The following is a 230,686-nucleotide window of genomic DNA, read 5'->3' as shown; positions in this document are numbered from 1 at the left end:
ATTCGTTGAGTACCAATAACGATTTTGAATTCTGGATTTTGGCAGGTACTAATTTTGATCCGTTTAATGGCGTAAAGCCACAAGAGTTCTTTTTTCGAGCTAATACACTTTTTAAAATTAGTGATAAATTTTATGGGCAGATTGCCTTTTACAAAAATCGATATTTCAATGCGGACAGTTTGTCTGACAATCTTCCTTTTACTCAGGTAGTGAAACCAGGATTAGGAGATTCCCTCTATACTATTATAAAGGGAAATTATAATCGATCTGTAAGCCAAACTTTAGATCCTTTATCATTACAATTTGATATAATGAATAAGATAGGAAGCAACAATAACAGTAATTTTTTTGTAACGGGTGGGTTTGATTTTGGATTGGTAAATGTGAAAATTAAAAACTCTTACAAACTTGATACTGTTTCGTATTGGAGAACATCTCAGCCTGATACAATAAAGCAATATAACATGTATGGTTCGACAAGGTTTCCCCCATCGATTGAATATAAAAAGGCAGTTTATAACATCAATTTGGGTTTTATGTGGATTTTAAATGCTAAGGATGTTAATATAAAGGCACATTTGACTACAGGTCTGACGAGCTATTCAAACCTCATTTCAATAAGGCAAAGCCAATCAGGATCGATAAATTATCAATTTAAATCAGAAAAGGATATTTATCTTCAGCTTAGACTTTTTGCTACTTATATGCCTGCAGGTATAAGTTTTGGAATGGAATCATTTAATCGTCCTGGTTCAACTCCGTCTTTTAATTTTACGCTTTCGAAAGCTTTTGATATTAGAGGTTTTACAAAGAATTTTACGCCAGTTTCAGGACTTAGTATGTCACAAAGATAGAACTAGGAAATTTTATATATATAGACGTCAAACTTTAATTCCTTATGCAAGGATTTACACGTTAATAGAGGTCGAATTGAACAACATTTTTAAAGAAATGAACAACTGTTATTCCAACTAATCTTACGACCTTTGATTTAGATCGAAGCCCAAAGCCGGTTAACATTTAGCCAAAGCAGACATCTAGCTAACATTGCCTCCCTTGACGGTTAACAAGGGGGGGGGTTTTTATTATGCTTTCTATTTCAGGAATATATTTTCATTGCCTATTAAATCAGCTAAGGTTTCTCCGAATTAAAAAACGCTTTTTAACCTATCCTACCAATACGTAAAACATAATTCTATGGAACAATATAGCTTAAGTGGATTTATACGTATCTTCGGCTGAATAGGTAAACTACTCTCGAGGAAATTGGTTTCTTAAATTGTATTTTTATATTAGTTGGAGATATTGAAAGATCCAAGAATTCAACTATTAAGACTTATAAAATCATTATTAGCTATATGAATACAGAATTATATAAACTCTTTGAAACTATAAGTCCAGCTGAACTTTCCAAGTTGAGAGAAAAACGACAGGATACTTCGACTAGGGACAAGCAAGCACTGTTAAAAAAGGTTTCAGAGATTGAAGAGATTCTAACAAAATTGAACATGAAAATCTCTTTGGTCAAAGTTGAATGATTAAGTGATTTATTAATGCAGACCATACGCTATTTCTAATATTGGATATACTTGAACAAGCTGACCCCTCAAAATTGAATTAGAATTAGGGATGCGTAGTGCGTTTAAAGCTGTTATTCAACTGCCATACTGGCTGATGTTGACCCCCTAGTTCATTTTTCAGTTCATTGCGCTGGAGTATGCTGACCCCTTAGCAAGTAGTTTTTGTTACTTAGTGATCAAACAATTCGGATCACTGATGGCTGGAAAACCAAAACGAATGAGTCAGATAAAGCAATTAATCAGATTGTACCAGAGCGGTAGCGGAATAAAAACAATCGCCCGCATCCTTGGTATGAGCAAGAATACGGTGAAGTCCTATCTTAAAAAGATGGCCGACGGCGGTTTCAATACGGAAGAACTTCTTAAACAGGAGGATCCCCTGTTGGAAAAGTCGTTCCACGCAGGGAATCCTGCTTACAAGGCAGACAAGTTTGAGTACCTAAAAAGCCGTCTTGACTATTATGAAAAAGAACTTAAACGTACCGGAGTTACCAAACTGCTGCTCTGGCAGGAATATATAGAAAGTGATCCCACGGGTTATAGCTATCCACAGTTCAACTATCATTTAAGGCAACAGCTTATCTCGCGCAAGGGCAGCATGGTGATTGAACATACCGCCGGTGATAAACTATATATTGACTTTTCCGGAAAAAAACTCCATTATATTGACAGGTCCACCGGGGAGCTGGTCGCCTGTGAGGTATTTGTGGCCTGCCTGCCCTTTTCAGACTATGCGTTTGCAATGGCTGTACCATCTCAGCAGACCCCTGACTTTTTTTATGCACTGAGCAGCTGCCTGGAGTCCCTTGGCGGTGTTCCCAAGGCCATTGTCCCCGACAATCTCAAAGCAGCGGTCATCAAGGCCGATAAATATGAGCCGGTCCTGAACCAGTCCATGGAAGACTTTGCCAATCACTACGGCACAGCTGTGGTTCCGGCGCGTGCAGGCCGCCCAAAAGACAAATCATTGGTAGAAAATCAGGTAAAAATGATCTATACCCGTGTTTTTGCACCACTGAGAAACAGGCAGTTCTTTGATATCCATACGCTCAATGAAGCTATAAAGGCCTGTATGTTAAAGCACAACCAGACCCGGATGCAGCAAAAGCCATACTGCCGGGAAGAGCGGTTCTTAAGTTCTGAAAAATCAACATTGGGCGAACTTCCCAAAGAACGCTTCGAGCTGAAGAGCTATGCTGAACTCAAAGTTGGGGATAACGGACATATCTATCTGCAGCGCAATAAACACTATTACAGCGTACCCTTCGCTTATATCGGAACAAAGGTAAAGATCGTTTACACACGCAATATGCTCTCGATCTATTGTCGGGGCAAACAGATTGCCGCGCACATACGCAGTTACAGGGAAAATGCGTACACCACTCTGGCGACACATTTAAAGTCCGAACATCAGGCGTATAAGAACCGCTCGCATGAAACGTACCTGACAAGGGCAAAAGCACACTCTGCGGAGTTCGCCAAACTTCTGGAGATACTCTTTGAGCGGGCGCATTATCCCGAACAGTTATTCCGTACCTGTGACGGGCTGTTCAGGCTAAAACGGGACTTCCCGGCAGAAGAGTTTGACAAAGCATGTAGTTACGTACTAAAAAACAAGCTATATACCTACTACTACTTTAGGAATGTACTTGAAAACGGAACAGCAAACAATCAGGAAGAAACTTCCGTAAAAAGCTCCCTGCCGGAGCATGCCAATATCAGGGGAAGAGCGTATTATGCAGGCAGCCAGCCGACACTGTTTGATCAGCCAAACGATGGCCTGACAATACAATGATCGGCAGGAATGAACAGAATAAAATAAACAATAATAAATAAGATGAATATTGAAACACAGATGAGAGCGTTGCGCTTGCATGGTATGGAGCGTAACTGGAAAGCATTGAATGAAACCCGCCGTAGTACAGAACTTACCCTTTCCGAAGGACTGTCCCTATTGCTGCAGGCAGAATCAGATGAACGGGATGAAAAAAGGTTTGAGCGTCTCAAACAGAATGCCGGGTTCCGCTATCAGGCTTCGATAGAGGAGATAAACATGGTCGCTACCAGAGGTTTGGACAAGGGATTGATCACTACGTTGGCTACTGGCGAGTACATCAAAAAAGGAGATCCGATACTCATCAGCGGTGCTACGGGCTGTGGGAAGAGCTTCCTCTCTTCAGCATTGGGCCATCATGCTTGTGCCCAGGGGTATAAAGTGCTGTACTTTAACCTGCAAAAACTACTTCTAAAGACTAAAATGGCCCGCCTGGAAGGTACACTGCACAAGCTGATGGACAGGATATCAAAAACAGACCTACTTATTGTCGATGACTTCGGCCTGGTAAATCTGGACCAACAGCAAAGGCTGGATCTGATGGAAATAATTGAAGATAGACACGCTAAAGCCTCGACAATAATTGCCAGTCAGCTACCTGTGGCCAGTTGGTATGATGTAATCGGTGAAGATACAATTGCAGACGCAATACTCGACAGACTGATCCATGGATCTTACAGAATCGAACTTAAAGGCGAAAGTCTAAGAAAAAAGAAGTAATATTGTCAGGTCATCAGTTGGACTGAAGAGAGCCTTGATAGAGGGGTCAGTATGTCCAGCGGAGGGGTCAACATCAACATTATATCCATAATATTGACTAATTTCTTTGCAATTTGAAATCAAAGGATATAAAACTATCCTTATCTCTTTTTTCCCATGCTCTTTTGTGGCCTATCTCCCTTTGGGCAGATGCTACCGCCCTTCGGTTGCTGGTTGTTTACCGTTTCATTTTCTAAAGAATTATAGCGCTTCTAATTCTTTAATTTCTGAAAATATTATATAAAAAAATCATAGAATTATTTGGAAATATAGTCGAAAATGACTATATTTAAGTATTGATACGTATTTGAAACAGGTATTAAAGTTAATGCAATTTTGTACGAAAGGGCTTCGTGAGATTATTGAAATTTTATTAACCAATATAAATCTATAAAATTATGAGTTTATCAATTAATTTTTTTGTTAAAGCACTGCAACAATATGAGATTCGAAAGAATATGTCAGTAACTTTAGTTCTCGAATCGGATGGATCTGGAAATCTTTGTGATTATTCTACTGGAGAGTCTTTTTATGAGTTTGATACTCCTGACGAGCTTTTCAGTTTTTTGAAATCTAAAAACTAATAATTTTAAATCCTGCATTCCAGTTCTATCGTGATGTAGCTATCATGGGAAATGAAGAGAAGAGCCATTTTAAGTACAATTTTCTTGATGCTGATGTTTGCTTTAACGACGATAAGTTTATGATAGTATAAGATTCTATCACGTCTGCACTGGTCTTTAAAAGCGTATAGGAAAAATGTATTTAAAGTATGCTTAACTATTTCCAAAGTTTTCTAGTCTCTAAAAATAATTCTATTTGATTTATAACTTTTGGAAGGTTTTTAATAATGTCCTGCGTCCAGAATCTGAATACGACGTAATCCATGTCCCGAAGGGCTTTATTGACGCGGATATCTTTTTGCATATTGTGCTCGATCTTGGGAATCCAGAAAAGGCGGTTGGATTTAATGCGCTCTTTATTGTTTTTCCAGTCGAATCCATGCCAGAATTCACCATCGACAAATATCGCAAGTTTATATTTTTTGATCACAATATCCGGAGTTCCTGGCAGGGACTTATCATGAAGACGGAAACGGATATCTTTTGACCATAAAGCTTTTCTTAGAACGAGCTCGGGTTTGGAGTTACGATTCCTGATTTTTGACATGTTGTAACTTCGCTTCGGCGTGGTATAGAACCCTGCAGCTTCCTCAAAGCGAGGAACATGAATCCTGTCGTTTTCGTCATCGTAATTCGCCATCATTCAAAGTTAGGGATAATGGCTGGTAATTTACAATATTGCTAATCAAGATTATCCTTGTTAATAGCGAAAGTTCTTCTTGTTTTGGTCTCGTCTTGAAGATTCTCTGACAATGAGCTCTGGTTCGATTACTATTTTTTTTGCAGACAATTTTACTTTTGAGTTTAAATGCTCTAATAAAAGTTCTGCAGATTTTTCACCCACAATTTCGGGTTTTTGGTCAAGTGTGGAAAGACTGGGGGACAAGTATTGCCCAAATAACTGATTAGAGAAACCGATTATACCTTTTTGAGGAGGTATAATATTTTGTGACTTTAGCTCTTTTAATACACCCAAAGCTACATAATCATCACCACCGATTATCGCATCGGGCTTTATAGACATTGACAACAATTGCCTTGTTGCGGCTATTCCTCCCTCTGGCGAAAGCTCTCCAAATATTTGATATTCATCCTTAATATTGATTCCCGATTCTTTCATAGCGTCCACATAACCGCGAAATCGTTCGTTAAAGATGTGGACTTTATGATGAGTAGAAATACTTGCAATATTTTTATAACCTTGATCTAGGAGATGTTTGGTGACTATATATCCAGCTTTATAGTCATCAATTGATACAGAGGAACAATCGATGGAAGGTTGAATTCTGTCAAAAAGGATTAGAGGCTTATTTTCTTCGATAAGTTTTTCGAAATGTTCAAAAGAATTCGTTTCCAATGACATCGATATGATGAATCCGTCAACTTGTGCTTCCAACATTGAGGTGATTCCTGTGATTTCAGATTCTAAAGATTCGTTGCTTTGATAAAGTAAAATGCTGTACCCTTTTTGCTTTAGCGTTTGTTCAATACTAGCAATTACCTTTGAGAAGAATTCTATCTTTGCGTCAGGGATAATAACACCTATAATGTTAGTTCGACCATTGGAAAGGGAAGACGCCAACTTATTAGGACGATAGTTCATCTTTTTGGCCGTCTCCAGCACTAATCTCCTGGTCTGATCACTTATCGTAGGTACATTGTTAAGTGCACGTGATACCGTGGATTTGGTTAGGTTCAATGCCTTGGCAATATCGCTTATGTTAGTCCTCTTTTCCAATAGGTTTTATTTTGATTCGTATGGATTTACTTAATAAATCTAATTTGAAGATTTAGTTTAACATACTGCTTATTTTCTTTTAAATAAATTGACCCAAAACCGTGTTTTTTTACATCCGCTGTATCTAATTTTGTGTTATCAAATAAATATTCTTCAAATTTCTTTAAGAAATAAAAGTGATAACATAAAATCTCCCCATCAGTTCTAATTACCAGGTAACCACCACAAGCCTGATAGTCTCGCTTCCAAACTTCATTTGCTCGCATACCTAAAGCATACTCTACGAGAAATTTTTTCATCATCATCTCATAGATTTCAGGGTTTATATGCGTATTATACCCATATTTATTAGTTGCTGTAATACCCTGAATTAGGTTTTTTACAGTTTTGTTTTTTGAGTTCCTATCTCCAAAATAAGCAAGAAGTACATCTCCCAACACTTTTTCAAAATTAAAGTCTATAGTTTGCAGATTGGTTTGGAATACACTACTTTCAGCTTTCTCAAATTCAAGGGATATCCCTCTAATTTTAAGAAATTCAAATTTATCTGCAAAAAGTCTGAAGCCTTCGAAAGCCTTAATGTCCTCATCTGACAAATTACTTGACAGCGAATATGAAAAGTTGGTAGCTCCACTTGCGTTCACTAAAGTGGATGGCGCACCAAATTGTGATTTTATACTGAATCCCAGAGTTGGTGCAAATAAAGTCTTAGGATCGTCAATTTGGACTGTAATATCGTGTTTATTTTTGGATTTGGCTTTTAAACTATGAATTGAAAAGGATTGGAGAAACATTTCAATTTCTGGAATTGAAAAAGCGCCTTTTTCCTTCTTTTTTTCTTGAATCCTCCTTTTGCATAATTCTGCGTAATATTCAAATTCACTGATTGGAATAGAATAGGCGTTGGCTTCATCTTTAATTAATATAATATTTCCATCATAAGAAAAGTTTACATTACGATCTTTTTCGTGCCGAATTATGGCAGAAATAGGATAGAAGAGGTCTTCGATAGCTCTGAAATTTTCATCTCCCAGAGCTAGTTTACGATCACTAAGAAGCTTTAATAGAGCATACGGTTCACTCCATTCCCCTTTATTACCTTTAAGCATATCCTATATGAATTTTAAAGTTTTTAAAAGCTCTCTTGCTGTTGCCTGGATAGCAGGTACAGCAACCGAATTTCCAAATTGTTTATAAGCCGAAGCATCGGCAACAGGAATAAGAAACTCGTCTGGAAAGCCCTGCAGTCTTGCCCATTCTCTCGGAGTCATTTTACGTATGCCCTCCCGGTTGACTTCTCCCTTTATTTTCGTAGTAGGGTTGAAATCCGTAATACGGTCATCAAATACCAAATTACGCTCGCGTCCCATACCACCGCAAACTACTGCATTTGCGATCCCGTCGTCAGCAATTACTTCAAATCCAAATCCATTTCCCTTATTAGCATGCCGGGCCTTATGTTCTTCCAATGTTTTTAAATACTGCGTTGATAGATAGTATTTTGTAGGCACTACGTCTGTCTCTTTCACATCAGCAAAGGATAACGTTTTATTTAATGGTTTAGGATAATTGAATGACTCAATACCTGTACTAGGATGGAATCCTACTATAAATATTCTTTCCCGATTCTGTGGCACCCCGTAGTCCTTTGCATTCAAAATTTGCGGATCGGGAACGTAGTAACCAAGATCGTTACGTAGTACATTTAAGATTGTTTCTAGTGTTCTTCCTTTATCATGACTTCTCAATCCTTTTACATTTTCAAGAAAAAATGCTTTGGGTTGTTTACGTTTTATTATTTCAGCCACGTCAAAAAACAATGTTCCCCGAGTATCATCAAAGCCACCGCGTTTTCCAGCTATTGAAAATGCTTGGCAAGGAAATCCGGCACATAGAACCTCAAATCCATCAGGAATAAAAGATTTGGTTCTCTCTTTGGTGATATCGCCAAAAGGCAGTTCCCCAAAATTCGTCAAATATGTTCTTTTTGCTTCTTTATCCCATTCACTTGTAAAGACACACTTTCCGCCTAAATTCTGAAAGGCTAATCGAAAGCCGCCTATTCCCGCAAAAAGGTCAATAAATTGAAATTTTGGTTTACTTATTGGGACAAATGGTGCATTAATAGGTGTGAAAAGGTCTGTTTGCAAGGCCTTTTGCGCAATTTGATAGGTGATTTCCTCTTTTGGTTTCAACTGTTGAAGAGTCTCTTGGGTAAATGAAATCGCATCATCTTTATAGTAAGAGGATACCCCATTTTTATTATTATGCAAAAAGTGTGTCAAAGCCGATTCCTTATAATCTTCGGGATCATTGGGATTTACTTTGTTACGTCTTTCTGTTAAGTATTCTAAAGATATTTTATCTGTAATTTCCATTTTTTCGCTACTTCCTCTGTCTTCTTTCAGGTCGCTGCAAGATAGCGATTTTTTGGAAGAAGCTAAAGCAAGTCTAGCTCCAGGATTATGAACATTTATAAGATCCATTTGAAAATGATTAACAATTATATGTTTAAGAAATAGGAAGGTATGTTTTTTTAAATAAAATGCTGTAAAATTTTGTCCTCCTTAGCCATCTGAGCAGCAGGTATCCATACTGCTACTAAAAAGGATATTGTTAGAAGCAAGGGGAGAAAAATATTGTCAGTTAAAGTAATGCCAATGAATAGTATGATCGGAGCAATTGGTATTGAAGAAAGGAGAGTACACCCCATTAGATACCAGGTTATTTTCTTTAAAATTCTATGTTTATTCGGTTTACTGTACTTATTGGGTTTGTACTTACGAAATTTAATTACATTACTACAAATAGTGGAAATACCAGCTAGAACTGAAATCAGATCAACTAAAGTTGATTTTAAAATATTCTTTTGCATATTATAGAAGTTTAATGAAATCTTTTGTTTGCTAAATTTAATAGTATTTTATGATAAAAAAAATAGCTTGCAAAATTTTTGTCGAATCTCTCTCTTTATCAATAACGATACACAAATGATTAATTCTAGAACATAGGCTAATGGATCTAGATTATAGGATGTCTGAATAAGTTTTGTTAAAAATGAAGATAAAAAATAATTTTATATATACTTATATTCTAATTGTTTCATTAGTATGTTATTAGGTTTTTTGAAGTGAAAGTTTTATTAACAAGTGATTATAAAGTGTAATATTTTTACGTTTAATTACTTATATTTAATTGTGAAAAGTGCTACTTAGCTTCAAATCGAATACATATCTATTTGTCTTGGTAAGTCTGTCCCTCTCTTTTGGGAATCGTAGCCATTTATTTAAATTTTATGAAAAAAGAATTAGAATTGAGCATTCGAGCAGCATATGCAAATGAATACTGCAGGGACATTATTGAGGATACCGATTTTTACTTTCAAAAAGCGAAAGATGCTCTGGATAGCTTATTGCAGTATGAGTTGACAGAGCAACAAAAACAATTTCTTTTAAACAATAAGGAGGATTATCACTTATTAAAACAGGAGTATGACAACGGCTCCGAACACCATGATTTTCTCAAGTTACTTTTTACCGTTATCAGTTATTGTGACATCAGAGCATATCGTAAGCACGAATTAAATGCTTATGCTGATAAGCGTGTTCTTGCTGCCGCTGCTGTTAGGATGCCTAATTGGGTGAACCAATTACTTTGCTATAAATTTGATCTCCCCATTCCTGAAGGATCCATAAAAAATGCAATAGCCTACCTGGAAGATCCTATTGGGAACTTTACGATGCTCAGTGATTCGCATCGTGAACAGTTGGTGCAAAACTTGTTTGGCAAAGTATATGTGAAGTCAGAAGTAGTAAATGAACTGCTTGAATATTTCCAGAATTTCGGGTTTGAGGTCAACAACCCTAAAAATTACACCCACTTATTGAGTCGCATCTGTTACCTCCTTAAAGATAACTGGACAGAAAGTTTGATAGGTTTGATGGTTGCTGATTCCACAGGTTGGCAAGAGGAAGTAGCAAGACCCCAAACCGATGAACATTATGTTGCTGTCTGGAATCACAAAAAGCCTAGTGGTACAGTTGGTACAATTAAATTGCTTAGAGAATGCCTTGTAGAGAACGGCAGTTTTAAAATATTTTATACAAGTCGCTATAATGTACATTATATAGCGGAAATCATAGATCTTGTTACTGATCAAAAGCAGCTTGATGAAGCGGCATGGAAAGATCAATATGGAGATATTGAGTGGTACAGTGACAAGTTTGAAAATTACTATGATGGCACTGGAAAAAAAGCCAAAATTATCTATCTAGCGCGCAAGCTATATAAGATTGATCCAATAAGTTCAGATAATTTTATTTTCCAGAACGGTTACCAATATCCGAGTGTCGGCAATCAGACCCCCATTGTATCTTTCAGAACGCCAACCGAAATAAAACCCGTAGAAAAAATGGAAAATCAACTTACTGATCCCTTAATAAATCTTCTGAAATACAAAAAGCAAATTATTCTACAAGGCCCCCCGGGAACAGGGAAGACCCTTCTTGCGAAAAATTTAGCGAAAGTATTATTCGAAGCTGACCAAGATACCATTTTTAATAAACCCGATCAGATCAGTGTTGAGACTATAAAGGAAATAGTTAGACAAGGCCAGACTTTCCGTAGCGTATCTGACTACGCTGATTATGAGATTATTAAGGTCAATGAAAATGGCTTTACAGTAAAGACCCACCAGACAGGTAAACAATATCCGGCAAGTTTTGCCAACATTATCAAATATTATGCTGGGCAATTCTGGTCCAAAGTGGGATCCATTAGATATGGCAATGATTCTTACGAAGCAGCTATCGCAAAATACATCTATGAACAGATCGATGCCCTGGAGCAGCGCGAAGATATCAGTAATACGAGCCGTCTCCGTATTATGCAGTTCCATCCAAGTTTTACATACGAAGATTTTGTGCGTGGTATAGAATCTGAAGTTGATGGAGATAAGTTGGGATATAGGGCTAAAAATAAGCAGCTGGTGTTAATGGCTGATGAAGCCACGCTTCATCCAGATCAAAATTATATCTTGATACTGGACGAGATCAACCGCGCCAACTTATCGGCGGTGCTGGGTGAACTTATCTATGCATTGGAGTACCGTGGTGAAGATGTAGAGTCCATGTATCATGTTGACGGGTCAAATAAGATCAGTCTTCCCGACAATCTATATATTATAGGTACCATGAATACGGCCGATCGGAGCGTTGGCCATATCGACTATGCGATCCGTAGAAGATTTGCTTTTGTGGATGTACTGCCCAAAAATCTAGAACTAGACTTGAATGATAAATTCGATTCAGAACTTTTTAACAAAGTGTCCAAGTTGTTTGTAAAGGACTATGATCCGACGATAGATTATACAAAAAATCGAGAACTGCTCAAAAATTCGGTATATCTTTCAGCAGAGTTCCGTCCCGAAGATGTATGGCTCGGTCATTCCTATTTTATTAAAAAGAAAGATGCGACGATGGATATGCGACTGGAATATGAGATCAGACCCATCCTGCTCGAATATATTAAGGACGGTGTGCTTCATGAAGAGGCGCGAGCACATGTATTGGCGCTGCCAAACGAAATTCCGGGTAAATAAATTCTGAGCAGATGAAGATTTCACTGTACGAGCACGTCAGGCATGTTCTGTTTGAGCAGCAATACGATGCGGATGGAAATTCCGTTGGGACGAACGAGTTATCCAGATGGTCTTCCTGCATCCCTCGCGTATATAAAAATAGGCGAGGGCAGGATTATAATTGCTTCCACATTATCAAATCAAAGAATAGAGTTGAGCTAATAGCCGATTACTATGTTGGCGTCGACTGGCTTATTCCTGGTGAAAAATATGTGCATGTGGCTCCCAAGCTCAATAAATATGTGATCGAACGCTTTTCTGATCTGAGCAACAAGGAATCCGATGTTGAGGAGCATAAATATGAGGACTCAGAAGACGCGAGAGAATTAGAAACCGAATCCAATAAAGTACAGGTCAATTACCTGCGGATGCTGTTGGATGCTATGTCAGATCCAATAGTTGCCAGAGAATGTACAGATTTGATAAAGATTGAATGGCATGACCCTATGATCCGTATTGAGCAGGATGATGACAGCCTGACGCCGTTTTTGGTGGTGCAATTTCTGCAACTGCTTAGGCAGATCGTGCGGAAAGGTCTGAAAAAGTCATACTACAAGGTGAGTGAAAACCTCAGTAACCGTGTCAAGGGAAAAATTTTGGTGGGACAGCAGGTCAAACATAATATCCTTAAAAATCGATTGACCAAAACCTATTGTGAGTATCAGGTGTTTGGAGAAGACAATAGTGAAAACCGTTTTCTTAAAAAGGTTTTTCAATTTGCTATCGCTTATATTAGCAATCATAGTAGCCTTTTTCAGGGTAATGAAAAGCTGCTAGAGGGAATCACCAGTTATATCAGGCCTGCATTTGAGCATATAGGAGACTTGGAAGGGGAGAATGTACTACGTCAGTTTAAGTACAATCCATTTTTTAAAGAGTATAAAGATGCCCTTCGGATCGGAGGCTACATACTTAAGCACTTTGCTTACAATATTAGCCAAGCGACAGAAAAGCAGGCAGTAGACACTCCACCGTTTTGGATAGATATGCCAAGGCTATTTGAACTTTATGTTTATCAGAAACTTTTGGAAGCCAATGGTCGTGATACAGATAAGATCAAGTATCAGTATTCCACTTATGGCAATTCGTTGGATATTTTGATCAAAGATGGGGGAAACTCTATAATCATCGATGCGAAGTATAAACTTCAATACAGATCAAATTTAGTGCATCAGGATATCCGGCAGGTAGCTGGATATGCAAGGCTGAATAAAGTTCGTAAAGAATTGGAAATAGACGATGATAGGAATATCGATTGTTTGATTATCTACCCTGATTTTTCGGGTATTTCTTTGAGTAAAGACATCTTTGCAGAGAATAGTTTTCGGTTGGATAATCTTTGTGAATTGCTCAGTAAAACTAACCTTGCAGCCTATTATAAAGTATCTAAGATCGGCGTGAAATTACCTTTTTAATATCTAAACATTTTAATTATGAATGAAAAAATATCTAAAAACTTTATTGTAATCACTAAAAATGCAAATGGTGACATACACAGTCACGGTAGTGCGTTCTTTATTGGTGGCGATGGTTTTTTTGTCACTGCAGCTCACACTTTTAAGAATCCCTTTTTTGAGTATTTCGCTCTTATCAATGAAATAGAATATCAAATAAAAAGGTATTACAGTGAATATCTCGATTTAGATTTTCAAAAGCCTCCAATTTATGAGGATTTATTTATTGGCAAGGTAGAAGGAATAACTGATTGTAATTATTATGAGCTTGATATTCAGGAAAGTGTTATGCAAGAAGGAGACTCTTTACATTTAGCAGGATTTATGAAGAGAAAAAATGGAAAACCTGAAGCGAAAGAAGAAATCGTCCATCAGGATGATCTATTTGTTGACGTTTCTTCCGACGATTATGAAGGAATAAATGAGTCAGTTTCGGAAGACATTATTGAATTCAAAAAATTCGATGCAAAGTTTTTGAATTTAGCATTTAAGCATATAAGCAAATATTCATTGATAGAGGAGGATTTTACAAATGGTATTTCCATTGATCTTTTGGGTAAGGAACCTCACGGGCATAGTGGTGGACCGCTAATCTTTGCAGATAAAGTTGTCGGAATGTTAATAGGCAAAGATGCTGCGATTTCATCTAGCTATATTAGTGAAAAACGAAAAGAGGTCAATATGGATAATTCAAGAAACGTAATGTCTTTAATCGTCCCCGAAAGCTCGGAAAGGAACTGGTTGGCCAATATTATTAACTCAGTGCATGATAAATTGTCAAAATCGAGCTTGGCCTACCAAGATTCATGGAAGTTCTTTTCATATGTTTCTTCTGAAGATGTAAGAAATTTGGATCCTGCCCCCAAACTTATAGACATACATGGGCCTGCATTGTTACAGTTAAATTATTGCAGGGACGGAAAACCAACTCACTTAATTTGTATCAATTATTCTCTTTGTGAAGAGTTAGGTTTTACCATGCCAGAATTGGAGGCAATTGTTATGCACGAAATTGGGCATGTATTAAACATGTATGAAATTCAAGAAATTTCCGAATTTCCCAATAGAGATACAGATTCCACAGCTAATACGGATTCTGTTAGGGAATTTCTAAGACAAAACCAGTCTATTCAACAACAAAATGAGTTAAATAGAGAACTTTATGCAGATGATTTTGTTCGGCAGAACGGCTATATTTTACCTCTCATAGAAACTATGGAAAAGTATCTAGGATCAAACAGGCCGCAGAATGAGAAATTAATGAAAGAAAGAATAGAATATTTTAAACAAATCAGTACTGATGTATTAAAAGGAGGGACCATCTCTTTGGCATCGAATTGCTAATGTTGTTAAAATGTGATTTACCAAAAATATCTACCTTAAGAGCCGTAGATTTTGCCGATGTTGTGTGCGTTACAGTTTTGGATTATAGCTTTTTTGGTAAATATGCAGACATTAGATACTGTAAAATCATTGAATTAGTTAGTATTATTTAAATAAAGGAAATATGTGTGAATTTATAAAAGACCTATTTGTCTCAATTGTTGGAGCGGTTGTTGGCATCGGCGGATCATTCTATATTTTTTACAAAACTATCCAAGACAATAGAAAATCAGATAAGAAAAAAGAAGAGACTCAACTTAAAAATCGAATTCGATTTTTAGCTAATCTAATTACCGAAGTTATTGTGCAGACAGATAAGCAGATATCACTATATGAAGATCAAGGCAAAGCAATTATTGATAATCCGTATAAGTTACATTTTCCTAGTATTTTAGCTAATAATCAAATGGAGAGATTAAAGGATGTTGATAGTCAAGGCATATTTGAAGGTTACTACTTTTTATTCGGTCAAAAGGAGGAAACTCTAAAAGATTACAATCTTTTGCTCAATCAAATAGATTTTCTAGATAAAAGGATGCGTCAACTTCATGAGGCTAATGAAGGTAATATTAAAAATTTAGCTAATGATCTTGAAATTATGAGAATAGCTGTTGATGATCTATATTCCAGATTTCACATTCTTCTGCCTTTGGTAGGTGACGTGAGATACTCACAGCTTATGATAAAGTTCAATGAATATATAGGGACTGGTGAAGTAGATGTCAAGTCTTTACAGAACGACTTCATGGTTCCATTATTTAAGGAAGTAAGGGCATTATCTCCTAGTGAAGGAAATGAAGAGGCTCAAGCACAATTAATAATTTTAATAAGGAATGTAACTTCTAGGATTGAACATATTAAGGTTAACAACGAGAATTATGCTAAAAGTGATCCTTTAATTATTTCAGATCAATTGAAGGAATGCTTAGAAAAATTGAATGAGATATTAGAGAAAATAAATTCCAAATTATAGACTTAATTATTTGATGATTTCACTATCAACCACATACAGATACTTTTGTTTTTCAAAAAATTTGTTTATATTTTAGTGCCAAAATAAAAGCATATTTTGGCTAAAACATTAAATTTTATCGATCTTTTTGCAGGAGCAGGTGGTTTGTCCGAAGGATTTGTCCGGGCGGGGTTTAATCCTATTGCCCACGTTGAGATTGATGAGGCGGCTTGTTATAGTTTGAAAACGCGCGCTGCTTACCATTATTTAAAAGACAAAGGTAAGTTCGACACCTATATAAATTATCTAAAAGGAGAGATAGACCGTAGAAATCTATATTATAAATCCGATATTCCAGAGGAAATTCTAGATAGCGTTATCCATCTAGGGATAGGTGAGGAGAATAATCCTATAATTTTTGATAGAATTGAACGTAACCTTCCACAAGACAAAGAAGTAGATCTTATTATTGGGGGGCCGCCATGCCAGGCCTATTCTTTAGTAGGTCGTGCGCGTTCCGAACATGGAATGCGAAAAGATCCGCGTAATTTTTTGTATGTGCAATATGCAAATTATCTAGAACGGTATAAACCTAAGATGTTCGTTTTTGAAAATGTTTTAGGGTTGAAATCGGCAGGGAAGGGCGCGTATTTGGAAAATATGCAGCGTCTCTTTAGGAAAAAAGGGTATCGTATAGAGATTTTTACGGTTAAAGCAGAAAATTTTGGTGTACTTCAACAACGTCGTCGAGTGATTATCATCGGATGGAGAGAGGATTTTGTTCCTAATTTACCTGATTTGGACAATTATCAGTCCGGTATTCATGGGGTGGTATCAGATATTTTTGCCGATCTTCCTTTCTTAAATGCAGGTGAGGGGATTGATAAGTTCGCTATGTATAATTCCAACGATTATAGATATCTTAAAGATAGCCATATCCGTAATGGAATTGACATTGTGACACAACATATTGCCAGGCCACATAACGAGCAGGATAAGGAAATCTATCGTATTGCGGTGCAAAAATGGCTTAGGGATAGAGAGCGTTTAAATTACAACGATCTAGAGGATCATTTGAAAACGCATAAAAATAGGACTTCTTTTACAGATCGTTTCAAGGTGGTTGCTAATGATCTAAGTGCATCACAGACTATCGTAGCACATATAGCAAAGGATGGACATTATTATATCCATCCTGATATTAATCAAAATCGTTCTATTTCAGTTCGTGAGGCTGCTCGTCTTCAATCTTTTCCTGATGACTTTTATTTCGAAGGTGTAAAGGAGGGGGCTAACCGTACAGCAGCTTTTAAACAAATTGGTAATGCAGTTCCTCCCCTGATGGGCGAATTGATAGCCAAGACACTTTGTGTATTACTGTAACAAATGAGTATATATTTCATTTCTATCGAAATCTGGTGAACCCTGCCTAGAATAATAATAGGAAAATCTAGCAACGATATCTTTTGTGAAATTGCTATTTATCGAAGCAATTCTCTCAAAATCCTTTTCAAAGTCTCTTACTCTACACGTTTTCAATTTTTGGAAATTTATGAGACCTGATTGAATCGAATTATATTTGGGTAAAAAGTGGTATTTATTTGAATAATTATTTCCAATAAGTGATTTTAATTCTTTTTCAACAGATACCAGTACGTCTTTATCAGCTTTATTCTTCTTGATTATTCCAATTTTTTCAGCTAACAAGCCCTCGCTCTCGGATTCAATCTCAGCTAACAGTATATCCTTAGCTTTCGATTGCGCTAAGTCGCAAGAAGGAGTTAAAACTAAGAAACGCTTATTTGTTGAATTTTCTTTGACTAAATCTCCCGTGAAAACTTTATCCTTTACTGGAGGTGTAATATATATCTCGGCCGGATGATAATTTTCAAAATTAGATTCTGTGGTCAAATCCAAATATTCTTGTATATGCAGCAAGATATATCTTTCCAAGGTTTTTTGTTTCTGATCTGATGTCCTTGTTTCATCATTAATCCAGATGTCCATTGCAGTTGACAAATGCTTCCAAAAGATTGAATTTAGGTAATCATCTATTTTTCCTTTTCTACCCAAGATATTTGTGATGCCCGTATTATAAATGCCCATCAATTCACTAAGTACTTTACTAAAATCTCCATCTCGAGCCCGTTTTTTAAATAGAAAGTTTTCATCTCTATCTATTTGACCAATACTACCCGAAACGATATATAGCGGAAATCTTAATTTATCAATTATTTCATCAACTAATTGTATTCCTTCAAGTTCAAGATCCATTGCGTTAGCCGAGAGCTTCAAGTCAATAATAGCTGCATCATAATCGGAATCTGATAGACCATTTTTTCCATCTGCTAAATTGTCAAATATTATAGGAGTAATTTTTTCTGCATTTTTCCTATTAAAAGATTCTATCAAATCCTTATATAGCTGTATTTGAGTAAGGTCGTCTTCTACTATCAATAATCTCATTGTCTATTGTATTTTTATCTCTATTTTAAAAAAGGCACCATCTTGTGAATATATAGCCTTTAACTCACCATCATTTCTTTCGATTGCCTCCCCGGCAATTGCCAATCCTAGTCCCGATCCGCCTACTGTTTTATTGCTAAATTCTGGCTCAAAAATAACCTCATTTTCAATCAAATGCTTTTCTATTCCAGGGCCTGTATCTCTATATTCAATTATGAGTAATTCGTCTTCCTCAAATACTTTGATGTTTATCAGTTTGGGTTTGTCAATGTTCGATTGTAGCCAGTAGATACTGTTGTCAACAAGATTTGTAAGGGCTATATAAAAATCTTCTTTCCAACCGTAAATTGTTTGGTTCTTATCACAGTCTATTTTTGTGTCAATTTTTTGACTTAAAAGTTCTAAACGGAAGACATCAATAACATTCTTAAGAACATCATACAAATTAAAATCTTTTTTCTTTTCGCGCTTTTTTGCGGATAAAGGATCAAGTTTACCGAAAAGTTTTACAAAAATTGCACCTTGTTCCTCTATTACTGAAAGTCTATTTATTATCTTATTCAATAGTTCTTGATCGAAAGTTTCCTCTAATTCCTTTGACCAATCGTAAATAAGAGGGATCTGGTTTTTAAAATATCCTAGTGGTTTTCTTCCTTCGTGAAGAACAACATTTACAATTTTGCCTACAGTAGCTTGTCCTTGATATAAAGCAATTACTTGCTTTAATTCATCTGCAATTTTATTACTCTTCTCTTCTTTTTCAGAAATTAGATTATTAATCTTCTCCCTTTTGCTTTTTTCGATACCTAAATTATCAAGCTCTATATCAATTTTATTTTGAAGATCTTTAAAATTGTAAAGAGCCTTTATCTTTTCATTAATATCCCTATTACTTCTTCCTAACCCAACATTTTGTCTATATGCAAATCTTCTGTTTTCAAGTTCTTTTAATACTTGTTTAGCTATCTCGCGAAGACCGAAGTACTCTGCATTTTCTTTTAATCCATCCCTTGCGGATTTCTCAGCTAATCCAGATTGATCTTCTGATTGAATATGAATAAACCCAATTACTTGATCACATCCCACTCTTAATGAAGGATTCTGAACTCTTTGATTATCTAGATACAACCAATCAAAACCAGCATCCCCCAAAGGTCTAATTCTAAATCCATTACGATATACTCCAACACCATTGAATGTGTCTAAAATAATCCGTGCTTCTCTTCTACCTACATATTGCCCTGTCACTGGATCTTTAAGGCCTCTTTCTATTAATCCGTCGATAGATGCAGGATCTCTGTCAAAAACCCTAAAATCTACTTTCAATTCTCCACAAAATGCTTGTCTTTCCTGATTATTGTCTTGGTTTAATAAAATTTTAAAATCATTTAGCTCCTCTTTCCGACTTTCTTTTACTCTATTGTTTTCAAATTTTAATTTAGCAGTGCCATCTTTTAAGATTTTTCCAGAAATTCTATAATCAAATAATTCAAATAGTGGATAAGGCTCAATTACTTCGCTAACATTAGAATAACCTTCATAAGGGAAGTCTCCCAGATTTAGTGTAATTTTAAATTTATCCCTATCTTGATCTTCTACTTCATTATCTGTGGGCGGAATGAGTTTTTTGAGCTCGGATTTTAAATTTCTTAATTGTTTAGCATCCCATTCTTTAAGATGATTTTCATCTCCAACAATTATAATTTCAGTTCCACTTTCTTCATCTGTTTTGAAGTTCTCAATTAATACATCAACATCGTTTAAATATTTTGCATCTTCAAAATCTTTCCAAATTAAATATAATGTTGTCAGATCTCCATATTTATCAATTGTTTGTAATACCAAATCATCTCCTATCATGGATGCAGAGTATCTACCTATTCCTTTCTTACCTTGCATTACCCTTTTCCCAGGACTTAATTTTCGAGTAAGCTTATCGTCTGTCGATGGCACCATCCATTTGTCAGTCACAGTTTCAAATGACATGCCATGTCCTTTATCTTCAATAATGACTTTAATCCCAGTAAATTTTTTCTCAATTCCTTGCTCAAATTTGTTTTTTTCAAAAGGAATAAGCGAAATAGCACATGTTGGCGAATCTGCATCATAAGCATTTTTTACTAGTTCTACGATAGCAGCGTACTTATCTTTTATCAGATCACGACCAATTGTAATTATATGTCTTCCTGCTGGTCTTATTTTAAATAATCCTTCCTGAAGTTTGGTGTGTTCCATTATTTTCTGTTTTAAAATTCATTAAGTATTTAACTGGTCTATATTGTAATTTATTAAATATATTTTATTCTACTAACACATGATGATCGTTTATGTAATATTATTTTACATTAATACATTAATAACTAAATGGCCAGATATTTAGTTATTAATGAATTGTTTTTTATACTTATATAATATTAAGTCATATTTGTTGACTTAACTATCTTTCCATCGTCAGAAAACTCAAAAATCGATTTCCCTTGCAGGTTTATCTCATCAACTTTTTTCAGACCGTTATGAAAATCTATTGCTGCAATAGCCTTGTAGTTAATTATGATTTCAATAGAACTCTGGATATGATTTATCGCCTCGATGGACCGCTCTCGCTCGCTGAAATAGGAGAGGGCGTCAATGGCTTGATTCTTAAACTCTTCAATATCGCGTAATTCCATCGTTTTCTCGCCGTTCATGACGTTTAAGAAGAGTATGCCATCAGCAAATCTGTTATCATACTTTCCACATTCATCTCGTTGTAGGCCTCCACATACTTGAAAATCTTTTCCGTTCTATTATTTAAGATGGATGGCTCAGTAAGCGCTTTCCCGTTTGCGTCCATAATTTAAGTAAGATTTATTTTTTACGTTTCAGACCTTTTTCTAACGATATTACTTTATAATATTCCTGTTTTCGGCCAACCTCTCCCTTGTCAAGTTTTTCTCCTGTTTTTTCAACGTTTTCGCTAAGTTCATCAGAAAAAAGACCAGTAATGCGTATTGTAGAGCCTAATTTTTCTTTTAATTCTTGAGGTAAACTATCATACACTTCTGAAGGAAGAAATTTCTCCATATCTTTAAAAGCTTCTAGTGCATCAATAACAGCATTATTTAAGTCAAGTTTATTGTATTTTTTAGATTGAGGCGGTCCTACTTCAGCTCTCCACAAGATCTTCTCTTGGGTGAGCGTTGGCAAATTCTCTTTTTCAGGCACCTTGAATTCGGGATTTCCAAACTCGTAATAATTTAAACCAAAAAGTTGAGCTATTTCTCCCAATTTTTTCAGGGTAGGACCATTTTTACCCTTTTTAATATCTTGAACAATATCTGTTGAGGTGTTAAGAAGGTTTTTGATATCTATGTGATAGAGTCCATAGTATTCCAGATAATATTGTAAAATATCTATATACTCATCAACTATATTTTTACTCATAATTTATTGAAAATATTTTTATATTTTATATTTATTACCTATATTTGTTTCAGCAACATATAGCGACAACTAGGGTAGAGGATATCTCTACCTAAACGATGTCACTCATATTAGGAAGCCGCTAAATTTTTCCCTATGAGTCGACCTTGGGTTCGCTTTCTATTGGATTTTTTTATCTTTGTAGATATTAGTCCAATAGGGCGATTCCCTTGTCAGTCTCCGGGGAGCCATGGTTTTGATCATGGGGTACTTAGCGGCACCACTAACGGAGCATTGGGATTCGCCCTATTGGTTTTTAACCAATGCGAGTTTCCTCAAGCTTTCTGAGCACATCGTTTTTTATAACCACAATTAGATTATGATAAAACGAACAGAAAACACCCAATTAAAAACCACAGTTTACCTCCAGGAGCTAAGCCATCGGTTTGCCGACACTATTCCCATAAAGAACGCTATCCGCGCGCCTGAATAGTCTTTAAATTATTAAAAACCGAAATAGGAGAGGGCTGCTATCGCCAATTTGTAATGTGCCGATAGGATACAAATAAGTACTACCTTATTCAAGGTTTTCCGATCTGTCTGTTTTTACAACATTCCCTTTAGATCAGGTTAATAATAGATTTAAATGCTCTATTCAAGCGTCAACAACTTAAAATTAGCATTTAAAATTTATTGTTCCAAACAAAATAAAGGAATTTAAGCATAGATTTCTATTGCTTACAGATCGGTTTTTTATCTTTCCCGACAGGAAGCGCCATAATGTCCCCCTAATCAATGCTTTGTAACCGTCTCGGGGCGCTTTGCGGGATTTTGTTAATTCTTAATTTGTGACACCTGCAGGGACTAAAATTTCTTGCAATGACACCTCTTTGGAACGCAATTTTTTTGCAATGGGGGAAGCTATGCCTAATAAAAAGGAAAGGCCATAGCTCAAGTCATCTTTATGAACCTTTAAAATGAATCAAAAATATTCAAATGTGCTCGCCCTAGAGCTAGCTATATACCAAGCACATGAACCTGCTTATGATCCGATTAAAAAGATCATCGAATTTTGGAATAAGTACGACATCAATACCATTCAAAATACGATCAATATACTATTGAAAAAATCAGCCGAGAGATCTTCTGGCGAGAATGTTCTGGAAATCTGCCACAAGCAGGTATTTGCTGTGGAGGTGATGGCGCTGCTAATTGCCTACTTCCATATACACAAAGACTTTATGGACATTAGTAAAATTGATATTTCAGAAGCTGAAACAACATTATCCAGCTTGGATGAGCTCGAAATAACAAAACGGATCCATGAGTTTTTTGGACGAATTACAGACTAACCTTAACAATAAGCAGATGAAACACAGATCAAATCTGATGACTGCCTTATTGGATAAGGTAGTATATCTGGCATCTACAAAAGATGCCGCAAATTATAATTTAAAAAAAGTACCATTTACGTGGGGTAAAAAGCACCCCTTCGATTGTTTAGTATATAGCTTGAGGCAGATGACGTCGGCATGTACCCCTGTGCCGATGCCAAAGAGTATAAAGGGAATGTTTAGCATAAGGACAATTCTAATCCTGTTCCTTATGATGTTCAGTTTTCATATGTTTAGTTTATCAGCTCAGACGCCCCGCAAGGACAGCGGGGCGGAAGGGTTGTTGTCCATCAGCGGTACCGTCGTGTCTGCAGTAGATGGTAAGCCAATCCAAGGGGTGTCCATTCGAGTAGATGGTGAAAAGGGTAGGGCTTTGTCCAAAAATGATGGTTCCTTTTCTCTCCATACCTCAAATCCGAAAGGCACAATTTCATTCTCCCACATGGGATTCAAGCAATTAGAACTGCCTTATGTTGCTGGGGTATCATTGAATGTAAAATTGATACCGATAGAGAATCAATTGGACGAGGTGGAGGTAGTTTCTACGGGTTACCAAAAGATTCCGAAAGAAAGGGCAACGGGAAGTTTTGAGTTTGTGGACAATAAGCTACTCAATCGCAAAGTGTCAACAGATTTTATAAGCAGGCTGGAGGATGTGGTACCCAGTATTACCTCGGTCAAGACATTTGCAGCCGGACGCGGCAATTATCCAAATATTTACATCCGTGGGAATAGCACAATCGGCCCCAATCGTTGGCCCTTGATCGTACTCGATGGGATGCCTTATCAGGGTGATTTTAATAATATTAACCCCAATGATATCGAGAATATCACCGTGCTCAAAGATGCTGCAGCCGCTTCAATCTGGGGAGCGCAGTCTGGAAATGGCGTTATCGTCATCACCTCCAAGAAAGGTGTGCTCGAACGTCCTTTTGAACTGTCGTTGAATTCGAATCTGACAATAGCTGCCAAACCTGATCTCTACTATCAACCGCAGATGAATTCTTCGGATTTTATTGATGTAGAAAAAACTCTTTTCAATCAGGGGTACTATGACTGGATGTTCAATGATATCTGGAACAACTTTAGCCCTGTGGTACAAATTCTTCGGAAACAGCAGCAAGGAAATCTTACGGAACAGGAAGCTATGGCACAGATCGATCGGTTGCGCAACAGCGATATGCGGAATGATTTTGATAAATACATATATCGAAATGCAATAAAGCAGCAATACAACGTCCAACTCAGTGGGGGAAGTGCTAAAGTAGCCTCATTATTTTCTGTAGGTTTCGACAAAAATAAAGGTGGAGTGGTGACTTACGGCAATGATCGGATTTCGCTCAGGAGCAGTCACCTTTATCGTCCATTCAAAAAGATGGATATGCAAGTGGCAATTCAGTACGTTGAGAATAGAAACAGAAAGAGTGATGCACCATTAGAATATAATAGCATGGGTAATGGCTTCGGCAACTATCCCTACATGCAACTAGCAGATCAGAACGGTAAGCCTCTACAGGTTGAGACCGTAGGCATGAATCCGATGTTCCGGGATACTGTCGCCGGAGGGAGGCTTCTGGACTGGAATTATAGACCGTTAGCTGAATTAAATGAAACGTATAACCGGCGGACGAACAAAGAGGTGTTACTTGACTTTAATCTAAATTATGAGATCATCACTGGATTGCGGGCTTCGCTCTATTACAGCTATCGGAATAATAATGGTCTTGAAGAAACCTACAGAAGTAAAAACAGCATCAGCATGCGCGAGATGATCAATTATTATGCTTCTTGGGATAATGAAAAGGTAAACTTTGCGGTGCCCATAGGTGATTTTTATCAGCCGTTCAACCATCTGGGCCAGGCACATCAGGGTAGGGCGCTGCTTTCATTTGATCGGAGCTTTGCAGATAGGCATCGGCTGAATATGATTGCCGGGGTCGAAATTAGGCAAAATGTTGAGCGTGCTTCATCAAATGCCTATTATGGTTTTAATCCGGAGACTTATGCCTATGTCAACGTGGATTATACACGCAATTATCCTTATCTGAATGGGATGGCAGGGGAGTTGACCATTCCGGACTATAATGTGCTTACTAAATTGACCAATCGGTATCGCTCTTATTATAGCAACCTCGCCTATACGTATTTGGATAAATACGTGCTCTCAGGGAGTTTTAGGAAGGATGGTTCAAACCTCTTTGGGGTGAAATCCAATAGTAAAGGACAGCCTTTTTGGTCTGTTGGCCTAGCATGGGTGATGTCAAAAGAATCATTTATAGGTCTAAAAACAACTGACTACCTCAAACTGCGAGCAACCTATGGGTATAATGGCAATGTGAATAATAATACCTCGGCTTATCCGATAATCAATATTCAGACAACACCGCACTTTATCACTGGGCAACCCTATGCTACCATGCAATCACCGCCTAATCCCAGTCTACGGTGGGAAAGGGTCGGTACATTGAACCTGGGGCTGGACTTTTCTTTTCTCAATAATCGGCTAAGCGGAGCAATGGAATATTATGATAAAAGGCCAAAAGATCTGATCGCCTCTTCCCGCATAGACCCGACATCTGGTTTTAATAGCCTCGTTGTCAATAGTGCCGATCTGCATGGCAGAGGAGTAGATCTATCCATTAATTCGGTCAATATCAAAAAGAACAACTGGCAATGGTCTTCTAATCTTGTATTCGCTTACAACCGGACAAAAGTGGCTAAGTCATATATCGCAAATCCTACTGCCTCCAACTTTATCGGTGGAGCATTTGGCAATTTGATGACGCCAGTCGAAGGGGCTGATCTATATACGGTATATGCCTACAAATGGGTCGGTCTCGATCCCGAAACGGGGGAAGCGAGAGGTTATGTCAATGGGGAGATTTCAAAGGATTATAGCCAAATTTTTAACAATACGACAGTATTTGACCTAGATAATCATGGTACGGCAATGCCTGTTTACTTTGGCTCTTTGCGTAATAATTTGAGCTGGGGTCCGGTGGAATGCTCGTTCAATATTGCTTTTCAGCTCGGGCACGTATTTATGCGAAGTACATTGAATAATACCCGACTGATCTCAGATCGGGTAGGCCATGCAGATTATGCAAAAAGATGGCAGAAACCGGGAGATGAAGCTTTTACTGATGTACCGGTATTCACGTATCCTGCAAATTATTATGCAGATTACTTTTACGAAGCATCTTCGCCACTCGTAGAAAATGCAGGGATCATCAAATTGAGGGATATTCAGCTGACCTATCATTTACCATCGCTGCAGCGGCTTAAATATAAAAGTGCTTCGGTATACGCCTATATGGCAAATATCGCTACGCTATGGCGAGCTAATAAGTTGGGAATAGATCCTGAATTTGGCAGGAGCAGCCCTGACCCCCTGGCTGTTTCACTCGGTGTTAACTTAAAGTTTTAGAAACAAAAAATCGTGTATCGAATATTTTTTTTGTTCATAACATATTGTAAAATATATAATTAAAGGAATATGTTTAAGAGATTATTTAAATGGATGGTTTCCTCATTTTTGCTGCTATCGAGCTGTAACAACTATTTGGATTTAAAGCCCGACGCCAAAATGGTTATCCCCAAGACATTGGAGGACTGTGAGCTACTGCTCAATGATTACAGCACCATGAATACCAAGTATCCCAGTTATGGTGAAGTGGCCGCCGACAACTATTACCTGACTGCATCCTCATGGAAGGCTATTTCTGATATTGACGAACGTAACGTATACATATGGTCGGATGAACCGATTGTGTCGACCAACCAGTGGCAGGGCCCCTATAAAACTATTTACCAAGCGAATCAGGTTTTATCGGTATTGGCAGAAATCACAGATCGTTCAGGTGATCGATGGAAGATATGTAATGCGGGCGCACATTTCTTTCGGGCATTTGCGATGCAGCAGTTGATGCAGGTGTTTACACCGCCTTACAACAAGGACACTGCGCCCGAAGCCCTCGGCTTGCCGATAAAGCTTTCGCCGAACCTGGATGAGCGCTCGGTAAGGGCTTCGCTCTATGAAACCTGCCTGCAGATTATAAAAGATTATACACTCGCAGCACGTGATCTGCCTCTACAGGCAGAAAATAAAGGTTTGCCCGGCAGGGCAGCAGCCTACGCTGGCTTGGCCAGACTTTATTTGGAAATGCAAGATAATGAGCGCGCATTTCAATATGCAGATTCCGCGCTGGCCCTGCAGCCTACACTGCTGGACTATAATAGTCTCAATGCTGCTGCCAGCCTTCCGTTTGCAAGATTCAATGCTGAGGTACTTTTTCCGGCAACGAGTTCTTCCAGCTACGCCTTGGGACAGAGCTATGCCCTTGTGGATACGGCGCTCTTTAGGAGCTATGCGACAAATGATCTGCGACGAGGCCTCTTTTTCAGACAGACGGGCAATGGTATGGTGTTCAAAGGTTCGTACGATAATTCACTATCGGGAATATTTGTGGGCCTCACAACGGCCGAGATGTATTTGACAAGGGCAGAAGCTGCCGCACGCCTCGGCCAGCTTGATCTGGCAACCGAGGACCTAAATACATTCAGATCAGTTCGCTATAAGGCGGGTAGTATAAGCCCTTTCGAAAGTACCAATGCAACCGAGCTGCTAAATGAGGTGCTGCTAGAGCGGCGGAAAGAGTTAATTTTTAGAGGGCTGCGCTGGGCAGATCTAAAAAGGCTCAATCAAGAGGCAAGCACTGTGCAGACACTGACAAGGATGCTAGATGGAAAGTCATATACGCTGAAGCCTGGTAGTAAAAAGTATGCAATATTGATTCCCCAAGTAGCCATCCAAGAGTCGGGTATGACGCAAAATGCCCGTGATTAAACGGGTATTATATAGTTAATGTTGAGTTTCTAAAATAATATAAATCAAGAAGTAATGAAAAGAAATATAATGAAAGTAGTTTTGTTTTCCATAATGGTGTTATTGCATTTAAACAATGCATTTGGGCAGAGTAGAGGCTTAAAGGTAAATGACAAAATGCCAAAGCTAAATAAAGTTGAGTTGGTCGGCAGCACGATGGAGCTGAGTAAAAACCCGTCGGTTGTAATCTATGATTTCTTCGATACCTATTGCGTCAGCTGTATCGAAAGTATGCCCAAGCTCAAAGCCTTACAAAAGAAGCTGGGAGCTGAAGTGCAAATTTATATGGTCACCTGGCAGGATAGGGCAACCATCGAAAAATTTTACCAGAACAACAAGTTTCTGAAAGAAAAGGACGCCATCCTACCGACAATTATAAATGACAAACAGCTCAAAGCGCTATTTCCGCATGCCGGAGTTCCCCATGTGGCCGTCGTAAAGAATGGTATCGTCCGTGCTGTCACCTTTAGTGATTTTATAACGGTAGAAGGAGTAAACGAACTTCTGCGTAAAGATCATATAAAGGCGTCGCTGAAAGATGATTATATGCAGCTCTCTGATGTGAAAAACAATGCCAGCGATGGGATTGCTTCGGTTGTACTCAAGGGCTATTCAGAAGACTGGCCACAATGGGAAGGTATCCAGGAAACGAAGACAAGTGCCGGTACAACAAAAATTACACTTTCCAACAATGGTATCTTACGGACCTATAAGGCCCTGTTGAGCCGTATCAAAAAGCCGACATACCTTTTGGGAAGTAACCGTATCATCTGGGATAACGTAAATAGGGATGTGTTGGATTACCCCGAAAATACAGGCGGGATTCAAAAATGGCTTACGCAATATGGAATTTGCTACGAGCGGAAAAGTTCGATACCGATGGATAGTATCGCCCTAACGCATGCGGTAATCAATGATTTAAATCTTTTCTTGGGTTTGGATGTTCGCTTTGAAAAACGGATAATACCTTGTCTGATTCTTCAAGAGGACAATACAGGCCCTCGTGCTGTTGTTGATCCGAATGATATTCGGCAGGGCATGGAGGGGACTGGCGTATTAGCGTTTTTAGTAGACTATAGTGGCTTATTTCCGCCGGTCTATGATGAAGTGAATAAAAAAGATCGGATTAAGTTAGGCGATTTTACAAACTTGGAAGAACTCAATCAACAGATGCAGGGACAAGGGTTAAAGTTTGTAGAAGGTGAGCGGGAGATGGAAGTGCTGGTAGTCTCAAAGAAATAAATCTATGTATATGTTAAAGCAGAAACGGGGGATTATTTCCCCCGCTTTAATCTATGGTGCATTACATCCTTATGGAGTACTTCTCAATCTGACGTTTGAGGAAGTACTATTATTTTGGAGCGCCACAATCATTTCATTTTTTAGTGAATCTGTAAGGTCTGGCTGTCCACTACCGTTGTCAGTAGCATTTACAGCACAAATCTTAGTTGATCCACTGCAGGAAGGTGTTGCCACACTGCTGTAATGCGACGGATTTGTCGGATTACCCCCTGCATTTAATTGAAACCATGCCATGTTGCAAAAATTTAAATTAGTCAATTCTTGTTTATTAATCAGCTACATCCAAGATGTATCCGGTTTCACAGATTCTGCCGGGCTGACCGAAACGCCTTACTGTGCCAGTCCTTTTCGATTATTGCTATACCATACCGACACACGGGAATAGGGCAAATTTTCTTTTGTGCTGTTTCATAATCTTGTTTTTTATTGGGCTTTTCGGATTAAGCTTCACCTGTACATATTACTTTCTTCGATTAAGCTGAATGGCATTGTTTTGCTGTCTCCGAGCTGCTATTACAAAGTTCAAGCACAGCCCATTATCTATATTGGGATTTTGAAGGCTAAGTTTTGTGTTTACAACGACAAAAGATTTTGACGGGATGCCCAAAAAATTGGGCTATTAGCAATCATGATCCCGCAAAAGGCGGCGGAGCAATTCGCTGCTGATTCCCATAAACCGGGCCAGTTCATGATGCTTCACATAGCTTCTAAGATCGGGGTATTTGTCAAATACAAAATCGTACTTATCCTGATTGTTTAACGATAATAGCTTATGTCGATAATCGAGATAGGTCTGTTGTTTGTCTGTGAGATTGGCATACAGGTGAAAGACTTTCGAGTTGTGCGCATTTATTTCCTCCAGTTGCCGGAGCGAGGTACGGTAGGTACAGCAGTCACTTAGTGCGGTAAACTGATAGCGGTGTTTATGGTTGGGGATCATCAACGATTCGCCAGCTAGGGCATAGCGCACAGGACAGGTCTTCTCATATTTCCCAAAGATGCCGTCAACGATCAGATAAAGCTCGCCCCAGTCGTTGACGAGCCGTTCGCCCTGCATAAAGCGCTCTTCTTCAAATACCGATGACAGCTCGGGGATCTCAGCCTGCCAATTAGGGTTAATATCCCTAAAAAAGGGATCGAGCAGGTATTCTTTATTTTTCTTCATAATTAAGTATTTGGCAGTAATTGTTCGTTTAAAATAGGCCGACAATTTATTAAACTCAGCTGGTGAAGTCAATTTTTGGGAAATAAATGGTTTAACTGGGGATGAACGCTGCAATTACAGGGACAAATTTAGCTTTCAACATTTGATCGCTGTGCAAAATCCCTTTTATCCCAGAGAAAGACTTTATTTCCCATTTATTTTTTGTTTAAAAGGCAATTTTCATCTTTGTCACGCTGGCCAGCAAATGGAATAAGAAATGCTCTTAACGGAGCAACGGGAATGACCTGACCCGGATGGTTACAGGTCGACGACCTAAAGATAAAAATGGAAATAGAAATCGAAGTAGCGGAACCCATCGTCTTTGTCGGAAGCTCCATTATGGAATTCTTCTCCGAAGACCCACCACTGATTGATCTGGGCGATGACAAATGTTGGCCCGAATCATTTTAAGCGGGCGGAACTGCTAATCCTGCAAACAGGAAGGCCGGTAGGCCTTCCTGATCTTAAAGTCGTCTATTTTAACTCCTTTAAATCAATCTTATGGATACCCAACAGACCAAAAACCTGCACCGTCTCATGTGGCTGGCCAATGTACAGCAGTTTTACCCGGATAAAGCATCTGAACAGTTATGGAAAGATTATACAAGCTGGCTTAAAAACAGGAATCAGTTTCAACACCTATATAAACGCTATCCTCTTCATCAATTACCTAATTTCGATCCTTTGCTAATGGACATAAAACCTGCAGGAGGTATACTCATTTCCTTTCATTATGGCCCTTACAGATTACTACCTAAGTTTCTGGTCAAGTGCGGTTATCAGATTACGCTGCTTGCCGCGGCATCTATTCTGGAGCGCGAAGCTGAATACTATGATGCCGAGCTCCGTAATGCGAAGCTGCCTAGCGAAATGCTGCAATGTATTGATGCCAATAACTCCTATTCGCTCAGAAAGATTTTGTCGGCAGTAAAGGAAAAACGGCTTGTACTTGTTTTTATGGATGCCAACGAAGGGCAGCGTGTAGATCACAGCGATAGCAATAAATTGCCCGTCCCTTTTGCTGCGCACTATTTCTGCTGGCGGACCAATATTTTAAAGCTCGCGACAAGATTCCGTATCCCGGTATACTGCACCTATATGGAGCGCTGCGAAGAGGAGATACCCTGGGCTGTCCATCCATTTGTGCCTATTTTGACCGATACGAAACAACCTACTGCAGCGGAAATGATGCATGCTTTTTCAGGGCTTCAGCTCAGCTTTCAGCAGATGATGAACCAGGGGTGGATATATTGGGAGAATTGGGCTTTTATCCATCAGTACAATGGCGATAAAGCGAATACTAGCCGGGGGATAGCAGCGTCGGGAAGCTGGGTCTTACCCCTGGAATATCAACAGCAAAAATATCTGTTCGACATTCGGAATAGACAGTTTTTTCAGATTAAAGCTTGATTTCTTTAAAGTTAATTGTTAATTTAGAGGGAATAAAATGTTAATATATGAAACCTAACCCTACTCTAAATGCGATTCATAATAGTTTATGGATGCGATCGGCTATGGCGGCAGGGCTGATGATAATCGGTCTAACACTGATTAATGCCACAAAAATTCATCGTTTTACACCATTAAGCTATAGTGTGTTCTTATTTCCTTATTTGATTTATTTTTTACTGCTCTATTTGGGATATCGGACTGCCCTAGGGAAGCAGCGCCATCGCTGGCTCGGCTATGGGCTAATAATCTTTGCTGTTCTGACAGTCTATCACGTCGTTAAATTTTACTTTTATGGTCTGGTACCACAATTTATGGATGGTTTTTCGGCGCCATGGTTGCCCGCGCATAAACCGGTGCTGATCAGTAAGATCATTGGTGGTCTGTTGTTTTTTGTCGCAATATACCTGACCGACTACCTCACCTGGGAAAGGTACTACACCGGCCTTAAATTTCGGAAGGCTGAAATGCAGATTAAAAATATATCGAATGTGCAATTGCTGTCAGGCCATTTTTTGGGCAACGTCTATGATCTGTTGCAGCCCAGGAGCAAGCGCATCCGCAGCAGGAGCCTGGTGTTCTTCCAGTACGTCAGCAACAAGATCGCAAACCCAACGGTATTGGTACCTCTTGGGGAGGAATGGGCATACACGAAAATATTGATCTCTTATTCCAGCAACAGAAATTTTAAGATCAAAGGGGAGGAGCTTATGGATAAAAAGCTCTTGAACAGATCTGTCCCCACGCTCACCATCATGACCTGGATCGAGAATGCGGTGAAGTATAGCCCCGATGATCCAGATGAATGGATCGAAGTAAAATGGATTAAGGTATCGGAAGGTATGCAGCTGCAGATCCATAACCGTGTTGCGGCAGCTGATGTGAAAAAAGGAACGGGCAAGGGCCTGGAACTGGTCAACAGATTATTTGAATCGATGGAAAATCAGCTCATTGAGCTCGAGTATATGGTGGCATATCAGGAATATTTTATAGTGAAACTGACTTTCAAAAACCAATAATATGGCAAAATACGATGTGGTCATTATTGACGACAATGCATACGATATCCGTATGGCGGAAAGTGCATTTAGGGAAATCAGCCAGGTGGGAGATATCAGGAGTTTTACCAAGGCGATAGACGGCTTTAATAATATTATTGATAATCCGCCAGATGTGCTGCTATTGGATGTGGAGATGCCGCAGATGTCAGGACTGGATTTGTACCAGACGCTGCCCGGGGAGAAGCGCCCGCCCGTCATTTTGTATACCAAGTCTGCTCAATATGCGTACGAAGGGATCAAGATTGCCGTGGCCGACTACCTGATAAAACCGGTAAGCTTCTCGGATCTTTACCTGGCATTCAAGCGCGCCTTGGACCAGAAAAGTATCCACATTAAGATGGATTTCAATATTGAGCCCAGCGGAAAATGGTTTAGTTTCAAAAATATGGACAGGCTGGTCAAGTTTGGCGATATCGTGGCGGTATCTTCCTGTAAAAACTATGCGGTCTTTCATTTGCGGCAGCCAGCAGAAGATTTCAATTACCGACTGACGATGGATGAGGCGGAGGCCATGCTTCCTCAAAGTACTTTTGTGCGGGTACACCGCGGTTTTATTGTCAATGTCAATTTCGCTACTACCGTTGTCGATCGTAAGATTTCTCTCCCAGACCGTACCGATCTGGAGATCAGTGTAAGTGATATGGGGTTGATACGCTTACGTCAATATTGTTGATTGGCCTATTTTTATGAACTTTTTATAAACCCTAAATAAATATGTATGCGTAAAAATCAGTACCTCAAGGGCTTTTCCATAAGTCCTGGGCATTCCTTTACCCAAAAATTGATCTTGCTGGAACTTCTGGCGCTAAAGCGCCAACTGGCAACTTATCTCGAGCTGCGGGAGCAGCTGGAAGCGGAAAATGTGCTGCTGCGTGATGCCGAATATGTCAAATCGCATGTCGGTATTTCCACCGAGACGCTCTATCGGCTGCAGCGCGATGGCTATATCTGCATAGCCAAGCGCGAGCGCAACAAACGCTTTTACCGTGATGTGGATGTAGAACGCCTGCGCAAGAGCTACCGCGGCCTATAACCTGCCCGGTCAATCGATTTTTACCTGTATACGCATTACTTTCTTCGGGCGTCTCTCTTAATGGGAGGCGTTTTTTTATCTATTTTTTTTGCATCACGTAGTTTGTCAGCTCCACGCCCTTTCGGCTGACTTGCTGCTCTTGGATGACCCGATATCCACGGCGCTCAAAAAAGGGCTTTGCCGTAATCGAAGCATGGGTTGTAAATAAATCGCATACGGCAGCATTTTCCAGTTTATTGCACAGTGCAGTGGCAATACCCTGTCCCTGATAGTCTTTGTGCACGTAAAGGCGGTCGAGGTAGCCAGCTGGAGTGATATCGCCAAATCCTACAAGCTGATTACTCACCACTGCAACGAAGGTATGGTGGGCCAAAAAGGACTCGTTCCAGGCCTTCAGGTCGAGCTGACCCGTCGCCCACACATCCAATTGCTCCTGGCTGTAATCTGCTGCATTGATCGTATGCACCGTATCGTAGAATAACTGACTGATCTGTGCCAGATCGGAGGGCTGATAGTGTCGTATTTCCATTGTTTATTTTTAAGGGTTTCAAATTTAAGATTATTTGCACGATTGCCCAACTTTCTTCTCCCGTGCTCCCAACCAGCTCCTGCCTTTACAGCAATTTTCATCGAATTGGCATTGGGATTTCATCGGGATAATCCGATCAGCACCCGATGAAATCTCGATGAAAATACGATGAGAGCAGGGAGTTAATCGGGGATTAACTCCCCGCCAGTTAAAATATGACCAGGGTTGTCAGGTAACAGCTATTGTGGCTATTTTGTTGATTAACAGTGTTTAGGTGTTCATTTTACACTAAAACGTTTTCGGTAATCACACAACCGATTGCGTTTGGTTCTGATAAGATGAATCTGGTTTTTTAACTGGATATTACATCCGTCATTCATTTGGTCTGTTTTACCTGAGGACGATAAATAACTTAATTTAAAATCTATACATTTTTTTTCAAGATGAAAACCAGCAAACGTATACTTATTTTGATGGCTATTGCATTGTTCCAGCAGGGGCTCGTAAAGGCTCAGTGGACAGGCAAAAGGGAAAAACCTGCTCACCCCATTGAAGTGAAATTTGGCGCCATTACCAAGCCAAACAGGACTGATCCGGCAATGGCCGCATTTCGAAATTATGGGCTAGGCCAATTTATCCACTGGGGTTTATATGCCATTCCGGGCAATGAATGGAATGGTGTAAGCGCCCGGAGCGGTGCACCGGCATCGGAGTGGATTCGAAAATGGGAGGGACCTACCGTACCTGAAAATTGGATAGAAACATACGACAACTTGTACAAACAATTTAATCCAAAAAATTTTGACGCAAAACAATGGGCCAAGCGCGCCAAAGAAATGGGTGCGAAATATGTCATCTTTACAACAAAACACCACGATGGATTTTGCTTATGGCCTTCTAAATATTCGGATTATACCATAGCGAACAGCCCTTATAAAAAAGATATCGTGAAGCAGGTGGTGGATGCATATACGGAGGAAGGGATCGATGTGTTTTTATATTTTTCTGTAGAGGAATGGAACAACAAGGACTATGTCAAAAACATTCCAAAAACGCCTGATGAGATAGCTCGCTTTGATCGCTTTTTGAAATATACCAGAAACCAGCTGCTGGAATTACAGACAAATTACCCCAAAATAAAAGGCTTTTGGTTTGATGGTACCTGGGATCCTTCCTGGATAAATGCTTATGCGTTTACATACAACCTAGAGAAAGAGCTGAGAAATAAAAATCCAAACCTAATCATCGGTTCGCGTTTTCGAAATGATGAATATGAAAGCCGGCATTTTGATTCAAACGGCGTCTTATTGGGCGATTATGAACAGGGCTGGGAGCGGAAGATGCCTGCAGATATGGAGTTGCTTGGCGGAAACGATTGGGACTGTGTGATGACAATACCGCCTAACGGCTGGGGATATATAAAAAATACGGACGGAATGTATTTGAAAACAACAAATGACATCATCGATTTATTGATGAAATCTCGCGCCATGAACGGTAATTTTGTCCTTAATTTCGGTCCGGACCAAGATGGAAATATGAGTAAACATGAGAATGAACTGATTACAGCATTGGGAAAATGGACGAATGCGAATGCTGAAGCCATCTATGAAGTGAAAAACTTTCCCTTAGAAAGTAAATATGGTTACTACACCTTGAGCAAAACTGATCCGACCTCGCTGTTCTTAACGGTAATCAATAGACCTGTAGATGGTATATTAAGACTTGCTTTTCCTAGAAATGCCAAATTGGTTCCCGCATCGGCAGCTTTACTAGATCATCAGCGTGATCTGCTGCTGAAAAAAGCAAATATTGGTTTGGATAGAGATACAAATACGTATTTCGATATCATTGTCCCTGAAAATTTGAAAACGAAAAGAGCTTTTGTAATTAAAATAAAACTAAATGCTCCAACAATTTCAGAAAATAAACTGATGGATGCGAAAATCTAAATAGTAATAATAACTGGTTGTAATAATACAGGCAGGAGTTAATAACGCATTAACTACCTGCCATACCAAATAATGCCATTATCCTAAGATGGTGATTTATCGATACTACTCCCCGTAATCAGTATCATCTGCCTTTTTACTTTTGATTTTTTGCCCATTTTAATCTTTATGTCGGTTCTGAAAAGTATGACGACAGGTCTATGATCGGTCAGTTTTCCGATGCCTGTCGGTCAACGGTCGGTGTAACTTTGTGTGTCTATTTGCTATTGATTTAAAGTGTTTTATGTTTGTTATGTCAATCAAGTGTACCGGTACGAAACAGGATTGATTTTAACACATGGGAACTATTGTAAACGGAGCAAATGGAGGCTTTAAGGGTAAAGCCGGCTCAGTAATCGGAAGTAGTTGGAAGAGCATCAACTACATCAAAGGGCTTTATAAAAAGAGATCTAAGCCCGCCTCAGAGGCACAGCTCATCCAGCAGGAAAAGTTCAGGACGCTGATGCGTTTTCTGCTACCGATCAATGTCTTTCTGAAAATCGGATTCGGCGGTAAAAACACGGAGAAAGTGACCCCGATGAATGCCGCATTTCAATTCAATCAAAAAATGGCGATTACGGGTGTCTATCCGGATTTCGCGCTTGACTATGCCAAGATCAGTATCTCGGATGGCGGCCTGTACGGTGGAGGTTCCGTCTCAGCCTCCTATGACTCGGGTGAACTTATCTTTACCTGGTCGACAGGTGCAAGTGAAACGTTCGAAACCTTTGCGGATGACTTGGTCTACGTGCTGGCTTATCATCCCGAAAAAGATGAGTTTATTTCAACGCCGGCACCGAGTACGCGATCGATGGGTGTGGTGACCTTTCTGGTGCCCGACCATCTGGCTTCCGGTTCAGTGCATACCTGGCTGTTTTTGTCCAATCGGTCCAAAACACGGGTGTCCAAAAGTGTGTATCTGGGCGAGGTACAGCTTATCTAATTAACTGTGGGCTGGGCCGATCGGGCTCAGCTCCTTTTTAACATTTTATTATGGCAAAAAAGACAATCAGCCCCGGGCAGCAGCGGGTGCGTGCGGCCTTTAAAGTGGGGGTGGCTTTTTTGAGGCCCTTAAATGGATTGGTCAAAAAGGGGTATTCCGAGATGGCCAAACGGAAAAATAGCCTCGCAGGGGGATTGGCCCTGGGATATTTACTTAAGATGGCCATCAGGCATGAGGAGGGTGGACCTGTGGTAGATCCTGCATTGGTACGCCTCAGTGAAGGTTCTCTGCCCGGTCTATATGGCATAAGCATAAATCGTTATACCGATTCTATCGAACTGACGCATGAGCTACGGTATTCGAGATTTTTAGATTCGGATGACCGGCTAATACTTTGTGCCTATCAAATGGATAAAGGTTATGCCTACGTCAACGAGCAGATCTGGCAACGCCGGGAAGGACGCGTAATTGTGCCAATTCCCGAAGGATTCCGCGAGGATGGATTCCATCTTTATCTACTGCTGTCAGACCGGAAGGGTACAAAGTATTCACGGTCAAAATATCTGGGTTATTCAACAAAATGAAAACAAAACATATCCTGCTACTCCAACGGAAATATGGGGCACAGGGAACCAATGGAACCATCACCTATAAGGGTGAAGAAATCTGCCATACAATCGAACTGCCCGATCGAAATAATATTCCACGGATAAGCTGTATCCCTATTGGGCAGTATAAACTGGAAAAGCGGCGTTACCCCAAGCATGGCGAGCAGATCGGTATTCCGATGGTGCTCGGCCGTGAAGCAATTCTGATCCATGCGGCCAACAATGCTTTAAAAGAGCTGCAGGGCTGTATTGCCCCGGTAACGGTACTAACGGGTGAAGGGAGAGGAGATTACAGCGGCAAGGCCTTGGCAAAACTTAAGGCACTGGTGTACAGTCTTTGGGATCAGGATGCAGAAGTGTATTTGAATATTCGCTAAATGAAAAAAATCTTAAAGAAAATAGGAAAGGTGCTGCAGGTGGTTCTTGCGGCTCCCGTTAAATGGCCCGGAAAGGCGGGTAACATCTTGAAATATATCGCTGTGGGACTGGGTATATTGGAAACAGTTATGGAAGAGGAAAAGCAGCCAGTTGTAAATAATTCCGACCTACCCATGTTGCCCAAGGAAAGGAGTGATGCTGATGAAAATCAATGATATCCGCATCTCTGCCCTCGGGGGCACGATCTGTTCCATCTGGGCCAGTATCTCCCTGGGCGATTTGCTGCAGACGGTATTAACGGCTGCGCTGGGAACGGTTGTTAGCTTTGCGACGAGCAGGCTCTTAGGGCGTATGAATAAAAAGGCAGGCCATAGGAAACCTTAGCCAGCTTATTGAAGACGTCTCCCTTAACGGTGAGACGTTTTTTACTCAAATCCCGATCTTCTTCGGTCCTTCTCCTGATCAGCTCCTGCGTTTCCAGTAGATCTCATCGGTTTGGCATCGGGATTTCATCGGGATAATCCCATCAGGTCCCGATGAAAATACGATCAAAGGCAGGTATTTGCTCGTAACAAATAGCCAATTGTAGGCGTCGAGTGAATGATTTTATTTGACCGCAGTAACCTCTAGCTCAACCAGAAGTGTTTCGAAAAGGTGTTTTACTTCCATCACAGTGGAGGCTTGCTGAAGCTGGTTCTTTTGAGCCCATGCTTGAAATAGATCAAAATTTTGAAATAATTCAGCAGAAGATGTCGTGTAGATGTTCAAGCGTACGATATGGCGAATTTCATATCCTGCTTCTAAAATGACACGCTCCACATTAGCAATGGCGAGTGATAGCTGCGTACGCATATCAGCATTACTTGAGATGCCGTTTTCGTCAATTGCGGTTTGTCCTGAAACATATAGGGTTCCACTTACATCTTTTACCTCTACCGCTTGTACATAATTCCGTTGCTCTTGCCACTTCCAGGGATTGATTGTTCTCTTTTGCATAGTCACTGTTTTTTAATGCCTACAAAGTTCGAGAGATCCCGAGAAATAAACCTGTGACTGAAATCACTATTTGTAAATTCGGCTGAGCGTTTCTCTTGAAACACCCAAATACTGCGCAAGAACCGTTTTAGAGATGCGCTGTACCAAAGCAGGATAAGAGCTTATAAAAAGTTCATAACGGGATTTTGGGCTGTCTGTCAACAAGGACAGTATTCTATGCTGATTGGCGATATGCCCATTGATTGATTTTTGTAAAAAGTAGTTCGACAGACTATACTGCTGCACAATACGCTGGTAATCCGCATAAGATAATGAATACAGCGCTGTTGGCTCTAAGCATTGTAAATAAAGCTTTGACCGGGTTTGATGATAAAATGCCGAAAAGTCCGTTTCCCACCAATCTTCGAAGGCAAATGATAAGATATGCTCCCTGCAATTTTCATCTTCGTAGGAGAGTTTGACCAATCCGGATTGTATCCAATACAGATCTTTTACCAGATCATTCGGTTTAATAATAAAAGCGGCTTTTTTGTAGGTTTTGTATTTAAAGTATTGTTGAATCGCTACGTGCTGCTCTAGCGGAATATGCTTAAAAATATCGTTTTCAAGGCTGATGTTATGATCCATAATCAATGAGGTTTAACCGGGTGTTTTTATCGATCCAGATAAAGAAATGTTATAAAATTCCCAGTTAATTGCTGCGGTATACTGCTTTTATTTAAGTAATCAAATGTAGCCAATTTTGTGGTCAAAAAAAACTTCAAGTGAAATCAAATCAGGTCTGTAATCGGTCAGTTTTCCGATGCCTTTCGTTCAGCTGTCTTTTTAATGTGATTTATATATTTGTTGTTGATTTAAAGTGTTTTATGTTTGTTATATCAATAAAAAATGCAGGTGTAAAAAAGGGTTGATTTTGGAACAATAGGGACCGAAAGTGATACTTGATGGCATTAACTGAGTAAAGCGCACTCCTGTAGTGCGCTTTTATCATTTGTATGGCTTGGGGATGAAACCAGGATAGTACGATTATCCTTCAGACATGGCTAAAGTGAGACTAGCCGTAAATCCTAGCCCCGTCGTTGTCACGGCCTTTATGGTCACCTTATAGTTGCCAGCTTTCAAACTGTCGCTCTTTTTCACGGAAACGACGCCTGTTTGGGCATTTACACTAAACAGCTTTTCGCTATCTGTAAATGCGAGTCCATCTTTTTGTATTGAAACCAGTTCGAATGCAGATTTATATTTTTCGGGATATAGTGTTGGCGCTGCAGAGACATAACCATTTGAGAGGCCGATATGTATGAGACTAAAGTCTATGGTCAAGTTTAGATCGGGATAATATTGTCCAAACAAAAATTTAATTTGTGGAATCAGAATGACCCTGAAAGTCGTGGCGGCGACAGGAAAACCATCTTTTCTAAGCTCGGGAGTCAATTCGAATGACTTTTCAGCTTTTTTTTCCGGATCTCCCGCATCCTTTGCTAAGTTGATATGCGTACCTGTTATTGAAGCAATGTTTTCTTGTCCATCCTTTTTAACCAAATGAAAGCTAGCACCAGTAATTGGTAGGCCGAGAGGATCTATTTCAAAATCAGTAGATTGGTCGCCATACAGTACATACGAATAAGGTAACTCGTTACCATTTTTTAGGCCTTTGATAGCAATAGATCCAGCCGTTATCTTGATTGAAAAACTTTCTTTTCCTACCACTTTGTCCTGAGATTCTTTGGCTATGACAGTGACTTTATAATCATCGGGAATCCGTGCGCTGCTCGATTGAGCTCCGTTTGGATAGAGTAGGGAACTGTTAATCAGTATGCTTTGTTTTTCGTTATCAAATTTGATGGCCTGGTTCAATTTATCACTGAGTTTAACCCCGTTGCCCAAATTGATGTCTGCAATCTGGGAAAAGTCAAAGCTGAACGAAAGTCCTGCTTTTGCAGATAGGTCTTTCGGCAGCTTAATTTCCTGTGTTTCGCCGTAGCGAAGGCTGACCTGCGATGGTAACGAAAGCGAGATTTCAGTGGGCGTAGGCGCTGTTTCCTTTTTACAGGAGGATGCAGCTCCGAGCATCAGAATCAGTGCCCCCGCAACGGCGATTTTTGTGTTGATGTATTTCATGTGCTGTAAATTTTTGACGAAGGTAGTGATTGTAAATTATTAATGCAACTATATTGCATTTGTGGTTTTCTTTTTTAATTTTGCAGCTCAAACAGGAATAAGCTACACGATGTTACGGTATCAGAAACAAGTTTTTTTAGCATCTCTAATGCTATTATCTATCGCAAAAACTGCACATGCGCAGCGTAAACCAACAGTGGATACATTGCGAAGCTATACGCTTCCGACCGCGGAGACAACTGGCTTTGCACCGGGCCATGGGCAAAAGACGAGGCTGGATCGAAAGCAGCTGGATCGTATACAGGCACAAACGCTTGGTGAAACATTGAGCCATATCGCTGGGATACAAAATGCTTCTTTTGGCCCCAATTCTGGTATGCCCATGATACGGAGTCTAAGTGGTAGCAGGGTAAGTGTGCTGTCCAATGGGCTTTCGATCAATGATTTATCTGGAATCAGCCCAAACCTAAACCCCAATTTCGATATGGACAATCTACGCGAAATAGAATTGTACAAGGGTGCTGCGAGTGTATTATTCGGCGGAAAGGCCATTGGTGGAGCGGTCAATGTTAAAGATAACACCATTCCGATGAATCGTCTGCCCAAGAAGATTTCAGGTCAGGCCAGTGCGGAGTTAGGAACGAATAATGGCAATAGCCAATCGCTGGCTTTCAATGCAAACATTGGAAAGTACTGGGTGGGACATATTGGCGCAATGAGGCTCAGGCACGGAAATCTCAAGATCCCGGGCAATACAAAAGCAGCCATTGCTTATGATCCAAAGATTGATCATTTGACCGCCGCAATGGCACAGGTAAATGTCGATCGTGAGACGATTCGAAATCTGACGCTATATCCCTATTTGAGCCAGTTCGTGATCGAGCATATGGGCGATCCAAAGTGGGGCTTATCGGAAGCCGATCTGTATACCTTTGAAGATTATTCATTTATCAATGGATCAAAGGTCCTAAACCCTCAAAATGACAAATATGTCGCTGGGCAGGATCCCAACACGCCACTTTACACTGAAGTCGTTCATGGGATTACAGATTACGCACCGGTCAAGCGTGGCGTGATGCCCAATAGCCATGCCGAGAGAAATGCTGTCAATGCAGGTGCCAGCTATATCAGAGACAACTTTCGGCTAGGTCTGGGGCTTTACGCGCTTGAAAGCTATTATGGTATTCCCGGTTTTGCGCAGCGCAACAAGCCTGTCCATAGTCACACGACAGTTTGGACCCCGATATATGAACCGATTAACACGCGTACCTATTCATATGCCTGGCAGGTAGAGTCTGCTTTTAAGCCAAAAACAGAGTTGATCTCGGCGGTTAAATTTAATTACCGCGGTGAAGTATCAGACGACCGGGAGCTCCTGGGCAGGTACCGTGTCAATAAGTTCGATAGTGAGCGTCATGCGCTTCGATCGGAGATAACGCAACAGTTTAATCCTTTTTGGTCTGGGACGAGTGGGGTTGATTTTTCAGTTGTGGCCTTAAAGGGCGAGGGGGATCGGCGTTATATCCCCAATAATCTGAGCCGGGAAGGAGGGATCTTTACCTTGCAGACAATAGAACTTAATCCAGTTGCCCTTCATGTAGGTTATCGGCACGACTGGGTTGTGCGGCGTACATTGAGCGATCCCACTTATCAGCGCAGCAGGGGGATGGCCGGAGGTGATCTTTCAGCCCGAGATTTTAACTTAAACCATTTTTCGGGAGATATCAAGTATTCAATTTTTGATATTGCCTATGTACAAGCCACATTTTCACACGCAGAACGCGCACCAGGGGTGAATGAACTTTATGCCGGAAATGATCATTTTGCAATCCTGGTAGAAGAAAATGGAGATGATCGACTGAACAAGGAAAGCTCAAATTCCTATGAGTTATCTGCAGGGGTAAAATATGGAGGATTCAAATGGTCGGCGACGCATTACCGCAGTTTTTTTAAAGATTACCTGTATTTGGCCCATACAGGCATTTCTCGTTCTGGAGGTTTTTTGGTCAAGGAATGGCGTGCTTCAGATACCGAAATTCAGGGCTGGGAGCTAGAAGGAGGCTATACCTATGCATGGGCCAAAGATTGTCATGTAGCGTTAAATGTTTTCGCTGATCTCGTCAAAAATATAAATACTTCGGATGACAACATGCGCAAATGGGCAGAAGGTGACTTTATGCCCAACTTACCAACCAGCAGGTATGGAATGTCGGCTGCACTTCAATATAAAAAGTTTTTTGGGAACGCCAATTTTGATCGGTATCTGAAACAACGCTATTTGGGTAAAAACATCAATATTGAGCCGCCGATGCCAGCTTATTCTTTGTTAACAGGACAATTAGGTTATAAGGTAAATATAAAAAGATATGAGTTTGTCTATTTTATTTCAGGAAATAATCTATTGAATGTAGAAGCACGTCCGCAAAATTCCATACTCAAATATCTTGCCCCCCTTCCGGGACGGAATATTTCCATTGGATTGAAGTTATTGCTCTGAAGAATTTGGTTTAATCGTCAAGCGTATGACATCTCTTCCCTCGGGAGCACGATCTGTTCCATTGGGGCAAGTATCAATCAGTGACTTTTGTAGCTGAATCGCGGTATTGTTTTAAACTCATTCCTTGGTGTCGCTTGAAAAACTTATTGATATGACTTTCGTCTGCAAAACCAAATTCATCCGCTATTTCGTGCACCCTTTTATCGCTAAAACGTAAGCGATGTTCGATAAGCCTGATGCGATACGAGGAGATATAGTGCTGAAGGGATTCATTGCACTGTTTACGAAAATAACTACCCAAATAAGTTGGAGAGAGATCGAATCTTTCCGCTATGACGGCGATTGTCAAACGTGCTGGATAACGAATATGTTCTTGAATATAATCTAATAGCTGCAAGATACGATTGTCTGCATGTGGACTTATATTTTTGGGCTTGATAATGGCTATATTTCGTGCAGCAATGACAATTAAAGCATTGACTAAATGCCGAACTAGATCTTCCGTATAGACAGATTCCTGGATGAGCGTTTGGTGTAAGTGTTGAACCAATGAGCCAACCATTTTCTTATCTTCTTGGTTGATCAACACAGATCCAGATAGATCCGACGCATTGTATAACAGACATTCGATATGATCAATACTTTTCCATTGATATTCGCGCACATAGTATTCTCCGAAACGGATAACCATAAATTCACAAATACTGTCAAGATCAAAAGAATGGTAATCCTTTGGCGTGATCAGAAAAAGATCACCGGGCTCAAAACGAAGTTCATTCCCATTGATGCCATGTACGCCATTCCCAGATAGTACATATACAAATTCAAAAAAATTAAACTGTCGATCCCGAAGTGGACAGCAATTTACTTTTTCATAATATACCTCCAGCGATTTAGAAATATTCTCTCTTGCCATACATGCAAATATACCCAAATGTACTTGATATGTACCTGTTAATCGATGTTATATAGGGTTAATTTTGTGTAATTCAACGTAAGTATAAATGAAAGCGATAGTTTTAAAAGAATTTGGAGATACAGGTAATCTCCTTTATAAAGAGATTGAAAAGCCTTTAATTAGGGCTAATGAGGTTTTGGTTAAAGTAAAAGCCATAAGTATTAATCCAGTAGATTATAAAGTAAGAAATCGACAAGCTCCTTTGGCAGAAGATTTAGCGCATTTTGATCCTTTAATTTTAGGTTGGGATATTTCGGGAGAAGTTGTGGCGGTAGGAACAGCTGTTACCGAATTTATAATAGGGGAAGAAGTATTTGGTATGGTCAATTTTGTGGGTCATGGAAAAGCTTACGCCGAATACGTGGCAGCTCCAGCTGATCATTTAGCGCTGAAACCCAAAAACATCACGCATATTGAAGCAGCGGCTAGTACGATGGCTGCCTTAACGGCATGGCAAGCTTTTGATAGTTATGGAAAACTGAGATCAGCAGATCGCGTATTAATTCACGCCGCTTCAGGTGGCGTTGGTCACTTTGCTGTACAGATTGCCAAATATTTGGGCGCCTATGTGATTGGCACTGCATCTGCTCCAAACAGGGATTTTGTTTTGGGCTTAGGAGCTGATGAATGTTTTGATTACAGAATGACGCCATTTGAAGAAGTATTACACGATCTTGATTTTGTAGTTGAATCGATCGGAGGAGCTAACTTTCAAAAATCCGTACAAGTATTAAAGCCATTCGGAACCATTGTCGCCTTAAATTCAGGATACACAAGCGAGGACGAACAGAAAGCGAAGGAAAAGCAACTTCATGCCTGCTATTTTATGGCGGTTTATTCCAGTAAAAAAGATATGGCTATTATAGCTTCTTTTTTGGAACGAGGTATATTAAAACCACACGTTTCGCATGTTTTCGATTTTGATGAAATGGCGCAGGCACATTTGCAAATAGAAACGGGACGAACTGTTGGGAAAGTGGTTGTCACTTTATAAAAAACATAGATAAGGAGTTCCGACAAGCTATCTTGGATAGTCCGTATAGTGCAATCACTTTTACAAACAAAGCTTCAGCACAGCGCATAATCTCCTGGTGGTGGGTAGATATATCGGCCTCGATTAGCGTACGGTGTGTATGTTTGATGATTTGCAGCGCTATGCTGCTTTCGGGTAGTATTTGGGTTGTGTTCGTATTGTGTTCGGACCACCTTCGGAAATGCACATTAGGGCAGCCAATATTGAATCGTTGCTGACCAGATATTTCCTGTTTGGAGTCTGGTCAACAACTGTACAGCATCTGTTCAATATCTGTTGCTTGTCCGAAGCAGGTACGAACCTGGTCCGAAGCAGAGGTCAACCTAGGTCCTTATCCTCCGGGCAGTAACAGGTATAGCACTTTTGGCCTGGGTATCTTGGAAACGGTATTCTTGGGCAAATTGGAATATAGCAAAACAGAAAAAGTTTATGTCTAAAAACTTTAACAGTGGAAAGAGCGGAAAGATGTTCAGAAGCAGCAGAGGTAATGCCGTGATTTTGTTAATAAGATATAAATAAATAGACAAGTCTGTCTATTTATTTATATCTTTGTTTCATGAAACGAAGAGGGCAGGTCGTTATAGATAAGATTCTGGACACGGCAGAACGGTTATTTTACGCACAGGGCTACAGCAATACAGGGATTAATCAGATCATTGAGGAAGCCGACGTTGCAAAGGGCTCACTTTATAAACATTTTCAGACCAAGACGGATCTGCTGGTAGCGTATATCGAGCGTCTACATCAGCTGTGGTTGCAGCGGTTGGAAGCTGCTGTTGGCGAGGTTAGCGATCCTAAAGGGAAATTGCTTGCTCTTTTTGATCACCATACAAAACGGCAGGCGGACAGGCTATTTGGGGGCTGCCCATTTATCAAAGCCAATGATGAAGCCTATACGGACGATCCGCGCTTCACTTCGGAAATCCAGCGGGTGAAAGAGCGGAGCAAGAGCTTTATCCGGACATTGGTTGAGCAATCGGGCCATCGGCAGTTGCTTTCAGATGATGAACTCGTCGATACCATCTACTATATGCTGGAAGGATCTATTGTTTCGGCGTCGGTTTTTAAGACTTCGGCTGAGATACAGGGGGCAAAACGGATCATAGAAAAACTGATCTAACATGAAGACAATACAAAATAAATGGCTGGAACTGTTGATCGTACTCGCTGCACCGCTACTCTCCGTGATCGATGTCTTTATCATCAATATTGCGATTCCGACCATTAAAAAAGGAACGCATGCTACTGACGGGGAGATGCAGCTGGTTATAGCGGGTTACCTGTTGGGCTATGCAGCCTTCCTCATCACAGGAGGTAGGGCCGGGGATCATTTTGGGAGGAAGAAAGTATTCTTTTGGGGCATGGCGGCATTTACGATAGCTTCCTGCCTCTGTGGAATGTCACAGTCGGCTCTGCAACTGAACCTTACCCGGTTTTTTCAGGGGCTTAGCGCCTCCTTTATGGTGCCCCAGACGATTGCATTTATACAGATCTTATTTACGGATCCCAGGGAGCGTGCCAAGGCATTTGGCCTGTATGGAATAACCCTGGGCACTGCAGCCGTGATCGGGCAGGTGCTTGGTGGATACCTTTCGGATCTGCACGGGATGATCGAAGGCTGGCGGCTGGTGTTTTTTATCAATCTCCCTATAGGAGCTGTCACCTTATGGGCAACACACCGATATGTAACGGAAACGCCAAGACATGAGCATACAAAATTTGACTATACGGGCATCTTAATCCTGACCCTGGCACTGTTTGCGTTGATTTATCCGCTCATCCAGGGGCGCGAATCGGGCTGGCCGCTTTGGAGTTTCGGCCTACTGCTACTTTCAGCAGTTCTGTTCCTGTGGTTTACTTATGACCAGAAGAAAAAGCTGGCAAAGGGTAGGGTTCCGCTAATAGATGTCAGGCTTTTCCAGATAAAAGAGTTTAATATGGGGCTTGCGGCAGTGCTTTTTCACTTTATGCTGCACACGGCTTATTTGCTGCTTAGTGCGGTATATCTACAGAACGGACTCAGTGTTTCTGCGCTTGACGCCGGGCTCTATTTTATCATCCCAGGTATTCTTTTTATTATTTCATCGGTGTTGGCATCGCGTCTCATCATCAGGTATGGAAAAAAGGTGCTGCTTGTGGGGGTTGTGCTGCTGCTGACCGCTTTTTACCTGCAGATGGTATGCTGGAAACCTGGTTCCGATCCGCTGTTGGTGATAGGCCTGATGGCTATCTGGGGCTTCGGAAACGGACTTGTGCTTCCTTCACTGCTGAATATAGCTTTACAGCATGTTCCCGTGGCCTATGCCGGTGCTGCAGCCGGCATCTATTCGACCTTCCAGCAGACCGCTTCGGCACTGGGCGTGAGTATTATTGGTGGCGTATTTTTTTACTACGCAAAAGATGGCTGGCAGCAGGCGTATCATTACGGAACCATAGGGCTACTAATCTGCACCTGTATGGTCGGCCTGATCCTGCTATTGGTATCAGGTAAAAAACCGGTACAGGCATCTGCCAGCTAGGAGGGCTAAACTCCGCTCAAGTGCATAACAGAGCGCGGCGTATAACCAAACTAAAGGCGTACAAATGCTACAAAATGACAGCTCCGTAAATCTGTGCTATTCTTCAGCTCAAATGAGTTAGTCTACCCGCACCAATAGCGGTAATTTTGGATAAACAAAAAGAATAAAGATGAGCAAAATAGTTTTTATAACAGGAGCTTCCAAAGGATTTGGAAAATTATGGGCTGAGGCCTTACTTAAACGCGGTGATAAAGTTGCCGCCTCGGCAAGAAATATTGCTGCATTGGCAGAGCTGAAAGCTGCCTATGGCGATAATCTCTTAGCAGTGGAATTGGACGTTAACAGCCGTGAAAATGTTTTTTCCGCTGTCAACAAGATCAAAGACCATTTTGGCCGTATCGATGTGCTGATCAACAATGCCGGATTTGGCTTATTTGGTACCACCGAAGAAACATCCGAGCAACAGGCCCGTGATCAGATGGAAACGAATTTTTTCGGATCATTGTGGGTGGCCCAGGCCGTATTGCCGATTATGAGGGCGCAAAAGAGCGGCCATATTATTCAGGTTTCCAGCTTTCTTGGCCTGACTACGATTCCTTTACTGGGTTTATATAATGCGTCAAAATTTGCCGTAGAAGGGCTCATCGAAACAATCGGCTCGGAAACGGCGCACCTGGGCATCAAAACGACCTTGATTGAGCCCAACGGTTTTGCAACAGACTGGGCCGGAGCATCTGCGGTTCAGACTTCTTCGGATATTACAGATTACGAGCCCGTGCGTGCAGCCTTTGCGGCGACTGGCGATAACCCCGATACCTGGGGCAAACCCGAAGCTACGGTAGCACCTGTGTTAAACATCATTGATAGTGAAAATCCGCCTAAACGCATTTTGTTCGGTAAAATTGCCTATCAGGTCATTAATGATGTTTATACGAAAAGGCTTGAAGATATCCAAGGCTGGAAAGAGGTCAGCATAGCCGCGCATGGGCATTAAAAAACGCCCAATCCGCTAGAATATTTTTTAACTTTGATAAAATGAAAACCGATGCAACATTATAGAACCCTTACAGAACTACATCTGGGCAATCGTTGGGAAGCGCCACAGCATCCGCTCTTCAGCTTGGTCGGCTGTCTTTCGGACTGTAAACTGGGGGATAGGGAATTTACCAGCGACTGTTATGTGATCGCGTTTAAGAAGATTAAATCCGGCAATTTGATGTGCGGCCGTACGCGCTACGATCACAATAACGGTTGTCTCTTCTTCGCGAAACCCCGACAGATCATCGAGATGAAAAACCTGGAGTTCGAAGAAAAGGGCTATATGTTGATGATCCACGAAGACTACCTGCATGGTCATGAACTGTTCAAGGAAATTGAAAAATACAGTTTTTTCGATTATGAAGTAAACGAGGCGCTGCATCTTTCCCCGAAAGAGGAGCAGCTAATTTTAGAGCTCTACGCAAAAATCCAGGACGAATACGATACTAATCCGGACGAATACAGCCGCGAAATTATGCTGAGCCATGTTTCCTCCATCCTGAAATATGCGCAGCGCTATTACAAAAGACAGTTTATCGATCGGACGCAGGTCATCGGCAAAACAGCATCTAAGTTTAACGATCAGCTTCGGAATTATGTAAATCAGGGCCTGCTGGCAAAAAGCGGCCTACCGAATGTGGCCTTTCTGGCCGATCAGCTCTTTGTGTCGCCACGCTACATCAGTGACCTGCTGAAGCAGGAAACGGGCAAAACAGCCATGGAGCTGATCCATATTTTTATGATCTCAGAAGCCAAGAACTTACTGCGCATAGGGGAGAAAGGTGTTGCTGAAATTGCTTATGAACTTGGTTTTGAAAATCCATCGTATTTTACCCGGCTTTTCAAAAAGCAGACGGGAATGAAACCCCTGGAATTCAGAAAGTCTCAGCTGAACTGAGTGATTCCAATGTTGCAGCTTAAATTCACAGGAAATAGCACTATTTTCCTGTGAATTTTTCTTTATTCCAATCCTACAGGAAGGATCTTCCGCCTACTTTTACGGATAAAATCACTTTTCGGAATGGATATGTTGCTGTAAACAGGCTGCCGTTAGCGAGACAGTATCCTTGAGTAAATCGGCAACGGTACCTGTAAACACCACATTTCCGCCATACTTGCCGGCTCCGGGCCCAATATCGATAATCCAGTCAGCCTGTGCAATGACATCGAGGTTATGCTCGATAACGATCAACGTATTGTGGTTGTCCACCAGGTTATTGATAAAGTTTAATAGCTTTTCGGTATCGTTTGGATGTAAGCCTGTGCTTGGTTCATCGAGGACGATAATCTTGTTGGAGTTCTTCAGTTCTTTGGTTAGTTTCAATCGTTGTCTTTCACCACCCGAAAAACTGTCTGACCGTTGCCCCAAGGTAAGATAGCCCAGGCCAAGTTGGAGTAACATATCAAACGACTGACGGTATAGTTTGTCCGGGAAAAAATCATAGGCTTCTTCGACAGTCATATCCATCACCGCGACAATATTTTTATCATGGTAATGATATTTTAAGACTGCTGGCTTAAAGCCCGAGCCACCGCAGACCTCGCAGGTCTGTTCAATATCATCCATAAAGGCCAGATCAATTTTTTCGATACCGATACCCTTGCAGTTTTCACAGGCGCCGAGGCTATTCCGGCTAAAAAGTTTATCGGATACCTGATTTGCTTTTGAAAACAGGGTACGTATCGCATCTGATAAGCCCAGGTAGGTCAACAGATTGGAGCGTGCACCTGTTGAAAATAACGACTGGTCGATAATGGTGGCTTCGGGATAAAATTTGGGCAGCACTTTGTTGATCAGTGTACTTTTGCCCGAACCCGCCACACCGGTAACCACGGTCATTACCTTTTGGGGAATGCTCACCTGGATGTCTTTCAGATTATGCAGACTGGCATGTCTGATTTCGAGGTATTCGCTTGCTGATCGTGGTTTATTATTAATTCGAGGCCGTTTGGCAAAATACAGACCTGTTTTTCCTGTTGATGTTTTTAGTCCCGTAACCGTGCCGTTATAGACAATATCGCCGCCGTTTTTTCCAGACGCTGGTCCCATATCGATTACGCGGTCGGCGATGCGGATCAAATCGGGGTCGTGCTCAACGAGTAAAACGGTATTGCCTTTATCACGCAGCTGCTTAATAATTGCAGCGATATTTTGTAAATCCATTGGATGAAGTCCGATGCTCGGCTCGTCAAAAATATAGAGTAAATCCGTCAGGCTGCTCCCCAGGTTTCGGACCATTTTGATGCGTTGGCTTTCCCCGCCTGATAGGGTGTCTGTACGTCTATCCAAGGTCAAATACTGTAAGCCGATGTTGACGATATGTTGAAGCTTATGTTTCAGTTCGGTGAGAATGACATCAAAAGTGCTGGAATGTAAAGAAGCAACAAATTCCAGCAGCTCATCGATCGAAAGGGCCGTACAGTTGGCGATATTTTTGCCCGCTATTTTGCAGGATAGAATCGTATCATTCAACCGTTTTCCCTCGCATACAGGACAAGTTTTGGTAATGATAACTGTATTTAAAGCCTCCTTTCGGCTCAAGATTTCCTTCGATTGCTTCTTGAGGAATGCTTTTTCAATGCGGGGGATAATACCCTCATACTGTACCGTTTTGCCCCATTCCGGATCAGGCTGTTTGGGTTTGTGTTCGGCAGCATGCAAAAGGAGCTCCCATTCCCGCGGCGTGTAGTCGTTCAGTTTTTTGTCGTTGTCAAAATAGCCTGATTGGGTGTAGCGTGTCAGGCGCCAGCCACCCGGTTGAAAGGTCGGAAATCGGATAGCCCCTTCGTTCAACGATTTTTGTTTGTCGATAAGGGAACCCACATCAATGGTCTGCACAATGCCCAGCCCTTCACATGCCTTGCACATGCCCGTTGGATTATTGAATGAAAAAGCGCTTGAATAGCCTACAAAGGGTGTCCCCATGCGCGAGAAAAGCAAGCGCAAGGAAGCATAGATATCGGTAGCCGTTCCTACGGTCGAGCGTGCATTGCCGCCCAATCTTTTTTGATTGATAATAATAGGGACATTCAAGTTGTCGATTTTGTCCACATCCGGAACGCCGATGTGCTGCAGCCGGTTTCGGATAAAACTGCCCTGTGTTTCGCTGAACTGCCTTTGGGCTTCAGCACCTATTGTTTCAAAGACCAAAGACGACTTGCCCGACCCGGAGACTCCTGTAAAAACAGTAATCTTTTTCTTGGTGATCTGGAGAGAAATATTCTTGAGATTATTTTGCCGGGCATGTATGATGTGAATATGTTCCATAATCATTAACTTTGGTAATTATTAACTAAGTTAACTATTTTATTGGCGATGAACAAAACTGAACAGAAATTTTATGAAGTGTTTACCGATTTACAATGCTTCATCTTGGCAAATATGAATAGGGGCGACATCAATGGCGTTACGGCTACGCACTATAATATGATCGAATATATTTACCGCCACGATCATTGTATCGTAAAGGAGATTGCGCAGGCGTTTAATGTAAGTCCGCCTGCTGTTTCCAAGCAGCTCAAATTTTTAATAGCAAATGATCTCGTCGAACAGCAACAGTCCGCTGCCGACCGCAGGATTTTCAACTTAAGTGTAACGGAAAAAGGTAGATTCATCATCGATAATTCGGAGAATTTTAGGGAAACAGTGGCCAAAGAAGCTGCTAAAATCTTGAAGGAAGATGACTTAACGAAGCTGACTGAATTGCTCAATAAAGTGTTGATGGCCTGCTCAACCCCGACATGCTGAGAAAATCATGAATCATTAACATCGTCTTTTTAACTTGCGTTTCAATTTTAGTTCCTTTTGAAGCGCTCCGTACGTCACGTATATTTTTATGCTGTTTTAACTATTTTTTTTAACCACATCGACCATATGATCTAAATCAAAGGGTTTTTGAATAAAATCGTCGGCTTTACAGTCCGCAGCAACTTTTGCAATATCGTTGGCTGTCGATGTCAGGACAGATGGAAGTTCTTCGGTATCTGGATCAGCTTTGAGTTCCTTGATCACTTCGGATCCTTTTTTACTTCCTTTAATATGGTCATCCACAATAAGAATGTCGGGATCAATATCTGCAAGCTCTTCTATTGGTTCAGTTGTAAGCGATGGGATCACATCAAAACCCTCATCAACTAAGACCTCATCCATGATATTCAAGATATCTTCATTATCTTGAATAACTATAGCCTTCTTTTTCGTCATTTCTATTGAAATTTATCGCGTAAATATAGGAAAAAAGCGGATACAAAAAACAGGGGAACGCGCAATTTTCAGTTAGGAGAAACAGAACAAAAGTAATGCTATCAGTGAGCTGATAGCAATGTAGGCTAGTAGGGGGCTTAGGCCGTCATTTTTGCCTAATTTTTTAACAAAAAAAAACAGATAACATAAATGTTATCTGCTGAACTTAACTTAAAGAAGTTTTTAAACTTCCTACTTAATTATGCTATTCGCACATTAACTGCGTTAATGCCCTTTTTACCGTTCTCTAGATCGAATGTTACAGTATCGTTTTCACGTACATGATTGATTAAACCTGACGAGTGTACGAAAACATCTTGACCGCCATCTGTTGGTGTAATAAAACCAAAACCTTTGGTGTCATTAAAGAATTTTACTGTTCCTTGTTGCATTGTATATATGTATTAAATTATGTATTTATTAGAACTCTTTTGCTGCATACCTTTCCTTTAACCCTACGCGTTGGTAAAGGATAAATCGATCTGTCAACAAAAAATGAAGTTTGTAATTTTTCGTATTGACACTATCAATCTGAAAAAGGCAATTGACTTCATATGTTGATAACAAAATAGCAGCTGGAAAAACGAAGACTGAGAAGAAAGAGTAAACTCAAAAGTGTCAGAAGAAGTAATGGCAGAAGCCTGATTATTATTCAAATGTAGTTATAAATTATTGAAAAACAAAGTTTTTTATTTTCTTCAACCGAAGACTTCTATTTTCTAACTGATTTAAGATAGGGATTATGGTATTGTTCATAAAAACGTTTCTTGTCATCACGATAGGCGGTCACCGCTCCTAGCATATGCATCAGCTTGATATAATACCATGCAAGATCGACCTGATGAGGTTTAAATCCGCTGCGCGCGCTTTTTGGAAATAAGTGGTGATTATTGTGCCATTCACCCGCGACTATTCCTGGCCAGAGCTGATTGATGGACTTATCGTTAACACTGTAATCGATTCCCTGTCGTTGTTTATCTTTTCCTTTGGCATGCCCTTCATAATTGAATGTACGTACACCGATAGCCCAAAATCCGGCGGCACCAAAAAGACTGCAAGCGAGTGCATGCCCGCCAATAAGGTAGAATAATAAGTACCAAAAAGACCAGTTCAAAACCCATGAGATTACAGCATATAAAGGGTTGACATAGGATCCCCAGACTTTGTACTGCGCATATGAATTGGCGGGCACGCCGGTATGCTGCATGAGTAATTTCACCCGATTATACTCGCTTTCGCTCAAGGTCTTTGATATCGGTTGATGATTGACATCTGCTAGAAAGCAATAAAGAAATCCAGCCTCCGCATTATAAGGGTCGCCCGGTTGATCCGATTTGGCGTGGTGCACATGGTGCGATATGACATAGATCTCTTCAGGAATCACATTAATGGTAAGATTCTGCGTAAGGAAGCGCCAGAGCGGATTTCTGAATTTATAAGCCCGATGTGTACAGTACCGATGGTGCCATATCGTCCCATGGGTACCCATAATAATCATACTATAGATGAAAGTGGCCAGTAAGGTCCACCAGGTAAAGTAGCTTGTGATAAATATGAAAAAGAAGGGAATGAGGCATAGCACTTTTAACCAGCTAAAAAAGGGTAGCCAGTTTTTCCTGTCTCTAAAAACATTTAATCGTTTAAAAAATTCACGTAGTATTTCGCTACGTGTTGGTTTGACAAGTTCTCCATTTGAATCTTTCCACCCATAAGAAGGCGGTTGGAGCACATGATCCAAGAATGACATAATAATCCGTTAAAATTTAGAATTGCATCTTTAAAATGCGTTTGAATACGAATTACAATTATAATAAATCCTTAAAAAGTATAAAAATTTTTTTTAAAACCCCGTATTTTGAACTTCTGGCTCTTGACTAGGTATCAACACGTCAAAAAGTACGGAACTTATTACCCTAATTAATAGTACTCAACCCGATCTCCTAATAATTGACCTACAGATGCCCTGGTTAACAGGTGACGAGGTTGTGCGCGAGCTAAAAACAGCGCAACAACATATACACTTGCCCATTATCATGATGCCAGCAAGTGGTAAAGGGCAAAGAGTTGCCTCCGGATGGGGAGCAGATGCCTTTCTAGCAAAGCCGTTTGACCTTGTTGATTTATATCCGTTAGTAGAGAAAGTCATGTAGCTCGCGCTAGCCTCTATTGATCGTCCGGTTACCAGGTGATTGAATTCGTACTATCTTTAGGTATAGTTTTGAAAATACTGTCAATTATGAAATTCTGTATAGTCTACTGATTATTGTCAAGGGGAATTTTTATCCAAAGTATTTGATTTGGATTAATAGAAATAGTAAGAGGACCAAACTTAACGATAGTTTGGTCCTCTTTGCTATAATTGTGGTTTTAGTAATTCTTACGCATGTTTTTGCAGAAATTCTGCTTTATTGGGCATCCTCGTAATGGGGTAGCGAAACAACACAGTCTTCCGATTGCGTATTGCATGATTGATTGATCAAACGCAATTAATGGCTTAGCTGTAACTTTCCGATGAAAGGGCGATTATCAATCGTCAGTATAGCTTCTTTAATGGAATAGCATAGCTGGTAGCTTTCGCTCAGTGCTTTTTTGCTAGCTTCTATTTTGTCGTTTTCAACCTTATCGACAATCCAGGTTGGGTTTAACGGATCTGAACTAAATTTGGTGATTAATACGGTAAATCCTTCTTTCTGAGCACTGATTAAAGTGTCTTTTGTGATGTCTACTATTTTCATAGTGAGATAATTTACAAAAAAAAATACGAAACAGGGTCTGCTTCGTTCAGCCGATGGCCTTGTCAACATCCTGACAATTGAACGAAAATATACCTTCTTTATGGGATCCGGGCGTAAAATTTGAATGTTCAGCGATCGGTATATCTAGCGTGAAGCAGATCGCAAAATAAATTAAATGTAACAAAAGGCGATCTGTGGTTAACTAACCAACTCTGTTCTTTAGCAAGTTTTGTTCTAATTTCTTCTGCCGATCAAATTAGAACTTTTTCCCGATAGAAGCTGTTTAATAGATAATTTGTCTATTTTCGGGATCACATAATGCACGCCTTCATGAGATACATCGGAATATTAATATGCAGTATTTTACTTTCTTCGACAGCTTGTCAGGCACAGGATCAGGGAGCTTATTGGGTGGCGGTATCCTCCAATAAGATCAACCGCGAGCCGATGCGTGGAATAACGCTGAGCTACATGGAAATGCTGATCAAAGCTTTCCCTTATCTGGCCGTAAAAGGAAATGATATTCTCATCCCTTATCCAGATGAAAAGAGGATACAAAAACAGGAATTCACTTCTTTTACCAATACGCGGATAAAGTTGCTCAACAATAGGCTATTGGACAGTATCTATGGCATAAAAAGCGGCAAAGATACGCTTCGCATCAATTTTTATTATCAGGGAACAGGTGATGAAGATAAAAAATTTGTGCTCAACTATATTCCTATCTCAAAGGCCGCCTATGAAAAGGCGACTGCTGCCCTAAAACAGGAGCGCCGGAAAGTGTTGGAAAGTAGGCTGCCATGGGACGCTACCGGACTCGACTTTAACAAAATGCGGCCGCTTTACCTACAGGATATGGCGACCATGGATTTGATCAATCCCATCCAACTTGCCGACGAGCTGACGCAATCCTCCGATAAAACGGCTGTTGTATATCAGTCTGCTATATTGAGCAGAAATGACTCTTTGCAGCATTTTAAAACTTTTGGCATCGAGAATATGTTGCTGTCGGAAAGTATAGCCGCCAAAATCGGAAATACCACCTTCGATAACCTCGAATTTTATGTAGATTCCAACAATCGTAACCAAGGCATGGGTCTCCGCCAAAAATACATGCCTGTAAATGCCATTACGGAAGTTTTCAATAAAATTTCCAGTCAATTTCCATCGGCCAAACTAAGTTATTTTGGCCTACCAAAAAAGTTTGAAGATGGGGATATCTCCGGTATCCATATCAATATCGCCCTGACTTGGCATACCGAAGGTAAAGTGGTTAAACTGGTGGTCGAAGGCATACCTGACGCCTTATTTGACCGTGAAGTGGATCGGGATATTGCTGTTACGGATGACCAGAATGCAACGGAAATAAAACAGGTATTAGCACATTACCTCACCCTGATTGACCAGGCTAACCTCAGGGTATTTGTCATGTCCAGAGATTTTGATGAATTGCTCAATCGTAAGGAAAATAGAATGGAGACCAGGTTGCCGGGCCAGCTCTGGGAGTACGTGACCTCATGGCGATACCTGTACGATCTGGACAAATAATAATCAATTCCAATGCGTGCAAAGTTAAATTTTAAGAGAGATAGTCTGTTGCATTATTTTACAGGTTTCATTAGAAATCCATCATAAATTGACTTTCCTAAAAATAAAGCCTAATTTTGACTGATCAACAATAACTAAACCAGCAGATGAGTGTTACACATGTCCGACAATTGTTTACCCAACTTTACGAAGAAAATTGGGTGAAGTTGTATGTGCATGTGTTTCGGATGTTAGACGATCGTGACGAAGCCCGTGACATTGTACAGGAAATTTTCGCCAATCTCTGGGACCGCATGGAACGGCTCGAAATTGAACATTCTTATCAGGCGTATCTTTTTCGTTCGGCCCGTAATTTGGTCATCAATCGTATCGCCAGCCAGGATGTGGGCCGGAAATATGAACATTACCTGGAGCATGCCGCATCAACTCCTGAAATTATGCCCGACGAGTTGCTGCGCGAGAAAGAATTGGCCAAGCAGATCGATCAAGCGATTGAAAAGCTGCCCCGCAAAATGGCTTTGATCTTCAAAAAAAGTCGTTTCGAGCAGCGGAGTTATCGGGAGATTGCCGCGGAACTTGAGATCTCCGAACAGACTGTCAAAAAGCAGATTTACAATGCGTTGACGCTTTTGAGAAAAAAAATTCGAACTATTTTCATTTTTTTCTACCACTAAAGGGGTACTATCCTGTCTTCTAAACGGTAAACAGGATAGAACCTATGAAACAACGATTATCGAAACAATTACTGCAGAGGTATCAGCAGGGGATGTGCAGCGCCGAGGAAATTGCACTTGTCGAAAGTTGGTACAATCAGCTCAGTCAGAAAAACAACGACAAGGATATCCCGGAACTTGATCTGGCTGCCGAAGACCGGTATTTCCAACAGCATATTTTTGGACCCGAATTAAGGACTAATCGCCACCGCAGGGCCTATTTGAAGGTGGCTGCCAGTATTGTATTCTTTATGATGGCAGGTGCAGCGCTGTACTTCTTTTCTCAGCACCAACAGTCGCCACAGCCACTGCCTTTTAGTGTCGGTCAATTCCAGGCCGATCTGCTGATTGGCAATGAAGTGGTTAGCCTGGACGAAAAGAAACCGTTTAACCCGGCCTACATGGCGCAGGGGAAGGGGGATAACCTGGCGGTCAAAACCAAAAAGGGGCAAGAATTCAAGATGGAGCTTCCTGATGGGACCACGGTGTGGCTAAATGCAGACAGCAAGCTGGAAATAGGACCGGGATACGACGTCAACGAACGCTCGGTATTCCTGACGGGTGAAGCCTATTTTAAAGTGGCAAAAAATAAAGCCAAACCTTTTATTGTTCATGTCGGCAACACCAGCATTGAAGCCTTGGGAACCGCTTTCAACGTGAAGTTATACGCAAACGATAGCCAGCTCTTAACCACACAGCTCGACGAAGGTAAAATACGGGTCAGCAATGCGGATCTTCAGGAGATTCTGCTACCTGGACAGTCGATCGAACTGAATGTGCTGAACGGTGCCTTCCAGCGAAAGCAGCAAAATACACAACAGGATGCTGCTAATTGGAAAGACGGTTACTTTGAATTTGACCAGACACCGCTTCCCGAGATTTTGGCCGATCTTTCCCGTTGGTACAATTTTACCTATAGCCTGTCGCCCGTCTATAAAAACAAAGTCCTTAGCGGGAAAATCAGCAAAAAAGAGTCCTTTGAAGAAGTACTCAAGATATTACGGTTCGCCGGCATAAACTATACCATCGACAAGGACCGACTCGTCCTTGTTCCCTAACCAAACCCAAACAAACGCATTTTCAATCTAAATACCCTATGAAACAATCCGTAAAAACACTGCTATTGATGCTGATGCATGTCAATGGCTATGCCTTTAGCCAGCAGGCAGACAAGGCATCTGACCATGTTCAATTTAAACAGCTTGTCAAAGCCATTGAGCAGCGCAGCGATTATCGCTTTGTGTATGATCCCCATGAAATTAACCCCGACCTGCCTTTCGATGTCAATTTAAACAATGCCAATATCCCCGAGCTACTTAAACAGGCATTCTCGGCTAAGGGTATCCGCTATCAAATCATCAAAAACACCATCGTGCTCCAGGGGAAGGGGGGAGCAAAGGCGCTGCAGATGACCGTCTCTGGTCGCGTCAGCAATGGGGCCGGTGCAGCGCTTGAAGGGGTCAGTGTTCGGGTTAAAAACAAGATAGCCAGTACGGTCACCGATGCCAGCGGGCGCTTTAGTTTAAACGGACTGCAACAGGATGATATCTTACTTTTGAGTTATGTGGGCTACCGCAGCAAGGAAGTGAAGGTAGCGGACAAGGGCATTATGGAAATAAGCCTTGAGCTAGATCCGGGCAACCTGGATGAAGTGGTGGTTATCGGTTACGGGACATCTTCGATACGCAAAAATACGGGTTCGGTATCCAGCGTCACCAGCAGGGAGATCGAAACACAACCGGTACTAGATCCTCTGGCTGCATTGCAGGGGCGCGTTGCGGGACTCAATATCGCATCCAATTCGGGCTTGCCGGGCAGCTCCTTTCAGGTGCAGCTGCGTGGTGTCAATTCTTTGAGCAATGGCAGCAGCCCGCTGTACATTATCGACGGTATTCCATTTTCGGACGAAAGCATGAATCAGTTTACCGCTGCCAATGGCAACCAAAGCCCGCTCAGCCTGATCAATCCCAAGGATATTGAACGAATCGATGTACTTAAAGATGCGGATGCGACAGCCATCTATGGCTCCCGGGGTGGGAATGGTGTGATCCTGATCACAACGAAAAAAGGAAATAAGGGCGGACTTAAAATAGACTTTAATGCCAATGTGGGCTCTGGCAAGGCCATTCGCAACTTGAAGATGCTCAATACGGAACAATATTTGGACATCCGGAAGGAAGGCTTTAAAAATGATAACTGGACGGCGACAGCAGATAATGCGCCGGATCTGCTCACCTGGGATCAGTCCGCCTACAGCGACTGGCAGAAGGAGTTTTATGGCGCATCGGCCCCTTTCTCGACCTATCAGCTGTCATTTTCCGGAGGAAACGAAAATACCCAATACCTGGCCAGTGCCAATTTCAATCGTCAGGGGGATCCCTTGCCCGGCAATAAGAATTATCAGCGCGGTGGTGCGCTGTTGAACTTGTCTACGCAATCCAAAGATCAGCGATTTAAGCTCAACAGTAGTTTCAACCTCAACCTGGACCGTAACAATACAGTGCCGACAGATATTGCCCAGTTTTATAACCTGGCGCCCAATTATCCTTTATATGATGAAAAGGGAGACTATTATTGGTTCCAACAGAGTTTGCAGAATCCCGCCGCCTATATGGAGCGCTCGAGTGTTTCGAAATCAAAATCCCTGCTGGCCAACTTTTCTGCCGAATATGCGATCTTACCCGAACTGGTCGCAAAAGTCAATGTAGGGTATAACCTCAAAAGCATGGACCAGACGCGCTTGCTGCCCAATGCGGGATTTAATCCATTGACGAGCACGGGTTCCATGGCCTCTTACGGGAATTCGGATTATCAGTCCTATATCATTGAACCGCAATTAAACTACAGCAAAACAATTGGTAAACATGATTTTAAACTGCTTTTGGGTGGTACCTGGCAGCAAAGGGTCAGCGAAGGGAAATACTTCGATGGCAGCAGTTACCCGAGTGATTCGCAGCTAAACAATATCGGTGCTGCAGGTATCCTTGTGAACCGCAACAATCAGTATGCAGATTACCGTTACCAGTCTGCATTTGGTCGTCTAAATTATGCCTATGCCGATAAATATCTGTTGAATTTCAGCTACCGAAGGGATGGCTCTTCCCGCTTTGGGCCCAACAATAAGTACGGTAATTTTGGGTCGATCGGTGCAGCCTGGGTGTTCAGCAGCGAAGAATTTCTCCAGGATCAGTCTATCTTAAGCTTCGGTAAGCTACGTGCCAGCTGGGGGGTGACGGGCAATGACCAGATCGGTGATTACCAGTACCTGGATACCTGGGGCACAGGCTTTGCCTACCAGGGCATCACGGGGCTTTATCCGACACGGGTGTTTAATCCCAATTTTGGATGGGAAGAAATCAAAAAGAAAGAACTGGGGCTCGACCTTGGATTTTTCAGGGATCGTATTTTCCTCACGGCCAATTATTACAACAATAGATCGGATAATCAGTTGATCAATATTGTGCTAGCACCGCAGACGGGCTTCAGTTCGTATTTTGGTAATATGCCGGCCCTGATCGAAAATAAAGGCTTGGAGTTTGAGCTGAGCAGTGTGAATATCCAAAAGGAAAAGTTCAGCTGGAAAACCAATTTCAATATCACTTTCCCGTCCAATACCCTGCTAGAATATCCCGGCCTGGCGAGTAGCAGTGATGTGCGGCGGTACGTCATTGGCGAGTCCACACGTATCGTCCGTGGATTTCAGTTTACGGGAGTGGATCCACAAACCGGGGTCGCCCAATTCCGGGATGTGGATGGCGATGGGAAAATCAGTGATTTCAATGATTATGTAACCTTGGGATCACTGCTGCCCAAGTACTATGGTGGTATCGGCAATAATCTAAGTTATGGTAATGTGAGTCTTGGATTTCTATTTCAGTTTGTCAAACAGGAGGGACCATCCATTGGATATGGTCCACAGGCAACGACCATTGGCGGATTGGGCAACCTGGATGAATATGTGTTAAACCGTTGGCAGCAGCCCGGAGATGTGACCGATGTGCCACGCGCTACGGCTAACAGCGCCAACGAAGCCAACCTGGCTTACCGTAATTATTACCGGTATTCTACGGCCGTATGGGACGATGCTTCTTTTATTCGCTTAAAAAATGTATCGCTCAGTTACGATATCTCCAAATGGGCACAGAAGATCAATATGAGCCGCGCTGTGGTACAGTTCAATGCACAGAACCTCTTTACCTGGACAAGCTTCAGAGGTATGGATCCCGAGATGCCTGGTTTTGACCGTACTTATGTTTCGGATGTCAATCCCTTTGGTTCGGTACGGAACAGTGCCACGCCATCCATGCGCACGTATACATTTGCGGTTCAGCTCACTTTTTAATGATCATAAAACTAAAGACTTATCCCATGAACAAATATATTATCTACAGCCTTTTTGCAACACCACTGCTTAACATCTCCTGCAATAAATTTCTGGCCGTGGACCCACCCAAGACAGAAGTAGCAGCAGAGTCGGCCTTCAGTGACGAAAAGACAGCCACAGCAACCGTGGGCGGACTCTATACCAGTATGAACAATTACAATAACCAGTTTGCCAGTGGACTGATGACCATTGTACTGTCCAGTTTGGCCGACGATTACAACTCAGCCTTTACAAGCTACGATGAGTACAAATACAATAAACTGAGCCCGGCAACCTCTTATCTTGATCGGCTCTGGTCGCAACCCTATAGCTATATCAACCACAGCAATAAGATTATCGAGGGTGTTGAAGCCTCGGCGCTCAGCAGTACGGTAAAGGCACAGCTATCGGCCGAGGCCCGTTTTACGCGGGTATTCAATTACTTTTACCTGAGCAACCTCTTCAATAAAGTGCCCCTCATCACCGATACCAAGGATCTGGAAGCCAACAACCGAAAAGGTCCGGCCTCCAGGGAAGAGCTCTATGCTTTCATGGTGGATGATCTGCAGAAAGCTGCTGTCGATATTGCGGATGACTATCAGGGCAATGAGCGTACCCGCCCCAACAGAAAAGCGGTTGACGCGCTATTGGCCAGGGTCTATCTGTATCATGGCGACTGGGCCAATGCCGAAGCAATGGCCGACAAAGTTATCGCGGATAACCGGTACGAACTGTCGCGCGACCTCAATACCGTTTTTTTGAAAACGAGCAAAGAGGCCATCTGGCAGCTGCAGACCGTTAATCTTTCTACTGCCGGGGTCAACACCTGGGAAGGTTTCAGCATCGTTCCGACAGTAGCTACAGCACGGAGTTATTATCAGGTGTATGATTCCTCGGTAGCAGCCTATGAAGAGAATGACTTACGTAAAGCAATGTGGTTAAAGCCTTATGTGGTAAGTAATAAGACGCTTTATATGCCATATAAATATAAGCTGCGTACGGGCACACCTGTAACCGAATACAATACCGTTCTGCGCCTTGCCGAGCAGTATCTGATCCGTGCCGAAGCGCGGCTCAACCAGAATAAGTTGCAGGCGGCATTACAAGATATCAATCAGATCCGTGAACGTGCAGGCCTCGCTGCGTTGCCACAAACGATGGACAAGGCGGGTATTGCCCTGGCGCTTGAGAAAGAACGCCAGCTGGAGCTGCTCGGTGAATGGGGCCACCGTTGGTTTGACCTGGTGCGCACAAATAGGGCCCTGCCTGTACTTTCAAAAGTCAAAACAGACTTTAGTGAAAGCGATATCAAAATACCGATCGCAAGTGCTATTCTAATCACAAATGCTAATCTCCAACAGAATGATTAAGCTATTCAAATACGCATTGCTGCTGTGCCTGCTACAGGCAAACCTGCTGTTGCGGGCACAAGTGAGCATTTTGCCGCAAAAAGCAGCGGCCGGAGATACCGTGACCATCAGCTTTGACCCAGGTAAATCTGCTGCTACCCATAAGGAAGGGCCATTTTTCGTGGATTTCAACTATTCAAATTTTTACGAGTTCCCGAGCCGCATGGCCATGCAACAAGAGGGTGGAATCTGGCGTGTACGTTTTAAACTGCCCGCCTACGCCAACTTTTCCTGCTTTACGATCGCCGACAAAGACAAGAAATTTGTACAGCAGGCAAGCGATAGCAGTCAGTATGAGATCTACGTCTATAAGCAGGGGAAACTGATCGCTGGCAATTACCTGGGAAAATCATACAGCGTGCCGGTCCAGGATAAAACCTCAGATCATATCCTGGCTACACAGGAATATTACCTCAAAAAAGAGCTGAGCCTATATCCCGATAACTATGAAGCACAGCTCCGGCTGATTGTGCTACAGATGAAAAACGCTGGTCCGGCCCAGCAGGAACGGCTCTTGAAAAAGGGCTTGGCCGTGGTGGAAAAGAAATTCAGGAGCAATCCATTTTTTGAAGGGAACCTCAACAAGGTGACCATGGGTTATCTGATACTCGGGCAGAACCAAAAAGTGGATTCGATCCGCCAGGTGGTGATCAACGAGTTTCCCAACAAGAAGATCGGGATAAGTTATCGGCTCAATAAGTTGTTCCGCGAGCAGGATTCCACCGCCGTGGTCGCCAAGATAGGGCAGCTTCTTTCCCTCAAGACGGCCGATAATGAGGCGGCCTATGGCAGTGCCTATGACTATCTTTTTACCTACTATGTGCGGCATGGTGATAGCGTACAGGCCAAGAAATACCTGCCGCTGATTACCCGTTGGGAGCAGGATCCCTACAAATGGCGCGCATACAATCAGTATGTGCAGCTGCTCTTAGATCATAAGCTGATGCTGCAGGATGCGTCCAAACTCAATTTATATCTACTTGACAGTGTTGCGGTCTATCCCGTGAGTCTAATACGCTATTTCCCCGAAACGGGCTATCTGGTGGCCCATGATCCGGCCAAGGCGGATAAGCTTACTGCCGTAAAAGCAGAAATTATGGCCAATCAGGGATTTATAGCTGCTCAGTTAAACCAGTCCGAAGCGGCCCGAGACTGGTTTGCAAAAAGTATCCCTACACTCAAATCGGCGGCACTGCTCCGGGCAGTGGCCATGCAGTATCAGCAGTGGAATGATCCGAACAGCGCTATACCCGTATTGGAGGCAGCCTATCGGTATGCGCCGTTTGACCCAGCGATCAGGCAGCTTCTCGACAAAGCGATCCTTAAAAACGGAATGGACAATGCTGCCGAACGGCAGGCTTATTTTAGCAAGCTTGACAAGCAATGGAAACAAGGGTATTACCAGGAGTTTCAGAAAATCATCGGCAATACGCCATTTCCAGAAGACATTAGCATTGTTGATATGGACAAAAAACCTTTGCTCAAAGCCGATCTCCAGGACAAGATTGTCATCATTGATTTTTGGGCTACCTGGTGTAAGCCCTGCATCGCTTCATTTCCCTATTTGCATCAGGTGTACAAAAAATATGCGGATGATCCGCAGGTGAAGTTCGTGATACTCAATTCGGGCAGTGGAAACAGCTGGGACGATGCCTACAAATGGGCAAAGGCCAATCCCGCATTTGACTTTCCATTTTATTACAACCACGATAAAAGGCTCAGTAGTAAGCTGGATATCACATCCATTCCGACAACATTGATCCTGGACAAAAAGGGGAACATCCATTTTCGAAAGGTGGGATTTGAAGGTGAAAAGCTTCTGCAGAGCCTCGATGCCATGATCGAATACCTGAAAGAACTGGAGCACTAATAGAAAATGAGGCTGCCAGGTGGAAGTTCCTGTTTACACAGAAATTGTAACCTGAATCTGAAGGCTCCGGCTCAGTACATCAGCTTATTGAGCGATTGATCCATAAAACGTCTTCCTGCTAGGGAGACGTTTTCTATGATCTTTAACTGTGTTTTTATTGTGCGTTCGGCGGACACCGACTTCATTACATGACTAATTCGGTATAACGCACAATCCGCTGAATAATGAATAACTGTTATTCAAGATAATGCCCCTGGCGGATTAGCAGTGCCCTGTATTTATTGAATACGCTAGATTTGGATACAAAGCCCAGATATTTTTGCTCAGATCCAAGCACAGGGAGGATCCAAGTGTCTTCTTTGTTCATTTTTGACATCACAGATTCCATACTTTCATGAATAAGGACGATGTCATTGGGTTTTTGAGCCAATTTTTCAAATGCTGTATCCAACCCATCCAATTCGCCAAGTAGAATCGAGAATAGATATTCGCTGTTGACCAGCCCGATGAATTTGCCATCATGGCTCACAATAGGAAATATATTTCGTTTGCTGTGAATAATATCGTGCTGCCTAGATTTAGGGGTTTCATCCGGACGTAAAATCACAAAGTTGGTTTCCAGAACGTATTTGATGCGCATCATGCTCAATACGGAACGGTCTTTATCTTCATAAGATATAAGGTCTCCCGATTCTGCGAGCACTTTGGTATAGATCGAATGTTTGAGCACTGTTCTATTGATGAGGTAAGATATCGAACAGACAAGCATCAAAGGAACCATCAATGTATAGCCTCCGGTCACCTCTGCAATAAGGAACATACCGGTTAAAGGTGCATGCATGATGCCGCTCAGGGCGCCCGCCATGCCGGCTACCACAAAATTAGGAACGTTCAGCTCTGCAAACCCTGTCAGATTGATTCCATAAGAAAATGCAAAGCCCAATAGTCCACCCATCACCAAGCTTGGGCCGAATACGCCACCATTGCCACCACCATTCAGGGTAAAAAGTGCGGCAAATGATTTTCCGAAGAGCGTCAATAGGGTATAACCGAATACTACGAAACCCATATTGTGGTATTCGGAGAATAAACTATTTTTGACAATTGCGTTGAACTGCCCATTCAAAATTTGTTGTATGGTCAGATAGCCCTCGCCATATAGCGCCGGAAATACCAGGATCATAAGACCCAGCGCAACACCGCTCACCCAAACCTTGTTGTAAGGGTTTTTGATTTTCCGAAACCATTGGTTGACAACGACAGATACGCGCGCAAAATATACGGTGTATAAGCCTATCAGTACTGCCATTAGCAGGTAGAAGAATAAGGCGGATACCTGCCAGTAGGAATTAAAGTTCGTAAATAGGGGTTCACTGTAGAGCAGCCGCGAAACCACCGATGCCATTGCAGAGGAAATCAGCAGTGGAATAAACACAGGAATGGAAAATTCGGGTAGCAGAATTTCAATGGCAAAGATCATTCCTGCCAAAGGACTATTGAATGCGCCAGCAATACCTGCAGCTGCACCGCAGGCCAGTAGCATGGTCACTTCTTTATATTGTAATCCAAAAAAACGTGCAATATTTGAACCAATGGATGATCCGCCTAAGGCTACCGGAGCCTCTAAACCACAAGATCCCCCAAAGCCAACGGTAATGGCTGAAGTCACAACTTGTGAATAGATATTACTGGAGTCAAGCCGGCTTCCTTTTCGGCTGATCGCGTAGATAATGGGTGTTATGCCATGTTCGATCTTTTTACCTTTAATAAATTTTCGGACAAAAAATACACTCAACAGAATCCCGATTAATGGAAAAACGAGGTACAACGAATATTTTACTTTCCAGTCAATATCGTTCTGAATACTGGTCGCAATAAAATGAGTCAGTCTTTTTAAAACGGATGCCATGAGCCCGCCAACAATACCTACCAAAAAGGCCAAGATGATGATAAAGTTCCGATTAGAAACTTTTCTCATACGCCATTGGTTGATATGGTCTATTTTTTTATAGAAGGTCTTTTTAAAATTTGCCATTTTTGAAATATTCAGCACACTAACTTACGGACAGATGAAGTAGCGTGCGCCAATATAGTCATTATTGCAAGCAAATAATTTGTATCGTCTTATAGTAGGTATTAATACTAACGTATTGTTACATAAACAGGCTTATACACGACTTTTTTTGCCGAACACTGACAATACCATATAACCTAAAATTCCCGCCAGCAGGGAGGTAAGCAGAATCGATAACTTCGCTTCATTGATATGCAGCGCGTCGCTGAAGGACAGGATGGAAATAAATATAGACATCGTAAAGCCAATTCCAGCCAATAAGCCTACACCCAGGATATGTTTGAATGAGCTTCCTTCGGGGAGACTACTAATCCCCAGTTTAGAGCAGACAAAAGTCATGATTAAGATACCCAATGGCTTGCCTAGTAGTAAGCCAAGGCTAATACCTAGCCCCATCGGCGCGACCAATCCTGTAAGCATCTCGCTTTCAATGCTGATATTGGTATTGGCAAATGCAAATAAGGGTATAATCAAAAAATTGACAGGCTTGACAAGCGCATGCTCCAGACGTTCTAAGGGCGACTCAAGGTCTGTATCATTGGTCGGGATGGTCATGGCTACCATCACACCAGCGATAGTAGCATGTATACCCGAATGATGAATAAAATACCAGATAAATACACCTGGTATCAGATACAGATAGGGGTTCTGTATATTCATGCGGTTCATGACAAACAGAATAACCATACCGATACCTGCATACAGTAAGTAGGTGGTTTCAATACCTGAAGAATAGAAAAAAGCAATCACCAAAATGGCGATCAGATCGTCCACGATAGCCAAAGCGGCCAAAAATACCTTTAAACTTGCTGGAATGCGATTTCCCAGCATACCGATTACGGCCAATGCAAAGGCGATATCTGTCGCCATGGGTATACCCCAGCCACCTGCTGTGGCCTGCCCTGAATTGAAGCTTAAAAAGATGAGCGCCGGAACAATGGCTCCACCTATAGCGCAGAGGATCGGGAGCGATGCTTGTTTGGGCGAGGAGAGTTCCCCTTCCACGATCTCACGCTTGATCTCCAGTCCCACGAGCAGAAAAAAGATAGCCATTAATCCATCATTGATCCAAAGCAGTGTGCTATATTTTAAATGTACGGTGTCAGAATCGAAACCAACGGGTGTATCCAAAAATGATTGCAGCCCAGGACCAGCTGCGGTATTGGCGACAATGAGGGATAAAATGACGCAGATAAATAATAAAATGCCGCCAGCGTTACTTGATTTGAAAAAATTTTTGAATACGGTAAGATTAATCAATTGGCTCATCGTGTTGCGTGTTCTTTTTGGACCATAGGTCCATGTTCGGAAATTGAAATTTGGAATTGTCGAATACAGGGTCTTTCTTGGACCTCTGCTGCTCGCGATAGTCTGCATAAATGGCGACAACTTTTTTGTGAAGCAGGAGTATTGCAATCAGGTTGAGCCAAGCCATGAGACCAACACCAATGTCGCCCAGGGTCCAGGCAGATTTGGCTGTACTGATACATCCGACATAGGTGGATACTAATATAAGCAGCCGCAGAATCCAGATAAGCACGGTTTTATGTTGTTTTTTTCGGCTAACAAAGCTGATGTTGGTTTCGGCGATATAATAATAAGCCATAATAGTCGTGAAGGCAAAAAAGGCTAGTGCCAACGCGACGAAAGCATTTCCAATGCTGGGGAAATGATGCGAGACTGCCTGTTGGGTAAAGGCGGGCCCCATTTCCGTCGCCGGAAGGTGTTGGACAAGAAATCCTCCGGCTGGATTTTCAACATTATATTGCCCTGTAAAGAGAATCATCAAAGCTGTTGCGGTGCACACAAACATGGTATCGACGTAAACCGAAAATCCTTGGACCAGGCCTTGCTTGATCGGATGGGATACCTCGGCTGCTGCCGCCGCATGTGGTGCTGTGCCCTGTCCGGCCTCGTTGCTATAGATACCCCGTTTAACACCCCACGAAATTGCCATGCCGGCAATTGCGCCAAAAGTAGCTTCCATGTTCAAGGCAGATTTTACTATCAGGGCGATAACGCCAGGGATCTCTGTGAAGTTGAGGGCAATAATAACTAGAGCCATGAGAATATAGGCGCCCGCCATAAACGGTACAACATATTCGGCAACGGTGCTGATCCGCTTTACTCCACCAATAATAATAATAGCCAATAGCCCGGCAATAGCCAATCCGGTGATACTCGGCGACACATGGAAAGCGGACTCGACCGCTGCGCTGATACTGTTGCTCTGCACACCGGGCAATAAAAATCCGGTACTGATGATCGTCACGATCGCAAAGGTCCAGGCAAAAGTCTTGGACCGTAATCCTTTCAGGATATAGAATGCAGGTCCGCCGCGGTATTCGCCATCGTTTACCTCTTTGTACATCTGACCAAGGGTAGCTTCGACAATAGCCGACGCGCTGCCTAAAAACGCAATTACCCACATCCAAAAAATAGCGCCCGGCCCGCCCATGGCGATAGCAGTAGCAACACCGGCAATATTACCGGTACCTACGCGACCTGAAATGGCAAGCGAAAAGGCTTGAAAGGAGGAAATACCTTTGTCCGAACTGCTACCATTAAAAAGCAGACGGATCATTTCCCGTATCTGCATCAGCTGAGGGCAGCGGAAGCGTACGGTGAAGTAAATACCCGTTAGCAGGCAAAGGTACACCAGAGCGTCGCTCCAGATGATATCATAAATTTTATTGATTATTACGTCCATGTTGTATAATTGAATTCATAGGCCGCCTAAAAGTAGGGAAATCCAGGCAGGGCTTGCTGAATTATTGAATAGATTTTGTTTATCTATTTTTAGGAGGCTATAATAACTATCTATAGACGCTCTTTTATAGTCATACAACACGTTTTTTTACTGGAAATCTTTCCGCATCTATCTACGCATAATTTCAATACTGTCTTTTGAAAAGTGGTTTTTTAACCATCGCTGTAAAGGTGCCTATAGCGGGTTTATTTATCACTGGGTGGCCTAACGGCTACAGTTTTCCGTTTATAAAAATTTGGCTTATGAATTTGGATTTTTTTGGAAACAATCGGGCTAGGTTACTTGTTGAAAATATAATTAATAGGGTTGTCATCTGCAATTATATCAATATTTTGCTATATTATGCCTTCTTCCTTACATTTTTAATAAAATAAGAGCACTATGAACAATTTAGAAATGAATGACGTACAGGAGCATTGGAATAATTTTATATCCTCTGCAATCGCCTGGGCGCCACGTATTATTACTGCCGTAATCTCAGCTTTACTGATATATTTAATTGGATCATGGATCATTCGATTGGTCAAGCGAATGATCGACAAGGCATTCGAGCGGCGACAAATGGATATTTCCTTGCAGCGCTTTTTAAGTAACCTAATTAGCTGGATCTTAAATATACTCTTGTTTATTGTTGTCGTGACACAACTCGGTGTGCAGACATCCGCATTTGTCGCTATTATTGGTGCGGCAGGTTTGGCCATAGGCTTGGCCCTGCAGGGATCTTTATCCAATTTTGCCGGTGGAATACTGATCTTGTTATTGAAACCTTTCCGGGTAGGGGATTATATTACGTCCAGTTCAAATGTTTCGGGTACAGTCACCGAAATTGATATTTTCAATACCAAACTAAATACACCACAGAATCAGCAGGTCGTTGTTCCCAATGGTGTCTTGTCGAATAGCAGTATTACCAATTACACCCAGTTGGGGACACGTCGTACTTGGTTTGATATCGGTGTCGCCTATAATGCTGACTTAAAGCAGGCCAAAGAAATTCTTCTGGATGTGGTTCGAAGTAATGAATATGCGTTCAAGGAACCAGCACCGCAGGTGGTTGTTACTGAACTGGGAGATAGTGCGATCAATTTGTCGGTGCGTGCGACGACTTCAAACGAAAACTTCTGGACCATGCAGGAGCAATTGATCATCAACTGTAAAGAGGCTCTGGACCAAGCCGGTATTGAAATTCCATTTCCACAACGCGATATACATATTCGCAGCAATTCATAATATTAAATAAGAACTGGTCTTTAGATGAAGACCGTATTGTAAACAAAAATTAGCAAAGTGATCTTGTCAAAATCGACATTTAATAAAGGAATCGTTATTCCCAGCCTGCTCTTTATCATAGGAGTTTGCCTGCTGTCGGTGTTTTTTCCGACTTTGGCTGTCAGCATTTTAGATGTTGTCAAACAATTTATATTTATCAATCTCAATTGGGTTTACGTCTGGGCTGTTACGCTTTTTGTCATATTCCTCGTTTACCTGATGTTTAGTAAATTTGGTAACATCAAGCTTGGAAGTAACGACAGTAAGCCCGAGTATTCTTTCTTTTCGTGGATCTCTATGTTGTTTGCCGCGGGAATGGGGATCGGTCTGATGTATTTCAGTGTCGCAGAGCCGATGCAGCACTTTTCGACAGAAGCTTTTGCGGGGAATCATTATATCAATCGAGCGAAAAATGCGCAGCTGTATACCTTTTTTCACTGGGGTATCCATGCTTGGGCAATTTATGGTGTTGTGGGACTGGCCCTTTCGTATTTTGCTTACCGTTATCGGCTGCCGCTTTCGCTTAGAAGTTGCTTCTATCCTTTGTTGAAAAATAAGATCAATGGAAAGTGGGGAAATGCAATCGACGTATTTGCGCTTTGTAGTACCTTCTTCGGGATCACCACAACACTGGGTTTTGGTGTGGTGCAGGTAAATGCCGGCTTGCAAACTTTGGGACTGGTGCGGGAGAATAACTTTACCTACCAGATCATTATTGTGGGCGTCTTGACGCTGTTAGCTATCTTATCGGCTACTTCGGGTGTGGATAAAGGGGTCAAGCTCTTAAGTAATATCAACATCATAACGGTAGTGGTCCTTTTGTTGTTTGTTCTTTTTCTGGGGCCTACGGTTTATCTGATAGGAAGTTTTACAGAGGGAATCGGTAATTATGTAAACAATTTCTTTAGCTTGACTTTTGATACGCATGTGTATGACGAAGCTACATTACCCTGGTTTTATAATTGGACGATACTCTACTGGGCCTGGTGGATATCATGGTCACCTTATGTCGGGCTATTTATTGCGAAGATATCCAAGGGGCGGACAATTCGTGAATTTATTGCTGCAGTTCTTATCATTCCAACCTTATTTAATTTTATTTGGATGTCGGTCTTCGGTAATAGTGCCATCTGGTTTGACGTCAATCTTGCCAAAGGTGCATTGAGCGCCCTAGCTGATAATCCTGACGCCTTGATGTTCCGCTTTTTGGAATACCTGCCTTTATCAGAATTGGTCAGCTACCTGGTTATCCTGATTATTATTATCTTTTTTGTGACTTCCGCAGATTCGGGAATATATGTGATGAATAATATTGCAAGCAAAAACGCTGAGAAATCGCCAAAATGGCAAATGATATTCTGGGGTGCTCTGCTGGCCATCTTGGCGCTGATGTTGTTGAATACAGGGGGATTGCAGGCTTTACAAACCATGACGCTCATTACAGCATTGCCCTTTTCAATCATCATGCTACTTTTTTGTGTCAGCCTGGTCAAAGCATTGACCATAGACCGAAGTTATTATGAACGTGATTTTTCAGTGAGTACCGTACCCTGGTCGGGTGAATTTTGGAAAGATCGTCTGCAGCAGATTGTCTCATTCAAAAGCCGCCAGTCTGTTGATGATTTTATGCTGGATACCGTGAAGGTGGCTTTTGAGGAGCTGCAGGCCGAATTTAAGCAAAATGGTATTGAAGCAAAAATTCAGCAGTTGGATACGCCCAGTCGGATACAGATTGAAATCCGCCACGACGTGATTAACAATTTTATATACGGGGTAAAGAACCAGTTTAAAGTTGTATCCGATTATGTAGTCGAAGAAGAGAATCTACCTGACCTGGACGACAAGAAAACCTTTTTTCCAAAATCATACTTTGGCGATGCAAGGGAGGGCTATGATGTCCAGTACTTTACAAAAAATGAATTAATTAGTGATGTATTGAAACATTATGAACGCTTTCTTGAAATTATCTCGGAAGAGAAAAATGAAATGTTTATCAGTAGCAATGCCAACAAGAATTTACGGTGACCGATCACGCAACGTTTAAAAATTTAGTCTAATTCTCTCACATAGCAATAAGGTAGTTGTATGACTACCTTATTGAATAAAAAACAAATCAGCGTTTTTGGGTCATCGTTAATGTGGTCTGCAAACAGTGCATTCGAAAGTTTACTCGTCCCTCAGACTGACAACCGGGTTGATCAGGGCTGCTTTGATCGCGTGATAGCTGATCGTGAGTAACGCTAATGTTAGCGTTCCCGTACCAGCTGCAATGAAGATATCCCAGGTGATTTCAATACGATAAGTATATGCGCTCAGCATGTCATCGGCGATATAATAGGCTATCGGAAATGCGACTAGGCATGATAATAGGACTAACAACACAAAATCTTGAGACAGCATTCTCATGATCTTAAAAGTAGAGGCTCCCAGTACTTTATGGATACCGATTTCCTTAGTCCTGTTCTCGGCCATATAGGCTATCAGGCCAAATAAGCCAAGGCATGAAATTAAAATTGTCAATAGGGCAAAGAGGCTCGAAAGTGTTCCCAATTGTTGAAAATCTTTAAATTTTTCGGCGTACTTGCTGTCTACAAAGGAATATTCAAAAGGATAATCGGGATTATATTCTTTAAAAATCTTCTCCATTGCCGCAAGTGCTTCTGAGGTATTCATATGATCGTTTATGCGTATGTTCGTAACCTGAGTACCAGCATAAGCGCCCTGAATGACCATTGGAGTAATAGGACTGAAAGGCGATTCCTGAATAAAATCCTTCACGACTCCGACGATATGCCAATCCCTGCCATCGACAACTGTTTTACCGATCGGGTCGTCAAAATTAAATACCTTGGCGGCGGATTCATTAATAATCATCGCAGCAGAATCAGTTGGAAATTTAGCCAAATCAAAATCCCGCCCTGCAACTAACTGCAGTTCTGCCGTGTTGACCAAATTTTCATCGGCACCCATTCTGGCGAAGATGGTATTATTATCTTGGGGTTTGCCATCCCAGTCCATGTAGTTGTTGCTCCTGTTTTCCGTAAGTGGGGAAGAAGTCCTTGAAATCTGTGAGGCAATACCGGAGGACAGTAATTTATTCTTGATGAGTAATCTATTTTTGCTGATTTCTCCCTGATCGATAATACCGACCAACCTTTCCTTGTTATAGCCGATTTCTCTATTTTGAGCGTATCTGATTTGTCGATGAATGGATAATGTTTTTATGATCAGGATGATAGCAATACAAAATTGGGAAATGACGAGGACTTTCCGAGGATTAAATTTCTGTTGAACATGCAGATTTTTACCTTTCAGTACTTTCGTCGGTAAGAAGGAAGACAGATAAAACGCTGGATAGCTCCCGGAAAGAATTCCGGCCACTAAAATAAATCCTGCAAACATTGCCCAGAAAAGAAGATCGTTAAATTGAATAGATAGCTTTCTTGACACCAGTTCATTAAAGTAGGGGAGCGCTATCATTGTAATCAACAGAGACAAGAGGCCCGAAATGCATGAAATCACAAAGGATTCAGTCAGGAACTGCCCGACCAATAGCTTTTTATTTGCACCGACGACTTTTCTGACACCTACTTCCTTCGCCCTTTTTTCGCTCTGGGCCGTGCTTAAATTTATGAAATTAATGCAGGCAATAATAAGAATAAAACAGGCAATGGCGATAAATGATCTTACCATGCCAATTCGTTGCGAGCTCGGCTTTCCCTGCTCAGTAAAGTTGCTGTAAAGCCATTTATCGCCGATAGGTTGAATAAAATTGGCAACTTTTGTGTCCGTATGCTTTCGTAAGAAATATTTTATATTAGTCTCAAATTGATCGACATTGACATCTTTATGCAGCTTTATGTAGGTATGAATGGAATTATTTCCCCAATAATCGTCTGAATAGCCTATTTTCTCCATTAATGTCCACGGTACGAGATAAGTGCTTCCTTTCATAAAAGAATTATCTGGTAGGTCCTCAATAATCGCAGAAACTATTGAAATTTGGGAGCTGTCTAATCGGATGGTCTGATTGATGGGGGCGGAATGCCCAAATAATCTTTCAGCCAAAGATTTTGTGAGAACGATTTGGTTGGGATTTTTTAATGCCTCGAGGGGATTGCCTGCTATAACCTTGTAATCAAACACTTTTAAGAATGTGCTATCGACGAAAACACCTTGTTCTTTTGCAAGTTTTGTTTCTTGATGAGTTAATAGAAATCCGGTGCCCTTATCCACTCTTGTGATTGTATGTATTTCAGGAAAGTCAGTTTTTAAAGCCGCAGCCATTGGCTTAGGCGTATAAAAGTGTTCGACGGTTTCGCCTTCCCATACATCTTTCATCCCTACGGCATAGATCTGATCGGTGTCAGCATAAAAACGGTCAAAGCTGAATTCGCTTTTTACCCATAGCATGATCAATATGGCAGCTGTCATTCCAGAAGCTAATCCTACAATGTTGATCGCTGTAAAACCTTTATTCTTTAATAGATGACGAAAGGCTATTTTAAAATAATTCGCAAGCATGGTAAGTCGTTATAGATTAACGTTTACCAATTCATTTGCCAATAAATTAAAGTGCTGAAAATAAGGTGCTAAGGTTTTTTTTAATGAATTGCTTGTTCGAACTCGAACGGTCTTTGTTCAAAAGCGGACAATTTCGGACAAAAATTCCGTAGGATCGGTAACGCTGGTATAGGTGTAAGTTAGACCTTTTGATCCGCTATATATCGTTCGCTAAAGATGAGGCATTTCTGTAATATAAAAAATACGAAAACGTTATAGTTAAATTACGAAAACGTTGTAGTTAAATTTCACCTGCTGATGATTTTTAGGAATGCTCGCCTAATTTCGATCACCTCCCTGTACTCTTGCATCTTTTTTATATCGAAAATCGTGTTATTGAGACAAAATAGTACTTTTTTGATACAATCTAGTTCTGTTTTTCTAATTGCTAATATTCACTTTTACAGTTAAAATTCCTTTATCAAAGGAAGCCAATTATAAAAATACTAAATCACCCATAGTGAACATTTCTTTATGAGAAACAATTGTAATCTAAAACAAAATAGCTTTTACAGCTTTGGAACGGGCAAATGGATACCCTGTTCCTGCCTGCTCTGTCTGGTCGCTCTGGCTAGTCCTGCTGCTGCATTAAAAGCCAATGTACCCCTTGTGTCGACGATAGAGGAGACAGTACAGAACCGCGAAATCACAGGTAAAATATCGGATGGAAATGGGCAGCCTTTGGCCTCCGTGACAGTGAGCGTGTTGGGCAGCAAGGTTAGCACAGCCTCAAAAGCTGATGGTACTTATACCATTTCTGTGCCTCTTGGTGCAAAAAAAATGGTGTTTAAACTTTTGGGCTACAAGAGCCAGGAAGTCGATCTTACACCATCCAAGGTCGTCAATGTGGTCCTCAGTTCGTCGGCCGATGAGCTGGACGAAGTGGTTGTAGTAGGCTATGGTACCATGCGCAAAAAGGATCTGACAGGCTCAGTGATGCAGATCCATCCAGACCGCATAGCCAATGAAAACCCCAAAACCGTACAGGATATCCTCCGCGGATCGGCAGGACTGAATATCGGTTATGATGCCTCAGCAAAAGGGGGCGGCTCCATCGAAGTACGGGGTAAACGCTCGGTCTACGATAGCAACAGCGGGCACAACAACCCCTTGTTGGTGCTCGATGGCATGATTTTTTACGGCGAGCTTTCTGAAATCAATCCGGATGATATCGAGCAGATCGATGTGCTAAAAGATGCTTCGGCTGCCGCTGTTTATGGCTCGAAAGCAGCTAGTGGTGTGATTATCATCAGCACAAAAAAGGGGAAGCAGGGAAAGCCGACGATCAATATGACCATGAACGCCGGCGCAACACAATTGAGCGAATACCGCAAAAGATTCAGCCCCGAAGCTTACCTGCAGCACCGCGAGGACTGGTACACCAAAAATACCTACGGTATCAATCCGACAACGGGTCTATATGAGGCTTACCAAACGCGGGACGATAACGGCAACCTTACTGTGCCTTACGGTTTTTACTTCAATCCAGGGCAGCTGCCTTCGTTATTATCGCTGGATGACTGGCGCGCGCAGTCGACCAACGAGAACGGGGAGTCCGACCGAAGTATCTGGGGCCGCCGCTTGGGTCTACAGGGAAATGCCCTGCAGAACTTTTTGGATGGGAAAACGGTCGACTGGGGCGATCATACCTTCCGAACGGGCTTTAACCAGGATTACAACGCGAGCATCAGCGGTGCGAGCGACCGCGTCAATTACTACCTGTCCATGGGCTACCTGAAAAATGAGGGAACCGTTGTCAGCGATACTTACAAGGCTGTGCGGGCAAATATGAAGATCAATGCGCATGTGACCAACTGGCTGGAATTGGGCGCCAATGTGAATTTTCAGGATCGCTCAGACGGTAATATCGACATCGATATCGACCAGACATTGCGCAATAGCCCTTACGCGGATTATGCCGATGCCAGTGGCAATCCTTTACAATATCCACTCAGTGAGCAGTTCAGTCAGCGGGGTTATAATTATGATTTTCAGAAGAAATACCTGGAGCTTGACAAAGGTTATTCGGTCTTCAATTCTATTTTTAATGCGAAAGTCAAGCTGCCCTTTAACATTACCTATTCCTTTAATGCCTCGCCGCGCCTGCAGTATTTCCACGACCGTTATTTTATGTCGGCCGAGCTGCCGGGTTCTAATCCGGCCGATCGCGGTGCAAACCGCGAGCAGACCAAACGTTTTGACTGGTCGCTCAACAACACCATCAGCTGGGAACAGCGCTTTGCGGATAAGCACCGCCTAATGGTAACATTGGTACAGGAGGCGGAGGAACAGCAGTCCTGGAGGGATCGCATTGAAGCGCGCAATATTTTGCCTTCGGATGCCCTGGGCTTTCATAATACCAAAAATGGATCAAAGGAAAATAGCAGCTTCGACAGCTACGATACGCACCAAACGGCGGATGCCTTGCTGGCCCGTTTATTTTATTCCTACGATGACCGCTATATGCTCACGACCTCGATCCGGCGCGATGGCTATTCGGCTTTCGGTACCTCCAATCCGTACGCGACTTTCCCTTCTGTGGCCCTGGCCTGGAATTTTACCAAAGAGAAATTCTTCAAATGGACCGATGTAATGGATTATGGTAAGCTGCGTGTTTCCTACGGTAAAAATGGGAACCGGCAGCTGGCAGACCCCAATCTAGCGCTCGCCAACCTGTATTCGGGCAGCGGCAAGATGCATGGCTACCTCAACTCGGCAGGTGAACTGGTCCAATACCGCTACCTAATGGTAGACCGCCTGGCCAACCCAAACCTACAATGGGAAAAAACCACGGCTTGGAATTTTGGACTGGACTTTGGATTCCTAAAAAATCGCATTTCGGGTACCCTTGAATACTACCTGATGCAGACCCACGACATGATCATGGAGCAGAAGCTTCCCAATTTTACAGGATTCAGCAGCATCACCACCAACCTGGGGCAAGTGGACAACAAGGGGATTGAATTGACCTTAAATACCATCAACTTGAAAAAGGAAAATCTCCAATGGTCTACTACCTTCAGTTTTTCGTACAATAAGAATCAGATTGTACATCTCTATAAGAACTACCAGGATGTGCTGGATGCCGATGGAAATATGGTCGGCCGCAAAGAAATGGACGAGATCTCGAACGGCTGGTTTATCGGGCAGCCCATCGGCGCAATCTGGAATTACCAGGTTACAGGCATCTGGCAGGCCAATGAAGCTGCCGAAGCCGCTAAATATGGGCAGGCTCCTGGTGACCCGAAAGTGGCCAATGTGTATACGGCAGACGATGCCGTGAATGGGGACAGCAGAAAGCCTGTGTATAATAATAACGATAAGGTCTTTCTGGGGCAGACGGATCCGCGTTTCCGCTGGTCGATGCGCAACGAGTTTACCCTCTGGAAGGACCTCAGCTTTTCATTTAATATTTATTCATACATGGGGCACAAAAGCTTGTCGGGCAACTACCTGAATAACGACGATGATGGCGGGCGCATGGCTTATGGTCTGGCCAATCTACCGGCAAAGGAATACTGGACGCCGGAGAACCCAACGGACCGTTATGGCCGTATCGAGGGCAAGGGACCCATCGGAGCAGAAGGGGCGCAACGGTTGTACGACCGTTCGTTTATCCGGCTTGACAATATCTCTGTGGGCTATACGCTACCAACAGCCTTAACCTCCAAGTATAACCTCAATCGGGTGAAGCTGTATGGTACAGTGCGCAATGTAGCTACCTGGACCAAAGATTGGGAATACGGCGATCCGGAGACGGGGTCCTGGGCTTCACGGGTCTTTACCTTCGGCGTGAATTTATCTTTATAACCTGATTAATTGTAATGTACATGAACAATACGCTAAAAAAAAACAAATCCGCAGGTAGAGGCATCGCCTTTTTGCTTGCCGGTACGCTAGCGATAAGCAGTTGCTCGAAGGAATTTCTGCAGCCCGATCCACTGTCAATCTATATCCCCAACGAAACTTTTAACACCGAATCGGGCCTGCTTTCGGCCATGGCCATCTGCGACCGCCACCTCAAGGGGTATTGGGCTACAGATCATAACGAGATGCTGACGCTAGGCACGGAGTATATCTTTTCCGAACTGATGGTGGCTAGCAATACCGACAAACGCAGCATGATGGCGGATGTGGCCAATATGCTGACCCCGACAAGTGACAACGCTACGCATCAGAACCTCGACCGCTCCAACAGCCTCTGGTATCTGTGGGACGAAACCTACAAGGGGATCAGTTATGCCAATACCATTATCAAATATGTAGACCAGGTACAGACCTTGAGCGAGCAGGATAGGAATGCCTACAAAGGCCGCGCTTATTTCCATCGGGCTTTCCGTTATATGGCTTTGGTCTTTGAATACGGCGACGTGCCTTTGGTAACGACCATCATCGACGTGCCCAAACAAAATTACCGGAGCACCAAGCGTGATGCCATTCTGCAGATGATTACCAAGGATATGGAGTTTGCAGTACAATGGGTGCCTGATCAGAAAAATATGAGCCTGATCGGCCTGATCAATAAAGGTGCCTGCCGCATGCTTTTGGCAAAATGTTACCTGGCCATAGGGGAGTATCAGAAAGCCAAAGAGCAGACGGATATCCTGATTGATCAGTCGGGCTATGCACTGATGACCGAAAGCTTCGGGACCTTTAACGATGGAGGCGAGGCACAGACCTGGCCCATTACACGTAACGTCATCTGGGATATGCACCGCCCCGAAAACAAACTGATTGCCAGCAACCGCGAGGTGATCATGGGGATGCCCAACCGCGGTGCTGATGCAGAGTCTTTTGTAAAAATGCTGACCATGCGGATCTTATATCCTTTTGTCTTTGACAGCCGGATACAGACAACGGATGGTAAACAGGCCTTGTTGAACATCAAGCGGAACAGTGGGGATTACAATGCAAAATATGACTATATGCGTGCCTTTGGCCGCGGGATTGCGACTTTCCGTCCTACATCATTCCAAACGCAGGGCGTATGGTCTGTCAATGGCAAGCTGGATGATGGCGACCTGCGCCACAGTTCAAAGATGGGTAACTGGGTACGGATGGAAGATTACAAAGTAAACAATAAGGCTTCCAAAGATTTTGGAAAACCAGTCACACTGAAAGATCCCGCAACGGGCAAACTCCTTTGCAGCGATACCATTCGCCGCTGGTACGATGTGCCGCATTATAAATTTTTCCTGGATGATCCTGTAAGTGAAACCAATATCAGCGGTTCAGACGGTTCACGGGGTGCTACCAATGGGGGAATCGCCGATTGGTACCTCTATCGCTTGGCGGAGGCTTACCTTTTGCGCGCCGAAGCGAAATATTATATCAATCCGGCCGATGGGACGATAAAAGATGATTTAAATGCTGTCCGCCAGCGTGCAAAATGTACCGAGCTCTACCAGGGCGCGGTCAGTATTGGAGATATTATGAATGAAAGGGCTCGTGAACTTTATTGGGAAGAATGGCGCAATGTGGAATTGAAACGGGTGTCGCTCTGCCTGGCACGTAGTGGTAAACCGGATGAATGGGGAAATGCGTACAATCTGGACAATTTCGATAAACAAAGCGGTACAGATGCGAGTGGCGGAAGTTACTGGTACCAGCGCATCATGCATCATAGCCTCTACAACAAAGGTGTCATTCATGTCAACGCCACCGGGCTAAGCGATATCAAATACACGATGGATAAAAAGAACATGTACTGGCCAATTCCCAATGTTGCGATTACCTCCAATATTAAAGGGCAACTAAAGCAAAATTATGGCTACGACGGTTATAATCCCGCTACTCCCGTCTGGGATAATTGGGAGGATGCCGTAGCAGATGAAGCCAAAGCAGAATAATCAGTTAATAGGTCCCGAACCGATATTTATTAGAGGAGATCGGTTCGGATTTTTTTAAATAACGTATTTTATAGCTACAAAAATAGTTTGTAATTACATAAAACCAGTTCGTATGATCAAGAAAATCTTTTTGTTTTTATTGTTTCTTCCGGTTCAATTTTTAACCGCACAGACAGATCTGGCAAATTTTCCTGTTGGGGCAGACCCTAAGGAGATCGGCCATCGCATTGCACACCGCTTTATCACAGGCAAACATATGCTGCATGCAGGGAAATGGATCAGTTACCCCGAGACGTTCTATTGGACGGGCGCCATTAATTACGCGCATCTAACGGGCGATCAGAAGCTGATGCAGGCCATGAAGGAACGGTTTTCGAAATTAACAACAGGTGAGCCACAGCTGATGCCTATTAAGAACCACGTCGATTTAAATATGTTCGGTAGCCTCCCTTTGCGGCTTTATCAGCTGACCAAAGAGAAAAGCTATCTAGACCTGGGCTTGCCCTATGCTGATACACAATGGGAACTTCCACAAAATGCCAGTCAGGAAGCAAAGGCCTGGGCGCAAAAAAGATACACCTGGCAGACGCGCCTCTGGATCGACGATATGTACATGATCACCATCGTGCAGGCCGCTGCTTTTAAAGCAACGGGCAAAGTCGAATACCTGGACCGTGCAGCCCGGGAAATGGTGCTTTATCTGGATGAACTGCAGCGTCCAAATGGACTGTTCTATCATGCGCCAGATGTCCCATTTTACTGGGGGCGAGGCAATGGCTGGATGGCGGCAGGCATGACCGAATTGCTGCGCATGCTTCCGCAGGATCATGCCGACCGGCCCCGTATATTAAAGGGGTATCTGACAATGATGAAGAGCCTCAAGAGACAGCAACGCAAAAGTGGCATGTGGAATCAGCTAATTGACGAGGCAGACTGCTGGGCAGAAACTTCTGGTTCGGCGATGTTTGCTTATGCGATCATATCGGGGGTGAAACAGGGTTGGCTAGGGGAGAAACAGTACGGTCCTGTGGCCCGTAAAGCCTGGCTGGCACTCGCGAAATATGTGGACGATCAGGGCGCAGTGTCGGAAATCTGCGTGGGCACCAATAAAAAGAATGATAAACAGTATTATTACGACCGTCCCCGCCACACAGGCGATTACCATGGACAGGCTGCCTATATGTGGTGCGTCAATGCATTGCTGGAGGGCAGCGCCGAATAGTTATTGCCCATTGAATATATTAAATCTGTAGAATTTCTAAGTCGTTTTATGTTTATAAGACATATTGAGTATTAGATGCAAGTTTCGATAGGTCAGATTATTTTAGTAAATTAGTAACCATATGATAGCGTTGATGGAGGACAGGACTGTTGATTTTACCATATTTTTATTCAATATATCAGTAGCTTTATGCGTGAAATCAATTGTCATGATGAAAAAATTCACCTGTGTGGAAATATACAGTCTTTTGGGTATTTATTTATCTTTGAAGACGATAAGTGTATCGGGGTAAGCGAAAACTGTGCAGCTATTGCAGGCGAAGAATGCTCCGCAATGCTGGGCATGACTGTAGACGATGTTCTTCATCGGATAGTTCCTTCATTTGAACTTCGCGGAGAGAGCATTGAACAGGCTGTTTCCGACAGCATGTTTGCCAGGTATGCCGATCGTGTGACTATCCATCAAAACGATTATTTTTTAAGTCTCTATAAGTATGATGGCAAAATTTATCTTGAAATAGAGGCCTGCAATCCTCTCGCTGTCAAAACAACCAAATTATATTATTATGCGAAGCATTTAGATAACCGTAGTGGCGGCAACTCTTGTTGGCAGGCATTGACTGAATTGATTAAGGACATTATTCACTATGATCGGGTGATGGTGTATCGCTTTTTGGAAGATAATAGTGGACAAGTTATTGCAGAGAGCAAGACGGCTGAGCTGGAATCGTTGATGAATTATCGTTATCCGGAATTCGATATTCCGGCACAGGCGCGCGAGCTTTACCGTATTTTTCATGCCCGCCATACGGCGGATGTTAGTGCGGAAGCGATTCCGCTGATGGGGCGGAGTGTCGATGATCTCGATCTTACACGCTGCAGCCTTCGGGCACTTTCACCCATGCATTTACAATACCTTAAAAATGCCGGCGTAAAGGCGAGTGCAAGTTTTAGCATTATCGTGGACGATGAGCTTTGGGGGCTTGTAGCCTGTCAGAATCGGGAGCCAATGCATGTAGATCTTTCACAGCGCCATCTATGTACCTTTCTTACACAATACGCTGTAAACAATTATCTGGCAGATTTTCAGAAGAAACAGGTAAAAGTTCAGAAAAATCTATCGCAGCTGAAGCATGATCTAAAAAGTGATTTGCTAGTCAAGCGCGACTTGTATGACGTATTGGAAAAGTATGCCGTGCGTATTATGGAGGTAATGAATGGGCAGGGGCTAATCATTAAACGTGATCGCGCGATCATGATGGTGGGTGAGGTGCCTGATAAAAAAATGCTCCAAGAAATTGATAAAAAAATAGCCACTGCAGAGTTTTTTGCGACAGATAGATTTAAGTGCGATGGTCCTTCCGAAGATGTTGAAATGTATCCCGGTGTACTTCGCATCAGTATTCTGCCCGCAAATAACTGGTACTTATATGTTTTTAGGAAAGAACGCCTGATAGAAGAGACCTGGGCAGGGAAGCCGGAAAAAGTGATGCAGGTTGACGAAGATAGAAAGATTACCTTTCCTTCGCCACGTTCTTCTTTCGAGGCATGGAAAAAAATTACAAAAGGAAAAGCCGAAAAATGGCAATCGTCTGAACTCGCTTTTATTGAAGATATTACACACATTATTCAGCAAGCGGTAGCACAGCGTGGGGGAGAGATTGATGAATTGAACAAGAAACTGGTGCGCTCTAATAATGCGCTTGATACGTTTGGCTACACGCTGACCCATGATCTTAAAAATCCGCTGACGACGATACAACTCACTGCGCAAATGTTGCTCCATAAAAAAGATATCTCTGACGAACTGCTTGCAAAGTCAATGAAAAATATCTTGGAGGGGACGCAGCTGATGCGGGATATGATGGATAAAGTCTACCAAATGTCAAAGGTAAATCATGTAGACTTTGTGTTCGAACCAATTAATCCACAGTCCAAGATTGTCAATATCGTTGAAAATTGCAAACAGCAATACCAGGTCCAGCATTTAGAATTTATAATGGGCGAAACACTACCTGTTTTGGGCGAGAGAACATTGATCTATCAATTATTTCTGAACCTTGTTGGCAATGCCATAAAATACAGCAGCAAGAGGCAAAACCCGAAGGTGTCCGTTGAGAGCATGCGGCAGGGAAATACGGTCCGGTATGATATCAAGGATAATGGAATCGGAATTGATTTGAAGGAGGGCGACAAAATTTTTGAAATCTTTGCCCGAATGGCTAATTCAGAAGGCTTTGAGGGTTCGGGGGTTGGCCTTTCCATTGTTAAACAAATTGCGAATAAGCTCAACGCAGCTATTCACTTGGAAAGCGAATTAGATGTCGGTACTACATTTTCAGTCGTCTTCAAAGATGTACCTGAAGCAGATCGTATGCATTTAGTATCTTAAACAAAGGAGCGTAGACTTTTATACAATAAATTGTCTATCTTGTAAAATCTCAAAGAAAGATTATATAAACGGTTTGGTAACCAACTATCTGCCCAGCTTAGGTCTATATTTTTAATCCCCACATAAGACCATATTTTTCAATCATTGCGGTGTTTTTAAACAATCAAAAAATGAAAAAGAAAATTGTTGTTTGTGATGATGATGCCGCCATCCTTAACGTTTTGGAGCTGGCTCTAAAGAATGAATTTAGTGAAGTTTATTTAGTGTCAAAAAGCAGAGAACTTATCGCATCTGTCGAAGAAATTGACCCTGATATTATACTATTGGATATTGAAATGCCCTGGTTGTCAGGTGGCGATATCCTTCGGGAACTCCGAAGTTCGGAAAAACATCAAAATATTCCGGTGATCATGATGTCTGCGAGTTCGCGTGGGAAGCAGATAGCTTCTGCGTGTGGAGCCGACGCTTTTTTGGCCAAACCATTTGAACTGGACGATCTATTACTTCTCGTGGATAAATTGGGCGAATCGTAAGCGTTCGTCTTAGGATGATCACATCAGCTGCATAAAAGCACTTTTTCTTTAAAAAGTGCTTTTATGTGTGCCTGGTCAGCGTGTACTTGCCGACTAGTTTTTCAGTATGCTATTAATTTTATCTGTGATATCGGTTAAATCAAAGGGTTTGGCGATAAAGCCATTTGCGCCTAAGTTCCCTGCTATTTCAGGTCCATCGACGCTTGCTGATAGCACAATGATAGGAGTTTCTTTAATTTCGGGTGTACTGCGGATAATTTTAATCAGCTGGTCACCAGAAATTATGGGCATCCAGAGGTCTAGCAGCAAGAGGTCTGGCTTATGCGAAATTAATTGCTTTGTCAGGTGTGTGCTATTTATTTCGCATATGACATTATATCCTTCTAGTTCTAAAAAAAGCTCCAGCATCTCGAGTATCCCTCGGTCGTCATCACAGATCATTATCTTTTTAGGCTGCATATTTTTTATTTGTTGATTACAATGGGTAACGTAAAATTAAATGTGGATCCTTCTCCTGGCTCGCTTTCGACCCACAGTGTTCCTTTGTGGTGTAAGATAATCTCATGCGAAACATAGAGCCCAATGCCTAAACCCGGAAACTTTTTCTGTATATGGCTGACGCGAAAAAATCGTTCGAAAATTTTTAGTCTATCCTGATAGTTTATGCCCATACCATAATCACGTACGGAGATTTTAACAAAGTTGGCTACCCTGTGGATACTAACTTCAACTTTTTTCGACTCGGGTGAATATTTAATAGCATTCGATAGCAGATTGTTCAGCACTTGGATAATCTGTAGCTCGTCGCCCGCTACGATACTACCTGTATTTCCTGTAAGGTGGATGTCAGAATCTGGTGCCGCCAATCGCATGCTTTCAACGGCATCTTGGATGGTCTTATCGATCTCAAAAGGGTCCATGTGCAATTCAAGATTGCCAGATTGAATCTTAGACGTATCTAAGAGTTTTGAAATCAACAGATTCAAGCGATCGATATAAGCTGTGATTTTATCTAAAGTTGAGACATACTTCGGATCGGTGTTTTCGGCACTCAATCGCTGCAAGATCTGGAAGAGACCCTTAATTGTTGTGAGCGGTGTCTTAAGTTCGTGGCTCGCAATCGACAGGAAATCATCTTTACGCCGATCCTGCTCCTTCTTTTCTGTAATATCTTCAATGGCGATCAGGATCCGGTCTTTGTACTGGCCCTCGAATTCAATACGATAAGCATTTAGCAGCATGACTTTTCGACCAATATGAGGAAAGATATGATCTACCTCATAATCGATAACCGGGTTATTGGTGGGCAGTATCCGAGTGAGCATCTCTTTTAAAGAAGAAATATCCCACTGCTGATTACCGAGGTCAAATAATAAATTTCCTACCGTTTCTTCTGTGGTGACTTTAAACGAGTTTAAAAAATGTCTATTGGCGCTCAGGACGATGTAATTGGAATCTAGCACCAAGAGACTTTCTCGTACTGTTTCAATTATACTGGACAGAAAGCTTTCTTTATCTTGTAGTTCTTTGGTTCTTTGCTGTATTTTGAGCTCCACATGGGACTTCTCTTCCCGAAGATCATGCTCCGCTTTTTTTCGATCACTGATGTCATTTTGAACACCAATAAAATGAGTTACCTGACCTTCATCATTCTTCACTGGTGAAATAAAAAGTTCGTTCCAAAAAAGCGTTCCATCCTTACGATAATTTCGAATTTCAATCTTACATTCTTCGCCGCGCTCAATAGATTCTTTGATCATACTACGTTCGGCTTGCGAACGGTCCTGAGCCTGTAAAAATCGGCAGTTGTGGCCAATAATTTCATCGTGGGCATATCCACTGATGGTTTCGAAAGCTTTATTGCAATAAATGATGGGATTATCATACTGCAGATTGTCTGTAATTATAACACCCGAATAGGCAGAATTCAATGCTTTTAGATAAAGATCTAAATCATTGTTCTTGTTTTCAATACGTTGCTCTGAATTGTTGATGCCGGAAGCATTTTTTCTCATATATTTTAAACTCCCATATTAATTAAGGTGTCCCCAAAATAATCTATAATTCTCAGATTGAAGCGAATTTTGGAATGTCTAAATTAAAAACCCGTATAAATCCCTGCTGAGGAAATAATCAGTGCAAAAGATAGCAGGGCGCGTATTTTTGATCTGACTGAACCACAGAGAACAGTGCATAGTTTACTATCGCTTTCCAGCGCAGTATGCTATCCTTAGGCACTTTTTCAACTGTAGAGATCGCTAAAACTGCAAATATTTCCGTATCATTACCTTATTGATGTCTATTGCCTTTATGGTAATACGAAATGTGTTTGTTGATTCCTTGCGCCGCATCATTTCTGTCGGGCGATACCATGACGGGGGCATATTGCAATGATACAATATCCATGCTGTCGATTTCGGGCATTTTAACCGGGCGGTACCAAGAAGGTGGGTTCGTTAGATTGCCCGTCTTTTTGCGATCTGTTTTTTCTGTTGATTCCTGTACAGAACGCTGTTTCCAGCGTCTGTATACGAACAGTACCGCTCCGGCAACTGCTGTGATAACGAGTCCGATTTGTGCTTTCATATGTTCTTCTTTAAGAATTGAACCATTTCCTTTTAAATTGAACAATACTCAAATCAAAAAGTTCAATAAAAAAGAGAATCAGCGTCTACAGGTGCCCTCGTAAGAAGTTTGTGTAAAGCATCCGATTGCCGTAAATAAGCTTTGACAGTTTTAAAGATTCAGCTTATTTTTGTGTACAAAACACAGACAGTTAATAAGACATGGAATCACTCTTTCGCGCATGGAAAACGAGCCGGATGGCTTACCTCAAATTCTTTGAAAACTATTCTTTGGAACAGCTCAATCGCATTCCTGATGGCTTCAGTAACAACCTGATCTGGAATATCGGGCACATCATTGCCACACAGCATAAATTAATTTATATCGGATCTGAGGTAGAAGGACATATCCCTGATGAAATCTTCAACAGCTATCAGTCCGGAACAAGGCCTTCAGCAGCTGTATCGCAGCAGGAAGCAGATCTGCTGAAAAGATTGCTCCTCGATCAGATTGAACCGACCATCCGTGATTTTAACAACAAAAAGTTTGTGACCTATCAGGAACGCACAACAGGAACGGGCTTTCATCTCACTTCGATTTACGATGCTTTCGAATGGAATAACTTTCATGAAGGTCTGCATTTGGGTTATATGATGAGCATTAGAAAGTTTATCTCGTTGGATTAATGCTCAACTCTTTTGCCTTTCTATTTTTAAACCCTTACCTTAGCGCATTACTAGACCTTATTTTTGCCCCCATGTTATTGTTCGGATGACAATGATGTAGGGGTTTTATTTTCAATGGTTTGTACATGCAGTACGAAAGATTAAATAAGTGAAAACGAATGATTTTTAAAGCTCTTCGATCGAATATTGACGTTGATGACAGTGTATTTAATGATATATACCCGCCCAAAATAAAAAAATTGGCTGAACGTCACTGGACACCTGTTCATGTCGCAAAAATGGCCGCAGAGTACCTGGTTGAATCTCCGATGGACAAAGTGCTGGATATTGGTGCCGGAGCAGGAAAATTCTGCCTTGTAGGAGCTTCGTGTACCAATGGAATGTTTTATGGTGTGGAACAGCGCGAATCACTGGTGAAGCTTTCCAACGGGTTGGCCGAGAAACATCAGGTGCAGAATGTAGCGTTTATTCATGCCAATATTGACGAGATCTGTTTTTCCGACTATGACGCGTTCTATTTCTATAACTCCTTTTATGAAAATATAGATACATCAAGTCCAATTGATTACTCGGTATTGCCTGATCCAGAACTTTATCATGCGTATACCGAGTGTCTGAGGAATCGGCTTGCGCTATTGCCTATTGGTACCCGTGTGGTTTCCTATTGGAGCGGTTGGGAAGAGATTCCCTGTAATTTTGATCTGGAGTATACGGCATGCGACGGTTTTCTCAATTTTTGGCGGAAATTGGGTTAAGGGAAAGGAAGCAGGACAACCCTGCTTCCTTTTTTTACGACCCTAATCCAAGTAGAAGAAAAGTCTGCTGAATGTTTGATTCGGTACTTTTGGTGCAATAAAATAGGGTTGAACCTTCCCTTTATCGTTCAATTTCGGCAAAAAGAAACCTTCAGCACCCAGTTTACTTTTTGTTTCATCGCCATCAAAAGCCCATTCATTGTCCGTATTGGCCTTGGTAAAATTAACCGTGGCGCTCCGCAGATCGACGCTTTTGTCAAAATCCTTGAGTGGTAGATAGTCGACATACACCCATCTTCCGGGAAGCACATTTTTTGCGATGTACTCCTTACGGACATCACCCGTAGTTGCATTGACCTTCTGCAACGAAATATCAATCGGGAAATCTATACTTTTATCATAAATATAAAAGCCCAGTTTATTGACATTGGGGTCAGCAGCGGGTGGCTTCACTTCCTGCACCTTTCCATCAAAATAAACGTAGTTAAAATTGACTCTGATGGTGTTTTCAGGCAATTCGGCACTGTAAACCACTTTCTTGGTCTCGGTATCGGTCAAAGTAACCAATCTCTTTTTGGGTATTTTGTAGCTAAACGCCGTTGCAAAATGGATATTGCTCTGGGGCTGGATGATAAAAGCACCATTTTTATGATCAAATACGGTGGTATCAATTGCAACCTGCAAAGGATGGTCACCACCATTATAGCCATTGATCAGAATATGCATCGCGCGTTCTACCTCAATATCGTCCTTATTGCAGGCACTGAAAAGGAAGGGAAAGCCGATCAGCAGCAGCGCAGTGGCTAGGGAATATAGCTTCGTTGACAAATTTTTCATAAATTATAATTCTAAAACCTTATTAAACCGCATCATATTATTAATGGGCGCTTCATTGATGATAAACAACTTGGAAATGGCTTTTGTGGGTGAAGGGACAGGAGCACCAGAGGTAAGCTGGCTAAATTCAAAGGAAGATCCTTCGGTATAGGGAATATCGGTCCCAGCTTTATAGATATAGGCCCGAAATAGCACCGAGGTCTTTTCGCCCTTGTAATCCTGGATGCCTAAGGGGAAGGGATCAAATACGATCGGTTGGGAGAAGGTGTTGGGTTTTAGATTTTTGATCCGTATGACCTCTTCAAACACTTTGGGGGTGAAATAGTATTTTCCAAATACAATATCCACAGGTTCCCGGTAATTTAATACATTGGACTGGAGCATATAGATCAACTGTACTTTGCCCTCCACAGGTGCCGGTACTTTCGGGAAATCGGCTACTTTTCCGTCCATGTAAATAACATTGAGATCCGTCACGGCCGCCGTATCGTTGGCTTTGATTTCCCTTTCCAGCAGAATTTTATCGGTCGCTTTGGACTTCATGGTAAATTTTAAACGCTGCTTGGCGGGGTCATTGAAATTATAGTTGGCACCGAACGAGATACGGCTAAAGGCTGGTGTTACCGTAGCGCTAAAGGTATCCAGTTGCAAAATAAGTTCCTCATTGCTGTTATTATAACCACTTAAATTGATCATATGCACATTGGAATGATAGAGCAGTTCGTCGCCACCTTTATCGCACGAAAGGAAGGTGGATAGCAGAAAAAAGGAGATCGCCGTGGCTGTTAAGATTATTTTTGTTTTCATAACGGTTGATTTAAAAGGTATATCCGATGGAAAGGCTAAAGGAACTGCCCACTTTCCGGTTAAAAGTTTCTTTGTCGCCTATGCGCATCTTTTTGGTTCCGTCTTCGGAGGTCTCGTAATAACCTTCCTCATATTTTTGGGAAAAACCAAACTTCCATTCGTAGATCTCGTTCCATTCCTGCGTTGGCCATTCGGAGTTCGACAGGCCTTTCCAGCGATCCTGTACTTTGAACGTTTCGGGTCTGTTCACATAAAAGCGGAACGGACTGTTCAATAGGTTGCTCAGGTTCAGTTTAAGATCCAGGTTTTTGTTTTTCAGTAATTTGTAGCTCAGCTGTGCGTCCAGCTGATTGCGCGGGCGCTCGTATTCGATCAAATCTTCGCTCATGGCTGTCATAAAGGTTTTATAACCCATGTGGTTAAACGCTATGTTGACCCCTAAGCGGTCTCCGGCGTACTGTAAGGCGGCATTATAGACAACGGGTATCTGTCCATAAAGCGGGCGCTTGTTTTTCAGGAATTGTTTTTCACGGTATTCAAAGGTATTTCCATATTTATCGGTACCCATGCCCTTTGCCATGAATTCAGCCGACTGCACTTCGGAGCTTTGAAGTGTCATGTTTCCGCTGAAATTGAAATCCTCCAGCAGGGAACCGGGAGCTATAAAGCCCAGGTTTTTGCGGATATCAAACTCCAGTCCCTTTACTTTGGCCCATTCCGAGTTATTGGTGGTCACGTAGATGCGGTGCGACGAATCCATCATCTGCCGGTACAATTCGATCGGGTTCTGAAAATATTTGTAGAAAAACCCAATTGAAATAACTTCCGCAATGGAAGGGTACCATTCGAAACGCATGTCATAGTGGTCAATTAAGGTCGAGAGCACGCCTTCATTCCGACGGTAAGCACCGCCCAATGCAGGGTCCTGACGCACCATCTTGGAGTTTTCAATCAACGCCGGACGGACTACGGACTGTGAATAGGCCATACGGATATTGAAATCCTGTATGGGGGTCAAAGTCAGACTGGCCGATGGCAGGTAGCGCCAGGTTTTCTCCTCGGTTTCGGGATCTGCCGTCATGCCGACCAGTTTCCCTGTTTTGGGATCGACAAAGCGTTGCTTGCGCATGGCAATGGTTCTGGCGTCCATCTGCAGGTCATTATCGCCATTTTGCAGACTTTTATACTTGAAGTATTCGGCACGTACGCCCCAGACCAGTCGGATCCACGAGTTGAAGCGGTTGTCGAGCATGCCGTAGACCGCCTGATTTATATTTTTCCCTTCATAGGCACTCACGGAGAATGCTGCTGGATAATAAAACATGCCATGTAGGGGATCTGTAAACTCAAGATATTTCGACCAGGTATTCACGGGCGTAAAATTATTGGCACCGACCGAAACAATGGGCAGCGAAACCCATTCGAATAAGCCATGCCGATCCATAAATTGGTATCCCGCCTTCAGGGTCTGCTTTTGACCGAGCCAATTCGTCTGGTAGCTCAATGCACCTTCAGCAATTTTGTTTGTCTCTGTATAATGGTATTCGGAGCGTGTAAATGTTCCGTCACCGGCATTGGCGTAGTGCGAGGGGACCACATTGTAAATGGTATCATTTAGCAGGCCGATAGGAGCGAGCCAGGCTTCGGTTGCATCTTTCTCGCGGTTGTTCAGCTGGTTGCGGGCAATATTCCATTCGAACTTGAACCTGCCGAACCGATGCTCGCCATCCAGCTTATTCTGCAGCATGTCGATAAATTTGGGACGGTCGTACTCCCGGATAGCTGGCTTCGAATCGTGGCCGATATCATTTCCCCAGCCTTCGATCACCGAAAACTGGTTGTTGAACATCCGGGAATAGAAATTCCGCGAGGTTATCTTGTGGTTTTTGCTGTTCCAGCCCAGGTTGATCAAAGCGCCTAAGCTTGAATTAAAGTTATACTGTGTTGAGGTTGTCGGATGGATTTCTTTGCCGGTGCTGATATCGAAAGTTGCCCCGTCTGTTTTTTGCCAGCTGCCGCGTTCAAAATTGGAGATATGGTCAATAGACTGCTCATTGCGGTAACTGAGCGAGCCTACAAATCCAAAAATACCTTTTGTGCTGGTATAACTCCGCCCCAGGCTGAACTGGTAGTTTTGTCCGGGTAGTGCCGTATATTTTCGGGTGCCGAGGCGTTCCAGTCCGCCGATCCGTTTGTTCTGTGCAGCGATCATTTCCGGCGTGAAAGGCGTTACGCCTTCAGGCACGGGTTTATAGGGGTTGGCAGGGTCGTAATTGATTCCGTTGAAAACGGTCAAATCCCGTGGGAAATTGCCCCGCGTGCCATCGTCAAAGGCTAGGTAATCTAAGCCACCGCGGCCATAGCCCAGGAAATCTTTGCCCGTTGAGCCATTGATGTATTTGCTTCCCACCGAAAAGGAGGTGAAGTTTTTCACTGGAATGGCCAGGGTATTGATCTGTACCAGTCCACCGCCAAAACCAAAGCTCAGATCGGGCGACGAGGTTTTGTGGATAATGACATTGTCAATGAGGTTGCTGGGGACAATATCAAATTCGAAGTCCCGCACCTGCACGTCTGTACTGGGAAGGGTGGCGCCATCCATCATGGCCAGGTTGTAACGCTCGGCAATACCGCGGATCACCACCCGCCGGTTGTCGTTGGTACTGACACCGGAGATGCGTTTCAGGGTCTCACCAACGTTTTTATCCGGTAAAACGGATATTTGTTCGCGGCTGATCCCGTTGGAGATGGTGGCTTCATTTTTCTGTTTGGCATATAAGGAAGCTACACTTTCCTGTTTATAGCTTCCAGTCACCACCACCTGCTCCAGGCTTTTAACCACGCTCTTTAAAACGATGTTGAGATTGGTCTGCTTCCCGGACTGCACCACGATGTCGGTGATCCGTTTTGTCTGATGGGAGATGTAACTCACTTCGATAGTATAGGTTCCGGGGGCGAGGTTCAGGCTGTAACTGCCATCGGCTTTACTTTTTAACGATTGGCTGCTTTGGAGCAGCGTAATGCTTGCATCAGCAAGGGCTTCACCATTTTCGTTGATGATTCGGCCGCTGATATTTCCCTGTTGTTGGATGGTGCTGTTGCCCATGCTTCCGGATAGCGGAACCGGGATAGCAGCGATTTTTTTTGCCGAAACAATCACAGACTGGTCCTTCAGTACAAAGCTGAGCGGTTGGTTTTTGAAAATTTCTGCCAGTACAAGCCTGATGTCGGTATTGCTGGTTTCAATGGTAACGGGGCGGGCCATGCGCAGCAGGCTGCCTTCGACCAGAAATCCATAGCCCGTCTGTGTACTTATTTTTTTGAATACTTTGGCCAGGGAGCTGTTCTTCTCGGAGAGACTGATGTTTTGTCCTATTGCTCCGAAGCTGATCTGTAGCATGCCAAAAAGTGTCATGAAGGTGCTTAGCTTCATTTTCAATAGTATTTTTGTATTTTTTTTATACATTTGTTAAGCTGAAATATGTGTTAATTGGATCGAGAAATTCATTTGCCTATTCCGGCTATTGGCCAGTAGTGTTGCGACCACTATTGGCTTTTTTTGGAATTGGGCATGCGGTATAATTTTATAGCAGGTACTGTCCTTGGGCAGCTACCTATGGCAGTTCTAGGTTATTTTGTTTCTACGATAAGCCTCCTTCCTTGCATCTCTACATTGATGCTTTTAAACGTTTTTAATAAATTCAGTACTTTTTCAAAAGACCATGACCGCGGGATTCTTCCTGTAAAGGTTTCGCCTGTTGCGGTACCCTGATAGTGGATGTCCACATTGTACCAGCGGCCCAGTTCGTCCACAACGCTACCGATATCGGCATCTGTAAAGTCAAAGTAGCCCTCTTTCCAGGCGATGACTTCCACGGGGTCCACATTTTTGATAGACATAGACTCTCCAGCCACAATACCCTGTTCACCGGGCTTGAGAATGACGCGCTGATGGGCGTTGGTCAAGGCGATGGAACCGCTCAGGAGCGTTGTTTTGGTCCTCGATTTGGCCTTGTAGGTATTGACGTTAAAATGAGTTCCCAGTACTTCGATCAGTTGATTTTCCGAGCGTACCCGGAAAGGCATGGCCGCATTGTGTGCCACTTCAAAATACACCTCTCCGCTGATGGTCACCTCGCGCGAAGAACCCCGGAAGGCTGAAGGGTAGCTGATCGACGATTGTGCATTGAGCCAGACCTGGGTTCTGTCGGCCAATGTCAATTGGTACCGGCCACCCCGTGGTGTAACAAGTGTATTGATATGGACCTTCTCGACGTTCTTGCCAGCCGTATAAACCAGATTACCGGATTTCAGTTTGTTGATATGAATGTTTCCTTCGGTACTGAGTTCGCCATTTTTGGATTCATCCAACATGATTTTTTCGCCGTTTCCGAGGGTTAAGATGGCTTTATCCGTAGCGGGATGAATGCTGTTGCTTTGCTCTGCGGCAGGGATCAGCAATTGCTCAGACTGCTTTTTGAAGATGTAAAACGAGACGGCACAAAGGAAGACTAGGGATGCCGCTGCTTGCCATAGCCTAGGACCTGGGTAGAAGAAAAATCGCTTCTTTGGTAGGTTGGCCGATGTGGATGTCTCCGCGTCGATCTGATCAAAGATCTTTTCCTGCAGTTGCTTTTTGCGGAATACACGCTCTTTGGCGTTTAAACTGTCGATGAGATCTGGATTGGCTTCAAAGGAAGCGTACCATTCTTCAAGAAGCTGGAGCTCGTCCTCCGTTATTGTTCCGGCTTCGTATTTAGCGAGTATATCAAGTAGCTGTTGATCGTCCATTTCCTGTGCTTTATACTAAGGAGTACCCAAAGTCTGCAAAAGCGGGAATGGAAATGTGAAAAAAAATAATTTTCCCTAATTTTTGTGCGTATACAGCAGCAGTACCAGGTAGAAAATATCCATTTGATGTTCTTTGATTTCCGTGCGCATGATCTTCATGGATTTGGTGATGTGCTTGCGGACCATAGCCACTGAAATGTTGAGCTGGTCGGCGATATCCTGATTGGAACGTTTTTCGAAACGGCTCAATAGAAAAACCTCTTTGCAGGTTGCGGGCATTTTTTCGGTGATCTGGATAATCTCCGCGTGGATTTGCTTGGCTTCAAGTATATTGTCGGGCTGAATCGGAGCGTTATACCCGATATGGGCTGCTGTTTGGATATATTTATCCTGGACTTGCTGCGCCCGATAGGATTTAAAGACCTGAAATTTAATCGCTGTCTTTAAATAGGCCGCAAGGGACTGGCTGAACGTGATCTCCTTGCGCCGCAAATAAAAATCGACAAAAACATCTTGTACGATTTCCTCGGCCATAGCCAGGGAGCCCGTCCTTTTACCGGCATGATTGATTAAAGGTTCCCAATAGCGGTTATAAAGTTCGGAAAATGCTGCTTTATTATCTTGCATTTGGACCAATTCTACCAGTTCCTGATCCGAAAGCGTTTTCAATTCACAATTAGCCATTATAGTTAAGCAAAGACCAAATGTAAATAGGCAATTAAACCTGAGCGTTTTACGAATATTAATAAATTATTAATATTCGTTTGACCTTCAGCAGTGCTGGGGCTGCCGAGCTCCCGCAACGGATGTTACCGGTAGCAAGCGCGATGAGCTCTTCGATCGGAGCTGTTTTTTTTCGATGCTGCCATTCAGCTGGTTCTGATAACTGAAGGGCTAAGATGGACTGTTTTTCAGTAAATTTGTGATACCAGCCGTTCAATAAGTGTCCAGTAAATCAAAAAAGCCGCTTTCCTCAGAAGAAAGTAGCTTTTTTGATGATGGAGGACTTTGGGGCTTGCTAGCCGATGTATTTGGATATATTTGTCCAGGTATTCGGATGTGTTTGTCCAGATATTCGGATGTCTTTGACCGGGTCTTCAAATTTATTTGAAGATCTCGGTAGGAGCAGTTCCCGACCAGGATTTTGGTAGATTCTTTAGTCCAAATAGACGGGCTAAGATCCACGAGGTATTTCTATTGCTATTGAAGAAGGCGTTGGTGCTGCCTAGATTTTTGATTTTTTTGCCCGTAATGCCAAAGGGGATCTGCATTTCGTTCATGCTCGTACCACCGTGACCTTTTTTGATGCCACCATGGTCGGTCAATAGTAGGAAATAGCAGTCCTCATAAAGATTTTGCACTTTCAAAGTCTGTATAAAATTCCCGATGGCGACATCTGCTTCTTCGATGGACGCGATATATTCGGGCGACATCCAGCCGTGGCCATGTCCGGCATGATCGGTATGTACACTGTATAGAAACACCAACATCGGATTGTTTTTATTGTCACCGATAAATTTTAAGGCTTTTGCATAGTTGCTCTCATATTTATCGTCCTGCTCAAAGGAGACTTCATCCAGGTATTTTTTGTTGATGGGATTGATAAGCTCAGCCCAATTATAATAGAAAGCCGTTTTTATATTCGGTTTCTGCTCCTTCAATAGTTTGAATATGGATGGCGAATAACCCTCTTGATCCACTTCCAAAGCTTGCAAGGGATGGTTGCCCAGCGTCCAGTTGTTGGCTGTGATGCCGTGCTCTTCAGGGCCCTGTCCGGTGAGATGGCTCGTCCAGTTGGGAAGCGTGACGGATGGAAGTACGGGTCTGCTGGATAGTGTCAGTAGTCCTTTTTCAAACAACTTATCAATATTTGGATGTTTTGAAGCCCTAAAGCCTTCGGAACTAAAACCGTCCAGCCCGATGATAACAATACGCTGTGCGTTTACAGCGCTGCATACAGCTAGAAATAATAAGATCAATAGGGTTTTCATGCGTATCATCGCATAATGATTGACGCGGTTAAGTGGACTGCTGCCACTAATCAAGTGATAGGTTGCTGACTTTTTCATTGAATATAAATATACGTAAGTTTTGTAATACTAAACAAAGTTTATTTATACTGTATTTTCATGTGATTAAATTTGTGTGAAATCGTCAGATAAAAAATAATCATCGGTATTGACTTTCCTCTTTAATTGTAGTAATACGAATTTTATTGCTTTATTTTCTAAGCTTTCAGGTGGAAATAACACTTTTTAACTTCTGACTATTGTTGTGTAATGGTCAGAAATTTTTATATTTACGACAGTTTAGCGAATATAGGGCCGATGATATGAAAAATCTGGCTTTAATCGGAATGCGCAATTATTAAAAACTTATACGGAATATGAAATATTACTTACTGACCTTTTCTGTTTCGGCTCAGGTGCTTACCAAACGCACTGAACTGATCAATTACCTCGGCCGGCATATTGCTGATCTGAAATACATTTCGGCAGATCTTCAGGATAAATTATGTACCATCACTATTCGCACTTTAAAGCGCGATGAAGGTGTTGTTCTTAATCTCTTGGCCATAAGAGGCTTTAAGGCATCCTTTCTTTCAGCGACAGAAGGTCCTTAACGGTGCTAATTACCGGTTCAAAACGGTGTTCTTCAAGATTTTATGGTTACGTTTTTTTTTTCTACCTGGCGATTTTGTGGTAACGTGATAGATGTAAAGTAAGCGATAGACTAAACGATACAAATGGCGGAAACCATGGGAGGTATTCCGCCATTTTCTAAGGAACTAAAATGTCAATAACCCCAATGTCAAACTGGCTGCATACCGGGATTTTCCGTTGTCACCATATCCACCAGATGTAGACAGCGCTGTTTCCAGGCTGCCCGATCCCTTCAGATAAAGCTGATTGCTTTTCTTTCCGAAGTTGGAAAGCCGGTATTGTATGCTCAGGGCATTGACTACCCGATCGCGTGTTAAATACTGGTATATAGGCAGGGCAATGCTGTTTGCAACAAAATTGCTCGAATAGCTTTTATCTGTGTAGCTCCATTCGTTTTTTACGCCAAAATTGTAGTTGGATGCCACATCAAAGACCCAGCGCGATAGGGCTTTGTTAAAGCGGATGCCAATATCCATGCGGTCGACAATTTCTTTTCCCTGCGGTAGGGCATAGCGGTTGTCCCAGCCGGAATAACTTACGGTGGCCTTGGCAAACCAGTCGGAGCGATAGGCGCTGGTTTCTTTGGCCAATATATACCCCAAAGTAGCCTGGCTGCGTAGTGCCGTATTCAAGCTGCCTTCAAAAATAGTTTCATAACTGCGGTCGTCTGTCCGCTGCAATTGCTGGTATTCGGTATTGGAAATATCACAATACAGCAGGTTTAAATCGAAGTGATGATTGTAATCGCCACGTTTTAGATCAATGGTCGATAACACTGTGTACTGATCGTATTGATGTTTGCCAGCCTTCATTGGATAGGTGCTGCCGTCGGTGACCTTTTCCTCATGACGGAGGTAGCTTCCGGACAGCAACCAGCGGAACTGATCGGCGGTATAACGAAAGCTGAGTTCGCTGCCATACGCATGCGCAAGATAGCTGCGTTCCATATCTGCCGTCATAATGAAAGGTGATGCCCCGAGGTATTCGGCTAAGCCCAGAAGTTTATAGACGTTGTATTGTTGACTTCCGTTGGCACGTACCAGATTCAGATCATTTTTCTGATAATTATAAATGGCTGCAATCCCAAGCTGATGCCGCTTGCTGATTTTGTAGGAAATATTTGGTGCTAGCTGGATTTTATTTTTCGTATCCTGAGAGCGTGGGTCCATTTGTCGCGCGCCCGTAGCGACCTGATAGGAGAGGTCGAGGCCGGCACGCATGCTGCCACCGGCAAAGCTGGGGCTCGCTACTTTGAGGTCCATTGTATAAAACTGCTTATTCCAGTCGCCCTTTAGTGAGTCGACTAGCTGATAGGGATTGTCAGTAAATGGATTCACAAGGGATGCATAGGCCAGCTCCTTCTCTTTCAATGTGGTAAAGTCAAAGCGACCATAGAGCGTCCAGTCGCCTGAGCGCTGAAATTTCTCTGTCGAAAAATTGAGTCCCTGTTTCGATTTGCCTGTAAATGGATGTCTAAAATCTCCGCCTTCATAGAAATAGCCTAAAGTGGTGTTTCCCACAGCCGGTAGGTCAAGCTCCCCCAGTAAAGCGCTGGTTTTGAGTTTTAACAGGCTTTCTTTTTCTTTGGAGTAGCTGATATTCGGATTTTCCTGTGCTTGCAGCTGCATGAAAGAGGCTGTAAATGCCAGGGAAAAAATATATTTTATGTTCATGATGCGCCTGCTTATTTGGAATAACTTTTGGGACTAGGGGTATCGTTTATCGTAAAGTCGCTGGAGGAATTGTTGGTGTCCATCAGTACTTTGATGCCATTGATTTCTTCCCTTACTTTCCGGATAACCGATTTTCCGGTGCCGGCACCGCCGCCAACAAAGGCTACTCCAGCATCAATCGTGAGCGGTAAACGTTTTTTGTCCAGTGTAATGGTGCTGTTAGCAACGCAATCCACGCCGTCGATAACTTTCTCTGCAGCAACTTTCACATAACGTGTTGAAGCAGTTGCTCCGGGTTCGGTGACAGTTTCGTAGCTGGCATAGTCGTCGGGCGAAAGGATAACGAGTCCAGAGCCATTGACACCGGGCAGCCAGTCAAAAACGGTCAACGATGAGCTATAGATCAGTGTTACGTTGGGTACGTCTGGCGAGTCGGTATCGTTGGAATTTCCGGGCGGATTAAAATAGGTCTCAAAATCGGCAATTCCTGCCCCTAAATCTGTGGGTGCATTGGGATTGCCTTTTGGATCTGTCTTATGATTAATTCCGTCGACAGCAATGACAATAGATTTGCCCGGCGCTACAGGGTGATCTACACCTGCGGTACCCGGAATGGTCCATAGGGAGGCAAGGTATACGCTTTGTTGATCTTCGATAAATTTGGTGGCTACAGTTGAACCTGCTTTTGTCGCTCCAAAGGAGATTCCGCCAGCATATAGGGTGTCGGTCGAGTTGTTGTAGATTTCTACAAAACCATCGTATAAATAAGTCGAATTATTTGGGGTGCGGCTACCGGTATAATAGAATTCCTTGATGACAAATCCACCGATGGCACCGCCGCTCAACTGAATGTCGGTCTTTCCGGATTCCTGAATACGTAGGGAAGGGATGGAGGCATTCAAAAATGCTTTGCCCAGGCGTCCGCTGATGCTGAGGCTTTCCTCTTCGGTCACTTCCCGGCTTACCGTTACAGTGTAGATACCAGGTATAATATCCTGCAGATCGACCTCACCCTTTGCATTGGTGGTCAATTGGGACTGTTGACCTGTAAATGTGTTTTTAAGGGTTACCGTAGCATTCGCGGCAAAAGATTCAATATAATTGCTGGGGTAGTGGACAGCCAGGGTATAGGAAAGCGTATTGACCGTCGCAAAATCTTTGCGGCAGCCACTCAATAAACAGAGCAACGCAACCAGGTAGAGATAACAATTGATTTTCTTCATTTTTTTAGAATTTAATAGACAGTTCGGTTCCAAAAAAGATATCAATATTTCGTTTTGTGAACTGTTCAGGATTGCGCGTGCTCCGTACCAACGGTCTGTTGTTGATGAAGTTGTTGGCATAGAACGAGAAGCCCATATTTTTGGCAAATTCCTTGGTCAATTTCATGTTGAACAGCCAAAGTGGTTTCCAGCTTTCGGTCCGGAAGGTTGCATCGCTGAGACTGAGGTAAATATCGCGGTCGGCCGAGGTGATCTGCTGGCGCTCCGCCTCTGAAAAATAGACAATGTCCATGGGTTTGTCAGACCCTACGGGGATATAACCGATCGGTAGGCTGGAGTAGTCGACATAGCGCTCCTTATCGATCCAGATGGTCTGTGCCGTCAGGGTCAGGATAAACCGTAGTTCGGGAATATGGTGTATAGCCCTTAAGGTGGTCATGAGTCGCTCGCTGTCGGTCCCGCGTGGCGCAAATACACCGACGCGTGTCATCGTTTTGTTGGGCACCTCCTGTGCAAGGGTATAAGGTATAGTGGTGGTTGATTTGGTCGACTGATAGGCCCCGGTGAGCTGAAAAGAAGTACGGATGGCATCGAAGCGGCCCATATCAAAATCAAATTCAGCCCCCTTGTTGATGATCTGTCTACCGTTGGTAGGGGTGGCATAGGTAAATACATAAGGCGTATTGGTCACAACATCACTCAAAATCGGTTTCCCGCCCGCTACTTCCTGCTGTACGGTATACGTCGGAATAAGCGCATACTGCAGGCTATTTAAGGTGGTCATATAGTCGTAGGCATTGTCGATTTTATCGTGATAAGCGGTAATGCTCAAACGCTGACCTTTGCCGATTTTCCAGTCGATACCCAATTCTTTTTTATAGGATTTGGCCAGCTTGAGCTGATCGTTGCCTGTTTCATAGACACGTGTGGTCAGGAGCGCTAGCGCTTCGTTGGGATCTTGCTTGTAATAGTTTAAACTGAAAACATCGAAATAGGCATTTTCGGGATACAGCATGTTCAAGGTAGGTGCCTTGGTGGCGATGCCATAGCCTCCGCGTAGGGTAAAAGCATGCAGAAGGTCGTAGCTCACATTGATCCGTGGCGACACAGCGGTTTTGCCGTCGCCACTGAAAGGCTGTAGCTGATCCATCCGCACACCGGCCTGTATAGCCAGTTCGCGCTTTCCAAATCGGGCCGTCATACGGTCCTCGGCATAGGCGCCGAGCTGATTCAGTGCGGGTATATCTTTGTAGGCCCGCGCGCGGTAACCGTTCAGGTTATTGGTACGGTAGGGGAAGTTGGGATCAAAGGTCTTTCCGTTTCCACTGTTGGCATCCAATCTGTAATCAGTACCGACAAGGACGCGGTGTGTAAAAAGGCCTGTTTTGGCATATAACTCATCCGATATCTTGGCAAATAAATTGATCGGTTTTCCCTCTACCCAGGCTTTATTGGTGTAGCTCGCAGGTAGATAGGGGGCCTCAAATGTACCATCGGTATAAGAGCTTCCCACAGCTGAAATACCAGCAGTTCCAGCATTTTCCATGTATGATTTCTGAAGCGAGTAATTCAATGACACGGTATAGTTTAACTGTCTGGCCAGGGCCTTATTGACCTTCCATTTTCCATTGGTCGAAAAGCGGTAACTGTATTCCTGAGACTTGTTGAGCTGCGGAACAGCATTGGCATCGGGATCAATTTTGACATTATCCAGGTTGCTGCCAAAGGAAAAATAGGTAGTGGTATACAATGGCTTTTCCTGGCCAAAGGTTTTGCTGTACTGCGCAGATCCCGTTACACGGTTATAGGCCGCATAGGCCGATGTCTGCTCGTCGTTGGCGTGAGTATAATCCAGGTCAACGAACAAAGTCCCCTTGTTTTTTCCGAGGTCAAAACCCTGGCCTGACCAGAATTGGGTAAGCTTCGGGTTTATCCGTCCTTTGATCTGCAGGTCTTCTTTGCCGGCTTTTGTCTGCACGATAATGGCGCCCGAGGTCATGTCGCCATATTCGACCCCGGCAATGCCGCGGATGACTTCAACGGATTCGACATTATCGGCCGTGTACTGCCGCATATCGGCACCCAAACCCTGGGAAGTGGAAAAACTGCCAGCCGAACCGCTTGATCCAGAAGTACCCGTTAATATCGCCGCAGAACCCATAGACTGCAAATTGGCATTGTTGGACGTTGGCGCCCCGTTAATGATAAGCGAAGTACCCAGGGAGCTCATATAATCCGAAGAACGGTTGGTCTGGTTGCTATTGCCCACATTCCGTATGCCGGTTTTATTGACATTGGTGAAACTCGGATTCGTTGTCATTCCACCGGGTAGCAACTGTAGGACTTCACCCAGGTTGGTCGCCTGCATATGTTCAATGGCCTTACGGTTGATGATGGTCGAGGTGGCACCTTCTTTTCGGTTTTCCTGACCAACGACCACAACGTCTGCCAGGGCAATGGAGTTTTCGGCCAATGCTATTGCAATAGGCTGTTTGCTCGCAGTTACGGTCTGCTCTACGGTCAGCATCCCAAGGTAGCTGACAACAAGAGTGTATTGTCCGCTTGGAGTGCGGTCGAACGTAAAGTGACCGTTTTCATCGGTTTTGGCGTAAAGACCCAGCTCCCTGATTTGTACAGTAGCTCCTTTGAGTGCCTTGCCGGTGCTTTTTTCTGTGATTATGCCACGGATATCGCCGTCCTGAAAAGAGCGTTCAGTAAACGGTTTTGTGTTGGTGGTTGTAGCGGCGAACGTAGTTGCTGATGCTGATAAGGTCAATAGGGCAAAGAATAGGATAGATCTTTGCCTTATCAACGCTGGTTCGTTATTTTCCATGGCTATGTCCCATATTTTCGGGGTTAATCATGATGTGTGCTTTGTAAGACCCCTCGTCCATTAACCAGGGAATTCCAGGTAAACCCGGTTTGCTTGACAAGCCGATATCGGCTGCTTTTGCATAAGGAACATAGATCACATAACGCCGCTGTGCACCTTCGATTTCTCCGGTTGTGTTGTTCAGTTTGGCCAATGGTCCCCAATAGCCGTATAGTATGGTTGGTGTCTGCGGGATGGGTAATTTACCCGCTTTGTGTTCGGCTTCGCGGATTTCATCACGTTGTTTGCGTTTGCCTTCGGCGATCAGTTCGCGGCCGCGGGCCATAAAAGGATCCAAACTTTTTGGATAGGCATAGGCATATAAAACGGAAGATTTGTAGTCTGGCGCAAGACAGATCAGGTTATTGGTAGCGGTGCCTTCCTGTAATGTGACAAACTCGCCTTTTTCGTTATAACCCAATACTTTGGCGCCTTCGCGTTGGTCTGCTGGGGCTGCCTGTAATGCAATTTTTATCTGTAGATCTTTTGCGAGCGGACTGCGTTCTTGTTTTTGTCCAAACACAGCCAGGGTACCCCACGATAGCGCAAGGGCGATGATAAGATGTTTCATAGATATTCGTTTAGCGATTAATGACTAATTGTTTTTGCTTGTTGATACTAGCATGCTGCAAATATATGTATTTAGATTTATTATAAATAAGTGAATTTTAAAATATTATTTCAGTTAAATCCGATTAATGCGCTGTTAAATAAAATATTTCAGTATAAAATATATTATTTTTAATCGTTTTAAATAAAGTTACTGTACATTTGTATGCATCTTTATGCGTATTTTAATACATCTTATATGAAGCATACTACGTTTACCGGTTTATCCCTCGCATTGAGTCTATTGGCTATGAAGCAGCTCCATGCGCAATCCATACAGGAACCTACTGTAAAAAGTCCAACCAGCTTTGCGATCATTGTCGACCAGCATACCTACGATCAGGCAAAGCCTGAGATCGATGCTTATCGTGCCGCAGTGGAAAAAGATGGATTAGGGACTTATATTATTTCGAGTCAATGGGCCAAACCGGACGAAATCCGAACGTTATTGAAGAGCCTGTATGCAAAAAAGCAGCCCCTGGAGGGCACGGTACTAATCGGTGATATTCCAATTCCTATGCTACGGGATGCACAGTTTTTGACTTCGGCCTTTAAGATGTCGCAAAATATCCGCTGGGATAAGTCATCGGTGCCATCCGATCGCTACTACGATGATTTTGACCTGCAATTTGACTTTATCAAACAGGATACGGCCAAGTCGAGGTCCAATTATTTTTACTATAGCCTAAGTGCTGCTTCACCGCAATATATACAGATGGATATCTATTCGGCGCGGATCAAGCCGCCCGTGGAAAATGGCGAAGATCCTATTGCGAAAATCAAGGCATATTTAAAAAAGGTCGTTCAGCAGAAAGCACAGGCAACCCCCTTAAATGATATGATCGCTTCAACCGGTCATGGCTATAATTCCAATTCGGTCAACGCGACAATCGGTGATGCGCTGGCACTCAGATCGCAGATGCCCGCTTTGTTTCTTCCGGGAAACTCAGTCAAGTTTATCAATTTTCGCTCCGACAACTTCATTAAGTTCAATATATTGAATGAACTGAAGCGGGAGGGCTTGGATTTTGCATATATGACCGGACATGGTACAGCCACGTTGCAGCTGTTAAATGGTTATCCATTGGCCTCCAATCCGCAGCCTTCCATGGAGAATGTGGCACGTTACCTCCGCTCTAAGCTACGATCTGCAAAAGAGGATGGCAGGGATGTGGAAGCGGTCAAAAAATCGTTTATGGAATCCCTTGGTGTAAACGAGAAGTGGATGCTCGATGCCTTTGACCCCAAAAGTATAGCGGCAGATTCTCTGTTCAATGACGATATGGATATGCAGATCCACGATATCAAAGACGCCCATATCAAAGCGCCTTTGGTTTACCTCAACTCCTGTCTGACAGGCTCCTTTCATCTGCCCAATTATCTAGCGGGCTATTATCCTTTTTCAGACAATGACAATATTGCGGCGGTGGCCAATTCGGTAGGGGTGCTACAGGATTTGTGGCCGGGCGAACTCATGGGTTTGCTGCAGCATGGTGTTCGTGTAGGAAATTGGATGAAACATATGGCGTATCTGGAAACGCATATTCTGGGTGACCCAACCTTTCATTTTGCAGGTAAGGCTGATCAGCGGCTGAAAATCAATACAGCGATCGGTTCACACGATCGGAATGCAGGCTACTGGCGCACGCTGCTGAAGGAAAATGATGCCGATCTGCAGGCGCTGGCCCTGGTCTATCTTTCGCGTATATTGCCTGAAAAAGAAGTAAGCCCTTTATTGAAAGAGTATTACTTTCAATCGGCATTTGAAACCGTACGTACGCAGGCTTTTATACAATTGCGTCAACTGGAAAATCCGGATTATTTTGAGGTATTGCATGCTGCCAAGTCCGATTCGTATGAGTTTATCCGCCGTTCGGCAGTGTATGATCTGGCGGAATTTGGCGGAAATGATTTTGTCAAAGATATGATCCAGCTGTATCTGAGCGACCCACACTCCGAACGGGTGGGCTACCGTCTGCGTACCTCCCTTAGTTTTATGGAGCCAGCGCTGGTCAAACAGGAAATCGATCGGCAGATTCGACAAAATCCTGGCTTGAGCAATGCGAAGCTTTTGGCGGACAAACTGGACCAGATCGTTCTTTCTGGCGAGAAAACAACCCAAACCTTGACCAAAAAGATCTTGGACAAGGAAGAAAAGGAAAAGGAGCGCCTCAATGATATCCGTACCATGCGTCTGTACCGTTATCACCGCATGGTGCCGGTGCTGATTGAGACCGTTCTGGATAAAAGTAACTCGGCGGATATACGTGTAACAGCGCTGGAAGCGCTGAGCTGGTTCCCACTTTCGTATCAGCGTCGCGCCATATACGATGCCTGTGAACAAATAATAAAATCAGATGCTCCAGAAACGGTAAAATACCAAAGTCTGAAAACAAAGAACATCATGGAAGGTTATTCGAAAAAATAGGGCATAGGCCTATCGTTTACCTATCGGATTATTTGCTGTCATTTTGAATATTGGATTATTTTTCCATAATTCTGTTTCACACCATACAAAGCCGCCTGGGACTACCTAGGCGGTTTTTTTTATAAAAGATTCTTTTACAAGTTATTTTGAGTAGCTATCGCTGCGTACTGCGTCTCTTTTATTCCACGAAAGTGGCGATTTTCATGTTTCTGATCAGGTTGATTCGCATTCCGCTTGATGAGATTTCGGATTCGCGTTTATTGTCCCTATATAGCGCATATTGTACCTTGTTCTCATCGGTAAACTTAACTTGCTCGACAGTTTTGATCAACGCTGGGACATTGGCACCAAACCATTGTTTGTCGGCTTCCGATTGCCAGGTGACGTAATACAGTACCGCTCCGGCAGGGTAGTTGCCGGCTCCCTTTGTATGGGCATGGTCGTACGCGATGGTATTGCCATAGAGCGTGGACAGGGTACCATCTTTGGGTTGAATGCGGCTCGTAATGCCGTGGAGCAATAGCGGATTTTCGGGTAGATCGGCCAGTTCGTGGATGGCGGCGCTCTCATTGAGCCCCAATGCGGTATCCGTGGCCGGGTTCTGTTGCACGCAGCCCACCAGTAATGTCAGTAGCAGGGCTACTACGATATAGCTTGTGTTTTTCATGACTTAGTGATTTCTAACAGTTAATTTTTTTAGATCCAAGGGTCTGGTAAAGACCAGGTCATTTCCTTTGACAGGTTGGTGACAGGCAATACATTCTGCTGTAAATAGGGCTGTACCACCATAAGGCTTCAGATCGTTACCGCGCCAGCGTGCCCAACCCCAGCCGGATGTCGCTGTATACTGCTTTGCATCCTTGATCATAAACTCGACCTGTACAAAATCGCCGGTCGACAGGCTTCCATCTGCATTTGCGATTTGCTTCCAAGCAGCCTTGGCGAGAATGGTGCCATCGGGCCAGGGATTTGTCTGCCGCTCCTGGATAGCCTTGATAGCGATGTCATTGCCGTAGATCATGCGTAGCGTGCCATTGTCGAAACGGTCGGTTATACTAATGATAGTCCAATTGCGGTAGTCGGAAATATAGCGAATGCCATTTGGTGCGGGCAGTATGGTTTGATTGGATTGCTCCATTTTCTGCTGTACGAAATCGGCAAACTGCTGTTTGATTTTGTCCGTTTTGATCGTATCTATCCCAATGGCTGCCTTACGGCTGCGCACAAAATCCTTAAGGGTACGGATCTCTTTTTCGGACAGTGCAGCCTGTGGATGGACCAGTAAATAGGAGGGCAATGGCATCTGGCCCCATAGGATTTTATTGAGTGAATAATAGAGTTTGGTATTTTGTACAGCTGGCGGGAGCTGGCCCCAGTTTGAAAAATCCAGAGCCTTTCGGCCGCGTATGATATGGTCATTGACAAGATAATTGACCGGTGTCAGTTGATCATACCAGCGTAGGTTCGTCTGGCTTGAATGGCAATCGAAGCAGGAGCTCCGGAGGATTGCATTTACTTCCTGCGGAATGCCGGGCAGGTCGCTGCTGGGGGTATTGCTCGGCTGTTTGGGTCTGATGAGTTGCATAAGTGCTATAATGACCGCGATAGACAATAATACGAATCTGATTTTTTTCATTGTTCCATTAAGATTTATCTACACAAACATAGCGTTGGTGAATCGATAAGATGATAGACATGTTGATGAGAGGGGAAAAATAGCCCGTAAAAGGGAATAATCTAGCTTGAATGAATGCCCTAAAAGCACTATTTTAGTCGTATTGATTTTTTAAGCTTTGATTTTTTAAGGTGAATAAAACGAAATTATATATCCTCACTTTTGCGGTGATTGCGCTGCTATGCTCGCTGGCAACCATGGCCACCCTGCATTATTTCTATACGCAGGCTAAAGAAACGCTTAACGAGCAGAAAATTCAGTCGGGACAGCGCGAGATCCGTGAACTGGGTATGCTGTTGGAACAGCAACTTGAGGTCGGTCTGCCGCCGGAGAAAGTGATCGCCAATTTGCAGCAGAGCATATTAAATACCGATGTGCAAAGTGAATTTGTATGCATGTATAACAGGGCGGGAATAGAATTATGTCATCCCGATCCGGCATTTGTCGGTAAGAAAATTGATGCCGGGAATTCTACTTTTTCGAATATTGCACGTGAACAGCGTTTTCAGCAGGTATTGGAATCGGGGCAGCGAAGCTCGGGTATACGTGCATTTCCCGAGAAGATGAACCGTAGTTCCGAAATTGTCAGTGTATATCCGGTCAAAGGAACGGACTGGATGTTGGCTAGCCATACCAATATCGACGTGATGCAAAAACAGCTGCAAAATCTTTACCGCCAGTTTTTGACAGGTGCAATCGTGTTGATCGTGCTCATTACCGCAGGCTGCTACATTTTGATCCGATTGCTTTACCGTAAATATGAGCTTGCCATCGATTTGAAGATAGGAGGACTAAATGCTGAGGTTAACAGCCTTACCATACTGAATAAACAGCTGGAGCTAAGACAAAAGCCTGAAGTACCTATAGTTTCCCTAGAGGAAAAAAACAGAAAACGACTGATAACCTACGTGAAAGACGAGATTATAAGGATTGATACAGCGGACATTGCCTATATTGTTTTGAATGAAAACATTGTTACAGTGCTTACCTTTGAAGGGAAGGAGTATACCGTCAACAGCAGCCTGGACGACTTAATAAAAGAGTTGGACAATCTGATCTTCTATAGGGCCAACAGGCAGTATATTATCAATGTCAATGCTATTGAAAGTATATGGATATACGGTCGCAATCAGCTTCGTATTCAAACAAAACCGCAAAGTACAGCGCCTATCCTGATCAGCAAAAACAAAGTGGCGGAATTTAAGAAATGGCTCGACCGATGAGCTAATCCGGGATTACGTCTTTTTTTCTGCGGTAAACTATGATTAGTTTGGCTATATCCTTATCTTAGGTGTTTGAACACAATAAGCCGACTGATCGCCGATATTGAATATGAAAATTCCAAGTCCCGAAAACATCAAGGAGATATTTGATGCCTATTACCCTGTTGATATTAAATTTTGGGTTGAATTTTCAAAAGTTGTGGAATGCCGTACTTTTACTAAAAATGAAGTTGTTAAAGATTATGACCGGACCGAGCGGTTTATTAATATACTGGTTTCAGGTTCTGTAGGTCATTTTGTACCCTATCAGCATAAAGATATATGTATCAATCTGTATTATGAAAACCAGATTTTCAGCGATTACCTTTCTTTTGTGTCACAGAAACCAACGGTCATCAAAACCGAATGCATAGAATACACTGAACTCTGGTCAGTAAGCTATCAGAATCTTCAGGGACTTTACGGAAAATCGGACCGATCGCTGCTTATTGGCAAAGCGATTTCGGATATCATGTTTACGGCAAAGCAGTCCGAACAAATCAATCTACTGACATTATCACCTACCGAAAGATATCTTAAATTATTAAAAGAGCGGCCGAAGATTTTTCAGCGGACACCTTTGAAAATTATCGCATCTTATTTGGGTATTGCACCTGAGAGCCTCAGCAGAATACGGAAAAAGATTTCTTAACTTTCGTCAAGTATTTTTGGTTTTAATGCAGCTATTTTTGGGCATTGCAAAAAAGCTATATCAACATTATGAAAAGAAAAGTCAATTATTGGGCAGTCGTCATTTATTATATCATCGCGATAGTGTGCCGGTATTTAACCAACAAAACGGAATTACTAAGCACGCTTGAAAACCCCTATTTAAAATCTATTCTTACAGGCGCTGGACCGGCTTTAGGAGCAGTCTTTGTGTTTTTGGTTTTCAAAATAAAACCTGCGCTGTCACTCAGGGGAAACTACAAAAGTATGATTTTGCCAATTATCCTCTATTGGGTATTTCCTGTCGTTCTAATAAATACCGTATCGTATTTGACACAAGGTAAAATTCCCTATTTAGCTGTTTCCTCGGTACTCATCTATGGTCTACTGGAGGAAATCGGCTGGCGTGGCTTTCTCTACCAAGAATTTAAAGCATTGAAGCCACTTTACAGCATACTCTTACTGTCTTTGTTATGGTTTTTATGGCATCTGAATTTTGATTTCACACCTGTACAATTCTTCTTTTTTGGGGTTTTGATATTGGGAAGTTGGGGAATAGGTAAAGTTGCTGATACGACTGGCTCGCTGATTGCAGTTAGTGCATTTCATTCGCTCAACAATTTTTTTCCGGCTATAAATGGGAAAAGTGGTGCTATTTTGGGCCTATTACTCCTCGTTTGGGTTGTTGCTTTGGTCGTTCGAAAGAAGATGAAAGCAGCGGCGCCAGCTTCCTGATTGAGTAAAATGACATCGGATTATTTTCTATCCACAACTGTGTTCAACACAATGCAAAGCCGCCTGGATAGTCCTAGGCGGCTTTGTTCATGAAAAGGGAGGCTTTCCTGTTATTTTGAAATCTTGGTAAATTCGAAGGGAATCTGGAGACTGTCGCCAGCGACATTAGCCTTCAGCTTTTCACCTTCACGCCAGTAGGTGATCTTTTTAGGAAAGGGCAGCGAATCATTATTACACTCGAACAGGCCGTCTTTTAGCATGGTTATCTCAAATGCGATAAAATCTTTCTCCTCGGGAGTTTTAACCAATAAATTCCAGTCGCCGTCGGATTTTAATAATTGCATTTTTTCCTGATGGATGGTATCTAGGTTTTGCAGGGTAAAAGCAAAACCTGCATATTCAGTGTCTTTGATTTTCTGCCAATATTCAAAAGTCCGTTTATCTTTGGCTTCGTTGGTACGTTGCCATTTTCCCAATAACCAGTCGAAGTTTTCGGATGGCTCATTTTGAATTCCTAGGCATTGCACAAAAACGAGCAGAATGAATACTGAAATCCAAACGTAGATTAATTTTGCCATCTTATATTTCGTTTTAAAGGTTTATCAACTGATGATTGTAGCTTGTGAAACAGGTATGCAACGTCAACAAGGGGCTCTGCGTGCCTATATATGATTAAATTTAATGAAAAAAATCGGAGTTTGAAAAGTATCGGGCTGGTAGTCACTTTGTTAATTTAGCTTAATGTTTGTTAAATCGAATCTACCCTAGGCAAACATTTATAAATAATTCGTTATTTAGGTATAAATGGAAACTGATGATGTCCGATTTTAAAAAAAATATGCACCTGGCAAATCGCGCTGGATTTGGGATGAGCCTACAGCAGATTCCGGCTTTTGAACAGCAGTCTACCGCAGTCCTCTGGAAGCAATATGCTCAGCAACATGAATTTCATCCCATCAGTTTCAATACGGAGCAGACCGACATCGACTATACTGCGCTTTCCAAGTTGAATGCCACAGACAAAAAGCAGGTTCAGCAGCTCAACCGAAAGCGTAATATTGAAATCAACCTTAATTTCCTGAATGAAATGGTGCATAGCGAGGATCAGCTCAGGGAGAAGATGGCTTTTTTTTGGCACGGACATTTTGCAAGCCGGGTTATCAATTCCAATTTTAGCGCTCATATCCTCAACGAAATCAGGAAAAATGCGCTTGGAAATTTCCGGGATCTGCTGTTCGCCGTTTCCAAAGCTCCGGCTATGCTCAATTTCCTCAACAACCAGCAGAATAAGAAAGGCCATCCCAATGAAAACTTTGCCCGGGAAGTGATGGAGCTCTTCACGATGGGACGTGGCAACTATACTGAATCGGATGTTAGGGAGGCTGCGCGCGCATTTACGGGTTGGTCGTATGACAAGGATGCCCAGTTCCTGGAACGTAAAAAGTTTCATGACTCCGGCAGCAAAACATTTTTGGGGAGAACCGGAAATTTCGACGGCAATGCTATCCTGGACATTATCCTGGAGCAGCCCGCTACGGCCCGATTTATCACCGATAAACTCTACCGTTTTCTGGTCAACGAACAAGTGGATCAGAAAATCGTCGACACGCTGAGTAAAGATTTCTTCGATTCAGGATATGATGTCAGGCGGTTGCTAGACCGTGTATTTACGGCCGCCTGGTTTTACGACTCCAAAAATGTGGGCAACAAAATAAAGTCACCGGTGGAACTCATGGCCGGTATCATGCGCATGCTGCCCATGGAGATCGCGAATCCCGAAAACCTTATTGTTTATCAAAAGTTGCTGGGGCAGATGCTCTTGTATCCGCCGAATGTGGCGGGATGGCCATCTGGAAAAGCCTGGATCGACAGCTCTACCTTGTTGCTCCGGATGCAGATACCACAGATATGGACCGGCCTGCGGCCGCTGGACCTTGACGCGCAGAATGACGACGACCTCGATATGGGGATGAAGCAGTCGCGGGCCCTGGCTAAGGCCTACAAAAATCCGAAAATATCCATTGACTGGGCTGGGGTTGAGGCTGCATTTGCAGATCGGGATCCCTTTGAGCTCTTGCTGCAGCAGCAACCTTCCTTTGGTAAGACACTGCGCGATAGCTACGCTGGGGGAAGCCGCCGTAGGACTATTATTGAAGTAATGAGTATCCCCGAATATCAACTCTGTTAATCGTAAATAGGAAGCCATGATCATCAAAAGACGCCAATTTCTCAAAGCAGGTTCACTCGCAACAGCATCCCTGCTGCTGCCCAATTTCTTAAAAGCCATGTCCTTGCCCGAAGCGCTGGAAAGGGGACATAAGGTGTTGGTCATCTTGCAGCTTAGTGGTGGCAATGATGGGCTGAATACTATTGTTCCGATGCACAATGATATCTATTTTCGGGAACGGCAGACGATTGCGGTCGATAATGCACTAACCCTCACAGCTGAAGCGGGCATTCATCCGGCCTTACCTTTTTTCAAGACACTTTATGATCGTGGCGAACTGGCTGTACTCAACAACGTCGGTTACCCCGAGCCCAATAAATCGCATTTTCGCAGCATGGATATATGGCATAGTGCGAGCCGAAGCGACGAGTACCTGGAGAGCGGCTGGATAGGCCGCTACCTCGATCAGGCCTGTTACGACTGCGGTCATCCGACGCAGGCTCTCGAAGTGAATGATATGCTGAGCCTTGCTCTCAAGGGAAAACAGAAAAAAGCGTTTGCGTTTAAAGACCCCAAGAAGCTTTATCAGACCAGCCGTGAAGAGTACTTTAATACACTCTATCAGGAACATAAGCATCAGCATGAAGAAGAAACAGTATCCTATCTGTATCAGACCCTGGGTGATACAATCAACAATGCCGACTATATTTTTGAACAGAGTAAAGCTAGGAAGACCGCGGCAGCGTACCCCGATTCGGTGCTTGGAAAGGATCTGAAGACGATATCCTCGTTGATTAAATCAGATATCAATACACAGGTATATTATCTGCAGATTGGTAGTTTTGATACGCATATCAATCAGCAGCAGCGGCAAGAGAGCTTATTCCACACCATCAACGATGCCGTGGAGGCTTTTGTGGACGACATCAAGAAAAATGGGCTTTTTCAGCATGTCATGCTGATGACCTTTTCGGAGTTTGGTCGCAGGGTGGCCCAGAATGCCAGCAATGGCACTGACCATGGTACGGCCAACCAACTTTTCTTTCTATCCGGAGGCTTGAAAAAACAGGGGCTGCTCAATGCTTTGCCTGACCTAACCCAGCTCAATGAAGGGGATCTCCAGTATACGGAAGATTTTCGAAAAGTATACGCAACACTGCTGAAAAACTGGCTTGATGCGGATTCCACCAAAATATTGGGCTGGAAAAATGGGATTTATGATTTTATCTAGCCAACTGCGGCGTCTTTCTTGTTTATTTTTCTTGTCACAGATTCCATATACGGAATGATACAAGACCATATTGTTTGATTTTCCTAAGAACAATTCTACTGTTTAGTTGTTTAAATTAGAGAAAATGTAATTTAATGTGCTTTAAATTAGAATAAAAGCAACATAATACCCTTTTTGTTTCTAAACCTTACATTTTTAATAAAATAAATACTGCTATGAACAATTTAGAATTGAACGATGTCCAGCAACATTGGAATAATTTTATTTCCTCTGCCATCGCCTGGGCGCCCCGTGTTATTACTGCCGTAATTTCTGCTTTACTTATTTATCTGATCGGATCCTGGATTATCCGCTTAATCAAACGGATGATAGACAAGGCATTTGAGCGGCGACAAATGGATGTTTCCCTGCAGCGATTTTTAAGCAATCTCATCAGCTGGATTTTAAATATCTTATTATTTATCGTTGTCGTTACACAATTGGGGGTGCAGACCTCTGCATTTGTGGCCATTATCGGTGCAGCAGGTCTGGCCATAGGTCTGGCCCTGCAGGGATCCTTGTCCAATTTTGCCGGCGGTATACTGATTTTACTCCTCAAGCCTTTCCGCGTGGGCGATTACATAACCTCCACTACAAATATCGCGGGTACGGTGACAGAAATTGATATCTTCAATACCAAGTTAAATACACCGCAAAATCAGCAGGTGGTTGTTCCAAATGGGGTATTGTCAAATAGTAGCATCACCAATTATACAAAACTTGGAACACGCCGCACATGGTTTGACATTGGCGTTGCCTACGATGCTGATCTGAAACAGGCAAAAGAAATACTCCTCAACATCGTTAGAAACAATGAATTTGCCTTTAAAGAGCCTGCGCCACAGGTGGTGGTGACAGAACTTGGCGACAGTGCTATCAATCTTTCTGTGCGCGTCACGACCTCCAATGAAAACTTTTGGACCATGCAGGAACAGCTGATCATTGACTGTAAGGAAGCTTTGGATAAGGCCGGGATTGAAATACCATTTCCGCAGCGCGATGTGCATATCCGGAATAATTCCTAATTGACGAGAAAGGCTATCGACTGGTAGAAGAAACCCGCGCTATGTTGACTTTTTTCTCCATGTTGAATATAAGTGTAGCACAAAGCCGTTTGAGCGAACTCAGACGGCTTTGTTTATTGAAACGTAAATGAATGTTAGCCGGTAGATTTTGGCCGTCTTGTTATATTTATAAGGCATATGGATTGCTATTTAGAATGGCTTATGCAGCTATAAACAGACTTTTTTGAGGAAGTATCGTCGTCTCCTGTTGAATACAACGGGAGACAAAATGGGGACTTGATAACGATTTAAAAGAAGTATTTGGCTTCGGTAAAATAGTGGCAGAACTTTTATATTATTATTTAGAATTGTTATAAATAATAATATATTTGTGCATCATGAAAAACAACCGAAAATCTATTTCATTCGATCTAACCGATAGCAAGAATAGCCTTCCTTCAAATAACAATAAAATAATTTCTTCGCTAGCACTGATCCTATTATCGACAACTACCTTGTATGCACAGGACGGTCATCTGTCGGGAACTGTCCGTACTACGGAGGTAGAAGCAATTTCACATGTAACGGTGAAAATAGATCTTACAAAAAAACTGCAGACCGATTCATTCGGTAAGTTTTCTTCGTCATTATCTGCGGGAACACACCGATTTCAGTTTACTGCAATCGGTTATCAGATGCTCGATACAGTACTCACTATTCAACCTAATGATAGCCTCAATATTGCACCTGTACTTCGGTCGAATAACCGGATCAATGAGGTGATTGTATCTGCTTCCAGGCGTATTGAATCCTTGGATGAGGTACCGTCTTCGGTAACAGTGCTTTCGCAAAAGCAACTGGAATCACAACGCAGTATTAGCAATAATCTAAGTGATATCTTGGCGAATACCGTACCTGGGCTTGGTTTTTCGACTAATCGTACGCAAAATTTGGGACAGACACTTCGGGGTAGACGCGTGCTTATTATGATTGACGGCATTCCCCAATCTACACCGCTGAGAGATGGAGCCCGTGATATCCGTTCGCTGGATCCAAGTGTAATCGAGCGGGTTGAGGTAATCAAAGGCGCAACGGCCATCTACGGTAATGGTGCCGATGGTGGACTCATCAATTATATCACTAAACATGCAAATGTAGACCGAAGGTTTGGTGGGACCACCGAAATAGGTAGTAATTTTTCTTTGGTGAAACCGGGGCAAACGGGAGGATTTAATGTGAGCCAGCTTTTTAACGGAAGTCAGGGGAATTGGGATTATGTCGTAAGCGGAAGGTACGAACAAACGGGTCTTTACAAGGACGCTGACGGTGTGGTATTATCGCCCGAATATGGCATGAATGATCTTAAAAATTGGAATGCTTTTGCCAAGATAGGTTATCGTATCGATGCTAAAAATCGTCTGGAACTGATGTACAACTTCTTTAAAAGCACACAGTATACTGATTACATTGCCAAGGCTGGGAAATATGGCGATTTTAATTCGCCGACAACGGGTATCCTGGGGAAAAGACCGGGAGAGCCCGAAGGTACGCCATATAACCATAATGCCAGTTTAAAATACACGGCACAGGAATTAATTGGGCGAACAGATTTCGATGCGAATATTTATTTTCAGGATTATGAGACCTTGATCAACTATAGCAATTTTTTTGAAGGAGACGGTCAGCCCGGTACTAGGAGTAAAAAGCTAGGTTTACGCCTAAATTTCAATAGCCCTTTTAAGTGGTCTGATGTGGTATCCAGTGAAATTACCTACGGCTTGGATTTATTGTCCGATAAAACCAACACAACGCTTACAGATGGGCGCACGGTTATCCCGAATATGGATATGCGTAATCTAGCCCCTTACTTTCAGTTGAAGACAAACATCGGCAAAGATCTTATCTTGAAAGCCGGTAGCCGATTGGAAAATGTACATATTGAGGTGCCGAACTTTACAACGATAGGAATTTTAAATTCGGTCAATGGAAATTATGTAGGCGGTGGAGTAGCAGTCAATGGTGGGGACCTGAACTTTACGGCATTGATGCTCAATGCAGGACTGCGTTACACCAAAATACAGTTCTTTAAACCATTTGTGAGTTTTTCTCAAAGTTTCAGTGTCGCCGATCTGGGACTTGTATTGCGTGCAGCAAAGGAAAATACAGTCAGTAGTACGTCCATTAAGGCTGTTAAAGCCAATAATTATGAGTTCGGATTTTCAGGTGATATTGGGCGATTCTCCTATGAAGCGGCAACGTACTACAGTACTTCGACATTGGGGCATCTTATGTTTTCGTTGATGGAAATCCGCAGATTGCGCGTTCTCCGGAGAAAATTTACGGTTTTGAGCTGTCTGCAAACTATCGCGTACATCCGATCCTCGATTTTGGTGCGAGCTATTCATATACTGAAGGGAAAAGAGAATTAACGGACGGAAGTCGTGTATATCTTGGTGGGGATCGCATCAATCCGCCTAAGATAACGGGCTCTATTACCGTAAATCCAATGAAACAATGGTCGCTTACAACGCAAATGATCGCTACTTCGGGCCGAAATCGTTTTGAACCTGTTAATGGATTGTACAGCTATGGAACAGGACCTATCCGATCATTCACAACCTTCAATTTCTCCAGTAATTATCAGATCAACACACGATCGCTAATACGCCTGGGAATCGAAAACATATTCAATAAGGATTATTACACGGTGATCTCGCAATGGCAGTCAAATAATATGAATTATGTGAAAGGCAATGGAACTCGTCTCAATTTGAGTCTGTCGCATTCCTTTTAGCCAATTTTTGATGGGTATGCAAAAGTGTGCTTAATACCTCGGGAAATTTCTACATTTTTCTATACGCGAGCGGCGACAATCCGACTGATCGCTTAAAGTATCTGCCGAAAAAAGATTGTGAAGGGAAGTTAAGTTCATTACTGATCTGCTGTATAGTCATATGCGTAGACTTTAACAGCGCTTTAGCTTCCCACACAACATAGTCATCAATCCATTGCTTGGCAGACAGACCATTGTGTCCTTTGATCACCTTGGATAAGTACTTTGGAGTTACACATAGCTTATCTGCGTAGAATTCTATGCCCCGCTCTTGTTTGAAATTGTCCTGTACCTGATTTAAGAAGTTTTCAACCAGTTCTTCCAATCGGGGCTTTTTTTCCTGTTGTGTATGACGTTCGATGTTATGAGCATTGTAACCAAACCCGTAAAAATAGGCTTTTGTTAGGTGTTGAAGAATCTTTGTAGTATAAGGATTATCTGTTTCCAGCACTTTTTGTACTGTTTTAAAATAATCAGCCAAACTCGTTAGTTCTGCATCTTTTAATGCAATAAAAGGTTGATTATGCAAAGAAAGAAAAACGGGTAGATGCTCTTCGATATTAAGACTTGAGGTAAATGTCTTTGACATGACTATAAAAAGTGCAGAAAAATCGGCACTCACATTTTCTATGGTTACAGTATGCCCTGCGAGGAGTACAATAAGAGAGGGGGCACCCGTTTCAAAGTAGCGCATATTTGAATGCCCTTTCAAATGACCTTTAAAGCAAATAATACTTATGGTGACATCCAATTTCACCGGAAAATTAAGTCGTTCAATCGTGGGTGTCTCCAATAAAATGAAATCCTCATGATGGTTATGCTGTTTCAAGTTTTTATTGTGCGTAAATGGCAACGTCATTTCCATAATAGTCAAGTATTGTTATCCAAATGTATTGTTTTATATTGAAAAAACGACTTTTTGGACAATTTCGCCTTCTTATAGAGCTTTCCAGCCTCTTTAAATGTATCTACATTTGTCACATAAATTTTAAATGAGATTATTCGTGATGAAAAAACTATTATTAATTGGATTGGTCTTGGCAATGGCACAGGTATCCTTTGCTCAAGGTTTGGGCGGAATTTTTCAAAGGCTTTCTTTTGGTTTAAAGGCTGGGGGGAACTACAGTAACTTTACAGGTGCGAACTTCGATACTGAAGGACTCGCAGGATTCAACGGGGGGCTTCTTGTCAATTTTAAGCTTACAGACAAGTGGTCTGTTCAAGAGGAATTTTTGTATTCAATGCAGGGTGCAAAAATCACAGACAATGTATTCGGAACGCATAAGGACCTGAAGTTATCCTATATGTCCGTTCCGATCCTCGTAAAATATCGATCGGCTATCGGTCTTTATGCGGAAGTTGGGGCGCAGGCCAATCTATTGATGAAAGACGCGAAAAATACAGGTTTTGTGGATTTTGCAGATAAGATTGATGCGGGTGCTGTCGCTGGTTTGGGTTTTGAATTTACGGAAGGTCCAGCTAAAGGTTTGGGCCTGGGAGCGAGATACTACCAGGGTTTTATGGATGTAGGTAAGTTTAATTCTACGACACTAAAATCTGATTTTAAGAATAGCGTGGCGCAGTTAAGTATCTTTTATATGTTCTGATCGGCTCAATAGGCTGTTTAACTGTTAATTTATAAGTAAAGACTCAATAAATGTACATTAAACTGCATTTATTGAGTCTTTACTTTTTGCACATTCACGTTATATCGAAGCGATGGCCTGATTCCTACACGAACTGTCATTTTTAAACATTATATGTAATATATTCACTTTAAAGAGCTATTTAATAGCTCGATGGAGCTTTCCGAGTCGGGGAGATGCATAAATAACAGGCTTTTGTTGTTAATGTATTCTTTACCTGTCCTTAATATTGTAGTTGTATTAAAGCTTGATCTTTACAGCTGACGAAGAATTATTGATCTAGAGAGTATGCTTGTGAAAACGATAGACGCTATCCTATTAGAACGTCTGGTAAATGCAGATTATAGTGCTTTTGATGAGATTTATGAGCATCATTGGAGCACACTTTTCCGTATTGCAGTTAAGAAGTTAGGTGATGTGGATGTGGCCATGGATCTTGTTCAGGATCTATTTGTAGACCTGTGGCAAAGAAGGGCCATGATCAATATTCATAGCGGATTGCGAGCCTATCTTATTTCGGCCCTATACCATAAGTTATTCCAGTATTTCAGAAAGAAAGGTGTGCATGAAAAACATATTGAACAGTATAGCTTAATGGTACAAGATGGACTGCATGATATTTTTCCTATCGTGGACTATGAAGAGAATTACACAGACGTACTGATTGCGATTGAACAGTCTGTAGTAGAAATGCCCGACCGTATGCGCGTTGTTTTTAATTTGAAATACCAACGCAGTCTCAGTAATCATGAAATTGCGGAACAACTTGGCATATCGCTTCAAACTGTAAAAAACCAATTAAGTAAAGCGTTGAATCTTGTGCGCCAGCACATGCAACGGCAACAGCTGAATCCGACAGTCTTCGTGTCCTTATCTTTTCTACTCTTCTTTTAATCCTTACCCAAGGTGTTCTTGATTAAATTTTTTAAAATAAACTTTACATAAACTTAACGCTTTTACGATGGTACGATCGCCCAATTAGAGCAACTATAGGGTGTATGCAAGACAGAAAAAGGGAATTGGAAGAATTGATCCAAAAGTATTCATCAGGACAGATAAAGGATGGCGAACGGGCACATTTAATGCGTTGGTTGCAGGAACTTGATGTTTTAGAAGGGTACAAAGCTGATATGGAAGGGGTTCAAACGCGGATGAAAGAAAAGATAGACCTCCGTTTGCTAGCCACCGAAACACCTACTAAAATTGCACATCCACCTTGGCTGTTATGGGGTAAGGTTGCCGCAGTTGTTCTTTTTTGTTTTTCATTTGGATGGTATCTACTCGACCGGAATAGTAGCGGGGATGCCAAACACAAGCAGTCCGTTAAGGTCGAAAAAACGGTCGATAAGTACAAAATGATAACCTATGCTGTTGTACAGGATAGCACGATTGTATTGGAAGATGGCAGTAAAGTCCGTCTTTTGGCAAATTCTTCAATCTCCTTGATGCAACCCTTTCCAGAAAAGCAGCGCGCGATTCAATTGCAAGGAAAGGCTTTTTTTGAGGTGTCACACAATAAATCGCGCCCATTTACAGTTCTATCGAGCAATATCCTGACAACGGCTTTAGGAACTTCTTTTTGGGTTGTGCAGGAGGCCAAAAATAGGAAGCCTAGTGTGCGCCTGATCACAGGAAGGGTTTCCATTAAGGAGCGTGGCGAAAATGGGGAAGAAAAGCTCCTTGCCTATTTGACTCCAGGGCAAACTTGGGCGGAAAAAGTTGTACAACCCAAAAAAGAACCTGTTTTGAAACTGGAAAAGCCAGTGGAAGAGATCGTACCAACGACATTGGAATTTCACCACAAGCCTTTGGCGGAAGTGCTTCCTGCCTTGGCGTCTTTCTACCGCACAACGATTCTCTTTTCTCCGGATGATGTGTCAGGACTATCATTCTATGGTACATATACAACAGAAAATGAGGTCGCGCAAATTCTGCAAACGATCTGTATTGCAAATGAGCTCGAACTCAAGTTTAATACCGAAACAAATACCTATACGATCGTAAAAAACAGTCAATAAAAATCCATAAAAAAACACTATTGAGCCTCCCTTTTTAGGGAGGCCTGGGAAAACTATGCTCAATTATTAATGAAAACTATGCAACAATTTTCAACAGGTAAAAGGCCAGCCAAGGGGGCTTTATTACTGCTACTAGCAATTGCTTTTGGCCAAAAGGGTTTTGCCCAACAAAGCGGGGAACTTGTTGTCATCGTGCAGGATGCGAAGTCAAAAGGTTTGGCCAATGCAACGGTGACCATAAAAAACAAGAATGGCAACCTGAAACGATCCGGTCAGGCCGATCAGCAGGGGAAAGCCATGTTCAATAATTTGCCGGTGGATAGCAACTATTGTATTTTGGTGACTTATACAGGACTACTGCCAAAAGAGGAGTGCCAGTATATTGTTACCTCCGGTAAAAGATCGAGCGTGGTCTTTCAACTCACAGACGCAGCTTCAAATCAAATGGACGAGGTGGTCGTTGTGGGGTACGGTACACAGAAAAAGACCAACCTCTCGGGTGCTGTAGATCAGATTAGTGGCGATGTGCTCGAAAGCCGCCCTATTTCCAATGCTGCCCAGGGGCTTCAGGGGATTTCACCCAACTTGAATATACAGTTCAACTCCGGAGCACCAGGGGCGGAACCTAAAATCAATATCCGTGGAATTACATCGATCAATGGCGGCGATCCATTAATTTTGGTAGATAATGTTCCTATTTCGGCAGCCGAATTAATTCGGATTGCGCCGCAGGATATTGAATCATTTACGGTAATCAAAGATGCGTCGGCTGCGGCGATCTACGGTGCCCGTGCCTCCTTTGGGGTTCTGATCATCACGACAAAAACAGGGAAAGGCGATGTGAAAGTTAGCTATTCAAATAACTTTACGTGGAATACCCCGACAGTAATGCCCGATAAAATAACGGATCCTTATGTGTTTTCAAGGCTATTGGAGACGTCAACCGATAATACACCCTGGGATAATGTCAACTATTCGGACCAGTTTTACCAATATGCAAAAGAGCGATCTGACAACCCTTCCATTGCCGGTGTGCGTATCAATCCTTCAGATTCCAAGGTCTGGGAATATATGGGCAACAGGGACTGGACACGTTATTTCTTATCCGACTGGAATGCAACCAATACGCACGACCTGTCAATCTCGGGCTCAAATGAAAAAGTACAATACTATATCAGTGGTAGCTACAACCGACAAAATTCGCCTGTTAAGCTAGCAGAGGATTATTTTGACCGCTATAACCTGCGTTCGAAAGTAAACTATAGGCTTTCTGATTTTATTTCATTTGGTAACAATACAGTGATCGGAAGTACACGTAGGCTTACGCCTTCTCAGATGAGTTTGCCCGATATCTACAATATTTTTCCAACTTCTTTTGATAAGAACCCGGATGGAACATGGGCCAATTCTTCGGCAGGTATCATTGCCGCACAAATGGTTGATGGCGGTAAAAGCGATCGTAAACGTCTGGATGTACAATCTACCTTCAATACTGAGCTCCGCTTTTTTGGTAACAAATTTAAAGTAAATGCAGATTATACTTTCCAACGTAATTCGTTGAACCGCAATTGGTACACCAAGCAATACGAGATCGGATACGGTCCGGAAGATGTCCGTAAAGAGGGGACAACAGGGGCTTATCGTGAAGCGGGTTTTTCCTATTACAACGTTTATAATATTTACGGTACTTATTTGCAATCTTTTAATAAACATCAGGTCAATGCGGTACTGGGTTTTAACCAGGAGGATTATCGGTATGAAGTGATCACTGCAGAACGTGCCGGACTTATTTCAGAATCCTTTCCAACCATTCAGTTTGCAACAGGAACAATGAAAATGGGCGAAGCCATTGATACTTATGCCTTACGTGGTGCATTTTATCGGTTGAACTATACTTATGATGATAAATATATTGTTGAATTCAATGGTCGATATGATGGCTCGTCCCGATTTCCGAAAAGTAAGCGTTTTGGCTTTTTCCCTTCGGGCTCAGCTGCCTGGCGTATAGACCGTGAAAAGTTTATGTCGTCTGTCGCTGGACTGGATTTATTGAAGCTGAGGGTATCTTACGGTCAATTGGGTAATCAGTCTGTGTCGAACTACGGCTATCTTCCTTCGATGGAAAAAAAGGATGCCGATTACTTGTTCGGAAGTGAACGGGGAATCTATATTGGTGTTCCACCTTTGGTTTCTCCCAATTATACCTGGGAGAAGGTCAATACCGTAAATTTTGGTTTGGATGTTGCGGTACTCAAAAATAAACTTTCGGCAAGTTTTGATTATTACTCAAGACGTACCTTGGGGATGTTGACACTGGGCAGAGATCTTCCCAATATTTTGGGCGCGAGTGAGCCACTTGAGAATGCTGCCGATCTAAAGACCAATGGCTGGGAATTGACTGTCAATTTTCAGGATCGTTTCGAGTTGGCTAACGCACCATTACGCTTCAATGCCAAATTATTGCTGTCGGACTCACAGTCCAAAATTACACGTTTTGACAACCCCAATAAAAGCATTCTGCAATATTATGAAGGGATGCAAATGGGAGAGATCTGGGGTTTGCAAAGCAACGGACTTTTCAAAGACGAGGCAGAGATTGCCAAGTTGGACCAGACTTCGATCATTCCTTGGGGCGCCTTGTCGATTGTACCGGGATGGCCTACCTATGTGGATCAGGATGGTAATGGTAAGATTGAAAAAGGATATACACTTGGCGATACCAAAGACCTCAAGATCATTGGTAACTCCACGCCACGTTATCAATTTGGTATAGACCTGTCTGCAGATTGGAAAGGTTTCGATCTTAGGGCATTTTTTCAAGGCATTGGTAAACGCGATTATTATCCGTTGGACTACCTGTATTGGGGGACATACCAACAGCCTTATGGTAACTTTTATGGGCACTTACTTGATTTCTACCGTCCGGGAAGTGATTCGGATATCGACCGTGCGAAACATTCGCAAGCTTATTTGAATTTGGGACTGGCCGATCAAAACCTTAATGCGGCTTATCCGATCTTACAGTCATGGCTTGCCGACCGTAACTTGGGTACCCGGATTGACCAGGCCCAGGGATTGGCCATTCCACAGACCAATTATTTGCTGAATGCGGCCTATCTACGTCTGAAAAACCTAACGATAGGGTATACCTTACCCAAATCTATTATTTCACGCGCCAAGATCAGTAACCTACGTGTTTATCTAAGTGGTGAAAATATCATCGAATGGTCTGCTGTGAAGCGCTATTTTGATCCGGAGACACTGAACGAAAATACGTATACCAATCCAACTGCAGGTTCGGACCGTGTAGGTAATGGGCTTACTTATCCATTTCAAAGAAGTTTTTCTGCAGGTATTCAAGTCACCTTTTAATTGCTTATCATGATAAATAAATATATAAAATTAGCCGTTGTATGTTCAGGTCTTTCTCTGCTTGGAAGCTGTAACGACAACTACTTGGATCGTGTTCCAGAGACTGCGATCAATAACGAAAATTTCTTCAATACAGCGACCGACCTAGAGTTGTATATCAATGGATTGTACAATTTTTCAGGAATAGGGATCTATCAATCGGATGCTACTACAGACAATGCTAGTACAACAGGCAATACGGAGATCAAAACCATTATGGCCGGTAATTCCTCTGCGGCGACGATCTCAGGAGGCTGGAACTGGGATCAGCTCCGCAAAATAAATTTCTTTCTACAGCATATGGGCAAGGCTAAGATCAGTGAGAGTGAAAAGGCACATTATGAGGGGCTAGGCCGTTATTTTCGCGCTCGGTTTTACGTAGAGAAAGTGCAGCGTTTCTCAGATGTGCCCTGGGTGGATAAAGCACTGGAGGTTGGGGATACGGATTATCTTTTTGCCAAGCGCGACCCACGAGCAACGGTGGTGCAGAAAATCATGGAAGATTTTGAGTTTGCCGCACAAAACGTACAGCCCCGAATAAAATTGGGTACTGTCAACAAGTGGGTGGTGCTGCAGGAATATGGCCGCTTTGCGCTGTATGAAGGAACTTACCGGAAATACCACAACGAACTGGAATTGAAAACCACGGCGACTGAATTTTTGAACAAAGCACAAGCGTTGAGTGATCAGCAGATGCGCGAGGGTGGTTTCAGTATATACAATACCGGTAAGCCCAATCAGGACTACGGCACTTTATTTTTTAGTGAAAATCTTGAAAACAACAAAGAGATCGTACTTGGACGCTTTTATGCCAACAATGTACTCAATGCGGATTCATGGCCGGGTATGTTTGGTAATTATGAGTACTATCCTTTGCGTGATCTTGTGCAGGCCTATCTGATGAAAGATGGTTCATTTTATGCGGCCCAGCCAGGTTATGAAAAAAACACCTTCGTCAAAGAGTTCGAAAACCGCGATCCACGTCTGGCACAAACGTATGCTTATCCGGGATGGCAGTTGATTTATTCGCATACCTATGCGCAAGGGGCGGGACTGTATGTGCAGCAATTGGCCAAAAATTTCTCGGGCTACCATCAGATTAAAGGATTTCAGAATACGCTCAGTCTGGAAGCGCGCAATAATCTCGATATTCCTTTATATCGCTATGCGGAGGTTTTATTGAATTTTGCCGAAGCAAAGGCCGAGCTGGGACAGTTGACGCAAGCCGATCTTGATCGTAGTATTAATCTGTTGCGTAGACGTGCGGGTATGCCGGATATGGTTGTAAGCGTAGGTATAGATCCCGTTATGGCCGCGCGTTACTCCAATGTCGAAAGCAATCAGCGTAATCTCGTGCTGGAGATCAGACGCGAGCGTCGCGTTGAGCTGGCTTTTGAGGGATTCCGTTTCACGGATCTGATGCGTTGGAATGTAGGTGAATTGTTGAAGAACAAACGTGAGGGCATTTACTTCTCCGGATTGGGGCAGCATGATATGACCGGCGATGGTATTCCGGATATCGTACTGTTAGCTTCCTCATCGTCCATTCCGGCGGTGAAAGAGAAAAACAGTCTGGGGAGAGAATTGCAGTATTATCGTGTTGGCCGTTTTGGGCAGGATGTAGGCGTATTCCTATCGGAAGGGAATAATGGTACAGTCGAAACGATCGAAAATACAGGAACCTTTGAGGTGCCTAAATTCTACTATCGCCCCATACCGCAAGGGGAAATACTTTTAAATGATAATCTTAAACAAATATTTGGATGGTAATGAAAAATTCAATGACAAGGGCTTTATGTTTTCTGTTGCTCACATTATGTAGCCTTGATACGATCCTTGCACAGGAATTTAAGTTTGCATTTTTAACAGATCTGCATGTGCATAGCGATTCTACGCTGGGGCAAGTGGAGCTACGGTTAAAATCGCTGTCACCTCAGGTGGAACTGCTGCTAAGCGGTGGCGATAATGTGGATATTGACAATTTGAAATCGGCTGATCTATCGGCTGGCGAGCAACGAATCAAGTCGTTGAAGGGACTTTTTGACCGCACTAAAAAGCCTTACCACATGGCTATAGGCAATCACGATCGTTTGCCGCGCGATATACGGGACGGCACTAATGACTTTGCGCTCTTTGAAAAGGCATTTGGTCAGACCTATTACAGTTTTGACCATAAAGGCTGGAGGTTTATCGTGTTGAATAGTGTGGAAACCAAAGATAACCACTATGTTATTGGTGACAAGCAGCTAGCTTGGCTAAAAGATCTTGTCGAAAAAACAGGCAAAGATCAGCCTTTGGTGATTATCTCCCATGTCCCTTTTTTATCGGTTTATTATCCGGTTTTGGAGGGGCGTTATACAGCTGCAGATACTTTTACAAACCAAAAGCAGGTGTTTGATCTTTTTAAAGACCACAGCCTAAAGCTTGTCCTGCAGGGGCATATGCATTTGTATGAAGAGATTAAAGTGAAAGGGGTACAGTTTATTACAGCAGGAGCAGTATCGGGCAATTGGTGGCACGGAGCTTTTGAGGGGACTGCGCCCGGGCATCTCGAAGTGGATGTCCATGGGAAAGATTTCAGCTGGAGTTATGTGAAATAGAGAAACCTGTTTTTAAACTTTTGCTTAGTACAATAGGAAATAACCTCAGAGGTCATACGCTCTGAGGTTATTTTATTTTTACTTTTTTTGTCCTACTTATTTTTTCCAAGATATGCTATGAATTGTTTATTTAATAATTCGCATTCCTGCTGCTGCATAACTTGCCTGTTTCAAGAGAAACCTGAAACAGGCAAGTTAAAATACATTATATTTACCTTATGGAGTTTGTACTTTCAATCGGTATCGCCATTATTTTTATTTTTTTGGCTTTGTTGCATTTTTTCTGGCTGCTCGGTGGACATTGGGGAATGAATGTTGCCGTTCCGACCGATCTGAATGGCAGAAGGATATTTAATCCCACCCGGGTAGGCACTTTGCTGGTTGCTATCGGATTATTGATTTTTGCGTTTGTAAATCTATGTGCCATCGGAGTTTTGGATGTTCCGGTAGACGCAAAGTATATCCGCTATGTAATGTATATGATCAGTGGTATTTTCCTTCTCCGATTTATTGGCGATATGAAGTTTGTCGGCATCTTTAAGAAGTACAGAAAGTCTTCTTTTGCAGTAAGAGATACCTATTTTTATAGCCCATTATGTCTTTTTTTGTCGGTCTCTAATGGCTTTTTGGCGTTTGTATTATGAGAAAAGACAAGTACTTTTCTTAAGGTAGTTGGACGTGCTGTCGTCGGGCAAACATCTGGAGGTTGATCGGTAACATTATTGGAGCAACTACTTTAAGACCATGTGAAAAGGTCTTAAAGTAGCCATTCGGTTTAGCGGAACTAACGATTGTCGGTATGCAACCAGACCACTTTTTGTTGGGACTCATGCTGTTGGCCGATAATGTCACCATAGAGATCTGGCCTTCGAGCATTTATGTAACGATATCCACCGGCTTGAATCAGTTTTTCGGGCGTAATGGTGGCTATTGTAAAACTATCTTCAAATGTACGGCATTCAGTCAGAATATCCCCGAAAGGATCTAGGATCATGGAACATCCATTTTTTAACTGATCGTCATCCATGCCGATGGGGTTTGAAAAAACAACATAGAGCGCATTGTCATAGGCCCGGGCTGGCAGCCATTTCATCAGCCAGCTGCGTCCTTTCATTCCGTCAAATTCTAAGCGCAAGCTGGTTGGATCGTTTTCGCGATTTTGCCAAAGCTGCGGATCTACAAAACCTGCGCCAGGTCGGGAAGAAGGGGTACACATGGTTACATGGGGCATAAAGATGATGTCGGCACCCAATAATTTTGTTGCGCGTACATTTTCGATGACATTATTATCATAACAGATTAAAATGCCACATTTCCAACCGTTAATTTCAAAAATAGTATAGCCTTGCCCTGCTTGCAAATGGGGATTTATAAAGGGGTGAAGCTTGCGATGCTTTGCAATTAGGCCATTTTTGTCTACACAGATATAAGGTTTGTATAGGTTGTCGTCCTCATCCTTTTCAAACAGGCCCGCGAGGATAGTGATGTTGTACTTAGCGGCTATTGAAATCAGCTTTTGTGTACTTTCGCCGTCGGGAACAAGTTCGGCGATCGCAAGCATTTGCTGCTTATCTAAATTTCGGGCAAAGGTATACCCTGTTATGGAGCATTCGTGAAATGCAATTACCTCAGCACCCTGTGCGGCGGCCTCTTGCGCAAGTCGTTCGATAATGGCTAGGTTATAAGCCTTGTTCGCACTTTTGTGCTCAAATTGTGCCGTAGAAATTTTTAAGTTGTCCATATTTCTTTGATTGATCTATAGACAAAGCTACACGCGGGGCCTTAGCTGAAATTGTATAAACCCGACATGCGGTCCGATTTGCTTTTAAATTCCATAAAGTTGATCGCTAGCCGATTTGTATTATTTAAATATTCCGAAGGTGTGATACCGGTATATTTTTTAAATGCCCTGATGAGGTGAGACTGATCAAAATACCCACTTTCGTGGCTGATTGTCGTTAAGTTCGTTTCAGCTGCTTTGTTGCGAAGTAACTTCAAAAAGGAATGGAATTGAACAATATTGCCAAATTTTTTGGGGCTCATTCCAACCTGTTCCGCAAATATTCTTTCCATATGCCGTTCGGTGTAACCGCTGTATTGGACGATTTGTCTTACAGTAACCATTCCCTTTTGCGCTGTGATATGTTGCAGAATTGCAGATAGTGATCCCTGATTTGGAGACTTCTGTCGGACTGCATATGCATAAAAGAAGGCATTTAATGCATGTACTTTTTCAGTTGAGGACTTCGCATGCATCAGGCTGTCATATAGTCTGATAACGGACTGTCCAAATACATCTTGCGTAACAATAATTTGATCTTTTAGTGTATGGGCAGCGATACCGAGTAACTTATAGAGCCCATCGGGTTGGAAGACAATAATAACAAATGAAGTCTGTGTCAGCAGCGCGAGATCCTGGAAATGGCTGATCTGACCATACAAAAATGAAGCGGGAAGCTGCTGACTTTTGTTGATGGACAGGTGGCCTTCATTGAGAAGAAATACCATTCCAGTGTTGCCATCGGAAAATAACCGCAGTTTTTTGTGCTGATCACCGCCACTTTCCAAAAAAAGATAGTGCTTGATGTAGGGCGATAAAATTTCTGGAGGAAATAGCTGCATGATCTAAAGGTAATTGACTGCACTCAAATGTACATATTTCCACCAACTTTTCTGGGCCGATTTACTTGCGATTTTTTTATGGAAGAAAACATAGTTAAAAATAAAGTCTACTAATATTATAGATTTTATTTTATGTTTACTATATTTGTTTCATCAACCTAGGAGACAAGCTTGAATAAGGCAACCTCTTCCATGAGTAATCATCATAATTTTTAACTTAATATGTTATTTATGAACTACAACTTTTATTTTAACCCTTCCCAATCGAGCGCAAATCTGCGCAACTGTAAATCCTTTTGTTCTGATTTCAATAGGCGAATGTGTAGCTAAGTCTAGGGGAAAGTATTTCTTTCCATAAAAGCAGCTTTTCTGACAAGTAATCAATTGGCGTTGGCACTTGTAAATATTCACTGTTAAAATTTTACCTATGAAAAATAGCGTATGGAAGTACGCCGTGACGATTTTTTTGTCACATGGTTTGCTATTGCCTGCATTTTCGCAGCAATCTGAGCCACTTATTAACGCAACCTTAAAAGGTGTTGTATTGGATTCGATTACCAATCGACCTATTGAAGGCGTTACCATAAAGCTCGAAGGTGTTACCCATCAAGTAAAGACCGATGCGTCGGGAAGATTTCAGTTTGTCACGGGGCAACGACTTCCGTTGACATTCTCAACTTCATTTTTGGGATACAAAGGTCGAAAGATAACCGCACGGGAAGCGCAGATTCAGATCTTGCTTCAACCTAGCGTTTCTGATCTCGATGAAGTGGTCGTCGTAGGCTACGGTGTACAAAAGCGAAGAAATCTAACGGGCGCAGTTGCCAAGATCGACGCAGCCGAAGTCAACAAAATTCCGGTAGCAAGTTTTGATGCCCAGTTGCAGGGCAAGCTTTCCGGTGTGCAGGTTTCCACCAATTCAGGAGTTCCCGGAGAAAGCATCTTCCTGCGGGTTCGCGGAACGACATCGATCAACTCCAGTAGCGATCCCTTATATATTATTGATGGCGTATTCTTAAATAATACTTCGCTCCAAAATATCGGGCTTGGTGGACGGACCAGTTCACCGCTCACGGATATCAACCCAGCAGATATCGAGTCTATTGAAGTGCTGAAGGATGCTTCGGCAACCGCAATCTATGGTTCCCGTGGTGCCAATGGTGTCATCATCATTACCACAAAAAAAGGAAGTTATGGTAGCCGTACCAAAATTGACCTCAACCTGCAGGGGGGCTGGGCCGAAGCCAATAAATCCTTGTTGCCAAAATTGGCTACAGGTCCCGAAACGGCAACCCTCGCCAACGAGTGGTGGATAAACTCCGGATTGGACAATCCGGCATTGAAACAGACTTTCGCCAACAGGCCTTATCGTCCAGTTTCGGAAGGTGGGAAAGGAAATCCTGAAGATCAGCCTACCTATGATCGCCTTGGTTTCCTGTTACGCCATGGGAAGCTGCAGGATTATAACATCGGTATCCAGGGGGGCGGTGACAAATCGAGGTTCTATATCGGCGCAGGCTACACAGGACAGGAAGCTTTTATAAAGGTCATTGATTTCTCCCGTACCAATCTCAAATTTAATTTCGACCATCAGATCAGTAATCGTGTCAAGATTGGCCTGACAAATAATTTTTCCAGAACCTACCGCAATCAGGCGCGTACAGGTGATGGCCCTCAGGTAAGTCTTTTCAATTCCGCCGTTTCTTCGGCAACGAATGTCCCTATATTCAATACCGATGGATCGCTCAATGGTACCGATAATACCTATACACTGGTGGACAACTACGATGTCAATACTACAAGTCTGCGTTATGTTGGAAGTGCCTTTGCGGAAATCGATCTAGTGAAAGGACTGAAATTCAAATCCAGTTTTAGTGCCGACTATAACCTATACGATGAATCACAGTACTGGAACAGTAAAACCAGTATCGGCATTGCGAATAACAATCAGGCGACCTCGGGAATATCGAGAAATGCAACCTGGATCAACGAACAAACCCTGACGTACCAGAATACCTTCGGCAAGCATAGCCTGAATGCTATTGTGGGAAATACCTTGCAGAGCAACGTACTTGATTACAAATACCTGGAGGGGAATGGTTTTGCGAATGATTCCTTTAAACAGATCTCATCGGCAGCCAATATCATTGCATCCGACAATTGGACTAAATATACGATTGCATCCTTTTTTGGAAGAGTAGGCTATAGCTATGCAGACCGTTATTTTGCGGAGGCAACCCTGCGGGCAGATGGCTCGTCCAAGTTCGGTGCCAACAACCGATGGGGCTATTTTCCGGCTTTTTCGGCAGGCTGGCGGATTAGCCAAGAAGCCTTTCTGGCAGATCAAACCTGGTTAAACGACCTGAAAATTAGGGCTTCCTATGGATTGACGGGCAATCAGGCTGGAATCAGCAATTTCGCCGCTAGAGGTCTTTGGTCGGGCAATGAAAAATATGCCGACAGCTATGGCAAGGTGTTGCCAAGTACAGGTCCTTTCCAGTTGGGCAACGAAAATCTGCGCTGGGAGAAAACAGCGCAGGCAGACCTTGGGCTGGATGTGGCGCTATTTAAAAACCGCCTGTCCATTACCGTAGATCTTTATCATAAATATACCTCCGATCTTCTGCTTGAGCGACCTATTGTTGGCAGTTCTGGTTTTTCAAAATACTGGGCCAATGTGGGCGAGATCAGCAATAAAGGCTATGAAGTGTTGATCAACTCACTCAACGTGAAAACAAAAGACTTTGCTTGGAATACAAGCTTCAACATTTCTGGAAATAAGAATAAAATAGAGAAACTGCCCACGCAGATTACCCAGTATACCCGCGATTGGGTTATCCTGAAAGAAGGTTATTCGCTCAACTCATTCTGGCTTTACGAACAGCTGTCGGTCGATCCACAGACCGGAAAAGCCGTGTTTGACGGACAGCTGAGCGATGGTTCTTTGCCTACTTCGGCACGTAAAGTTTTTCGGAATGCTTATCCCAAGTTTTATGGAGGTATAGGCAATACCTTTACCTATAAAAACTTTGATCTGGGTGTAGACTTTAGTTTCCAATATGGCAACTATGCCGTTAACCTCAACCGCTACTTTCGGGAGCGTAACCCGAGCAGCGGTGGCGTATTTCAAAATGTGCTAAACAGATGGCAACAGCCCGGTGATATCACCGATGTGCCTCGACTGACATCGGAAGGACTCAACTATACCATCGATGCCAATAGCCGCTATCTGGAAGATGCCTCGTTTTTAAAGCTCAGACAGCTGTCTTTTGGTTATAAATTGCCGAAAGAGCTGGTCGAGCGGGCAAAATTGACTGCTGCACGTATCTATTTTGTAGGGTCTAATCTCTTTGTGTGGAGCAAATACACCGGTGATCCTGAATCGAATGTGACCAGCAACCCAAATGCACAGGGGATAGGATCCTTCGGAACTCCACCACAGCCGCGCACGTTTCAGCTTGGGCTCAATGTCACCCTATAAACGTTAACCTTAATCCGTAAAGCTCATGAAAAAAATTATATATTTCCTTTTTCCGCTTCTTGCCTTTCAGCTAAGTAGCTGCAGCTCTTTTTTGGAGGTCGAGCCCAAGAATTCAGTGTCTGATGAAGTGACTATCGTTGACGGGAGTTCTGCCGCAACAGCCGTGCGCGGTATTTACTCAGCACTTCGGTCCAACGATTATTATGGCTATAGCTTTCAGCTACTGGGATTCTTTTCGGCAGACAATATCGTGTATCGCGGTAGCCAAACTGTCCATCAGACCTTGACCAATCATACGGTAAAATCTGACCTCGCTGTGCTTGCTACGGCATGGAACCAGGTCTATGCCACCATCAATAGGACCAACCATGTGATTACCAAAGTACCCAATCTGGCGCTGACGACCACTTTTACCGAAGCCTATCGCAACCAGCTTGTTGGGGAGGCCTATTTCGTGCGTGCATTGGCCTATTTTGATCTAGCCAGAACCTGGGGTGGTGTACAGATCGTGCTGCAGCCAACGACTTCGGCCAGCAGTCTGCCCCAGGTCCAAAGGAGCTCCCTGACTGACACCTACGCACAGGTGCTGCAGGATCTGCAAAAGGCCGAACAGCTGCTTCCCGATGAAACCAACCGTATCCGTGCGACCAAAAAGACCGCACGTGCACTGCTGGCAAGATTCTACCTGTATCAGAAAAACTGGTCTGAAGCCATAAAATATGCCTCGTATATTATTGATGATAATACCAATTATAGTTTGGTGAGCCCATATCGCTCGTTTTATGCCAACAATACCTCCAATACCAAAGAATCGGTCTTCGAATTGGTCTTTGATATCAACAATACTAGTGGTCAGGCCAGTCAATGGTTGTCGGGCAATAATGGGGGGACCGCTTGGATCAGACCTTCTCAGGCCATCTATGACCTGCTGGTAGATCCAGCTGTTGGTGGGGATCGGACGGCATTGGTATCCAAGACCTCTTCATCCACAGATCCGAATATCCTGATCGGCAATCTGTATTACCGAACAGACCGAACAGACCCCGTCTTTTTGATCCGTACGGCTGAGCTTTACCTAATCCGCGCCGAAGCATTGGCGCAACGGAATGGCTCTGGCGATCTGACAGCTGCTTTGGCCGACTTAAATGCCATACGCTCACGCGCCAACATCAAACCCTTGCAAAGTCTCGGAGCGGCAGCGCTCCTGCAGGCCGTGGAAGATGAAAATCGCGTTGAATTTGCCCTGGAAAACCATCGCTGGTATGATCTGCTGCGGACAGGACGCGCGCAACAGGTACTCAATATTTCCTCCGTGAATAGGCTACTGCTGCCGATACCGTACGCTCAGGTTTCGATAGACCCGAATCTACAACAAAATCCAGGTTTGGATTGATCGGATGAATCATTTGTTTTTTTATTTAATCGGATTGAAATGACAACATTTGCAGACTCTCATTTTTTTAAGCGCTATCGCTCAGCTATTTTATACATCGGCCTGATCTTCTTTTTGATACTCAGCATCCCGTATGACCCCAATCTTTTCACGGGTAGTTCATTTGCTGACTTGTTTTCATTGGAGAACTGGTTTGGATTGGCGACTTACCGCACTTCTTTTATAGCCGAAAGCCCTTTCGTCGGTAGCGATGTGCGCGGATACTACAACTGGGCAATCGCCCTGGCCCTCGCGCTATTGTTATTTTGGGCCTTTGGCCGTAAAATCAGGCAGAATTTTCAGGCCGATGACGATCGTGTATTTTACTGGCTCCGCGTGCTGTTGCGTTATCGTTTAGCATTGGCCATTACTTTTATAGGTCTTGTCAAAATTATCCCTATACAACTTCCCGAGCCGACCATTAGCGAGTTGCATACCGAATACGGTGATTTCCTGCTCTGGAAGCTCTATTACCTGACCAACGGCATTGCAACCGCGGGATATTTACCGGTAATTGGTACGCTAGAGATTGTGGGTGGACTCTTTTTACTGAACCGCCGTACAGCAATCATCGGTTCGGGATTACTTATTGCCGTATTGCTCAATGTCGTGATCGTTAATTATGTATACGAGATCGGTGAACAGGTCTATAGTTCGTTTTTACTATTGCTTGCGGTCGTTATCTTCTCGTACGACTGGCCCCGTTTTTATCAGCTTTTGATTAAAAAGGCAGCAACTATTCCCGACGGGTTTTGGCCTGTCTATGGCCGCAGAGTTGCGGGGATTCGCCCTTATCTGCAGGCCTTGTTTCTGCTGCTGATTGCCGTATTTAGCGTGCAGGCTTACCTGAGCTGGAAGAATTCCGATTACCCATTTCCCGATGAAAAGGGATTGGAAGGAGCAGCAGGCGTATACGATGTAAAAGACTTCGTCTGGAAAGGAGATACTATTCCATATTCGCTAACCGATACATTGCGATGGAAGGATGTGGTTTTTGAAAAATGGAATACGCTCAGCATCCGTGGAAACCGTTCTGTAAAGGTCGATAGCCTCAAACCGCGTATCGCCTTCAATCGCGAGCGTAACTACGAATACCTGGGCAATGGTGGGCGTGAATTCTTTGGCTATACGAGCAAGCAGGGAACTGATAAGAGTACAACCACAATCAAACTTACCGGAAAAGTGAGTAAAGGCCACACTTTTGCCTTTATTGTCAAAAGACCCGACAAACGGACAGTTTTACTTGATGGAGTCAACCAGCTGGGCGACTCATTGCATGTGCGGCTGGAGAAAGTGAACAAGAAATATCTGTTGCAGGAAGGCCGCAGAAAACCGATCCGTATTTATTAACGATTCAAATTTAGACTAAGTTTATGGCAACGATTCAATATTTGGAAAGCATTCCTACCAGCCAGCAGGAGCAAGGCTGGAAGTACTGGGAGAAAGTAGGATTTAGATTCACCTTTATTTTCTTTATCCTGATGGTGGTACCCCTGGATTGGGAATGGTACGAAAAAGTATTTAAACCCGAATCATTATATGATTGGATGGCAACGATCGCCGGTGGGGCGCGTACGGGTTGGATAGAAATAGACAGCGAAAGTGGCAAATGGGGTTTCGCATCGTATACGTCTTGGTGGCTCAATGGCCTGATTGCTGTGCTGGGTGCTTCCATCTGGACGATATTGGCCCGAAATAGTAAGGTGCAACGCTATGATGCGCTGTACTATTGGTTGCGGGTATTGGTACGCTACCGCATTGCACTGGGACTTATTGCCTTCGGATTTATCAAGTTCTTTCCCATGCAGATGCCATTTCCATCCCTTGCCAATCTGAATACCGATATCGGTGAATATGCCCCCTTTAAGTTGTATTGGCAAATCGTCGGTGTATCCTATAAATATGAGATCTTTTTAGGCTTTTTGGAGATAGCGGCGGGAAGCCTGCTCTTCTTTCGGCCCACGGTCGTAATAGGAGCCATTATCAATGCTGGAGTCCTCTTTAACATTGCCCACGCCAATATTGCCTACGATGGAGCAGTTCATGTATACAGTTCATATTTTGTATTGCTTTCCCTTTTTCTATTGCTGCAGTATCTGCCTGCGATCTGGAAGCTTTTTATCCTGCGCGAACCAGTAAGCACCTATTACTATGTGCCCAAGTTTGTCGGGAAGTGGAATAAGCCATTTTATTTTGGCCTAAAGGCGACCATTGTGGTCCTGTTTATTTTCGTTTACGGCTTTTATCGCTATGAGCGATTCTACGATGAAGGGCGTCTAAAGGAGCCTGTGCTTCCTGGACTGGCAAAAGCTGCAGGACATTATGAAGTTTCGAGTTTTCTGCTGAATGGAAAGTCTCAGGCTTATTCACCTGCCGATTCGGTACGCTGGCATGAGGCCTTTTTCGAACGATACTCAACCTTGGTCTACAAGGTCAATAAAGCCAATTCGATCGATCTTGGCAATGGTACCCCAGCTTTAAATGATGTGCTCAAAACTTACGAGTTTACAGGCCGGGCCGGAGGGAAGAACTACCTCTACTATGAAATAGACTCGACAGAACATGCACTGTATCTGATCGATAAAAATCAGAAATTCAGCAAGGAACAACGTAAAAAACTAGATAAAAAACTAGATGTGGGACTGAAAGCCCTGTATGGAAAAGCGCAGGGCGACAGCCTGCATGTGCTGAAATGGGCTTACGAACGACCAACAGCAGAACAGATCAAACTCAAAGGGCTGGATGCCAGTGGCAATAACCTCGAAATTACCCTCAATCGCGTCAAAGAATCCTATCTCACCGGTAAAGAATGGTATATGAAAAATACACTCTTTGCCTACTAATTGTCTTAAAGAAAGAATGTTATGAATAGAAGATCATTTATCCACCGTTCAGCTGTCCTTTTTACCCTTGCTTCGGCAGGTCAGGGGGTATCCTGTTTTGGAAATACCAATAATTTTGCGAATGGCTACAGCATCAGGCAGTTTGAAGATGAAGGCCTGGCACAGTTTTCCTATGCGATCTTGGCCGACAAGAAAATTGTGCTTATAGACCCGGCCCGTGATCCAAGGCCCTATTACGCTTATGCAAAGGAGCAGGGAGCGAAAATTATCGCGGTTGTGGAAACACATCCGCATGCTGATTTTGTGAGTTCCCATCTGGAGATCCATCAGGATCTGAAAGTTCCGGTTTATGTCAGCAAGCTTGTCCGTGCGACCTATCCCCACCATACTTTTGACGATGGCGATACCTTAAAGATTTCGGACCAAATTGTGTTGCATGCCATCAATACAGCCGGACATTCACCAGATAGCATATCTGTTTTGTTAAAAGAAAATGGTCGCGATGTGGCGATCTTTTCGGGGGATGCGGTATTGATTGGTGGAGTTGGAAGGCCCGATCTGCGCGAGTACTCGGGAGAACAGGCTACGCAGCGCGAAAAACTGGCGCGGCAGCTCTACCATACCGTTCATGATATCTATGCAACGTTAGGCAATCAGGTGCTTTTGTATCCGGCACATGGCGCTGGATCACTTTGCGGAAATGCAATAAAGGGTGCTAAGCAAAGTACCATTGGCGCGGAAAGAACCCACAACTTGGCCTTTCAGCAAAAATCGGAAGAAGAGTTTGTCAAGCAGATTCTAGCAGATCGTCCGCCTGTACCGATCTACTTCCCTTATAATGTAGAATTGAATCGTCGGGGAGCAAAGCCATTATTGGCTTCTTTGTCGGGTATTTCAGTGGTTTCGGCAGCAGCGCTGCCCCATACACTGAGCACTGTCCTCGATACCCGCCCCGCTTCAGAATTTAGGACGTCACATTTTCCGGAGGCCATTAATATTCCCGAACGTAGCAAGTCAGAATCTTGGGTAGGAACTTTTATTGAACCGAAAGACGGTTTTTATCTCGCCGTAGACACTAAAGAACAGGGGCAGGTGCAGCTCGAAAAGCTGGCCAAAATTGGCTATGAGCAGTTTGTTAAAGGTATCGTGTTGTATGGGGATTTCGCGGGGCAGCCTTCGACAGCTTTTGACCAGACCGCTTTTGATAGGGCGCAAGATCAATATTTTATAGTGGATGTACGTACGGTCGAGGAAGCTAAGACTGAGCCTGTATTCAAAGGGGCACATAATATTCCGCTGGCCGAATTGAAGGCGCATATTGCCGAGCTACCAGTGGATAAACCTATCGTGGTGCACTGCGCTTCGGGTTATCGCTCGGCCATTGCAAGCAGCCTCATCAGTGAATGGGTGCCAAAAGCGCAGGTCTGGGATATCGGTGAACATATTAAAAGCTACAAGCAATCGGTCAATTAACAAGAGGATTACACTTAAATGCATAAATGATATGAAAGATTTAAAATTATTGGCTAGCATGTTATTAGCGGTAGCGGTGTTGCTCAATGTGACTAACTGCCAATCCAGGCAGGATACGAAGGAAGCCGTAAAAAATAGTCAGGTTTCGTTTAAAAAGCAAGAAGGAGTTCGCTTTAAACAGGAACTTGAAAGCCTGAATAAAACGAACAAAGTGCCGGTACAAATTCCCGACAATCCGCGGATCGTCTATGCGACCGAACAGGATGTGCTGGAGCTTGAAAACGGTATTGTCCTTTTTGGATGGCCCAGCTGTCCCTGGTTTCGGAATGCCATAACGCCGCTGCTGGAATTTGCCCAGGAAGAAAAGGCGGCTATTTATTACCTCAATATTCACGATATCCGGGATCTTAAGGAGAAAGATAAGGACGGCAAAGTGATCACGACCAAGGCCGGGAGCCCGGGGTATGAAGCTATATTGGCCAAATTTCACGATGTCCTAAATCCTTATACAGCTGTGGGGATTGATTCCATTAAACGGATTTCTTCGCCGACGGTATTATTTATTGAAAAAGGTAAAGGCGTGCATAAGGTTGTTTCTACGGTCGTTTCACAGACCGATCCGAAAATCAAGCTTGATAGTATACAGCGAAAGGAGCTAAAGCAACGGTATCGCGCCTATTTTTTGGATGAACATATTATATAAATGATATCTCTTATAAAGTTGTTTGATAGGATTGTATATGAGTTCTAAAGATGGGGGCGGCCCGGAAAATAAATACTTTCAATGCAGGTAAAAGTTTGTATCCAAGGGCATAAGTTGTAGTAAGGGAATCAGTAGCTGAAAAAGCCATAAGGATACATGGTGTAAACATTATCGCAAATTAAATGGATAACATATGAAAAAAATAATCAATCTTGGACTTTTAGCGTTTGTTTTAACGACATTTACAGTCTCCTGCGGATCTGCAGGTAAGAAAAAGGATAATAGCAAATCGTTGTCCGATTCTACTTCGTCAAAGCGTTCAAAAAAGGAACAACCCAATACAGGCTGCGACTAGGAGTGATTAAAAACTAGCTTATGCGAAAATTTGATGCAATTATTATTGGTTCGGGACCAAATGGACTGGCTGCAGCGATTACCTTTCAGCAGCAGGGACTGAGCACGCTGCTGATTGAAGGTGCCGATACAATCGGTGGGGGAATGCGAACCAAGGAACTTACAATTCCGGGCTTCAAACATGATGTCTGTTCGGCGATTCATCCCATGGCTATGGCATCGCCATTTTTCAGGAGTTTACCTTTGGAAGCATTTGGGCTATCTTTTGTTAAGCCTGAGTATGCGGCGGCACACCCATTGGACGAAGGGGAAACGGGAATTCTTTACCATAGTCTCGCCGAAACGGTAGAGGGGTTGGGGGTGGATGGCGAAAGTTATCGTAAGCTGGTTGAAAAGGTCGTGACACATTGGGAGGGCCTTGCGGCCGATATTATGGGGCCATTATCCTTTCCGAAGCATCCTTTGTCTTTAGCCTCGTTTGGGCTGGATGCACTTCAGCCGGCAAGCTGGACAGCAAAGCGCTTTACTTCCGTGCAGTCACAGGCTTTATGGGCCGGGATGGCAGCCCATGGAATTCAGCCCCTAAACAACTGGACAACTTCTGCAATTGCCATTGTGCTAGCGGCGGTAGGCAACAAATATGGCTGGCAGATACCGATTGGCGGCTCGCAATCCATTGCCAATGCGCTGTTAGGCTATTATCAATCGTTGGGCGGTGAGATCCAAACGGGCTTTTGGGTAGAGGATGTTCGCGATCTACCATCCCATAAAGTCCTACTCTGTGATATCACACCCCGGCAGTTGTTGCAGCTCAAAGGTATAGGTCTTGCTAGCGGCTACCGCAGACGCCTCGAAGGCTTTAGGCAGGGAATGGGGGTATTTAAAGTCGATTGGGCATTATCAGAAAAGACGCCTTTTAAAGATCTGCGCTGTCAGCAGGCCGCTACAGTACATTTGGGAAATACCTACGCCGAAATTGCCGAAAGCGAGCGGTTGAGCCATCTCGGAAAGCAAGTGGATAAGCCTTTTGTGCTGTTTGCGCAACAGAGTGCGTTCGATCCCAGTCGTGCTCCCGAAGGCAAGCATACAGGATGGGCGTACTGCCATGTCCCTAATGGGAGTAAGGTCGATTATACCGAAGCGATCGAAAATCAGATTGAGCGCTTTGCGCCGGGTTTTAAAGAAACCATTTTGGCCAAGCATACCTTTTCTCCCATGGAGCTCGAAGAGTACAACCCAAATTACATCGGTGGTGATATCAATGGCGGTATTATGGATATTTCGCAGCTGTACAGTAGGCCCATTTTGGCCCTAAATCCGTACCGAACCTCGGTCGACACGATTTATCTCTGTTCATCATCGACTCCTCCGGGTGGTGGGGTGCATGGCATGTGCGGATATCATGCTGCACGTACAGCGCTCAAGGAACACTTCGGTTTGCTGTTGTAAACCATACCGAATAAGTATTTCCTTATCCGCCTCTATTTGTGGATCCTGTGGCTACAGGCTGGAAGGGAATACCTAACTTGGATTTTAGGATAAAGGACAATCTGTTATTCCAGGGAGCTATAAATTCTCCTGAAATGAAAGCTGTACTTGCCCAGTTGCCGCGGAATAAGTGATTTTAGCCGTTTTTTATTTTTCTGCAGCATAAACTCTTTAGAAAAAATAAGCTAATGGGCGTGATTTTGTAATTTCGGCAGTATTTTTGCTATATAGGGCTACGAAAACACCCCAAATAATATGTTGCATCGGGCCAAGATAATTTCTTGGCCTTTTGTATGTAATCTCCACTATAATAAGCGGACAATATCCCAGGTCAATACTTATGATGGCAATATCGGTTTCGATGTTGCTTTTCTATCGCTAAATGCCGAATAGAAAGAAATTATGGCTATGATAGGATGACCCTAAGAGCCTGATACAGATTTGATGTAAAAAACGTTTTATATAATTATTAAATCACTTTATAAAATTATAACTGAATAACGCCTAAAATTGAACATCTTGCCTTTCATCTTAGGTTCAGTATTTATTTTATGCAGCCAATGTCTTGTCTTACGATCTAAAAAATATCGGATGGTGAACCTTTGTTTTGTTCAGTAAATGAGTTGGTTACAGTTTTTGTATTGAAAAAGGTCGTTTCTATACTGTAAATCGAAACTTTTATCTTTAACCAACCATCAATTCAATACTGATCAATGGTATTACGATTTTGTTGCTAATATTTCCGCGTTTGAAAAATTGGAATTTACCCCTATTTTTATCCCTTCAATTTTACAGTCTGTGCAAAATATTGACTCAGTTAGTTAGGATCAGTTTATTGAGATGACTGGTTGTGACTATAATGTGGAATGAGAAAATAGTGATATAATAGCGAATTTTTAGGTGCTTTTCGGGAGAAAGAGGAGATACCTGTACGCTAGGAGCAATATAATTGGTATTTAAATTGCAGAAATAATCCTAGTGAGACTACCTAAAATAGTCTAGTGAGACTACATAATAGTGGTGTTTTAGCTGATTGCAAACACTTAGACTTACTTTAATTTTACCTTTAATGAAAACAGAAAAACTGCCAATTACGCTCACGGAAGAGGGGGTGTTTTACAAAGAAATAATTGGTACCGAGGAATATAATAAGACAACAAAATGCACTTACTTTTTGATGGTGTTATTTTCTGAGGGAAGTGGTACGCATTACATTGACGCTGCGGAATATCCGATCAAGGGGAACCAGCTTCATTTTTTATTTCCAGGGCAGCATCACCACTGGATTACCGGTCCGGAAACGAATGCGCAGAAAATTGTCGTGGGAAAGAAAGTATTCGAAACTTTCTCCAGTCTTAGTGAGATTTATTTCATTCGTCACAATTTGCACCCCGTTTTTAAACTCAGTACAGCTTTATTTGAGGTGATATTCAATGAAATGAAAAATATCCAACGCGATCTCCTGGCGCAAGAATCGGATGGAAAGTGGAACGAAATAGTGCGCTTAAGAATCGATATTCTAGTTTCTTTGATAAAAAAGGAAGCTGGAGATTATTTAAAGGAAAATCTTCTTGGAACTTCAAATGTAATTATTGACTCTTTTTGGGATCTTGTCAATGTAAATTTCGCTGCCCATAAACGAGTGACTTGGTATGCGGAGAGATTACATGTAACGAGTAATTATCTGAATATTCTGTGCAGAAAACACCTCCATATTACTGCTTCCAACGTAATTTATCAGCGAATAATACAAGAGGCCAAGGGGCTCTTAAAATTTTCAGATAAAAGTATAAAGCAGATTGCATTTCATTTGGGGTTTGAATCTTTATCGGCATTTTCTACATTCTTTAAAAACATCACGGGTTTTTCGCCATCTGATTATAAAGGGCATTCATCTTAACTTATCAAAAATAGAAATACTAAAAATAGCATAATCAGAGAACAAGAAGATAAGCTATCCAAGGCTACGCGCGAAAGCCTGGTCGATGCATACACCGACAACTTTATGGAAACCCCGTTAATCACCTTACTGACCGATCGTAAAACCCAACAATATACCCTTTCAAAAAGACCTGTGGGCTGGTGTATTGATTGTTTGGGTGATTTGGGCAGTTTTGACGATAACTGGTCCCATATGTATGACTATTATCCACAGGGGATTGTTGGTTTCGGTATGCAGGATGCCTGGAGAAAGGCTCCAAAAAGTCTAGCAGTCTGCTGGGTTATGCAGAAGTGGAAAAATGAGGGGCCAGGCAAAAGTTCATATTGCCATCGCAGGGCGAACTACAGATGGATGGTATCCGATGGGTGAAGTTGATGTGTTATAAAGATTATGATATTTAATTATCTGTTTATATTAGATTATATAAATATCTTATTAATATAGATTTATGTTTTGTTGTTTTTGATGATGTGTCAGTTTGTCAGCTGCATACTTAGGTGCTCAATAGGCCCTACAAAGTTATTGTAATTCTAAAAAGCGGAATCTGTAAATAGGGGTATCCTACACTTTTCTACAGGAGAATGCGGTCAACTTGTGCATTATCTTGACGAATAGGATAAAGGTGAGGCCCACTTTGTTGTTTTTGTATGCTGAGCGCCCCAATTTAGCTTTTGTTAGGAGGGATTAGGGTATTGTTTTCGTGGTAAGAATGTCGATGGTGTGCTGTTATTTTATAAGGATGTCGGTATGGCTCCATTCGGAAAATCATGAGCCGTACAACAAGTAAGTTGGAGGTTTTGTGTTTTTAATAAATATACTAAGTGTTTATATACAGTGTATTGTGTGTTTTATGTCAATTAAAAGTATAGGTTTTGTTTTGCCTTATAAAGGCCGCTAAGGTGTCTTTGAAAAGTCGATGTGTGGGATGAAAGGATGAAATGATTGTGGAAAAAAATCCATAAATTAGGGGAACTAAACAAGCTGTTTTATGAATGTAAAAGTTATCCTAAAAGCTTTCTTATTATTTGCGCTTTGCCTGATCTATGTAATCGGTCATACGCAGGAAAGCAACAACAATAAGAAATTGTGGGCAAAATCAATTTTGAATCAAAAGGCGCCAAAACTTGAGGTTGAGCAGTGGCTCACAGATGTGCCTGATACAAAGGGTAAGTTTATCCTTATTGATTTTTGGGCTACTTGGTGTGGACCCTGCCGGAAAGTAATTCCCGAACTCAATGAATGGCATAAGAAGTATGGTGATAAACTCGTGATCATAGGCCTTTCGGATGAAAAAGCAGAGGTCATTAAAAAGGCGAAGGAGATTAAAATAGATTATTTCTCAGCGATCGATACGAAAGCGAAGTTGAAGAAACAGCTCGAAGTACAGGGAATCCCACACTGTATTTTAGTAGATCCGGATGGCATTGTACGCTGGGAGGGTTTTCCGACGTTAGAGGGACATGAACTCACCGATGATATTGTTGCTGATATCATCAGAAAGTATTCCAGGAAGCGTGGGAGATTCAAAGATAGCAGTCCATATTTTCTGCGACAGGAAGAAGTGATGTTGGCTGGATTGTAAAAGTCTTCCATATGCCGGACCGATAGATCGTCTGGTTTTTGGCGTTACTTCAGTATGGAATGGATAAAAAAAAAGTGTAACGGCTGCCCGTTACACTTCGCAAGAAGATAAATAAATTATCCTCTTGTGTGTTTACTTAATTATGCGATACGTACGTTAACTGCATTAACGCCTTTTTTACCGTTTTCTACATCAAATGTTACACTGTCATTTTCGCGTACTTCGTTGATTAAACCAGATACGTGTACGAAAATGTCGTCTCCACCACCAGCAGGCGTGATAAAACCAAAACCTTTTGTTTGGTTGAAGAATTTAATAGTTCCTTCTTGCATTGTTTTATAAATTATATTAAAGTAATCTGTACTACATTATTGTGACAAATGAATATCAACAATAGCTAATCGATTTTTTGCAAGAAATAGGATCTGATTTTGATGATCTTGAATTGACTCAAGTCCAAAAAGGTCTTTACCTCCGTTTTGCTAACAAAAAAGCTTCTGAAAATGCGAAAACTGAGTTGTAAGTATAACTTGACGATTTCAGATAAGCAAAGGCGGAGCCGATTATAATACAAATTTAAGTATAAAATATTGATATATACAGTGTTTTGTTATTTTTTATAAAATAAATCCCATCTAGGCTCTGTATTAGCTTAATAGCTGCACGATATAGTCGCAAAATTACGTTAGACCCGATAGGTAAAAGCATTGATATTCATGCCAGCGCCAACAGACGCAAATAGGATGATATCGCCTTCGTGTAGGGATTGATTGTCTATCTGACCACGAGCAATGAGATCATAGAGGGTAGGAATGGTTGCCACGCTGCTATTTCCTAATGTATGTATGGTCATTGGCATAATATCGGGCGGGGGTACTGTACCGTATAGTGCATAGAATCTCATCAGAATGGCTTCGTCCATTTTCTCGTTGGCCTGGTGGATCAGTATTTTTTTGATTGCCGTGATATCGATATCCGCTTTTTGAAGGCAAGCCTGCATGGCTAAAGGAACTTTGCTGAGTGCAAACTCATAGATTTTGCGTCCTTTCATTTTAATATACCTTATATCAGGGTCCTGCTCTTGTTGATAAGAGCTTCCGAAATTGATATAGTTCGCTTCCTCAAGCGCATAAGTTGCGCTTTCATGCGATAGGAGCCCTTGCTCTGACGTGGTGGCTTCGATGATTACAGCGCCAGCGCCATCCGCATAGATCATCGAATCTCTGTCAAAAGGATCTATAACACGGGAAAGCGTTTCTGCGCCAATGACCATACAGCGCTTTGCCATACCTGATTTTATGAAAGCGTTGGCGTGCAACACGCCTTCGTTCCAACCCGGACAACCAAATAGTAGATCATAAGCCACACATTTTGGATTGCTGATCCCGAGTTTTTTCTTCACCCTGCTTGCTAAACTTGGTACAGTATCCGATTGGATTTTGCCAGCTTGCACATCGCCATAATTATGTGCGACAATAATATAGTCCAATGTTTCCGCAGCTATACCTGCGTCTTCAATGGCAAGTTGACCAGCTAGGAAAGCAAGGTCTGAAGCCACTTGGTCAGGATCGGCGTAGCGACGTTCCTCAATGCCAGTGATTGCCTTAAATTTTTCAATGACAGAAGCAGGCTCCTTGAACGGCAGCCTATTTTCATCCAAAAAAAGATGGTCGGCGAAGTCTGCGTTGGTTATTTTATGGGGTGGAATATAACTGCCAGAACCGATAAATCTAATGTTCATAATTCTTTCTCCGTACGTATTGTGTTTAAATATATTTCGACGATCATCCCCTTGTGCTATGCTAATTCCTTCTGGTCGTATACATTCACATTTCTAGCGGCTTATTTCCTTCTCAGCTTTAATTTACTAAATATTATCGGGATGGCACTAATTTTCTTTCTCACACCAGTCCAGCAGTGGCTTGTATAAGCTCTGAATATCTTTCGGGTTATTGTCTTTATACAGGCGGAACAATTCGGCGTTAAATTCATCTGCTTTGGGAAATCCTTTTTTATTGACCATCATATCGTTGACGTTTTCAACAATTTGGCCAAAAAGATCATGATCATCTCCAAACTTATCGTAACAATATAAGATGAAAAGTCCCCAGGTTAAATACTCATCAAATACTTTTACCGGACTTGGATAATGAACTGTACTTTTGTTTTCTGTATCGACCCATAAGTCCCTATTATTGAATATTGTATCAATCTGTTTTTTGTTTTTTTCGCTCAATGGACCTACGTAGTTGTGGTCTATCTCCGTAAAAATAATGCGTGTATTGAGTGCTTTTTTGAATTTGGGGCTCCAGGATTCGTCTTCGCGGAGGGTGGGTAAAAAAAGCAAAATTTCTTTGAAACCTTTGTACTTGAAGGTGTGGGTCGCATTCATCCCGGCAATCAGGGGGGAAGTCAATACACGATAGCTATTGATTGTATAATCGAATTTCTTTTCTAACCATTCTTTTTGCTCGGCAATGGAAGCATACTCCTGATATGCTGTACGAAGGCTGTCGTAATAGCCTTGATGCTCTTTGTAGAATGCCCGGTATCCGCTCTGTCTGGCGAATTCTTCCAGGTCGTTTTTGTAAGCGGGTATAGGATTAGATTTCACCTGATAATTTCCAACTCCTCTTGCTGGAAAAATATAGATGTTTGTAGGTACTAATTGGTCGTTTTTGAACTTAAAGCCATATACATTGGCCGCTAAGAGGAAATAGTTGGTTAGATTCTCTCGCAGCTGCTGGTCAAATTTCTTTACGATAGGCAGATTGGAAAATGGGGTGAAATGCGCTTTGACCTCTTCAAAATACGCCGTATTCTGCTTGGTCATGTTTGGATTTTCCTTACCAAAGTCAGTTATCGCAAAGATAATATAGATGAGTTCCTGTGCCTCATTAATTTCAACAGTTGTCTTACCGTCGTTTTGGGCAATATAGGCTTTGCTAAAATCGACGTCTTTTTCTTGGCAGATGGCCAGGTTAGCCATTAATACAAAGCATATTAAAATAAAAAAGATATTCCTTTTCATCGTATCGTTATTTCATATAATTATTGATAAGACATGTTGCTGATAGCGTAACGTTTTACCTGTTATGGTCATGTCTGGTTGGGGATTTCACTATGAAATGAAATATTCCCGACTGCAATTATAGGGAGTTTTCTGCTTGTTTTATAATAAAATTTGTACAATTAGAAATGAATTCTGCTAATTGAAGAGGTTATATATTCAATTTGTTTAATTTAATATTGATCTTAACTTAATACTGAGGAAACCTTGTGCTTTTATTTTTGACAGCGCAATGGAACACATTCAGCCTATCAAATCTTCCAATCAGAAAAGCTTCAATCTCGTATACGAAAAGTACCATCGACAGATTTACGGTTTTGTACTCAAGCGTACGCAATCGGATTATATTGCAGAGGAGGTAACGCAGCTGACCTTTATCAAACTCTGGAACCAAAGAGAGAAGCTCGACGAGCAGGTCAGTATTCTGTTGCAGCTTTTCGGTATGGCGCGGCAAGTCATGATCGATCTGCTGCGCAAGGAGGCTACACGTTTCAAATATGAAGGGCAGACAGCAGTGACACCTTTTACCGATAGTCTGATCCGGGCAATTGAAAATAAAGACCTTTTGCGTATGATGGAAAAAGATATCCAGAATATGCCGACGATGCGTCGGAAGGTCTTTGAACTGAGCCGTAAAGAAGGTCTTTCCCATAAAGAGATTGCCGCTCAATTTTCAATTTCCACAAAAACCGTGGAACAGCATATCAGTAAAGCACTTCTTCAACTCAAACAACATCTCTATTCCATTATGCTATAAGTCCTTTATATTAAGTATCGGCGACCTTTATTAAATAATTGTTAAGAACTAAGGGATGTCGTGCTGGCCTGCGTAATAGGAGTATGAAGCATGATAAAAAGCAGCATCAGATCAAAAAGAAAATCTGGAAAATGCCCTTCCTCGTGAACGAACTTTTCAAGGACGAAGATTGGGATAAATTTGATAGCACAGCAATGGAGGAGCCTGTGCCTACTGAAACGATGAAAACGCTTATACAGACTGCCATTCAAAATCAGGAAAAAGCGCAGGATCGAAAGGCATTACATCGATATCGTTTGGTAAAGCTACTGCGATACAGTGCCGCAGCTGCAGTTCTCTTTTTCTTTTCCTTCCATTTTGTTACCTGGTGGACAAAAGATTCAGTTGTACAGCCAGATGCTCAGCGGTCTGCAGCTAAACCTGTTATAGCGCATCAAGATACAGCCTGGACTTCAATAGAAAATAAAAATCCCTATAGTATAACGCTGGATCTACCCGATGGATCCCATGTGCGGTTGTTCGCACAAAGCCATATTCGCTATGTGAAAAATTTTGTTGCCAATGCCCGTGATATTGAACTTAGCGGTAAAGCCTACTTTGATGTAGCATCGGATCCGAAACGCCCATTTTCGGTGTTTGCCAGCGGGACCAAAACAACGGCGCTTGGTACATCCTTTACCATTAATACCAAATTGAAGCGTCAGGCTGTGACTGTGGCATTACATACAGGTAAGGTGCTTGTATCCTCCCTTACAAACGGTTTCAAACAGATTTTTTTAGCTGACCCGGGCCAAAAGCTGACGGTTGATTCACGAGGTGCAACAAGAATTGAAGCCGTCAATAAAAAACAGCCATTGAACACGCCAGGTCTGGCTGCCCCGGATTTGTTAAATCTGAAAAATACACCGATGCCTGATGTGCTAAAGGCGTTAGAAACAGCATTTAAAAAACAGATCCATTTGGGTGACAAGGGTATTGCCGCCATCCATTATACAGGTGAGATTGATGTACATCACGATTCATTGAAGGATATCTTGACAACAATCTGCTTGATCAATGAATTGCGCTTTGTCGCCAATGCGGATGGAAGTTATACGCTATACAAACAGGAAAATACAATTACTGAACATCTAAACAACTAACAGATATGCTCAACAAGAAAAATCCACAAAAAAAGAACCTGCTTATTTTTGCGTTGCTTTCCGCTGGACTTACCCATGTACATGCGCAGCAGCAACAAGTAAAAGGGGCTGTACAAAATGAAAAGGGCGAGTTTCTCCCTGGAGTCAGCGTTAAGGCCATTCAGGATAATGGAGGTCCAAGTGTGACCACCAGTACGAATAGCCAGGGGCTATTCCATTTTCAGAATTTAGTAGAACATGCAGGGTATCGATTTGTGTTTTCGGCGGTAGGATTTCAGTCCGATACGTTATCGGGTTATGTCGTTGAAGCAAGAAAGCCTTTGTCGTTGAGTGTGAAGCTTCAGCAGAGTGCCGTTAAACTGGATGAGGTCGTCATTGGTTACGGCCGTGTATCCAGAAAGGATCTGACGAGTTCCATCAGTACCATCAAAGCAGAAGATGCGAACGTCGGTGTATTTACTTCACCAGCACAGATGCTGCAGGGGAAAGTTGCCGGCCTGACGATTTCGAGCAATAACAGTAATCCCAATGCGACGCCTTCCGTTAGCCTCCGGGGAGCTTCAACGTTACGTAGTGGTGAAGCGATGGAACCCTACTATGTGATCGATGGGGTCCCGGGCGCTTCGCTGGCTTTGGTAGCGCCCGATGATATTGCCTCTATTGACGTGCTTCGCGATGCCTCAGCGACCGCAATTTATGGTTCAAAAGCGGCCAATGGCGTTATTATCGTTACAACGAAGCGTGGAAAATCAGGGCAGACCAATATCAATTACAACGGCTATCTGGCGATCGATAAAGTGGCTAAGCATTATGAGATGATGAATGCGGCGCAATACCGGTCTTATGTCAATGATAATGGATTTTCGATGGAGCCAACGGACGACTTGGGGGCAGATACCGATTGGCAAAGAGCTGTTGAGCGGACAGGGATATCGAACAACCATAATATATCCATTCTTGGAGGAACAGAAAAAACACAGTATAGCATCAGTCTCAATACCATCAAAAACAATGGCGTTATCAAAGGGACTGATATGGGGCGGCAGATTGCTCGAGCGTTTTTGCAGACCAAGGCGCTGAATGATCGGCTGACGGCTTCTTTCAATATCAACGCAAGTATCACCAAGCAGAATGATGTGCTTGCTTTGGATCAGGGACTCAGCGTTTATGATGCGATGTATTATTACCTGCCTGTATCGCCGGTCCGAAATACCGATGGTTCCTGGTTTGAAAAAGCCGACCGTTCGCAATATGCCAATCCACTTTCTTTAATTGAAGAGAATACAAATTTTTCTAAAACTAAGGTGCTCCAGGCGCATGCAAAACTGGGCTATGAGATCTTGCCCGGGTTGACCTATAATATTGACCTTTCGCTGCAAAATAGGCAGTTTAACAATGCACAGTACTATTCCATGTTTTCGATGGCAGCACGTGGTCAGAATGGCAAATCTATCCGTGCAGCTGTAGAAGATGAACGGAAAGTGATGGAAATGAACCTGAGTTATGAAAAGACATTCGCCGGAAAACATAAGGTAGCTGCACTGGCAGGTTATTCATGGGAAGAGAACAACAATAACGATGGCTTTCAATTGACGACTTCCGATTATTACAGTGACGATTTGAGTTATTATAACCCGGGTATGGCCAATGTAGTTGATTTGTTGGGCTTTGGGAACTATTATCTTTCCACCTTGCGTATGATATCTGTTTATGGCCGTGTGAATTATGCCTATAATAGCAAGTATCTCCTACAGGCGACGGTAAGACGCGACGGTTCCTCGGCTTTCGGAACCAACAATCGTTGGGCGACATTTCCTTCGGTGTCTGCAGCGTGGCGCCTTTCGGAGGAATCATTCATCCGTGAAACCGGAATTTTTGATGACTTAAAGCTGCGTGCTGGTTTCGGGGTGAGTGGCAACTCATTGGGCTTTGACGCATTTACCGCGCAGTCTGTACGTGGTGCCTCATCCAAGTTTTTCGATTATGTAAGTGCCGATGGCCAGGTAAGCCCATTACGTACTTTGATGGTGCTGCGCAATAGCAATCCGAACCTCAAATGGGAAACAACCAGTATGATTAACCTAGGCCTGGATTTCGGATTTCTAAAAAATCGCCTGACAGGGTCTTTGGAGGTCTATAAAAAGAAAACGAGTGACCTGATTTATGATTATCAGGTAAGCAAATCGAAATATATTTATCCAACGCTGACTGCCAATGTTGGTGAAATAGAGAACAATGGGATTGAACTGAGTCTGAATGCAAAGGCCATTGATAAAGAGGATTTCAAATGGAATACCGGATTGGTGCTATCACACAACACCAATAAGGTGGTGAGCATTGCCAACGAGCAGTTTACGCAGGACTATATCGAATTGTCGGATCTGGGTGGGGCAGGGCAGACCAATGTTTTTCAGCAGAGGCTGACACCGGGAGCACCTATAGGTCAGTTCTATACCTGGGAATGGGCAGGCTATAACGATGAAGGTGTGTCGGTATTCTATACCCGAGATGAGAAAACAGGCGAACGTACAGGCGAAACAACCACAACGCCACAGAAGAAAGATCAGGCTGTGACGGGAAGTCCACAGCCCAAGTTGACACTGGGTTGGAACAATAGCTTTTCGTATAAGAATTTTTCTTTAAACGGAATGTTCCAAGGTGCTTTTGGACAGAAAATTATGAACGCTACCCGGGCGCGCCATTCGAATGTTGTTGGTAATGCTGGGCAGAAAAACGTGCTTGCCAGCGTTGTGGAAACCGAACGCATGACGGATATCAATGCACATTACCTATCCGATCGTTACCTGGAGAATGGAAGCTATCTGCGCTTGGCTTATGTTACGTTGGCTTATACGATACCGATGAAAAATATACCGATTAAAAACCTAAGAGTATATGCAACGATGAACAACGTATTTGTGCTGACGAAATATAAAGGTATTGATCCCGAGGTGGGCTTGGGAGGCCTAACTCCGGGAATTGATAACCGCCAGACCTACCCACGGACGCGAACGTTTATGTTTGGCCTTAACTTTAATTTATAAGACAGACCTGTGGGATGGAAAACTTCTTATCGAAACAATCCTGTTGACATAAATGGAGCATGCCACATGGCCTATAGAACAAGAAATAATTTATATGAAACCAACACTAATAATTCGTTTATTAACCTTATCAGCATTGAGTTTTTCGCTGGGATCTTGTACCGATCTGGATGTTGATATAAAATCACAGCTGACGGAATTTCCGGATTCGGAACGTGCAGCCGAGGCAATTCTTGCCGATGTATATGCCGCTTATCGTGGCGCAATGGGGCGCGATCATTGGATGGCCCAAACACTCTCGGCGGATGAGGCAGTGAGTGTTTCCATGGGGACAGACTGGTTTGATGGCGGTCGATACCGCGAATTCCATCTGCACAATTGGAATGCAGACAACGGCCTCTTACCAAGTATCTGGAACGATGCTTCCACTGGAATCACCTTAGCCAATAATGCCATTGCATTATTCGGGGAAGATAAAGAAAAGCTGACGGCACCTGCCCGCGCAATCCGTGCTTATTATTATTTTATACTGATGGATAATTTTGGCGCCGCACCGTTGATCACGGAGCCTGTTGATGCTGTCCCCGCACGTTCAAGCCGTGCTGAAATTTGCCGTTTTATTGAGGCCGAATTGCTGGCTGTGAAGGATTTGTTACCTACTACAGTTTCTATAGCAACCTATGGAAAAGCAACGAAATATATGGCCGAAGCGTTACTGGCTAAGTTGTACCTCAACTGGGCTGTTTATACGGCTGCGGATGTGGCCAATTACAATCCAAGTGCACAAAATGAAAAATTAAATGATGTGGTTGCGATGTGCGACCAGATTATTTCCTCAGGACAGTTTAACCTGACAAGCCATAAGTTTATGGCCAAGTTTCGCCCCGATAATGGTTATCAGGTAAAGGATTTTATATTTGCCATACCCTATGATCGTGAAAAACAGCAGGGTATGACTTATTCGCGCTTCTGGATACATCGCAGTGCCCAAAATCAGTTTGCAACATTGCCTCAAAGTGTTGGGGGGACTTTTCGTGTATTACCGAGTTATTTGGAGAAATTTAATCTGGCAGGCGACGAAAGGAACGCCTCATACATCGGTGGTAAGCAATATTATTGGTCAAATTATACAGAAGATAAGACTCGTCCTTTTCTGATCAGAACTTCCAAACGCGGCATAGATCAGGATTATAATGCTGCGGATGCAGATGCGCAGTTTGATTGGCAACTGGAGACCACTAAAGAAATTACTTTGCGTTCGGATGGTGCGGCCACGCTGAATGTGGGTAACGACCAAAAGGGGCGCTCAATGGGGTACAGATCCATTAAGTTTTATATGGACGTAGCCGTTACATCGGCCAATCAGCGCAATCAGAGCAATGATGTACCTGTATTTCGCTATGCCGATATCCTGTTGATGAAAGCGGAGGCTATACTCCGTGGGGCTACCGCGACCAATGGTCAGACCGCACAATCTTTGGTTAATCAGATCCGAGCCTATGTCAATGCACCTGTGCTCACGGCTGCCCCAAGTCTGCAGGATGTGTTGGATGAGCGGGCACGTGAGTTTGCTGATGAGTCCTGGCGTAGAAATGACCTGATCCGTTACGGAAAATTTGAAGATAACTGGGGATTCCGATCGCTGTATCCTGCCGGCATGAGCGAGAAGTTCCGTCGTATTTTCCCTGTACCAACAACTGTATTAAACGTAAACACCCACTGGCAACAGAATCCTGGTTATTAAAATCTATTGATGAAACGCAGAACTTTTATGAAAAATTCCCTGGGCACGGCGATTACAGCCGGCCTGGGCGGAATTACGCTCAGTAGTTTCGGTCTGACAAAACCTACGCAACTTGAAAGCGAAGATATACAACAGCTTTTGAAACCCAGAGATGCCTATGATCTTCATTTTATGGCTGTAGGCGACTGGGGCCGCAATGGTGCCGACCATCAGTTGGCTGTAGCGGGGCAGATGGGTCAATGGGCCGATCAGCATCCCAATGACTTTATCATTTCTACCGGTGATAATTTTTACCCTTCCGGAGTGGTCAGTGAACATGATCCCCTGTGGCATTATTCGTTTGAAAATATCTATACCGCATTTTCGCTGCAATGGGACTGGTATCCCATTTTGGGAAACCACGATTATAAATCAGATCCCGATGCACAGGTACGTTATAGTACGATCAGCAGACGTTGGAAGATGCCTGCGCGTTATTACAGCAAGACAATTGCACTTAAGGATGGAAAAAAAGTACTGATGGCCTTTATCGATACTAATCCGATGATTCCTGAATTTTACAGTAACAGCGCGTATGGGCCACATGTTGCGGGACAGCAACCCGAGAAACAGCTGGCCTGGCTAGATCAGCTACTGGAAAATTCGGATGCCCATTGGAAAATTGTCGTCGGTCATCATCCCCTGTATACGGCGGGGCCGCGTACGACGAATTACGACACCCTGGCGGTTCGAAAAGTCTTGGAGTCTATCTTTGAAAAACGGGGAGTAGATATCTACCTTTCAGGACATGAACATTCGCTGCAGCACTTAAAAGTAGAAGGCAAGAAGTTTCATCAGTTTATCTCCGGAGCAGGATCAGAGGTAACGCCTGTAAAAACCGATCTGCCGTATAGTCGTTTTGCGAAAGATCAATACGGGTTCTTCTCTTTCTCGATCAGTAGCGAAGAAATAGCTTGTCAGGTTATCAGCCATGAGGGGATGGAGCTTTATCGGACAGTGGTTACAAAAGTATAAGGTAAGAGGGCAGGCGGTATGGAGCAGATTTCTACTTGCTTCGTACCTGCTTCGTACCTTATTCGGATGCGGTACAGATATTGTACAGGTGCTGTACAGCTATCGTACAGACCCTGAACAGGAATTAACTGGTCGGAATTTGGTCAATAATGATCACCAGATTGTTGAGCTCCGAAGACAGTACGAACACAACCCGAATACATTGGCGCTAGAGGTAAAAAAACACAGGCTAGCCTGGGCTAAAAAAGAAGCACTCCTCTGATGCACTTTTTGTGCGATAGAGGAATGCTTCTTTTTTTGTGTTAAATAGATATGCTGCAGGACTTCGCTGCGAAAAAGAATACAGCGAGCCATACGAGTCCTTTAGCCAGAAAGAAGAGAAATGCTCCAATTCCGGCACGCTTAAGCCATTTAGATTTGTTGTCTTTTTGCTCCATTTATGGGATTAAACACGAACACTCCAATTTTAGTTCGCACTGGCAATAGGAGTGAATACTTCGCCAAAGTTATAAAAAGTTTGGTTTGCAATCTCTACTGCGCGATCATAAGTCGCCGGATCTTCTGAATATTTGTTTAATACCGCTGTAAATCCAGCCCACATCTCACGGCTATTTTCGCCATAACCTTCGAAGAAAGAAGTTCCTTTGGTAAGGCCATATTTGTTGAGCATCTGCACGATATACGGACCACCCATGATTGAACCTTCCAAAACATATAATGATGCAAGTGCTTCTTGTATATTTGCTACAGCTGGAGCATTTGCTTCTGGCAGGTTATCTACGTTACCACCCAAAGCTTCGATATCGCTTTTGATGTAAGATGAGTTGCGGCGTTCGGCCAAATCGGGCAATACTTCTGCGGTTACAAAAGGAGCGATGCTATCTTCTACGGCGCGGAAATAAGCATAAAAGCCTTTTAATACTTCTGCGTAATCTGCTTCTGAACGAATATTTTTCAATTGGCGCACGATCGTTCCTTCTACGTTTTGGTGAGCTGCGTGCGTTTGCTCTTTGATATGTTGACTTAACATGTTCTTATTTTTATTTATAACGATTCTATACAAAGATTCGTATTTATTTCCACAAATTTATGCTGTTTTCTGCTTTATCATCTATGAAAAATGGTTTTAATTTAAACATAAGTATGACAAAATCCAGCTGCAATGAGTTTCTTACTTTAACCTAAAATTTGTTTTAAGTAGCAAACTTTCGTCTGCTGGCATCGAAAAATAAGTAACCGACGAAATTGCTGTGAGATTTTCGTCTTTTGTAATGTCTTTTAGCGCTGCTGAAAGCCAAGCTTCTTTTGGATCCCCGGGATGGCGGGAGGTTTCTACAGGAGCTAAGGCCAGGTCGACGGGTATGCCATCAAAATAATCACACCAGCCATTGGCATTCCGGATGAGAAATGAGGCCAGGTATACATCGAAATCTCCAATGTGGACTGAAAAAAAACCTACGGGTTTGCCAAATGTCCGCTGACCGATGAGGCGTATCGGAATATAAGGTTTGAAGCTGCTGATCAGGAGTTCGCTTGCCGAAGCCGTGCGTTCAGATACAATGCATGACAGCTGCTGTAGTGAATTGAAATGTCCCTTTTTGATAAAGTAATGCGTATTGGCTTTTTCACTATAATCCACATCGGCGAGGGTGGCAGGGCGTCCTTTGTATTGGGCCACTTTGCCATTTGCATCCAGATAGGGTTGTTTAAGGAGTAGTTTTGCTTTGCCTTGCTGTACATTCGGATGAAATTGCTCGCTGAACATAACTTTTTTATCCAGTTTGGCTGGACTAATGAGGTTGGTTAAATATTCTGCGGTCTCCACATAACCGCCACCGTTATGACGTAGATCGAGGATGAGATGTGTAACTTGTTTTTGAGCCAGTTCGGCTGCAAGCTGATCCAGTTCGGCCTTCACTGTCTGGAGCTGGGGAAAAGAGGGGATATAAACATAAGCAATCCGTTTGTTTCCCGCAGACCAGTAGGAAAGGTGTGTAGCATACCTGTAAGGTGTTTCTATGCTGGCCATGTGACCACTACTTTTCTTGTCGTTACGACGACGCTCCAAATATGAATATTTGGGTTTATTGGCTATGGTAGACAATTCGTAGGGTCTATCTTTCTTGTGCAAAGCGTATTGGCTGAGGGCAAAAAGTGCCCGCTCATAAGCCGTTTGCTCGGGTTCTATCTGTGCATATTTCGTCCGCGGATCAAACGTGTTATATGAAGGGAGAGATTCCTGCCAGCGGTATAGCTGTTTGGCATACAGGTAGATTGAGTCGAGAGTCAATTCTTTTTTTGTTCCTGTTTTTGGACTAATAAATTCATCGGGTAAAGTTGTTGTTTTACTGCCGTTCTGACAAGCTGTTATAGCAGTTATTGCAACTAATAGACCAACTATTTGGCGGATTCGACTCATTATATAATGTGCATTTTGTTTCCTGTTCTTGTAGTTGATTCGCTACAAAATAGATAATTATCTGAAATTTAATACTTTTTTACTTTTTTATTTAATATAAAAGCCTAATTTTGTGCCAATTTATTTAATTTTTGATGCCTCCGCTACTGTGGAGCACTCAAAATGTCCCAAAGGTATCCCCTTTGGGATTTTTTATTTTAGGGCAATACAGGTCGTTCTGTTTTGTTTGGTACACTGGATAAACTCTCCAAAAAAGCCAAGATATTTTCCTGTTCTTTACTGCTTAATCGGACATTTTGAATATGCGGCGATAAGGTGCCATTGATCTGTTGTCCTGTCTTTTGGGGCATGCCCTGACTCAGCAGGTTGATCAGTTCACCTAAGCTCGAAATACTACCATTGTGCAGATAGGGTGCAGTATGGATCACATTGCGCAGACCCGGCGTGCGAAATTTACCTTTGTCTGTTTCCAGTCCTGTCGCCTCAAAGCGACCATTGTCCAAGGCACCTTTGCTGGTAACAGCATAGCCCAGGTTATGAAAATCGAGATCTGTAAAGAAGGCACCATTATGGCAGTTGATGCATTTCCCTTTTGTGCGAAACAGATGGAGGCCTTCGAGCTGTGTATCGTTTAATGCCTGGTAATCTCCTTTGATAAAACGGTCAAAGGCGGTTTCACCACTACTAATTGATCTTGAATACGCTGCTATGGCATCCAGCAATCCTTCGACGCTCATCGTCTGGCTCGAGTAAGCCGCCTCATATAAACGAAGATAGCCTGGTATAGCTTGCAGCTTAGCGGGTAAAGCAGCTGTATTGCCGCCCATTTCGATCGGGGAGTTGATGGCTTCGGCAATCTGCTCTCGATAAGTCTTTGCGCGGCCATCGTGGAAGAGTTTGCCTTCCAGGTACCAAGCATTTTCCATGGAAGGTGTATTGCGGTGATGCAGTGCGATACCATCTGCCGTTGTTTTTTGGTCGATCCAGTAGGTGTCCGGATTATGACATGAAGCGCAAGTCTTCATGCCATTACCGGTGCGGGGGTCGAAAAATAAGGCTTTGCCAAGTGCTATTAGCTCGGCCTTATCTTTCGATGGGTTTTCGGGTAAAGCGGCCAGTTCACGTACCTTGATATTGTTGTACCAAGTCGCGGTTGGCCATTGTGCTGCCGATTTACTATATTGTTGGCGTAAGGTTTCTTCAGGTTGAGGGACAATCGTCGGCTCTTCTGGTATAGACTTACTTTTGCTGCAGCTGTATACAATGATAGCTGCTAATGCGATTATGATAAACTGCTTTGTTTGATTAGTGATAATCACGATTAATTTATCTGCTACAGCGTATTAGTTTAGCGTGATATATTGATCACCCTCTGTTAATACTTGACCATTTTTATCCATCAATTTCAGCGTTTTAATCTGATTGCCCTGAATTGTGGCAGGTATCGGTAAAGTAACTGTTTTTTTAGTGACATCGAATATTGCATTTGTTATCTTATACGAGTTGTTAAGATTATCAATTGCTATAAAATGATCGAAATCTGCTTTGAAAAATAGTTCATAAATTTCGGTGCTTTTAATTGGCATGACCAGATTTTCTCCTTTTTTTACAGTGTAAGAATCTATTGTAATTAAACTGTAAATTTCTGGCAATAATACATCAAACGAATCTGTAAAAACTGTATAACGACCGGAAATCACTTTAATTTTGTAAGTGCCAGGCTTTAGGTCATTAGGGCGATTTGTCGATATTGAGAATGCACTCACTTGATTAATAGGTAATAAGGTCTCCTTGTCATCTTTATCCACAAGATATGCCTTTGTCTGAGTTTCATCAGGTAGAATATTTTCACCTCTTAAGAAAATAGGATTGATACCAGGTAAATTGAGGTAATATTTGTTGTTGAGTAAGTTTAAGCTTACTTGTACTATAGGCTGATTATACCGGAAGATCAATGTGTAATTTTTGCTGGAGCCGTCTTGTGCTCGTACGGTATAGGTAATCGGTTTGTCGGATTGCAACTGTATGGCAGTACCCGAAGCCGGCGTAATAGTCGCTAAATCCGAAACTTTAATTGTAGGTGTAATGCTTTCGGGTTGATTCACTAATGGAGGCCAGTATAGGATAATCTGGTCATCTACAATACTTGCCGATAAGGTTTTGCCGTCAGCATCCTGAATACTAAAAGATTCGATGTCATTGTATGGTAGGCTGGGGTATTCGGTCTTACACGACCAACATGTTAGTGCTAGCATAAAAATAGCTAGAAATTGAAAGATATGTATTTGTTTTTTCAAAAATGAATGTTGCATAATTTTTTTTGGTTAAAAAATCGTTATGCGGATGATGATTCGGTTAAAAAGATCCGCAACCCATCCACCAGGCTGCGGGATCTTCTATTCATTAAATAGGAAAGACTAGAGAGCCTTAACTTCGATATTGGTATCTGCTTTTACTTGTAAGCCGGATGCGCCAGATTGTTGACTCACATTAGTGAAATTAATTAATTTCACAGCATATAAGACCCCGGAAGCATTTCCAACCAATACGGTCAAAGGCTGAATTGCTTCGTTGGCGTGTGTGCCTAAATCATAAGCATACCATTCGCCACTACCTAGTGAAGTAACAGGAGTAGCATCACCGCTAGTCCAGTCAGCTGCTGTCACAGCCGAGATATCTTTTTCTACGGTTTTAAGTGAATAGCCTGAATTTGCCCTGATCGAACCATTTACATGGCTAAAGAACGCAACTTGACCGGAGGTGCTTAAGCTTTGTGCTCCTGTAGCAAGATTTAAATAAACTGCTGGCCAAGTTGATGCTGCAGCAGGACTCCACCATTGGCCAACTACTGTGTAGTTGCTGTTTGCTTTAGCTTGGTTTAAAGCCAAAGGAGCTGTTGCTAATTCTGTTGTTGGGGCTGCTGCCCATACTGCTGCCGAAAGCACAGTCACGGCCATAGCAGATTTTAAGATAGTTTTGATGTTTAAGTTCATGTTATTTTAATTTATTTAATTTTGATGCCGCCTTGGCATGCTGTGGATGCTTGTTTAGGATTCCGTTATGGTGCTTGGATTTAATTCGGTCTTTACGACATCTGTCCAGTCCTTAAATTGGAATTTGACCTGTACGTTTTCAAATGTTCCCGTCGGAAGATCTGCAGGTAATGAAACTGTCATTTCAGTTCTCGTGTGCGACTTGATAATCAATGGATAATCTTTGCCATTGAGTGTCATGATAACGGCTGTCGGATCTAAAATCACTTTGTCTAAATTGGCTATAATGGTCCAGTCTTTATTTTTTGCCAAATTTAGTCCCAATAAGCTAATATATACATCCGGTTGGCGATACGTAATCTTGAGCGGATTGGCCAATATAATGGTGTGGTTTAGATTGGTTACTTCAACATCATAGGTACCTGCCAAAATATCGGATGGAATGCGATTTTCTCGCTCAGTTCCCGTGTAGGATAATTGATAAGTACTACCCGATACTTTCAAGCTATTGGGCGTAGACATCTTATAGCGTACTTTAGTTTCTTGATTAATAAGTGCAATACTTACCAATGAAGGATTGGTATGCATAAAGGTTCCATTAATCGCCGGGAAACCAGTGCCAGGACCTTTTGTAAGGATAAGAGACGAAGTTGTATAAAACTGAGCCTCAAAAGTCGGTGTGCTTTGTAATTCAATCTTTAAGCTATAAGTCCTTGTGGTACCTGTAGCGGACTTTACGGTATACGTCTGGTTCTTTTCATCTGTTTTAACAGGCAAAATTTCTTCTGTTAAACTTGCACCATTAGCGATTTTAATAGTCGGATCGATGACGAGCAAACCATAATAATAAGGGACATATACCGTAATGGTATTGGCCTCATTGTCAATGGCACCGTAAATGACATCGTCATTGGGGAGGTTGGTGACCTTATATTCGAGTATCTTATCTGCCGGAAGTAAGGCTAATTCTTCCGTTTTGGTGCAGCGGGTTAGCAGCAATCCTAAAAAAAGGAAGCTTAAAATGCTGTATAATCTTTTCATGTTAGTTTAGTGTCTAAATCAGAATGCTTAGCTTATATTATTTAGTTAGCAATCACAAATTTGGTACTGCCAGCTTTGGCAAGTACATATTGGAATGTAAAGAATGGTGTTGGTGAATCTTTAAACCAATCTTTTGGATCCAAGAGGTCTCTATAGATACTTTGTATCTTGATCTTGGCATAGTTTCCCTGGGCTGTACGGACGATCAATGTATTGCTTTCGATAGGATAGCAAACGTGTTTTTTGTTTTCGGCTCCACCACCTTTGATTACGCCATCAAAATCATATAAATACCAACCCAAGCCTTCACCAAATGCTCCTGAATCATCTGTACCATATGCTTTTTCACCTTTGCGAAACTCCGCATCCGAGGGGATATCGACTACATCTTCAAATTTTTTCTTAACAATGAGTATACCGCCTTTCCCTGGACCACCTTTACCAAATCCGTTTGCTGTATTGTTGCAATTGATAAAACTGCGGTATATTTCTGAGCAAGAGATGTCCCATCGTGCGGTTAGTTTATAATCCGGTGTCACAGCTTTGTTCTGTTCCAGGCTGTAATATATTGGTGATTGTGCCGTGGTTGGTGCACTTCCAGCAGGTAAGTCTTCGCCAAAATTCTTAACCGTAATCAAGCGGTTGAACATAGCTTCTGGTGCAACAGGATCTGGTTCAGGCTCTACTACTGTGGGCTCGCTTTTGCTACAAGACCCCAACACAATTAAAAATGCCAATACCGGTATGAATTTTAATAGGTTGCTGCGTTTCTTTATTTTCATTGTTACTAGTTTTTTTGTGTTTGTTGATACCTTGTCCCTTTTCTATACATGTAGTAGGGTTGTTAGTATGTTATTTTTATTTAAATTGATTCTAAATAATAGTAAAGATAAAATCTTTTGCTGATAAAGTGTATATGAAAATTGGTATTTAATGTATTTTTTTCGGTTTTTGATTTTTGGTTAACAAAAGCAGCTGGAATTTTAACCAGCTGCTATGTTGATACTATTTAAATTCTTGGTAATCGATGGAGTAGAAAACATAATTATCTGACGCCATTGCTTTATTTGGTGTCTCATTGGAATATACGCTGTTGACTCTAAATTTAAAATATGGCTTTCCATCTTTTGAAAGAATAAACGTACGGTCTTTAATAGCAATGACATGGTGTGTCGTCATATCGTAACCGGCCCATCCAATAGCAGTAGGAGTTAATGCAATACCAGCTTTGTTATCAGTCAATGCTACGAATTGATCAGCTGAATTGACGGTCTCATAAGCCTTATCTATATAGGATAGTGTAAATGATTTCGTGGTGTTTGCAATCACATCCATGACGCGTTGTTGTGCTATAAGGGTCAATGGAGCATCAGTCGTTTGTAGTCCATCGTTCTCTTTAAAATCAAAATAATAGGTTTGCGCAGCAGTTGTTGTTGCTTTTCCATCTTCACCGATTGTAAATTGTTTAAAGTTACGAAGTGAATAGGTATTGCCTGTACGCTTGATTGTTCCTTGTGTATTGATGGTTTTGGAAACCTTTGTTAAATCAACAGTTTCACCGTCTTTGACCATAACCTTAGCTTGGTATTCCGGCTCGACTTGCTCCACCTTATCATCATCCTTGCTACAAGAAGTAAAACCTAAACTCAATGCACATAGTAGTGCTGCTGTTGTAAATAATCTATTCATCTTTAATTTAATTGTGTAATTTTTCCTTATTATAATGTGTTTGTATTTAAATCTTTGCTGCCATCCTGCTGTACATAATATTTAAATGTATAGTATGGGGCAGGCCAATTGAGGTTGGTTACCGCCGCTGGATTTCCCTTATAGGCATTGATCAGTTGCAACTTGGCATATTTGCCATCGGGTAAGCGAATCGCATAGGTACGATTGGGAAGCGCCTGCATAATATGGGTGCTCAAACTATAGCGAAACCAGCCATCCGAACCATCTGTTGCTGCCCAGCCAATTTTGTTTACTTCACTTTTATTAAACTCTTCATCCGAAGGGGCCACAGTTACACTCTGATAGGCTTGTCGCAGTAAAACCACAGCGGTATTATTTGCCTGGCCGCCATATCCCGGATTGTATTCATGCTGGGAATTGTTCACATAGATCTCCGAATTGTAAGGACCTGTAAAGGCAATATCCCAATCTTTTGTTTTAAGCCACTGCGCAGAATCGGCTTTGGTTTTAACCCATATTTGCTTTTGGTCTTTAAAACGAAAAAGAAACATAAAAAATGGTCTTTGCTCTTTTCCTTCAGTACCTTCACCCATGGCTGCATCGGTATCGCCAGCAAGATCTTTGATCAAGGTACTTTTGCCATCTTCTAATCCGATCGTATAGTCTTTGTCTTTCCCACAGGATACCACTGTCAATAACAATAGTGCTGAAAAAATACAACGGCCAATCTTGTGAAAGGAAAGCCAGATGCTACATTCTCCAATAATCATGCGAATCGTTCTCATCTTTTATCCTGTACTTTGTGTGCTAAATTCTTGTTCATTAGTCCTTATTATTCTTTTATCCAACGGTAGCTGACGCCGCCCATAATAACGCGTCCAGGTTGCCCGAGTAAATAACGGCTTGTAAAATTGAATAGATTGTCACCGATCAAACGCAGTGTCAATCTGCGGTTCATCAGACTCTTTTCCACAGTCATATTGACGAGTGTGTGATAGGGGATAAAGATGTCATATTTGTCGATAAACTGGTTGCCATTATATTCCTGAAAAGGTGTGGCACTTCTGAAATTGACCCGAGCATTGACATTGACGCCCCAGGGTTTATATTCGTATTGGGCTTTAGCGTTGAACATGTGTCTCGAACGGTCTTCAATACCCCAATAATCTGATTTTTTGCTCTGGCGATATTCGCCTGTAGCGGGATCGTTGATCTGGTTATAGGGATAACTTCCCTTGGCAATACTATCCAAAATACTCAAGTCTTTGGCAATCAGGTATTGATAGCCCATCGACAATTGCAGATCTTTGGTTGCCTGATAGGTCAATGAAACTTCAAAACCTTTATTCATGGCTTTGGGCAGGTTGCGGTAGCTATAGATCTGTGCTACTTTGGTCCCGTTACCCACACTAACTGTGTTGATCTGATTGTTGATCCGATGGTAGAAGACCGAGAAATCGGCCTGAAATCTATTGGACGGACTCCAGGTAAGTCCAATATTGTTTGAAATGCTGGTTTCGGCTTTGAGGTTGCCCGCCACCAAATTGAGCATATAGCTGTTTTTATAACTCAGTTCTCCAGCTTGATCCATAGCTGCAATCACATCGGCTACGCGTTCTGAACCGACGACCAAATAGTTGGCTGCTGGATTGAAAAAGACCTGATAGCGCATCTTATAGTCGGGTGCCTTAAATCCGGCTCCGATACCACCTTTGATCAAAAGCTTAGGACTGACATGGTATTGTAGACCCAAACTTGGACTCAGATGGCCATTGTAGACATTGGTCTGATCGTAGCGTAGACCCAGCGTCGTCAATAAGCGGTCGACAGGTTTCCATTCGGTCTGCAAATAGGCAAATGCGCTGTTCAATGAGCGTTTGGCATCCAGATCCTGGTTGTCCATCAGTTCAAGACTACCACCTATACCACCGGTAAGTTTGACCTGTTGTGCGGGGCTATACGCAAATTGCTGTTCAATGCGGTGTACATTTTGACCGAATTGCTCGGCACTGGCAACAATACCTTGTTGCAACCATTGTGCGGCAATCTGGGAGTGGAAACGCGAGAAATAGTAACGCGTCATACTACGCAGTCCCGACTCGAAATTATGGTCGTAACTTGCCGAAAGGTTGATGTCCTGATCTTTTTGTTTATCCTGTAGTGTGGCCGATTCGGACCATGCATTGATCATTTCAGATTCTCGGGCTGCATAACGCCCTGTAACGCCCAAAGTGCCATTTTTGCTTGTACGATAACGTACTCGCCCCTGGAAACTATAGTTGGTATAGGGTGGAAAAGTGGTACTCTTGGAGTCCAGATACTGCTTGTCGGTATTAAAACCATCCGTGCGGTAGTAATTGCCCGAAAAGACGGCGCTCCCGCGTTGATTAGCAAAAGGTGTTTCTGCTTCCAGTGTTGCATCAACGGTATTGAGACTGCCGTAAAGAAGCGATGCCTGTGCCTGTGGTGTGATTGCACCATGGCGTGTAATGATATTGATCGCACCACCTAATGCGTCACTGCCGTATAAGCAGGAGGATGCGCCCTTGATGATTTCGATACGTTCGATGTTGGTCACCGAGATACGGGACAGGTCAAAGTTGCCACTGTTGCGTCCCAGCATAGGTTGCCCGTCTACAAGGACCATTACGTAGTTGCTGCTGAATCCCTGGATCTGTACACCGACGGCTCTGGAGCCCCCGGCAATATCGTTAACGATGGCGATACCCGTCTGTTCTTTTAAAACTTCATCCAGACGGCGGCTGCCCATAAGCTCAATTTCACGTTTGGTGATGACTTTTACGGGCATGGCTGCATTTTCGGCCTTAACGAGATTGTCTACAGCCTGCGCTTTACCCTGCACATCAACTACATCCATCTGTCGTTCTTCAGCTTTTAACACAATGTTCAACTGCTGATTTTTGTCTTCCAAATCGATAACTTGGCGGTACTGCTGATAACCCATGGCCTGTACCTGTAATTCGTAGTGCCCCGCATAGAGCTGACTGAATTGAAATCTCCCCGCAGTATCTGTTTTAAAAGCATATTTGTCCGGATAAAGATATACGGTCGCATTGGCTACGCCTTTATTGGATTCGTTTTTCAACACACCGGAGATTTTCCATTTTTCCTGTGCTTGCAGGGTATAAACCTGGCAGGCACATAAGGCGATCAGGGTGCTTGTTCGAATAGATGAGATGCTTCTAAACACTATTTTTATTTTTACTAATTCTAAATAATGTTACAAAAAACGGTAATCCGTCTGAATTTTTCTCTATGCAAAATGTCATAAATTCTATTTAATCCGTTTTTTGTGGACTGAAAAGTAGTTTATTTTAAGATGTATATTATTGTTTAGTAGTGTTTTATAGTCTTTTTTGCGTTGTGGTGTACTATTCTAAAAGATTCGATATAATTTGTATTTAGACTGATTATTGATTTGTTTTGTACTCAAGTTGAACGGCGAGATGCGAAAACCATTCCTGGAAATCCGCTATCGCCATCATGGAGATAAAGAATTACAATGAGTAGATTTTATGTTGTTATACTGTGTTTTGTGATGCAAATCGGTGGATGGGCGACGGCACAGCAGAGAATCATTACGTTAAACAGTTCGTTGACCGAAACGATCTACGGACTGGGAGTAGGCGAGCGCATGGTCGCTACCGATGTGACAAGTATATCGCCCAAAGCAGCGGCGGCCTTGCCGAGGGTAAGCAAAAATCGGTCGGTTTCGGCCGAAGGTCTGTTATCTTTTAAACCAAGCATCGTCATTGCGAATGAAGGCGACGTATCCAAATCGGTCATTCAGCAGATTCGTGCGGCTGGTGTGAAGTTTGTCTCCATTAAACCAAATTATTCTGTTCCGGGTGCACTTCGTTACATCCAGGAGGTCGCAGATGCCGTCGGTGAATCTGCTGCCGGTAAAAATCTGGTTTCCCGCACGAAAGTAAGCTTGGATCATACCATGGAATTAGTAAAGAAGGAAAATCAGGGTAAAGCGGCGCCCAAAGTATTGTTTTTATATGCGCGTGGTACGGGTACCATGAGTGTGGCAGGTAAGGGCAGTAGCTTGGATGCGATGATTAATCTGGCTGGTGGTAAAAATGCGGTTCAAGAATTTTCGGATTTCAAACCCTATACGACGGAAGCGCTGGTGCAGGCCAATCCAGATATTGTGTTGCTATTTGATTTTGGCGCGAGTAGTCTTGGCGGAGAGGATGCTATCCTCAAATTGCCGGGCATGCGTATTACGAATGCGGGTAAAAACGACCGTATCTTGGTGATGAATGCCTCACTACTGGTAAATTTCAGTAACCGGCTGCCAGACGCAATCTTAGAATTGCACCGTGGATTTGGAAAAGTGATGGATTCAAAATAAAGCCAGTGCAAAAGAAACAGAAATTTATCCTATTGGCTTTGGGCCTGGTTTTGGGTGTTGTAAGTATTGTTGCCTTGGGGATGGGGGCCTACCATATTCCGTCCGCTGATATCTTAACGATGTTGACGCAAAAATTGCACTTGGGGAGTGCCGAAGCTGTGCACAATATGCAAGGAGATGTTCTTTTTGAGATTCGTATGCCGCGTCTTTTGCTCGGACTTTTGGTGGGTGCAGCACTTGGTATATCGGGTGCTGCGATCCAGGGTATATTCCGCAACCCCTTAGCGGAACCCGGATTGATCGGGATTTCTTCTGGAGCATCCCTTTTTGCAGTACTGATCATTGCCTTTGAGACTTTTCTCTTCACCTCTTTATCGGCCTGGATTGGATATTATATATTGGCTTTTGGTGCTTTTGTGGGCGCTGGTTTAACCGCTTTTTTGGTTTACCGTATCGCCAGTAAAAATGGCCGTCCAAATGTGACGACGATGTTGTTGGCGGGTATTGCCATCAATGCCTTTGCTGGTGCGCTGACGGGTTTGATGACTTATATGTCGACGGAGCAACAGTTACGTACCATCACATTTTGGATGCTGGGCAGTCTTGGCGGGGCTACTTGGGATAACCTAAGGGCTTTGGCTCCCTTTATTTTGATCCCGGTGCTGATCTTGCCTTTTTTTGGAAAGTCATTGAATGCTTTTTCGCTCGGGGAGTTGCAGGCGGACCTTTTGGGTATGCGTACCGATCGCGTCAAACGCTGGGTGGTTGTCTTATCCACGCTTGCTGTGGGAGCATCCGTTGCGGTGTCGGGTATTATTGGTTTTGTGGGATTGATTGTTCCACATACAGTTCGCCTGATGGGTGGGGCAGATCACCGATTTGTGCTTCCTGGTTCATTACTATTAGGGGCACTGGTGTTGACATTGGCAGACGTGATTGCACGGGTCGCCGTGGCACCCATCGAATTGCCCATCGGCGTGATTACAGCTTTATTGGGTACACCGGTATTCTTGTATATTTTAATCAAAGATAAATAGTCTTTTGGCAGAGGCTTAAAAAATAATCGCATTATGCTACGTGTAGAGAAGATCAACTACGAAGTGAACGGACGAAAGCTCCTGAAGGATATTACCTTTCAGGTGCGCAAAGGGGAAATTCTGGCAATCCTAGGCGCCAATGGCGCTGGTAAATCGACGCTGATGGGGGTGCTTTGTGGTGAAAAGAAGCCTGATTCGGGAGCTGTTCATCTCAATGGCAAGGCGCTGTCGGCATACGAGCCTGCGGCTTTGGCCAAATGCAGGGCTTTACTGAGCCAACAGCAGCAGATGACATTGAGTTTTAATGTGGAAGAAATTGTGCTGATGGGGCGGTATCCGCATTATAAGAATACGCCCAAGCAACAGGACTATAAAATCGTGGCCGAAACCATGGAACTTTGTGGGGTATCAGCTTTTGCTGAACGGGATTTTTTGAGCCTTTCTGGTGGTGAACAGCAGCGTGTTCATCTTGCACGGATCCTGGCGCAGATATGGGATAATCCGGATGCGTTGTTGTTATTGGATGAACCGATTTCGGCATTGGATCTGCACTATCAGCAGAAAGTATTGGCCATTGCACGGGCACTTGCCCGAAAAGGATTTATGGTGGTGCTGATTGTGCACGACGTCAATTTTGCCGCCATGTATGCCGATCGTATTCTGATGCTCAAAAATGGCCGAAAGCTCTTTCATGGTACCCCGGTGGAAGTATTGGCCCAAAAGGAGATCTATACCATCTTTTCGGTCGAGTCCAATGTCATTATGAATCCAAGAACATTGAAACCTTATGTTCAGTTGGAGGAAATGGATATTGACTTGGATTAACCATGTTATTTAGAAAGATTATAAATAATTTTAGAATACCATCTTATTTCGTTAATTTTAACTGCTTCAGGCTTATTTAGGATTTGTAATCATGTTGGTGAAAAGTAAAATAGTAGAGTTGGCAGATTGGCTTTTTGAAGAAGAAATTCCGGATGGCTATGTTCCCGACAAACCTTTGGTGGAAAATAGGATATCCATATCCAAAGATCCTGTCCATATGGAGAATTTTCAGCTATCGACTTCAGGATTGTTTATCCTGCATTCGAAAATGCAGTTTGATCGGCCAGTGCAGGTGCTTACGGAGATCGAGGGCGAGACCATAACTAGCCAGTTTATTTTCTTTAAGCCGACAGATAGCAAATTGCCGTATGGCATGAGCCGGCATAATATACGCTACATTCCTTCTGTCAAATCCATTCATGAAGTGGAACCCGGTATTGAATACACGTATTTTATAGCTGTTATTTCCAAAGAGTATTACCTCAATCTGATCAAACGCGATTCGTTATTGCATCAGCAATTTGTGCATGAGATCGAAAAGGGAGAGTATGTGTCGTTTTCGGAGGAGGATCTGATGGCAACCTACGAGATGCAGCATACCATAACTGAGCTGATTGAATCCAAAAAGAAAGGGGAGATCCGTCGATTACATACGGAGTCACGTGTTGTTGAACTATTGATGTATCAGTTTGAGCAATACAATGAGAAAACGGAAAGCAGTGATTCGCTCTTTCATGAGGAGGATGTGCAGCGACTGGAGATGGCAAGGCAGATTCTTGAACAGCGTATTGCCAATCCGCCGACGCAAAAAGAACTTGCAGCAGAGGTGCTGACAAGTGAAAGTAAACTGCGTAAGGACTTTAAGGAATATTTTTCAGTGACCATTCACGACTATCTCACACGGGTGCGTATGGAAAAAGCCAAAAGTTATCTGCTCGAAGATAAAATGACGGTCTATGAGGTGGCACTGTTGACAGGTTATGGCCACCAAAATAATTTTAGCAGTGCTTTTAAAAAGTATTACGGTATCTCACCTGGAGAGCTCAAGATGTAATATAAGCTGGGCCTTGGATTAGTTTTTTCTGATCGGGAAGATGTGATCGTCCGAAATAGCATAGCTTTGATATAGGGAAGACAGGTCTTTACTGTCCAATCCCGTAAAAGTACTAAAAGCGGGAAGGATAATCTGATGATCAGATACGAGAAAACAAGGTAGGCGAACCTGTCGTTTCGGTGGAATAACCAGGCTGATACCTGGATGGATATGCCCACTAATCCGAAAAGAAGATGAATCTGCAGCATCAGCGGGATGGTGTTTAAATTGAATCTGTTGCGTTTCAAAAATTTCCTTGTGATGCACTATACCGAAACGGGTGGTCATTTGTTGTGATAAGCGGTCGTGATTGCCCTTCACAAGGTGAAGCTGGAGCTCCGGGTGTCGTTGTCTGAATGATTCCAACAAAAGTACTTCCTGATTGATGCCTACGTGAATAAGATCGCCAACAACGATGACTTGTTTGGCTTGATAGTACGCTATGAGGGATTCTAGTCGATTGAGGTCGGTTATGGCTATATCCATGGGGATGGCAATGCCATGCTTCCTGAAATGCGCTGCTTTACCCAGATGCAGGTCGGACAAGATCAATGTTTTTTGGTCTTTCCAGTATATAGATCGCTGTGTGTTAAGGGTTAATTCCTGTTTATTGAAGGTAATTGTTTGTTCTCCGATTTTCATTTTCTGCGCTTCTTTTTTTGAGCATTGGTCTTTTCCATGCGTTGAATCCGTTCAATCAAGGCTTCGCTCGACAGGGATTGCCGGAGGCTATCCACCTTTATCGGAAAGCTCAATGGCGTATACTCTTCAACAAAGGTATAGCGTATTTTGCTATGATTGATCCTTTCAAATGCTTTTATTAATCGATGTTCTTCCAGTTGCTGGTTGAACACTTCGGAAAAAGCTTGTTTGAGCAAAAGGTTGGTGGGGTCGTGTTCCATCAGTACACGGAAAATAATCCCTGAGGAGGCCTGCAATGATTTGTTGTTTTGCTGTGTGCCTGGGTAGTTCTGGACAACCAGTCCCGAAATGACGGCGATATCCCTAAATTTGCGGCTGGCCATCTCTGCAGCGTTTAGACTGCTGATCACATCATCCATCAAATTAGTCCGGCTCAAGAGCTGTTCGAGCTGCGTTTGGCTGAGCTGGATCTCTTTGTCGGAATAGAGTTCGAAGCCATAGTCATTCATGGCCATGGAAAAGCTGATGGGATACAACTTGCTGATGCGGTAGGCGATAAGTGCTGCCATGACCTCATGGATCAATCTGCCTTCCAAGGGGTAGAAAAACAAATGATGGCCTTCCCTGGTTTTGATATGTTCGACGAGAAATTCCGCTTCGCTCGGCACGGCCGAAAGTTCGGCCTGTTTTTCGATCAGTGGTGCCAGGAAATGAAGCTCTTTTTCACTTGAAGGAGCTTCTGTTGCCGCAGCCAATTTTTTTCTTAGGAAATGGCTCAAGTTGGACGATAAGGGAAGTCTGCCACCAAGCCAGCTTGGAGTAATGGCTTTACCCGATGAGTTTCTTACAAATACGGTCATTTCCTTGACCATCACAAGTTCGAGTATCCGCCCCGCAAGAATAAAGCGTTCACCTTTTTTAAGTTTGCTGATAAAGTATTCTTCGATCATGCCGATGTAACCACCGGAGAGAAACTTTACGCGCATCATGGCATCACCGACAATAGCACCGATATTGAGCCTGTGGAGCAGTGCAAGACGACGGTTTTTGATGATCCATTTGCCTTCTTCATCTTGGATAACCTTGTGAAATTCTTCGTAGCGTTTGCCTATTTTTCCACCTGCAGTAATAAAATACATGCACCATTGCCATTCTTCCGTATCCATGTAGCGAAAGGCATGGGTATTGGCGACGATCGCATGCAGTTCTTCCGAACGAAATCCTCCGCCCAAGGCGATGGTTACCATGAATTGAACAAGCACATCGAAAGTTTGAACCATAGGATCCCTGTTTTCGATCGTCTGCGTTTTTACGGCCTCCTTAAGGGCGGCGACTTCGATGAGCTCCAGGGAGTGCGTGGGGACGAAATAAATCGTAGAGGTTTCGAAAGGGCTATGGCCGCTTCTTCCAGCGCGTTGCATAAACCGGGCTACACCTTTACTCGAGCCAACCTGTATGACTGTATCAACGGGTTTGAAATCCACTCCTAAGTCCAAGGAAGAGGTCGATACAACTGCTTTAAGTTTGCCACTGCTGAGATTGTCTTCGATCCATTCGCGGATATGGGCGTCAATGGAGCTGTGGTGTAAGGCGATTTGTCCGGCAAAATCGGGGTGAGCCTCCAGTAGCAATTGGTACCACATTTCACTTTGACTACGCGTGTTGGTAAAGAGGATCGTGCTTTTGCTAGCAAGGATAATCGGGACGACCTGATCGACGAGGTTTCCACCGAGGTGCCCTGCCCAAGGAAGGAGCTCCACTGTGCTGGGGAATATCGGTTTGATGGCAATTTTCTTTTTCTCCTTGGCAACGATCTGGATACGTTTTGCAGCTTGTGGAAGCAACACTTCCATGGCTTCATCAAGGTTACCGATGGTCGCTGTGATACCCCAGACGCGCAGGTTTTTCGTATACGATTTCAGGAAGGAAAGTGCCAGCTCGACCATCACGCCCCGTTTGTTGCCCATAAGTTCATGCCACTCATCTACCGTCACACATCGCAGATTCTTAAAATATTTGTCGCGTTGTTTTTGAGCAAGCAGTAGGTGCAGGCTTTCTGGAGTAACGAGCAGAACGTCGGGCATGGAGCGGGTTTGCTGCGCTTTGATCTTGGGGTCGGTATCACCATTACGGACCTGTACGATCCAGTCGAGTCCAATTTCGTCTATTGCTGTTTGCATGGCCCGGGCAAGATCTTTGGCCAGGGAGCGTAGGGGTGTAATCCAGAGGAGCTTTAGACCCCTTTGATAGTGTTCCGGATGATTGAGGAAGTCCATCAGTACCGCCATAAAAAGGGAAAAGGTTTTTCCGAAACCCGTAGGGGCAATAACCAGTCCGCTATATCCCTGGCTATACTTTTCCCAGGCCTTGGTCTGAAAGCTAAAGGGGACCTTTCCTTGGGTTTCGAAATAGCCGTTGACAATTCGAAACCCTTCACTATGTGCTAACGTTGTGTTCAATATCTATTGTTTCTATTCTTTATTGTATCAATTTCTTAACCTCTTCAAGATCGTCGATCTCTGCTGCTGTTTTGTCTTTTCGCCAGCGCAATATCCTTGGAAAACGCAGTGCAATACCCGATTTGTGCCGTTTGCTGTATCCTATGCCTTCAAAGGCAATCTCAAAAACAAGTTCCGGTTTGACCGTTCTTACAGGGCCGAATTTTTCCAGTGAATTTTGTTTTACAAAGCGGCTCACCTCCAGGATTTCTTGATCTGTAAGCCCCGAATAGGCTTTGGCAATTGTTACAAGCTGATCACCATCCCGTACTGCAAAAGTATAATCGGTATAATGTGCACTGCGACGGCCACTTCCTTTCTGTGCATAAATGAGTACGGTATCAATGCTCATGGGGTTGACTTTCCATTTCCACCAGCCACCCTTTTTGCGTCCTGTATAATAGGGTGAGTCTTTCTTTTTCAGCATCAGTCCCTCGCTGTTTAGCGCACGGGATGTTGCCTGGATATTTTGGAGCGCGGACCAGTCTGCCGCATGTATCAAAGGTGACAGCTGTAATGCACCTGGAGGGTTTGCAGCATAGCATTGCTCCAGCAGCGCACGTCTATAGGTAAGGGGCTCATTGCGCAGATCGATGCCGTTCAGTTCCAGGATATCATATAGATAGACAGAAATAGGCACTTCTTCGCGTAGTGATTTGGGGATGGTCTTTCGGTTGATCCGTTTTTGTAGCTCGGAGAAATTCAGCACTCGGCCATCTTTGACAGCGAGGATCTCACCATCGAGTACAAAATTTCCTTTCCACTGATTGAGAGCTTCGGTAATTTCGGGGAACTGTGCGGTTACAAGTTCCTCGCCGCGAGACCAAATATGTATCTCGTCTTCGCGCTTGATAATCTGGCCACGTATACCGTCCCATTTGTATTCCGCTTGCCATTCCGTTATCGGGCCAAGTTCTTCGGGTGTTTTTTCTAAAGGATAAGCAAGGCAGAAGGGATACGGTTTGGAGCGGTTGGTGTTGCTGTAAGCACCCTTGACTAGTTTGTCGAATTCAACCTCATGTGTATTCCATTGCCCCATAATACTATGCGCCACGGCGCTTGCTTCGGTATTCGCATAATGTGCGATTGTGTTGATTAGTCCCTTGGCGGAAACACCGAGTCGGAAGCTGCCGCCGAGAAGCTTATTGAAAATAAAGCGCTCCACTGTGTTTAATGTATTCCAGGAACGGAGCACAAAAGCTTTCTTTTCCGTTATGGTGGCATCCTGGAGGGCGATGATCTCGTCCATCCATTCACCCAGACTTTTTTCGATCAACATTGCGGGCGGTGGTAGCAGTAGGGACAGGGTCTCGGCGAGATCGCCGACAGCGGCATAAGATTCAATAAATAGCCACTCTGGGATTCCTGTAATTTCTAAAGTCCATGTTTTGAGGTCCTTTATTGCGATGCTGCGTTTGGGTCTTTTACCGGTCATCAGGGCCAGGAACCAGATTTTGTCTTTTTCTGTAGCCGTTCTGAAGAAGTCCAATATAGCCTCTTTTTTCAAATTGGTCTTATTGCTGCTATCAAGCGCATTGATCAATGTGGCAAATTCTTTCATAGGCTATCTAAGTTGTCTGGGTTTGCGGATCCTCTTCATCACCATAGTGTGTGGTCACTTCTTCGGCCTCAACGCCGATTTCATTGAGATATTTGGCGAATGTCGCCGTCTGTCCATGAGTGACATAGACTTTTTCTGCGGCACTGCCACGGACAGCCTGTAGCAGGCCTGTCCAGTCGGCGTGGTCACTGATCGCAAAGCCAGCGTCGGCACTGCGCCACCTTCGCGCCCCTCGGATCTGCATCCAACCCGAGCAGATCGCATAAGCTACATGTGGTATTTTTTGGAGCAATTGGCTTTCCAGCAAGGCTGGTGGAAGCAGAACAATCTGATTGTCTAGTTGTTTGAGGTCCGATTTTAAGTCGGCGATGTGATAGTCCGGCAATTTTATTCCTGCCAAACTGTAGGCTTCATTTAATTTAGCAATGCTGTAATGGACATAAACAGGGCCCATTTCATGAACAGCGTTGAGTATACGTTGGGATTTTCCAAGTGAATACCCGATAAACACGGACGTTTTTTTGTTGCTTTGGTTGGTTTTAATCCAAGTTTGTAGGCGTTCATTTTGCGCTGCGACAGATTCCCAACGGTAAATTGGGAGGCCAAATGTACTTTCTGTAATAAGTTCATGGCACTTTATGGGTTCAAAGGGTGTGGACAAGCCATCGTCCTGAATCTTGTAATCGCCCGTAAAAACGACAACTTTACCTTTATACTCCAGGCGTATCTGGGCAGAACCAATAATATGCCCAGCGGGGTGGAGTGATACCCGGACGCCATTGATGGATATCGCGTCGTTGTAGGCTAGGCCCTGAATCTGAATGTCTGGACCTATGCGGCTTCGTAGGATATTGACCGTAAAATGATGGCACAGGTATTTCTTCATTCCCACATGGGCATGGTCTGCATGTCCATGGGAGATAACGGCCAGATCTACAGGCTGCCATGGATCGAGATAAAACTTGCCCGGAACGCAATAAATACCTTTTGATGTGAAACGTATCATATCTCATTAAAACAGGCTTTCGTGCGCTAAAGTTTTACTTATTTGTCGCGTTTTCAATTTGGCGCTGCGATTGCTTATTTATATTGGGGGTATTCAGTTAATTTTTTTAGATTTGTTAACCTTGATGCTAAGTTTTAATACACTATGATATTAATTGTCGATGATAATCCGGATAATATTTACTCTTTACAAAAATTGCTGGAATCCAAAAATTTTAAAGTTGATACCGCTCAATCTGGCGAAGAAGCATTAAAAAAGATCTTAAAATATAATTACGCACTCATTATATTGGATGTGCAGATGCCGGATATGGATGGCTTTGAAGTTGCTGAAAATATTGCCGGATTTAGCAAAACGAAGGAGACACCGATTATATTTTTGTCGGCAGTGAATACCGACAAGCGCTTTATCACAAAGGGATATGATTCGGGTGGATTGGATTATGTGACCAAACCGGTTGATCCAGATATTCTCCTGTTGAAGGTCAAGACATTTTATCGTTTATATGAGCAAACCCAGGCCCTGAAAGACGTTCAGCAAACGTTGGAACTTGAGGTAGAGCGGCGTAAGCAGGCACAGAAAGAGCTCCGGTCCAAAGTGGATTATCTGCATACTCTTTTAGAATCCTTGCCTCAAATTGCATTCACCTGTGATAACAGGGGGAATATTGATTTTGTTAATGGCCGTTGGTTTCAGTTTTCGGACGATGCCGCTATTTTTCCGCAAACCTATCCAGGCGATCGGTCTATTGCAGCCGAGCTCCATGCGAGTCTTCAGTCGGGCAAACCACTGGAGATGGAAGTTCGCTTGAAAAAGAGCGTTTGTGGTGAATATTCGTACCACTTGTTGCGTGTATGGCCAATCTTAGAAAATAGCGAAAGCAACTGGGTAGGGACCTTTACCGATATTGACGCCCAGAAGCGGGCGGAAAAAGAGAAAGATGAATTTTTGAGTATCGCCAGTCACGAACTGAAAACCCCTTTGACGAGCATTAAGGCCTATATGCAATTGCTGGACCGCAAGCTTAAGCTTGAGGAAGAGAGTGCTGAAGCAAAGTATGTGAACCGCGTTCAGGGGCAGGTTGATAAACTCAATAGTTTAATTAGTGATCTCCTCGATCTATCAAAGATCGATAACGGCAAGCTATTGATCAATAAGAAGGTGTTTTCACTCGAGCATATGATCAAGAGCGCCATTGATTCGATTATTCAAACACACGATCAGAGCAATATGGTACTTTATCGCCAGGGAGATATTGGCGATTTGCTGATTTACGGCGATGAGATTCGTCTCGAGCAGGTTTTGGTTAATTTTCTGACGAATGCATATAAATATGCTGCGGGAACCGAGAAAGTCATCGTTGACTGCACTCTCGTTGAGGATGCTGTGAAAATCAGTGTGATTGATTTTGGCATAGGGATACCTGTGGAGAAGCAAGCCGATGTTTTTGAGAAGTTTTACCGCGTGGAGGAAACATCATTTGATTTTCAGGGACTGGGGATAGGTCTATATATCTGTGCCGAAATTATCCGTAGCCACCAGGGCACGATTGCTGTAGAAAGTTCAGGTGAGCAAGGGGCCACCTTCTATTTTACTTTACCATTAAATTTACCTGTAGATGCCAAATAATAAGACAATCAATAATTTAACGATTGGCATAGGCTTTTCTTTGATTATTCTGCTAATCAGTTCTACGGCATCCTATCTAGGTATTCAGGAACAGAATAGACACCGTCAGGAACTTGCTATTACACGCAAAATTATCAGTACGTCGAATAGTCTGCTTAGCTCATTGCAAGGAGCAGAGACGGGGAATAGAGGTTTTCTTCTGACAGGCAAGGAAAGTTACCTGGAACCCTTTAATATGGCACTTAAAAGCCTTCCTGGAGAATTGCAGGAAGTTGAAGCACTGACCAAAATGGATCCCGTACAAAAAGTTCGGGTTGATAGCCTATTGAGTGCTGCACAATGGCGTTTAGCTATTTTAAAGGAGTCTGTTGATATTAAAAGAAAGGGTGGAGTTGTAAGTTTAGCACATTTGGATGAAAGTAAGATGGCTATGGATAAGTGTCGGGCAATTATCAAGGCTATTATTCATTATGAGGACGATAATATTGACAAGAAGTCGGCTGATCTGGACAATTCTTCGTTTATCACAACCTTGTTTATTATCATCAGTGCGCTGCTTTCTCTTATTATTACATCCTATTTTTATTTTAGATTACGTGCAGACTTCTTGAAACGTTCCGCGCTTGAAAAATCACTACGTGAGAAGGATGAAGGTATTTCTAGACGACTAAATTTGGTTCAGAGGATTACTAATCGTATTGCATTGGGGGATTATGATGTCAAGGCAGAGGAGATTGAAGATGACGATTTGGGTGCAATTGCCAAATCGGTCAACAGAATGTCCAAATCATTAAAGAAATCATTTGATCAGCTAACGGATAACGACTGGCTTCATGCAGGTTATGCTAAACTCTATACGGGATTGATGGGAAATAAGAGTGAAGATATTATTGCTACGGATTCCATTAAAAGTCTTGTCGGCTATACGGAGTCAGTCAGTGGTGCAATTTATATTTTTAATGATGAGAAGCTGCAACTATCAGGGGGATATGGCCTGGATATGCAGACTCAAAAGTATTTTCTGCCGGGAGAAGGTTATATCGGGCAAGTATTTTTGGATCGTGAACCCAAGGCACTACATAATCTAAATGCTACGGATTATGTAGTCAGTTTTGCCAATGGAAAGATTGGTGTGCAGCATATTCTTTTTTTACCGATGCTGGTTGATGGTCAGGTGCTGGGCGTATTGGAAATTGGCCAGATGGAGCCTTTTACAGTATTAGAGCATACATTTTTGACTGAATGTGCCCGACAGATTGGTATCGCCCTGCTCTCAGCAAAGGGAAGGGCGAAGATTCAAGCACTGTTGGAAGAGACGCAGGTACAGTCTGAAGAGCTGTTAACGCAGCATGCCGAACTTGAAAGCCTGAATACGGAATTGGAAGCGCAGACATTGCGTTTGCAGTCGTCAGAGGAAGAGCTCAAAGTGCAACACGAGGAACTGATGCAGTCGAATCAAGAATTAGAGGAACGCTCGCGATTGCTTGAAGATAAAAATTTAATGATTGCCGAACGGAATCAGGAAATTCAACAGAAAGCCGAAGAGTTGGCGTTGAGTACTAAATATAAATCCGAGTTTTTGGCTAATATGTCCCACGAACTCCGTACACCGCTCAATTCGATATTACTTCTATCGCGCTTGCTATCGGAGAATGTAGAGGAAAACTTAAATTCAGATCAGATTGAATCGGCTAAAGTCATTCAAAGTTCGGGAACGAGTTTGTTGACGTTGATCGATGAGATTCTGGATCTTTCCAAGATTGAATCGGGTAAGATGACCTTGGATTATGCGTCGTTGGATCTGAATGATATATTGTCGGATTTGAATAGTTTGTTTTTGCCGATTGTACAGGAAAAAGGCTTGATGCTAAAAACGAATATCAGCGATAAGGTCAACCGGAGATTTCAGGGAGATAGGCTTCGCATAGATCAGGTACTCCGTAATTTGATTTCAAATGCGATTAAATTTACCAAAGAAGGCGAAGTACGTCTGGAAATCTATGAAGACCCAAGCGATAGTGATCGATTGGTGTTCGCTGTAGTCGATTCGGGTATTGGTATACCACTTGAAAAGCAGAAAATTATTTTTGAAGCCTTTCAACAAGCTGATGGCTCAACCAGAAGGAAGTTTGGTGGTACCGGATTGGGGCTTTCCATTAGCCGCGAGATCGCGCGCTTACTGGGTGGAGAAATCCGGTTGGAAAGCGAAGTTGGCAAAGGCAGTACGTTTTTGTTTATTATTCCGAAGTCTAAAGTTGAAGTCAAAGAGCTATTGACCAAGGAGCAGCAATTGGTTGAGGAGATATCTTCGGAAGTAGAAGAGGTCATTGAGATTGTTAAAGAAGATACCTATAATCCGGTCACGATTAGGATCCCCGAGGAGATTCCAGATGATCGGGATACGGTTGTGGAGGGGGATAAGGTGATTTTGATCGTGGAGGATGATATTAATTTTGCCAAGGCACTCTTGAAATATACACATACGCAAAACTATAAAGGTGTAGTTGTTGTTCGTGGTGACCATGCACTCCCTGCAGCCCAGAAATATCACCCAGTTGCTGTTTTGCTCGATATTCAATTGCCAATTATGGATGGATGGGCTGTCATGGATCAGTTGAAGGGCGATAAGGCTACACGGCATATTCCGGTTCATATTATGTCTTCGCTTGAGGTGAAGAAAGAAAGTTTATTAAAAGGAGCGATCGATTTTATTAATAAGCCTGTTGCCTTAGAACAAATGACTTCGGTATTCCAAAGAATTGAATCGGCATTAAGTCGTTCACCGAAGAAGGTACTTATTGTTGAGGAAAATCCAAAGCATGCAAGTGCATTGTCTTATTTCTTAAGTAGTTTTAATATATCACTTGAAGTAAAAGATAATGTAGAGGATAGCATTACAGCTTTACGTACGGCGGATGTGGACTGTGTGATTTTGGACATGGGAGTACCTGATGAAATGGGCTACCATACGTTGGAAGCAATCAAACAACATGAAGGACTGGAGAACTTGCCGATCATTATCTTTACAGGCAAGAATCTGTCCAAGGCTGAAGAGTTGAAAATTAAAAAATATGCAGACTCAGTTGTTGTAAAGACGGCTCATTCTTATCAACGGATTCTGGATGAGGTAGGCTTGTTTCTTCATTTGATTGAGGTTAATAATTCAGACGACGCTAGGAGGAAGAACAATGGGCTTGGAGCTCTGACCGACGTATTGAAGGGCAAGAAGGTTCTTGTCGCTGATGATGACGTTAGGAATATCTTCTCGATGACCAAAGCATTGGAGAAATTTCAAGTAAAGGTAATTCCCGCGATGGATGGTAAAGAAGCGTTGGAGGTATTGATGTCCGGAGAACCTATAGATATTGTATTGATGGATATGATGATGCCTGAGATGGATGGTTATGAGACGATTAAGAATATCAGACAACATGCGGACTATGCAAGATTACCAATTATCGCTGTTACGGCAAAGTCGATGATCGGGGATCGTGAAAAGTGTATTCAGGCAGGGGCTTCGGATTATATCTCGAAGCCGGTGGATATTGACCAACTCTTGTCTTTATTGCGTGTGTGGTTATATGAAAATTGAGGACAACTGATATATGGATCAGAATAAGGTAATATTAATTGTGGACGACGATCAACGCAATATTTTTGCATTGCGTTTGACGTTGAAAGCTAAGGGATATCAGGTGTTGAGCAGCACGAGTGCGAGCGAGGCTATGGAGATCTTGGAGGCGAATAAAGGTGTGGCGTTGATATTGATGGATATGATGATGCCTGAAATCGATGGCTATGAGGCGATTCAGCTAATTCGTAATTCGAGTTTGATGGGCAAAATTCCGGTTATTGCCGTGACAGCACAAGCGATGAGTGGAGACCGGGAGAAATGCTTGAAAGCTGGAGCCCAGTCGTATGTCTCGAAGCCGATTGATGTCGATAAATTGATGGGGGAAATTGAACAGTTAATCTAAATGTTGGGCTATAGTATCATAAAAGACCATGAAATAGATATTTTGCTTGAAGATATCTATCGAGACTACGGGTATGATTTTTTGCAGTATAGCCGTGCCTCGATGAAGAGGCGGATTAATCGGATCATGACGAATGACCGTTTGGCAAGCTTTGCTGAACTTCGCTTTGTATTAAAGGACAATCCTGCATTTTTGCAGCACTTTGTAGAAGAGATTACCGTTAACTTAACTGAGATGTTTCGGGATCCTTTATTCTTTCGTCAGCTACGGGAGGAAATTCTACCACAATTGGGTACATACCCGTTGATCCGTGTGTGGATTGCTGGTTGCTCCACAGGAGAAGAAGCTTACTCGATGTCCATTTTGCTAAAAGAGGCGAATCTGTATCACAAGTCATTGATATATGCAACGGATATTAATCCACGGGTACTTGATATTGCCCGGAATGGTGTATATCCATTGAGCCAGATAAAATCTTTCTCTGAAAATTATATAGAATCTGGAGGAAAGCAGGATTTTTCGAAATATTATACAGCAAATTATGAATGGGCGAAATTCAATGCCGACCTAAGGCAAAAAATGATTTTATCTACCCATAATCTGGTATCAGACACTTCATTTAATAGCTTTCAATTAATCCTTTGTCGCAATGTTTTGATCTATTTTAATAAGGACTTGCAGGAGCGTGTCTTTAAATTATTCGACGCGAGTCTAGAAAATTTAGGATATTTGGCATTAGGTAGTAAAGAAACCATACGATTTTCAGGTATTCAGCATAACTTTACACCTGTAGGGGATCAAAAAATTTGGAAAAAACTTTATACCTTATAGGGGGGTGCAGGCAGGCGTGAATCTTTTGTGTCTGATGTAAAACAATGAAGGTATACATAAACTATTTTATATGAGTAAAGCAAAAACGGTATTGATATTTGAGGACGATACCATTATTTTGGAGGTTATAACGGTTGTTTTGACAGATTTAGGCTTCCATGTTGAAGTTTCGGAAACTTCACATGATATTATCCAAAAGGTGGAATCTGCAGAGCCCAACCTTATCTTAATGGATAACTGGATTCCAAACATAGGTGGTGTTGAAGCGACTAGATTGCTTAAATCAGATAAGCGCTTTAGCCATATTCCTGTAATTTACGTTTCGGCAAACAACGATATTCAATCCCTAGCAGATCGTGCTGGAGCGGATGATTTTTTATCTAAACCTTTTGATTTGGAAGATTTGGAAAATATTGTCAATAAATATATTGTATAGATCAATTGTAAAGGCTGGACTTCAGTACTGCGACTTTCAGTTTCTTGCGGGATAGTTTAGCCGATGGTAGAATGTTGGCCTGTGTCAGTGGTGACTATGCTGTAGTCTATTATAAATTTGGTATCAAAGTATAGGTAATTGTACTACCAGGTATTTAAGCCTTCCTGTAAGATATTATTATAGGTTTCCACGTTGAACTTATAGAGGTCGGGAGCTTTATGGGCTCCACCTTTCCGCTGTTCGCTAAGTTTTTGAAGGATACCCATGTTTTTCATTTTACGATAAAAATTGCCTCGATTAAGTTTTTTACCGAGTACTGTTTCGTAGAGCCCTTGCAAGTCGGGCAGTGTAAACTTGTCTGGTAGTAAATTGTATCCTATTGGTTTGTAAGAAAGCCGCTCGCGAAGAGTCCGAAGAGCCTTGTTGATGATTTTGCGGTGGTCCATGGTGATATTAAGTTCAGTGATGTCCTTAAAGTCGATCCACTGGCAGGTCTCACTTAAGGAATCAGGTTGAGGAACAACATGTTTGTAATTTACCAGCGCGTAGTAACCAATTGAAATAAAACGCTGTTTGTTCCACAGTGTGTCGGGGTAATCCGCAAAGGATTGCTGGCTGCGCTGCGGGCTTCCAAATACAGCGAATTCTTCCAAGAAGATATCCTTTACACCCGAGCGTTCATAAAGTACGCGTTTGACCGCCTCGTCAGTATCTTCCTCTTTCCCTACATAGCCTCCAGGAAGAAACCACTCTTTATTGTAGTTCATTTTTAGTAAAAGGATTCTCAAAGAACCTTGGTCGAAGCCAAAGACGACGGTATCTACAGAAATGTGAGGTAGAAATTTTTCATAACTCTCTGCCGATGCGTTAATAATCTGTGTTCTGAAATCCATGTACTTTCTGTCTTTGGCTTAATATTACAAAAAAATATCTCAATGGGAGGCAAGTTGGCCGATAAAAGTCGAACAATACTTTGTGTGACAAATTACATTGGGGGCTTTTTTGTTAAAACAATATATTGATAGTTAGCTTTTTGTGTTATTTCGTTGATTTTATTTTGTAATTGAACAAAAAGGTTGTACAATTGTATTGCTTCATAACGAAGCAATATAAGTAACTGATTATAACGTATCAAGCCAAATGTTTTTATTGCCGATAAGGCGAACGTTTTGACTACGAACTCATTTATTAAAATAACAGATTATATGAACGCAAGGAAACTACTATTCGCTTCATCTTTCAGTCTATTTTTAACGTTTTCGGCACAAGCCCAGGTTTACCAAAAGATTGAGAATAAATACGGCCCTGTATTGGGGTATTCGACAACTTCGGGAGTGAAGATCCTAAGCATTGCTGGAAATAAATTTAAGGATCTCAATCGAAATGGGAAATTAGATCGCTATGAAGACTGGCGTTTGACACCAGAGGAGCGTGCCAAAGATCTCGCCTCAAAATTATCTATCGATCAGATTGCTGGACTTATGTTATATAGCAGACATCAAGCTTTACCAGCACCGGCCCTTGGATTTATGGCAGGTACCTATAAAGGAAAAAATTACCAGGAAGGTCTTGTTTCACCTTGGGCTCTAACCGATCAGCAGCGCGAATTTCTGGAGAAGGATGGGCTTAGGCATGTCCTGTTAACGGCAGTAAAAGATCCGGAAACCGCTGCCCGCTGGAATAATGAGTTGCAGGGTTTTGTGGAAGGGTTGGGATGGGGTATCCCGGCGAATAATAGTTCCGATCCACGTCATAATGCTGTTGTCAGTGCGGAGTTCAATGCAGGGGCAGGGGGACAAATTTCGATGTGGCCGGATGGACTTGCGATGGCGGCGACATTCGATCCGGCTATCGTTAAACGTTTTGGGCAAGTGGCGGCTTCGGAATATCGATCATTGGGCATCACGACGGCATTATCGCCACAGATAGATTTGGGTACCGAGCCGCGTTGGTACCGCATTGGTATGACTTTCGGAGAGAGCCCAGAGTTGACCACAGCCATGGCTAGAGCTTATATTGATGGCTTTCAGACATCGAGCGGGAAAGACGAAATTGCCTTAGGTTGGGGGTATAAGAGTGTCAATGCTATGGTGAAACATTGGCCCAGTGGAGGGCCTGAGGAAGGTGGTCGGGACGGGCATTGGGCTATTGGAAAGTTTGCGGTATATCCAGGTGATAATCTGAAGCAACATATTATTCCATTTGTCAATGGAGCTTTCCAGTTGACTGGAAAGACGAGCAAAGCTGCCGCAGTTATGCCCTATTATACGATTTCTTTTGGTCAGGACAAGAAGAATGGTGAAAATGTGGGAAATGGTTATAGCAAATATTTGCTTACCGACTTGTTGCGCGGCACCTACGGTTATGATGGTGTGATCTGTTCGGACTGGTTGATTACAGGAGATGAAGCGCCTAAGCCAGATGGATTTGCAGGTAAACCCTGGGGGGTAGAACAGCTGTCGGTAGCAGAGCGTCATTATAAAGCATTAATGGCAGGTGTAGATCAATTTGGAGGTAATAACGATAAGGCTCCTGTTTTGACGGCCTATGAACTGGGTGTGAAAGAGCACGGACAGAAATTTATGAGACAACGATTTGAGGCTTCCGCTAGAAGGCTTCTGTTGAATATTTTCCGGGTAGGGCTTTTTGAAAATCCATATTTGGATGTCGAGGAAAGTCGTGCCACTGTCGGAAATCCCCTCTATATGAAGGAGGGCTACGACGCACAGGTAAAGTCCGTTGTTTTACTAAAGAATAGTAATCAGCAATTGCCTATTCGTGGACGGAAGAAAGTTTATGTTCCGAAGATGTATAGGGCAGCAATGAAAGATTGGTGGGGAAACTATACACAGGCGCGATTGGAATACCCCGCCAACATCGATCTCTTGCGGAAATATGCGGATGTAACCGATAACCCCAATGAAGCTGATCTTGCAATCGTGTTTGTACAGAGCCCGATCAGTGCCGAAGGTGGGTATAGCGAAAGGGATCGCAGGAATGGTGGAAATGGCTATGTTCCCATTTCCTTGCAATATGGCACTTATACCGCCTCAAACGCAAGAGCGGAGAGTATTGCTGCGGGTGATCCAGTAATCGATCCATCGATTAGGAATAGGTCTTATAAGAATAAAATGGTGACTGCTGCTAATGTGATGGATCTTCAGACGATATTGGATACGAAGGATATGATGAAAGATAAACCAGTTCTGGTTGCTGTAACTGCCAACAAGCCGATGGTATTTGCCGAGTTTGAAAAGGAAGTCTCTGGTATTGTTTTGAATTTTGGCGTATCGACACAGGCTGTATTGGATGTTATGTTTGGAAAGTATGAACCATCTGGTCTTTTACCGGTTCAAATGCCAGCGAATATGACTACAGTAGAGAAGCAAGCAGAGGATGTGCCCTTTGATATGGAGGTATATGTTGATCAAGCCGGACATGCTTACGATTTTGGTTATGGTTTGAACTGGTCGGGTGTAATTAAAGATGAGCGCGTGCGCGAGTTTGTTAAGAAATAGGTTTGATTATATGGTCAATTTAAAAATGAGAAACCTTAGCTTATTTTCATCTTCAAGCTCGACTGCCATATCGACGAGATTTTAATGAATCTTAACTTTTGAAACCATATAGTGTATAAAAAGAAAAGCCTCTTTGCGTTGAACAAAGGGGCTTTTAAGTACGCCAATCAGGATTCGAACCTGAGACCGTCGGTTTAGAAAACCGATGCTCTATCCAGCTGAGCTATTGGCGCGTCGCTTTCGGTAATGCAAAAGTAGACATTTGTGTTATATTTCCAAAATATCGCCAACTTTTTTTTGTGGTTTTTCAATAACTGATTGCTTTTCAACAAGATTATTTTATTGATCTAGGTCAAACAAAATGAATAAAACTGCTGTTACCTTTGTGTTATTAAACAAATAGAAAAAACATAAAATTATGGCACAAGGAAAATGGGAACTAGACGCTGCACATAGCGAGATAGAATTCAAAGTAAAACACATGATGATTACGAACGTTAAAGGGAACTTTGACAGTTTTAAAATAGATGTTGACGCCGATGGTGAAGATTTTAAAAATGCCCTAGCGAAAGTTGTTATTGACACTGCGTCCATCAATACGCGTAATGAGCAACGTGATGGTCACTTAAAAAGTGCAGATTTCTTTGATGTGGAGAAATATCCAGCAATTACATTTGAAGCAACAAGCTTGGAGAATAATGAAATTAAAGGAAATTTGACAATCCGTGACGTTTCTAGACCGGTGTCTTTTGACTTAGAATTTGCAGGTATCCAAAAAGATCCTTGGGGAAATACCAAAGCTGGTTTTATTGTAGAGGGCAAAATCAAACGTTCAGAATTTGGCCTTAATTGGAATGCGGCATTGGAAACAGGAGGGGTAATGGTGAGCGACGATGTAAAATTTAGTGCTGATATTCAGTTTATAAAAGCTCAATAAGCACAATATATAAAATAAAATTTGGTAGGAGAGTGGAAATTCGTACTTTTGTCGCGGAGAGTTGGCAGAGTGGTCGAATGCGGCGGTCTTGAAAACCGTTAACTGTCACAGGTTCGGGGGTTCGAATCCCTCACTCTCCGCCAAGTGCAAATTTAAAGTTTTTAAAAAGCACTGAAAAATGTAAAAGTCCTGCAAATCATTGATTTGTAGGACTTTTTTTGTTTGTGGATATTGGTGAAATATGTAAAAATACTCAAAAAGTTTGTGGCACATTCGTGGCACTTTTCAAATTTTTAAAAAGTGCCACAAAAAATATTATTAAGTACTTAATGTTAAGTATATGCTTAGGTTAACGACTTGAGTACTTAAATCTTTGGTTCGACATTTATAACCCTTAAAAAGTTTGATTATGTTAGAACAAAGTTATGGGCTAAACTTCTTTCTAAAGAGCCCAAGAGAAAAAGCCGAACTATCCGCATTGTCTATGTTCGAATTACGGTAGATGGAATTTCAAAAGAATGCTCAAAAAAAAGACATTGGGATGTTACTAGATGGAATCAAAAGGAAGAAATGGCTATTGGCACCAAAGAGGATGCTAAGGAACTGAATTTCTTTTTAGATTCATTTAGAACAAAGATTAATAGTCATAGAACATAACTGTTGAATAATGGTTTTCCTTTCTTAATGCTGTAATGGGTAGGAAATGTTCTTTTTAATATACATAATTGTAAAATATGAAAAGCGGGCAGAGCTATAGCGTGTTAGCTCCGCTCAAATTTTTTCTGAAAAATCAGAAAGAATAGCAAGCACCTTACTAGTTCTTTTTTTATTTAATCTATTCATGAAAAACAACCATTATAAACAAAATCGTGGACTCCTATTATTTATATTAACACCTATTTCTATTTTATTTTCAAGTGATTAAATGATAAAACAACGAGCATTTACGTATATTCATTGAATGAATTTAAATAGTTATTAATTAACTAAATCTAGCTCTATTTGCCCTCATTTTTGGTCGCTTTGTGCAGCCTTCACGCATGCTTATAGTACCTTTAAAGCGCATTTTGCTTTATACATGAACAGTGCTTTATCTGTGCTTTATGTGTGCTTAGCATGTGCTTTATCCCTACTGGGGCTGTGAAGATTCCGTTTTTTTCCTTCGAAAAGGCACTAAAAGGAAAGTGAATATTAACCTATAGTTATAGAAAAACACTTGTTTTTTTGCCCTGTATCAATGTGTTTTGATAGGAAACGGAATGAACAACTTTTTGTTAGGGAATAAAATTTCCAGTCACGAGTGAGTATGGTACTACGAGGAACAGCCTTCGAGCTGATCCAAGGCAACTGATCGGTTTCATATGTAACGAATACAGAGATTGGGAGCACGAAATCCCAATAACTTATGTAAATTAGGTAAGCAGCAAAGAGCGTTGTCTGTTAACAACACAAAACGCTTTTTTTTGTTTAATTATTTACTTATTAGCTTTTAAAGGCATAAAATATGGGCGGAAAATTGATTTTACAGCTCTCGCTTTTGGTCGTACAGCTATTCTTATGGCAAAGCTGTACGCATAACTCACATCGGGTGACAGCAGAAAATAATAAAAATGAGATTACTGCAGTGTCAATTTCTACGGTTGGCGGATTTACAGTAACACCTTCAAAAGGTTATACGATGAAGATAACACGAGATAGTGTTTATTGTCTGTTTTCTGCAATTGATACAGCACAGAGTACGATAAAATCATACGGCAATACGGAAGACAAATGGAACTCGCTATTGGATAAAATTGATTTGGAAAAATTTATTGCCGCTAAAGAGGAGGAATCGCGTCAGCCATACGATGGAATAGATATAAAAATAAGCATTACAACAAAAAAGGGGCAATATGTAAAACTGAATGCTGATGATAACCCTAGCTGGAGTCGTGTATATAGACAATTGGAGGGATCTTTTTCCCCGAAGTTACTTGAAAAAGAAAGTAAACATTAGGCAAGGGAATTAATTAAAAAAACTTTTGCATACAGGAGCTTTTCGTAACTTAGGTTGCTCTTCATTTTTCGCTGCGGAAATAGGAAAGAAGATTTTTTGACATGCTAAACAACGCAAATAAAATATAAATTAACATGGATGAGCAATTCAAACAACAAGTATATGAGGTTGCAAAGCTGATTCCCAAAGGTCGAGTAACGACTTATGGAGCCATAGCAAAAGCTTTAGGTTTTCCTAACCACTCAAGGCACGTTGGGAAAGCGATGGGAGGATGTCCGAAAGATGTTCCTGCCCATCGTGTTATATCAAGTAGCGGTACACTTGCGGTGCCTGGATTTCAAGAACGGCTTGAAGCTGAGGGGCTTGTTGTGAATAATTTACGGATCAAGGATTTTAGGAAGTTGTTTTGGAATCCGATGGACGAATTAATCGATTAATTTAATAACATGAAATACTGTGCTTTTCTACGCGGCGTCAATGTGAAGGGAACCAACATGAAGATGGTAGATGTCTGTCAAGTTTTTAAGGACGCCGGTGTAACTGACGTTACTTCAGTACTGGCTTCTGGAAATATTGTTTTTTCGTCGGACAAAGCGGCCGATCCGCTCAAGCGGCTATTGGAGGAGTGCATGTCGGCATATTTTTCTTATGAAGCTTTTTTATTCATCCGGTCGCAGGAAGAGGTGGAATTGCTGCAGGCAAACATTCCGTTTGAAATGCATACGGACTTCCATGTATATGCTTTTGTAGGGACAGAAGGTGTCGAAACCATACTGATGGATGAATTCAGCAATTCGACGCAGGTGCCAGGGGAGAAGGCTGAAATTGTCAATACGGTCTTTTATTGGCGTGTGCCCAAGGGAAATACTTTGGATTCCAGTTTTGGAAAGGTATTAGGAAAAAAGAATCTTAAAGATAAGATGACAAGCCGGAATATCAACACCTTTGAAAAGATATTGAAAAAAATGGGTTAATCAACGGAAAGAGCCCGGATACTGCCAGGCTCTTTTTTGTTTTATGGAATTCAACCGGGCGCGAAGCGGTTCCCCGGATGAAAACTTCTATGGCATTGATCTTAATCGATCTCAGCCGATTTAGCCCAGATATTAATATGCCCATCTTTTGCATAGAGATCAATTTCGTGAATTTCCTCCGGACTAAACGACAGATTTTTCAGTGCACCAACGCAATCAACGACCTGTTGTGGTCTTGACGCACCAATGAGCGCCGATGTAACCTGCTTCTTACGTAATACCCAGGCAATCGCCATCTGTGCGAGCGACTGTCCTCTACGCTGTGCAATTGCATGTAAAGCCTGGATGTTCTTTTGATTTTCTTCGTTTAGAAATTTCGTCTGAAGTGATTTGGACTGCGAAGCGCGACTATTCTCCGGGATATGCTGTAAATATTTATCAGTGAGCATGCCCTGTGCCAAGGGAGAGAATACGATAGAACCAATGCCTATCTCATCCAAGGTGTCAAGCAAGCCATCGGTTTCTACCCATCTGTTTAACATGGAATAGCTGGGCTGGTGAATAATAAAAGGTGTACCCAATGATTTCAGGATCGCATAGGCCTCTTTTGTGCGTTGCGAGTTATAGGATGAAATACCGACATAAAGTGCTTTTCCGCTGCGGACTAGCTGATCCAGCGCCAACATGGTCTCCTCCAAGGGGGTATTGGGGTCGAAACGATGTGAATAGAAAATATCGACGTAATCGATACCCAGGCGCTTGAGTGATTGCTCGCAGCTTGATATCAGATATTTACGGCTTCCCCATTCTCCATAAGGCCCATTCCACATGTGATATCCTGCTTTTGATGAAATAATCATTTCATCGCGGAGGCCGTAAAATTGTTCTTTTAATATTTGTCCGAAGGCCTTTTCGGCGCTCCCAGCAGGTGGACCGTAATTGTTTGCGAGGTCGAAATGGGTAATTCCCAAGTCAAACGCGGTTGTGCAAATATCAACTTTGGTTTGATGGGGAGTGTCGTCACCGAAATTATGCCACATTCCCAATGAGATGGCAGGCAATAGAAGACCGGATTGACCACAACGATTATAGATCATATCTTGATATCGGTCTGGATTTGCTGTATACTGCATAGTCTTGAATAGTTTTAATCCAAACTAAGATAAATTTATGCTTATTTGCAAGTTTTAATTTTACACGACGTATGTAATTTTTTAGTGCAGGGCAACTTTCCGAAGAATCCAATGCAGATGTCCTTCAAGCGCATTTGGAAAACTACTGCGTGATGTCTTTTATAAATCGAAATTTAATGTATTTTTATATGAAATCTAAGAAACTGATTAATTCGTACTATGAGGAAAATTCTGACCATCCTATGCGTTATTTTTATTGTATTGGGGAATTGTTATGCACAATCAAAACATTTGCTTTTCAATACTGATTTTGGCGATTTTAAAGTTGTACTTTATGACTATACGCCCAATCATCGCGATTTGATGTTGCGATCCATTCGGGATACTGTGTATCAGGGAGCATTGTTTAATCGCATTATTGAAAATTTTGTTGTGCAGGGCGGAGAGCATGATATTGATATTGAAAAACGTGAGGCAGCAGATCCCCTTCATAAAAAACCACGATTGGCAGCAGAGTTTGATGACCGGGCTTTTCATAAAATGGGTGCTCTGGGGGCAGGACGGGATGGAAATCCCGAGAAAGCATCTTTTTTGAATCAGATCTATTTCGTGGTTGGAAAGAAAATCACGGCAGCTGAACTTGATAGTCTGGAATTAAAGAAAGGCATAAAATATACTGCAGCACAACGTAAGGAGTACTTAGCTCGCGGAGGACAGCCAAGACTCGATCATGATTTTACCGTTTTTGGTGAAATTTATGAAGGCTTTGATGTGATCATGAAAATAAGTCGTGTAAAAACGGATAAGCAAGATTATCCACTTCATAAAGTGCCTTTTAAGATTGTTGAAATAAGTAAATAACCTTAACCACGGAATTAATATTGATAAAAAAAAGGGCTTAATTGCCCTTTTTCTATTTACGATGTTGATCAAATTCTTCTTTAAGCTTCTGATAACGCTCTTTCCACTCGTCTGGTAGCTTTTTCGGGATATCTTTGAGACTTTTCAGCTGAAATGCAAATACACAGGCTGCGAAACCAACCGTACTGATAGCCATTCCTGTCCAGATCACCAGTGAGAAACCGGCAAATAGTGGATTCCAAAGCAAGATAAAGCTGAAAATAATGCCTAAAATGGCAAATAACAAATTCCAACCCCAAGATTTACTACCGTAATTTTTGAGATCAAAGGAAAAGGACAGCAGTTGGAAGGATTTAAAAAGTGCATAAAAACCCACGATAAATGCCAAGGTGCTTGCTGACAACAGCGGATTGGCAATGAGCAATATGCCGAATAGGGTATAGAGGATGCCCCCGGTGAGGTACCAGCCCCAACCATCCACTTCATCTTTATTCTGCACAGCAAAAATGATTTCCAAAATACCGGAAATAATAAATGACCATGAAAATAGAATCGCTAATGTGAGAAATGCAGCAACAGGTGTGGAAATGGTATAGAAACCCAAAAGAATTAATAGAATTCCGATAATCAATGGGATATACCAGTGCTTGATGGATGTCCGGATCGTTTTAAAAAATGAATTTGCCATAATAATGAGTTAAAATATTGCAGATAAAAAAGCCTCATTAATTTCTTAACGAGGCCTTACATATATAAAACTGATTAAATTAGGCAAAAGAAAAATGTACTAGATCTTTCCAGTCTCTTTTAAAAGTTTGTAATATGCATACACGATATTGATTTCAGCATTTGTGTATTTCAATTCCGCTTCAAGTTTTGAGTTTGATGCATCCATGATATCGACGATCAACGCCAATTGGTTCAAATACTTTTTCTCAATAATACGATAGTTCTCATCTGCAAGGGCTTTATTGTACTCCAAAGTCTTGCGTTGTGAGTAGGCCTCATTGTATTTAATGTATGCAGTATTAACAGCTACGCTGGTTTTTTGTTTCAGAGCGCTTGCGTATTTCTCGTTTTTTTCAATTTGTAGATCATTTAGCTTAAGCTTTTTTCCTGTTGTGTAGACTGATGAAATCGTATAGCTCAGGGAGATACCAGTATTCCAGGTATTCATGTATTTGTCGATCACCGGCATCACATTGGTGATGGGTTTCACAAGGCTGTTTCCCGCGAATACGCTGAGGGCAGGGGATCGTTCTGATTTTGTAATAGCCTTTTCTGTCAGCAAAAGCTCGGTCTCTTTGGCCGCAAGCTGAAGACCCGGGCTGGATACATAAGCGTCTTGTTTCAAGCTCGCGAGGTCTGCCAGCTGAAATCTGCTATCTAATAGTTTATCATCCGGCTCAATTACTGTACCCTCCTGTAGTCCTAACGCGACTATAAGCTCGTCATTCAGGATTTTCCGATTGTTTTGAATGACCTCTTTCGCTAACTCCAATTCAGATATTTGCAATTGGTTTCGGATGACATCATTTTTGGTGATCATGCCCTGTTTATATAATTTTTCCGTCAGGTCTAGCCTTTTGTGGGCAAGCTCAATATTTTGATTATAGACAGCTTCCTGATTTTTAAGTTTAAATAGATCAAGGTAGTACCCTAAAACCAAAATTTTAATGTTCTGTTCTTCATTCTTATGATCTAATTCAGCCAGCTCCTCACCCAAGGAAGAGGCTTTGATGCTATTTTTTACCACACCTCCTTTCCAGATAAGTTCTTTCGCCTCCAAAGCATAATTATTACCGAAATGGGGTAGAGGTACCTTTTCCGATCCTGATAAGTCTTTGTCGATCAACGCAGCATTGCCGAGGTAAAAAGCAGATGCCGAAGCGCTGATTTCGGGAAGCCTTCTTAATTTTGCAACTTCTGTTTTTTGTTGGGCGATACTTACAGCTGATGCCGAAACGATAAGATTTGGGTGGTTATGGATAGCAAATTCGAACAGTTTTTCAATTGTTATTTTCCGGCTGTTTATGCTGTCTTGACCGTATGTTTGATTGCAAAAGAATGTAAAGAAGCATAACGTCAAGTAAAAACCTATTTTTCGGGCTCTTGACTTCGTATTCATGGTATTTAACTTTGTTTATATATGTGATACAAAGTTAGCATGCCTTGGGGTGACAAGAAATGTTTGATTCCTGCTTTATGATGTTCAATTGGTAACAAGATTAGCTTGCTGTTCACGAAATAGCTTAGGTGTTATCCCGACATGTTTTTTGAAAAACTTGCTAAAAGCATATTGATCTGAAAAATTAAATTCCTGTGAGATCTGATTGATTGTTTTGGTAGAAATGGTGAGCTGCGCTCTAGATTCTGTGACTAGCCAGTTGCTAATAATTTCAGAGGGCGATTCTTTTGTAATCTCCTTGACGCTGATCGACAGGTACTTGATGGAAATATTGAGGCGGTCGGCGTAGAATGCTAGATCGCGCTGTTCTTTGTAGTGATCGGCTATAAGCTGTAAAAAATGCACGGTAATTTCTTCCTTTCTTTTGTTGTGTGTCTTTCCGGAGCTTTCGCCGGCGGTATAGATCACATCGGCCAAAAGGTAAATAATCGCCATAAAAATATTGATATTGGCTTTTTGGAGAAAATCCTTCTTCGGATCGATCGGTTTTTTACGGTTGCTATGTAAAGTGGATAACAATGTCCAGATAGCTTCAAAATCGTTGGGGGCAGGAGTAAAGGGTGTGGAGCGATTGGCATTGATTAACCGATACGCATCGTATCGACTGATCGACAATCGTATTCGGTTGGAAAAATTCCGGTCATAATGGAGTATTTTAAAAACAGCATCGTTACTAATTGCTGTAAAGCTGTAGTACTTATTGTATCCGATAAAGAGGATATTGCCAGCTTGAAGATCGGTGGGGGTACCATTGCTATTGACCTGAATAGAGCCTCTATACAGCAGGATACAAGTCGTCCATAAGGGATGATAGTGGTAGTCTTCTCCGTGCGCAGGAAGTTCCGATTGATCTATAAGTTCTATTTCATTCATTTTTTCAATAAAAAAGTAAGGAATAGCGTAGGCAACTTTACCGCTATAGTAGCAAAAATTTGTTCTATGCTGTTCAGCAAAAAGGGACAATCAATTTCTTTTGTGCTGGAAGCTCTACAATATAGGATTTATGGAGCAGCCTTAGACCGACTCCATAAATTCTGTATTATCGCTCTTAAAAGGCGACTTTTTTAGGGTCCGATCCAGAAAAACCCATTTCAGGGAGTTCGAGGATAGTTTTGATATCGCTTGCTGTCAGCTCAAAATCGTCGATAGCTAAATTTCTTTTTATATTATCGGGATTGGTTGATTTTGGCAGCGGCAAGATGCCCTGGGATAAAGCAAATTTGATACAGATCTGTCCAACACTTGTATTCTTTTCTTTTGCCAGTGCAACGAGTGTTTCATCCTGCAATATTCTGCCCGAACCCAGTGGTGACCAAGCCTGAACAAGGATGTCATTGGATTGGCAGAGCGCCACGGTATCTTCCTGAAGATAACCCGGATGAAATTCAATCTGGTTCACAGCAGGTACGATTGTCGCTGACTCCAATAATTTGGCGAGGTAGTCTTTTGGAAAATTACTCACACCGATAGCTCTTATTTTCCCCTGTTGATACAGATGCTCAAAAGCTCGCCAGGTATCGGCGTTGATGTCAGACCAGTTTGCAAACTGTGTTTCATTGGCTGGCCAGTGAATCAGGTAAAGATCGAGATAATCCAATTGTAGATCGCTGAGTGATTGTTCAAATGCAGCAATTGTCTTATCGTATCCACGCTCGGTATTCCAGAGTTTTGTTGTAATAAACAGTGAATTACGATCTATACCACTGTCTTTTATAGCCTTTCCAACACTCTTTTCGTTTCCATATATAGCCGCAGTGTCAATATGTGTGTATCCAGCGGCAAGAGCTTCTTTAACTGCCTGATAAGCTTCTTCGCCCTCTGGAATTTGCCAAGTTCCAAATCCAATTGCCGGAATTTCAACTCCATTGTTCAATTTGAATGTTTTCATTGTCAGTTGTGTTTTTTAATTTGAGCTAAAATAGGATTTCGCCTGTAGTATCCGGTCACTGAAATGTCAAGAGGGATACTTTTGGGCGGAGGTGAAGCGACTTATTCTGTATTGCCAAAATATATTTATTTTCACAATTTTATTGTCAAAAGGGGTACAATTCCTCGTTAATTATGGCATTAATTCTTATCTTTAGGCGAATTTTTGAGAAATTCAGATTTTTCAATTATTTCACATAGCATTAAAAATTAAACATATTTCTAATAGATTACTATGTCAAACAAATCAAAAATTGTTTGGACAAAAACAGATGAAGCTCCTTTATTAGCGACTTATTCGTTTTTGCCTATCGTTCAAGCGATTACAGCTACAGCTGGTATCGATGTTGAATTGAGAGATATCTCTTTAGCAGGCCGTATTCTTGCTAGCTTTCCAGAATTTTTAAAAGAAGATCAAAAAATTGCTGATGCATTGGCTGAGTTGGGTCAGTTGGCAACAACTCCTGAAGCAAACATCATTAAATTACCGAATATCTCCGCATCAATTCCGCAGTTAAAAGGTGCTATCGCTGAATTACAGCAAGCAGGATACGCTGTTCCGAACTATCCTGATGAAGCGACCACAGATGAAGAAAAGTCAGCCAAAGCTAAGTATGCAAAGGTATTGGGTTCTGCTGTAAATCCTGTATTACGTGAAGGAAACTCGGATCGCCGTGCGCCTAAAGCGGTTAAGAATTATGCAAAAGCAAATCCACATAAAATGGGTGCTTGGGCGAAAGATTCCAAAACAAAGGTGTCATCCATGACTTCAGGTGATTTCTACGGTTCAGAGCAGTCTGTAACCGTTGAAAATGAAGGCCAATTTAAAATTGAGTTTGTTGATGCACAAGGTGCAGTAACAGAATTAAAAGGACTTTCTGCGCTGAAAGCAGGTGAAGTTATTGATTCTTCAACGTTGAGCTTAACTGCATTGAAAGCTTTTGTAGTTGATGCTATCGCTGAAGCGAAAGCCGCAGGAGTATTGTTGTCTGCGCATTTAAAGGCAACAATGATGAAAGTTTCTGATCCGATTATATTTGGTGCTGTTGTTGAAACTTATTTTGCGGATGTTTTTGCGCAATATGGCGATTTGTTCAAAGAGCTGAGTATCAATAAAAATAACGGTTTAGGCGAGATTTATGCTAAAATCGCAGGTCATGCAAAAGAGGCTGAAGTGAAAGCTGCTATCGACGCTGCTATCGCAAATGGTCCTGCTTTGGCGATGGTTAATTCGGATAAAGGCATTACAAATTTCCACGTGCCTTCTGATGTAATTATTGACGCTTCTATGCCAGCAATGATCCGTATCGGTGGTAAGATGTGGAATAAAGACGGTCAAGAAGAAGATACGATTGCTATGGTTCCTGATCGTTGTTACGCTGGCGTTTACGAAGCGACAATTGAAGACTGTAAGGAGCATGGTGCCTTAGATCCAAAAACAATGGGTTCTGTGCCAAATGTAGGTTTGATGGCGCAAAAAGCTGAGGAATACGGATCCCATGATAAAACTTTTCAAGCTGCAGGAAACGGCGTTATTCGCGTGGTGGATGCGGAAGGAAATGTTTTCATGGAGCAAAAAGTGGAGACAGGAGATATCTTCCGTATGTGTCAAACGAAAGATGCTCCAATTCAAGACTGGGTGAAATTGGCTGTAAATCGTGCTCGTTTATCTGAGACACCAGCTGTATTCTGGTTGGATGAAAACCGTGCACATGATGGAGAAATCATCAAAAAAGTAGAAAAATACTTACCAAACTTTGATACAACTGGTTTGGATATTCGTATTTTATCTCCGATTGATGCGACGAAATTCTCTTTGGAACGTATTCGTAAGGGCGAAGATACTATTTCAGTGACTGGTAACGTATTGCGTGATTATTTGACGGATTTATTCCCGATCTTAGAAGTGGGTACATCAGCTAAAATGTTGTCGATCGTTCCATTGATGAATGGTGGTGGTTTATTTGAAACAGGTGCTGGTGGTTCGGCTCCGAAACACGTCGAACAATTCCTTCAAGAAGGTTACTTGCGTTGGGATTCATTAGGTGAATTCTTGGCACTTGGTGCTTCTTTGGAACACTTGTCTCAAACACAAAATAATCCAAAAGCGCTGGTATTGGCGGAGACATTGGATGAAGCAACGGAGAAATTCTTGGCGAACGACAAATCTCCAGCACGTAGAGTTGGTCAGATTGATAACCGTGGATCGCATTTCTACTTGACACTATATTGGGCGCAGGCTTTGGCAGCACAAGCAAAAGATGCTGAATTAGCTGAGAAATTTGCGACCGTTGCAAATGTGTTAACAGAAAATGAAGCGAAAATCAATGAAGAATTGATCGCGGCTCAGGGGCATGCGCAAAACATCGGTGGTTACTATTTCCCGAATGATGGATTGGCAGCTAAGGCAATGCGTCCGTCTGAAACATTGAATAATGTAATATCTAGTATTTAAGCGGTAATCGTTTTCATATAAAAAGAAGCCCAGTTCAATTGATCTGGGCTTTTTTGTTGTTTGCGAAAAGAAGTAATTCTGCTATTTTAATGGATATTTGACACCTGTAAAGGTCATCTTAACAGGTATGATATGTCCATTTTTGTCAAATTTCATTTCTTCGATACAGGTTACCCGCTCATTGGCTCCATCTTTGCCAAGCGGTCTACGGTGATAGACAATAAAATATTTGTCCTTGTTGGGGACTTTGATGACTGAATGATGCCCGGCGCCAACAGCGACTTCAGGATCTCGTTCCAATATTGTTCCGATGCGTTCAAAAGGGCCAAAGGGCGAGTCGGCGATGGCATAAGCGACTTTGTAGTCGGGGCCTGTCCAGCCACCTTCCGACCACATAAAATAATATTTTCCATCTTTTATAAACATAAATGGTCCTTCGACGTAATCCTTAGGGGTGATTTCCTTGTAAAAGGTACCGTCATCAAAAGGGAGCAAGCCTGTGAAATCTGGTTTGAGTTTGACCATATTGCAGTGCTTCCAACCACCGTAATACATGTAGAAAGTGCCGTCTTTATCTTTGAAAACAAACTGATCTATCGGCTGAGCGCCATTGATAATATCGTTGATTAAGGGTTTGCCCAATAGGTCGGTATAAGGACCTTCTGGCTTGTCAGCTACAGCAACCCCAATGCCTCCGATCTCTCCTTGATGCACATCATTGGCTCCGAAAAACAGATAATATTTCCCCTTGTTTTCCAACACCGCAGGTGCCCACATGGCTTTTTTCGCCCATTTAACGTTGCTGTTCTCCAAGATACGGCTATGTTTTGTCCAGGTGGCCAAATCGGAAGATGAAAACGCGTCAAAGAATATCTGCTCTTCATAAGGCGCCGAATAGGTTGGGAATATCCAGTATTTATTGCCATAGATAATGCCTTCAGGATCAGCGTAGTTTCCCGTGATAACAGGATTCTTCTGGGCAAAAAGTGTCGCGGTTAAAAGTAAGGTTGTTGATGTTAAAAATGTTTTAATCATTATGTCGGTTTAAACTTGTAAGGTACGGGATAGATTTGATTGGGTTATGCCTAAATGGATCATTTATATGCCCATTTGTCTCATTGTTTTTTGAAATGTTAAAATTTTGTTAAAATCTTATTATGCTTTCGATTGTTTCCGATTTATTTCACACATTTGTTTATGTCATTTCCAAATGGCATAAATACTTTTCATAAAATAGGTTAATAATATGGCTAAGATACCCAGAGTCTCCCAGACTTTGGGTGTTTTTTTATTCTCGCTCCAACCCAAAAATCATCACTAGTTTTCTGTCGTTATATAAATTTAAGGTTTGTTCGGCTATGTCAAATTGAATTTGTTTTTGTTCAAAAATTTGAAAAAAGTCATTTTCGATATTTATGCCATTGCAGGCGCGCATGGTGCTTGCCAAGTGCAGAAAGCTGATTTTATCGTCTTTAATGGCGAAATTTCCCCAAAAATTGTTGCATCCCGTTGTGCCGGTAATCGTGCCATTTCTGGCATCGAACCCGATACTTGCTTTGCTGGAGCTGACATCCTTTCCATTTAACTGAAGCAGATTCCATTTAAAACGAGCAAGAAATGCGGCCACACTGGGCAGTTCGTTTGCACGTTCTTTTGATAGGACTTCAATTAAACTATAACTGACGGAGTCTGTATCTTTTTGTTTCGTTTGTTTTACCCGAATGCGGTAACGGTAGCCCTCCTGGTAATCGAAACCTTGAATTGTTGAAGTGAGGTATTCCCATTTATTCCTTTTATCAGATTTTACCTGCAGACATTTCAGTTTACCAAGGCTCTGGGCATTCACGTAGTTTTCTCCAACTTCCCATGTGACCACTGCTGTATTTTCCGATAGTGATTTTGTAATCGTTTTGGCTAAGGTGTATGTCGAACGTGAACCGTTTTGACGTTTGAGGATCTTGATGTCGTATTCAAATTTGGGGTCATAATCAAATTGCAAGATTTCAGCATAGAATTTCTCCCAATCTTTGCTGTTGTAGTATTTGACAAGATAGGGTGGTGTTTGCCGAAGACCTGATTTTACTTTTATGCGAAATGAAGAGCTCTGGGCAAGTAAGCTGTGACAGGGGAATAAGAGTGTTAAAAAAAGGAGTAATGAACTGTATGTGGAAGGCTTCTTCATAATTAGAATGTAAATATCAATAAAAACGTATCTTTAAACATGAATATTGCACGAGTGAACCTGTGCCTGCTGCTTGTATTTTCTCTGTTAAGTCTGCAGGTTTACGGCCAAAATAGGAAGGATTATTTTAAAACGCAAATTGCCCTCGGGGAATTGACGGATCCACAACTGAAAGAGGTGTCTGGCATTACACCGGCTTATCTGGAGGGCAATTTTTGGGTGCATAATGATAGTGGTGATGGTGCAACGATTTATTTAATCGATCATCAGGCCAAACTACTGAAAAAATTTTCACTTGAGGGTGTATCGGTCGTCGACTGTGAGGATATCGATCGAGTGAAAATTGGGGACACTTATTTTCTCGTCCTTGCGGACATCGGAAACAACACCGGGAAAAGAACCTGGACATGCCTGTATGTATTTCCTGAGCCTCAGGCCGATGATCCTGGGCTTATTCCGAAGAAGTCAATTCGGGCTATCTTTCTTAAATTTCCGGGCCAGCAACGTTTAGATGCCGAATCGATTATGATTGATCCAATAGATAAAATGTTGTATGTAATATCTAAACGTGAATTTCGATCGACTGTTTATTCCGCAGCGGTATTTACAAATTCTAAACAGCAGTATTTTACCTTAAATAGCGTAGCGGAGCTGCCATTTACTTTTGCTACTGCTGCCGCTATAGATCCGACCGGTACACAGTTGCTTGTAAAGAATATTACCCATATTTTCTATTGGCAGAGAAACCGAAGTGAATCCTGGAAACAGGTATTCCAACAAAAGCCAGCTATTCTGCCTTATCAGGTGGAGCCGCAGGGGGAAGCGATAGCTTTCGATAGCAAGGGAAATGGATTTTATACAATTAGCGAGCGTCCATTTGGTTTAAAATCCTATCTTTATTTTTTTGAAAGAAATCAATAAATTTATGATAAACACTAGACCTATTTTCAGTTATTCGGTGCATAATTTTCATCAAACCGAGCCTATCAAAAACTGCCTATTTTGTTCAAGAGGTATTAGGCTTATGTTAATTGCCTTCGTTTTATTTTTATGTACTTTCACGAACGCCTTTGCTGCCAAAGTGGATACCCTGTCCATTCAGAGCCCATCCATGGGTAAAGCAATTAAAACTGTCGTAATTCTTCCTCAAAATTACTCGAACAAAATCAGTTATCCGGTCCTTTACCTGTTGCATGGTTATTCTGGTAATTATAGCAATTGGGTTAAAAATTCAAGTGTGAGCGCATTGGCGGATCAGTACGGTTATATGGTCGTTTGCCCCGATGGTGGTTTTGGAAGCTGGTACTGGGATGTCGCGAATGATAAAAACTACCAATATGAAACTTTTGTGTCCAAAGAGCTGATTGATTATATAGATCAGCATTATTCAACGATCAAAGATCGGAGCGGAAGGGCAATTACGGGATTAAGTATGGGTGGGCATGGTGCGCTGTCGCTGGCCATAAAACATCAGGATAGCTATGGCGCTGCAGGAAGTACAGCTGGTGGGGTAGATTTTAGACCTTTTCCCTTAAACTGGGAAATTAAAGATCGCATTGGGAATTATGCTGATGTACCGCAAGAATGGGATAATCGTGTTGTTATTAATATGGTTCCCAAATTAGTCAATAATAAACTTCGCCTAATCATCGATTGCGGTAAGGAAGATTTTTTCTACACCGTGAATGTTGCACTGCACGATAAATTAATGTACCATAATATAAATCATACCTTTGTTACAAGTGAAGGTGGGCACAATTGGGAATACTGGTCTCGGTCAATTGTTTATCAAATGGCTTTTTTTAAAGGATATTTTGATCAAGCGAAGAAAAGTGAAAAGAAAAATGGATAAATATTTGGCATAAATGAATAAAATGCTATTTTTGTTAAACAGAGACCTTAACTAACAAATTATAAACTTATTATTAAGCCTTACAAATTGTAAGGCTTTTTTATTATTTTCAGCAAAATTTTTGACTTCACTTGATTATGTTTAAACCTATAAAGGTTGTATTTTGTTTTTCTTCCATTTTGTTCTGCGCGCAGCAAGCGCATAGTCAACAGTCTAAATCTATTTCTGGGTTTGTTAGGGACAGTATCAGCGGTGAGAATATCATTGGCGCCGTCATACGAAACGATACAGAGAAAAAATCTACTGCTTCAAATAAATATGGTTTTTTTAGTTTGTCTGTCCGTGATGCCGGCAAAGGGATGGAAGTATCATCTGTAGGCTATCGAACGAAAGCATTCTCTGTCCACCTTGACAAGGACTCCACTTATATTATTCAGTTGGTACCTGAGGAAAATCAGCTCGCTGAGGTTACCGTAACCGGAAATAGGCGCAAATCAATAAAGGATCTAACCCCTGGGTTGACACAATTTAGCCCTAAGGAGATCGAAAAAGTCCCCGTACTATTTGGAGAAAAGGATATTCTCAAGACCATTCAGCTATTTCCGGGAGTAACCAGCGGGGGGGAAGGAAGCAGCAATTTTTATGTGCGTGGCGGCGGTGGCGACCAAAATCTGATTTTGCTGGATGAGGCTCCTGTCTATAACAGTTCCCATTTGTTCGGTTTTTTCTCGACCTTTAATTCCGATGCGATCAAAGACGTGAATTTCTACAAAGGAGGTGTTCCAGCCCAATATGGTGGCAAAATATCATCGGTGATGGAAATTACCACCTTGGACGGAAACAACCAGCATTTCAATGTAGAAGGCGGCTTAGGGCTTATTGCTTCGCGTCTTAAATTGGAAGGGCCGATTCAAAAAGGCAAGAGCTCATTTATGATCTCCGGTAGACGTACCTATGCCGATCTTTTCTTAAAGCTTTCAAGTGATGAGAATATTAAGAAGAGCGCGCTCTTTTTTTATGACCTCAATGCAAAATTAAATTATCGTATCAATGATAAGAATACACTTTACTTGTCTGGATATTTCGGCAAGGATGCGATGGCTTATCATGATTTGTTTGATTTCAATTGGGGAAATGCGACTGGAACGATGCGCTGGAACCATGTGTGGAGCAATAGGTTGTTTAGCAATACTACGCTTATTTTTAGCAAATTCAATTATCAGGTTAAGATTGAGGATGATAACAACTTTAAAATCCGTTCAGACATCTTTAATTATAATTTTAAACAAGATTTTCAATACAATCTTTCGGACCGTCACAATCTAAAATTTGGATTGCAGGCAGCCTTGCAGGAAATCCGACCGGCAAGTATCGAAGCGGGGGAAGATTCGAAGGTGAATTCATTGCAAATCCAACATCGCAAGGGTGCTGATGTTGCTGCTTATCTGACCGATGACTGGTCTATTAATGATCGTTTAAAATTAAACTATGGATTGAGGGCATCTGCTTACGCAACATTAGGGCCAGGGACATTTTATACTTTCGATCCTGCAGGTGAGGCCATAGATTCTACCTATGTGGGAAATGGCAAGTTGGGTAAAAAGTACTTCTATCTGGAACCTCGCGTTTCCTTAAACTACGCTATCAATGATTTAACGACGATAAAGGCCTCTTTTAATACCAATGTTCAGTACCTGCATCAATTGAGCAATACAACTAGTAGTCTTCCTACAGATCAATATGTGCTGAGCAATAATACGATTAAGCCCCAGCTATCCAATCAGTATTCGCTGGGTTACTTTCGAAATTTTGCATCCAACAGATATGAATTTTCCGTCGAAGGTTATTATCGAGATTTAAAGAACCAGATTGACTATAGGAATGGCGCCGATCTACAGGCCAATGAATTGCTGGAAGGAGAATTGCTGTTTGGAAAAGGTAGAGCGTACGGCATTGAATGGTTTCTGAAAAAGAGACTGGGACGATTTAGCGGCTGGCTGAGTTATACCTTATCCAAAAGTGAGCGCCAATTTGAACAAATCAATGATGGCGCATGGTTTAGTGCACGGCAGGATAAAACGCATAATATAGCCATCGTGGCGCAGTATCAATTAAATCCGAAGTGGAATTTAAGTGCCAATTTCGTTTACTATACAGGAGACGCTGTAACGATGCCTGCGGGGAAATATTTTGTTGACGATCGTACGATCTTCTATTACGATAAAAGAAATGGGCAGCGGATGCCTGCTTATCACCGCCTGGATTTGGCAGCAACTTATGATATTAAACGGACAAAGAATAGCTACTCGAGCTTGTCGTTTGGTCTCTATAATGCCTATAATCGAAAAAATGCTTATTTGATCGACTTTAGAGAAAAAGAAGGACAATCCAACGTCACCGAGATTTATCGGATAGCATTATTTGGGACGATACCATCGATTACTTGGAATTTTAAATTTTAGCAAAGAATGAAGAAGATATTAGGAGTTATAGCTGTTGCATTATTTACTTTAGGGGGCTGCGAGGACAAAATAGATTTGGAACTGCCCGAAAATACAGGTCAATTGGTTATTACCGCAGATTTGATGGTTTCGGATCAACAACATGAGATTAGTATACAGAAGGTTGTGAGCATTAAAGACTCTCTATTTTCTCCGATAACAGATGCGGAGGTGAGCGTTAAGAATATGCAAAATAATCGCACTTATACGTTTCAAGCAGGGGCTGATGGGGTGTATACCAATAAGACATTACGGTTACAGGAGAAGGTCACTTACCAGTTACAGGTAAAGACCGCTGATGGAAGGGAGATCCAAGGGGTATCAACGGTTCCCAGCTATGTGGATGTGGATTCTATAGGGCTTTCAGAGCGAATTATTTTTACTGACACGATTTACTACCCGACTCTCGTATTTATCGATCCACCGGAAAAAGGCAACTATTATAAGTATAAAATGTCAGTCAATGGGGGTAAACTACGTTTTATTGATGTCTTTAACGATAAGTATAACAATGGCTTAGAGGTGCAGCATGATATTGTCGACCGCGATAGAGATTTGAAAGTAGGTGATCGCGTGCGTATCCTACGTCAATGTATCGATGTAGGGGCGTACAATTACTGGAATAGTTTTCAAATGATTAATCCCGGTTCGGCTTCACCATCTAATCCGATTTCAAATTTAAGCAACAATGCACTGGGGTATTTCAGTGCTAGTGTAGGCAAATATTACGAATCTGAGGTAACGTTTGCTAGAAGTAAACCTTAATCTATTCTCGAAAGCTGATAGTGATTTTTTAATAAAAACTCTATTGTTTTAGGTAGAACATATTCGACACGAGGAATGGCTTTGATATTATCATGAAAAATAATAACAGAGCCATTTTTAATGTTGGGCAGAACGTTTTCCAGGCATTTCTCGGGACTTAAATTCGGATCAAAATCACCCGACATAATATCCCACATGATCACTCGGTATTTTTTATAAATTTGACGGAGTTGGGATTTTGTTGCTCGGGCATAAGGCGGACGAAAAAGATCGGTTTGGGTCAGTTCCTGGCATTTCGCAACATTTGCCAAATACTGCTCATCATGTGTTTCCCAGCCTTTGAGGTGGTTGTAAGTATGGTTGCCTACCTGATGCCCTTCATCTAAAATTCGTTGAAACAAATGTGGATTTTTTTTAATATTTTCACCAACACAAAAAAATGTTGCCTTTGCCTGATATTTTTTTAGGATATCGAGTATAAAAGGTGTAATTTCAGGAATTGGACCATCGTCAAAAGTAAGATAGACTTTTTTTTCATGACGTGGCATATTCCATATTGATTTGGGATATAGCCATCTAAGGAAAAATGGAGATTTGACAAAATACATAACCGATAAATGAAGTTCAAATCTAAAAAAAAATGTATGGTTCTACATATGGACATGAAAAGATTTTATTATTCTGCAGTAGTATTTACTGGGTTATTTCTAGGAACTAATGATTTGGTTCAAGCCCAACAGGTTGTGGGTGTGGCAGAAGCCATTCGTATAACATTGGAACGGAACGTACAAATAAAGCAAGCTGCATTGAACAAAGATCTTGCCGAGCAGGACTTGTTTCAGGCAAAAAGTAATTTATTGCCAAACCTGAGTGCTAGCGTGGATCAAAATTTTCGTTATGGCTTTGGCTTCGATTTAACTTCCGGACGAATCGTCAATAACACCTGGACAAAAGGAACCAGTGGCTCGGTGGGATCGAGTGTCAATTTATTTCAGGGCTTTCAACAGATCAATCAGATCAAAGCGAATAAATTGCAACTGGAGTCTACGGCGACTCAGGTGGATAAGATCAAGAATGACCTTGTGCTCAATGTGTTGGTTAATTATTTGGAAGCTATTACCAATCATGAGATGATGGTTGCGAGTGAAGACCAGATCGCTTTGTCGAAACAGCAATTTTCATTGGACTCTATTCAGTTTGCGGTTGGTAATAAAACAATTGCCGATCTTGCCAAATCAAAAAATCAGGTTGCTACAAATGAATTGAACAAAGTTAATTTGAAAAATTCATACGAAATGTCTTTGTTGACCTTGAAACAGTTGATGGAAATGCCTCCTGAAACGCCTATTTCCCTGGAACGTCCAAGCTTGGAATCTATATTGGTTCATGCAGTGGATAAAAATGCGGTGGATGTTTACCAGAAAGCGCTCACATTGCAGCCTGATATTCACAAATCTGCATTGGATAAAGAGGTCGCATTGAAACAAATCGATATTGCAAAGGGGGGCTATTATCCCACACTCAATTTGAATGTGAGTTATGGAACGAATTACTCGTCTGCAACGACAAGGCAAACAGATCCATTGGACCCTGCGACCCTTTTTAGAGTGCCTTTTGGCCAGCAGATATCGGATAATAAGTCTTTTTTTACAGGTTTATCTCTTGCTATTCCAATTTTTTCAAGAAATCAGAATAAAGTAAATGTAGCAAAGGCAAAGATCGGTTTGAAACAGGCTGAAGCCTCCGAGCAATTGGCAAAAAATAACTTAAACAAGGCCGTTAATCAGGCTGTATTGGACGTGAATGCGGCCAAACAACGCTATAGCTCGGCTACCGTAGCATTTGAAAGTGCTGAAACAGCATTTAAGGCGACAAAAGAGCGTTACGATATTGGTATGGCGAATTCATTGGAGCTGTTTACTGCTCAAACGGAAAGAAATAAGGCCGAATTTGACCTTATTCAAGCAAAATATAATGTAATATTCAGATCAAAGATCATCGATTATTACCTCGGAAATCCAATTCAATTCGATAACAATTAACCTATTTGATTTAACAAAAGAAATGGCAAAGAAAAAACGTAGCATTGGAAAAATTATATTAATAATAGTAGTGCTCTTGATAGTCCTTGGTTTTATAGGCTTTAAAGCAGGCTGGTTTGGAAAGGGAGAGATTACTAAAGTCGCGGTGGATGTAGTAAAAGAGACTGATGTTGATGAATTAGTTTCTGCAAGTGGGAAGATTCAGCCTGAAGTGGAGGTTAAACTGAGTTCAGAGGTATCTGGAGAGGTAGTTGAGCTTAACATTAAAGAAGGTGATTTTGTAAAAAAAGGACAAGTACTCTGTCGGATCAAACCCGATATTTTGCAGTCTGGTTATGATCGCTCTGTTGCAGCAATGAATTCACAGCGGGCCAATTTAGCCGCTGCACAACAGCAATTAAAACAACAGGAAGAAAACTTCAAAAATGTGGCTGCTACCTATAAACGGAATCAGGAACTTTTTGAAAAACGTGTTATTTCTGCCTCAGAAATGGATAAAAGTTCGGCAGAATATCATGCAGCACAGGCTTCTATCCAAGCACAAAGAGAGACTGTACGTTCTACAAAATATGGTATTGACCAATCACAAGCCTCAGTAAAAGAAGCACAGGACAATTTAAATCGGACGACAATTTATGCGCCATCAGATGGCATCATTTCTCTCTTGTCTATTGAAAAGGGTGAGCGTGTGGTTGGAACAGCGCAGATGGCGGGTACAGAAATTATGCGTATCGCCAATATGAGTTCGATGGAGGTTAATGTCGATGTAAATGAAAATGATATTAACAATGTAAGAGTAGGGAATCAAGCTGAGATTGAAGTCGATGCTTTTAAGGACAGAAAGTTTAAAGGTGTTGTGACCGAAATCGCTAGCTCGTCTAAAAACATCGCAACGACAACTACGGCGACATCATCGACAGATCAGGTGACAAATTTTAATGTAAAAGTTCGCATCAGCGCGGAATCGTATCAAGACTTGATGAAAGAGAATGTGGCATCGCCATTTAAACCGGGACTTTCAGCAACAGTTCAGATATTTACAAAACACGATAAAGGACTGGTTGTACCGATTCAATCGGTAACCGTGCGCTCTGATGATAAAGACTCTACAAATACAAATAAAAAAGTTGATGAATATGTATTTGTCCTAAAAGATAAAATAGTTAAGCAGGTTTTGGTGAAGACAGGCATTCAGGATGATAAAAATATCATTGTTACCTCAGGACTGAAAAAAGGGGACGAGGTCGTTTCTAGACCATTTGATGCGATTTCCAAAACCTTAAAAGACGGTAGTCAAGTTGAAAAAGTTGATAAGTCAAAGTTATAAATCTCTTTGTAGATAATAATTAATAAAAAGGGAATTGTTTTTTAATAATTCCCTTTTTATTTTCCTTATAATTTATTAAATTTAAACAACCCAATTGTTAGCGGCTTATGAAAAGGCTATTGGCTTATTTTAAATTTAGTAAAACAGAACAAAATGGATTTTTCATTATTTTGGTGATTATCGTTTTGTTTGCGACGATTTATACGCTGATTAAACGTAATACGAGAGATCCTATTCCAAATCAGGCCAAACTTTTTGAACAGTCCTTTCACGATTCTATAGAGATTTCCAGTACACCCAACAAACAGGAGTTTAATAGCCCCTATGTGAATAAAAACGAAAGTGTCGTGTCCATCTCGCCGACTACAGATTTAGATGATGAAAAGCTATTTTATTTTGATCCAAATAATTTACCGCACGCTGATTGGCATAAGTTGGGACTTTCTGATAAACAGATCGCGGTACTGAAAAATTATGAAAAAAAAGGGGGACGATTTAAGGTAAAAACCGATCTGAAGAAAATTTACTCTATTAATGAGCGACTTTACAAGAGATTAGAACCTTACATCCAAATAAAAACAATTCCCGATTCGGAACGAACAAAACAACAAGACAGAGCGCCTTTGCTTTATGATAAATTTGAAAGAAATAAAGCTGAACTTATCGATATTAATACCTGTGATACCACGGCACTAATCAGTCTTAAAGGGATAGGTTCGATTCTATCCAAACGCATTTTGAAATATAAAGATGTTCTTGGTGGTTTCTATCGTATAGAACAGTTAAAGGAGGTTTATGGAGTTACCGCTGAAACGTATGATCTGATTAAAGACTATATTGTTGTGGCTAATTTAGATGGAATCAAAAAAATCAATATTAATAAAGTTGATGCAAATTCATTGGCTAAACATCCGTATCTTAGCCCTAAAGATGCGAAACTAATCGTCAATTATCGGGATCAACATGGAAGTTATGTCAATATAGAAGATTTGACAAAAATAGGAACACTTTCAGATCTTGCGATTGCGAAGATTGCGCCTTATTTAATATTTGAGAATGATTCAAGATAAATTGAAACTGGAAATCCGGGATATTGTGGATTTTCCTAAACCTGGTATTGTCTTTAAAGATATTACCCCTTTGTTGAAAGATGCGGCATTGTGTAGCGAAATGGTTGATGCGATTATTGATCAATTGCAAGGAATAGAGATAGATGCTATTGCTGGAATTGAGAGCCGGGGTTTTCTATTTGGATTTTTACTTGCCAATAGGCTGGGCTTGCCTTTTATTCCAATTCGAAAACAAGGTAAATTACCTTTTAAGACCGTGTCCGAATCTTATGCACTGGAATACGGCCAAGCAACGATTGAAATCCATGAAGATGCTTTTGAAAAAGGAAGCCGCATATTGGTACACGACGACCTTTTAGCAACAGGGGGTACCGTCGTTGCTGCCAGTAAACTTATTGAAAGACTTGGTGGCGAGATCGTCGCTTATAGTTTTATCATCTCTTTAGACTTCCTAAAGGCGAAAGGAAGATTATCCAGGTTCAGTGATAATATCTTTTCATTGGTAAGTTATTAATTTAAAAATATACGATTTAGAGCATTTCACATGATACTTTTTGCAAACGCTAAACTAAACATTGGACTGCAAGTAATTGCCAAGCGTACGGATGGTTATCATGAGCTGAACAGTGTTTTTTATCCACTTCCAATTTACGATATTATCGAATTATTGGATACGACTGCTGCAGAGACAACACTAAATATTCAGGGAGAACATATCCCAGGAAATCTCCGTGATAACCTTTGTATAAGAGCTTTTGAATTGTTGGAAAAAGATTATGGCATTCCGCCCGTTTCAATTGATTTGATCAAACAAATTCCGATCGGAGCAGGCTTAGGGGGCGGTTCTGCCGACGCGTCTTTTGTTTTGAAAGGGCTCAATACGCTCTTTCAATTGAATCTTACAGAAGAGCAACTAGCGGGGTATGCTGCAAAGCTAGGAGCCGATTGTCCTTTTTTTATCGCAAATAATCCTGTTTTTGCAACAGGCATTGGGACTGATTTTAAAGACTTAACTCTAAATTTGGATGGCTACCATATTGCAGTCATTATGCCCAATATTCATATTTCTACGGCTGAAGCTTATGCTGGTGTACAACCTAAGGTACCCGAAGTTAATTTGGAAGAAGCGATTCGTTTGCCCATCCAAGAATGGAAGTTTCATATTCGAAATGATTTTGAGGATGGTATTTTCGAGAATTACCCATTGTTGAAAGAAATCAAAGAAACTTTATATCAAAAAGGAGCGATATATGCTTCGATGTCAGGTTCCGGAGCGGCTATTTATGGCATATTTTGGAAAAAAATAGATTTAAGCGCGCTTGCAAAATATGGCAAGATCTATCATCCAACCAAGCTGTAAGAGTACTATCGGTTACTAAAAAAGCATTATGTATACCTGTTTGGACAGATATACATAATGCTTTTTTTAGTATGTTATTAATACTCTTCTTCCACTTGATAGTTTATGAGTTCGCGAGCCTCATTTAAAACCTTTTCTTTCCGTTCTTTTGTTAAGTTTAGAAGATCCAATTTTTCGGGATTACTGACGATATCTTTCACTAAAATAAGCTGATTTTTGAGCAGTTGTTGTTCCTCAAGGTCTGAAAGAGTTGTTAGACAAGTGACTGGATAGAAAACTGCTTTATCTACTCTTTTTTTAATGCTATTTTCTTTAGGGTAATCCCAAGAGAGCAGGTTGATATTATAATATTTGGCAAAATCAATCGAGTCGGAAGTGAAGTAAGCATTGGTAATCAGCCAGCCTTCTTGAAACTGCAGCTGCTTCCCAAAAAACTGATAATTGATATTGCTGATATCTTTGAATCTTGAAAGATAATACATCGGCGTAGTTACGGATATTTTAGCGTCGATATCGTTTCGAAATTTGCACTCCGCGGTAATCAGTTTGCCGTCCTTATAGGCTACAACGTCCAATTCATGCGAAACAGCATGCCCTTGTACGGTCTGTCCCGTGGTGCTTTCATAACCGATGGATCGCAATAGGTGAGCAATGTATTTTTCGAAGTAGAAGCCTTCAGGGCCGAGTTCACGCAGGGCTTTCTTAAGGCTATAGCGTGCGGCGAAGGAATTTCGTACTGTTTTTAAAGTATCAAAGGCCAGCTGATAGAGCTCTCTTGTTGAAATGCCATCATATATTTCGTTGAGTACCTTATCGTAGACCTGATTAACCTGGTCGGCATTGGCACCGGAGCGAGAAAGCGAATGGCGTAGCGATTCACCATTAAAGGGTACTAATTCACCAGAATATTTTTTGATTTGCATGTATTTCTAATTTGTTAAATACGAATATAAGAGATGTCGTCGGAGAAACAACATAAAAAACTATTATTCTATTCCTAAACTTTTTTAGGACACCATTTGTTTATAACATGTACGATAAATAAAATAAAGATAATTATGAGTAACCTACTAAACTTTGCATTTGATAAGATAAAAACAAAGATCGAAGACGATTGTATCGAAGAAAATATTGGCACCTCTGAGCGTGTTCTGTCGGTGATTGCCGGCGGATTCATATTGGGCTTGGGTGTTAAAAAACTGTTTAAATCCCCACTTACTGGATTGTCTGGACTAACCCTTGGTGGAGCTTTGATCTATCGTGGCGTAACCGGCCATTGTGATGTTAAGAAAGTATTAGAAGATAAGGATATCAAAAAAGTAGAGGTGATTGAGCATCGCTATTTTGTTAAATAGTAAGCCTTGTATCCCTAGCTTAATGTAAAAGTGTTTTTAGTGGAGGCTTCTAGGGGTCTACTTGACAACAATGCGGTACTTACTTCGCCCTGTGAGCGGGGTTCGACTAAGGTGGGAGCACAGTGACTGTACAATAAAAAGGTGGACTCAACGTGGACTCATGGTGGACTCACTGTGCTTACAAGGCGAATTTGATAATAGCTCGTCCGCTAGGTGGGGCATAGTTTTGACAATAGAAAGGGAGATGATTAAAACATAAAAATGGCGAACACTTTTGAAGTGTTCGCCTCTTTTTATGTTCACCTGTTTGGCTAGCTGTGATGCCTATACGTTAAAACGGAAGTGCATGATATCGCCATCTTGGACAATATATGTTTTTCCTTCCACTGATAATTTTCCAGCTTCTTTTACTGCATTTTCAGAGCCAAGCGTGACGAAATCGTCATACTTGATTACTTCAGCGCGGATAAATCCTTTTTCGAAATCTGTGTGGATGACACCTGCAGCCTGAGGGGCTGTAAATCCATTCTCAATCGTCCAGGCACGAACTTCCTGTACGCCAGCGGTAAAGTAAGTCGCCAGATTTAAAAGCGAATACGCAGCGCGGATCAGCTTGTGAACGCCAGATTCCGCTAAGCCAAGGTCATCTAAAAACATTTTACGTTCTTCGTAGCTTTCCAGTTGTGCAATTTCGGACTCGATCTGTGCAGAAATAATCAATACTTCGGCTTTTTCGTCCTTTACAGCTTCCTTAACACGTTCGACATAAGCGTTTCCGGTGTTGACAGAGCCCTCATCTACATTACATACATAAAGTACAGGTTTGGCGGTCAATAATGCTAAATCCTGAATAAACTCAAAATCTTCGGCATCAATTGCTGCAGTCCGTGCAGATTTGCCAGCCTCAAGATGGTCTTTAACGATCGATAGGATGTCAAATGTTCTTTTTGCCTCTTTGTCACCGCCTGTTTTAGCCATTTTTTCAACCTTTTGGATACGTTTTACAACAGTGTCCAAATCCTTAAGCTGTAATTCGGTGTCAATGATTTCTTTATCTCTGATCGGATCTACCGAACCATCAACGTGGATAACGTTTCCGTCGTCAAAACATCTTAAAACGTGAATAATAGCATTGGTTGTACGAATATTTCCTAAGAATTGGTTGCCTAAGCCTTCACCTTTCGAAGCTCCTTTTACAAGACCTGCGATGTCGACGATCTCGATTGTATTTGGAACAACGCGTTGCGGGTTGACTAATTCAGCTAATTTATTGAGACGGGCATCCGGTACGGTAATTACCCCAACATTTGGTTCAATTGTACAAAATGGAAAGTTAGCCGCTTGCGCTTTCGCGTTCGACAAACAGTTAAATAATGTTGATTTACCAACGTTTGGTAAACCTACGATACCGCATTGTAAAGCCATATATAGTGCAAATTTTTGAAATTGCACAAAGATAGAAAATTCACTGTAATTTTTAGCTATCTTGTCGAATGGTTCATTGGTACAAAATTGAACATGCCGATTTTCTGAAAAATCAGGGCATCAGCGAACATAAATTCGGTGGGAAAATTATTTGTATAACGTGGTTTGAAGACAAACTCTATGCTTTCTCCCGAAAATGCCCACATGCTGGAGCACCACTGAAAAATGGCTGGTGTGAACGTGGAAAAGTAATCTGTCCTTTTCATCGCCATGAATTTGATCTAATTTCAGGAAGAGGCAATCCAGAACAGCATGATTTTATTGCTATTTACCCCGTAAAATTCGAAGATAAAGACTATTATGTTGGTCTGGAAATAGGGTTTTGGCAACGTTTATTTGCTTAGAAAGTAACGAAAGTATCATATCTCACCGCGTGAATCGTATATCTAATGAGTAAATAAGTATATTTGCTATCGAAAACAAATTAAAGACATGCAGGGGAAAAAGATTGGTATAATTGGTAGCGGAAGTTGGGCTACCGCTATGATCAAGATGCTATGTGAAAATGACCAAGACAAGCATATTTTTTGGTGGGTAAGAAAGGAAGAAGATGCAGAATATATTCAAAAATTCAAACACAACCCGACTTACCTGAGTAGTGTTTCGGTTGATCTTAGTATTACGACGATTGATACCGATGCAAAAAATATAATTACTAATTCGGACATTGTCATTTTAAATACGCCTGCGGCTTATTTGAAGGATGCACTGGCGAATGTTACGAAGGAAGATTTTAGAAATAAAATTGTTGTTTCGGCCATTAAGGGGATTATTCCCAAAGATAATTTGATCATCGGTGAGTTTTTGGAGCAACGATATGAGGTAGATATTGAACAGATCTGTGTGGTTGGTGGCCCATGTCATGCGGAGGAAGTTGCCTTAGGCAAATTGTCTTATTTAACTTTCGGCTGTAAAAACCTGGATAGTGCAGCATTGGTCGCTTCATTTCTATCGTCAAGGGTCATTAAGACGATTCTGTCGGAAGATGTCCTAGGGATAGAATTTGGTGCAGTATTGAAAAATATATATGCGTTAGCTGGTGGTATTTGCCATGGCTTAGGTTACGGTGATAATTTTCAAGCAGTGTTGGTATCCAATGCAATTCGCGAAATGCGTCGTTTTGTAGGTAAAGTGGACGGTGATACTTCCAGGGATGTGAATACTTCGGCTTACTTAGGGGATCTTTTGGTAACAGCCTATTCCCAATTCAGCCGAAATAGAACCTTTGGAAATATGATTGGAAAGGGGTACAGCGTACAATCTGCCCAATTGGAAATGAATATGGTGGCAGAAGGGTATTACGCTTCGGCATGTATTCAGGAATATGCAAAGAAATATGCCGTGGAATTACCTATATGCGATGCCGTGCACCAAATTTTGTATGAACACCTTCCTGCATCTAAAATTATTCAAGCATTGAGCGAAAAATTAACATAATAAAGTAGCAATAGAGTAGATGATAACAAAAGAAGCGATTGCTTTAGCTTATAAAGAAATTCAGGACGAAATATGTCAGGCGTTGGAGAAATTAGATGGATCGGCGCGCTTTGAAGAAGAATTGTGGGAACGTGAAGGTGGCGGCGGAGGTCGTACCAGGATCATTCAGAATGGTCAAATTTTGGAAAAAGGAGGTGTTAACTTTTCGTCTGTCTATGGCAAATTACCCGAAGCGATTAAAAAATCATTTGCTGTAGAAGAAGATGATTTTTTTGCGACAGGAGTATCCATCGTCATTCATCCAAATAATCCATTAGTCCCTATTATACACATGAATATCCGCTATTTTGAGCTAAACGATCAGATTCGTTGGTTTGGTGGTGGAATCGATTTAACGCCCCATTATGTCAATGAAGAAGATGCCAGCTATTTTCATCAGCAGCTGAAAGATGTATGTGATCGGCATGATGCTACATTCTATGAAAAGTTTAAAAATTGGGCGGATGATTATTTTTATATCAGACACCGCGAGGAAACACGGGGAATAGGAGGTGTATTTTACGATAAGTTGAATACTGAAAAAACAGGGATGAGCATGGAAGATATTTTTGCTTTTTCGTGTGATCTTGGCCGTACGTTTGCACCAACCTACACCGCTTTGGTCGAGAAAAATCGACATAAAGACTTTACTGATCAACAAAAAAATTGGCAATTAATCCGCCGCGGACGCTACGTCGAATTTAACTTGGTATGGGACTCGGGGACTAAATTTGGACTTGAAACGAATGGTCGAATTGAGTCGATACTGATGAGTCTACCTGGCCAGGCCAATTGGGTGTATGATTATCGTCCTGAAGAAGGCTCAGAAGAAGCCAAAACCTTAGCTTTACTACGAAAAGGTATAAACTGGATTTAAAAACATCGAAGAAAAATCAGATGGTTTCTTATCAAAAATTTACGTTAGAAAACGGCCTGCGTGTATTGGTACACGAGGATCATAATACGGCCATGGCTTGTGTCAATATCTTGTATGATGTGGGCGCAAGAGATGAGTCTCCGGAACAGACCGGATTTGCACACTTATTTGAACACCTGATGTTTGGTGGAAGTATCAATATTCCGAACTTCGATACCGAATTGCAAAAAGTAGGTGGTGAAAATAATGCATTCACTAGCAACGACATCACAAATTACTACATCACCTTACCTTCTTCAAATCTCGAAACAGCATTGTGGCTTGAGTCGGATCGGATGTTAAGTCTGGCGTTTTCAGCACAGAGCCTTGAGGTGCAACGAAATGTCGTGAGCGAAGAGTTCAAACAGCGTTATTTGAATCAACCTTATGGCGATGCATGGCTAAAATTGCGTCCATTAGCTTATCAGGTACATCCTTATCGTTGGGCGACCATCGGAAAAGAGTTAAGCCATATTGAAGAAGCTAAAATGGAAGATGTAAAAGCTTTCTTCAAATTACATTATAATCCACAGAGTGCAATTATGGTTGTTTCGGGAGATGTACATTTTGAAGAAGTAAAGGCTTTGACCCAAAAGTGGTTTGGCGATATTGAAGCTGGCGAAAAATACAATCGTCAATTGCCTAAAGAGCCGGCGCAAGAGGAGATAAGGCGTGAGACTACTTGGGCAGAAGTGCCTCTAGATGCACTTTACATGGCATTTCATGGCCCCGCAAGATTGGAAGAAGGGTATTTCGCAATGGACCTTTTGTCGGATATTTTATCAAGAGGATCCTCCTCACGTTTGTATCGTCGATTGGTAAAAGAGGGGCAGTTATTTAGTGAAATAAACGCCTATGTCATGGGAAGTATTGACAATAACCTCTTTGTCATTGAAGGAAAACCATCGGAAGGCATCTCGCTAGAAGAAGCTGAACGTGCAGTCTGGGCCGAATTGGAGGTTATAAAATCCGAGTTAGTACCAGTAGCCGAATTAGATAAGGTAAAGAATAAGATCGAATCGACAAATGTTTTTGCGGAACTATCTATTTTGGATAAAGCCATGAACTTGGCTTTCCATGAGTTGCTGGGTGATGCAGATGGTATTAACACGGAGGTCTCAAAATATTTGTCGGTGAGTGCGGAGGAAGTTCAACAGCAAGCTCAGGCTATTTTTAGACCGGAGAATGCTTCTATATTAATGTATAAATCAAAAGAAGAGGAGGCTGTACATGTTGGATAGAACAAAAGCACCTGAGTTCCGTGAAATTGGAAATATAAGTTTGAAAGAGCCAATCAAGAAGCAGTTTGCAAACGGATTGCCTGTCTATGTTTTCCAGTCGCCCGAGCAAGAGCTGGTGCGGATAGAATGGATCTTTGAGAATACCTATCTTGATGGACAGGTTGAAAACCCGTTGTTAAATAGTGCTTTAAGCGCCTTACTTAAAGAGGGGACAAATACCATGTCCAGTGCAGAGATCGCAGATAAAGTAGATTTCTATGGTGCATTTCTTGTCCCTGAATATTCTTTTGACGTAACTTCTTTGTCGCTTTATACATTGAACAGGCACAGTCAGGTCCTCTTGCCGCTTGTAAAAGATATTCTGACAGAGGCATCTATTCCGCAACAGGAGTTAGATACCTATTTGCGTAATAACAAGCAAAAGTTTCAAGTTTCTATTCAAAAAAATGATTATCTGGCGCGACGTAAATTCTATAACTTGATCTTCGGTAAGAATAATCGTTACGGGCGTACACCAAAACTGGAAGATTATGATGCGATTACACGTGCGCAGTTGATCGAATTGTACCAACAGGAAATTGTTCCTAGTAACTGTACCTTAATTGTTTCAGGTAATGTTTCGGGTGAGCTATTGCAAGAGCTGGAACAAATTTTTGGCGTAGATTGGAAGGGAGCAGCTATTCACTCTTCTTTGGATGGGCCTGTTTTGGCACAAGGATCTAATGATCTGGTTTACGAAGAAAAAGAAAATGCATTGCAGTCAGCCATTCGTTTAGGTTGCCAGACAATTGGAAGGACACATCCTGATTATCCTGCACTACAGTTTGTCAATACTTTATTAGGTGGTTTTTTTGGTTCCCGTCTGATGCGCAATATTCGTGAAGAAAAAGGGTATACCTATAGTATTGGTTCGGCAGTCGCAACCTTGAAGCATACTGGTTTTATGACTATTGTAACCGAAGTCGGGGTAGATGTAACACATGCAACCTTGACAGAAATAGAAAAGGAGATCAATTTGTTGAAAACAACATTGGCCTCCGAGGAAGACGTGAATCTCGTTAAAACCTATATGGAAGGTTCTATGTTGGGTTCATTGGAAAGTATCTTTTCGCATGCGGACAAGTTTAAAAGTGTTTTGTTAAATGGGATGACATTAACGTATTATTCCTATTATATGGAACAGATCAGAAACATGTCGCCAGAGAAGGTGCGTGATCTTGCCAATAAATACCTGGACTTTGATGCAATGGTGAAAGTTGTTGTTGGGAAAATCAGTCAAGCAGAATCAGTTCATCAGGCGGTTGTAAATTAAATTTCTTAGACTACAAAAATCGAATACTACTTTGTATTTTTGGTTTTTGATAAAAAAGTGTATTATCCAGCATGGAATTAAAATTAAAAAGACCATTGGTATTTTTCGATTTGGAAACTACAGGTGTTAATGTGGCGACCGATCGTATTGTCGAAGTATCATTTTTGAAAGTGATGCCCAATGGTGAAGAAACAGTCTATACAAAGAAGATCAATCCAGAAGTGCCTATTCCCGCGGAATCCTCTTTTTTTCATGGTATTTATGATGAAGATGTGAAGGATGCTCCTAATTTTAAAGCAATTGCAGTGGAGCTTGCGGCTTTTATTGAGAATGGAGATCTGGCGGGATATAATTCCAATAAATTCGATGTCCCTATGCTTATGGAAGAGTTTTTGCGGGCGGGTGTTGATTTTTCATTGGAAGGAAGAGCATTTGTAGATGTTCAGAACATTTTCCATCAAATGGAACAACGAACGTTAAAAGCGGCATACAAGTTTTACTGCAATGAAAATCTTGAAAATGCACATACGGCTGAAGCTGATGTTCGCGCAACATATGAAGTATTAAAAGCACAGTTGACGAAATATGAAGGGGCAGCATTTGAAGATAAACATGGTGTCGTATCTTATCCAGTAGTGAACGACGTCGAGGCTCTTCATGCGTTTACCAACCTAAGCAAACCGGTAGATTTTGCCGGGCGTCTCGTATATAATGCGGAAGGATTGGAAACGATCAATTTTGGTAAACATAAAGGAAAACCTATTATCGAAGTATTTGAGCAGGAGCCTAGTTACTACGCTTGGATGCAGAATGGTGATTTTCCATTGTATACCAAGAAGGTCTTAGAGAATATCTGGAATCGGTATAAAAAGGAAAAGAGTGAGCAAAAAGCAAAAGCAGCTGCAGCCACCCATTCTGTAGAAGATAAAAAACTTGCGAAAAAGGAATTCAATCAGCAAAAAGAAGAAGCGCCGCAGAACATTTCTTTAGATATGTTGAAAGGATTGCAAGATAAATTTAAAAAATAACTTTAATTAATAGCTTAGAAAAAGGATTATGGAATTCAAACAAGAAGTGGAGCATGTACAGTGTTTGATTATTGGTTCGGGGCCAGCAGGTTATACTGCAGCAATTTATGCTGCACGTGCGGATATGAAACCGGTCGTTTATACCGGTATTGTACCAGGAGGACAGTTGACTCAAACAACTGAAGTGGACAATTTCCCTGGTTATCCAAAAGGTATTACCGGACCGGTGATGATGGAAGATTTGCGTGAGCAAGCTGAACGCTTCGGAACTTCAGTGCGTTTTGGATATGTGACTAAAGTAGATTTTACTGGTGAGGTACACCGTGTTGAGATCGACGGAACGGTACAAGTTACCGCAGATACTGTGATTATTGCAACAGGAGCTACAGCAAAATGGTTAGGCTTAGAATCTGAACAAAAATACAACGGTTTTGGCGTTTCAGCATGTGCTGTATGTGATGGGTTTTTCTTTAAAAACCAGGAGGTTGCTATTGTAGGTGCTGGGGATACAGCTGCAGAAGAAGCGACATACCTTGCAAAACTATGCTCAAAAGTATATATGTTGGTTCGTCGTGACGAGTTTCGTGCTTCTAAAGCAATGGTACATCGTGTCATGAATACGCCAAATATTGAAGTTCACTACAATTCTGAGGCAAAAGAGGTTTTAGGAGATGGTCAAGTGGTGACCGGAATACGTGTTATTAACAATAAAGACCAGTCTGAAAAAGATCTAGAAGTAACAGGTTTCTTCGTTGCTATTGGGCATAAGCCTAATACCGAGCTTTTCACAGGTGTACTGGATATGGATGAAACAGGTTATTTAATCACAAAACCAGATAGTACTGCGACAAATATACCGGGTGTTTTTGCTTGTGGTGATGTTCAGGATAATATTTTCCGTCAAGCAATCACTGCTGCAGGTACAGGTTGTATGGCAGCCTTGGAAGCTGAAAGATACTTGGCAGCTAAAGAAAGCGGCGAATAATCGCATTGGCATAAAAAACGGGGCATTGTACAATGCCCCGTTTTTATTTCCCTTCTTCAATCTCAAAAACACTATCGATTTTCCAATTTGCCTTATCTTTGGAGGCCGCTACAGCTAAGCGATCACAACGCTCATTTAACGGATGCCCAGCGTGACCTTTTACCCACACAAGGCGTACGGTATGAAGCTTATAGGCGCTCATTAAACGCAACCAAAGATCTTTATTCTTTTTTCCCGCAAAACCTTTTTGTATCCAACCATATACCCATTTCTTATCAATGGCATCAATGACATATTTGGAGTCAGAATATACGGTAACTTGCTGCTGTAGATTTTTCAGTGCCTCAAGGCCAACGATCACAGCCATCAATTCCATCCTGTTGTTCGTTGTTTTGCGGTAACCGCCCGAAAACTCTTTTTCGATAAGTTTACCTTTAAAGGCTTCATTATCGCCTGTATAAATAGTTCTTAAGATGGTTCCGTAACCTCCAGGGCCAGGATTTCCACTTGAAGCCCCATCTGTATATAATTCGATCATACCCTCCAAACTTAGATAAATTTGCGTTTATATCCAATACTAATAGACATCAATTAAACAAGGGATAAGCCAAAACCTTGATTATCCTCGTATTTATTATTTATATATCGCTATTTACTTTAGTTGTTACGGATAAGGTATTAGACTTGCCCTGTTCGGAAGAAATTAGCGCTATTCATGTGATGCATACGTAATATATCCCTTACACAATTGAATTTTGCTGATTTTATGTGTATTTTGCCGGCTTAAACTCGTTATGTAATCGATAAAATAGCTTTATGAAGTTTCGAAAGATTTCTCTTTTTGTTCTTTTGGCGTCTGCGTGCTTAAACGTTTCAGCTCAGAACAATGTATCAACGCAAAAAATGGATTGGTTTGAAGATGCCAAATTGGGTATTTTTATTCACTGGGGGATTTATTCTGTAGATGGAATCTCGGAATCTTGGTCATTCTTCAATAATTATATTAACCACGACAATTATATCAAACAACTTAATGGGTTTACAGCAAAGGATTACAAACCGAAGGAATGGGCCAAATTGATTAAAGAAGCTGGTGCGAAATACACGGTGATTACGACCAAACACCATGACGGAATCTCAATGTGGAATACGAAGGCTGATAAAGCGATCACTACATTACAAGACGCGGCTGCAAAACAGGATGTAATCACACCGTTTGTGAAAGCAATACAAGAAGAGGGCTTGCACACTGGCCTTTATTATTCGTTGCCCGATTGGAGCCACCCATATTATGATGTTTTTACGCGCAATAGAAAGCGTTATGAATTGAAAGCCGAGCCTACGCGCTGGGATAATTATGTGAAATATTACCAAAAGCAATTGACCGAGCTATCCGAACAGTATAAGCCAGAATTACTTTGGTTTGATGGAGATTGGGAGCATAGTGCCGAAGAGTGGAAAGCGAAAGAGACCTTAAATCTTTTGCGGAAATATAATCCGAATATTATTATAAACTCGCGATTGAATCATCATGGAGATTACGATACACCTGAGCAAGGGATTCCGGTCACGCGCCCCGATGCTAAATTTTGGGAACTCTGTTATACCATGAATGATTCTTGGGGCTACCAACCTTTTGATAAAAAGTACAAATCACCCAATATGATCATTCGGACGTTGGTCGATTGTATTTCCATGGGTGGAAACTTATTATTGGATATTGGTCCAAAAGCAGATGGCACGATCCCTGAGGAGCAATTAAATATTTTGAAACAGCTTGGGCGATGGACGCACAAGCATGCGGCTGCGATCTACGGTACAAGGGCTGGTATTCCTTTTGTGAACTACGGGGGGAAATCTGCTTTATCAAAGGACGGAAAAACACTTTATCTGTATGTGTATGAACAGAAGCCCGAATTGCAACTCAAAGGTTTAGTCAATAATACGACCATTAAAGGTGTTTCAGTAGTCGGTGATGCATCCGCGAAAGTAAGTGTTAAGTCGGAAAATGGAACCGTTCAAGTAGATTTGACGAAAGTAAACTTTGATCAGGATGTTACCGTGATTGCACTGAACTTTGCGGAAGCGCTCCGTTGGGCTGTGCCTCAGGAGACTGAAGTTACGTTGAAATCTGTGCTGGATAATAAGTTGACAGATCGTGCTTTAGGTCAGATCGCTTCAACACTGCATGCAGGAAAAAATATTTTTGATAATTCCGGATTAACCGTAGATGGCTTAGATACCAAATTGCCGAGTAGTAACGCGACTAATCCGACGGTATTGAAGTGGATTAAGGACCATGCCGAAGCACTTTATGAGACTGGAAAAGGCTTGCCTGAAGGACATTATGAAGGATTAAGTGCACTCTCCAAAGATCGCCAGACCTTGTATTTGTTTGTTGAGGGAAAACCTACAGGCCCAATTGCATTAAAAGGTGTTAAAAATGGAGTCGCTAGAATCCGGGTAGTCGGTGATGGTTCCATGATAAACCATGAGGTTTTCAATAAGCTCTATTGGAGTAGCATCCCTGGTATTATCTACATTCAGGCACCAGCGGAGCGCTTGGATAAAAATATGACTGTTATCGCTGTGTTGTTGGATGCGCCAATACAACTATATCGCGAGAAAGTGGGGGCTATCGAAAATAATCTTTAAGAGGTCGGATAACGCTTAGCGTTAAAAAGAAGCCTAGGATAACAAAATATCCTGGGCTTTTTTATGGGTGATGTAAACCATTCTGATCAATTTTGGGGGTATTCGATGCATTTTCTCTTGAATTGTGGCACGGAAGCATTTTTTATTATAACTTAGACCTATGAATCTAATCAAAGCTGTTTTGATATCAATTATTGTTTTTCTTTGTATTTGCTGTTCTTCCGGTGACGGAAGTAAATCCGAGAGGTTGCGGGCAGATTCGTTAGTGAATGAAGTTGTCGATGGAAAGTTAAATATAGCAACACTAGCAGAGTCCAATGAATTTATGTATTTCAATGATAAATACTTTCATGAACCAGCAGATTTAAAGGTCATTCCAAAATTTGATAAAGTACAGATTCAAGTTGTTACTTACAGAATTTATCAGCATGTCAGACTGAAAAATAATCGTTATGAGTTCAATGTGCAGAAAGCTAGTGAACTACATATTCCAAATAGCGCTTTTGTGTATTACCAACGTTCTTTTGATGATATGAACCGAAAGGCTGTATTGAGTAAAGATTCTATCCGACTTGAGCTGCCGGATAACTATGCATCCTTGTTGATAAATGAATGATCCAGATCAGATCTACAGACATGATGAAAGTCATATAAAAAGTCAATCTTAACTATAATATGGTGTAACAAATAGACTTAAGATGGAAAAGAAAAATATTGTTGTATTGACGGGGGCCGGTATTTCGGCTGAAAGCGGTATACCTACATTTAGGGATGTCAATGGATTATGGGAAGGGCATGACGTCATGGAAGTTGCTTCAATTGAAGGTTGGCACAAAAACCCAGCCTTAGTCCAGGAGTTTTATAATCTGAGACGGAAAGCGGCTTTGGTGGCACAGGCAAATGCAGCTCATTATGCGCTGGCAAGATTAGAATCAGCGTACCGGGTGAGTATTGTAACGCAGAATGTAGATCTGCTGCATGAACAGGCGGGATCATCTCATATTGTTCATTTGCATGGCCGCTTGGATCAGGCCAAGTCGTCTATCGATGATCGCTTGGTTTATCCCGTTGTCGGTGATGAGATCAAGATGGGCGATCTTTGCGAGAAAGGTAGTCAGCTGAGGCCAAATATAGTCTGGTTTGGAGAAGCTGTGCCAGCCATTGAGGAGGCCATAAGCCTGGTTTCGAATGCCGATATTTTGATTATTGTTGGAACCTCCCTACAGGTTTATCCTGCTGCAGGACTTAAAGAGTTTGCGCCTAGTCACTGTCAAACGTTTTTAATTGACAAAAAAATACCTAGTGACAGGGCTTTACGTAATATACAGTGTTTTGAGGAGGCAGCGACAATAGCTGTTCCTAAATTGGTAGAACAATTACTTTATTAAGTATTGTATAGTAATATATAGAATAGAGGTTTATGAAAAAAATAATAGGAATCCTTTGCCTATCCGTTGCTTTCGCTGCATGTCAAAATAATTCGGAAATCAAAGTAAATACGAGTTCAAATGATCAGCCCTTGACCTTGGATAGTGTCCAAGCCAAGCATTTGCTCAGTTTGCCATTGCATTGCATCGAAGTGGAGTATCCCAATAAGTTAGGGCAGGTACTCGGGAGGGATAGTGATCTAAAAGCACCGCGCACATTACATCCAATTTTTTACGGTTGTTTTGACTGGCATTCTTCTGTACACGGATATTGGTCAATTGTGCATATTTTGAAGGAATTTCCAAATTTGGACAGTTCGGGTGAAATTCGCCGCCAATTGAACCGAAATATTACAGCGGAAAATGTGGCTGTTGAATTAGATTTCTTTCAAGATAAGAACAATAAGAACTTTGAGCGTACGTATGGCTGGGCCTGGTTGTTGCAGCTGCA

Annotated in this window: 193 protein-coding genes and 2 tRNA genes (2 of these 195 cut by a window edge); 120 read left to right on the top strand and 75 right to left on the bottom strand. The window is 42.2% G+C overall.

All coding sequences use genetic code 11. The annotated features are described in order from the left end of the window. The 4 genes from GVK91_RS04135 to GVK91_RS04120 form a co-directional block, all read left to right on the top strand. On the top strand, positions 1-854 hold the 3' portion of the coding sequence (locus GVK91_RS04135) for a hypothetical protein (RefSeq protein ID WP_159727127.1). The gene continues 460 nt to the left of window position 1, outside the view; the window shows 854 of its 1,314 coding nt (coding positions 461-1,314); its start codon lies beyond the left edge, outside the window; the stop codon is at positions 852-854. 943 nt (positions 855-1,797) lie between these two features. Further along, a complete protein-coding gene (istA, locus tag GVK91_RS04130; RefSeq protein WP_235032752.1) occupies positions 1,798-3,375 on the top strand; it encodes an IS21 family transposase in 1,578 nt (525 codons plus the stop codon). A gap of 42 nt (positions 3,376-3,417) precedes the next feature. Continuing rightward, entirely contained in the window at positions 3,418-4,134 is a 717-nt protein-coding gene (gene istB / locus GVK91_RS04125) for an IS21-like element helper ATPase IstB (RefSeq protein ID WP_121127451.1), read from the top strand. 437 nt (positions 4,135-4,571) lie between these two features. Further along, entirely contained in the window at positions 4,572-4,757 is a 186-nt protein-coding gene (locus tag GVK91_RS04120) for a hypothetical protein (protein ID WP_120336160.1), read from the top strand. Between the two features lie 196 nt (positions 4,758-4,953). Here GVK91_RS04120 and GVK91_RS04115 read toward each other — a convergent pair whose 3' ends face one another. Genes GVK91_RS04115 through GVK91_RS04095 form a run of 5 tightly spaced genes read right to left on the bottom strand, consistent with a single transcriptional unit; the run spans position 4,954 to position 9,409 of the window. Further along, complete coding sequence (locus GVK91_RS04115; RefSeq protein WP_235032751.1) at positions 4,954-5,439, bottom strand: very short patch repair endonuclease; 486 nt, start codon at positions 5,437-5,439, stop codon at positions 4,954-4,956. 57 nt (positions 5,440-5,496) lie between these two features. Then, entirely contained in the window at positions 5,497-6,534 is a 1,038-nt protein-coding gene (locus tag GVK91_RS04110; protein WP_159727125.1) for a LacI family DNA-binding transcriptional regulator, read from the bottom strand. A gap of 26 nt (positions 6,535-6,560) precedes the next feature. Further along, positions 6,561-7,643: an HpaII family restriction endonuclease gene (locus GVK91_RS04105; RefSeq protein WP_159727123.1), complete on the bottom strand. Its 1,083-nt coding sequence runs from the start codon at positions 7,641-7,643 to the stop codon at positions 6,561-6,563. A gap of 3 nt (positions 7,644-7,646) precedes the next feature. Further along, positions 7,647-9,020, bottom strand: coding sequence for a DNA cytosine methyltransferase (locus GVK91_RS04100; RefSeq protein ID WP_235032750.1), 1,374 nt, complete (start codon positions 9,018-9,020; stop codon positions 7,647-7,649). Positions 9,021-9,070: 50 nt separating this feature from the next. Then, positions 9,071-9,409 carry a hypothetical protein gene (locus tag GVK91_RS04095; RefSeq protein WP_159727121.1) on the bottom strand — a complete coding sequence of 113 codons (339 nt, stop codon included), beginning with the start codon at positions 9,407-9,409 and terminating at the stop codon, positions 9,071-9,073. A 420-nt stretch (positions 9,410-9,829) separates the two neighbouring features. Between GVK91_RS04095 and GVK91_RS04090 the strand changes: the two genes are divergently transcribed. The 5 genes from GVK91_RS04090 (at position 9,830) to GVK91_RS27475 (ending at position 17,344) form a co-directional block, all read left to right on the top strand. Then, the gene (locus GVK91_RS04090) at positions 9,830-12,133 is read left to right on the top strand and encodes an AAA family ATPase (protein ID WP_159727119.1); all 2,304 of its coding nucleotides are present in this window, start codon (positions 9,830-9,832) and stop codon (positions 12,131-12,133) included. Between the two features lie 11 nt (positions 12,134-12,144). Continuing rightward, positions 12,145-13,587 (top strand): restriction endonuclease, encoded by a 1,443-nt coding sequence (locus GVK91_RS04085; RefSeq protein ID WP_159727117.1) that lies wholly within the window; start codon positions 12,145-12,147, stop codon positions 13,585-13,587. A gap of 18 nt (positions 13,588-13,605) precedes the next feature. After that, positions 13,606-14,970: a hypothetical protein gene (locus GVK91_RS04080; RefSeq protein WP_159727115.1), complete on the top strand. Its 1,365-nt coding sequence runs from the start codon at positions 13,606-13,608 to the stop codon at positions 14,968-14,970. A 163-nt stretch (positions 14,971-15,133) separates the two neighbouring features. Continuing rightward, the gene (locus GVK91_RS04075; RefSeq protein ID WP_159727113.1) at positions 15,134-15,982 is read left to right on the top strand and encodes a hypothetical protein; all 849 of its coding nucleotides are present in this window, start codon (positions 15,134-15,136) and stop codon (positions 15,980-15,982) included. Positions 15,983-16,078: 96 nt separating this feature from the next. Then, positions 16,079-17,344, top strand: a complete 1,266-nt coding sequence (locus GVK91_RS27475; RefSeq protein ID WP_159727111.1) for a DNA cytosine methyltransferase — start codon at positions 16,079-16,081, stop codon at positions 17,342-17,344. Here GVK91_RS27475 and GVK91_RS04065 read toward each other — a convergent pair. From GVK91_RS04065 to GVK91_RS04045, 5 genes are all read right to left on the bottom strand, one after another. Further along, entirely contained in the window at positions 17,336-18,427 is a 1,092-nt protein-coding gene (locus GVK91_RS04065) for a hypothetical protein (protein WP_159727109.1), read from the bottom strand. The genes GVK91_RS27475 and GVK91_RS04065 overlap by 9 nt on opposite strands. Before the next feature lie 3 nt (positions 18,428-18,430). Further along, positions 18,431-20,662: a sensor histidine kinase gene (locus tag GVK91_RS04060; protein ID WP_159727107.1), complete on the bottom strand. Its 2,232-nt coding sequence runs from the start codon at positions 20,660-20,662 to the stop codon at positions 18,431-18,433. A gap of 179 nt (positions 20,663-20,841) precedes the next feature. Continuing rightward, on the bottom strand, positions 20,842-21,114 hold the full coding sequence (locus GVK91_RS04055) for a nuclear transport factor 2 family protein (protein WP_159727105.1): 273 nt from the start codon (positions 21,112-21,114) through the stop codon (positions 20,842-20,844). Positions 21,115-21,119: 5 nt separating this feature from the next. Beyond that, entirely contained in the window at positions 21,120-21,260 is a 141-nt protein-coding gene (locus GVK91_RS04050) for a hypothetical protein (protein WP_159727103.1), read from the bottom strand. Between the two features lie 14 nt (positions 21,261-21,274). After that, the gene (locus tag GVK91_RS04045) at positions 21,275-21,850 is read right to left on the bottom strand and encodes a hypothetical protein (RefSeq protein ID WP_159727101.1); all 576 of its coding nucleotides are present in this window, start codon (positions 21,848-21,850) and stop codon (positions 21,275-21,277) included. A gap of 135 nt (positions 21,851-21,985) precedes the next feature. On the opposite strand from GVK91_RS04045, the gene GVK91_RS04040 reads away from it, so the two are divergent. The 5 genes from GVK91_RS04040 (at position 21,986) to GVK91_RS04020 (ending at position 29,350) form a co-directional block, all read left to right on the top strand. Then, positions 21,986-22,177 carry a hypothetical protein gene (locus tag GVK91_RS04040; protein ID WP_159727099.1) on the top strand — a complete coding sequence of 64 codons (192 nt, stop codon included), beginning with the start codon at positions 21,986-21,988 and terminating at the stop codon, positions 22,175-22,177. Between the two features lie 629 nt (positions 22,178-22,806). Continuing rightward, on the top strand, positions 22,807-23,181 hold the full coding sequence (locus GVK91_RS04035; RefSeq protein ID WP_159727097.1) for a hypothetical protein: 375 nt from the start codon (positions 22,807-22,809) through the stop codon (positions 23,179-23,181). 16 nt (positions 23,182-23,197) lie between these two features. Continuing rightward, a complete protein-coding gene (locus GVK91_RS04030) occupies positions 23,198-26,650 on the top strand; it encodes a SusC/RagA family TonB-linked outer membrane protein (RefSeq protein WP_159727095.1) in 3,453 nt (1,150 codons plus the stop codon). Positions 26,651-26,719: 69 nt separating this feature from the next. After that, positions 26,720-28,069 carry a RagB/SusD family nutrient uptake outer membrane protein gene (locus GVK91_RS04025; protein WP_159727093.1) on the top strand — a complete coding sequence of 450 codons (1,350 nt, stop codon included), beginning with the start codon at positions 26,720-26,722 and terminating at the stop codon, positions 28,067-28,069. Between the two features lie 54 nt (positions 28,070-28,123). Next, positions 28,124-29,350, top strand: a complete 1,227-nt coding sequence (locus GVK91_RS04020; protein WP_159727091.1) for a hypothetical protein — start codon at positions 28,124-28,126, stop codon at positions 29,348-29,350. A gap of 69 nt (positions 29,351-29,419) precedes the next feature. Here GVK91_RS04020 and GVK91_RS04015 read toward each other — a convergent pair whose 3' ends face one another. Further along, entirely contained in the window at positions 29,420-29,644 is a 225-nt protein-coding gene (locus GVK91_RS04015; protein ID WP_159727089.1) for a hypothetical protein, read from the bottom strand. Positions 29,645-30,029: 385 nt separating this feature from the next. After that, positions 30,030-30,575: a hypothetical protein gene (locus GVK91_RS04010; protein WP_159727087.1), complete on the bottom strand. Its 546-nt coding sequence runs from the start codon at positions 30,573-30,575 to the stop codon at positions 30,030-30,032. A gap of 540 nt (positions 30,576-31,115) precedes the next feature. Here GVK91_RS04010 and GVK91_RS04005 point away from each other — a divergent pair. From GVK91_RS04005 to GVK91_RS03990, 4 genes are read left to right on the top strand one after another with little or no spacing between them, the layout of a single operon-like run. Continuing rightward, a complete protein-coding gene (locus GVK91_RS04005; RefSeq protein ID WP_159727085.1) occupies positions 31,116-32,024 on the top strand; it encodes a hypothetical protein in 909 nt (302 codons plus the stop codon). Positions 32,025-32,071: 47 nt separating this feature from the next. Further along, positions 32,072-33,082, top strand: a complete 1,011-nt coding sequence (locus GVK91_RS04000; protein ID WP_159727083.1) for a hypothetical protein — start codon at positions 32,072-32,074, stop codon at positions 33,080-33,082. A gap of 1 nt (position 33,083) precedes the next feature. Continuing rightward, the gene (locus GVK91_RS03995) at positions 33,084-33,797 is read left to right on the top strand and encodes a LytTR family DNA-binding domain-containing protein (RefSeq protein WP_159727081.1); all 714 of its coding nucleotides are present in this window, start codon (positions 33,084-33,086) and stop codon (positions 33,795-33,797) included. A gap of 45 nt (positions 33,798-33,842) precedes the next feature. Further along, positions 33,843-34,157: a MerR family transcriptional regulator gene (locus GVK91_RS03990; RefSeq protein WP_159727079.1), complete on the top strand. Its 315-nt coding sequence runs from the start codon at positions 33,843-33,845 to the stop codon at positions 34,155-34,157. A gap of 79 nt (positions 34,158-34,236) precedes the next feature. On the opposite strand, the gene GVK91_RS03985 is transcribed toward GVK91_RS03990, so the two are convergent. Next, positions 34,237-34,686 (bottom strand): GNAT family N-acetyltransferase, encoded by a 450-nt coding sequence (locus GVK91_RS03985; RefSeq protein WP_159727077.1) that lies wholly within the window; start codon positions 34,684-34,686, stop codon positions 34,237-34,239. Positions 34,687-35,129: 443 nt separating this feature from the next. Here GVK91_RS03985 and GVK91_RS03980 point away from each other — a divergent pair, with 443 nt between their 5' ends. The 5 genes from GVK91_RS03980 (at position 35,130) to GVK91_RS03960 (ending at position 38,821) form a co-directional block, all read left to right on the top strand. After that, the gene (locus tag GVK91_RS03980) at positions 35,130-36,638 is read left to right on the top strand and encodes an alpha-L-fucosidase (RefSeq protein WP_159727075.1); all 1,509 of its coding nucleotides are present in this window, start codon (positions 35,130-35,132) and stop codon (positions 36,636-36,638) included. Between the two features lie 337 nt (positions 36,639-36,975). After that, entirely contained in the window at positions 36,976-37,620 is a 645-nt protein-coding gene (locus GVK91_RS03975) for a DUF6266 family protein (RefSeq protein ID WP_159727073.1), read from the top strand. Positions 37,621-37,670: 50 nt separating this feature from the next. After that, complete coding sequence (locus GVK91_RS03970; protein ID WP_159727071.1) at positions 37,671-38,204, top strand: DUF6266 family protein; 534 nt, start codon at positions 37,671-37,673, stop codon at positions 38,202-38,204. Further along, positions 38,201-38,605 carry a DUF5675 family protein gene (locus tag GVK91_RS03965; RefSeq protein WP_159727069.1) on the top strand — a complete coding sequence of 135 codons (405 nt, stop codon included), beginning with the start codon at positions 38,201-38,203 and terminating at the stop codon, positions 38,603-38,605. Before GVK91_RS03970 ends, GVK91_RS03965 begins: the two co-directional genes overlap by 4 nt. After that, the gene (locus GVK91_RS03960; protein ID WP_153847793.1) at positions 38,606-38,821 is read left to right on the top strand and encodes a hypothetical protein; all 216 of its coding nucleotides are present in this window, start codon (positions 38,606-38,608) and stop codon (positions 38,819-38,821) included. Positions 38,822-39,212: 391 nt separating this feature from the next. Here GVK91_RS03960 and GVK91_RS03955 read toward each other — a convergent pair whose 3' ends face one another. The 3 genes from GVK91_RS03955 to GVK91_RS03945 all read right to left on the bottom strand — a co-directional run bounded on the left by GVK91_RS03955 (position 39,213) and on the right by GVK91_RS03945 (position 41,723). Further along, on the bottom strand, positions 39,213-39,602 hold the full coding sequence (locus GVK91_RS03955; RefSeq protein WP_159727067.1) for a RidA family protein: 390 nt from the start codon (positions 39,600-39,602) through the stop codon (positions 39,213-39,215). A gap of 66 nt (positions 39,603-39,668) precedes the next feature. Continuing rightward, positions 39,669-40,229, bottom strand: coding sequence for a Crp/Fnr family transcriptional regulator (locus tag GVK91_RS03950; RefSeq protein WP_159727065.1), 561 nt, complete (start codon positions 40,227-40,229; stop codon positions 39,669-39,671). Positions 40,230-40,628: 399 nt separating this feature from the next. Next, a complete protein-coding gene (locus GVK91_RS03945; RefSeq protein WP_159727063.1) occupies positions 40,629-41,723 on the bottom strand; it encodes a hypothetical protein in 1,095 nt (364 codons plus the stop codon). A 148-nt stretch (positions 41,724-41,871) separates the two neighbouring features. Between GVK91_RS03945 and GVK91_RS03940 the strand changes: the two genes are divergently transcribed. After that, complete coding sequence (locus GVK91_RS03940) at positions 41,872-44,220, top strand: TonB-dependent receptor (protein WP_235032749.1); 2,349 nt, start codon at positions 41,872-41,874, stop codon at positions 44,218-44,220. A gap of 73 nt (positions 44,221-44,293) precedes the next feature. On the opposite strand, the gene GVK91_RS03935 is transcribed toward GVK91_RS03940, so the two are convergent. Then, complete coding sequence (locus tag GVK91_RS03935; protein ID WP_182332335.1) at positions 44,294-45,136, bottom strand: AraC family transcriptional regulator; 843 nt, start codon at positions 45,134-45,136, stop codon at positions 44,294-44,296. A gap of 88 nt (positions 45,137-45,224) precedes the next feature. Here GVK91_RS03935 and GVK91_RS03930 point away from each other — a divergent pair, with 88 nt between their 5' ends. From GVK91_RS03930 to GVK91_RS03905, 6 genes are all read left to right on the top strand, one after another. Further along, a complete protein-coding gene (locus tag GVK91_RS03930) occupies positions 45,225-46,172 on the top strand; it encodes an NADP-dependent oxidoreductase (RefSeq protein WP_159727059.1) in 948 nt (315 codons plus the stop codon). Positions 46,173-46,444: 272 nt separating this feature from the next. After that, positions 46,445-46,648: a hypothetical protein gene (locus GVK91_RS03925; RefSeq protein ID WP_153847786.1), complete on the top strand. Its 204-nt coding sequence runs from the start codon at positions 46,445-46,447 to the stop codon at positions 46,646-46,648. Between the two features lie 119 nt (positions 46,649-46,767). Continuing rightward, positions 46,768-47,331, top strand: coding sequence for a TetR/AcrR family transcriptional regulator (locus GVK91_RS27600; protein WP_153847785.1), 564 nt, complete (start codon positions 46,768-46,770; stop codon positions 47,329-47,331). Position 47,332: 1 nt separating this feature from the next. Further along, complete coding sequence (locus GVK91_RS03915) at positions 47,333-48,730, top strand: MFS transporter (RefSeq protein ID WP_153847784.1); 1,398 nt, start codon at positions 47,333-47,335, stop codon at positions 48,728-48,730. 169 nt (positions 48,731-48,899) lie between these two features. Further along, positions 48,900-49,724 (top strand): SDR family NAD(P)-dependent oxidoreductase, encoded by an 825-nt coding sequence (locus GVK91_RS03910; RefSeq protein WP_153847783.1) that lies wholly within the window; start codon positions 48,900-48,902, stop codon positions 49,722-49,724. A 51-nt stretch (positions 49,725-49,775) separates the two neighbouring features. Then, positions 49,776-50,666, top strand: coding sequence for an AraC family transcriptional regulator (locus GVK91_RS03905; RefSeq protein ID WP_159727057.1), 891 nt, complete (start codon positions 49,776-49,778; stop codon positions 50,664-50,666). 111 nt (positions 50,667-50,777) lie between these two features. Here the strand turns inward: GVK91_RS03905 and GVK91_RS03900 are convergent, their stop codons facing one another. Continuing rightward, positions 50,778-53,036 (bottom strand): excinuclease ABC subunit UvrA, encoded by a 2,259-nt coding sequence (locus tag GVK91_RS03900; protein ID WP_153847781.1) that lies wholly within the window; start codon positions 53,034-53,036, stop codon positions 50,778-50,780. A gap of 48 nt (positions 53,037-53,084) precedes the next feature. Between GVK91_RS03900 and GVK91_RS03895 the strand changes: the two genes are divergently transcribed. Then, positions 53,085-53,516 carry a MarR family winged helix-turn-helix transcriptional regulator gene (locus GVK91_RS03895; protein ID WP_153847780.1) on the top strand — a complete coding sequence of 144 codons (432 nt, stop codon included), beginning with the start codon at positions 53,085-53,087 and terminating at the stop codon, positions 53,514-53,516. Between the two features lie 96 nt (positions 53,517-53,612). Here the strand turns inward: GVK91_RS03895 and GVK91_RS03890 are convergent, their stop codons facing one another. The 3 genes from GVK91_RS03890 to GVK91_RS03880 all read right to left on the bottom strand — a co-directional run bounded on the left by GVK91_RS03890 (position 53,613) and on the right by GVK91_RS03880 (position 55,758). Further along, the gene (locus tag GVK91_RS03890; RefSeq protein WP_153847779.1) at positions 53,613-53,972 is read right to left on the bottom strand and encodes a two-component system response regulator; all 360 of its coding nucleotides are present in this window, start codon (positions 53,970-53,972) and stop codon (positions 53,613-53,615) included. 239 nt (positions 53,973-54,211) lie between these two features. Further along, positions 54,212-54,403, bottom strand: coding sequence for a cold-shock protein (locus tag GVK91_RS03885; RefSeq protein WP_070566563.1), 192 nt, complete (start codon positions 54,401-54,403; stop codon positions 54,212-54,214). 320 nt (positions 54,404-54,723) lie between these two features. Continuing rightward, entirely contained in the window at positions 54,724-55,758 is a 1,035-nt protein-coding gene (locus GVK91_RS03880; RefSeq protein ID WP_153847778.1) for a fatty acid desaturase, read from the bottom strand. A 133-nt stretch (positions 55,759-55,891) separates the two neighbouring features. On the opposite strand from GVK91_RS03880, the gene GVK91_RS03875 reads away from it, so the two are divergent. Beyond that, positions 55,892-56,161: a PleD family two-component system response regulator gene (locus tag GVK91_RS03875; protein WP_153847777.1), complete on the top strand. Its 270-nt coding sequence runs from the start codon at positions 55,892-55,894 to the stop codon at positions 56,159-56,161. A 336-nt stretch (positions 56,162-56,497) separates the two neighbouring features. Here GVK91_RS03875 and GVK91_RS03870 read toward each other — a convergent pair whose 3' ends face one another. After that, positions 56,498-56,746: a hypothetical protein gene (locus GVK91_RS03870; RefSeq protein WP_120336124.1), complete on the bottom strand. Its 249-nt coding sequence runs from the start codon at positions 56,744-56,746 to the stop codon at positions 56,498-56,500. Positions 56,747-57,076: 330 nt separating this feature from the next. On the opposite strand from GVK91_RS03870, the gene GVK91_RS03865 reads away from it, so the two are divergent. The 6 genes from GVK91_RS03865 (at position 57,077) to GVK91_RS03840 (ending at position 66,649) form a co-directional block, all read left to right on the top strand. Further along, the gene (locus tag GVK91_RS03865) at positions 57,077-58,294 is read left to right on the top strand and encodes a hypothetical protein (protein ID WP_153847776.1); all 1,218 of its coding nucleotides are present in this window, start codon (positions 57,077-57,079) and stop codon (positions 58,292-58,294) included. A gap of 146 nt (positions 58,295-58,440) precedes the next feature. Continuing rightward, positions 58,441-58,968 carry an RNA polymerase sigma-70 factor gene (locus GVK91_RS03860; protein ID WP_153847775.1) on the top strand — a complete coding sequence of 176 codons (528 nt, stop codon included), beginning with the start codon at positions 58,441-58,443 and terminating at the stop codon, positions 58,966-58,968. A 92-nt stretch (positions 58,969-59,060) separates the two neighbouring features. Continuing rightward, entirely contained in the window at positions 59,061-60,065 is a 1,005-nt protein-coding gene (locus GVK91_RS03855; RefSeq protein WP_159727055.1) for a FecR family protein, read from the top strand. A gap of 38 nt (positions 60,066-60,103) precedes the next feature. Beyond that, entirely contained in the window at positions 60,104-63,349 is a 3,246-nt protein-coding gene (locus tag GVK91_RS03850; protein WP_153847773.1) for a TonB-dependent receptor, read from the top strand. 26 nt (positions 63,350-63,375) lie between these two features. After that, positions 63,376-64,740, top strand: a complete 1,365-nt coding sequence (locus tag GVK91_RS03845; protein ID WP_159727053.1) for a RagB/SusD family nutrient uptake outer membrane protein — start codon at positions 63,376-63,378, stop codon at positions 64,738-64,740. Then, positions 64,733-66,649, top strand: coding sequence for a TlpA disulfide reductase family protein (locus GVK91_RS03840; protein WP_159727051.1), 1,917 nt, complete (start codon positions 64,733-64,735; stop codon positions 66,647-66,649). The genes GVK91_RS03845 and GVK91_RS03840 overlap by 8 nt, the downstream gene beginning before the upstream one ends. A 235-nt stretch (positions 66,650-66,884) precedes the next feature. On the opposite strand, the gene GVK91_RS03835 is transcribed toward GVK91_RS03840, so the two are convergent. From GVK91_RS03835 to GVK91_RS03825, 3 genes are all read right to left on the bottom strand, one after another. Next, positions 66,885-68,684 carry a chloride channel protein gene (locus tag GVK91_RS03835; protein ID WP_159727049.1) on the bottom strand — a complete coding sequence of 600 codons (1,800 nt, stop codon included), beginning with the start codon at positions 68,682-68,684 and terminating at the stop codon, positions 66,885-66,887. Between the two features lie 132 nt (positions 68,685-68,816). Next, the gene (nhaA, locus tag GVK91_RS03830) at positions 68,817-69,992 is read right to left on the bottom strand and encodes a Na+/H+ antiporter NhaA (RefSeq protein WP_153847769.1); all 1,176 of its coding nucleotides are present in this window, start codon (positions 69,990-69,992) and stop codon (positions 68,817-68,819) included. Then, on the bottom strand, positions 69,976-71,433 hold the full coding sequence (locus GVK91_RS03825) for a sodium:alanine symporter family protein (protein WP_153847768.1): 1,458 nt from the start codon (positions 71,431-71,433) through the stop codon (positions 69,976-69,978). The genes nhaA and GVK91_RS03825 overlap by 17 nt, the downstream gene beginning before the upstream one ends. A 441-nt stretch (positions 71,434-71,874) precedes the next feature. Between GVK91_RS03825 and GVK91_RS03820 the strand changes: the two genes are divergently transcribed. Further along, on the top strand, positions 71,875-72,723 hold the full coding sequence (locus tag GVK91_RS03820) for a mechanosensitive ion channel family protein (RefSeq protein WP_153847767.1): 849 nt from the start codon (positions 71,875-71,877) through the stop codon (positions 72,721-72,723). 57 nt (positions 72,724-72,780) lie between these two features. After that, positions 72,781-74,787, top strand: a complete 2,007-nt coding sequence (locus GVK91_RS03815) for a BCCT family transporter (RefSeq protein ID WP_235032748.1) — start codon at positions 72,781-72,783, stop codon at positions 74,785-74,787. Between the two features lie 141 nt (positions 74,788-74,928). On the opposite strand, the gene GVK91_RS03810 is transcribed toward GVK91_RS03815, so the two are convergent. Then, on the bottom strand, positions 74,929-77,286 hold the full coding sequence (locus GVK91_RS03810; protein WP_159727047.1) for an ABC transporter permease: 2,358 nt from the start codon (positions 77,284-77,286) through the stop codon (positions 74,929-74,931). A gap of 513 nt (positions 77,287-77,799) precedes the next feature. On the opposite strand from GVK91_RS03810, the gene GVK91_RS03805 reads away from it, so the two are divergent. The 5 genes from GVK91_RS03805 to GVK91_RS03785 all read left to right on the top strand — a co-directional run bounded on the left by GVK91_RS03805 (position 77,800) and on the right by GVK91_RS03785 (position 87,320). After that, the gene (locus GVK91_RS03805; protein WP_159727045.1) at positions 77,800-81,135 is read left to right on the top strand and encodes a SusC/RagA family TonB-linked outer membrane protein; all 3,336 of its coding nucleotides are present in this window, start codon (positions 77,800-77,802) and stop codon (positions 81,133-81,135) included. Between the two features lie 20 nt (positions 81,136-81,155). Beyond that, a complete protein-coding gene (locus tag GVK91_RS03800) occupies positions 81,156-83,174 on the top strand; it encodes a RagB/SusD family nutrient uptake outer membrane protein (RefSeq protein ID WP_159727043.1) in 2,019 nt (672 codons plus the stop codon). 112 nt (positions 83,175-83,286) lie between these two features. Then, positions 83,287-84,396: a glycoside hydrolase family 105 protein gene (locus tag GVK91_RS03795; protein ID WP_153847762.1), complete on the top strand. Its 1,110-nt coding sequence runs from the start codon at positions 83,287-83,289 to the stop codon at positions 84,394-84,396. Between the two features lie 189 nt (positions 84,397-84,585). Then, positions 84,586-86,787 carry an ATP-binding protein gene (locus GVK91_RS03790; RefSeq protein ID WP_159727041.1) on the top strand — a complete coding sequence of 734 codons (2,202 nt, stop codon included), beginning with the start codon at positions 84,586-84,588 and terminating at the stop codon, positions 86,785-86,787. Between the two features lie 170 nt (positions 86,788-86,957). Then, on the top strand, positions 86,958-87,320 hold the full coding sequence (locus GVK91_RS03785) for a PleD family two-component system response regulator (protein WP_159727039.1): 363 nt from the start codon (positions 86,958-86,960) through the stop codon (positions 87,318-87,320). A gap of 93 nt (positions 87,321-87,413) precedes the next feature. Here GVK91_RS03785 and GVK91_RS03780 read toward each other — a convergent pair whose 3' ends face one another. The 3 genes from GVK91_RS03780 to GVK91_RS03770 form a co-directional block, all read right to left on the bottom strand. Further along, the gene (locus GVK91_RS03780) at positions 87,414-87,779 is read right to left on the bottom strand and encodes a response regulator (protein ID WP_159727037.1); all 366 of its coding nucleotides are present in this window, start codon (positions 87,777-87,779) and stop codon (positions 87,414-87,416) included. Between the two features lie 5 nt (positions 87,780-87,784). Beyond that, positions 87,785-89,335, bottom strand: coding sequence for a PAS domain-containing sensor histidine kinase (locus GVK91_RS03775; RefSeq protein WP_159727035.1), 1,551 nt, complete (start codon positions 89,333-89,335; stop codon positions 87,785-87,787). Positions 89,336-89,609: 274 nt separating this feature from the next. Next, on the bottom strand, positions 89,610-89,906 hold the full coding sequence (locus GVK91_RS03770; protein ID WP_159727033.1) for a hypothetical protein: 297 nt from the start codon (positions 89,904-89,906) through the stop codon (positions 89,610-89,612). A 200-nt stretch (positions 89,907-90,106) separates the two neighbouring features. Between GVK91_RS03770 and GVK91_RS03765 the strand changes: the two genes are divergently transcribed. Further along, positions 90,107-90,571: a DinB family protein gene (locus tag GVK91_RS03765; RefSeq protein ID WP_159727031.1), complete on the top strand. Its 465-nt coding sequence runs from the start codon at positions 90,107-90,109 to the stop codon at positions 90,569-90,571. A 158-nt stretch (positions 90,572-90,729) separates the two neighbouring features. Further along, the gene (locus tag GVK91_RS03760; protein ID WP_159727029.1) at positions 90,730-91,326 is read left to right on the top strand and encodes a methyltransferase domain-containing protein; all 597 of its coding nucleotides are present in this window, start codon (positions 90,730-90,732) and stop codon (positions 91,324-91,326) included. A gap of 42 nt (positions 91,327-91,368) precedes the next feature. Here the strand turns inward: GVK91_RS03760 and GVK91_RS03755 are convergent, their stop codons facing one another. The 3 genes from GVK91_RS03755 to GVK91_RS03745 are packed head-to-tail and all read right to left on the bottom strand — an operon-like array spanning position 91,369 to position 96,076. Further along, on the bottom strand, positions 91,369-92,163 hold the full coding sequence (locus GVK91_RS03755) for a hypothetical protein (protein WP_159727027.1): 795 nt from the start codon (positions 92,161-92,163) through the stop codon (positions 91,369-91,371). 3 nt (positions 92,164-92,166) lie between these two features. After that, a complete protein-coding gene (locus GVK91_RS03750) occupies positions 92,167-92,970 on the bottom strand; it encodes a hypothetical protein (protein ID WP_153847754.1) in 804 nt (267 codons plus the stop codon). 10 nt (positions 92,971-92,980) lie between these two features. Further along, positions 92,981-96,076, bottom strand: coding sequence for a TonB-dependent receptor (locus GVK91_RS03745; RefSeq protein WP_235032754.1), 3,096 nt, complete (start codon positions 96,074-96,076; stop codon positions 92,981-92,983). Between GVK91_RS03745 and GVK91_RS27465 the strand changes: the two genes are divergently transcribed. Beyond that, entirely contained in the window at positions 95,991-96,269 is a 279-nt protein-coding gene (locus GVK91_RS27465; protein ID WP_235032756.1) for a hypothetical protein, read from the top strand. The genes GVK91_RS03745 and GVK91_RS27465 overlap by 86 nt on opposite strands. Before the next feature lie 331 nt (positions 96,270-96,600). On the opposite strand, the gene GVK91_RS03740 is transcribed toward GVK91_RS27465, so the two are convergent. From GVK91_RS03740 to GVK91_RS03730, 3 genes are all read right to left on the bottom strand, one after another. Continuing rightward, a complete protein-coding gene (locus tag GVK91_RS03740; RefSeq protein WP_159727025.1) occupies positions 96,601-97,431 on the bottom strand; it encodes a FecR family protein in 831 nt (276 codons plus the stop codon). 405 nt (positions 97,432-97,836) lie between these two features. Further along, complete coding sequence (locus GVK91_RS03735; protein WP_159727023.1) at positions 97,837-98,445, bottom strand: RNA polymerase sigma factor; 609 nt, start codon at positions 98,443-98,445, stop codon at positions 97,837-97,839. Between the two features lie 419 nt (positions 98,446-98,864). Further along, positions 98,865-99,830, bottom strand: coding sequence for an alkaline phosphatase family protein (locus GVK91_RS03730; RefSeq protein ID WP_200845528.1), 966 nt, complete (start codon positions 99,828-99,830; stop codon positions 98,865-98,867). A 317-nt stretch (positions 99,831-100,147) separates the two neighbouring features. Between GVK91_RS03730 and GVK91_RS03725 the strand changes: the two genes are divergently transcribed. Continuing rightward, the gene (locus GVK91_RS03725; protein WP_159727021.1) at positions 100,148-100,384 is read left to right on the top strand and encodes a hypothetical protein; all 237 of its coding nucleotides are present in this window, start codon (positions 100,148-100,150) and stop codon (positions 100,382-100,384) included. Positions 100,385-100,549: 165 nt separating this feature from the next. On the opposite strand, the gene GVK91_RS03720 is transcribed toward GVK91_RS03725, so the two are convergent. From GVK91_RS03720 to GVK91_RS03705, 4 genes are read right to left on the bottom strand one after another with little or no spacing between them, the layout of a single operon-like run. Then, the gene (locus GVK91_RS03720) at positions 100,550-102,097 is read right to left on the bottom strand and encodes a DUF6850 family outer membrane beta-barrel protein (protein WP_159727019.1); all 1,548 of its coding nucleotides are present in this window, start codon (positions 102,095-102,097) and stop codon (positions 100,550-100,552) included. 11 nt (positions 102,098-102,108) lie between these two features. Then, positions 102,109-103,320 carry a DUF4876 domain-containing protein gene (locus GVK91_RS03715; protein ID WP_159727017.1) on the bottom strand — a complete coding sequence of 404 codons (1,212 nt, stop codon included), beginning with the start codon at positions 103,318-103,320 and terminating at the stop codon, positions 102,109-102,111. Between the two features lie 4 nt (positions 103,321-103,324). Then, complete coding sequence (locus tag GVK91_RS03710) at positions 103,325-106,153, bottom strand: TonB-dependent receptor (protein ID WP_159727015.1); 2,829 nt, start codon at positions 106,151-106,153, stop codon at positions 103,325-103,327. Further along, positions 106,143-106,763 (bottom strand): hypothetical protein, encoded by a 621-nt coding sequence (locus GVK91_RS03705; RefSeq protein ID WP_159727013.1) that lies wholly within the window; start codon positions 106,761-106,763, stop codon positions 106,143-106,145. The genes GVK91_RS03710 and GVK91_RS03705 overlap by 11 nt, the downstream gene beginning before the upstream one ends. 237 nt (positions 106,764-107,000) lie before the next feature. Here GVK91_RS03705 and GVK91_RS03700 point away from each other — a divergent pair, with 237 nt between their 5' ends. Next, positions 107,001-109,229, top strand: coding sequence for a HEAT repeat domain-containing protein (locus GVK91_RS03700; protein ID WP_153847598.1), 2,229 nt, complete (start codon positions 107,001-107,003; stop codon positions 109,227-109,229). Between the two features lie 178 nt (positions 109,230-109,407). On the opposite strand, the gene GVK91_RS03695 is transcribed toward GVK91_RS03700, so the two are convergent. Together GVK91_RS03695 and GVK91_RS03690 are read right to left on the bottom strand one after the other, a co-directional pair. Beyond that, positions 109,408-109,896, bottom strand: a complete 489-nt coding sequence (locus GVK91_RS03695) for a hypothetical protein (protein WP_159727011.1) — start codon at positions 109,894-109,896, stop codon at positions 109,408-109,410. Positions 109,897-109,899: 3 nt separating this feature from the next. Next, on the bottom strand, positions 109,900-110,865 hold the full coding sequence (locus GVK91_RS03690; protein ID WP_159727009.1) for a cytochrome P460 family protein: 966 nt from the start codon (positions 110,863-110,865) through the stop codon (positions 109,900-109,902). Positions 110,866-111,035: 170 nt separating this feature from the next. Between GVK91_RS03690 and GVK91_RS03685 the strand changes: the two genes are divergently transcribed. The 3 genes from GVK91_RS03685 to GVK91_RS03675 all read left to right on the top strand — a co-directional run bounded on the left by GVK91_RS03685 (position 111,036) and on the right by GVK91_RS03675 (position 113,570). Continuing rightward, positions 111,036-112,127 carry a LytTR family transcriptional regulator gene (locus GVK91_RS03685; RefSeq protein WP_159727007.1) on the top strand — a complete coding sequence of 364 codons (1,092 nt, stop codon included), beginning with the start codon at positions 111,036-111,038 and terminating at the stop codon, positions 112,125-112,127. A 109-nt stretch (positions 112,128-112,236) separates the two neighbouring features. Continuing rightward, a complete protein-coding gene (locus GVK91_RS03680) occupies positions 112,237-112,818 on the top strand; it encodes a Crp/Fnr family transcriptional regulator (protein WP_159727005.1) in 582 nt (193 codons plus the stop codon). A gap of 68 nt (positions 112,819-112,886) precedes the next feature. Continuing rightward, complete coding sequence (locus GVK91_RS03675) at positions 112,887-113,570, top strand: CPBP family glutamic-type intramembrane protease (protein ID WP_159727003.1); 684 nt, start codon at positions 112,887-112,889, stop codon at positions 113,568-113,570. 110 nt (positions 113,571-113,680) lie between these two features. On the opposite strand, the gene GVK91_RS03670 is transcribed toward GVK91_RS03675, so the two are convergent. Then, complete coding sequence (locus GVK91_RS03670; protein ID WP_200845527.1) at positions 113,681-114,148, bottom strand: DUF6265 family protein; 468 nt, start codon at positions 114,146-114,148, stop codon at positions 113,681-113,683. Between the two features lie 236 nt (positions 114,149-114,384). Here GVK91_RS03670 and GVK91_RS03665 point away from each other — a divergent pair, with 236 nt between their 5' ends. From GVK91_RS03665 to GVK91_RS27455, 5 genes are all read left to right on the top strand, one after another. After that, complete coding sequence (locus tag GVK91_RS03665; RefSeq protein ID WP_159727001.1) at positions 114,385-115,758, top strand: DUF1800 family protein; 1,374 nt, start codon at positions 114,385-114,387, stop codon at positions 115,756-115,758. Between the two features lie 16 nt (positions 115,759-115,774). After that, entirely contained in the window at positions 115,775-116,968 is a 1,194-nt protein-coding gene (locus GVK91_RS03660) for a DUF1501 domain-containing protein (protein ID WP_159726999.1), read from the top strand. Positions 116,969-117,183: 215 nt separating this feature from the next. Further along, positions 117,184-118,032 carry a mechanosensitive ion channel family protein gene (locus tag GVK91_RS03655; RefSeq protein WP_159726997.1) on the top strand — a complete coding sequence of 283 codons (849 nt, stop codon included), beginning with the start codon at positions 117,184-117,186 and terminating at the stop codon, positions 118,030-118,032. A 377-nt stretch (positions 118,033-118,409) separates the two neighbouring features. Then, positions 118,410-120,440, top strand: a complete 2,031-nt coding sequence (locus tag GVK91_RS27695; RefSeq protein ID WP_159726995.1) for a TonB-dependent receptor — start codon at positions 118,410-118,412, stop codon at positions 120,438-120,440. Beyond that, the gene (locus tag GVK91_RS27455) at positions 120,326-120,805 is read left to right on the top strand and encodes a TonB-dependent receptor (protein ID WP_317164618.1); all 480 of its coding nucleotides are present in this window, start codon (positions 120,326-120,328) and stop codon (positions 120,803-120,805) included. The genes GVK91_RS27695 and GVK91_RS27455 overlap by 115 nt, the downstream gene beginning before the upstream one ends. Before the next feature lie 49 nt (positions 120,806-120,854). On the opposite strand, the gene GVK91_RS03640 is transcribed toward GVK91_RS27455, so the two are convergent. Next, a complete protein-coding gene (locus tag GVK91_RS03640) occupies positions 120,855-121,709 on the bottom strand; it encodes a helix-turn-helix domain-containing protein (protein ID WP_159726993.1) in 855 nt (284 codons plus the stop codon). Positions 121,710-121,851: 142 nt separating this feature from the next. On the opposite strand from GVK91_RS03640, the gene GVK91_RS03635 reads away from it, so the two are divergent. From GVK91_RS03635 to GVK91_RS03605, 7 genes are all read left to right on the top strand, one after another. Beyond that, the gene (locus tag GVK91_RS03635; RefSeq protein ID WP_159726991.1) at positions 121,852-122,451 is read left to right on the top strand and encodes a porin family protein; all 600 of its coding nucleotides are present in this window, start codon (positions 121,852-121,854) and stop codon (positions 122,449-122,451) included. A 333-nt stretch (positions 122,452-122,784) separates the two neighbouring features. Further along, positions 122,785-123,384, top strand: coding sequence for an RNA polymerase sigma factor (locus GVK91_RS03630; protein ID WP_159726989.1), 600 nt, complete (start codon positions 122,785-122,787; stop codon positions 123,382-123,384). A gap of 104 nt (positions 123,385-123,488) precedes the next feature. After that, entirely contained in the window at positions 123,489-124,508 is a 1,020-nt protein-coding gene (locus GVK91_RS03625; RefSeq protein ID WP_159726987.1) for a FecR family protein, read from the top strand. 78 nt (positions 124,509-124,586) lie between these two features. After that, positions 124,587-127,880: a SusC/RagA family TonB-linked outer membrane protein gene (locus GVK91_RS03620; RefSeq protein ID WP_235032747.1), complete on the top strand. Its 3,294-nt coding sequence runs from the start codon at positions 124,587-124,589 to the stop codon at positions 127,878-127,880. A gap of 9 nt (positions 127,881-127,889) precedes the next feature. Beyond that, positions 127,890-129,689 (top strand): RagB/SusD family nutrient uptake outer membrane protein, encoded by a 1,800-nt coding sequence (locus GVK91_RS03615; protein WP_159726985.1) that lies wholly within the window; start codon positions 127,890-127,892, stop codon positions 129,687-129,689. After that, positions 129,689-130,519 carry a metallophosphoesterase gene (locus tag GVK91_RS03610; RefSeq protein WP_159726983.1) on the top strand — a complete coding sequence of 277 codons (831 nt, stop codon included), beginning with the start codon at positions 129,689-129,691 and terminating at the stop codon, positions 130,517-130,519. Before GVK91_RS03615 ends, GVK91_RS03610 begins: the two co-directional genes overlap by 1 nt. Positions 130,520-130,737: 218 nt before the next feature. Further along, on the top strand, positions 130,738-131,163 hold the full coding sequence (locus GVK91_RS03605; RefSeq protein ID WP_159726980.1) for a DUF3995 domain-containing protein: 426 nt from the start codon (positions 130,738-130,740) through the stop codon (positions 131,161-131,163). A 140-nt stretch (positions 131,164-131,303) separates the two neighbouring features. Here the strand turns inward: GVK91_RS03605 and GVK91_RS03600 are convergent, their stop codons facing one another. Next, positions 131,304-132,260 (bottom strand): nitrilase family protein, encoded by a 957-nt coding sequence (locus GVK91_RS03600; RefSeq protein ID WP_159726978.1) that lies wholly within the window; start codon positions 132,258-132,260, stop codon positions 131,304-131,306. A 41-nt stretch (positions 132,261-132,301) separates the two neighbouring features. Beyond that, positions 132,302-133,141, bottom strand: a complete 840-nt coding sequence (locus GVK91_RS03595; RefSeq protein WP_159726976.1) for a helix-turn-helix transcriptional regulator — start codon at positions 133,139-133,141, stop codon at positions 132,302-132,304. Positions 133,142-133,568: 427 nt separating this feature from the next. Between GVK91_RS03595 and GVK91_RS03590 the strand changes: the two genes are divergently transcribed. From GVK91_RS03590 to GVK91_RS03540, 11 genes are all read left to right on the top strand, one after another. Next, positions 133,569-136,622, top strand: coding sequence for a TonB-dependent receptor (locus GVK91_RS03590; protein ID WP_159726974.1), 3,054 nt, complete (start codon positions 133,569-133,571; stop codon positions 136,620-136,622). 25 nt (positions 136,623-136,647) lie between these two features. Beyond that, entirely contained in the window at positions 136,648-138,015 is a 1,368-nt protein-coding gene (locus GVK91_RS03585) for a RagB/SusD family nutrient uptake outer membrane protein (protein ID WP_159726972.1), read from the top strand. Positions 138,016-138,054: 39 nt separating this feature from the next. Then, positions 138,055-139,404 carry a beta-carotene 15,15'-monooxygenase gene (locus GVK91_RS03580; RefSeq protein ID WP_159726970.1) on the top strand — a complete coding sequence of 450 codons (1,350 nt, stop codon included), beginning with the start codon at positions 138,055-138,057 and terminating at the stop codon, positions 139,402-139,404. A 23-nt stretch (positions 139,405-139,427) separates the two neighbouring features. Next, positions 139,428-140,897, top strand: coding sequence for a hypothetical protein (locus GVK91_RS03575; protein WP_159726968.1), 1,470 nt, complete (start codon positions 139,428-139,430; stop codon positions 140,895-140,897). A 21-nt stretch (positions 140,898-140,918) separates the two neighbouring features. Further along, positions 140,919-142,370 carry a rhodanese-like domain-containing protein gene (locus tag GVK91_RS03570; RefSeq protein ID WP_159726966.1) on the top strand — a complete coding sequence of 484 codons (1,452 nt, stop codon included), beginning with the start codon at positions 140,919-140,921 and terminating at the stop codon, positions 142,368-142,370. A 31-nt stretch (positions 142,371-142,401) separates the two neighbouring features. Continuing rightward, positions 142,402-143,073, top strand: a complete 672-nt coding sequence (locus GVK91_RS03565) for a hypothetical protein (protein ID WP_159726964.1) — start codon at positions 142,402-142,404, stop codon at positions 143,071-143,073. 193 nt (positions 143,074-143,266) lie between these two features. Further along, positions 143,267-143,428: a hypothetical protein gene (locus GVK91_RS03560; protein ID WP_153847574.1), complete on the top strand. Its 162-nt coding sequence runs from the start codon at positions 143,267-143,269 to the stop codon at positions 143,426-143,428. A gap of 20 nt (positions 143,429-143,448) precedes the next feature. Beyond that, entirely contained in the window at positions 143,449-144,876 is a 1,428-nt protein-coding gene (locus tag GVK91_RS03555) for an NAD(P)/FAD-dependent oxidoreductase (RefSeq protein ID WP_159726962.1), read from the top strand. 1,108 nt (positions 144,877-145,984) lie between these two features. Beyond that, complete coding sequence (locus tag GVK91_RS03550; RefSeq protein ID WP_159726960.1) at positions 145,985-146,815, top strand: AraC family transcriptional regulator; 831 nt, start codon at positions 145,985-145,987, stop codon at positions 146,813-146,815. A gap of 105 nt (positions 146,816-146,920) precedes the next feature. Then, positions 146,921-147,226 (top strand): hypothetical protein, encoded by a 306-nt coding sequence (locus GVK91_RS03545; protein WP_159726958.1) that lies wholly within the window; start codon positions 146,921-146,923, stop codon positions 147,224-147,226. A 619-nt stretch (positions 147,227-147,845) separates the two neighbouring features. After that, positions 147,846-148,439: a TlpA disulfide reductase family protein gene (locus GVK91_RS03540; RefSeq protein ID WP_159726956.1), complete on the top strand. Its 594-nt coding sequence runs from the start codon at positions 147,846-147,848 to the stop codon at positions 148,437-148,439. 140 nt (positions 148,440-148,579) lie between these two features. Here the strand turns inward: GVK91_RS03540 and GVK91_RS03535 are convergent, their stop codons facing one another. The 3 genes from GVK91_RS03535 to GVK91_RS03525 form a co-directional block, all read right to left on the bottom strand. After that, positions 148,580-148,771, bottom strand: a complete 192-nt coding sequence (locus tag GVK91_RS03535) for a cold-shock protein (RefSeq protein ID WP_070566486.1) — start codon at positions 148,769-148,771, stop codon at positions 148,580-148,582. Positions 148,772-149,124: 353 nt separating this feature from the next. Then, entirely contained in the window at positions 149,125-150,180 is a 1,056-nt protein-coding gene (locus tag GVK91_RS03530) for a 3-oxoacyl-ACP synthase III family protein (RefSeq protein ID WP_159726954.1), read from the bottom strand. A gap of 147 nt (positions 150,181-150,327) precedes the next feature. Further along, positions 150,328-151,470 (bottom strand): DUF4932 domain-containing protein, encoded by a 1,143-nt coding sequence (locus GVK91_RS03525; RefSeq protein WP_159726952.1) that lies wholly within the window; start codon positions 151,468-151,470, stop codon positions 150,328-150,330. Positions 151,471-151,741: 271 nt separating this feature from the next. Here GVK91_RS03525 and GVK91_RS03520 point away from each other — a divergent pair, with 271 nt between their 5' ends. From GVK91_RS03520 to GVK91_RS03495, 6 genes are all read left to right on the top strand, one after another. Next, positions 151,742-152,266 (top strand): RNA polymerase sigma factor, encoded by a 525-nt coding sequence (locus GVK91_RS03520; RefSeq protein ID WP_153847568.1) that lies wholly within the window; start codon positions 151,742-151,744, stop codon positions 152,264-152,266. A gap of 83 nt (positions 152,267-152,349) precedes the next feature. Then, the gene (locus GVK91_RS03515; RefSeq protein WP_159726950.1) at positions 152,350-153,408 is read left to right on the top strand and encodes a FecR family protein; all 1,059 of its coding nucleotides are present in this window, start codon (positions 152,350-152,352) and stop codon (positions 153,406-153,408) included. Positions 153,409-153,413: 5 nt separating this feature from the next. Then, positions 153,414-156,452 carry a SusC/RagA family TonB-linked outer membrane protein gene (locus GVK91_RS03510; protein WP_159726948.1) on the top strand — a complete coding sequence of 1,013 codons (3,039 nt, stop codon included), beginning with the start codon at positions 153,414-153,416 and terminating at the stop codon, positions 156,450-156,452. Positions 156,453-156,546: 94 nt separating this feature from the next. Next, on the top strand, positions 156,547-158,196 hold the full coding sequence (locus GVK91_RS03505) for a RagB/SusD family nutrient uptake outer membrane protein (protein WP_159726946.1): 1,650 nt from the start codon (positions 156,547-156,549) through the stop codon (positions 158,194-158,196). Positions 158,197-158,205: 9 nt separating this feature from the next. After that, positions 158,206-159,210 (top strand): metallophosphoesterase, encoded by a 1,005-nt coding sequence (locus tag GVK91_RS03500; protein ID WP_159726944.1) that lies wholly within the window; start codon positions 158,206-158,208, stop codon positions 159,208-159,210. Next, the gene (locus tag GVK91_RS03495) at positions 159,167-159,472 is read left to right on the top strand and encodes a hypothetical protein (RefSeq protein ID WP_159726942.1); all 306 of its coding nucleotides are present in this window, start codon (positions 159,167-159,169) and stop codon (positions 159,470-159,472) included. Before GVK91_RS03500 ends, GVK91_RS03495 begins: the two co-directional genes overlap by 44 nt. Before the next feature lie 204 nt (positions 159,473-159,676). Here GVK91_RS03495 and GVK91_RS03490 read toward each other — a convergent pair whose 3' ends face one another. From GVK91_RS03490 to GVK91_RS03445, 10 genes are all read right to left on the bottom strand, one after another. Next, entirely contained in the window at positions 159,677-160,240 is a 564-nt protein-coding gene (locus tag GVK91_RS03490) for a biliverdin-producing heme oxygenase (RefSeq protein ID WP_153847562.1), read from the bottom strand. A gap of 141 nt (positions 160,241-160,381) precedes the next feature. Continuing rightward, a complete protein-coding gene (locus GVK91_RS03485; protein WP_159726940.1) occupies positions 160,382-161,629 on the bottom strand; it encodes a S41 family peptidase in 1,248 nt (415 codons plus the stop codon). A 197-nt stretch (positions 161,630-161,826) separates the two neighbouring features. Beyond that, a complete protein-coding gene (locus tag GVK91_RS03480) occupies positions 161,827-162,948 on the bottom strand; it encodes a cytochrome-c peroxidase (protein WP_235032746.1) in 1,122 nt (373 codons plus the stop codon). Between the two features lie 24 nt (positions 162,949-162,972). After that, complete coding sequence (locus GVK91_RS03475; RefSeq protein ID WP_159726938.1) at positions 162,973-163,884, bottom strand: hypothetical protein; 912 nt, start codon at positions 163,882-163,884, stop codon at positions 162,973-162,975. A gap of 162 nt (positions 163,885-164,046) precedes the next feature. Next, the gene (locus GVK91_RS03470; protein WP_159726936.1) at positions 164,047-164,622 is read right to left on the bottom strand and encodes a hypothetical protein; all 576 of its coding nucleotides are present in this window, start codon (positions 164,620-164,622) and stop codon (positions 164,047-164,049) included. A 54-nt stretch (positions 164,623-164,676) separates the two neighbouring features. After that, positions 164,677-165,663, bottom strand: a complete 987-nt coding sequence (locus GVK91_RS03465; RefSeq protein ID WP_159726933.1) for a hypothetical protein — start codon at positions 165,661-165,663, stop codon at positions 164,677-164,679. A gap of 41 nt (positions 165,664-165,704) precedes the next feature. Continuing rightward, positions 165,705-166,445 carry a hypothetical protein gene (locus tag GVK91_RS03460; RefSeq protein ID WP_159726931.1) on the bottom strand — a complete coding sequence of 247 codons (741 nt, stop codon included), beginning with the start codon at positions 166,443-166,445 and terminating at the stop codon, positions 165,705-165,707. A 223-nt stretch (positions 166,446-166,668) separates the two neighbouring features. Next, a complete protein-coding gene (locus tag GVK91_RS03455) occupies positions 166,669-167,352 on the bottom strand; it encodes a hypothetical protein (RefSeq protein ID WP_159726929.1) in 684 nt (227 codons plus the stop codon). Positions 167,353-167,381: 29 nt separating this feature from the next. Continuing rightward, a complete protein-coding gene (locus GVK91_RS03450; RefSeq protein WP_235032745.1) occupies positions 167,382-168,137 on the bottom strand; it encodes an HmuY family protein in 756 nt (251 codons plus the stop codon). 47 nt (positions 168,138-168,184) lie between these two features. After that, entirely contained in the window at positions 168,185-170,563 is a 2,379-nt protein-coding gene (locus GVK91_RS03445; RefSeq protein ID WP_235032744.1) for a TonB-dependent receptor, read from the bottom strand. A gap of 312 nt (positions 170,564-170,875) precedes the next feature. Between GVK91_RS03445 and GVK91_RS03440 the strand changes: the two genes are divergently transcribed. From GVK91_RS03440 to GVK91_RS03425, 4 genes are all read left to right on the top strand, one after another. After that, positions 170,876-171,733 (top strand): hemin ABC transporter substrate-binding protein, encoded by an 858-nt coding sequence (locus GVK91_RS03440; protein WP_145330214.1) that lies wholly within the window; start codon positions 170,876-170,878, stop codon positions 171,731-171,733. Between the two features lie 5 nt (positions 171,734-171,738). Then, positions 171,739-172,770 carry an iron ABC transporter permease gene (locus GVK91_RS03435; RefSeq protein ID WP_235032743.1) on the top strand — a complete coding sequence of 344 codons (1,032 nt, stop codon included), beginning with the start codon at positions 171,739-171,741 and terminating at the stop codon, positions 172,768-172,770. 33 nt (positions 172,771-172,803) lie between these two features. Further along, positions 172,804-173,595: a heme ABC transporter ATP-binding protein gene (locus tag GVK91_RS03430; protein WP_153847555.1), complete on the top strand. Its 792-nt coding sequence runs from the start codon at positions 172,804-172,806 to the stop codon at positions 173,593-173,595. A gap of 91 nt (positions 173,596-173,686) precedes the next feature. After that, positions 173,687-174,649, top strand: a complete 963-nt coding sequence (locus GVK91_RS03425) for an AraC family transcriptional regulator (RefSeq protein ID WP_075992433.1) — start codon at positions 173,687-173,689, stop codon at positions 174,647-174,649. 18 nt (positions 174,650-174,667) lie between these two features. Here the strand turns inward: GVK91_RS03425 and pdeM are convergent, their stop codons facing one another. The 4 genes from pdeM to GVK91_RS03405 are packed head-to-tail and all read right to left on the bottom strand — an operon-like array spanning position 174,668 to position 180,395. After that, entirely contained in the window at positions 174,668-175,330 is a 663-nt protein-coding gene (gene pdeM / locus GVK91_RS03420) for a ligase-associated DNA damage response endonuclease PdeM (RefSeq protein ID WP_159726927.1), read from the bottom strand. Next, positions 175,327-177,789: a ligase-associated DNA damage response DEXH box helicase gene (locus GVK91_RS03415; protein WP_159726925.1), complete on the bottom strand. Its 2,463-nt coding sequence runs from the start codon at positions 177,787-177,789 to the stop codon at positions 175,327-175,329. Before GVK91_RS03415 ends, pdeM begins: the two co-directional genes overlap by 4 nt. A gap of 19 nt (positions 177,790-177,808) precedes the next feature. Next, positions 177,809-179,389: an ATP-dependent DNA ligase gene (locus GVK91_RS03410; RefSeq protein ID WP_159726923.1), complete on the bottom strand. Its 1,581-nt coding sequence runs from the start codon at positions 179,387-179,389 to the stop codon at positions 177,809-177,811. 7 nt (positions 179,390-179,396) lie between these two features. Continuing rightward, complete coding sequence (locus tag GVK91_RS03405; protein ID WP_159726921.1) at positions 179,397-180,395, bottom strand: ligase-associated DNA damage response exonuclease; 999 nt, start codon at positions 180,393-180,395, stop codon at positions 179,397-179,399. A 144-nt stretch (positions 180,396-180,539) separates the two neighbouring features. Here GVK91_RS03405 and GVK91_RS03400 point away from each other — a divergent pair, with 144 nt between their 5' ends. From GVK91_RS03400 to GVK91_RS03380, 5 genes are all read left to right on the top strand, one after another. Continuing rightward, complete coding sequence (locus tag GVK91_RS03400; RefSeq protein ID WP_159726919.1) at positions 180,540-182,024, top strand: ATP-binding protein; 1,485 nt, start codon at positions 180,540-180,542, stop codon at positions 182,022-182,024. Next, complete coding sequence (locus GVK91_RS03395) at positions 182,014-185,616, top strand: response regulator (protein ID WP_159726917.1); 3,603 nt, start codon at positions 182,014-182,016, stop codon at positions 185,614-185,616. Before GVK91_RS03400 ends, GVK91_RS03395 begins: the two co-directional genes overlap by 11 nt. Positions 185,617-185,629: 13 nt before the next feature. After that, entirely contained in the window at positions 185,630-186,001 is a 372-nt protein-coding gene (locus GVK91_RS03390; RefSeq protein WP_159726915.1) for a response regulator, read from the top strand. Next, a complete protein-coding gene (locus GVK91_RS03385) occupies positions 186,002-186,832 on the top strand; it encodes a protein-glutamate O-methyltransferase CheR (RefSeq protein ID WP_159726913.1) in 831 nt (276 codons plus the stop codon). Between the two features lie 70 nt (positions 186,833-186,902). Beyond that, positions 186,903-187,268, top strand: coding sequence for a response regulator (locus GVK91_RS03380; protein WP_153847546.1), 366 nt, complete (start codon positions 186,903-186,905; stop codon positions 187,266-187,268). A gap of 143 nt (positions 187,269-187,411) precedes the next feature. On the opposite strand, the gene GVK91_RS03375 is transcribed toward GVK91_RS03380, so the two are convergent. Next, a complete protein-coding gene (locus tag GVK91_RS03375) occupies positions 187,412-188,161 on the bottom strand; it encodes an NUDIX domain-containing protein (protein WP_159726911.1) in 750 nt (249 codons plus the stop codon). A gap of 312 nt (positions 188,162-188,473) precedes the next feature. On the opposite strand from GVK91_RS03375, the gene GVK91_RS03370 reads away from it, so the two are divergent. Further along, entirely contained in the window at positions 188,474-190,786 is a 2,313-nt protein-coding gene (locus GVK91_RS03370; RefSeq protein WP_159726909.1) for a glycoside hydrolase family 3 N-terminal domain-containing protein, read from the top strand. Positions 190,787-190,945: 159 nt separating this feature from the next. On the opposite strand, the gene GVK91_RS03365 is transcribed toward GVK91_RS03370, so the two are convergent. Then, positions 190,946-191,019: transfer RNA gene (locus tag GVK91_RS03365), tRNA-Arg, on the bottom strand. 185 nt (positions 191,020-191,204) lie between these two features. On the opposite strand from GVK91_RS03365, the gene GVK91_RS03360 reads away from it, so the two are divergent. From GVK91_RS03360 to GVK91_RS03340, 5 genes are all read left to right on the top strand, one after another. Further along, on the top strand, positions 191,205-191,723 hold the full coding sequence (locus GVK91_RS03360; RefSeq protein WP_153848580.1) for a YceI family protein: 519 nt from the start codon (positions 191,205-191,207) through the stop codon (positions 191,721-191,723). A gap of 55 nt (positions 191,724-191,778) precedes the next feature. Then, positions 191,779-191,866 (top strand) — tRNA-Ser (locus tag GVK91_RS03355). 1,361 nt (positions 191,867-193,227) lie between these two features. Further along, the gene (locus tag GVK91_RS03350; protein ID WP_153845874.1) at positions 193,228-193,719 is read left to right on the top strand and encodes a hypothetical protein; all 492 of its coding nucleotides are present in this window, start codon (positions 193,228-193,230) and stop codon (positions 193,717-193,719) included. Positions 193,720-193,853: 134 nt separating this feature from the next. Beyond that, positions 193,854-194,156 carry an MGMT family protein gene (locus GVK91_RS03345; RefSeq protein ID WP_088161428.1) on the top strand — a complete coding sequence of 101 codons (303 nt, stop codon included), beginning with the start codon at positions 193,854-193,856 and terminating at the stop codon, positions 194,154-194,156. Between the two features lie 9 nt (positions 194,157-194,165). Next, positions 194,166-194,693: a DUF1697 domain-containing protein gene (locus tag GVK91_RS03340; RefSeq protein WP_159726907.1), complete on the top strand. Its 528-nt coding sequence runs from the start codon at positions 194,166-194,168 to the stop codon at positions 194,691-194,693. A 101-nt stretch (positions 194,694-194,794) separates the two neighbouring features. On the opposite strand, the gene mgrA is transcribed toward GVK91_RS03340, so the two are convergent. Further along, entirely contained in the window at positions 194,795-195,826 is a 1,032-nt protein-coding gene (gene mgrA / locus GVK91_RS03335; RefSeq protein ID WP_159726905.1) for an L-glyceraldehyde 3-phosphate reductase, read from the bottom strand. Positions 195,827-196,045: 219 nt separating this feature from the next. On the opposite strand from mgrA, the gene GVK91_RS03330 reads away from it, so the two are divergent. Next, positions 196,046-196,687, top strand: a complete 642-nt coding sequence (locus tag GVK91_RS03330; protein WP_159726903.1) for a peptidylprolyl isomerase — start codon at positions 196,046-196,048, stop codon at positions 196,685-196,687. 52 nt (positions 196,688-196,739) lie between these two features. On the opposite strand, the gene GVK91_RS03325 is transcribed toward GVK91_RS03330, so the two are convergent. The 4 genes from GVK91_RS03325 to GVK91_RS03310 form a co-directional block, all read right to left on the bottom strand. Further along, positions 196,740-197,375: an HdeD family acid-resistance protein gene (locus tag GVK91_RS03325; protein WP_075992464.1), complete on the bottom strand. Its 636-nt coding sequence runs from the start codon at positions 197,373-197,375 to the stop codon at positions 196,740-196,742. Positions 197,376-197,474: 99 nt separating this feature from the next. After that, complete coding sequence (locus GVK91_RS03320) at positions 197,475-198,815, bottom strand: TolC family protein (protein ID WP_159726901.1); 1,341 nt, start codon at positions 198,813-198,815, stop codon at positions 197,475-197,477. 84 nt (positions 198,816-198,899) lie between these two features. Next, positions 198,900-199,748, bottom strand: coding sequence for an AraC family transcriptional regulator (locus tag GVK91_RS03315; protein ID WP_159726899.1), 849 nt, complete (start codon positions 199,746-199,748; stop codon positions 198,900-198,902). Between the two features lie 175 nt (positions 199,749-199,923). Continuing rightward, the gene (locus GVK91_RS03310; RefSeq protein WP_159726897.1) at positions 199,924-200,763 is read right to left on the bottom strand and encodes an aldo/keto reductase; all 840 of its coding nucleotides are present in this window, start codon (positions 200,761-200,763) and stop codon (positions 199,924-199,926) included. 273 nt (positions 200,764-201,036) lie between these two features. On the opposite strand from GVK91_RS03310, the gene GVK91_RS03305 reads away from it, so the two are divergent. Continuing rightward, positions 201,037-203,256, top strand: coding sequence for an NADP-dependent isocitrate dehydrogenase (locus GVK91_RS03305; protein WP_159726895.1), 2,220 nt, complete (start codon positions 201,037-201,039; stop codon positions 203,254-203,256). Between the two features lie 81 nt (positions 203,257-203,337). On the opposite strand, the gene GVK91_RS03300 is transcribed toward GVK91_RS03305, so the two are convergent. After that, positions 203,338-204,291: a glycoside hydrolase family 43 protein gene (locus tag GVK91_RS03300; protein WP_159726893.1), complete on the bottom strand. Its 954-nt coding sequence runs from the start codon at positions 204,289-204,291 to the stop codon at positions 203,338-203,340. A gap of 253 nt (positions 204,292-204,544) precedes the next feature. Next, a complete protein-coding gene (locus tag GVK91_RS03295; RefSeq protein WP_159726891.1) occupies positions 204,545-205,438 on the bottom strand; it encodes a DUF4377 domain-containing protein in 894 nt (297 codons plus the stop codon). A gap of 39 nt (positions 205,439-205,477) precedes the next feature. On the opposite strand from GVK91_RS03295, the gene GVK91_RS03290 reads away from it, so the two are divergent. The 4 genes from GVK91_RS03290 (at position 205,478) to GVK91_RS03275 (ending at position 210,556) form a co-directional block, all read left to right on the top strand. After that, positions 205,478-206,359, top strand: a complete 882-nt coding sequence (locus GVK91_RS03290) for a hypothetical protein (RefSeq protein WP_159726889.1) — start codon at positions 205,478-205,480, stop codon at positions 206,357-206,359. A gap of 103 nt (positions 206,360-206,462) precedes the next feature. Next, positions 206,463-207,290, top strand: a complete 828-nt coding sequence (locus GVK91_RS03285) for an alpha/beta hydrolase family protein (RefSeq protein WP_153845886.1) — start codon at positions 206,463-206,465, stop codon at positions 207,288-207,290. Positions 207,291-207,427: 137 nt separating this feature from the next. Then, positions 207,428-209,752, top strand: a complete 2,325-nt coding sequence (locus GVK91_RS03280) for a TonB-dependent receptor (RefSeq protein ID WP_153845887.1) — start codon at positions 207,428-207,430, stop codon at positions 209,750-209,752. Between the two features lie 6 nt (positions 209,753-209,758). Beyond that, a complete protein-coding gene (locus tag GVK91_RS03275) occupies positions 209,759-210,556 on the top strand; it encodes a DUF4249 family protein (protein ID WP_153845888.1) in 798 nt (265 codons plus the stop codon). Here the strand turns inward: GVK91_RS03275 and GVK91_RS03270 are convergent. Next, positions 210,553-211,164, bottom strand: a complete 612-nt coding sequence (locus tag GVK91_RS03270) for a polysaccharide deacetylase family protein (protein WP_159726887.1) — start codon at positions 211,162-211,164, stop codon at positions 210,553-210,555. The genes GVK91_RS03275 and GVK91_RS03270 overlap by 4 nt on opposite strands. Before the next feature lie 54 nt (positions 211,165-211,218). Between GVK91_RS03270 and GVK91_RS03265 the strand changes: the two genes are divergently transcribed. The 5 genes from GVK91_RS03265 to ispE all read left to right on the top strand — a co-directional run bounded on the left by GVK91_RS03265 (position 211,219) and on the right by ispE (position 216,355). Then, a complete protein-coding gene (locus tag GVK91_RS03265) occupies positions 211,219-212,598 on the top strand; it encodes a TolC family protein (protein WP_159726885.1) in 1,380 nt (459 codons plus the stop codon). Between the two features lie 22 nt (positions 212,599-212,620). Continuing rightward, positions 212,621-213,925 (top strand): efflux RND transporter periplasmic adaptor subunit, encoded by a 1,305-nt coding sequence (locus GVK91_RS03260; protein WP_159726883.1) that lies wholly within the window; start codon positions 212,621-212,623, stop codon positions 213,923-213,925. Positions 213,926-214,032: 107 nt separating this feature from the next. Next, on the top strand, positions 214,033-214,995 hold the full coding sequence (locus GVK91_RS03255; RefSeq protein ID WP_159726881.1) for a helix-hairpin-helix domain-containing protein: 963 nt from the start codon (positions 214,033-214,035) through the stop codon (positions 214,993-214,995). Further along, positions 214,982-215,509 carry an adenine phosphoribosyltransferase gene (locus GVK91_RS03250; protein ID WP_046676245.1) on the top strand — a complete coding sequence of 176 codons (528 nt, stop codon included), beginning with the start codon at positions 214,982-214,984 and terminating at the stop codon, positions 215,507-215,509. Before GVK91_RS03255 ends, GVK91_RS03250 begins: the two co-directional genes overlap by 14 nt. A gap of 30 nt (positions 215,510-215,539) precedes the next feature. Continuing rightward, positions 215,540-216,355: a 4-(cytidine 5'-diphospho)-2-C-methyl-D-erythritol kinase gene (ispE, locus tag GVK91_RS03245; protein ID WP_159726879.1), complete on the top strand. Its 816-nt coding sequence runs from the start codon at positions 215,540-215,542 to the stop codon at positions 216,353-216,355. A 77-nt stretch (positions 216,356-216,432) separates the two neighbouring features. Here ispE and GVK91_RS03240 read toward each other — a convergent pair whose 3' ends face one another. Then, positions 216,433-217,278, bottom strand: coding sequence for an ATP cone domain-containing protein (locus GVK91_RS03240; RefSeq protein ID WP_153845894.1), 846 nt, complete (start codon positions 217,276-217,278; stop codon positions 216,433-216,435). 135 nt (positions 217,279-217,413) lie between these two features. On the opposite strand from GVK91_RS03240, the gene GVK91_RS03235 reads away from it, so the two are divergent. Continuing rightward, on the top strand, positions 217,414-217,710 hold the full coding sequence (locus GVK91_RS03235) for a DUF2892 domain-containing protein (RefSeq protein WP_046676248.1): 297 nt from the start codon (positions 217,414-217,416) through the stop codon (positions 217,708-217,710). 324 nt (positions 217,711-218,034) lie between these two features. Here GVK91_RS03235 and ychF read toward each other — a convergent pair whose 3' ends face one another. Continuing rightward, on the bottom strand, positions 218,035-219,135 hold the full coding sequence (gene ychF, locus GVK91_RS03230) for a redox-regulated ATPase YchF (protein ID WP_153845895.1): 1,101 nt from the start codon (positions 219,133-219,135) through the stop codon (positions 218,035-218,037). Positions 219,136-219,203: 68 nt separating this feature from the next. On the opposite strand from ychF, the gene GVK91_RS03225 reads away from it, so the two are divergent. The 7 genes from GVK91_RS03225 to trxB all read left to right on the top strand — a co-directional run bounded on the left by GVK91_RS03225 (position 219,204) and on the right by trxB (position 226,153). Continuing rightward, the gene (locus GVK91_RS03225; protein WP_153845896.1) at positions 219,204-219,539 is read left to right on the top strand and encodes a Rieske (2Fe-2S) protein; all 336 of its coding nucleotides are present in this window, start codon (positions 219,204-219,206) and stop codon (positions 219,537-219,539) included. 88 nt (positions 219,540-219,627) lie between these two features. Further along, complete coding sequence (locus tag GVK91_RS03220; protein ID WP_153845897.1) at positions 219,628-220,632, top strand: NAD(P)H-dependent glycerol-3-phosphate dehydrogenase; 1,005 nt, start codon at positions 219,628-219,630, stop codon at positions 220,630-220,632. Between the two features lie 19 nt (positions 220,633-220,651). Further along, the gene (hemF, locus tag GVK91_RS03215) at positions 220,652-221,548 is read left to right on the top strand and encodes an oxygen-dependent coproporphyrinogen oxidase (protein WP_153845898.1); all 897 of its coding nucleotides are present in this window, start codon (positions 220,652-220,654) and stop codon (positions 221,546-221,548) included. Positions 221,549-221,568: 20 nt separating this feature from the next. Further along, the gene (locus GVK91_RS03210; RefSeq protein ID WP_153845899.1) at positions 221,569-222,828 is read left to right on the top strand and encodes a pitrilysin family protein; all 1,260 of its coding nucleotides are present in this window, start codon (positions 221,569-221,571) and stop codon (positions 222,826-222,828) included. Beyond that, on the top strand, positions 222,818-224,140 hold the full coding sequence (locus tag GVK91_RS03205) for a pitrilysin family protein (protein WP_159726877.1): 1,323 nt from the start codon (positions 222,818-222,820) through the stop codon (positions 224,138-224,140). The genes GVK91_RS03210 and GVK91_RS03205 overlap by 11 nt, the downstream gene beginning before the upstream one ends. Before the next feature lie 71 nt (positions 224,141-224,211). After that, complete coding sequence (locus GVK91_RS03200; protein WP_153845901.1) at positions 224,212-225,168, top strand: 3'-5' exonuclease; 957 nt, start codon at positions 224,212-224,214, stop codon at positions 225,166-225,168. Positions 225,169-225,196: 28 nt separating this feature from the next. Continuing rightward, a complete protein-coding gene (gene trxB / locus GVK91_RS03195) occupies positions 225,197-226,153 on the top strand; it encodes a thioredoxin-disulfide reductase (protein WP_153845902.1) in 957 nt (318 codons plus the stop codon). A 43-nt stretch (positions 226,154-226,196) separates the two neighbouring features. Here trxB and rnhA read toward each other — a convergent pair whose 3' ends face one another. Further along, positions 226,197-226,691, bottom strand: a complete 495-nt coding sequence (gene rnhA / locus GVK91_RS03190; RefSeq protein WP_153845903.1) for a ribonuclease HI — start codon at positions 226,689-226,691, stop codon at positions 226,197-226,199. A 278-nt stretch (positions 226,692-226,969) separates the two neighbouring features. Between rnhA and GVK91_RS03185 the strand changes: the two genes are divergently transcribed. The 4 genes from GVK91_RS03185 to GVK91_RS03170 form a co-directional block, all read left to right on the top strand. Next, positions 226,970-228,808 carry an alpha-L-fucosidase gene (locus GVK91_RS03185; RefSeq protein ID WP_159726875.1) on the top strand — a complete coding sequence of 613 codons (1,839 nt, stop codon included), beginning with the start codon at positions 226,970-226,972 and terminating at the stop codon, positions 228,806-228,808. Positions 228,809-228,968: 160 nt separating this feature from the next. Next, complete coding sequence (locus GVK91_RS03180; protein WP_153845905.1) at positions 228,969-229,424, top strand: hypothetical protein; 456 nt, start codon at positions 228,969-228,971, stop codon at positions 229,422-229,424. 82 nt (positions 229,425-229,506) lie between these two features. Further along, a complete protein-coding gene (locus GVK91_RS03175; protein ID WP_159726873.1) occupies positions 229,507-230,196 on the top strand; it encodes a Sir2 family NAD-dependent protein deacetylase in 690 nt (229 codons plus the stop codon). Positions 230,197-230,228: 32 nt separating this feature from the next. Further along, positions 230,229-230,686, top strand: partial view of a DUF2891 domain-containing protein gene (locus tag GVK91_RS03170; RefSeq protein WP_153845907.1) — the 5' end (the start) only. Its footprint extends 640 nt past the window's final position; only the first 458 of its 1,098 coding nucleotides appear in the window; it begins with the start codon at positions 230,229-230,231; its stop codon lies off the right edge, out of view.

Origin of the sequence: Sphingobacterium sp. 18053 (assembly GCF_902706145.1) — a bacterium.
Lineage (GTDB): Bacteria > Bacteroidota > Bacteroidia > Sphingobacteriales > Sphingobacteriaceae > Sphingobacterium > Sphingobacterium paramultivorum.
Note: the sequence above shows the minus strand (reverse complement) of the source record. Positions and strands in the feature narration are given on the sequence as shown.

Excerpts from the sequence above, each read along its gene's own strand:
- GVK91_RS03730 (WP_200845528.1), bottom strand. The coding sequence starts at position 99,830 with ATGAAAAAGTCAGCAACCTATCACTTGATTAGTGGCAGCAGTCCACTT.
- GVK91_RS03640 (WP_159726993.1), bottom strand. The coding sequence starts at position 121,709 with ATGGAAATGACGTTGCCATTTACGCACAATAAAAACTTGAAACAGCAT.
- GVK91_RS03775 (WP_159727035.1), bottom strand. The coding sequence starts at position 89,335 with ATGAGAAAAAATGCTTCCGGCATCAACAATTCAGAGCAACGTATTGAA.
- GVK91_RS04100 (WP_235032750.1), bottom strand. The coding sequence starts at position 9,020 with ATGGATCTTATAAATGTTCATAATCCTGGAGCTAGACTTGCTTTAGCT.
- GVK91_RS03595 (WP_159726976.1), bottom strand. The coding sequence starts at position 133,141 with ATGCAGCTATTTCCTCCAGAAATTTTATCGCCCTACATCAAGCACTAT.
- GVK91_RS03890 (WP_153847779.1), bottom strand. The coding sequence starts at position 53,972 with ATGACGAAAAAGAAGGCTATAGTTATTCAAGATAATGAAGATATCTTG.
- GVK91_RS03955 (WP_159727067.1), bottom strand. The coding sequence starts at position 39,602 with ATGCAAAAGAGAACAATCAATCCCTGGAAGTGGCAAGAGCAACGGAAT.
- GVK91_RS03525 (WP_159726952.1), bottom strand. The coding sequence starts at position 151,470 with ATGAAAAGGAATATCTTTTTTATTTTAATATGCTTTGTATTAATGGCT.
- GVK91_RS04060 (WP_159727107.1), bottom strand. The coding sequence starts at position 20,662 with ATGGAACACACCAAACTTCAGGAAGGATTATTTAAAATAAGACCAGCA.
- GVK91_RS03680 (WP_159727005.1), top strand. The coding sequence starts at position 112,237 with ATGAAAATTCCAAGTCCCGAAAACATCAAGGAGATATTTGATGCCTAT.
- GVK91_RS03520 (WP_153847568.1), top strand. The coding sequence starts at position 151,742 with ATGGAACACATTCAGCCTATCAAATCTTCCAATCAGAAAAGCTTCAAT.
- GVK91_RS03975 (WP_159727073.1), top strand. The coding sequence starts at position 36,976 with ATGGGAACTATTGTAAACGGAGCAAATGGAGGCTTTAAGGGTAAAGCC.
- GVK91_RS03995 (WP_159727081.1), top strand. The coding sequence starts at position 33,084 with ATGGCAAAATACGATGTGGTCATTATTGACGACAATGCATACGATATC.
- GVK91_RS03340 (WP_159726907.1), top strand. The coding sequence starts at position 194,166 with ATGAAATACTGTGCTTTTCTACGCGGCGTCAATGTGAAGGGAACCAAC.
- GVK91_RS03200 (WP_153845901.1), top strand. The coding sequence starts at position 224,212 with ATGGAATTAAAATTAAAAAGACCATTGGTATTTTTCGATTTGGAAACT.
- GVK91_RS03475 (WP_159726938.1), bottom strand. The coding sequence starts at position 163,884 with ATGCTAGCACTAACATGTTGGTCGTGTAAGACCGAATACCCCAGCCTA.
- GVK91_RS03565 (WP_159726964.1), top strand. The coding sequence starts at position 142,402 with ATGAAAGATTTAAAATTATTGGCTAGCATGTTATTAGCGGTAGCGGTG.
- GVK91_RS03310 (WP_159726897.1), bottom strand. The coding sequence starts at position 200,763 with ATGAAAACATTCAAATTGAACAATGGAGTTGAAATTCCGGCAATTGGA.
- GVK91_RS03825 (WP_153847768.1), bottom strand. The coding sequence starts at position 71,433 with ATGGACGTAATAATCAATAAAATTTATGATATCATCTGGAGCGACGCT.
- GVK91_RS03390 (WP_159726915.1), top strand. The coding sequence starts at position 185,630 with ATGGATCAGAATAAGGTAATATTAATTGTGGACGACGATCAACGCAAT.
- GVK91_RS03375 (WP_159726911.1), bottom strand. The coding sequence starts at position 188,161 with ATGGATTTCAGAACACAGATTATTAACGCATCGGCAGAGAGTTATGAA.
- GVK91_RS03275 (WP_153845888.1), top strand. The coding sequence starts at position 209,759 with ATGAAGAAGATATTAGGAGTTATAGCTGTTGCATTATTTACTTTAGGG.
- GVK91_RS03440 (WP_145330214.1), top strand. The coding sequence starts at position 170,876 with ATGAGTAGATTTTATGTTGTTATACTGTGTTTTGTGATGCAAATCGGT.
- GVK91_RS03785 (WP_159727039.1), top strand. The coding sequence starts at position 86,958 with ATGAAAAAGAAAATTGTTGTTTGTGATGATGATGCCGCCATCCTTAAC.
- GVK91_RS03945 (WP_159727063.1), bottom strand. The coding sequence starts at position 41,723 with ATGAAATACATCAACACAAAAATCGCCGTTGCGGGGGCACTGATTCTG.
- GVK91_RS03205 (WP_159726877.1), top strand. The coding sequence starts at position 222,818 with ATGTTGGATAGAACAAAAGCACCTGAGTTCCGTGAAATTGGAAATATA.
- GVK91_RS03485 (WP_159726940.1), bottom strand. The coding sequence starts at position 161,629 with ATGAGTCGAATCCGCCAAATAGTTGGTCTATTAGTTGCAATAACTGCT.
- GVK91_RS03250 (WP_046676245.1), top strand. The coding sequence starts at position 214,982 with ATGATTCAAGATAAATTGAAACTGGAAATCCGGGATATTGTGGATTTT.
- GVK91_RS04080 (WP_159727115.1), top strand. The coding sequence starts at position 13,606 with ATGAATGAAAAAATATCTAAAAACTTTATTGTAATCACTAAAAATGCA.
- GVK91_RS03370 (WP_159726909.1), top strand. The coding sequence starts at position 188,474 with ATGAACGCAAGGAAACTACTATTCGCTTCATCTTTCAGTCTATTTTTA.
- GVK91_RS03805 (WP_159727045.1), top strand. The coding sequence starts at position 77,800 with ATGAGAAACAATTGTAATCTAAAACAAAATAGCTTTTACAGCTTTGGA.
- GVK91_RS03900 (WP_153847781.1), bottom strand. The coding sequence starts at position 53,036 with ATGGAACATATTCACATCATACATGCCCGGCAAAATAATCTCAAGAAT.
- GVK91_RS04075 (WP_159727113.1), top strand. The coding sequence starts at position 15,134 with ATGTGTGAATTTATAAAAGACCTATTTGTCTCAATTGTTGGAGCGGTT.
- GVK91_RS03810 (WP_159727047.1), bottom strand. The coding sequence starts at position 77,286 with ATGCTTGCGAATTATTTTAAAATAGCCTTTCGTCATCTATTAAAGAAT.
- GVK91_RS03185 (WP_159726875.1), top strand. The coding sequence starts at position 226,970 with ATGAAGTTTCGAAAGATTTCTCTTTTTGTTCTTTTGGCGTCTGCGTGC.
- GVK91_RS03695 (WP_159727011.1), bottom strand. The coding sequence starts at position 109,896 with ATGAAAAACACAAGCTATATCGTAGTAGCCCTGCTACTGACATTACTG.
- GVK91_RS03455 (WP_159726929.1), bottom strand. The coding sequence starts at position 167,352 with ATGAATAGATTATTTACAACAGCAGCACTACTATGTGCATTGAGTTTA.
- GVK91_RS03305 (WP_159726895.1), top strand. The coding sequence starts at position 201,037 with ATGTCAAACAAATCAAAAATTGTTTGGACAAAAACAGATGAAGCTCCT.
- GVK91_RS03295 (WP_159726891.1), bottom strand. The coding sequence starts at position 205,438 with ATGAAGAAGCCTTCCACATACAGTTCATTACTCCTTTTTTTAACACTC.
- GVK91_RS03450 (WP_235032745.1), bottom strand. The coding sequence starts at position 168,137 with ATGAGAACGATTCGCATGATTATTGGAGAATGTAGCATCTGGCTTTCC.
- GVK91_RS03665 (WP_159727001.1), top strand. The coding sequence starts at position 114,385 with ATGATGTCCGATTTTAAAAAAAATATGCACCTGGCAAATCGCGCTGGA.
- GVK91_RS03820 (WP_153847767.1), top strand. The coding sequence starts at position 71,875 with ATGAACAATTTAGAAATGAATGACGTACAGGAGCATTGGAATAATTTT.
- GVK91_RS03605 (WP_159726980.1), top strand. The coding sequence starts at position 130,738 with ATGGAGTTTGTACTTTCAATCGGTATCGCCATTATTTTTATTTTTTTG.
- hemF (WP_153845898.1), top strand. The coding sequence starts at position 220,652 with ATGATAACAAAAGAAGCGATTGCTTTAGCTTATAAAGAAATTCAGGAC.
- istB (WP_121127451.1), top strand. The coding sequence starts at position 3,418 with ATGAATATTGAAACACAGATGAGAGCGTTGCGCTTGCATGGTATGGAG.
- GVK91_RS03385 (WP_159726913.1), top strand. The coding sequence starts at position 186,002 with ATGTTGGGCTATAGTATCATAAAAGACCATGAAATAGATATTTTGCTT.
- GVK91_RS03735 (WP_159727023.1), bottom strand. The coding sequence starts at position 98,445 with ATGGCTAATTGTGAATTGAAAACGCTTTCGGATCAGGAACTGGTAGAA.
- GVK91_RS04045 (WP_159727101.1), bottom strand. The coding sequence starts at position 21,850 with ATGAGTAAAAATATAGTTGATGAGTATATAGATATTTTACAATATTAT.
- GVK91_RS04015 (WP_159727089.1), bottom strand. The coding sequence starts at position 29,644 with ATGGCATGGTTTCAATTAAATGCAGGGGGTAATCCGACAAATCCGTCG.
- GVK91_RS03320 (WP_159726901.1), bottom strand. The coding sequence starts at position 198,815 with ATGAATACGAAGTCAAGAGCCCGAAAAATAGGTTTTTACTTGACGTTA.
- GVK91_RS03465 (WP_159726933.1), bottom strand. The coding sequence starts at position 165,663 with ATGAAAAGATTATACAGCATTTTAAGCTTCCTTTTTTTAGGATTGCTG.
- GVK91_RS03495 (WP_159726942.1), top strand. The coding sequence starts at position 159,167 with ATGAGGGGATGGAGCTTTATCGGACAGTGGTTACAAAAGTATAAGGTA.
- GVK91_RS03175 (WP_159726873.1), top strand. The coding sequence starts at position 229,507 with ATGGAAAAGAAAAATATTGTTGTATTGACGGGGGCCGGTATTTCGGCT.
- GVK91_RS27600 (WP_153847785.1), top strand. The coding sequence starts at position 46,768 with ATGAAACGAAGAGGGCAGGTCGTTATAGATAAGATTCTGGACACGGCA.
- GVK91_RS03710 (WP_159727015.1), bottom strand. The coding sequence starts at position 106,153 with ATGGAAAATAACGAACCAGCGTTGATAAGGCAAAGATCTATCCTATTC.
- GVK91_RS03980 (WP_159727075.1), top strand. The coding sequence starts at position 35,130 with ATGAAAACCAGCAAACGTATACTTATTTTGATGGCTATTGCATTGTTC.
- GVK91_RS03580 (WP_159726970.1), top strand. The coding sequence starts at position 138,055 with ATGACAACATTTGCAGACTCTCATTTTTTTAAGCGCTATCGCTCAGCT.
- GVK91_RS03870 (WP_120336124.1), bottom strand. The coding sequence starts at position 56,746 with ATGAAAATAGTAGACATCACAAAAGACACTTTAATCAGTGCTCAGAAA.
- GVK91_RS03360 (WP_153848580.1), top strand. The coding sequence starts at position 191,205 with ATGGCACAAGGAAAATGGGAACTAGACGCTGCACATAGCGAGATAGAA.
- GVK91_RS04010 (WP_159727087.1), bottom strand. The coding sequence starts at position 30,575 with ATGAAGAAAAATAAAGAATACCTGCTCGATCCCTTTTTTAGGGATATT.
- GVK91_RS04055 (WP_159727105.1), bottom strand. The coding sequence starts at position 21,114 with ATGAACGGCGAGAAAACGATGGAATTACGCGATATTGAAGAGTTTAAG.
- GVK91_RS03505 (WP_159726946.1), top strand. The coding sequence starts at position 156,547 with ATGAAACCAACACTAATAATTCGTTTATTAACCTTATCAGCATTGAGT.
- GVK91_RS04085 (WP_159727117.1), top strand. The coding sequence starts at position 12,145 with ATGAAGATTTCACTGTACGAGCACGTCAGGCATGTTCTGTTTGAGCAG.
- GVK91_RS03845 (WP_159727053.1), top strand. The coding sequence starts at position 63,376 with ATGAACAAATATATTATCTACAGCCTTTTTGCAACACCACTGCTTAAC.
- GVK91_RS03985 (WP_159727077.1), bottom strand. The coding sequence starts at position 34,686 with ATGGAAATACGACACTATCAGCCCTCCGATCTGGCACAGATCAGTCAG.
- mgrA (WP_159726905.1), bottom strand. The coding sequence starts at position 195,826 with ATGCAGTATACAGCAAATCCAGACCGATATCAAGATATGATCTATAAT.
- GVK91_RS03760 (WP_159727029.1), top strand. The coding sequence starts at position 90,730 with ATGATTTTTAAAGCTCTTCGATCGAATATTGACGTTGATGACAGTGTA.
- rnhA (WP_153845903.1), bottom strand. The coding sequence starts at position 226,691 with ATGATCGAATTATATACAGATGGGGCTTCAAGTGGAAATCCTGGCCCT.
- GVK91_RS04020 (WP_159727091.1), top strand. The coding sequence starts at position 28,124 with ATGAAAAGAAATATAATGAAAGTAGTTTTGTTTTCCATAATGGTGTTA.
- GVK91_RS03575 (WP_159726968.1), top strand. The coding sequence starts at position 139,428 with ATGGCAACGATTCAATATTTGGAAAGCATTCCTACCAGCCAGCAGGAG.
- GVK91_RS04115 (WP_235032751.1), bottom strand. The coding sequence starts at position 5,439 with ATGATGGCGAATTACGATGACGAAAACGACAGGATTCATGTTCCTCGC.
- GVK91_RS03755 (WP_159727027.1), bottom strand. The coding sequence starts at position 92,163 with ATGAAAAATTTGTCAACGAAGCTATATTCCCTAGCCACTGCGCTGCTG.
- GVK91_RS03620 (WP_235032747.1), top strand. The coding sequence starts at position 124,587 with ATGCAACAATTTTCAACAGGTAAAAGGCCAGCCAAGGGGGCTTTATTA.
- GVK91_RS03670 (WP_200845527.1), bottom strand. The coding sequence starts at position 114,148 with ATGGCAAAATTAATCTACGTTTGGATTTCAGTATTCATTCTGCTCGTT.
- GVK91_RS03570 (WP_159726966.1), top strand. The coding sequence starts at position 140,919 with ATGAATAGAAGATCATTTATCCACCGTTCAGCTGTCCTTTTTACCCTT.
- GVK91_RS03550 (WP_159726960.1), top strand. The coding sequence starts at position 145,985 with ATGAAAACAGAAAAACTGCCAATTACGCTCACGGAAGAGGGGGTGTTT.
- GVK91_RS03625 (WP_159726987.1), top strand. The coding sequence starts at position 123,489 with ATGCAAGACAGAAAAAGGGAATTGGAAGAATTGATCCAAAAGTATTCA.
- GVK91_RS04025 (WP_159727093.1), top strand. The coding sequence starts at position 26,720 with ATGTTTAAGAGATTATTTAAATGGATGGTTTCCTCATTTTTGCTGCTA.
- GVK91_RS03745 (WP_235032754.1), bottom strand. The coding sequence starts at position 96,076 with ATGGGCAACAGCACCATCCAACAACAGGGAAATATCAGCGGCCGAATC.
- GVK91_RS03225 (WP_153845896.1), top strand. The coding sequence starts at position 219,204 with ATGGTTCATTGGTACAAAATTGAACATGCCGATTTTCTGAAAAATCAG.
- GVK91_RS03675 (WP_159727003.1), top strand. The coding sequence starts at position 112,887 with ATGAAAAGAAAAGTCAATTATTGGGCAGTCGTCATTTATTATATCATC.
- GVK91_RS03965 (WP_159727069.1), top strand. The coding sequence starts at position 38,201 with ATGAAAACAAAACATATCCTGCTACTCCAACGGAAATATGGGGCACAG.
- GVK91_RS03380 (WP_153847546.1), top strand. The coding sequence starts at position 186,903 with ATGAGTAAAGCAAAAACGGTATTGATATTTGAGGACGATACCATTATT.
- GVK91_RS03180 (WP_153845905.1), top strand. The coding sequence starts at position 228,969 with ATGAATCTAATCAAAGCTGTTTTGATATCAATTATTGTTTTTCTTTGT.
- istA (WP_235032752.1), top strand. The coding sequence starts at position 1,798 with ATGAGTCAGATAAAGCAATTAATCAGATTGTACCAGAGCGGTAGCGGA.
- GVK91_RS03840 (WP_159727051.1), top strand. The coding sequence starts at position 64,733 with ATGATTAAGCTATTCAAATACGCATTGCTGCTGTGCCTGCTACAGGCA.
- GVK91_RS03425 (WP_075992433.1), top strand. The coding sequence starts at position 173,687 with ATGTTGGTGAAAAGTAAAATAGTAGAGTTGGCAGATTGGCTTTTTGAA.
- GVK91_RS03555 (WP_159726962.1), top strand. The coding sequence starts at position 143,449 with ATGCGAAAATTTGATGCAATTATTATTGGTTCGGGACCAAATGGACTG.
- GVK91_RS03255 (WP_159726881.1), top strand. The coding sequence starts at position 214,033 with ATGAAAAGGCTATTGGCTTATTTTAAATTTAGTAAAACAGAACAAAAT.
- GVK91_RS03270 (WP_159726887.1), bottom strand. The coding sequence starts at position 211,164 with ATGTATTTTGTCAAATCTCCATTTTTCCTTAGATGGCTATATCCCAAA.
- GVK91_RS03725 (WP_159727021.1), top strand. The coding sequence starts at position 100,148 with ATGAAATATTACTTACTGACCTTTTCTGTTTCGGCTCAGGTGCTTACC.
- GVK91_RS27695 (WP_159726995.1), top strand. The coding sequence starts at position 118,410 with ATGAAAAACAACCGAAAATCTATTTCATTCGATCTAACCGATAGCAAG.
- GVK91_RS04095 (WP_159727121.1), bottom strand. The coding sequence starts at position 9,409 with ATGCAAAAGAATATTTTAAAATCAACTTTAGTTGATCTGATTTCAGTT.
- GVK91_RS03855 (WP_159727055.1), top strand. The coding sequence starts at position 59,061 with ATGTGCAGCGCCGAGGAAATTGCACTTGTCGAAAGTTGGTACAATCAG.
- GVK91_RS03330 (WP_159726903.1), top strand. The coding sequence starts at position 196,046 with ATGAGGAAAATTCTGACCATCCTATGCGTTATTTTTATTGTATTGGGG.
- GVK91_RS03765 (WP_159727031.1), top strand. The coding sequence starts at position 90,107 with ATGGAATCACTCTTTCGCGCATGGAAAACGAGCCGGATGGCTTACCTC.
- GVK91_RS03960 (WP_153847793.1), top strand. The coding sequence starts at position 38,606 with ATGAAAAAAATCTTAAAGAAAATAGGAAAGGTGCTGCAGGTGGTTCTT.
- GVK91_RS03940 (WP_235032749.1), top strand. The coding sequence starts at position 41,872 with ATGCTATTATCTATCGCAAAAACTGCACATGCGCAGCGTAAACCAACA.
- GVK91_RS03915 (WP_153847784.1), top strand. The coding sequence starts at position 47,333 with ATGAAGACAATACAAAATAAATGGCTGGAACTGTTGATCGTACTCGCT.
- trxB (WP_153845902.1), top strand. The coding sequence starts at position 225,197 with ATGGAATTCAAACAAGAAGTGGAGCATGTACAGTGTTTGATTATTGGT.
- GVK91_RS04030 (WP_159727095.1), top strand. The coding sequence starts at position 23,198 with ATGAAACACAGATCAAATCTGATGACTGCCTTATTGGATAAGGTAGTA.
- GVK91_RS03540 (WP_159726956.1), top strand. The coding sequence starts at position 147,846 with ATGAATGTAAAAGTTATCCTAAAAGCTTTCTTATTATTTGCGCTTTGC.
- GVK91_RS03430 (WP_153847555.1), top strand. The coding sequence starts at position 172,804 with ATGCTACGTGTAGAGAAGATCAACTACGAAGTGAACGGACGAAAGCTC.
- GVK91_RS03715 (WP_159727017.1), bottom strand. The coding sequence starts at position 103,320 with ATGAAGAAAATCAATTGTTATCTCTACCTGGTTGCGTTGCTCTGTTTA.
- GVK91_RS03470 (WP_159726936.1), bottom strand. The coding sequence starts at position 164,622 with ATGAACTTAAACATCAAAACTATCTTAAAATCTGCTATGGCCGTGACT.
- ispE (WP_159726879.1), top strand. The coding sequence starts at position 215,540 with ATGATACTTTTTGCAAACGCTAAACTAAACATTGGACTGCAAGTAATT.
- GVK91_RS03560 (WP_153847574.1), top strand. The coding sequence starts at position 143,267 with ATGAAAAAAATAATCAATCTTGGACTTTTAGCGTTTGTTTTAACGACA.
- GVK91_RS03325 (WP_075992464.1), bottom strand. The coding sequence starts at position 197,375 with ATGGCAAATTCATTTTTTAAAACGATCCGGACATCCATCAAGCACTGG.
- GVK91_RS04105 (WP_159727123.1), bottom strand. The coding sequence starts at position 7,643 with ATGCTTAAAGGTAATAAAGGGGAATGGAGTGAACCGTATGCTCTATTA.
- GVK91_RS03880 (WP_153847778.1), bottom strand. The coding sequence starts at position 55,758 with ATGTCATTCTTGGATCATGTGCTCCAACCGCCTTCTTATGGGTGGAAA.
- GVK91_RS03585 (WP_159726972.1), top strand. The coding sequence starts at position 136,648 with ATGAAAAAAATTATATATTTCCTTTTTCCGCTTCTTGCCTTTCAGCTA.
- ychF (WP_153845895.1), bottom strand. The coding sequence starts at position 219,135 with ATGGCTTTACAATGCGGTATCGTAGGTTTACCAAACGTTGGTAAATCA.
- GVK91_RS03660 (WP_159726999.1), top strand. The coding sequence starts at position 115,775 with ATGATCATCAAAAGACGCCAATTTCTCAAAGCAGGTTCACTCGCAACA.
- GVK91_RS03635 (WP_159726991.1), top strand. The coding sequence starts at position 121,852 with ATGAAAAAACTATTATTAATTGGATTGGTCTTGGCAATGGCACAGGTA.
- GVK91_RS03905 (WP_159727057.1), top strand. The coding sequence starts at position 49,776 with ATGCAACATTATAGAACCCTTACAGAACTACATCTGGGCAATCGTTGG.
- GVK91_RS04050 (WP_159727103.1), bottom strand. The coding sequence starts at position 21,260 with ATGGACGCAAACGGGAAAGCGCTTACTGAGCCATCCATCTTAAATAAT.
- GVK91_RS03990 (WP_159727079.1), top strand. The coding sequence starts at position 33,843 with ATGCGTAAAAATCAGTACCTCAAGGGCTTTTCCATAAGTCCTGGGCAT.
- GVK91_RS03780 (WP_159727037.1), bottom strand. The coding sequence starts at position 87,779 with ATGCAGCCTAAAAAGATAATGATCTGTGATGACGACCGAGGGATACTC.
- GVK91_RS03750 (WP_153847754.1), bottom strand. The coding sequence starts at position 92,970 with ATGAAAACAAAAATAATCTTAACAGCCACGGCGATCTCCTTTTTTCTG.
- GVK91_RS04090 (WP_159727119.1), top strand. The coding sequence starts at position 9,830 with ATGAAAAAAGAATTAGAATTGAGCATTCGAGCAGCATATGCAAATGAA.
- GVK91_RS03235 (WP_046676248.1), top strand. The coding sequence starts at position 217,414 with ATGAGTAACCTACTAAACTTTGCATTTGATAAGATAAAAACAAAGATC.
- GVK91_RS27465 (WP_235032756.1), top strand. The coding sequence starts at position 95,991 with ATGCTTGCATCAGCAAGGGCTTCACCATTTTCGTTGATGATTCGGCCG.
- GVK91_RS03395 (WP_159726917.1), top strand. The coding sequence starts at position 182,014 with ATGCCAAATAATAAGACAATCAATAATTTAACGATTGGCATAGGCTTT.
- GVK91_RS03545 (WP_159726958.1), top strand. The coding sequence starts at position 146,921 with ATGGAAACCCCGTTAATCACCTTACTGACCGATCGTAAAACCCAACAA.
- GVK91_RS04000 (WP_159727083.1), top strand. The coding sequence starts at position 32,072 with ATGAAACCTAACCCTACTCTAAATGCGATTCATAATAGTTTATGGATG.
- GVK91_RS03345 (WP_088161428.1), top strand. The coding sequence starts at position 193,854 with ATGGATGAGCAATTCAAACAACAAGTATATGAGGTTGCAAAGCTGATT.
- GVK91_RS03600 (WP_159726978.1), bottom strand. The coding sequence starts at position 132,260 with ATGGACAACTTAAAAATTTCTACGGCACAATTTGAGCACAAAAGTGCG.
- GVK91_RS03950 (WP_159727065.1), bottom strand. The coding sequence starts at position 40,229 with ATGGATCATAACATCAGCCTTGAAAACGATATTTTTAAGCATATTCCG.
- GVK91_RS03460 (WP_159726931.1), bottom strand. The coding sequence starts at position 166,445 with ATGAAAATAAAGAAACGCAGCAACCTATTAAAATTCATACCGGTATTG.
- GVK91_RS03610 (WP_159726983.1), top strand. The coding sequence starts at position 129,689 with ATGAAAAATTCAATGACAAGGGCTTTATGTTTTCTGTTGCTCACATTA.
- GVK91_RS03515 (WP_159726950.1), top strand. The coding sequence starts at position 152,350 with ATGAAGCATGATAAAAAGCAGCATCAGATCAAAAAGAAAATCTGGAAA.
- GVK91_RS03790 (WP_159727041.1), top strand. The coding sequence starts at position 84,586 with ATGCGTGAAATCAATTGTCATGATGAAAAAATTCACCTGTGTGGAAAT.
- GVK91_RS03795 (WP_153847762.1), top strand. The coding sequence starts at position 83,287 with ATGATCAAGAAAATCTTTTTGTTTTTATTGTTTCTTCCGGTTCAATTT.
- GVK91_RS03500 (WP_159726944.1), top strand. The coding sequence starts at position 158,206 with ATGAAACGCAGAACTTTTATGAAAAATTCCCTGGGCACGGCGATTACA.
- GVK91_RS03935 (WP_182332335.1), bottom strand. The coding sequence starts at position 45,136 with ATGGCAAGAGAGAATATTTCTAAATCGCTGGAGGTATATTATGAAAAA.
- GVK91_RS04120 (WP_120336160.1), top strand. The coding sequence starts at position 4,572 with ATGAGTTTATCAATTAATTTTTTTGTTAAAGCACTGCAACAATATGAG.
- GVK91_RS04035 (WP_159727097.1), top strand. The coding sequence starts at position 22,807 with ATGAATCAAAAATATTCAAATGTGCTCGCCCTAGAGCTAGCTATATAC.
- GVK91_RS03655 (WP_159726997.1), top strand. The coding sequence starts at position 117,184 with ATGAACAATTTAGAATTGAACGATGTCCAGCAACATTGGAATAATTTT.
- GVK91_RS03970 (WP_159727071.1), top strand. The coding sequence starts at position 37,671 with ATGGCAAAAAAGACAATCAGCCCCGGGCAGCAGCGGGTGCGTGCGGCC.
- GVK91_RS03865 (WP_153847776.1), top strand. The coding sequence starts at position 57,077 with ATGAGATACATCGGAATATTAATATGCAGTATTTTACTTTCTTCGACA.
- GVK91_RS03210 (WP_153845899.1), top strand. The coding sequence starts at position 221,569 with ATGGTTTCTTATCAAAAATTTACGTTAGAAAACGGCCTGCGTGTATTG.
- GVK91_RS03400 (WP_159726919.1), top strand. The coding sequence starts at position 180,540 with ATGATATTAATTGTCGATGATAATCCGGATAATATTTACTCTTTACAA.
- GVK91_RS03260 (WP_159726883.1), top strand. The coding sequence starts at position 212,621 with ATGGCAAAGAAAAAACGTAGCATTGGAAAAATTATATTAATAATAGTA.
- GVK91_RS04005 (WP_159727085.1), top strand. The coding sequence starts at position 31,116 with ATGGATACCCAACAGACCAAAAACCTGCACCGTCTCATGTGGCTGGCC.
- GVK91_RS03530 (WP_159726954.1), bottom strand. The coding sequence starts at position 150,180 with ATGAACATTAGATTTATCGGTTCTGGCAGTTATATTCCACCCCATAAA.
- GVK91_RS03930 (WP_159727059.1), top strand. The coding sequence starts at position 45,225 with ATGAAAGCGATAGTTTTAAAAGAATTTGGAGATACAGGTAATCTCCTT.
- GVK91_RS03885 (WP_070566563.1), bottom strand. The coding sequence starts at position 54,403 with ATGCAACAAGGAACAGTAAAATTCTTTAATGACACCAAAGGTTTTGGT.
- GVK91_RS03405 (WP_159726921.1), bottom strand. The coding sequence starts at position 180,395 with ATGATACGTTTCACATCAAAAGGTATTTATTGCGTTCCGGGCAAGTTT.
- nhaA (WP_153847769.1), bottom strand. The coding sequence starts at position 69,992 with ATGAGCCAATTGATTAATCTTACCGTATTCAAAAATTTTTTCAAATCA.
- GVK91_RS03705 (WP_159727013.1), bottom strand. The coding sequence starts at position 106,763 with ATGAAACATCTTATCATCGCCCTTGCGCTATCGTGGGGTACCCTGGCT.
- GVK91_RS03895 (WP_153847780.1), top strand. The coding sequence starts at position 53,085 with ATGAACAAAACTGAACAGAAATTTTATGAAGTGTTTACCGATTTACAA.
- GVK91_RS03290 (WP_159726889.1), top strand. The coding sequence starts at position 205,478 with ATGAATATTGCACGAGTGAACCTGTGCCTGCTGCTTGTATTTTCTCTG.
- GVK91_RS03315 (WP_159726899.1), bottom strand. The coding sequence starts at position 199,748 with ATGAATGAAATAGAACTTATAGATCAATCGGAACTTCCTGCGCACGGA.
- GVK91_RS03860 (WP_153847775.1), top strand. The coding sequence starts at position 58,441 with ATGAGTGTTACACATGTCCGACAATTGTTTACCCAACTTTACGAAGAA.
- GVK91_RS03615 (WP_159726985.1), top strand. The coding sequence starts at position 127,890 with ATGATAAATAAATATATAAAATTAGCCGTTGTATGTTCAGGTCTTTCT.
- GVK91_RS03300 (WP_159726893.1), bottom strand. The coding sequence starts at position 204,291 with ATGATTAAAACATTTTTAACATCAACAACCTTACTTTTAACCGCGACA.
- GVK91_RS03265 (WP_159726885.1), top strand. The coding sequence starts at position 211,219 with ATGAAAAGATTTTATTATTCTGCAGTAGTATTTACTGGGTTATTTCTA.
- GVK91_RS03835 (WP_159727049.1), bottom strand. The coding sequence starts at position 68,684 with ATGGCAAATTTTAAAAAGACCTTCTATAAAAAAATAGACCATATCAAC.
- GVK91_RS03490 (WP_153847562.1), bottom strand. The coding sequence starts at position 160,240 with ATGTTAAGTCAACATATCAAAGAGCAAACGCACGCAGCTCACCAAAAC.
- GVK91_RS03220 (WP_153845897.1), top strand. The coding sequence starts at position 219,628 with ATGCAGGGGAAAAAGATTGGTATAATTGGTAGCGGAAGTTGGGCTACC.
- GVK91_RS03285 (WP_153845886.1), top strand. The coding sequence starts at position 206,463 with ATGTTAATTGCCTTCGTTTTATTTTTATGTACTTTCACGAACGCCTTT.
- GVK91_RS03700 (WP_153847598.1), top strand. The coding sequence starts at position 107,001 with ATGAAGCATACTACGTTTACCGGTTTATCCCTCGCATTGAGTCTATTG.
- GVK91_RS03240 (WP_153845894.1), bottom strand. The coding sequence starts at position 217,278 with ATGCAAATCAAAAAATATTCTGGTGAATTAGTACCCTTTAATGGTGAA.
- GVK91_RS03280 (WP_153845887.1), top strand. The coding sequence starts at position 207,428 with ATGTTTAAACCTATAAAGGTTGTATTTTGTTTTTCTTCCATTTTGTTC.
- GVK91_RS03410 (WP_159726923.1), bottom strand. The coding sequence starts at position 179,389 with ATGAAAGAATTTGCCACATTGATCAATGCGCTTGATAGCAGCAATAAG.
- GVK91_RS03800 (WP_159727043.1), top strand. The coding sequence starts at position 81,156 with ATGAACAATACGCTAAAAAAAAACAAATCCGCAGGTAGAGGCATCGCC.
- GVK91_RS03535 (WP_070566486.1), bottom strand. The coding sequence starts at position 148,771 with ATGCAAGAAGGAACTATTAAATTCTTCAACCAAACAAAAGGTTTTGGT.
- pdeM (WP_159726927.1), bottom strand. The coding sequence starts at position 175,330 with ATGAAAATCGGAGAACAAACAATTACCTTCAATAAACAGGAATTAACC.
- GVK91_RS04040 (WP_159727099.1), top strand. The coding sequence starts at position 21,986 with ATGAGTCGACCTTGGGTTCGCTTTCTATTGGATTTTTTTATCTTTGTA.
- GVK91_RS04065 (WP_159727109.1), bottom strand. The coding sequence starts at position 18,427 with ATGAGATTATTGATAGTAGAAGACGACCTTACTCAAATACAGCTATAT.
- GVK91_RS03770 (WP_159727033.1), bottom strand. The coding sequence starts at position 89,906 with ATGAAAGCACAAATCGGACTCGTTATCACAGCAGTTGCCGGAGCGGTA.
- GVK91_RS03350 (WP_153845874.1), top strand. The coding sequence starts at position 193,228 with ATGGGCGGAAAATTGATTTTACAGCTCTCGCTTTTGGTCGTACAGCTA.
- GVK91_RS03720 (WP_159727019.1), bottom strand. The coding sequence starts at position 102,097 with ATGAACATAAAATATATTTTTTCCCTGGCATTTACAGCCTCTTTCATG.
- GVK91_RS03690 (WP_159727009.1), bottom strand. The coding sequence starts at position 110,865 with ATGAAAAAAATCAGATTCGTATTATTGTCTATCGCGGTCATTATAGCA.
- GVK91_RS03850 (WP_153847773.1), top strand. The coding sequence starts at position 60,104 with ATGAAACAATCCGTAAAAACACTGCTATTGATGCTGATGCATGTCAAT.
- GVK91_RS03910 (WP_153847783.1), top strand. The coding sequence starts at position 48,900 with ATGAGCAAAATAGTTTTTATAACAGGAGCTTCCAAAGGATTTGGAAAA.
- GVK91_RS03590 (WP_159726974.1), top strand. The coding sequence starts at position 133,569 with ATGAAAAATAGCGTATGGAAGTACGCCGTGACGATTTTTTTGTCACAT.
- GVK91_RS03510 (WP_159726948.1), top strand. The coding sequence starts at position 153,414 with ATGCTCAACAAGAAAAATCCACAAAAAAAGAACCTGCTTATTTTTGCG.